Raw genomic sequence first — 205,994 nt, 5'->3', positions numbered from 1 at the left:
CCAAGCTCTGCCTCTGACAGGGTGGCGGTTTCGATAACCACGGCGAGCTTGGCGTCAGCTGACCATTCGTTGTCGCTTTGGGTGTAACCCGGCACAGGCACTCCTTTTTCTCGACACTGTTTTAACCAACTATACAGCGTCGCGTCAGAGATGCCTTCTTCCGTTGCGACCGATACCACACTGCGATTGTGGGGTGGCAACAACTTCTTCAGAACGGCTGCTTTACGCTCTACAGAATAACGTGGCACAAGGACTCCATGCCGCTCCCTCTGGATTAGATTTAGGCGATATCGCCAACCGGACAACTAGGCTGACAGAGGGGGTTAACCTGCAAAGGGCGTAAAAGTGGGTAATGATTTTATGTTCTGTTGAGCTAAAATCGTGACCAAAGGTTCCATCCGAAATTCGATCCGCCAATTCCTGAAAAGTATCCTCAGCTTTTTTCATGAATCCGCGCTCGGCATGTTGATTCCAAACGCGTTTCGCACAAAAAAGTTTGTCCTTTGGCTTGCAGGAGATAGTTTTTCGTTGATCTTTAAGAAAAACAGACACGAAGCCGCTCTGCTGAACAAAACGCCCAATGCTAGCCGCTGGGAAAACGTGCTGGTTAATTGTCAAACCGTGAGGATTACCGCTTTGCGTTTTTTCGTAGCACATAGGGGTCAGCCATAGAAAACAGAGCTAAACAGCGCGCAGAATAGGCGCGCTCGGTAGGGGATTGAAACCGGGATCGAAATTTCAGCGCCTTGTATGGTTGAATCCCAACGCCAGTGCTGGGCAGAAGACGACTATCAGACATCAGCCGATGCTTCCATTTTAAATTCGCCCTGACATTATACTCACCGAAGACGAGGTCGCACCGCAGTAGTGAAAAAGGCTCGCGAAGGCTACACACTCGCAGTCTTTTTCACTGCTTCATAACCTCTCACTCGTCTTATAATGAAGCATTACGCTGTGCCGTTTCCACCTGACTCGGTGTCATTCGCGACTCCAGACTATCGCGAGCTTGCGCTGCGGAGGGCGCCCCTTGGGCAGCTGCCCTAGACAGCCATACATACGCTTCAACATAGTCGCGTGGTACGCCTTCACCGTTGGCATACAACTTCCCGATGTTTCGTTGCGCAGAACTATTACCATGCTGAGCAGCAAGTAAGTACCATTCTGCTGCCTTTTGGATATCTCTAACCATGGTGTGTCCAGTCTCATATTCCATGCCGAGAGCTAGTTCAGCCTCAACAATGCCTTGCTCAGCCGCCTTCTTAAGCCAATAGATTCCCTTGTCTACGTCCTCATTAACCCCATAGCCATCCACATACATTTCACCAATACGTAGCTGACCATAAAGGTTTTCATTTTCAGCTGCTTTTAGGAACCACTCAGCTGCTTCAGTAATATTATCATCAGCCATACGCGTTTCTTTTACCAACAGCTCTCCCAGCATTACCATTGCTTCAACATTTCCTTGGGCAGCAGATCTCTGATACCAATTTTTAGCATCGCCACTTTTGGACGTAAGTAGGATATTTCCAGATGGCGACTTGATTACGCTATCAATCGTTGATTGAGTGATTTCTGTGGTCATAAATTCGTAATATTGATATGGGTCGTAGAGCCTTCCGAGCATTAATTGAGCCGTATGATTTCCTTTTTCTGCCGCCTCAAGATAATTTTGTAGCATCTGGACAGCGTCCACGGATACACCAAGGCCGTATTGGTATCTCGCACCAAGTACAGCCTGAGCTGAAGCATTGCCGAAGTGGGCAAGCAGCCGAATCTCCCAAAGATAACCGTCATCGAGCTTGTCGAGAATAATGCGGGGTGGATCGTCGGTTAGCGTACCCGCAGCTATCCGCTGTTCGTCGTTATGCATACGAAAGTAGCCGAGTGTTGCTGCGCCTGTAGCGATAAGCACTACAACGCTGATTAGCGCCACGAGTATTTTTTTCTTCACGACTTTTGCCCTTTAGTAAACATAGATGGCTCTTTTGGATCGGCATTTTAGAAGCCAGATATAGCATTTAGCGGCGATGTAGAATTTCATCTGAATTTTTTTATTTTGTGATATTATTTCATGTTATTACTTTTGATTGTAATGCTTCAAAAGCCGATTTTATAACTGGCAATAATGGCTTTTCCTCTCCATCTTCAAGGACAGCGAATACAACCACAGCTTCTCCAAAAGTGCCTTCACCGAAAGGCGCATAAAATAATCCTGGGGTGCTGGATATTTGTGATGACGCTGAGACTTTACGTTTCTGGTTTGCAAGCTTGGCATGTTTAGTGGCGTCAGCGATATCCCATATTAACTGAAAATCAGGGCAGTCATTGAGCATTTCACGTCGCTTAAAATTCACCCGTTTATTCATTATGCATCGTTCGGTTGCTATCTCATCTTCCTGTGCAAGATGGTCTACCATGTGATTTAGAATTAGTGCAGATAGAAGTCCGCGCCTAAGGTCGTGCGGGTTATTTATAAAATCTTCAACAGTTGGTTTGGCCATTAAATTGAAGTAATCTTTCGCTGTTGATGGCATAGTTTTCTATACTGCCTTGAAGGTATTAGATAGTGTAACTGATGCACCGTCTGAACGCTCTAGCGCGCTCAGTGACATTAATGCATACTTGATCGCCTAATAAGCTGTTGGAATTTTTTGTCATAATGAAATTTCGGCATAGTCGTGATGGCTGAATAACAAGCTTAAACGTAGCTATCTGCATTTTCCAGAATGTCCGCTCAGGGTCGAAAGCAGCCTGTCGCTGGTGCTTCATAGCCACAATAGAAAGTGCCCCCATTGACAGCCAACAACCCGTTCTCGAAATCAGCTTAGTCTTGACGCTAGCAGACTATGCTTACCGCCGTCACTAGAAAATAGTCACGCGCCTAATGCTTTTTCTCACCTTCGCCTCCCTCAACCGAACACGGTAAGCTTGGCGGCATTACCGCTACAGATTAAGTATTTGATGATGACTTCCCACTGGATACTCGGCCCCGGCGCCATTGGTCGCTTGCTGGCCCATTCCCTTTCGCCGTTGGCTGCCGTTACTTTGATTGGCCGTCGAGCGCTACCTGGGCAGCAAACGCTGACCACGCCGGAAGGCGAACGGCGGGGGCAACGGTTGAATACGCTCACCGTTGCCCAATTAGGCGCTGACGCGCATGAAGCGCCCGACTTTGTGCATATCACCACCAAGGCCATGGCGGCAGAAGCGGCGCTCGAAAGCATCGCGAGCGTGATCCCCCCTTCTACTCCGCTGGTTCTGTGGCAAAACGGTTTTTTGGCTCAGCCGCGTATTACTCAGTCGTGGCCGGGGCCGGTGCTGTGTGCGACCACCACGCAAGGCGCCTATCTAACGGGAGACGGCAACGTGGTACATGCGGGGCGCGGGCCGACGTTTATGGGTGACTTAAATAATCAGCATGACGCGCTGGCAGAAGCACTGGCCCAATCACTGTCACAGGCAGGCTTTTCCGCCACGGCAGTAAATGATATTCGAAGCCGCTTATGGCAGAAGCTGGCGGTAAACGCGGCGATTAACCCGCTAGTAGCATTGCATAGGGTGCGTAACGGTGAATTACGCGACCCTGCGTATGCAGGCCGTGTAGAGGCGGTGGTGCAGGAGGTAGCGGCGATCATGCAGGCTGAAGGCGTTCCTTCACCTAGTGGTGGCCATGACGAGGAAGCGTGGCAGGCGCTGGTGTGGCAAGTGGTGCAAAACACGGCCAACAACAAGGCGTCGATGCTGCAGGATGTGGAGGCCAAGCGCCCCACCGAGCGTGGGGCCATTCTGGGGCCGTTGATTGAAAGTGCCCAGCACCATGGGTTGCCATGTGAGGTGTTACAAACGCTTGATGCCGAGATCGCGGCGTTGGAGGCCAGCTACCTGAATGCTGCTAGACATTAAGTCCCAGCACCGGATAAAGCGAGGCAACGAGCAACACGGCCATGGCGATATTGAACACCCGGTAACGCCGGGGGCTGGTCAACCATTGGCGCACCACCAGGCCCAACCACGCCCATATCGAAATCGCGGGAAAACTGACCATGGCAAACACGCTCGCCACCAGCACGACGGATAGCAGTGTATGGTCCGGTGCGTAGAGCGTAATCGCCGAAAGGCACATCGCCCAGGCTTTGGGGTTCACCCACTGAAAGGCGGCGGCCTGCAAAAACGTCATGGGCGTGCCTTTTTCATCTGTCGTTTGCAGCGGCGCGGCATTGGCCACTTTCCACGCCAGCCAAAGCAGATAGGTAATGGAAACAGCTTGCAGCAGCGTATTGAGTACCGGGTATGTGTCAAAAAGCGTCATCAGCCCGCCGCCTACCACCAATACCATCACGCTCACGCCCACCATAATACCCAGCATGTGCGGCAAGGTTCGTTTAAACCCGTAGTTTGCGCCCGATGCCATAAGCATCAGGTTGTTGGGGCCGGGGGTTACCGTGGTCACAAAAGCGAAGGCTATCAAAGCCACGAGGATAGATGCGTTCATCGGCGCTATCTCTATATAAGGTGTATAGCGTAGAATTTTACGTTCAAATAGGCGCAATTATGCGCCTAATATCCACGCGTAACGCCAAAAAACACAATCAATCATGAAAATAGACGCTATTGACCGCAGAATCTTGCAAGCTCTGAAACAAGACGGAAAAATCAGTAACGTTCAGCTAGCTCAACGCATTGATCTTTCTGCCTCAGCCTGTTTGCGTCGCGTCCAGGAGCTTGAAAAGAATGGCGTCATCAAGGGCTACCGAGTTGTCACCGCGCCGGAGCACCTGGGCAGAGGTTTTGTGGCCTATGTCACGGTTGGTTTGTCGTCGCATACCAAAGCCGCCCAGGAAGAGTTCGAGCGTGCCATGCTGGTAGCCCAGGAAGTCGCTGAATGTCATAACATTGCGGGCTCTTTTGAATTTCTGCTGCGTATCGAAACAAAAGACCTGGCGAGCTATAAGCGATTTCACACGGATGTACTGGGCACGCAGAACCATGTCAGTGCCATCACCACCTATATCGTAATGAATTCAGCAAAAGATGAGCGCGGCTGATCACTCTTTCTCTACCGTTGCCTAACGCTCACGCGACGGGAATCATCACCACCTTTTGGAAGCTGGGTAGGTCAGTGAGCTGTTGATACCAACGCTCCAGATGAGGACGCGGCTGCCAGCTGAGCCCGCAGTTAAACAGGTTATAAACCGACGGCGCGATGGCAATATCGCCCAGGCCAAACGCTTCTCCGGAGAACCAGCGCTGCGCGGCCAGGGCGTCGTCCATCATGCCAAATAACTCTTCACAGCGTTGCATGGCCGCCTCGATAGCGGCGTGGTCTCGCTGCTCGGGTGGCGTTCTGACATAGCCCGACAAAATGGCGCGGTGCTGGAGCGACAGAGGCCCGATGGACCAGTCCATCCACTTCTCGGCTTGGGCGCGCTTGGCGGGTGCCTCGATCCAAAGTTTGCCCTGACCGTACTGGGCCGACAAGTAACGAATAATGGTGTTGGACTCCCACAACAGGCTGTCGGTGGCCTCGTCGCGCAGCAACGGAACCAGCCCGTTGGGGTTCATCGCCAAGTACTCTGGGGTCTTATTGACCCCATGCTGAAGCCCGGCCTGGATTTGCTCGTAGGGCAATGCCAGCTCGTCCAGCACCCAGCGGACTTTCTTGACGTTGGTGGAGTTATCGCGGCCCCAGAGTGTGATCATGGCAATTCCTTTAGGCGTTAGATTCGTTGTCCTGATAAAAGCGCATCAGGCTCGAAAAGTCTAACTTGCCGTTACCGTTGGCTTTATGGAAGGTAAACAGCGAGCGGGCGGCGGAGCCCATGGGCACCGGCGAGGCGCTTAGCTGGCTGACGTCCATCGCGAGGCCTAAGTCTTTGATCATCAAATCGACCTGGAAGCCGCCCTGGTAGCCTTTCGAGGCCGGGGCATTTTCCATCACGCCTGGGTAGGGGTTGTACACGTTGAGCGCCCAGTTACCGCCGGAGCTTTGCTTCATGATTTCTGAAAGCACCGCCGGATCCAGGCCGTTCTTGACACCCATGTTGATCGCCTCGCAGGTGCCCGCCATCAGGATCGACAGCAACATGTTGTTGCACACCTTGGCAATTTGCCCGGCCCCATGATCCCCCGCGTGGAAGATATTTTTGCCCATCGCGTCCAGCACGGGCTTAGCCTGCTCGAACTGGGCATCAGAGCCGCCGACGATAAACGTTAGCGTGCCCGCCTGAGCACCGCCTACCCCACCAGAAACCGGCGCATCGACAAAACCAATGCCTTTCTCAGCGCCGGCGGCGGCCACGTCGCGTGCTGTATCGGCATCGATGGTCGAACAGTCGATAACGAGTGCGCTTGATTTAATCGAGTCAAACAGCGGTGCGTCCCCTTCCGCGTAAAGGCCCATCACGTGCTTGCCGGCGGGCAGCATTGAGATAACGTAATCCGCCTCGGCGACGGCGTCCTGGGCGGAGTTTGCTACATCGCAGCCTTGGGATTTCGCGGTTTCCAAGACGCTATCCGAGAGGTCGAAAGCACACACCCGATAACCCGCTTTGACCAAGTTTGCGGCCATCGGGCCACCCATATTGCCTAAGCCGATAAATGCGACTGTTGTTGTCATCAGTATTGTCCTTATTATCCAGTGAGAAAACGCTAGCGAAGATCCTCAAGCGGGTTATTCGCCCATGGCGGCGTTAGCAGTTCGTCGATGAAAGACGCCTCAACCGAGCCCACATCGGGATACGTCCACGCGGGCTGGCCGTCTTTATCCACCAACAAGGCGCGTACGCCTTCAGGAAACTCGCGGTGGCGGCAACACTGCACTGAAAGCGCTAGCTCTGCCTGAAACACCTCGGCTAACGACATGTGCTTGGCCCGCTTGAGTTGCTCGTCGATCAGCGTGATGGACACCGGGCTGCCGTGGGCGAGCGTTTTTTGCGCTTTGCTAAACCATTTATCGTCGCTTTTGACAGCGCTTATGGCCGCGACAATTTGCTCAATGGTGTCGTGATCCATCAGCTCGCGGATCAATGGCGAGAATTTATATACCGGCGCTTCGAGCTCCGCGAACACCGGCTGCGAGGTCTGCTCTAGTTCACGCAAAATACGGTTGACCACACCGTGGGTGTCGGTCTGCTCGCCTTCGCCCCATGGGGCTTGGGTTAGCTTTTTGGCCAGTTCATCCCGCTGGTCGCTGGCGATAGCGCGGTCGGCTAAGCCTAAGTGCACGGCATCCGGCGCGTTGATCTGGCTGCCGGTCATGGCGAGAAAGCGCCCGGTGCCGCTGGGTAGGCGGTTTAAGAACCAGCTTGCGCCGACATCCGGGTATAGCCCGATGGTGACTTCGGGCATCGCCAAACGTGAGGTTTCCGTCACCACGCGGTGACTGCTGGCACTCAGCAATCCCATGCCGCCGCCCATCACAATGCCATTCCCCCAGCAAATGACCGGTTTTGGGTAGGTATGCAGCGTGTAATCCAGGCGGTACTCATGGTTAAAAAAGCGTTCGGGGAAATCCGGGTCGCCTTCGCCTTTAATCGCTTTATACAGATTGACAACATCGCCACCGGCGCAGAAGGCTTTTTCTCCGGCGCTGTCCAGCAGCACGGCAACAACGCGCTCGTCGTCCTGCCATTCGGCCAGGCGGGGCAGTATTTCGTCGATCATTTCCAAGGTCAGGGCGTTCAGCGAACGCTCGGCATTGAGGGTAATCTCCGCAATGACGTGACCGTCCTGGGTAGGGTGTTCGGTAAACAGTACGCTACTCATCTCACCTTCCTTATTCGGGCCATTACCACAACAATGTGAACAGCGGCATGGCGATTCAACGCTTACAGCTCAGCCGCCCCATCCGCCAACACGCGGCGAGAAATGATCAGGCGCATGATCTCGTTGGTGCCTTCCAGAATACGATGCACACGCGTATCGCGCACAAAGCGTTCCATCGGGTACTCCTTGATATAGCCGTTGCCGCCATAAAGCTGTAGCGCTTCATCACACACCTTAAAGCCTACATCGGTGGCAAAGCGCTTGGCCATGGCGCAGTAAGTGATGGCGTCGGGATCGCCGGCATCCAGCTTGGTGGCGGCTAAACGTACCATCTGCCGTGCAGCGACCAGCTCGGTGACCATATCGGCGAGGCGGAACTGTAGCGCCTGGAAATCCGCCAGGCGTTTGCCGAACTGCTTGCGCTCCCGCATATAGTCCCGCGCTTCATTTATGGCCTGCTGAGCGGTGCCAATCGAGCAGGTGGCGATGTTGATGCGCCCACCATCCAAGCCTTTCATGGCGATTTTGAAGCCATCGCCTTCGTTGCCCAGAATCTGATGCGCGGGCACCCGGACATCTTCGAAAGTGATCGTGCGGGTGGGTTGGCTGTTCCAGCCCATTTTGGCTTCTTTACGACCGTAACTAATACCTTGCGCATTCGCCTCCACCACAAAGGCGGAAACACCGCCGGCACCCTCTCCGCCCGTGCGGGCCATAACGATCAGCACATCGGTGCTGCCCGCCCCGGAAATAAACATTTTGCTACCATTAAGCAGGTAGTGGTCGCCATCGCGTTTAGCGGTGGTTTTAAGCGAGGCCGCGTCGGAACCTGAATTAGGCTCGGTCAGGCAGTAAGAGCCGAGCAGTTCGCCGGTGGCGAGTTTTGCGCCCCACTGTTCAACAGCGTCGGGCGTGCCAAAATCGGCCAGCATCCAGGTGACCATATTGTGGATGGTGAGATACGCCGTGGTAGAAGTGCAGCCCATCGACAGCTGTTCGAAGATAATGCTGGCATCCAGCCGGGAAAGGCCCAGCCCACCGACACTTTCCGGCGCGTAGAGCGAACAAAAGCCCAGCTCACCCGCTTTCCGAATCACATCGACAGGAAATATAGCCTCCTGATCCCACTCGGCGGCATGGGGGGCCAGCTCGTTTTGGGCAAAGGCCCGCGCCATATCAGCAAACGCAATCTGGTCTTCACTTAGCTCGAAATTCATGGCGGCTCTCCGCTAATGTGCGTACACACTAGCTGTTGTTGTGATAATTGACGTTTACGTTAACTTATCCATTTACCCAGCCACAAGCAACAACCTACCGCTTGCGACCTTAGGCGTAGGCACACCATTAAGCATAAAAAAGGGTGCCAAACGGCACCCAAAATGGACAGACTCGGTAAACAGTGCCGCCAATTAGCCTGACCGGCACCGTGAAGACTACTTAAAGTTTTTGCGGTACATTTTAGCCAGCTCGCCAACAATTCCACTGCGAAAACTAAGCACGCAGACCACAAAGATAATCCCCAGGATGACGCTCACCCAGTTACCGAGCGGCGATTGGGCAAGAAGGTGCTGCAGGCTAACCACTAGGCTTGCCCCCATCACCGGGCCTAACAAGGTGCCGACGCCGCCAAGCAACGTCATTAGAATCACCTCACCCGACATGTGCCAGTGCGCATCGGTCAGTGATGCCAACTGAAATACGACGGTTTTGGTGGAACCCGCCAAGCCCGCAATCGCTGCGGAAAGCACAAAGGCAAGCAACTTGTAGGCGTCCACGTTATAGCCCAGCGACACGGCGCGGGGCTCGTTTTCGCGAATCGCCTTTAACACCTGCCCGAATGGCGAGTTTACCGTGCGCTGAATTAACGCAAAGCCAAACAGGAAGATCGCAAACACAAAATAATACATGGCCATGTTATTGCTCAGGTTGATAAAGCCCAGCAACTCACCACGGGGTACACCATGCAGGCCATCTTCACCGCCGGTAAACGGCGCCTGGATATAAACAAAGAACATCAGCTGCGCCAGCGCCAGCGTCACCATGGCAAAGTAGATACCCTGACGTCGGATCGACAGCACGCCGAACAACACCCCCAACAACGTCGCCGAGAGCGTGCCGGCGATAATACCTAGTTCGGGCGTTAACCCAGGGTAGCTGGCCAGTAAATACCCAGTCACATAGCCACCGCTCGCCAGAAAAGCCGCATGCCCGAACGACAGCAGTCCCGCATAGCCCAACAGCAAGTTAAACGCGCAGGCAAACAGTGCAAAGCAGAGGATTTTCATTAAAAAAACAGGGTAGGCCAAGAACGGGGCGACCAAACCCACCGCTATCAGCGCGAGATAAAACAGCGTGCGGCGCTGTTTCGCCCGCCTCTGCCGTTCGACGACCATCGACGGCGCGGCGATCGCTTCGTGTTGAGATTGTGTCATGGCTTACGCCTCCTTACCGAACAGCCCTGCGGGGCGTAATAACAGCACTAAAATCATCACTAGAAAGATCACCGTATTGGCCGCCTCGGGGTAATACACTTTGGTTAGCCCCTCAATAATGCCCATCGACAACCCTGTAATGATGGCCCCCAAAATCGACCCCATCCCGCCGATAACGACGACAGCAAATACCACGATCAGCAGACTGGATCCCATGGTCGGCGATACAGGATAGAGCGGTGCTGCAAGCACGCCAGCAAAGGCGGCTAAACCAACGCCAAAGCCGTAGGTAAGTGTGATCAACAGCGGCACATTGACGCCAAAGGCCTGCATTAACTGCGAGTTCTCCGTTCCCGCCCGTAGATAGGCACCCAAGCGGGTGCGCTCAATCATAAACCAAGTAAAGAAACACATCGCCAACGCCGCCACTAATACCCAGCCGCGGTAAACCGGCAAGAACATAAAGCCCAGGTTCATCCCGCCTTGCAGCGCCTCTGGTGCGGAATAGCGCGCGCCTGACACCCCGAAGATGTTGACCAAGGTACCTTCGAAGATCAGCGCCAGGCCGAAGGTCAGCAGCAAGCCGTAAAGGTGATCCAGATGGGCAATGCGGCGGAGCAAAAAACGCTCCATCAGCATGCCGAAACAGCCCACTACCAACGGCACCAAGATAAGCGCCAGCCAGTAGTTGATACCTAAATAGCGAAAGCCAAGCAACGCGGCAAAAGCGCCCAGCATGTATTGCGCCCCATGGGCAAAGTTGACGATCTTCAATAAGCCGAAGATGACCGCCAAACCCAGACTGAGCAGCGCATAAAAGGCCCCGTTTACCAGGCCCAGCGTCAACTGCCCCATCAACACGGCCATGGGCACACCGAATATCATCATCATGGTATGACTCTCCCCGCCATCAAACGGGTAGCAGCCATCGGCTGCCACCCACGGTTGTTGCTCGGTTAATAGGCTGACTGGGCTTAGTTCTGCACCAGTTTGCACTGGCTCTCAGACAGCGGACGGTATGCTTCTTCGGCAGGAATGGTGCTGAGGATTTCGTAAAGATCCCACTCGCCGGTGGACTCCTCAGGTGTTTTCACCTGAGCAAGGTACATGTCGTGAACCATGCGGCCATCTTCACGAATACGACCGTTGCGAGCGAAAAAATCATCAATCGGCATTTCTGCCATTTGGGCGCGGACGGTTTCAGGGTCGTCGGTGCCAGCAGCTTCAACGGCTTTCAGGTAGTGCGTAGTGCTGGAGTAAATACCTGCCTGCACCATGGTGGGCATGCGGCCAACTTCATCAAAGTAGCGCTCGGCCCACTCGCGAGACTGCTCATCCATATCCCAGTACCAACCCGTGGTAAGCAGCAGGTTTTGGGTGGCTTCCAGGCCGAGCGCGTGAACATCATTCAAGAAAATCAACAGGCCCGCTAGTTGCTGGCCAGATTGCGTCAGACCAAACTGGCTCGCCGTGGTAATCGCATTCACCGTGTCGGAACCCGCGTTCGCCAAGCCAACAATCTTAGCGCCTGAGCCTTGGGCCTGAAGAATATACGAGGAGAAGTCGTTGGTCGGGAACGGGTGGCGCACGCCGCCAACAATTTCACCGCCGCTGGCTTCCACGACGCTGGTGACATCGGCTTCCAGCGCATGGCCAAAGGCGTAGTCCGCGGTCAGCATGAACCAGCTATCGCCGCCTTGCTCAACGACCGCTTTCGCCGTGCCGTTGGCCAGCGGATAGGTGTCGTATACCCAGTGAATGTGATTGGGGGTGCAATGCTCGTTGGTAATACTCGAGGCGGCCGAGCCTGACACGATGGCCAAGCCATCGTTTTCCTCAATCAAGTTGCTGACAGCAATCGATACTGATGAGGCGACTAATCCACCGACCATATCGACGTTGTCACTATCAATCCACTGACGAACTGTGTTCGCGCCCACATCGGCGCTATTGCGGTCATCGGCGCTGAAAATTTCGACAGGCGTTCCGTTTACGCTACCGCCAAAGTCCTCAACTGCCATCTCCATCGCGGTTAAGCCACCGGGACCAGCGAGGTCTCGATACGTGCCCGACATATCGGCCAAATAGCCAATGCGGATTTCGTCATCGCTCATTTGCGCCTGGGCCGCCGAGGCGACCAAGCTTGAGGCTGCGGCGGCGGCCACACAGTAGGCGAGCGTTTTCTTGTTGAATTTCATCATGTACTCCTGGCTCTCGGGAGCCTTTGTTGTTGTCATGCAGGCATTCGTTAGGTGCATACGTCCAGTAGCGCTAAAAGTCGTCTCGGCGTGTTATACCCCCAGCATTGAATTGAGATGCTCACGGCGCGAGGGCAGCTCGGCAGCGCTGATTTCCTCAACGATTTGGCCGTGCTCCATCACAAAGTGACGGTCCGCCAGCGGTGCGGCAAAACGGAAGTTCTGCTCCACCAGCACAATGGTCATTCCGCGCGCTTTGAGCTGCTCCAATACCTCACCCAGTTTCTGCACAATGACCGGCGCTAACCCTTCGGTGATTTCGTCAAGCAACAATAACCGCGCCCCGGTACGTAAAATGCGCGCCATGGCCAGCATCTGCTGCTCACCGCCGGACAGCCGTGTCCCCGGACTTTTGCGACGCTCGTATAAATTGGGGAACATGGCATAAATTTCATCCAGGCTCATGCCATCGGAGCGCACAGTAGGCGGCAGGAGTAGGTTTTCGTGTACATCAAGGCTGGCAAATATGCCCCGCTCTTCCGGGCAGTAGCCGATGCCCAGGCGAGGAATATGGTGAGGCTTCATCCGTAAGGTTTCGTTGCCGTTGATGACGATCGAACCGGAACGCCGCCCCACCATGTTCATAATGGATTTTAGGGTGGTGCTACGCCCAGCCCCGTTACGGCCCAGCAAGGTCACCAATTCGCCACGTTTCACATCAAAATTGACCCCGTGCAGAATATGCGATTCGCCATAGAAGGCATGCAGATCCTGTACACGCAGCATTTCTAATGACTGGGCCTCTGGCGCGCCTAAATGACTATGTGTCGCTTGAGCTTCAGCGGTGTTCATACGGCGGCGCCCTCTTTTCCAGTGCCATCTTCTTCGGCGGCATCGCTACCCATATAAGCCTCGCGCACCAGTGGATTGCGGGACACATTGTCGTAGTCGCCCTCAGCAAGCACAGCACCCCGCGCCAGCACGGTAATTCGGTCGCAAAGACGGCTTACCACGCTAAGATTGTGTTCAACCATCAACACGGTACGTCCTTTCGAGACACGTTTAATTAACGCCACAATGCGGTCGACGTCTTCAGCGCCCATTCCCTGAGTGGGTTCATCCAACAGCATCATGGTGGGATCAAGCGCCAGCGTGGTAGCAACTTCTAATGCACGCTTGCGGCCGTATGGCATCTCAACCGTTAAGGTATCGGCATACTCGCCAAGCCCAACTTCTTCCAGCAACGCCATCGCCCGGTCATTTAGGTGGTCGAGTGAGCTTTCCGACTTCCAAAAATGAAATGAGGTACCCAAGGGCCGCTGAAGCGCCACGCGCACGTTTTCTAGTGCGGTCATGTGTGCAAACACCGCTGAGATTTGAAACGAGCGCACTAAGCCAAGCCGGGCTATTTCATTGGATTTCATTGAGGTAATTGATTTACCGCGATAGAGAATCTCACCGCGAGTAGGCGACAGGAACTTGGTCAGCAGATTGAATACAGTGGTTTTGCCAGCGCCATTCGGCCCAATCAAGGCATGTATATGGCCTTCTTGTACCTGAAGATTGACATCATCCACTGCGGTAAAACCGCGAAATTCTTTGGTCAGCCCTCGCGTTTCGAGGACGGGCGCTTTCTGAACATCGTCTGCACACATGAAGTGGTAAGCCTCTTGTTGTTCTTGTGCTGACTCGGGAGACCTTGTCTAACGATAGCGCTCATCGCGTTGATCAGTGACTCCTCTATACCAGCCTCTTTCCTAAAGAACGGAAGTCGTTAGCCGGCAACGCATCCTTACCTGAACGTAAGGTGTAGATGCAAACTAGCAATCTCTCTTAGGTGATTACAATTACAACTTTGGTCTACGGACACAGAGAAAGCTATCCGAATAGCTCTATAAATAGATTAATTTCAGTTATTTAGGAAACTACAATGCCAAGCAGCAACGGACAACAATTGCTTTACGTTAACGTAAACTTGTTTTAGCCTCATGGTCAGTGTTCCATAGGGGCATGTCCTATTTCAGAGAAAAGTCACTATGAGCAAAACTTACTCGATCAGCGAACTGGCCAATGAGTTTGATTTAACCACCCGCAGTATTCGTTTTTACGAGGATCAAGAGCTGCTTCACCCAACTCGCCGCGGGCAAACCCGGGTCTACAGCAGCAAAGACCGGGTGCGCCTCAAACTGACCATTCGTGGCAAACGCCTTGGGTTTTCACTGGCCGAAATCCGCGAGCTTTTCGAGCTTTGGGATGAAACCCGCAGCGGCAGCAAAAAGCAGCTGCATTTAATGCTCAGCAAGATTGCCGAACGTCGATCAGCCCTCGATCAGCAAATGAAAGACATCACCATGGTGCAACTTGAGCTTGAAAGCGCAGAAATTCGCTGCCGCCAAGCCCTGGAAGAGCTTCATCAGACACAAAGAGAAGAAGAAAATCCCGAATCACCGGATCAAGCATCGCCCTCCTCCACCACCATGCACTGACTCGGCTCCATACCGCCAGCAAGACTAACAACAGGTGATTGACCATGTTTTCACACTACTCAGAACTCAATTATGGCCTTGATGACGAACTGAATATGCTGCGCGAGCAGGTCAACGCCTTCGCCGCCAGCGAAATTGCCCCCCGCGCCGCCGAGATCGACCAGGCCAATGAGTTTCCCAATGACTTATGGAAAAAATTTGGCGATATGGGCTTGCTGGGGATTACCGTTTCCGAAGAAGACGGCGGCAGCGGCATGGGTTATCTCGCTCACTGCGTTGCCATGGAGGAGATTTCTCGGGCCAGCGCTTCCGTCGCGCTATCTTATGGCGCGCACTCCAACCTGTGCGTGAACCAGATCAAGATCAACGCCTCCGCCGAGCAAAAAGCCAAGTACCTGCCCAAGTTAATGAGTGGTGACCATGTCGGCGCGTTGGCCATGTCCGAACCCGGCGCAGGATCCGACGTGGTGTCTATGCAATTGCGGGCCAAAAAAGACGGCGACCATTACATCCTCAACGGCAATAAGATGTGGATCACCAACGGCCCCGATGCCGATGTGCTGGTGGTGTACGCCAAAACCGACCCGGACGCCGGTTCCAAAGGCATCACGGCGTTTATTATCGAAAAAGGCATGCCCGGTTTCTCAACCGCCCAGAAGCTCGACAAGCTGGGCATGCGCGGCTCCAACACCTGCGAACTGGTGTTTCAGGACTGCAAAGTGCCCGCCGAAAACATTCTTGGTGATGAAGGCAAGGGCGTGCGCGTACTGATGGGCGGGCTCGACTACGAGCGCACCGTGCTCGCGGCAGGCCCCATCGGCATCATGCAGGCCGCCATGGACGTCGTAGTGCCCTACATTCACGAGCGCAAGCAGTTCAATCAGTCAATTGGCGAATTCCAACTGGTTCAGGGCAAGGTCGCCGATATGTACACCACGCTCAACGCCTGCCGCGCTTATTTATATGCCGTCGCCGGTGCCTGCGATCGCGGCCAGACCTCGCGCAAAGATGCCGCCGGGGTGATTTTGTACTGTGCGGAAAAAGCCACCCAAGTCGCGCTGGACGCTATCCAACTGCTCGGCGGTAACGGCTATATCAACGAATACCCCACCGGTCGACTGCTGCGCGATGCCAAGCTGTATGAAATCGGCGCGGGCACCAGCGAGATTCGGCGGATGTTGATTGGCCGCGAACTCTTTAACGAAAGTAAGTAAGGGTCGCGTTATGAGCACTATCAATAGCCAAATCAACCCGCGCAGCGACGTCTTTCAAGCCAACGAAGCATCGATGCTGAGTGAAGTCAGCAAGCTGCGCGAACTTACCGCAGCGGTTGCCCAAGGCGGCGGCGCCAAAGCCCGCGAGCGACACGAAAGCCGGGGCAAGCTGTTTGTCCGTGACCGCATCGATCATTTAATCGATGAAGGCTCGCCGTTTTTAGAGTTTTCCGCGCTGGCCGCTCATCACGTATATGAAAGCGACATACCCGCGGCGGGTGTGGTCACCGGCATCGGCCGCGTTTCCGGCGTTGAATGCGTGATTGTCGCCAACGACGCCACGGTCAAAGGCGGCACCTATTTTCCGCTAACGGTCAAAAAGCACCTGCGCGCCCAGGAAATCGCCCGCAAGCACCGCCTGCCGTGTATTTATCTGGTCGATTCCGGCGGCGCCTTTCTGCCCCGCCAGGATGAGGTCTTCCCCGACCGCGACCACTTCGGGCGTATCTTCTACAACCAAGCGACCATGTCCGCCGAGGGCATTCCGCAAATTGCCGTCGTGATGGGCTCCTGTACCGCAGGCGGCGCCTACGTGCCCGCCATGGCCGATGAATCGATCATCGTCAAAGAGCAAGGCACGATTTTCCTCGGCGGCCCGCCCTTGGTAAAAGCCGCCACCGGCGAAAGCATCAGCGCTGAAGACCTGGGCGGCGCGGATGTTCACGCCAAAGTCAGCGGTGTGGCCGACCACTACGCGGAAAACGACGCCCACGCGCTGCAGCTGGCTCGCGCCTGCGTATCGCGCCTCAACTGGCAAAAGCGCGGCCAACTGGCCATGCAGGCACCCAAACCGCCCAAGCTCGACCCATCAGAGCTATACGGCATTGTTGGCACGGATCTTAAAAAACCTTACGACGTCCGCGAAGTGATTGGCCGTATCGTCGACAACTCGGGCTTTGACGAATTCAAACGCTATTACGGCGATACGCTAGTCACCGGCTTTGCCCATATCCATGGTTACCCGGTGGGCATTGTGGCTAACAACGGTGTGCTGTTTTCTGAAAGTGCCGTGAAAGGTGCTCACTTCATCGAGCTGTGCGCACAGCGCAAGATTCCGCTGATATTCCTGCAGAACATTACCGGCTTTATGGTCGGCTCCAAGTACGAGCACGAAGGCATTGCCAAGCACGGCGCCAAGCTGGTCACCGCCGTGGCCTGCGCCAAGGTGCCCAAATACACCGTATTGATTGGCGGTAGTTTTGGCGCCGGTAACTACGGCATGTGCGGTCGCGCCTATGACCCGAACCTATTGTTTATGTGGCCCAACGCGCGTATTTCAGTGATGGGGGGCGAACAGGCGGCGGGCGTGCTGTCCCAGGTAAAACGCGAGCAGTACGAGCGCGAAGGCCGCGAATGGACGCCGCAGGAAGAAGAAGCCTTCAAACAACCTACCCGTGAGCAGTACGAGCACCAGGGCCACCCTCATTACGCCAGCGCTCGGCTGTGGGATGACGGTGTGATTGATCCGCTGCAAACCCGCGATGTGCTCGGTCTGTCGTTAGCGGCTGCTATGAACGCCGAGATTGAAGAGACACGCTTTGGCGTGTTCCGAATGTAGGGGGGCAATCATCATGGCTTATTCAACACTGCATATTGAAAACAGCGTCGCTTGGCTAATGCTAAACCGGCCCGAGGTGCATAACGCCTTTGACGACAGCCTGATCGCCGAATTGAACGGGCATCTTGATCAGCTACATGCCCTCGCTGACGCGGGCGATGTCCGCGTGGTGGTGCTGGGCTCGGAAGGTAAAAGCTTCTCGGCGGGTGCGGATTTAAACTGGATGAAGCGCATGGTCGATTACGACCTGAAAGGCAACCTCGCCGATTCCCGCAAACTGGCCGCGCTGATGCACGGCTTGGATACGCTGCCCTGCCCTACGCTGTGCCGCGTTCAAGGCGCTGCCTTTGGCGGCGCGGTGGGCCTAGCCGCCTGCTGCGACGTCGTGATCGCCTCGGGTAAAGCCAAATTCTGCCTCTCGGAAGTCAACATTGGCCTATCACCTGCGGTGATTAGCCCCTACGTCCAGCGTGCGCTGGGCGAACGGCAGATGCGCCGCTATGCATTAACAGCCGAAGTAATGGACGCCCAACTAGCCCTCGCCCTCGGTTTAGTCCACCAGGTAGTGGAACACGATGCGTTGGATAGCGCGGTCGACGCCATGCTGACAACGCTGCAGAAAGGTTCCCCCCAAGCCCAACGCGCCACCAAAGCGTTGCTGGCAAGCGTAGCCCAAGCGCCGGACAGCGAGGCTACCCGCGAGCACACCTGCCAAGTGATCGGCAAGCTGCGGGTAAGCCAAGAGGGCCAAGAGGGGTTAGCCAGTTTTTTTGAAAAGCGCCGCCCCGCCTGGGCCGACATCAACAACACACCCCACGCTTCGGAGCGTCGCTCATGAGTCACTCGCCTACTATTGAAAAAAACGAGAAAGCCGAAAACGCCGCTCGTACGACGCCTTTTGACACCCTGCTGGTCGCCAACCGCGGTGAAATCGCCTGTCGTGTGATGCGAACCGCCCGCCGCATGGGCTTAAAAACCGTGGCGGTTTACTCCGATGCTGATGCCACCGCCCGCCACGTGCGCGAAGCCGACGAAGCCGTGCGCTTAGGCCCCGCCGCCGCACGGGAAAGCTACCTCAATATCGATGCGGTAATTGACGCCGCCAAGCGCACCGGAACCGGCGCGATTCACCCCGGCTACGGCTTTCTTTCCGAGAATGGCAGCTTCGTTAAAGCGCTTGAGCACGCAGGCATTACCTTTGTCGGCCCACCCGCCTCGGCGATTGCCGCCATGGGCGATAAATCCGCCGCCAAGGAACGCATGTCCAATGCGGGCGTGCCATTGGTTCCCGGCTATCACGGCGACGCCCAGGATGATGCTCTGCTGCGTTCAGAGGCCGATAAGATCGGCTACCCGGTGATGCTCAAAGCAAGCGCAGGCGGCGGCGGTAAAGGTATGCGCGTGGTGGACAGTGGCGAGGATTTTCAGACGGCACTAGACGGCTGCCGCCGCGAGTCCAAAGCTGCCTTCGGTGACGATCGCATGCTGATCGAGAAATACCTGGTGCAGCCCCGCCACGTGGAAGTACAGGTGTTCTGCGACCGTCACGGCAACGGCGTTTACCTGTTTGAGCGCGACTGCAGCGTGCAGCGCCGCCATCAAAAAGTGATCGAAGAAGCGCCTGCTCCCGGCATGACGCCGGATCTGCGCCGAGCCATGGGGGACGCCGCGGTGCGCGCCGCCCAAGAGATCGGCTACGTGGGCGCGGGTACCGTCGAATTCCTTCTAGACGCGGATGGTTCCTTCTTCTTTATGGAGATGAACACTCGCCTCCAGGTCGAACACCCGGTTACCGAAATGATCACCGGCCAGGATTTGGTCGAGTGGCAGCTGCGCATAGCCATGGGCGAACCGCTGCCTTGCACACAAGATGAGTTGACGATCACCGGCCACAGCTTTGAGGCGCGCATTTACGCTGAAGACCCGGATCAGGATTTTCTACCCGCCACCGGCCTGCTCACCCGCTTTGCACTGGATTTGGAAGGCGCTGGCCTAAGCCCCGATCAAGTACGCCTGGACAGCGGCGTGGAAAGCGGCGATACGGTGTCGATGCACTACGACCCGATGCTCGCCAAGCTGATTGTTCACGGCGTAGACCGCGACGCGGCGCTGGCCACACTTAACCGCGCGTTGGCCGCCTTAGACGTACAAGGCGTGGTGACCAACCGCGCCTTTCTGATGCGCTTGGCAACCCACCCCGGCTTTAAGAACGTGGAGCTGGATACGCGTTTTATTGAACGCAATGAAGACACGCTGTTCGCTCCCCGCACCTATAGCCGGGAAGACTACGCCAGCGCCGCGCTGATTGGCCTGAACCAACTAGCGCAAGAATGCGAAAGCGACTCGCCCTGGGATCGCCACGACGGCTTCCGCTTGAATGCGCCGCATACCATTCGCATCGCGCTCTGCGACCCCGCGAACGTACAGGCCGCAGATAGCGATGAGTCAGTGGTCATCGTCGAAGGTAAACGCAGCGCTGGCGAGCCGTTATGGAACCTCACCATCGGCAACGAAACCCTCACCGCTAGCCTGCAGCCGCTCACCGGAGATGCGGTAGCGGTCACGCTGGACGGCCACCGCCGCCGGCTTCAGGCACGTCGCGATGGCCACGTGGTGGTCATGGCCGATCCTAGCGGCGAAACGCGCCTTTTCTGGCGGCGTATAGATGCCATTGATCACGGCCACCACGAAGCCGAGTCCACCCTCACTGCGCCCATGAACGGCACCGTCGTTGCCCTACTGGTGGAACCTGGCGTTGTCGTCGAGAAAGGCATACCGCTAATGGTTATGGAAGCCATGAAGATGGAACACACCATGACCGCTCCCGCCGATGGCAGCGTGGAGACGTTCCACTTCCAGGCCGGCGACACCGTCACCCAAGGCAATGTATTGCTCGACTTTGCGGCCAGCGAATAGGAGCCCCTCTTATGGCACTGCCTACGTCCGTCAAACTGTTTGAAATGGCCCCACGGGACGGCTTGCAAAACGAGCCGGGCGACCCGGTACCCACTGCCACTAAAATTGAGTTGATTGAGCGACTCGCCAACGCAGGCATTGGCCATATCGAAGCGGCCAGCTTCGTATCACCCAAGTGGGTGCCGCAAATGGGTGACGCCGCCGAGGTAATGCGGGGCCTCACGCGAGAGCCCAGCGTGGTGTATTCGGCGTTAACGCCCAACCTCAAAGGGCTGGAGAACGCCCTCGCGGTTGGCGTTGAGGAAGTAGCCGTATTCGGTGCCGCCTCGGAAGCTTTTTCGCAGAAAAACATCAACTGCTCGATTGCCGAGTCACTAGCACGCTTTGAACCGGTGCTTAAGCGCGCCCAAGAGGCCGGTGTGCGGGTACGCGGCTATGTCTCCTGCGTGCTGGGCTGCCCCTACGAAGGCGATATTGTCCCCAGCCAAGTGGCCAACGTCGCCAAAGCGCTTTATGACATGGGCTGCTACGAAATATCGCTGGGCGACACCATTGGCGTCGGCACCCCGTTGGCCGCCAAACGTATGATTGAAGCAACCCGCCAGTACGTGCCAATTGAGCACCTCGCTGCCCACTTCCACGACACCTACGGCATGGCATTGGCGAACCTTTACGCCGTGCTGGAAGAAGGCGTTAGCGTGATTGATGCCGCCACTGCCGGTCTGGGCGGCTGCCCCTATGCCAAGGGCGCGTCGGGCAATGTGGCGACAGAAGACGTGCTCTATCTATTGGCAGGACTCGGCATTGATACCGGGATCAACCTACAAGCCATCATTGATACCGGCTACTGGATTACTGGCGAACTGGGGCGTAAGCCCAGTTCCAAAGTCGCCTTGGCAAAAGGCCGCGTTAGCTCATAACAATCAACAAACCAACGCTGCTTACCCGTTCGGATAAGAAAAAGACATCGGAGAGACATATCATGGCATCACCTATCCTTCCCAGCTACACCAGCAGCACCGCCGACAAACCGCTTCTGGGCATGACCATCGGCGATAAATTTGACCAAATTGCCGCGCAGTATCCCGATAACGACGCGCTGATTGTGTTACATCAGAATATTCACTGGCGCTACCGAGAGCTTCAGGAAGAGGTGAATCGCTGTGCCCGTGCCCTGCTGGCTATCGGCGTTAAAACAGGCGATCGGGTGGGCATTTGGGCCCCCAACTGCAGCGAATGGACGCTAACCCAATTTGCCACGGCCAAAATTGGCGCCATATTGGTCAACATCAACCCGTCTTACCGCACCCACGAGCTGGAGTACGTGCTGAATCAATCCGGTGCGCGCTTTTTGGTAACGGCCAACAGCTTCAAAAATTCTGACTACACCGCCATGCTGTATGAGCTTGCACCAGAATTAAAAGCCTGCACCGAAGGAAAATTAATATCGCAAAAACTCCCTGAGCTTGAGTGCGTGATTAACTTAAGCACTGACAAGCACAGCGGCATGTGGCGCTGGGCCGACCTGATGGACCAATCCACCCAGATTAGCCAAACCGACGTGGACGACTTGCAAGCCACTTTGCAGTTCGACGACGCGATCAATATTCAGTACACCTCGGGCACCACGGGCTTTCCCAAGGGCGCCACGCTTTCCCATCACAATATCCTCAACAATGGTTTCTTCGTTGCCGAAAGCATGGGGTTTACCAGCGAAGACCGCTTGGTGATTCCGGTACCGTTGTACCACTGCTTTGGCATGGTGATGGGCAACCTGGGCTGTGTGACCCATGGCGCGGCGATGATCTACCCGGATGAAGGCTTCGACCCCGGCAACGTGCTCAAAGCGGTACACGAACAAAAAGCCACGGCGCTTTATGGCGTACCCACCATGTTTATCGCCGAGCTCGAACACCCGGATTTCGCTAACACTGATTTCTCCACGCTGCGTACCGGCATTATGGCGGGGTCTATTTGCCCTGCGGAAATCATGAAGCAGGTCATCAGCAAGATGAACATGAAAGGCGTGCAAATCGCCTACGGCATGACCGAGACAAGTCCCGTTTCGACCCAGACCGGCGCCGACGACAGCATTGAAAAGCGTGTTTCCACGGTAGGCCGTACCCAGCCGCACCTGGAAAGTAAAATTGTCGACCCCGGCAACGGCGGTATTCTGCCCCGTGGTGAAATTGGCGAGCTGTGCACCCGCGGCTACAGCGTGATGCTCAAGTACTGGAACAACGATAAAGCCACGGCTGAAGCCATCGACGAGGCGGGCTGGATGCACACCGGGGATCTGGCCACCATGGACGAAGAGGGCTACCTCCAGATCGTCGGGCGCATCAAAGATATGGTGATTCGCGGCGGGGAAAACGTTTATCCCAAAGAGATCGAAGAGTTCCTTTACGCCCACCCGGCGATCTCTGAAGTGCAGGTAACCGGCGTACCGGACAAGAAGTACGGCGAAGAGTTGATTGCCTGGGTAAAACTGACCAGCACTGCGGGCGACGACGTCACCGGGGAAGCGTTACGCGAGTACTGCAAGGGCAAGATCACCCACTTTAAAATTCCGCGCTACTTCAAATTCGTTGACGAGTTCCCGATGACCGTTACCGGCAAAATTCAGAAATTTAAAATGCGTGAAATTTCCATCCAGGAGCTAGGGCTAGACGACTAAGCGCAAAACAACGTGCTAACGCGCCGGTGGTTTGTCGGCGTGTTTAGCTCGCTAAGGAGAACAGCATGGCTTCCCACTCGCCCCTCGTGGCGCATTACCAGCAGGCGCTTCTCGATCACGAGGTTCTGGATCACATTCATGCTCATTACCCTAGCGGCCCGACACTACCCCAGCTCGCCCCATTGGATCAGTTGCATATTGGTGGCATGAAAGCATCAGCCAGGTTGCTGAGCTTGGTTACCCCTGGTGAGTCGACGCACGTCTTGGACATTGGCTCGGGGTTAGGCGGGTTGATGCGCCAGGGCGCGGCCCTTGGCTATCAGATGGTGGGACTTGATCTCACCCATCGATTTAACGCCCTTAACCAATCGCTTACCTCACTGGCGCACAGTCCGGACGCCCCAGCGCTTAGCTGGGTGACCGCTGACGCCTGTGCGATGCCCTTTAGCGATAAGACGTTCGATGCCGTGGTATTTCAGCACAGTTTGCTCAACATGCCCGATGCGGCCACGGTCATTAGCCAATGCAGACGCGTGCTGCGTTCTAATGGCCAACTGGTAATGCATGAAGTGGTCAGTGGCCCAAATGTAGAGAACCTGCGTTACCCGGTGCCGTGGGCGGCGTCGGTGGAGCATTCCCACCTACTCACCCAGCAAGCACTGGTCAACCTACTTGAAGCAAAAGGCTTTGCCATTCAACACCTTGACGACTGGAGCGACACAGCGCTTGAATGGCGGCAGCGCCAACGGCAAAAAGAACAAACCCCGCATACCGCCGTGCTTTCGCCAAAGTGGGTCTTCGGCGAGCGTTTTATGACAATGGGCCAACACCTGGTCGAAAACTTAGCTAACGGCGCAATTAAATTGGTTGAAATCAAGGCTAGTTGCTACTCTCAATAGGTCTACCTTTAATTTACGCTTCTAGCTAGGTGTAAAACGATGCCAATGAAACGCTTGGCAAGCACCACCTTACTCTGCTGCGCCGTCCCTTATGCCAGCGCCTTCGCTGACGAGACCGCCTCTGCCATGGCGTATACCTCGCCACACAGCGAGCTATTGCAACTAGATAACGGTGTTACCCTCGAAGGCAGCGACCTCACTAGTATTGACAGTTACACCAGTGGCTTTCGTCTTTCAGCGGGCTTCAGTCCTTGGCAACTGCCCCAGTTGGATATCGGCGCTGAACTGGCTTATCGCGAGAGCGAAGAAGTCCCCATATCATCCAGTATTAGCCCGTTAATTATCGACACACTCAGTTTAGGTGGTGCGGTCGTCGCCGGCCTACGCATGGGGTCATTCAGCGTATACGCCAAATCGGGGCTTACCGAATGGCGCGGTGAAAGCTATCGCCCGGCGCAGGAAATCGACGACAGCGGCACCGCGCTGACGCAGGGGTTTGGCGCCACCCTCACCATTGATCGCCTGGTCAGCCGCCTCGAGTACGAACGTATCGACGCCCCAACCCTCGACCATCTGAATACGCTCAGCGCCTCGCTACACCTGCCGTTTTGACGCTTCAATTTTGTCAAACTCAATGATTCAACAACAGGAAAGTTAACGCTATGTCGATTGAGCTTTGGCTATCGTTTGTACTGGCGTCATTTTTGGTCATCGCATCACCAGGCCCTGCCGTTGCTCTATTGGTAATGACCGGCATCAATCAAGGCCGCAGAGCCGCATTGGCGATGTTGCCCGGCTTTTTCTTGGGTGACCTGGTGGCTATGTCACTTTCATTTGCAGGCGTCGGCGCCCTGTTGATGGCGTCTGCGAAGCTATTCGCCATGGTTAAATGGCTAGGGGTTCTCTATCTGCTTTATCTAGGCATCAAGATGTGGCGTGAATCCGGCCAGCTGAACGACCTGGAATCCTCTGGGGCGAACGTCAAGCAAGGCACCGCAAAGGCATTTTGGGTGACACTCTTGAACCCCAAAAGCATTCTATTCTTCATGGCATTCATGCCGCAGTTTATTAACCAAACCCAACCTCTGGCGCCCCAACTGGCGATTCTGTTTACAACCTTTCTGGTGATGGGGGTCATCTCGGATCTTGGCTACACGCTGTTGTCGACGACCAGCCGACAGCTAATGACCGCCAGGTTTCGGCGTCTGCTACACCGCTGCGGCGCCGGCAGCTTGATTGGCGCGGGCGTGTTGATGACCGTGATGCGCCGCCCGGCGGGGTAGATCGGGTAGATCGGGTAGATTCATATCTGCCCCCTATCAGTGCCCGGCTGCAAGCTTTGCAGTCGGCCAAGTGCCATATATTGACTTTCTTCATTACGGCCCTGTTGCTAGAAGGGCTCGCACTTGTTGGTGTGCTTCCATCCAGTTAGCTGTAATTGTCGAGCGATAAGCAATTAAACGAGAAATACGCTCGAAGTCCTCTGCGAGATTTCGATTGAAGATAGGCTCATGGTGCGCAATCCGGTTACGCAGCCTCCTAATCGCCTCTAAATCTTCATAGAGATCTTGCCGCAGCTCTTGGACGCTTTTAGTCGCATCGAGTACTGGAAGAATGCGGGTTAGGTGGGCATTCCATAAACGATGATCATGCCGACGGGTAAACATTCGCTGCCAGAAAGCAAACTTAAGCTCTGGTATGACTTTGCCTGCTGTATGGGCGCCTCGACGGGCATTGAACAGATCCTGTCGAGGATTGTAGCCAACAGGTGGTGAAGGAAGGCTCTGTTCAAAACCTGAAGACCATGGCCAACGTTGCCCATATTTTTCCTCAAGGGCATCAGAAATAGCATTACGTACGACGACTTCACAGATATGGAGCGGCGCCATGAACGCGCCGGATAACTGGGCGTTCCAAACGTATAGGTTAAGTGCGGATGGATCGTCACCTTCCCGAGAGTTAGCCGCTTTTTCGTAGGTGCTCATTCGCGCTGGGGTTAGCGCCGTCCGTATGGCTTGAATCTGTTCTTTGGTTGACGTCACGCACTATCAGTCCTATATTATATATCACTAGCCCTGAGTCTCGTTGGCGAAAGCCTCCCCTCGGGGACAGATGATAGTAAGAAGAAGATGAAAGAGTGAAGAGCCTCGCCATGTGCGGGGTTTTTCATTTATATGCCTTTCTATTTCTACTAGTTTTCTAGCTTTACGTATCCTGACTTGCACTATGATGCCTCGTTTTCTATAGCTGTCTCAATACCTTAAGCCATGCAAAAACACTGCATCATCCCCTTTATTCCCCCACAACATACTGATGGGGACAACCGGGCACATTCAGCTTCACGCAATAGCGCCCGGTATAAATCAGCATGCCACCTTGGAACTGCTGGCCCGCCTGATCAACGAGTCGCGCAAGCCCTGCGGCATCCTTGGCAGAACGCTTGACCTCGACGCCCCAGAGCGCCTGACCACACTCAATGACAAGATCTACCTCAATCTGAACTTTGTCGCGGTAGTGAGAAAGCGCAGCTCGGGCTCGATCCAAGAGGCTTGGGCTATACGTTGCGTGAGCGTTGTTTTACCCACTTGTCTAGGCCCTAGCAAACACACCACCGCCGTATCCGCGAGCGATTCTACCACCCGGTCACGAATCAGCCAGGGGTAGATAAGCGGTATCCATAGTTTGCCTCTAGTAGCGTCCAATTGCGGGCTATAGCGTCATCTGATTGTGGGCTGGGAGACAGACCAAGGGCACCAGACAGGGACTACCTTGTGCATCAGCTTGGTGTTGGCCCTTCGACATCGCACTCTCTCCGTCATCCCAGGGCGGATAGGTTACAGCGTTAGGTTAAAGCGTGAGGCCGAGCAATAAATAAGCAGCCAGGGAAAGCAAGGCGACGGCTAGCGCAAAGGGAATTTGCGTTTTGATATGGTCGATATGATCAGAGGCGGCCCCGGTCGAAGCGAGCACGGAGGTATCCGACAAGGGCGAGCAGTGATCCCCGAAGACACCGCCTCCCGCCACTGCGGCCACTGTGGCATACACCAGGGGTGTAACCATATCGCCGCTGAAGTTAAAGGCGAGTGGCACGGCGAGAGGCATCATGATCGCGAAAGTGCCCCATGAAGTGCCTGTGGAAAAAGCGATAACGGCGGCAATAAGGAACGTCATGGTCGGAAGCAAAGCAGGTGTTAGCCAGCCAGCGGTGGCTTCGACGATATAGTTGGCCGTGCCCATGTCTTTGGAAAGTTGATTCAACGAGTAGGCTAACGCCAGAATGATAATGGCTGGCATTACGCCCTTCATCCCCGCCATCGAGGTTTTCATAATGTCGCTGAAGGGAATACCCTGAAGGCGCATAACGATACCGAGAAACACGGAAGCCGCCAGAAATGCCTCCATGGTCTTGGCCGAGTCCATCACGATAAAGGTGCCCACGGCAACGCCGATCACTACTAGTACCGGGGCGAAAAAATTCCACAACAGGCTGGTACGTGCTCCTTCATAAGGCGGAATTTCCGTCAGTTCCTCACCCACCAGCGGTTCTGCCCCATCGCGTAGCACTTTGCCCTCTTCCTGAGCCCGACGCTCAGCTTCACGCATCGGCCCGAAGAGCGGAATGACGCCCACGATCACCAGCCCAACGACCAGCACCGAGAGCCATGCATAGAGATTGAAAGGTATGGCATGCAGAAATACCCCCATCGCCTGGGCAGCATTTTCGATGGGGCCCATGCCGATCAACAAGCCGGAGATAAACACTGCCCAGCCAGTGATAGGCACCATGACGCTTACCGGGGCCGAGGTGGAGTCAGCGATATACGCCAGCTTTTCCCGCGAGACCCGGTATCGATCCGTCAGGCCACGCATGGTGCTGCCGACAAACAAAGGGCTGAAGTAGTCACTGAAGAAAACGAACATGCCCATTACCCAGGCAATCAACTGAACCCGCACCCGCGATAAGGCGCGGCGCTCTACCCAGGCGGTAAAGTTCTGAATCGCCCCGGTGCGTTGGAAAAACGCGATCACTGTGCCAATGAATAGCTCCAACAGCAGTATCCAGGAGAAGCTGGTGGTGCCCAGTGTTTCCTTTAACAGTGTAGGAAACCCCATCAGTCCATTGCCCAGGGTAATCACCCCAACGAAACATGCAACAGCCAGCGAGAAAACCGTATTACGGGTGACAAATGCCAGCACGATGGCCAATGCCGCCGGCATGACGGACAGCAGCCCTATATGATCTTGAGGATCCATTGTCATCTCTCTTTTTTATAGTGGTGGGTGGAAATCAGGTTTCGTTTTTTGCCTTACGACGCTCCATTTCACTGGTCAGGTAGAAACCCAACCGACGTACGGGATCGGGCGGCATCCAACTCGCTTTGCCGAATAAAGATGCAATATCCTCAACCGGCTGGCCGAGCGCGTGGCGAGCCAAAGCATCACCCAGGAAGGTACCCTTGACGATACCGCCGCCATTGCATCCCGCTGATACATATAACCCGGGCTGGATCCCGCCCCAGAGCGGAGCGCCGTTATGAGTCAACCCGGTGGTACCTCCCCAAACCTTGTCGAAGCGCACTGGGGTAAGCTCGGGGTAGCGGGCCTCAAGGCTCGCTTTCAGTTCGGCCTCGATACGGGCGTTATCGGTTTCACGCTCATAGCTGTAACGCGAGCGGATCATCAAACGTCCATCGGCGGTGGTGCGCAGCGTACAGCCTAAGCGATGTGCGGGTAGCAGCCCCCAGGTCGTCGCGGCGATGCGTTGGCGCTCAGGTTCTGGTAAAGGCTCTGTAATGGCGGCATAGGTATAAATAGCGGCTAGCCTCGAACTGTCTGCACCCAAGGCCCTAGAAAACGCGTTATTGGCCAGGATTACCTGTCCAGCCGTCACTTCGCCTTCGGGTGTAGTGACACGCCACTTCTTGCCATCAGGCACTATTTGAGTCGCTGGCGAGTGCTCATGCAGTTCGATTCCGGCTTCCAATGAATCCGCTAAACCAACAATCAATGCTGCAGGCTGGACGAGATAGCAGTCCGGTGAATAAATACCCTGTGTGTAGTAGCGCGTACCGATTCGCTCAGCGAGTTGGTTACCGTTCAAGGTCTGGTAAGACAGACCGGCAGCCTTAAGAAACGCTTCATACTGGCTCAAGGCACGTTGGCCTATCGTGCTACGGGCAGCGCGATAGGTGCCGCTACGCTCGAGTTGGCAGTCAATGCCTAGGCGTTCGACACGCTCGCGCAGTAACGCCATGGTTTGTCGGCTTAACGCGTTCAGCTTCTCCATGCGCTCGAGCTCTTCGGGGCGAGCATCGTTGGCCAGAGCAATTTCCAGCATAAAGCCGGAGTTACGCCCTGGGCTCCCTTCACCTACCTGGTCAGCTTCGAGGATTTTAATGCGGTCTTCAGGGCGCGCCTGCTGCCAGGCCGAGGCTGCCGCAAAACCGGTATAGCCAGCCCCGATGATGACGACATCTGCCTCAGATTGGCCACGTAAGGCGGGGCTCGGCTGACGCTCGGTCAGCCAAGCGTTCCAGCCGCAGGGGCGCTGATGACTCGGGTGCGTAGTGTGTGGCATAGCGAGTTAATCCAGATACAGCAGGCCATGGGCCTGATTGACCATGGCAGCCACTTCTTCCTGCATGCCTTGGAGTACGTCCAACTTATGGCTCTTCGTCATACGCGATTTGAGCATCGAACAACTCATGGCGCCCAGGGGGTGGCCGCTATGATCGAGGATAGGAATGGCCAGGCCGCTGTATTCCGGGAGCAAAGAACCTTCTACGCCACGGGCGTAACCATGTTTCAGTTGATGGGCAATTTCGGCTTCGATGTCATCAATGGCAATCGCGTATTCGTCCATCAGCTGTTCAGCGTTATGGCTGAGTATTTCGCCTCGCTCATCAGCCCCCAAGTAGGCAAGTAAGGCAATCGACGCTTGGCCGACTCCTAGCGGCAAACGTCCACCCGTTGCTCTCACGAAACTGCCCACGGGATAAGCGCCGTTCTGCACTTCCAGGCAAACGGCATTGACGCCATCGCGAGCGAATAGATAGAAGCTGTCTCCCCAGCGCTGCGCAAGCGCCAGTAACCTTGGCCGGGCCAAATCACGCAACCCAGCACCATTCCCTGCCTGGGCTCCAAGCACCAGCAGCTCATAACCCAGCAGATAGCGCCCACGAATGGGAGAAGATCGTAAGAATCCTTGTTGCTTGAGACCTTTTAAAAACCGATAGAGCGTAGGACGGCTGAAACTCAATTCATTCAGATAATCGTCTACACTCGCACCGCGGTGACCGCCACGTGCGGTAACCTGCAATATCTGCATGGCGTGAACGAGAGTGGTAGGGCCTGATGAGGTGATGTTTTCATTTACTGGCATTATGTTTATCGTTATTTGTCTATGTGAGCTAAAACATAGCAAGACAAATTCACGAGTTCATCTCACTCAATGAGACATAGCCGCTTTTTTAGCTTTTCGTTTTGCGCCTCCATGCAAACGAGATTGGCTATCATTCATATCTATTTATTAAGAGTGACCACGGCGCTTGTCGCCAGTGTTTTTGCCTTGGGCGGTCGGCTTATGCCGTCAACCGCCCCCTCACACTATCCAGCTGCGGCCACGACAACGCTTTTCGGATATTCTGCAGCGGTCGTCACAAGCGGTAGAAAATAGCCCATAATCCTGCCGACGGATTTGCCATTTTTCATCTAATCAGAGGTTTGTATGCCACACCCGATGAAGAAAGAGGATTTTCCGGTCTCCAACGTCAGGCACTTTCTTGAACCGGGTCCTGTTGTGCTGGTGTCATCGCAATGGCAACAACATACCAATATCATGACCCTGGGCTGGCACATGGTCATGGCGTTTTCCCCTTCGCTTATCGGTTGCGTGATCGACGCCGGGAATCACTCCCACGCGCTGGTGCGCGACAGCGGTGAATGCGTGATCAATGTTCCCTCGGCGTCGCTTGTCGATACGGTGGTGGGTATCGGCAACTGCTCAGGAAGCGAGGTCGACAAGTTCAAAGCGTTTGAGCTAACCCCAGGCGAGTCAGAAAAGATCAATGCGCCACGCATTGAGGAATGCTACGCGTCCTTCGAGTGCCGTTTGCACGATGACGCCATGATTGAGCGCTACGACCTGTTTATCTTTGAGGTCGTTAAAGCCCATGTAGCGCCTTCGGCAGATGAGGAAGAATCGCTGCATTACCGGGGAATGGGCGAGTTCATGCTGTCGGGATACGCCATCGACCGTCAGGCTTTGTTCAAGTCGTCGATGCTTGTCTGAGCCAGTCAGCAATGGAGGAGTTCATTGCTTATCCTCTTCAGGCGGTGTCCAGATAGGCACATCCTCGCGCTGGGGTTCGGGCCAATCTTGTTGCATAGCACTATTCAGCGCTTCCTCAAGCTTCATGAATAGCTCACCGTAGCGGGGGCTAAAGTTAATACCGCCTTCAATCTCTTTCCAGGCTTCAAACAGCTCGTCTTCGTGGGCCTCTTCATTTTGTACGAATGACCAGGTCATTTGCTTGGCGCGCATAGGATGAACGCCAATGGCGGTGAGCGCGTGACCTCCTAACTCCAACGCGGAATGATAGGTCTCGCTGACGATGTCGTCGGCCCCGGCTTCTCGCAGCTGATAACTATGTCCCCGGTCAAAGGCGCGAGCCAACACCCAAACATGGGGGTAGAACTGCTTCACGTGCTTAACCATCTCCACAGCGCGGTCACGGTCATCGATGGCGATGACCAGTAACCGGGCGTGCTCAATACCGGCGGTTTCGAGCAAGTCGGAGCGGCTGGCATCGCCAAAGTAGCTTTTGATGCTTATTTTGCGCAGGTTTTCGATCTGCTCAATTTCAAGATCCAAGGCCACGATGGGAATATTATTGGCGCGAAGCAAACGACAGATAATTTGCCCAAACCGGCCTACGCCGGCGACGATAACCGGTGCCTGCTCTTCAATCGCATCGGCCTCACGATCATCGTTTTTAGCGCTACGGTAGCGCGGCAATACTAGCCGATCGTAAGCGATAAACAGTAGTGGCGTTAAGAACATCGACAATGCCACGACGAGCGATAGGATCTGGGAAATATCAGCAGGAATAACGTTGTTTTGCGCACTGTAGGTCAGCAGCACAAAGCCAAATTCACCTGCCTGGGCAAGGCTTAGGGTGAATAGCCAACCGTTACTCCCGTGAACCCGAAACAGCAGCGCCAAGCCCAGCAAAATTACGCCCTTTACGGCGATAACCGCTACCCCTAGCGACAGCACCGTGCCCCACTCCGCCGCCAGCACGGCGAAATTAATACCCGCCCCTACCGTTATAAAAAACAGCCCCAGTAGCAGCCCTTTGAAAGGCTCGATATTAGCTTCCAGCTCGTGCTTAAACTCACTGTTAGCGAGCACTACCCCAGCTAGGAAGGCGCCCAGAGCGGGGGATAAGTTAACCAGACTCATTAACGCGGCAATACCAATCACCAGCATCAGTGCCGTGGCGGTAAACACTTCACGCAGGCCAGAGGCAATCACATAGCGAAACAGCAAAGGCACCAAATAATAGCCCCCGACAATGACGCCGGCGATGGCCGCCACAACCACCAGGGCGTGCGCCCAGCCGGGCAGATGCGTTACCAGGCTTATGCTGGCGTGACCATCATCGCCGCCCGCGCCCATCAACTCAGGCAGTGCCAGCAGCGGAATCAGCGCCAGCATGGGGATCACCGCAATATCCTGAAACAGCAGCACCGAGAAAGCACTGCGCCCGCCTTCCGTTTTAGCGAGCCCCTTTTCATTCAGCGTTTGCAGCACAATCGCCGTGGATGACAGCGCAAAAATTAACCCCACCGCCAAAGCGGTCTGCCAGACAAGTCCCAGCCACCAGGCGAGAGCGGTACCCGCCGCAATGGTTAGCACTACCTGAAGCCCACCCAACCCCAATAGCCGCACACGCATCGCCCACAGGCCTTTGGGGTCAAGCTCCATGCCGACCAAAAACAACATCATGACGACACCGAATTCAGCAAAATGCTGAATGGTGGTGGTTTCTTGCCCAACTAGCCCTAGCACAGGGCCAATTACCACCCCTGCCACCAAATAACCCAGCACCGATCCAAGCCCAAAACGCTTGGCAAGCGGCACGGCAATCACCGCGGCGACAAGATAAATAAACGCTTGAATAAAATAGCCGGTCATTGGGACTCCTTAAATTGACAGGCGCTGCTTGACTTCCCTGAGCAATAATTTATCGTACTAGTACGCTAGTACATTACTCATTGCCCGGTGGCTCACCACGATGCTTTCAAAACATCCCTTTACCACATGACTTCAACTGATGATTACCAAGCTGAGCTCATTGGTCATTTGCTCGCCATTGATTCACCTGAAGCGATGGACGACGCGCTGGCGAGCCTGCTGACGCCTGCAGAGTACCAAGAAATCAGCAAACGCCTACAGATTTTTAAGCTACTGCGCGAGGGTGTGCCCCACCGCAAAATTGCCGAAACCCTCGGCGTGGGTATCGCCACGGTTTCACGGGGATCCCGCGCGCTAACCGAGTTACCTTCTTCAAGACCCTCTTCACGGAATGATGAATCATGACCACTGCTGACACGCACGCCTCACCAGGCCCGCAACCTTTTAAGCTGCCCCGCAAGCCGCACTATGTGACTTTGGCGGCGGATTGCGACTTCTTTGCCCTGTTTCAAAAAATCGAGCGCCAGTTTGATACCTGCTACATGCTGGAATCGCTGGGCGAAGATAGCCATATGGCGCGCCACTCGATCATTGGCTTCGACCCCGAGTACACGCTCTATGCCAACGGCAACACGCTAAGCATTGAAGACCGTGACGGCAATGCCAACCACTACCCAAGCGACAACCCTTTTGAACTACTGCGTAGCCTGATCCCGCAGAATATTATTTCCCGCAAGTACGCCGGCGGGCTAAGTGGCTATCTCGGTTACGATGCCATGCAGTACTTTGAGCCATCGCTATCGTTAAAAGCCAGCGACGACTTCGATACCTTCCGCTTTGGGCTTTATAAAGACGGCCTGATCCTCGACAAGATGACCGGGGAAGTCACCTATTTCTATTACGACAACAGCCGCTACGACTTTCTGCAGACGCTGATCGACGCTGACGACACGCCGCCTGGCCCGCTTCATATTACAGCCCTGGGCGACACCATGAGCCAGGCAGAGCACGCCGAGGCGGTGGCCAAAGTGAAGCAGGATATTATCGAGGGGAAGGTGTTTCAGTGCGAGGTCGGGTTTAAAAAGCGCTTTAGCATCAAAGGCGATTCGCTGGCGCTGTATGACCAGCTACGCACCATTAATCCGTCGCCACAGATGTACTACGTCAAATTCGGCGACCAGAAGCTGATTGGCGCAAGCCCCGAGCTGCTGTTCCGGTTGCGTCAGGGCGAAATGGAGACCTTCCCGCTTGCAGGCACCACCACTCGGGGACAAACGCCCCAAGAAGATACCCAGCTCGCCCGGGCGCTGCTCAACGACCCCAAAGAGATCGCCGAACACAATATGATTGTCGATCTACACCGCAACGATATTGGCCGGGTGGCGCAGTTCGGCACGGTGAAAGTGCGCAGCCTGATGGATATCAAACGCTTTAGCCACGTGCAGCATATTTCCAGCGAGATCGTCGGCATTATCGCCGAAGGCGAAGATATGTTTACGGCGCTGGCCAGCAACTTCCCGGCAGGCACCCTCACCGGCGCACCCAAAATCGAGGCGATGAAAATCATCGACGACCTGGAAACCGACGGGCGCGGCCCCTACGGCGGCGCGGTGGGCCAGTTCTCATTTAACGGCGACTGCACCTTTGCGATTCCCATTCGCACGGTGTTTGTGAACGGCGAGCGCGCCTACGTGCAAACCTGCGGCGGCAATGTGTTTGATAGCAACGCCGACGACGAATATGAAGAGATTCGCCGCAAATTTGCCGGCACCCGCAAAGCCCTTGCCCCCTTTATGGACACGGAGAGCCAAGCATGAAGGTACTTATCATCGATAATTACGATTCCTTCACCTATAACCTTTACCAGTTTATCGGTGAGATTCTGACCACGGAGAAAAATCGCGGCGGGCTGGCCCATTTTGAGATTATCGTTAAGCGCAATAATCAAATCGACTTCCAAGCCATCGAAGCCATGGCTCCAGATCGCATTATTATCTCCCCCGGCCCCGGCTCGCCGGATGACCCGCGTTACTTCGGTGTGTGCGCCGAAGTGATCGAGAAACTGGGCAAGACCACGCCGCTGCTGGGGGTCTGCCTGGGCATGCAGGGTATTGTGCATGTATTCGGCGGTAAAGTGGTTCAAGCGCCGCTGCCGATGCACGGCAAGATCAGTCCGATCAACCACAATAACCACTCGGTGTTTAACGGCGTACCCGACCAGCTTGAGGTGATGCGCTATCACTCGCTCATTGCCGATGCGACCACTCTGCCTGAGTGCCTGGAGGTGACCGCCACCGTGGGTGCCCTGGAAGCTGACAATTTTGAACAACGCGACCGCTGGCAGGCGATGGATGAATTCGAACTAATGGGTGTAAAACATCGGGACTACCCGATTCACGGCATTCAGTTCCACCCGGAATCGTTCGCCACCGAAGGCGGCAAAGAGCTGATTGCTAATTTCCTGTTTGCCTGAGCAATCAAGGCCGACGGCATACAGATCAACGTTTGCCTTTAGCGCGGGGCGGCTTGCCGCCCGCCGCTGGCTTACCGCGCCCCACACGCCCTTTGCCAACCGGCTTAGCGCCCGCTTTTCCTTTTGCGTTTGGCTTGCTGGCAGCTTTGCCTTTTGGCTGGGGCTTGCCTGGTGCACTACCTTTCGAACCGGTACGCACTTTTCCGCTGGCGGCTTTTTTACCTTTAGGGTGTGGTTTAGTCGCCGCAGCTTTAGCACCCGCCTTAACCGGTTTCTGGCGGCCCTTAGCGTTCTTTTGATTGGCCTTACTGCGAGGCTTTTGCTGAGGCTTGGAGGGTTTATTCGGTTCGGGCGACGCCGCTGAACTCTCTGTCAGCGCGATGATGGTGTCCATCTCTTTGGGAGTCAGGTCGCGCCAATCACCCAGGGCTAGGCCCTTGAGCGAAACGTTCATAATGCGCGTGCGAATTAGCTGGGTGACGTCATAGCCGAAGTAGTCGCACATACGACGTATCTGCCGGTTCAGCCCCTGCACCAAGGTAATGTTGAACTCAAACGTGGACACCTTCTCGACTTGGCACTTTTTGGTGACCTGGCCAAGAATCGGCACGCCGCTTTGCATCCCTTCGATAAACTCATCGGTGATCGGCTTGTTGACCGTTACCCGGTACTCTTTCTCGTGCTGATTATTAGCGCGCAGGATTTTATTGACCAAGTCACCATTATTGGTCAATAAAATCAGCCCCTGGGAGTCTTTATCCAGTCGACCGATGGGGAAAATTCGTGTGCCGTGTTTAACGAAATCGACAATGTTGTCTTTTTCACTCGACTCGGTGGTACTAACAATGCCCACCGGTTTATTAAGGGCGATGAGGACAACATCTTCCTCTTCCTGGGGCTCAATATCTTGACCGTTCACTTTGACACGATCGCCCGCGACCACTTGATCACCGGTGGTGGCACGGCGGCCGTTGATCCACACATTGCCTTGCTCAACGTAGCGGTCAGCCTCACGCCGCGAGCAAAGCCCACTTTCGCTGATGTATTTATTAATACGCGTAGATTTTCGTAACGACATAAAACGCCATCTGGCTTAAAAGAAATAAATAAACGATCAAAAAGAGGAGCCGGGCTGTTTGAGAAAGGCCAGCTCCTCGTCGGTCGAGGCCCGCCCCAGCAGGGCATTGCGGTGCGGGTAGCGGCCAAAACGATCAATAATCGCCTTGTGGCGCACTTCAAAGTCGAGGTTTTTCTCCAACCCCGGCTGGTCAAACAGTTCCATCGCCCGCTCGTGAATCGCCGCCGACTCGCTATGCATATAGGGCATATACAGAAACGCCCGCTGCTCGCTGGAAAGCGCTGCGTCAGCACCTGCGGCCACCGCTTCCTGAGCCAGCGCCAGCGCCAAGGCATCGGTCGCAAAGGCACGGGCGTCGTCGCGATATATGTTGCGCGAAAACTGATCAAGCACAATGATCTCCGCGAGCCGTCCTTCGGCCGTTTGCCGCCATGCATAACACTCGCACTGTGCTGCTTGGGCATGCAGTACACCAAACCGCGCCGAGATCGCACGATCCATCTCAGGGTCTTTTTTAAACCATTGAGCAGGCGTCAACTCATTGAACCAGAGGTTAAGCACTTCGTGCGCATTCATCGGCATCTCACCACTCCGCTAAGTTGATGGACTCAATCCCGCCACGCTGGCGTGGCGGAAGTGACCTTATGTGATGATTAACCGGTGTTGCGCAGACCCGCGGCAATGCCCGCCATGGTCACCATTAACGCCCGGGAAAGATCGGCGCTGATGGCGCCATCGGCATCGCGATTACGCTGTAAAAGCTCCGCCTGCAAACCATGCAATGGATCAATATAAGGGTTGCGCACATCGATCGCCTGGCGAATCAGCGGGGTATTTTCCAGCAGCGCGTCTTGCTGAAGAATATCCAGCACGGCCTCTTCCAGCCGGGCAAAACGTTCACGCAGCTGTTTACCCAGGGCCTTGAGGGATGGCTCATCCACCAGGCGGTGTTCGTAGTAAGCCGAGATCGCCACATCGGCTTTGGCCAGCAGCATTTCCAGCATGTCGAGATAGGTGCCGAAAAACGGCCATTCGTTGCGCATTTCTTGCAGTACGTCGCGGCCGCCGGGCTCTTCTAATCGAAGCGAGAATGCCTCGCCGCTACCCAGCCATGCTGGCAGCATTAAGCGGATCTGCGTCCAGGCGAAAATCCATGGAATCGCGCGGAGGGTTTCCACCCCGCCATCCTGGCGCCGCTTGGTGGGTCGCGAGCCGAGTGGAAGCCTACCCAGCGCCCCTTCCGGTGTCACCGCACGGAAGTATGGCACGAAGTCAGGGTCTTCGCGCACCAAGCCCACATAGGCGGCATGGGCCACGCTGGAAAGCCGATCCATCTCCTCGCGCCAGTGCGGCTCGGGCGCCCTGGGGGGGAGCAGCGTCGCCTCCATCACCGCGCAGGTGTAAATTTCCATCGAGCGCAGCGCTATGTCCGGCTGGCCAAACTTAAAGCGAATCATCTCACCCTGTTCGGTGACCCGCAGACTGCCATTCACCGAGCCGGGCGGCTGGGAGAGAATCGCCGCGTGGGCAGGACCGCCGCCACGGCCTACCGTGCCACCCCGGCCATGGAACAGCGTTAAATCGACCCCATGATGCTCGCATACATTGACCAGCGATTCCTGGGCGCGGTACTGGGCCCAGGCGGCGGCCAGCTGACCCGCATCTTTGGCGGAGTCTGAATAGCCGATCATGACCTCTTGGCCGTCCTGCATCAGCTTGCGATAGCCCGGCAACGCCAGCAGTTGGTCGATCACAGCACCGGCGTGGTCGAGATCGTTGAGGGTCTCAAACAGCGGCGCGATGGGCAGCGTGACTTGCCCGCCGACTTCTTTCATTAATAGCGCCACGGTGAGGACGTCGGACGGCTCCGCGGCCATCGAAATGATATACGTGCCCAGCGCTTCGGCATGTTCCTGGGCGATGACCTTGAAGGTATCCAGCACCTCGCGGGATTCCGCCGAGCACTCCCAACGGCGCGGAATGAGCGGTCGCCTTGAGTCCAGTTCTGCCAGTAAAAATTCCTGGCGTTGGGCTTCATCCCACTCGCGGTAATGACCTAAGCCCAAAGCCTCGGTCAATTCTTCCATTACTTGGGCATGGCGACTGGCTTCTTGTCGCAGATCGAGCTTGGTCAGCGTCACGCCAAACACCGCGACCCGGCGCAGCGTATCCAACAACGCACCGTTGGCGATGGTATCCAGCCCGACATCGCACAGCGAGCGATAGCATGCAAGCAAAGGCGCGTAGAGTTGATCGCGGGTTTCGATAATTGGCCCGCCACTATAGTTTTTCCCTTCGAGCTCGGCCTTGGCCCAGTCGCGGGTTGCCTCCATTCGCGCCAACAGGCGTTTTAGCACTTCGCGATAAGGCTCTGTCACATCGCCCGCCTCGGCTTTCAGCGCGCTATTGGCCTTCCACATGGAAAGCTCGGTTTTCAGCTGTTCAAGGTCGCGTAGATACAAATCGGCGGCCATCCAGCGGCCCAACAAAAGCACTTCGCGGGTGACTCGGGCGGTAACATTGGGATTACCGTCCCGGTCGCCGCCCATCCAGGAGGCGTAGCGAATGGGAGCGGCATCCAACGGCAAGCGCTCACCCGCAGTATCCAGTAATAGGTTATCCAAATCGCGATGAAAATCAGGCACCGCCTGCCATAGCGAGTTTTCAATTACCGCAAACCCCCACTTAGCTTCATCCACCGGCGTGGGTCGCTCGTGGCGTATTTCGTCGGTATGCCACGCCTGGCTAATCAACTCTTCAAGCCGGCCTTGGGCACGAGTGCCGCGCTCAGGATAGTCATCGGAGCTCTCAATGGCCGTTAGGCAGTCGTCAATCGCGTCGTACTTTTGGATCAGCGTGCGGCGGATAACTTCCGTAGGGTGAGCGGTGAGCACCAACTCAACGCGCATGGTGGCTAGCGTCTCCACCAGTTTGCGCGGCGAGTTGCCCGCCTGCTCGGCACGCTTCAGCAGATCACCGAGTACCGGCTGCGAGCCGGGCTTGTAGTCTTCCACGCGGCGGAAGCGGGCCCGATAGTGCTGCTCGGCGATATTCGCCAAGTTCAAAAACTGGTTGAAGGCGCGGGTGACAGGCAACAAATCGTGCTCGGGCAACTTACGCAGGTATTCGATCAAATCACGTTGTTGCAGCGAATCGCCCTGGCGTCCTTTTTTGGCATGGGCACGTATGGTTTCGATTTTATCAACGAAACCCTGGCCTAAATCATCGGCAATGGTTCGCCCTAGGCTATCGCCCAGGATACGCACGTTATCGCGTAGCGATTCGTGTAGATCATGGCTCATGGCAGGCCTCCTTGCAGGGGTCGCGTAAACGTTAAATTAAGAACGCATAAATCGGGTTTCTTGGGCTTTGGCCGCCACCCAGTGGGTTTCCATCTCGTCTAGGGTGGCGTCGGTTAACGGCCGGTCAGCGGCCGCCAACTGGTGCTCAACGTAGCGAAAGCGCCGCTCAAATTTGCTATTGGTCGCGCGCAGGCTCTGCTCGGGATTAGCTCCCATCGTGCGCGCCAAATTGGTAACGGCAAACAGCAGGTCGCCGACTTCTTCTTGGGCGTGCTGCTGATCGCCCGCTGCGAGCGCCTCTTCGACTTCATCGAGTTCTTCACGAATTTTGGCCAGCACGCCCCGTGTGTCCGGCCAGTCAAACCCCACCCGCGCGGCGCGCTTGGAAAGTTTGGCGGCTCGGCTGAGCGCAGGTAGCGTGCGCGGCACGTCGTCCAGCACCGAAGGGGCCTCGCTGGTTCGTTCGGCGCGTTCTTCGGCTTTCAATGACTCCCAACGGCTGTTGACCTGCTGGGTTTGCACGTCGTCAGCGCTGACCCCTGGCGAGCGGCGCGAGGTTAAGGTGCCATCAGGAAACACATGTGGGTGTCGGCGTAGCATTTTAGCCGTTAGCGTATCGACGATATCGTGAAAATCGAAGCGCTGCTCTTCGGCGGCAAACTGGGCATAGTAGACCACCTGAAACAACAAATCCCCCAGTTCGCCAGGCAACTCGTCAAAGGCCCGCCGCTCGATGGCATCGGCCACTTCGTAGGCTTCTTCAAGGGTATGCGGGACGATGCTGTCCCAGTCCTGCTTGATATCCCAGGGACAGCCTTGTTCGCGGTCGCGCAGCACGCCCATCAGCGTGATTAAATCGTCCAGCGAGTAGCGCATCAGGCCCCTCCTCCTTGGGTATTTTTGTCAGGGTCGGTGTCGCGCAGGCGGCGTACCTCGGTCACGTTGGGTAGCTGCTGAATACGCGAGAAAAGCCGCCCTAGCGCTTCCAAGCCGTCGACTTCCAGGGTAATGCGCAGCCGCGCGATGCCTTCGTCGGTATCCGTGAGGGTATTCACCGCCAGAACGTTAACCTTCTCATTACCCAGCAGCCCGGTGACATCGCGCAGCAGGCCCGAGCGATCCCAGGCTTGAATCTCGATGGTGACCGGATAGCGCGTCTCGGCGCGCTCGCCCCATTCCACTTCAATGATGCGCTGGGGTTCATCCAGGCGCAATTGCAGGATATTGCTGCAGTCCTGGCGGTGCACCGTGACGCCCCGTCCCTGGGTAATAAAGCCGACAATCGGCTCGCCGGGTACCGGACGGCAACAGTTAGCCATGCTGGTCTTAAGGTTGCCAACGCCCAGCACGGTAATGTCACTTTTAGTGGCTTTACTGGACTGGCGCTTGGGTTTGGCCAGCAGGCGATCAAGCTGTTCTTGATCGTCGGTTTCACCAAACAATTGCTGCGCCTGGTGGAGTACTTGTCCAATGCGCAAGTCACCAGCGCCTAGCGCGGCGTACATGTCGTCTGCCGTTTGGTAATTAACCGCTTTGGCCAATTTGGGCCGATCCAGCCCTTCCACATCTAAACGGCGCATCTCGCGCTCAAACAACGCGCGCCCTTCATCAAGGTTTTGATCGCGGGCCTGGTACTTGAACCAGGCTTGAATCTTCGCCCGCGCTCGCGAGGTGCGCACATAGCCTAGACTGGGGTTCAACCAGTCGCGGCTTGGCCCACCCTTGGTCGCGGTAAGAATCTCGACCTGCTGGCCGGTTTTCAACTTGTAAGTGAGCGGCACGATACGGCCGTTGATTTTGGCCCCTCGGCAGCGGTGACCAATTTCGGTATGCACCCGGTAGGCGAAATCTATCGGCGTGGCGATACGTGGTAGATCGATGACATGGCCATCCGGGGTAAACACATAGATCCGATCCGGGGCAACGTCGCTGGATAGCCCTTCGCGCAGATCGCCAAAGCCGCCTACCTCGTCCTGCCACTCCAATACTTGGCGAAGCCAGGCGATTTTTTCTTCGTAGCTGCGACTTTTGGCGTTGGTATCGTGGCCTTTATAGCGCCAGTGGGCACAAACACCCAGCTCTGCTTCATCGTGCATTGCAAAGGTGCGGATCTGAATTTCCAATACTTTATTTTCCGGCCCCATCACGGCGGTATGCAGCGACTGATAGCCGTTTTTCTTGGGATTGGCGATGTAGTCGTCAAACTCGTTGGGCACGTGGTGCCAGCGGGAATGCACAATCCCCAATACGGTGTAGCAGTCGGTCACTTCGGGCACCAGAATGCGCACCGCACGCACGTCGTGCACCTGGGAAAAATCGATCCGTTTGCGCTTCATTTTGCGCCAAATCGAGTAGATATGTTTGGCGCGCCCGTCCACATCGTAATGATGGATGTGCTGAGCTTCCATTAAGCTTTTAATGGTTTCCACGACGTCGTGAATATAGCGATCACGGTCCAAACGCTTCTCGGCCAGCAGCTTGGCAATCGCTTTATACTCTTCCTCGTGCAGGTAGCGAAACGATAGATCCTCGAGCTCCCACTTGATTTGCCCGATGCCCAGTCGATGCGCCAGCGGCGCATAAATATCGGCCACTTCCCGGGCGACCTGGTGGCATTTTTCCCGCGGCGCGTGTTTGACTTGGCGCAAGGCACAGGTGCGCTCGGCAATTTTGATCAATGCAACGCGCACATCGCCAACCATATTGACCAGCATCTTGCGCAGGTTTTCCTGCTGATTGTGTTGACCCATGCCATGGTCAGGCGCCACCGGGTAGCTGATAGCGGCCATTTGCAGCACACCATCAATCAGGCTGGCCACTTCTTTGCCAAAGCGCTTGGTCACTGCTTCCAGGTTTAATAAGCCTTCACGTACCGCTCGGTAAAGTACGGCGGCTTCCAAGGTAGCCTGGTCGAGCTTGAGTTCTCCCAAAATATCGGCCATTTCAAGCCCCATGCGAAAACTCGAACCGGGCGTTAGCCACACGCGGTGCGATCGCGGTGCGCCGAGCTCTAGCGTTTCGGCAAGCTCGCAGGCTTCCTGCAATCGTTGCGGTTCAGGTAGACGCACATCTTCTTGCAGGCGCATTAACCATTGCGGTATGTCCACCGTTCCGGTGTCGGTTAGCGGTTGGTCTTCACGCACTTTTACCATGACGATATCCATCCTTTCCGGGCAGCGGTTTACGACACCGCTGCCGAGGCTATGGCGTTGAGACACACTCTGTATGTTCAAACAGCATTAGCGTTTCCATATGGGCAGTGTGCATGAACATATCGGCCACTGCGATGTGCTTGATGCGGTAACCCGCATGCACAAGGTGTGCCGCATCGCGAGCAAGCGTGGCGGGATCACAGGAAATATACACCACCCTGGGAACCGGGCGACGCGCCAACGCCTGACAGATCGCCTCCGCGCCACTGCGTGGCGGATCGAGCACTAGCGCGTCCCTGTCACCCTCGTCGCGTAGCAATGCGGTGACGGTGTCGGGGTCGCTTAAATCCAACTGCTGGCCGGACACCGCTAGCTGGTTTTGCTCGGCGTTGCTGGCCAGCCGCGCCACCATCGCTGGACTGCCTTCTACCGCATGCACGGCTGCTCCGGCGGCGGCTAACGGCAGGCTGAAGTTGCCAATGCCGGCAAATAAATCCATCAGCCGTTGTCCGGGTACGGGATTCAGCCAGCGCATCACGGTGGTGACCATTTGCTGGTTCACCTCGGCATTCACCTGCAAAAAGTCGCCTGGGGCAAAGGTTAGCGTCAAGGGCGTAGCACCGGGTATTTCCAGGCGCTCTTCCAGCGACGGCGGCGCACCATGCCAGTGCAGTTCCGGTGATTCCCGCCCTAACCAGGTGCCCAATGCCAACTGATGCTGGTCGGCAAACGCCTGCCATCGCTCGGCGTCCGCAGCGTTGGCCTTGAGCTGACGGACCAACACCACCCGCTGGGTGTCGGTTGCCAGTAGCTCGACATGCCCGACCTGACGCGGCGCCTCCAGGGTGTTAAGCAACCCGCGCAACGGGGTGATAAGTTCCTGCAGCGGTTCAACCAGCACCAGGCAACTTTCGATATCGACCAGCCGATGGGAATGCGCCGCACGAAAGCCCAGCCGTGGGTGGCCGTCGCCGTCGACCTTGACGCCCAGACGGGCGCGCCGCCGATAGCCCTGTGCCTCGCCGTGCAGCGATTCCATCGCGCCCAGGGTGATGCCCTGGCGGGCAAACAGGTCGCGCACCACGTCCTCTTTATGTGCGCGCTGGGAGGCCACGGCCAGGTGCTGCAAATCGCAGCCGCCACAGTGGCCGAAATGCGGGCATGGCGGTGAGACACGCTGCGCCGATGGGTTCAGTACCTGCTTCACGTGCGCTTCGTCATAACGCTTGCGAGTCAGGTGAACGGCCACTTCTACGTGTTCGCCGGGTAGCGCCTGATCGATGAAGACCGTCTTGCCGGCGGCGGTATGCGCCACCCCACGCCCGTCATGGGCCAAGCGTTCCACGACCAGGGCAGCTGAGTCTTGCGTCGCCTGATTAGACGGCTTGGCGGTTTGCTGACGGGCCAGCCCGGAATGCCCTGAGGCAGGCCGAGGGGGCCGGCGTTTTCCCAACATGGCCATCTATACCTCCGGGGCAAACAGGCCCGTGGAGAGATAGCGGTCTCCCCGGTCACAGACAATAAACACGATAACCGCATTCTCGGTTTGCTCGGCTATGCGCAACGCGCCTGCCAGGCTACCGCCCGACGAGACCCCCGCAAAGATGCCTTCTTCACGGGCTAAACGCCGCATGTGCTCTTCGGCTTCGGGCTGAGCGATGTCCAGCGTGACATCCACTCGCGGCGCTTCAAAAATGGCCGGCAAGTATTCCTGCGGCCAACGCCGAATGCCGGGAATACTCGCACCATCAGCCGGTTGCAGGCCGACGATTTGAATCGCCGGATTCTGTTCTTTCAGGTAGCGCGAAACACCCATGATGGTGCCGGTGGTGCCCATGGAACTAACAAAGTGGGTCACCTCTCCATCCGTTTGCCGCCATACTTCGGGCCCGGTCGTCCGGTAGTGCGCCAAGGGGTTATCGGGATTAGCAAACTGGTTAAGCGGCTTCCCCTCGCCCCTTGCAATCATGCCGTCGGCAATATCTCGCGCCTCTTCCATGCCGCCGTCTTTGCTCGCCGAGACCAGCTGTGCCCCGAAAGCCGCCATCGCCTGTTTACGCTCTTCAGAAGCGCTCTCAGGCATCACTAAGACCATGCGGTAACCTTTAATCGCCGCGGCCATGGCCAAGGCAATGCCGGTATTGCCCGATGTCGCTTCGATAAGGGTATCGCCAGGCGTTATGTCGCCCCGCTTTTCCGCCTCACTAAGCATTGATAGCGCAGGCCGGTCTTTCACTGACCCCGCCGGGTTATTACCCTCTAGTTTTGCCAACAGGGTATTGTTGCGCCCTGCGCTAATACGCTTCAGGCGCACCAGGGGGGTATTGCCAACCACCTCTTCTAACGTGGGATAATCCATCGCATTACTTCCTTATCGAAATCGTTACCCTGCATTATATCGGTGCTACCGTGCACTGGACAGGTAACCCCCTTGAATCAAGCAGGCTGCTTTCATGTCTTTGAACACGCGACTTCTTTTTGCTCTGCTTGGCCTTCCGCTCGTGGTTTATGCCTGTATGGCGGTGCTGCTGGTCATTCAGAACGACCGTCAAGCCCAGACACTGCTGGAAGAGCAGGTGATGGGTGCCAGTGAACTCATGGCTCCTGGCATGGCAGACGCGCTACAAGACACCAACCTTGACCCGTTAGAGGCCCAGGCTACCCAACTTTTAAATCAGCAAGGCATTAGCTCGGTGACCGTGTTTGATCACCAAAACAGCCGCCTGCTAGCGCGTGGGCCGCATACCGCTTCGCTGCCTCCACCGCCTCCACCTGAGGCCACACAGCTTATCACCGCCGATAACGTGTGGCGTTTGCGAATTCCCCTCGCTACTCCAGCGGGTGACCAACCCAGCCAACGGGTAGGCTGGCTGGAAGTCACGGTGGATACCGGTTCGCTAAACCTGGCCCGCTATCAATTGATCGCCAGCCTGAGCTTGGGCGGCATGCTGATGGGACTCTGCCTGTTTTTAATCGCCTTTGCGATTAGTCGCTACGTCACACGTCCGGTCGAAGAAGCCAGCCAAGCGCTCTACCGCCTGACGCGCAGTGATTATGAACTGTCGATGCCCCCTCACAAGGCCTGTGAACTTAATCAACTATCCAAACAAATCAATGCACTGGCCGCGCACCTGCAGCGTGCTCAGCACGACATGCAAGCGCAAATCGAACAGGCGACAAGCGAGCTTCAAGAGTCCATGGAGACCATTGAAGAGCAAAATATTAAACTCGACTTAGCACACCGCAGCGCGGTGCGCGCCAATACGGTCAAGTCTGAATTTCTGGCCAACATGAGCCACGAAATCCGCACGCCGCTAAATGGGATTATCGGTTTTTGCCGACTGCTGGGACGCTCCTCTCTGGATGACCGCCAACGTGACTGGCTACAGCACGTCCATCGTGCCTGCGATAATCTATTAATGCTGGTCAACGATGTGCTCGATTTTTCCAAGCTGGAAGCCAACCGCTTAACCTTGGAAGAGGCCGATATCGATATCGTCACACTGGTAGATGAAGCCCTCGGACTTCACGCTCCCGAAGCCCAGCGCAAGCATCTGCACTTGGTGGCCATGGTCTACGACGATGTGCCTACCCCGCTATGCGGCGACCCTCTCAGGCTGCACCAAGTGCTCAATAACCTGATCAGTAATGCCCTGAAGTTTACCCAGCAAGGCGAGGTGGTGATCAGGGTCATGCTGGAACACTACGCGGGTAAACATGTAGTACTGAATATCAGTGTGAGCGATACGGGCATTGGCCTGAGCGAAGAACACCAGCAACAGTTATTCGGGGCGTTTTCCCAGGCAGAACCTAGCCATCCTCGTCAGTTCGGGGGCAGCGGTCTCGGTCTCACCATAAGCCGTCAGCTTATTCACCGCATGGGCGGGGAGATCAGCGTTGAGAGCGAGCTGGACAAAGGCTCGACATTCTCGTTTACCCTTCCCCTCCAGGCGCCTCACGCCGCCGAACGCAGCCCTGAACTACACCTTGAAGGCCCCGTCGTTCGCATTCACGAGTCGCATCTCCCAACGCGCCACGTGCTTGAGCATTTACTACAACGCTGGGGAGCAAGCCCCATCGCGTTTTCCAGCGACGCCGCTTGTGATCTACTACTGATTGGTCTTGATCGTCATGATTTGCAAAACACCGCGATTGCGCAGTGGCAAGCACTCATCAGCAACGCCGATTGCCCTGTATTATTGCTCGTCAACGGCTCTAGCTTTGATCTACCGCAGTTTCACTTTCCCTCTAAAGGTGAGCTGCTCTGCAAACCGTTCACCCGTGCGCAATTAGTGGCCTCACTTAGCCATTTATTGGTACCCGTTGACCAAACACGGCATCAACCTAGCGCACCGCTGGCACCGTTACCCGCGGGCGATGGTCAGTGTCGCTTATTAATTGTCGACGACAACACGTCAAACCGGCAGCTGCTTAATGCCTTATTGGATGCCCCCGAGCGGCATATTACGCTCGCCGAAAGTGGCCAACAGGCCATTGAGATTGGCCACGATCAAATCTTCGACATGGTTTTAATGGATATTCGCATGCCGGGGATGGATGGTGTGCAAACCACTCAGGCACTGCGTCGTCTCAGCACCGCCTGGAGTCGATGCCCCATCGTCGCGGTTACTGCCCACGCGCTCAATAGCGAACGACAGCGTTGGCTGGCCGAAGGGCTCGACGATGTAATTATTAAGCCGATTGATGAGCATGACTTAAATCAATTGCTGAGTCGCTTCCTGGGGATTACCCCACCTAAAGCACCACCGCAAACGGCCAAAAAACCGTCGCCCAACGGTGCTCCGCCCACGTTACCGGTGATCGACCTAGCGCTTGGCGCGCGATTAGCGGGCGGCAAAGAAGACCTTGCGCGTGCCCAGTTAAGACGCTTAATCGAAAGCTTACCCGCCACTCGGGAAAGCCTAGACGCCGCCTATCAACAGCGCGATTTGGAAGCGCTTTTAGACACCGTTCACGGCTTGAACGGCGCCAGCCGCTACTGCGGGGCACCCGAGTTGGCGCTACTTGCCGAAACGCTGGAAACCCGACTACGCACAAGCGGGTTAGACCACGTGGATACGCTCATCAATGACCTTCACCATGCGATGGAAAAACTCATCGCACAGCGGGACACCCTCGGCTAAACGTTACTTTTCCAAGACGACAAACGCGACGGCGTAGTCAGCTTCGTCGCTTAAAGTGACATGCATAGCGGTGACCCCAGCGGCCGCTGCCTGATCGGCGGCGGCTTCCTGAAGATGAAGGTGAGGCTTGCCCAGATGATCGTTAAGCACCTGAATATCGCGCCACTGTAGCCCGCGTCGCAGGCCTAAGCCCAAGGCTTTGACAAAGGCCTCTTTGGCCGCGAACCGCTTGGCCAGAAACGCGGCGGGCTGCGCTTTCTGCTGCCATACCGCGTGTTCCTCCGGCCCTAAAATGCGCAGTGCAAAGCGCGGCCCATGGCGCTCGATCGCCCTGGCAAAACGCTCAATCCGGGCAATATCAGAGCCAATTCCCACAATCATGGATTAGTGCCCACAACAGCCGTTATGCACGTGGTCGTGCTGGCTCTCATGGTCATGCGCATGGTCGTGAGCATCCAGCGCCGCCATCAGCCCGGCTTCTTGGCCCGCGATAATCAGCCGTTTCATCTCGGCAACGGCGTCTTTCAGGCCCACAAAAAGCGCTCGGGCAATAATCGCGTGGCCGATATTGAGTTCATTAACCCCCGGCAATGCCGCGATGGCTTCCACATTGTGATAATGCAGACCATGCCCGGCATTGACTACCAAGCCAAGCGAAACGGCGTGTGTCGCGGCAGTGGTTAGCCGCTGGTATTCAGCCATTGCCGCCTCGCTACCCGGGGGCGCCTCCGCGTAGGCCCCCGTGTGAAGCTCGATCACCGGTGCGCCAGCACGCTGGGCGGCGTCAATTTGCGCAGCCTCAGGATCGATAAACAGCGACACCTCACAGCCGGCGGCTGCGAGGCGCTGACAGGCATTGGCAATGGCGTCAAAACCACCAACCACGTCAAGGCCGCCTTCTGTGGTCAGTTCTTCACGCTTCTCGGGCACCAGACACACGTGGGCGGGACGAACCTCTTCGGCCAGCGCCAGCATCTCGTCGGTGACCGCCATCTCGAGATTCATGCGCGTATTGAGCACCTCGGCCAACAGCCTGACGTCGCGCAATTGAATATGACGGCGGTCTTCGCGCAGATGCACGGTAATCCCATCCGCCCCCGCTTCTTCCGCTAACAGCGCCGCCTGAACGGGGTCTGGGTAGCGCGTGCCGCGTGCTTGGCGCAGCGTGGCAATGTGATCAATATTGACACCTAACAGTATCCGAGGGGGATGCATAATGGCCTCCAATTATTTACGAAAAACGGCCTAACGGTGGCGACGTTTGGCGAGGTCGCGCATCAATTCGCGGGAGCGTAAGGCGGTGGTTCCAAGATGCGGTGCCAGCGCGGCACGCATAATGGCTTTCAAGGCACTGGCTAACGCCGGTTCCTGCCAATCATGATGGTCGATATAGCGAAGCGTGCGGCCATCCAAGCCCTGAGCCGACGGCACAAACGCCCGACTTGACGCTTCAAAACGGTATACGGCTTGGGGGTCGAGCGCGCCTCCGTCCGGCGTACAGAAACGCGGCGTGGCATCCAAGGCATCGAGTAACGACCACTCGTAACGCCGCAAGGCGAGCGCGCGGGCAGCAGGGGCAGGCAGTGCCTCTAATAAGGCGGTGTAAAAGGCAAAAGCATCCCCAGCGGGTAGTTCCAACGGAAGCAGTCGCGTGGCGATCTCATTGGCGTAAAGCCCACACAAAAGACCTTCACCCGCTAGCAACGCCGTGGAGCCGCGAGACTCCATCAGTGTCAATCGTTTGAGCTCGCGTTCGCCGCGCCAGGTTACCAACAGCGGCGTAAACGGCTGCAAACGCTGACGCGATTTTGACGTGGGCCGCTGACCGCCTTGGGCCACGGCACGTATCCGACCATGATGGAGCGTTAGCAGATCCACCAGCGCACTGGTTTCCCGATAAGGCCTTCGGTGCAACAGGAAGGCGGGCTCCACCGGCATCACCACGCTCAATCGAGATCGTAGCCCAGGCTTTTCAACGCGCGCTCATCGTCCGACCAGCCACGTTTCACTTTTACCCACAGGTTGAGCATGACCTTAGTGTCCAGTACCCGCTCCATGTCCAAACGCGCTTCTCGGCCGATATTTTTGATCCGCTCGCCGTTTTCGCCGATCAGAATGACTTTTTGTCCTTGGCGTTCGACCAGAATCAGCGCACTGATGTGCGTGACGCGTTCGGTTTCGCGAAACTCTTCAATTTCAACGGTCATCTGGTAGGGCAACTCATCGCCAAGCTGGCGCATGACTTTTTCCCGAACCAGCTCCGCCGCCATAAACCGCAGGCTTTTGTCGGTGATTTGGTCTTCAGGGAAATAATGCACACTCTCGGGAAGGTGCTTAGCGACTTCGTCTTCCAGGGTATCTACCTGGGTTCCGTGCTTGGCTGAAATAGGCACAATGGCGGCAAATTCGCGGCGCGCTCCCACCTCGGCCAGCCAGGGCAGCAAGTCGCCTTTATCATTTAGCCTGTCGACTTTGTTGACTGCCAAAATGATCGGCGCGTTGACATGCTCAAGGCGCTTAAGCACCGCCTGGTCTTCATCGGTCCAGCGGGTGCGGTCAATAATAAATACCACGCAGTCCACGTCGCGCAGCGCCTGGGTCGCTGCCTGGTTCATAAACCGGTTGATCGCTTTATTACGATCTTTGGACATGATGTGCATGCCCGGGGTATCGACATAAATAAACTGGGCGTCCGCCGCAGTTTTAATGCCCATGACCTGATGGCGGGTGGTTTGCGGCCGCCGCGAGGTAATCGAGATTTTTTGCCCCAAGATACGATTCATTAGGGTCGATTTGCCGACGTTGGGACGACCGACAATCGCCACGAATCCGCAGGTTTGGCTCATGCGTTGTCTCCCGGGCGTTTTTCAAGGTAGGCGAGCGCTTCTTCGGCTGCCTGCTGTTCTGCGTGGCGGCGGCTGGGGCCTTTCCCAGTGGTATGCTCTTTTAACAAATCAATATAGCACTCAACGGTGAAGGTCTGCGCATGGGCTTCTCCTTTAACGCTAACGACTTCGTAACGTGGCAAAGCCGCTTGGCGCGACTGCAGAAACTCTTGCAGCCGCGTTTTGGGGTCTTTCTGGGTGTCTTGCAGCGAAATGTTTTCCAACCGTTCGGCGTACCAGGCTAAAACTCGTTCCCGAACGGCATCCATTCCCGCGTCTAAATAAATAGCGCCAATCACGGCTTCCACGGCATCTGCCAAAATCGATTCGCGGCGATGCCCGCCGCTTTTCATTTCGCCCGACCCCAGCCGTAGATACTCGCCATAGGCCATTTCTCTGGCCAATTCCGCGAGCGTTTGCCCTTTGACCAAGCGCGCTCGCAAGCGTGAAAGCTGCCCTTCCCGCGCCTGAGGAAAACGCTGATACAACGCTTCGGCAATCACAAAATTGACGATTGAGTCGCCAAGAAACTCCAGGCGTTCATTGTTGCGACCGCCATAGCTGCGGTGGGTCATGGCCAGTTCAATCAGCGTGCTATCGCCAAAAGTATGGCCGATGCGTCGGCAAAAAGCGGTTAACGAAGTACTCACGGGGCCCCTACGTCGTCGACGTTGACTAAAAAATAATGGCTAAACATGACGGTCGGCATGATCACTCAATGCGGCGCACGTCGGTAAAACTGGGTAACCCGCCGTCCCAGTGCATCCACACAGCAAAAGCGCGCCCGACAATATTCTCTTCGGGCACAAAGCCCCAGTAGCGGCTGTCGTTGGAGTGGTCACGGTTATCACCCATGGTGAAATAGTGACCTTCGGGCACTTCTACTTGGCGCATTTGCGGCCCGGGATCGCGGGGATTGTTATAAATATAGTGTTCAACCTCACCTAGATGCTCTTCGAATAACGGCTGCTGGGAAGCGCTTTCCTCCATCAGCTCTTTGGGGACCGGTTCACCGTTGATATACAGTTGTTTGTCTTCATAACGAAGTTGATCGCCGGGCAGCCCGACCACGCGCTTGATGAAGTTAACCGACGGATCCTCAGGGAAACGAAACACCATGACATCGCCCCGTTCAGGATCGTCTACCTCAAGGAAACGCGTATTGACGACTGGCAAACGTAGGCCATAAGCGAATTTGTTGACCAGGATGAAATCGCCAACTTCAAGCGTCGGACGCATTGACCCGGACGGGATTTGAAACGGCTCGACAATGAAACTACGCACGATCAGCACCACTAGCAGCACTGGAAAAAATGAGCGCGAGTAGTCAACGGGCCATGGCTCTTTAAGCAGTTTGTCTCGCGTGGCTGGATCTAACCCCTCGACGGTGTTGGCATCGGCATGAGCAACCCGCTCACGCCGCTTTGGCCGTAACCACACCACATCGAGTAAATAGATAACGCCAGAAAGCGCAACGGCAAGTACCAGCAGTAATGCAAAATCCATGGGTGGAAGTCTTCCTTAGTCATTAACCTTGAGTACAGCAAGGAAGGCTTCCTGGGGAATTTCCACCCGACCAACCTGCTTCATGCGTTTCTTACCGGCTTTCTGTTTCTCTAACAGCTTTTTCTTACGGCTGACATCACCGCCATAACATTTCGCGGTCACGTTTTTACGCAACGCTTTGACGGTTGAACGTGCCACCACTTGGCCACCGATGGCCGCCTGGATAGCGACATCGAACATTTGCCGAGGGATCAACTCTTTCATTTTTTCCACCAGCAGTCGACCCCGTGAATGAGCGTGATCGCGATGGATAATTACCGCCAGGGCGTCTACTTTATCACCGTTAATCAACACGTCCAGACGCACCAGGTGTGCTGCTTCAAAACGCTCGAAGTTATACTCAAGCGAAGCGTAGCCGCGTGAAATAGATTTCAGTCGATCAAAAAAGTCCATCACGACTTCAGACATGGGTAATTCGTAGGTCAGTTGGATCTGGTTGCCGAGGAACTGCATATCCAACTGGGTGCCGCGGCGTTGTTCACTCTCGGCAATGACATTGCCGACAAACTCCTGAGGCACCAGAATGCTCGCCCGCACAATCGGCTCGCGCATGTACTCAACGTCGGCCATATCGGGCAGTTTGGAGGGGTTCGATACGTAAATGAGGTCGCCATTTTTCATGGACAACTCGTAAACCACTGTGGGAGCAGTGGTCAGCAGATCCAGATCGTACTCGCGTTCCAGGCGCTCTTGAATGATCTCCATGTGAAGCGTGCCGAGAAAGCCCACGCGGAAACCAAAACCCAACGCATCCGAATTTTCAGGTTCATATTCCAGCGAAGCATCGTTAAGCGCCAGTTTTTCCAGCGCATCGCGAAAATCTTCATAGTCATCGGCACTGACCGTGAATATGCCCGCGTATACCTGCGGCTTGACCTTTTTAAAGCCTGGCAGCCTTGGCACATCCGGTGTTTTGGTGTGCGTGATGGTATCGCCCACCGGGGCACCGTGAATGTCTTTAATACCGGCGACAATAAAGCCTACTTCACCCGCGCGCAGAATATCGGTCTGTTTGCGCAGCGGGGTAAAAATCCCCACTTCGGTGGTATTCCAATCACGCCCTGTGGAATTGATGCGAATCTTATCGCCTTTGCGGAGCGTGCCATCGAAAAGCCGAACCAAAGAGACAACCCCAAGGTAGTTATCGAACCACGAATCGATAATAAGCGCTTGCAAGGGGGCATCAGGATCACCTTTGGGAGGTGGAATATCGCGCACTAGGCGTTCTAACAGCTCGTCGATGCCGATCCCGCTTTTCGCCGAGACTTGGCAGGCATCGGTGGCATCAATACCGATAATCTCTTCGACTTCCTGGGCCACTCTGTCGGGATCGGCTTGGGGTAAGTCAATTTTATTGAGCACCGGCAAGACTTCCAGGCCTTGCTCAACGGCGGTATAGCAGTTGGCAACCGACTGTGCTTCAACCCCTTGGGCAGCATCAACAACCAACAGCGCCCCTTCGCAAGCGTACAGCGAGCGAGACACTTCATAAGAAAAATCAACGTGTCCGGGCGTATCGATGAAGTTGAGCTGGTAGACCTGACCGTCGGGCGCAGTGTAGTCCAAGGTAACCGACTGAGCCTTGATGGTGATGCCACGTTCACGCTCGATATCCATGGAATCAAGCACTTGCTCTTTCAATTCACGCTCGGTTAAACCACCGCAGGTTTGAATCAACCGGTCTGACAGCGTGGATTTGCCGTGATCGATATGCGCGATGATAGAGAAGTTTCTGATATGCTTGATTTTACTAACGTTTTCTTGGGTCATTAGCCGTTTTTATCCGGTATATGTACGCAACCATGTACGGTTAAAAATATTGCCTTGGTATACGCAGTAGAAATTTGACGCCATTGTACCGTTACGAGGGGCCAGGTGCTATGTGCAAAAAAAACGGGCAAAAAAACGACAGCCCGCTGATTTAAGCGGGCTGCCGGTAGCAAGGCGAGACTCAGTTATTCAAAGCGCAGTGCCACGAAGAGCGAACGTCCGTCGCGATAAAGGCGTAGCGGAATAGCTCGATCCGTGGGCAGCTCTTCCACAATACGGCGTAACTCTTCGGGCGACGACAGGCTACGGTGATCTATGCTCACCAGTATATCGCCTGCACGAAGCCCCGCGCGAGCCCCCACGCTATCCGGTTCAACTTCACGAACGACCACTCCGCCCTGTAGGTCAAGCTGCTCACGGGTGGCTTGGTCAAGTTCAGCGACCGAGACGCCTAAGCGCACCTGGCTATCGCTCCGCGACGCGGTAGGCTGTCCAGCGGTATCAGGCCAGCTGCCCAGCTCTATCGCTTCGCTGAGCTCTTCGCCATTACGCATCAGACGCAAGTCTACTTCATCGCCTGGGGCTACCCGGCCGATCAGACGCGGTAGGCTGCTCGAGCGATCCACGGCTTCACCGTTAACTTCTAAAATAACGTCGCCCGCTTGCAAACCACCTTTCGCCGCTGGGCCTTCAGGGTCTAGATCGGCAATCAGTGCACCTTCGGCTTCTTCCATGCCAAATGATTCGGCCAAGTCACGAGATACCGGCTGGATCATCACCCCAAGCCAGCCACGATTAACGCGCCCGTCTTCGCGCAGTTGGTCAGCCACATCCATCGCCACATTGATGGGAATGGCGAACGAAACGCCCATGAAGCCGCCACTACGCGTGAAAATTTGCGAGTTAATACCAATCACTTCGCCATCTAAATTAAACAGCGGCCCACCTGAGTTACCAGGGTTGATCGCCACATCGGTTTGAATAAACGGCACGTAAGCATCCCGCGGCAAGGTGCGGTTAATCGCACTGACAATGCCGGCGGTAACCGAATGATCAAAACCAAAGGGCGAGCCTATCGCCGCGACCCACTCGCCAACGCGAAGCGCATCTGAATCGCCTAACTCCAGCGTAGGCAGACCCTCGGCATCGACTTTCAACAGTGCCACATCGGTTTGCGGGTCGCTGCCGATAAGTTCGGCGTTCAACTCGCGCCGATCATTCAAACGCACAAGAATTTCATCGGCATTTTGTACGACATGCGCATTGGTAAGCACGTAGCCATCTTCGCTGATGATGAACCCAGAGCCCAGCGATTGACGTTCTTCGCTACGTCCTGGCCCACCTCCGGGTGGCGCAGGGAAACTATCACCAAAAAAATGACGGAAAATCTCGGGTATTTCTTGCCCGCCGAAACGATCGAAGGAGGATCCACCACGCTGTACAGTGCGACTGGTGGAAATGTTCACCACCCCAGGTGCGGCCTCCTCAACGAGGTCGGTAAAGTCCGGCAGGCTTTGTGCGTGGGCACTTTGCCCCAGGCACAGCAGCAAAACCAAGCAGACCCATAGCGAAGAGGGAAACAGTAAGCGCTTCATGCAATAACTCCTACTCAAGACACCATAAAAACATGTCATTACGGCTCGAGATGAGCCATCGTCATTATGCGTCAACCAACCGTGGACGAAAGTACTCCGCGCGTCGACCTAACGCATATTTAAGGCCCAGCATGCTACTGATCAAGAGACCGAAGAAAAGACTGGGCGCAAGCCAAACCGCATCACTCAAGGCGTCCCCCACACCCGCACCCGCCAGCGCAATTAACAGTGGCAGCCCATAAATCAACCATGTTAACCGCGTGATAGTGGCTTTCTGCATGACCAGCGTTACCTCGCTGTTCAATGCGGGCGATGTCTTATCTTTGTAAGACAGCGGCGTATCGACCTTCAACTGCCAGGGGTTCCTGCGCGCCAGGAGTCCCGCCCCACAGCCCTGCCCCTTGGCGCATTGTGTGCAGCCAGGCGAGGCGATCACCTCGACGACAACCCCCTGGGTGCGGTAACCCACAACGCGCCCTTGACGTTGAACAACTTGCTCACCCGTTGTTGCCGACACGTCACTTACCTCCCTACTGACCTTTTAAATACGACCCTATCTAGGGGGTAGTCAGCATCATCCTCGCATGTATATAAAAAAGGACGTTGAAATAGAGAGCCCCTCTTTTTCAACGTCCATTTGCATCTTGCCCTATTAGCGATTCGCCGTGACGAATCAGCGCTGCCCGAGGGGTTCAGTCACACCAAAGGAGCGCATCGATGAGTCGCTCTGGCTTCCTGTGAAGCCTTGTTGTTGCTCAAGGTAAGACTGAAGGAAGCGTAGTTGCTCAACGTCAATACGCGTGCCTTGCTGAGCCGATACGCCTTGCTGCGCGCCAGTGCCTGAAAACCCGCCTTCACTCACGTTCATCAGACCGCCTCTCGAGGCTTGCCCGTTCACCCGGAAAGGCGTTTGTTCAAACATTGGCATGTTGTCGGCTTGGGGGGCCACTGTCGTTTGGCCATTGGTCGCGTTGAGCGTTGAAGTCAGATTGACAGGCTGAACCTGATTTGACGTAGCGGGCGCCGTGTTTGACGCAACACCACCACCCTGCTCGGTGGATCCCGTACCCGCATTGTTGCCGAAGAACTGTACGCCCGTAATGACCATAAGCGATACCGCAGCGGCAACCCCCGCACCGCGAACAAATGACACGCTTCCAGTGCGAGCGGGTACAGCGTCATCCAAGGTTGGGGCTGGCTCACCTTGCAAACGGGCCATGATACCGGCAGACAGATCAGCGGTTACATCGACTCCCCGCTCACGCTGCATCATGCTTCGAGCCAAATGGTAACGTCGCCAAGTATCAGCGGCGTCGTCATCATCCGGTAGTGCCTTCAACACTCGGCGCAATTCTAGCTCGTCACTTTCGCTATCCATTAATACCGAAAGTGATTCCCGTGTGTTTTGACTCATACTTCACACCCTCACACTGTTAAAAGGAGCGCTGATGGCCATCGCTAGCTGTTGCCTTTGCGCTGGCATTCACCGGCAGCTCCACAGGCCAAGCCTTGGCAGACCACTTCGCCACGGTGCAAACAACACCTTTAATCGTTCATTGATCGCCATATCGTTAAGCCGAAGAGCCTATCAAGACAGCGCTAAAATAAAGCTACGTTAATGACAGCTTTCAAAGCTTCTCATTGAAACGTAATGGCTTTGACGGTGATGCCACCAAACAGTTCACGGTGACCGATAGTTTTTCACCATTACGTCCTAACGCACTTCCATTGACCACTAATCTTCGCGACTGTTCCGTGCTGTCGTCACCAGAGGGCGAATATGCTCGTCAACGGCTTCGCGAGCCCGGAAAATACGCGAACGCACCGTGCCAACGGGGCACTGCATCACCTGCGCGATATCTTCATAAGCTAGCCCATCCAACTCGCGAAGCGTGATCGCAGTGCGCAAATCATCAGGCAATTTTTCGATCGCCTCATAAACGGCGGCTTCCAACTGATCACGAGCAATAGCCGCTTCGGGTGATTCGGCATCGGCTAAGCGACCGCTTTGGTCAACGATTTCAGCATCGACGATATCCAGGTCACTGCCCGGAGGGCGACGTCCGCGGGACACTAGATGATTTTTTGCCGTGTTGATCGCGATTCGATACATCCATGTATAAAAAGCACTTTCGGCGCGAAACTTGCCTAGCGCGCGGTAGGCTTTGATGAAGGCTTCCTGCGCGACATCTTGAACCTCGGCATGGTCATGAACATAGCGCCCAATTAAGCCAATAATCTTGTGCTGGTATTTTTTTACCAGCAAATCAAATGCGCGTGTATCGCCTTTTTGGGCACGTTCAACGAGCTGTTGATCTGTTTCACGAGTGCCCATTACACGCTCCTCTCGCTCGGATAGTCATCACCGAGCGCAACTCTTCCTTTAGACCCGATACACTGGGCGTTAACAGCAAGCAACATAGTGTCCCTTGGGCATTGGTTAATCATACGAATAACATAAAAAGGCAGTGTAAACGTGAATGCCTATGGTTGGTTAAGTGTTACGCGTTCTGCTCGGCGCATCAAGCGTTTACCCCCTTGAGCAAAACCCAGCGGCTGACTTCTTGTCTTACCGTTAAGTTCCACAACAATTGATTTTTACTACGCCGACAAGCGATAGTAGGGCTCTTGATTCGCCCATTACGCACGCACAGGTAGCACAATGTCAGATCAGCAGGTCAACAACCTCAACGTCCTCGCTCAGGACGTGCTTACTACCCCCGAAGCCCTTAAGCAAGATGTACCGCTTACCGAGGCTGCCGAGCGCACCGTCATTGAGGGCCGCCAAACCATCCAGCGCATCCTGGACGGTAGTGATCCGCGCTTACTCATGGTGGTTGGCCCTTGCTCCATTCATGATGTCGACGCCGCCTTAGATTATGCCAAGCGGCTTCGCGCGCTGGCGGATCAAGTCAGCGAAAGCCTTTATATCGTGATGCGGGTTTATTTCGAAAAACCCCGCACCACGGTGGGCTGGAAAGGCTTAATTAATGATCCCCACATTAACGACTCGTTCGAGATCGACGAAGGCCTGCATATCGCCCGCAAGTTGCTGGTTGACCTGGCTGAGATCGGTCTACCGCTGGCTACAGAGGCGCTCGATCCGATCTCACCGCAGTACCTTCAAGACTGTATTAGCTGGTCGGCCATCGGGGCGCGTACCACTGAGTCGCAAACGCACCGCGAAATGGCGTCAGGCCTGTCTTCCCCCGTCGGGTTCAAGAACGGCACTGACGGCAGCCTGGACGTGGCCATCAATGCGCTACAATCCGTTGCCCATCCACATAACTTTCTCGGCATCAACCAGTCGGGTCAAGTGGCCATCATCCGCACTCGCGGCAACGGCTATGGGCACGTCGTACTACGTGGCGGCAACGGCAAGCCCAACTACGACAGCGTCAGCGTTGCCCTGGCCGAGCAAGAACTGAAAAAAGCCAATCTTTCCGCCAATATTATGATTGACTGCTCTCACGCCAACTCGAACAAAGACCCTGCGCTTCAGCCGCTCGTCCTTGAGAATGTGACCAACCAAATATTGGAAGGCAACACCTCTATTATCGGCCTAATGGTGGAATCCAACCTGGGATGGGGCAACCAAAAAGTCCCCAACGACCTTAAAGACCTTCAATATGGCGTTTCCATCACCGATGCTTGTATCGATTGGGACACCACCGTTAAAGCCTTTACCCGCATGAACGAAAAGCTCGCACCCGCACTGGCAAAGCGTAGCCAGGCATAACCCCGCTAGCCCACTGCAGTGCAGTGGGCTTTTTCACCTCGCCTAACCGATTTCTCGCCGAAACGGCGGCAATGCATCTAACAGTGCTTGCCCGTATCGCCGCGTAAGGACGCGCCTATCCAGCAGGGTAATCGTGCCTGTATCGCTCTCCTTACGGATCAGGCGACCGCAGGCTTGAACCAGCTTGATCGATGCGTCCGGCACACTGATACGCATAAACGGATTGCCGCCCTGGCTCTCAATCCACTCGGCGAGGGTCGCCCCCACCGGGTCATCGGGCACCGCAAACGGCAGCCGCGTAATCACCACGTGGGTCAGGTAATCCCCCGGTAAATCGATACCTTCAGCAAAACTTGCCAAGCCGAAAATAATACTACCCTTGCCGCTATCCACTGCGGCGCGATGCTGCTCAATCAACTCGCGCTTGGGTAACGCATCCTGGGCCAGTACGCGCGCTTTTAGCGTGGCACTGAGTGCTTTTTCAACGCCGCGCAGTTGTGCCCGTGATGAGAACAGCACCAGCGCCGCCTCTCGATCCGCTAGTTGCGTCACAAAATCGACGATAGCCTTTTCATGGGCCTCACGATCACTCGGGTCGGTGGCTTCTTTGGGTACGCTCAGTACCGCATTGGCATAATCAAACGGGCTGGGCAGTGCTTGATAACGATAGCGATTGGCGAGCCCAGCTCGCTCTTGAAGTCGCTCGAAGCGACCCAGGGCGGTCAACGTTGCCGACGTGACGACCGCCCCATGGCAGCGCCCCCAAAGATGCTTAGCCAGTGTATGTGCAGCCGACACCGGGCTCGCCGAAAACTCGATTTCCGGCTCACCCGACACACGGCTCAACGTGATCCATCGCGCACTCGGCGGATTATTCGGCGCATCGTGTTCGCTAAAGGCTTGCCACAGTGAGTGAGCGTCCAGCGCTCGACCGTGAAGTAGCGCCACCAGCGGTAACCAAGCCTCGGCCTGTTCGCGCTCCAAACCGGTTTGCTTATCCGGATCGAGGCTTTCACGCAAAATATCACTGATGCTTTCAAGATGACGCGACAGCGTCGCAAACATGACCAGCAATTGTTCAGCTTGTTCGCGCAGCGCGTCGGGGATCTGACCTTTTTCAAAGCGCGACTGGAGTGTGTTCTCTTCATCAGCCAAGCCATTCGAGCGTCCCGCCAGTTGATGGCCCGTACTAAATAAATCCCCTAAAGCAGGCTCTAAGGTATGGATAAGCTCAGGCAGGCCAGCCAATAGCCGAGCAATTGTCGGTTGCACAGCAAGCCCCTGATTTAAATCAGTTAAGCTGCTTTTGAGGGTTTTTAACCAGCGTAGGCAACCGTTGACTGCAAAGCGATGGGCAAAATGCGAAAGCGCTTTATCGGGCAGGTGATGACCTTCGTCAAACACAAAGATGCAGTCGGCCGGGTCAGGTAAAATCGCCCCGCCGCCCAGCGCCAGATCGGCCAATACGAGATCATGGTTAGCGACAATAACGTCGGCGTTTTCCAGTTCCCGGCGGGAGCGGAAAAACGCACAGGCGCCAAAATGACCGCAGCGCCGGCCGGTACATTGGCGATGATCGACGGTCAAGCGCCGCCAGTGGGCATCGTCAATGGCATGCGGCCAGTTATCGCGGTCACCTTCCCACTCGCCCTGCCCGTAAGCCTCGGCCATATCGCTGGCAATCACGCTAAAGTCACTACTTTGAGCCTGCAGGGACTGCTCGAATAACGACAGCGTAGGATTCGGCTCAACGCCTTCCAGTGCCTGATCCAAGCGTGCCACGCACACATAACGCCCGCGACCTTTGGCCAATGCGTAGCGAAATGCCAGCCCACTGTGGCTCGCCAGGGACGGCAGGTCTTGATTGAGCACCTGCTCCTGTAGCGCTACCGTGGCGGTCGAAACTATCAGCCGCTTGCCCCGCGCTTTGGCGATGGGCAGAGCGGCAATTAGATAGGCCAGCGTTTTACCCGTTCCAGTTCCCGCCTCAAGCACGCAGACATGCTGGTCACTGGTGCGTTTGCCGTCGTTATCGCTTTCGATATCGCCCAGCGTACGGGCAATCTCGGCGATCATCAGCCGCTGTCCGTAGCGTGGTGTTAACTCAAGCGTTTCCACCACGCGACGGTAGGCTTCCTGAATCTCGCTTTTTAAGGCGTTATCCAGCATGCGCGTTACAGCATGCCTTCCGGCGGATGTTCGCAGGGCAGCTTGTCGTTGATGTAGCGCTCGATCTCCGGCAGGGAGAACGCGTCTTCTTCACCCACAAAGCTGATAGATACGCCTTTGGCGCCCGCCCGACCGGTACGTCCAATGCGATGCACGTAATCTTCCGGATCTTCCGGCAAGGTGTAATTGATGACGTGGCTGACGTCTTCAATATGAATCCCTCGGCCTGCAACGTCGGTGGCGACCAGCACTTGAATCTCGCCTTCGCGGAAGCTTTCCAGGGTCTTGATACGCTGATTTTGCGGCACATCACCCGATAGCATGGCAACGCTCACACCGGCTTTTTTAAGCAGGTCATCCAATTTGCGCACCAGGTCGCGGCGGTTACCAAACACCATTACGCGCTCAAAACTTTCCTGCTCTAACAAATTGACCAGCAGTCGCTGCTTGTCATCGTCAGACACCATATAGACGCGCTGATCAATATCGGCCTGGTTCTCAACGGTCACTTCAATCTCGACGTGGGCCGGATCAAGCGTCCACTGGCTGGCCAGATTGAGAATGTCATCGGTGAAGGTGGCCGAGAAGAGGAACGTCTGACGCTCTTCTTTCTTGGGCGTATAGCGAATAATCCGCTTAACGTCGGGGATAAAGCCCATCGATAGCATGCGATCGGCTTCATCCAACACCAGCACTTCAACCTCTGACAGGTCGATATCGCGCTTCTGATGGAAATCGAGCAGGCGACCGGGCGTGGCCACCAAGATATCGATCTTTTTGCCCAGGCTGTCGCGCTGTTTCTGGTAATCCATCCCGCCGACAACGCTGGCGACGTTGAGCTTGGTGAAACGCGCCAGGGCCTTGGCGTCTTTCTCGATCTGCAAGGCCAGCTCGCGGGTAGGCGCAATAATCAGCGCGCGAGGGGCACCTGATTTCTGGCCATCCGGCGTTGGCTCCTCCAGAAAATACGCCAGCGCGGAAATCAAAAACGCGGCGGTTTTACCCGTGCCGGTTTGGGCCTTGCCGACAATATCGCCGCCCAGCAACGTTTGGCGCAGCGCCTCTGCTTGTATGGGCGTGCAGTATTCAAACCCTTGGGCATGAATAGCGCGCATTAACGGCAGCGGCAGATCAAAGTCATGAAAGCGCCATTTGCCGGCCACGGCAGGCACCTGAAACTGACGAAGATCCCAATTTGACTGACGGCGACGCGGTTTCCGACGGCGGCGTTTAGGCTTGCGGTTCTGGGCCGATGCTGTGGTCTGTTCCGACTCGCTCATAGGCTGTGTATCTGTCCATTGCTGTGGATGTTAGGCATCACGAAGTGCGCATTGTACCAGGGCTTGGCGATAAGAGCGCGCCCTGCTGTCGAAGGAGTGCAGTAGGCTGTTAGAATACGACCATATTTGATCCAAGGAGCGCGATATGACGCGTAAAAAAAAGACCCGCTCAATAGCGGATAAAGTAACCATCCGCACGGGTCGGCGTAAAGACTATAAAAAGTGGCGCCATGATAACCCCGACCAGGTGACGTCATCACGCCGTTTTGTGGCAAAAAAGCAGCAGCAACGCAAATTACAGGCCGTGCGCAAACTGGCTCGCCAGCAAAGCGGGCAGGATATTAAAATTCACCCGGACAAAGACACCGATAACCCCGGAGATCGTTCGTGATGCGTCTGGTTTCTTTTAACATCAACGGCATACGTGCACGGCTGCATCAATTGCAGGCCCTGGTTGATACCCAGAAGCCCGATGTTATCGGCCTGCAGGAAACCAAGGTTCAAGATAGCGAGTTTCCGCTCGCCGATGTGGAAGCGATGGGCTACCACGTCTTTTATTTTGGCCAGAAGGGTCACTATGGCGTGGCGTTAATGTGCCGCCAAAAACCCCAAGCGGTATTTTACGGCTTTCCTGACGACGAAGAAGATGCGCAACGGCGCATGATTGGCGTCACGCTACTAGCCGACGACGGCCAACCGGTTACCGTTTGGAACGGCTATTTCCCGCAGGGTGAAAACGTTACTCACCCGACCAAGTTTCCTCACAAAGAGCGGTTTTACGACCAACTATCTCGGCTGCTTAATGAGCAGCACCGCCCTGATGAGCGAATCGCGATTATGGGCGATTTTAACATCTCTCCCCAAGATCAGGATATCGGCATTGGCGAAGCCAACCGTAAACGCTGGCTGCGCGAAGGCAAAACCAGCTTTCAACCCGTTGAGCGTGAATGGCTGGAGGGCATTAAAGCCTGGGGGTTAAGCGATAGCTACCGGCTTTGCCACCCCGATAACCAGGAATGGTTCAGTTGGTTCGATTATCGCTCTAAAGGCTTCGACCGCGAACCTAAGCGGGGGCTGCGCATTGACTATATCCTGGTTTCCCAGCCGCTGGCTGAATGCGTTACCGCTGCTGGGATAGACTACGCGCTTCGGGGCATGCAGCGGCCGTCCGATCACGCCCCCACATGGAGCGATTTTACCCTTACGCTGGTATCTTCGGACTAAGCACCGGGTCTATGACGCACTCAGCGTATTCTCGTCATAACGAATAGCGCGGCGACTGCGCTAGCGTCGCCAGCCACTCAGCGGCTTGCTCATCTCCCAGCGCTTGGGCGCGCGTGAAGGCTTGCTCGGCGCGCTCGTCTTGCCCCCAGGTATAGGCCAATTGGCCGTACCTCCGCCAATCATCGGCTTGCTGACTGATTCTGGCCAATGCCTGCCAAGCAGCCAGCGCTTGGCTTTTATCGCGGGCCTGCTGCCAGGCGTTGGCCAGCAGGCGCAGCGTGGTTTCATTACGCACCACGTCACCCTCGGCTAACCAGTGCTCTAAATATTCCGCCGCTCTGGCGGGGGTACCGCCCGCCATATGCAGCCGCACCAGCTGCCAGCGGTCATGATCCACATCGAGTTTGCCCAGCCGCCATGCCGTATCCCATAGCGCCGCCGCAACGCCCGGCTGGCCTGACTGCTGAGCAAGCGCGGCGGCTTGCCGCCAATTATTTGCTTCACTCTTCGCGCCCAGGCCTTGCAACAATAAATCAAGCGCCCGATCGGTTTGCTGAGTGCGCTGATAAATCGCCAGCGCCAGGGTACGCTGAGTTTCATTCAGCGCTGAGGATTCGCCAATGCTGGAGGCTAGTGACTCTGCTGCCGCTTTCCAACGCTGGTCGCTGGCTAACCAACGGGTTAATTTCCAGCGCTCTTCGCTGTCGTCCTCCCCGCCCTTTTGGCGCAGCCACTCGGCGAGTAGATTGCTCGCTTGGGGTGATTGGCCCGCCGCGCGGCGCAACGACGCCTCTTGTTTTAACCAGCGCCTGGCCTGGGCACGCTCTTCACCGCTTAACGCTCGTGCCTGTGCCAGACGGTCGGCGGCCTCGCCAGGCTGGCCTTGTCGGGCCAGCGCACCAGCCGCAAGCTGCTGATAAAGAGCGCTCGCCCAACGATCCGCTGTATTACCACTCTCCAGCCGCGTCGCTTGCTGAGTCGCCCGATTGACCACGCTCGCATACTGCTGGTCGCGGAGTTGCGCCTGCATGCGGTTGAGGTCTTGAATGATATCGCCCGGTAGCGCCGGACTGGCCTGCGCTAGCGACGTCCACAAACTCACCAAACAAATGCACCACCATCGACGCATGGTCATACCTCAATAAAATCGTTAACGCAGCTGAAATTCAATACGCTGAGTGGCATTACGTAGCCGGCTACTCGGCTCAAACTGCCAGCGGCCAATGGCCTCACGGGCCGCATCGTCAAACACCCGACCCGGCTGAGCATCGGTAATCCGAATCGACGACCCATCAACACTGCCGTCACGCCGAATGGTAAACGTCACCTCGACATAGCCCTCCATACCACGCCGCTGAGCACGCGCCGGATAGGTCGGATTAACCCGACTGGTCGGCGTCGCTTGCCCAACATTAACCGGCTCATTTGATTCTGCCTGCTGAACCTCGGGCGCGGCTTCACGCTTGGCATCGGACGTTTCCGTCTGGCTTTCGGTGGCCACGTCAGTTGGCGTCGGTTCCGGTTCAGGTTCGGGCTGCGGTTCAGGCTCGGGCCGCGGTTCGGGTTCAGGCGTTGCCTCGGTCAACTCCGGCAGCTCACTGTCCATCTCCACCGGCTCTTCTGGCATTTCCGGCAGCTCGACATCGGGCAATGCGATGGTGCTGTCAGCCACCGGTGGTGGCTCCGGCGTCGGCACTGGGGCCGAAGGCGCTGGCGTTGCCGCCTGATTCGCTTCCGGCGGCGGGGCTTCTTCTTGCGGCGCTTCTTCGGGCGCTTCGACCATGCTCATGGCAATGGTTTCCTCGGGCGGCTCAACCCGATCATCGGGCGGCGCGACCAACAGCGCCAACAGCCAAAACAGCCCAATGGCCAGTACCCCACCACCAACCAAGGATAATGCTTGGCGTATCATCGGCCACTCCGATTCGCCGCCACCGCCACTTGGTCGACGCCTGCCTCGTGCAAGCGATCCATTACGTCAATCAGCAGGCCTGTGGTCGACGCCCGGTCAGCCTGAATAACCACCGACCCATCGTCGCTGAGCATCCCCGCGACTTCTTCGCCTACCTGATGTGCGTCAATGGCACGTCCGTCGACCCACACCGCGCCCTCAGGCGAAACCGCAACCAACACTTGCGCATCCGGCCGGGGACTGGCCTCACTCGACTCAGGGCGGTTGATTTCAATGCCGCTTTCTTTAATAAAGCTGGTAGTGACAATAAAGAAAATCAGCATGATGAACACCACGTCCAGCATCGGCGTGAGGTTAACTTCGTTTGTATCTTCGGCGCTTTCCAGCGAACGTCGTCTACGCATCGTTTTCCTCCAGGGCCCGCGCCATTCGGTCGTGCAACCGCTGATCTTCGCGACGAATAATGTGTTCCAAACGGCTAATAAACAAAAGCCCCACCACCGCGATGGCCATGCCGGTCAGCGTGGGTAGCGTTGCGCGCGCCACACCGTCGGCCATGGCTCGCGCTTGGTGTGTATCGCTCAGCGAAAGGCTTTCAAACACCCCGATCATTCCCGTCACGGTGCCCAGTAAGCCGAAAAGCGGACACAACGCGACCAGTAGTTTTAACCAGGGCAACGGCCGACGTAGGCGCACCACCAGGTCGTCCGTCCATACATTACGCAAGGTGCGAGCACTCCAGCTTTGATGATCATCGCGCCTAGCCCAGCGGTTGATAAGCTGCCGACGCGCCGGCCGCCACGTCATGCGATAAAACCAAAAGCGTTCGATGGCCATACCAAACACCAGCAGCGCCACCACGGCCAGCACGACGAGCACCACCCCACCCGCATTCATCAGCCGCTCTACCGGCTCAAGCCAAAGGGGAACTGTCAACATATCAGGTCACCGATGGCGCATAGGGAGGCTGGTGAGCTTCCAAATGATCCGCCAGGGTCGCGCTTGCCTGCCCTTCAATAACATGAGTGAGATAGCGGCTGCGGCTGGACAGTGCAGTTTGCGCAAACAACAACGGCACGGCCGTAATCAAGCCCAACACGGTCGTCATCAGCGCCTGGCTAATCCCGCCCGCCATTAGTTGCGGATCACCCGTGCCAAACACGGTAATCGCCTGGAAAGTCACGATCATACCGGTGACCGTGCCTAACAGCCCTAGCAACGGTGCAATGGCAGCGAGCAGCTTGACGATCGGCTGACCGCGCTCCAAGCGCGGCAGTTCGGCAAGCACCGCCTCATCGAGTCGCGCCTCCAGGGCTTCCGGCGTTTGGTGCTTGTCCATGCCTTCAAAACGAAGCAGTACCCGCCCCAGGGGGTTATCGCCCTGAAGCGCATCGGGGTACTTGCGCTGGCGATTGACACGAAGACTGATCGCCAACAGGTAGCCGTACTGGAGTAACGCTACCAGCAGACCCAAGCCACCCAGCGCAACGACGATGTAGCCAACATAACCACCCTGATGAAAACGCTCCATCAAACTGGGGCGCTGGGACAGCGCATTGATCACACTGCCCTGGGTGGGGTCTACCGCCAAGACACGCCCGTTGCCTTGGTGATAATCCGCCAGATAGTCCGTCACGGTATCAGGGGTTCGCGGAAGAACCGCTAATCGGCCTTCATCGTCCTGACGAAGCAGGTCAGACTCGGTGAATGCCGCATAATCCCCTAACCGCACAATAGGCTGTGTGGTTACCTGGCCATTGGCATCGGCAACGGGCCGTTCTAAGCGCTCGGCATTGGCTGTGTGTTGAGTAAGCGTCGCCAGACTATCAACGACCTCTACTAATGCCTTCCGTTCCAGTATATCGACGTCACTAAGCCGGGGCGGCAGCGCGTCCTTATGCAGGGTTAACCAACTATCTTCACCCAGCGCGTTGCGAACCTCGCTGCTATGCGTATTCAGTGCACTCAGCAGGTTGCGTAGCGTCTCGCCCTGCTCAGACTGGCGATCCGAGAGTCGCTCCGACTCAACCGCCTGAGCCGCTGACTGGGCTTCTAGCGCTTCATGCTTGTCTTGCGCGATTTGCTGGCGTTGGCGCGCTTCCTCAAGCGCGTCCTCCATAGCTGACTGATCATCCAACAGGTTGATCAGCCGCTGCTGATCGCGAATTTCGGCAGCTTGCCGGGCGTCGCGCAGCGAGGTGACCTCGTCAGACTGGGCGCTGGCAAGCGGGCTTAAACTCACCAGGCTGACCAGCAACCCTGCGGTCAAACGACGATTACCCTTTGTGAAGGCACGCATCATGGCTGACCTCCTTGACCTTCAGAGACAGCAATAGACAAAGGCAGCGTTAGCAGCTCTGGTGCTCGCTGATCTTCCGCCATGCGCAACCCGTTGCGCACCTCCTGAACGTGAGCGGCACTAAGCGGCAACCACTCACGGCGCTGGGCATCCCATACGCCGCCCTGGCGGCCGTCGGGGGTCAGGTAGTAAAATCCGATGCGTCCGATGCGCAAGAAATCCACTTCCAACTGTTGATCATCAGCTAACTGCAAACGCCCTTGCCAGGTATCCATCTCACGGCCATAAGCTAACTCCGTGCGCCAGATGTCGAGCATACCTTCGATGCGCTCGGCAGGCTCCGCTGCCTGGTCGTTTTTCAGCGTTTCAATGCGGGCTAGCCGCTGGTCTTGTAGAAACGGCAGGTCGCGCTCGATCCATTGGGTCAATTGCATCTGCATGTTTTGCTCGATATCGGGCAACGCCGCGCGGGTATCGGCTAGCGTGTTCAGGGCCGACGATAACCGGGCCAGGCGCTCGGCCTCCTTGGCTAACTTGGCGGTGAGGGTGGCGTTCTGAGACTCAAGCTGACGCGTATCGCGCTCACGTTCGCGTAGCTCTTCCAGGGCCGCCCGCGTTTGCTCGTCGGCGCTATCTATTTGCTGCTGAAGCTCTGCTTGAAGCTGCTGGGCCTCGACACTTTGGCTGGCTTGTTCGAGCGTCTCATCACTTGCCATTAGCGAACTGCTGGCCAGCAGGCACGCTAACCAGCCGCCACGCAGGGCAAAGAAAGGCTTATTCAGCACATCGACTCTCCGTCACTGATCACTGGCAGTCGCACTGCCTCTATATAGGACACTTCAAATATAAGAACGATTTGCGTTTCATATTGGCTGCGCATAGCCTACCACTCACAAAATAAATGACAATATTTATCATTAGCGTTTAAACAAATTTAGCTTGCTACAAACCAGAACGGGAGCCCTAGGGCTCCCGTCGCTACCTTCATCAACTGTTAGTTATTAGCTAACGTCAAAGTGTCCAATGTACTCTGCTAATTTACCACTATGTGCTCTTTCGTCAGCGGTGCTAGCGGAAGCTGCTCAGCCTCTTCACGAGTCACCCATCTCGCTTCGGCTATTTCAGCAGCCGCCTCGACCGGCTCGTCAACCACAATACTAAACAGATGGGCCTCCACCGTCATTCCCGGCTCATTGGCAGCTTGAGCGGTGCGTATGCCCAACGGAGACAGTTGATCGCTATTCACACTTAAGCCCAACTCCTCCTTTAGCTCACGGCATAGCGCCTCTAGCGCGCCCTCCCCTGCATCGATCTTGCCGCCTGGCTGCATATAAAAAGACGTATTTTCCTTACGCACTAACAACAAGCGACCGGCAGAATCACTCACCACGGCAGCCGCTATTTTCAATACGTTAGTTGCGTTGCCTGACATACTTCCCTCCTTGGAGCACATACATCTCTCTATCCACCAAGACTCATGGCGATATTAGAACGCCCAATCGTCGTCTTCAGTGGCGACGGCTGTGCCGATCACATAGGAAGACCCTGACCCCGAGAAGAAATCATGGTTTTCATCGGCATTAGGCGACAGTGCCGCCATGATCGTCGGGTCGACATCCGTCACACTGCTGGGGAAAAGCGGCTCAAACCCTAGGTTCATCAGCGCCTTGTTAGCGTTGTAGTGGAGGAACTTCTTAACGTCCTCGGTCAGGCCTACTTCGTCGTAAAGCGACTCTGTATAGCGGACTTCGTTGTCGTAAAGCTCAAGCAGCAGCTCGTAGGCATAATCTTTGACTTCCTGCTGCCGCTCCGGCGTTGCCTCGGCCAGATCCTGCTGAAACTTATAGCCAATGTAATAACCGTGAACGGCTTCATCGCGAATGATCAAGCGAATCAAGTCTGCCGTATTGGTCAGTTTCGCATGGCTGGACCAGTACATCGGCAGATAGAAGCCGGAATAGAACAGGAACGACTCCAGGAACACGCTAGCCACCTTGCGCATCAACGGGTCGTCCGAACGATAGCGGCCGAGAATCAGCTCTGATTTCGCCTGCAGCGTGGGATTTTCTTCACTCCAGCGAAAGGCATCATCAACATCGCGGGTGGTGCACAGCGTCGAGAAGATCGAGCTGTACGAGCGCGCATGGACAGACTCCATAAAGGCGATATTGGTATACACCGCTTCTTCATGGGGCGTGCGCGCGTCCTCCATGAGCACGGGAGCGCCCACGCTACTCTGGATGGTATCCAGCAGCGTCAGCCCCGTGAACACGCGGATGGTCAGCTGTTTTTCCGTTTCGGTCAGCGTATTCCATGACTGGATATCATTCGACAGCGGGACTTTTTCCGGCAGCCAGAAATTACTGGTAAGACGGTTCCACACTTCTAGATCTTTATCATCCTGAAGCCGGTTCCAGTTAATCGCGTCAACCCGCGATAAACGTTGCATGGTGTTCATAGTGTCAATCTCTTCAAAGTCGTCAAACGCCTAGAGCGTGCAGGAAACGCAGCCTTCCACCTCGGTACCTTCCAATGCAGTCTGGCGCAGGCGGATGTAGTAGAGCGTTTTAATACCCTTCCGCCAGGCGTAAATCTGCGCTTTGTTGATATCCCGTGTGGTAGCGGTATCCGGGAAGAACAGCGTGAGCGACAGCCCCTGGTCGACGTGCTTGGACGCTTCGGCGTAGGTATCGATAATTTTTTCAGGGCCGATTTCGTAGGCGTCCTGAAAGTAATCAAAGTTGGCTTCATTAAGGAACGGCGCCGGGTAGTAAACCCGTCCCAATTTGCCTTCTTTGCGAATTTCGATCTTGGCCGCGACCGGATGGATGCTCGACGTTGAGTGATTGATATAAGAAATCGACCCCGTCGGCGGCACCGCCTGCAGGTTACGGTTATACAGCCCGTGCGCCATCACGCTGGCTTTCAACTCTTGCCAGTCCTGCTGGGTTGGCAAGGCAATACCGCTGCGCTCAAAAAGCCCACGCACTTTTTCGGTGCGCGGCTCCCAGGCGTGATCGGTATACTGATTGAAGAACTCGCCCGATGCATAGGTCGAGTCGGCAAAGCCTGCAAAGGTATCACCGTGCTCAATCGCCAAGCGATTTGACGCACGCAGCGCGTGAAAGGCAATGCAATAGAAATACAGGTTGGTAAAGTCCAACCCCTCATCAGAACCGTAATAGATATGCTCGCGCGCCAAAAAGCCGTGCAGGTTCATTTGTCCTAAACCAATCGCGCGGGACTTGGCATTGCCCTCGGCAATTGAGGGGACGCTGCTCAAATTGCTCATTTCCGAGACGGCCGTCAGGCCACGAATCGCTACGTCCACGCTGGTGCCGATATCGCCCGAGTCCATCACCTTGGCAATATTCATGGAACCCAGGTTGCAGGAGATATCCTGGCCGACATGCCGGTAGCCGAGGTCTTCGTCGTAATCCGTCGGCGTGTTCACCTGGAGAATCTCGGAGCACAGGTTACTCATGTTGATACGCCCGGCGATGGGATTGGCCCGGTTCACCGTATCTTCAAACATGATGTAGGGATAACCGGACTCGAACTGCAGCTCGGCCAAGGTCTGGAAGAAAGCACGCGCGTTGATCTTCTGCTTACGGATGCGCGCATCCGCCACCATCTCGTGATATTTCTCGGTCACGCTGATATCACCAAACGGCACGCCGTACACCCGCTCGACGTCATAGGGCGAGAACAGGTACATGTCTTCGTTGCGCTTGGCCAGCTCAAAGGTGATATCGGGAATCGTCACCCCGAGCGAGAGCGTCTTGATACGGATTTTCTCGTCGGCGTTTTCACGCTTGGTATCCAGGAAGCGCAGGATATCCGGGTGGTGGGCATTCAAGTATACGGCGCCAGCACCCTGGCGCGCGCCCAGCTGATTGGCGTAGGAAAACGCATCCTCGAGCAACTTCATGATCGGGATAATGCCCGACGACTGGTTTTCAATGCGCTTGATCGGGGCACCCGACTCGCGAATGTTGCTGAGCAGGAAGGCAACGCCGCCGCCACGCTTGGAAAGCTGGAGCGCCGAGTTGATGGAGCGGCCAATGGACTCCATGTTGTCTTCGATACGCAGCAGGAAGCAGGACACCAGCTCGCCGCGCTGCTGTTTGCCACAGTTCAGAAAGGTCGGGGTTGCCGGCTGGAAACGACCGCTGATGATTTCATCGACCAGCGACCTGGCAAGCGTCTCGTTACCCCGCGCCAACGAAAGCGCGACCATGCAGACACGGTCTTCGTAGCGCTCCAGGTAACGCTTGCCATCAAAGGTCTTCAGCGTGTAGCTGGTGTAATACTTGAAGGCACCCAGAAAACTCGGGAACCGGAACTTGTACGCATAAGCCTGCTCGAAAAGCGCCTTCACGAAGGCAAAGTCATACTGCTTAAGCGTCCCTGCTTCGTAGTACTGCTCCTCGACCAGGTAATCGAGCTTCTCTTCGAGCGAGTGGAAAAACACCGTGTTCTGATTAACGTGCTGCAGGAAGTACTGACGCGCGGCTTCGCGGTCTTTATCCAGCTGCAGCTCACCGTTGGCACCGTAAAGGTTCAGCATGGCGTTCAGCGCATGGTAGTCCATCGTGCGCCCATCGCTTGTCGCCGCAGGCCGTTTCGTTTCAGCTACGTCTTTCGAGGCTAAGGTTGTCGTTTCCAAAACTCTTCTACTCCTTCGCGAACTTTGGCGACATCTTCGTCGGTGCCAAACAGTTCGAATCGATAAAGCAACGGCACGTGGCACTTTTCCGCAATAATGCGGCCCGCCAAACCGAACGCATCGCCAAAATTGGTGTTACCCGCTGCAATCACCCCGCGTATCAGGTGGCGATTGTGCTCGTCATTAAGAAACCGGATCACCTGGCCTGGCACGGCCCCTTTTGCCTGACCGCCCCCGTAGGTGGGGGTGACCAATATGTAGGGGCGGTCAACCTGCAGTAAGGGCTCGTCGCGATTGAGCGGCAACCGCTGGGCGGCCAAGCCTACTTTTTCAATAAACCGGTGGGTATTGCCTGACTTGGTGGAAAAGTACACCAAATTGCCGACCATGGAGGATGTGCGTCCATTCGCCAGCATGAGTGGCTTACGCCAGGGCTTGAATGCGATCTGGACGGAAGCCCGACCAGTGATCCTCGCCGGCGACGACTACAGGTAGCTGACGGTACCCCAGCGCTTCGACTTCTTCCTGAGCGCCCGATTCAGCCGTGATATCGATCACGGTGTATTCAAGTCCCTGCTTGTCCAGCGCGCGGTAGGTAGCGGTGCATTGAACACAAGCTGGCTTGCTATAAATCTGAATTTCCATGGCTATTCCCCTTTTCATAGCGGCTTTTTTCGGGTAGGGCACATCTTGTGCCCTACCCCTCTAGAAGATACAACGCATACTATATATAGCCCAATAGAAAATCAATTCAAGCATATGTGGTATTTTTCATCCACAGGATATTGACAGCTAATGCCCAACGCTATCCCATACATAAAAAAAAACCGCCCACTAAAGAGTGGGCGGTTTTATCACAGCGCCATGAACAGGCGCGGCTAGCGGATCATCGCAATATTAACTGATCGCAGCTTGGTAACGACGCTCAACATCTTCCCAGTTGATGACGTTGAAGAAAGCAGATACGTAGTCGGGACGCTTATTTTGGTACTTGAGATAGTACGCATGTTCCCAGACATCCAAGCCCAGAACCGGCGTGTTACCGTGCATTAACGGGCTATCCTGGTTCAGGGTATTCTCAACTACCAGCTTTTTCTCAGGCGTGACGGACAACCAAGCCCAGCCACTGCCGAAACGGCCAAGCGCTGCTTTTTTGAAAGCCTCCTGGAAAGCTTCAAAACCACCAAGCTCAGCATCAATAGCTTTCGCGACGCCACCTTGGGGTTGACCACCGCCGTTGGGCGACATCATTTGCCAGAACATAGAGTGGTTGGCATGACCGCCACCGTTGTTGATGACAGGCTGACGCTTGTCTTCCGGAACGCGATCCAGGTTAGCCACTAGCTCTTCGACCGGAACGTCCTCTAACCCGGTGCCTTCTAGTGCGCCGTTCAGGTTGGTGACGTAAGTGTTGTGGTGACGAGAATGGTGGATTTCCATGGTCATCGCATCAATGTGCGGTTCAAGCGCATCGTACGCGTAAGGTAGTTCGGGAAGTGTATGTGCCATATTGATCATCTCCTTGAGTGGCTTTCATTGCCTTTAGCAATTTTCGGCTTCAATAACTATGTATGGTCGCCGCTGGCCTTTTTCAACCGCCAAAGGACTAATTTCGATTTTTCCCCAGCATTTTAGTCAACTATTGCCAGATTACCTAATCAAGCCAGAACAAAAAAGCCGACTTCTCACGAAGTCGGCTTCTTAGGGCTCATGCGTTCAATCGTTTACAGCTTACTCTCAAGCTCCGGCAGGATCTCGAACAGATCGCCTACCAGGCCATAATCGGCCACTTGGAAGATCGGCGCATCGTCGTCTTTATTGATCGCCACGATCACCTTGGAGTCCTTCATGCCCGCCAGGTGCTGAATGGCACCAGAGATGCCCACGGCAATATACAACTCCGGGGCGACAATCTTGCCAGTCTGACCCACCTGCATATCGTTGGGCACAAAGCCTGCATCCACCGCGGCGCGCGAGGCACCAATAGCGGCACCCAGTTTGTCGGCAATGCCGTCGAGGAGCTTAAAGTTTTCGCCGTTGCCCATGCCCCGGCCGCCAGAAATCACCACCTTGGCTCCGCCAAGCTCAGGGCGGTCGGATTGGGCGAGTTCTTCTTTAACGAAGCTGGACTGGCTGTTCTCAACCACCACGTCGACCGCTTCAATGCTAGCACTGCCGCTTTCGTCGACCGCGTCAAAGCCGGTGGCGCGCACGGTGATGACTTTCAGCGCGTCATCGCTTTTCACCGTGGCAATGGCGTTACCGGCGTAAATCGGTCGCTTGAAAGTGTCAGCGCTATCCACGGCAATAATGTCGGAAAGCTGGCTGACGTCTTTCAGCGCCGCCAAGCGCGGCAGCATATTTTTGCCCGTGGTCGAGGCGCTTGCCAGCACATGGCTGTAATCATCGGCTAGCTCAACCAACAGCGCGCCAAGTGGCTCCGCTAGCTGATGGGCATAGACGGCGTTGTCCGCGACGCGCACTTTGTTGACGCCATCGAGTTTGGCGGCGGCATCAGCGGCTGCCTGCACGCCTTCGCCCGCCACTAACACGTCAATATCACCACCGATCTGTTTAGCGGCGGCGATCACATGGGCTGTCGCGCCCGCCAGTTGACCTTCATGAAGGTCAGCAAGTACCAGAATGCTCATTGGATCCGCTCCTTTCAAAGCTCTTGTATCAAAGTGCTTGTCTTAAAGAACTTTGGCTTCGTTTTTTAATTTGTCGATTAGCTCGTCTACCGAAGCAACTTTGACACCGCCTTTGCGCTCGGCGGGTGACTCTACTTTGAGCAGACTGACTTTGGATGCCACCTCAACGCCGAAATCGGCGGGGGTTCTAACATCCATCGGCTTCTTCTTGGCCTTCATAATGTCCGGCAACTTGGCGTAGCGCGGCTCGTTAAGGCGCAGGTCGGTGGTGACAATGGCGGGTAGCGTCAGTGCGATGGTTTGCAGGCCGCCGTCGATTTCCCGGGTCACGTGAAGCTTGTCACCGTCGACCACAACCTCTGAAGCAAAGGTGCCCTGGGGCAGATTGGTCAGGGCGGCGAGCATCTGGCCGGTCTGGTTGTTATCAGTGTCGATCGCCTGTTTGCCCAGAATCACGAGGCCTGGCTGCTCTTCGTCGACCACGTTGGCTAACAATTTGGCAACGGCCAGCGATTCTACCCGCTCGTCGGTTTCAATATGAATTGCTCGATCTGCGCCCAGCGCCAGCGAAGTCCGCAGTTGCTCCTGGGCAGCCTTGGGGCCAACCGACACAGCGACCACCTCGGTGGCCACGCCCTTCTCTTTCAGGCGTACCGCCTCTTCCACGGCAATTTCGCAGAAGGGGTTCATGGCCATTTTGACGTTAGTCAGATCGACATCAGAATGATCCGCTTTAACACGAATTTTGACGTTGTAGTCGATGACGCGCTTAACCGCGACCAGTACTTTCATAGGTTCCTCGCTTGGCTCTTGTGGTAAAGCCGTTGACCCTAGATGGCACCCACCTGGCGGGCACCTTAGATAAGCTCTTGATATCACTTCGCGGCACCTGATGAGGCCATCCGCGGCAAAATTCATTCAAGCGTTTGATAGGCTCACAAATGAAAAACCTTATTAATCTGCCACAACCTACCGCCCTGCAACAATAGGGGACATTTGCGGCCTTGGTCGAATCCTTTGAACAGACAAAGCATCGCCTTTCACAACTCGGTAAGCGTAATTCGCCCTTTTGGCATCGTAGGCGTGACCTGACACAGGTATTATGCCTATTATGAGGGATAACCAGAAGCAAACGACCGTTTTAAATTAAGGCCGTGTTTTTATAAGGCACAGCACTTATGAGAATAAGGAGACAACCAGGTGGATAACGTTGAACGCGATGTAATGGACTTTGACGTGGTCATCGTCGGTGCAGGCCCTTCCGGTCTGGCGGCTGCGTGCCGCTTAATGCAACAGGCCAACGAAGCAGAACAAGAGCTAACCGTCTGCGTGGTTGAGAAAGGCTCGGAAGTGGGCGCGCATATTTTATCCGGCGCAGTCTTTGAGCCTCGCGCTCTGAACGAACTGTTTCCCGACTGGCAAGAACGTGGCGCGCCGCTCAACACCCCCGCCACCCGCGACGATGTTTATCTGCTCAAAGATGCCGAAAGCGCGCAAAAACTACCCAACGCGCTAGTACCCAAGAGCATGCATAACACCGACGGTGACAGCCACCGCTATGTGATTAGCGCCGGCAACTTATGCCGCTGGCTGGCGGAGCAGGCAGAAGCCCTGGGCGTTGAAATTTTCCCAGGGTTTGCGGCTCAGGAAGCCATCGTTGAAGATGGTGCGGTTCGCGGCATCCTGATCGGCGACATGGGCGTTGCCGCCGACGGAACACCCAAAGACGGCCACATGCCGGGCATGGAACTACGCGCCAAATATACCCTGTTTGCCGAAGGCTCTCGCGGCCATATCGGCAAGCGCTTGATCCAGGATTTCTCGCTAGACGCCGGTCGCGACCCGCAGCACTACGGCATCGGCCTGAAAGAGCTTTGGGATGTGCCTGCCGATAAGCATGAACCGGGCGTGGTTCTCCATGGTTCGGGCTGGCCGCTGGGTAAAAACGCCCACGGCGGCTGGTTCCTGTACCACGCAGAAAACCAGCAGGTCGTCGTTGGCTTGATTATGGATCTTGGCTACCAAAACCCATGGCTCTCGCCGTTTGATGAATTCCAACGCATGAAACACCATCCGGTGCTTAGCCAGTATTTGGAGGGCGGCAAGCGCGTGGCCTACGGCGCTCGGGCCATCACCAAAGGCGGCTTTAACTGCCTACCGAAAATGACGTTCCCAGGGGGGCTGTTAATTGGGTGTGACGCAGGCACGCTCAACTTTGCCAAAATCAAAGGCCTGCATACTGCCATGAAATCCGGCATGGTGGCCGCCGAGAGCGTTTTCGAGGCCGTAAAAGGCGGCGACGAAGGCGCCCAAGAGCTAACCAGCTTCACCGACAAATGGGAAGCCAGTTGGGCTTATCAAGAGTTGAAAGAAAACGCCAGCTTTGGCCCGGCCATCCATAAATACGGCACGGTAGGCGGCGGCGCGTATAATTTTGCCAATCAACTACTGGGTGGCAAACTGCCCAACCTGCACGATACGACCACCGACCACGGGGCGCTCAAGCCCGCCGACGAGTTTGAGAAAATCGACTACCCCAAGCCCGACGGCAAGCTATCGTTCGATAAGCCTTCGTCGGTGTTCCTGTCCAACACCAACCACGAAGAAAACCAACCTTGCCACCTGCGCTTGGACGATCCTGACCTACCGATTCGCGACAATCTGCCCAAGTACGCTGAACCCGCGCAGCGCTACTGCCCGGTAGGTGTCTACGAAGTCGTCGAAGATGATCAGGGCGAGCCTCGCTTCCAGATCAACTTCCAGAACTGCATCCACTGCAAGACCTGCGATATCAAGGATCCAGCTCAGAATATTACCTGGGTAGCACCGGAGGGCGGCGGCGGTCCCAACTACCCGAATATGTAGCGGTCGCTGTGACACACCCCGCATGTCAATAAAGCTAAATGCCTCATCACTGGGGCATTTTCTTTATCAGGCCAGCCGCTCAATGGGGGCACGGCTGGCAATCAGCCGTCGCCGCCCTGCCTGATCAAAGCGCACATCGATCACCGGGTCGCTTGGGTTACCTTCCACGGTGGCCACCTCGCCTTCTCCGAACACCGCATGGTGCAACCGCTGGCCAGGATAGAACGCGCTTGCGGTGTAGGCTGCCTGGGGGGCCTGAACCTCGGGCGCGGCCAATTCAATGTCATCACGCCCTAGCTGGCTCAGGTAACGTCCCACGAGCGATGGCGACGTGACCCTCAGCGTGAGCGACTGCGCGTTGTCGCTGACCAGGCAGGCAGCGACCTGCATGCTATCCTGCCAGGCGCTTTCGGTAATAAATCGACTGGGCCGATGTGCCCCGCCATCGTGAAGTACAAGCAACTGTTCTTTCGAGCGCGTGATCGCGACATAAAACAGCCGCCGCTCTTCTTCCAGGCGGTCGTCGGTGAGCGGGTTGTCCCGACTGTAATAAGGAAAGTCTTCCTCGTTGACGCCTGCCACGGCGACGAAGGGCCACTCAAGCCCCTTGGCGCCGTGAACGGTGCTGATCAGCACCCCCGCCGCTTGATTCTCTATCGGGCGCTCCAACAACTCGATAAACGCATCCGGGTCTGAAACGCTTTGCGCCTGCTCGATCAGCACGTCCAGCAAGCGCACGTCTTCTTCGCCTTTTTCGCGGCGGGCGGCGGCGCGCCTCAGGGTTTTCTCGGCCTCAATGGTATCCACGACGTGCTGCAAGAGCTTGGCGGGCGGCCATGCACTGAGCTGCGGCAGTTCGCACAGCAACGTCCAGCGTTTTTTCAGCGTGCGCCGCTGGATGGGCTTTAAATCACTGATCACCGGGTCGTGATTTTCCGGCCATGCTTGACGGCTGGCGAGATACTGAGCCAACCGCTGCAGGCGCTCGCGGGCCACGAATGGCGTGGGCTGGGCCAGCAGCAAGGTAAGCTGTTCGGGGTCTTGCAGCAATGTCGGGCGACGGGAAAGTTTTAAATACCCGGCCAGCGCCTGAACCAGCGGCAGGCGAAACACAAAGCGGTCTTCGCGGGCCAGCCGAAAGGGGATGCCAGCCTGCAGAAGCGCCAGTTGAAACGGCACCGAAAGCGCCCAGCTGCGCACCAGGAGACTCACGTCGCTCAACACGCGGCCCTGCGCCTGCCAGTCGATCAACGCATCCAGCAGTTGCCGACCACCCTGCCCCACGGACAAGCGGGTATCCGGATTGTGGGGCGCGGCCAAACATAGCTGATCCGGCCGACGCTGGTTGGCGGCAATCGCATGGTTGGCCGCCAGCGCCAGGGCATGGCCGTGGCGAAACGTGGTCGAGAGAGGGTAATCGGTCGCTTCGCCAAAGGTGGCGGTAAAGTTTTCCAGCATGGTATCCGGCCGCGCGCCGCGCCATTCGTAGATACACTGATTGGCGTCGCCCACCGCCATCACGGATGCCCGCTTACCCGCCAGAACCGCCAGCAGGCGCTGCTGGGCCGCATTGATATCCTGATACTCATCGATTATCACGTGATCGAGAAAGCCCTCTACCCGGCTACGTAAGGCGCTATCGGCTTCGAGGGCTTGCAGCGGACGATAAAGCAAATCCGCATAGGTCATCACCCCTTCACTACGCAGCAGGCGCTCGGCCTCGTTAAAGGCGGCGGGGAAATAGTCCGTATCGGGGTCGTAATTGAGACGATCAAAGAGGGCTTCGGGGGGCAGCATTTCGGCTTTAACTAGACCGCAAAAATGGGCCAGCGTCTCGAGTCGATCGCCTTCCAGCGCCGCATCGCGGCGCTCAACGGCATCGCTGAGCACATTCAGGCTGGCCTGGCGAAGCAAACGCTCAAGCTGCCATTCCGCCGACAACAGGCGACGCGGCGCCAGGACGCCCCAGCGACACAGGCTTTGCGTCAGCCGGTGACCCAGCGAGTGAAAAGTACGAACGTCAGGTAGCGCCTGACCGGATGGCGCCATACTTGCCAAGCGACGCTGAAAATCTTCCCGGGCGGAGCGATTAAACATCAGCACCAGAATGCGCTTAGGCGGTACACCACGGCTGAGCAAGTAATGAACCCGCGCGGCCATGGTGGTGGTTTTACCGGCACCGGCCACCGCAGCAACACGGGCATGGCCCTCATCGTGGTGAATGACGGCTTGCTGTTCAGCGGTTAGCTTCACGGCCCCTCGCTGGGCGCCAGCCCATCAAGATCATCCGCGTCGAGGTAGCCAAGCACAAACCAGTGACCCGCGCTATAGACGCTCAGCGCCTGGCGGCCAGCCTGGGTATCACGCAGCGCAGCGGCTTCAGCAAGCTGGTAGTAAACGTGGCGATGTAGCCGGGCCGCTAACCCAAAACGTACGGCGATTTCCGGTACAAGATCCCCTTGCGGCGTTTCGCTCAAGCTAAGCGGGTGCTCGGGCTCAAGACGCACGACGTCATCGAACTGGGTGGTCAACCACCACGCGTCATCATGAAAATCGGCTTCCACGGCGACCAGCGGCAAATCGTCCACCTGGATACGCCAACGCTCAACCGGCGTCACTAAACAGTAGCCTTCCGCATCACGGCGTAACAGAGACGACAACAACTGAGCGACATTTGGCCGGGCAAATGGCTGCCCTTCGTGCCACCAGCCGCCTTGGGCATCAATGCGTAACGCCATATCGCCTGACAGCGCGGGCTGCCAGTCGTCAAGCGGCGGAATGCTCGAGGCGCCCTGACGATAATCAAGCAATCGGTCTATGTTCATCGTATTACCTCGCACTGGCCGGCTTAGCGTCCTACCAGTCCTGCTTGGGCCAACGCCTGCTTAACATTCTCGGGCGCGTCGGGTACCGCTTCACGAAATAGCTGGTAGAAATTAGCGGTGGTCTGCATAGCCACTTCATCCACGCTGATATCGCGCGCTTGGGCAATGCACTCAGCGACCTCAACCACCCAAGCGGGTTCGTTGGGTTTACCACGGTGCGGCACGGGTGCCAAGTAAGGGCTATCGGTTTCGATCAACAAACGGTCAAGCGGCAGCTGGCGTGCTAACTCGCGTAACGACTGCGCATTGCGAAACGTGATAATTCCGGATAACGAAATATAAAAACCGAGTCGCACCGCCTCGCGCGCCATATCGAGATCTTCAGTGAAACAGTGGAGCACGCCCCCTACGTGTGGATCGCTGTATTCACGTAGTAACGCGAGTGTGTCTTCTTTGGCTTCGCGGGTATGCACCACCACAGGGAGCTCAAGCTCGCGAGCCGCGATAAGGTGACGCTTGAAACGCTCGTGCTGAACCGCCACCGGCACGCTATCCACGTAATGGTAGTCTAGACCGGTCTCGCCGATCGCGACCGCGCCGTACTGGTCAGCGGCTTCTTTAATATCACTTACACTGGGTTCAACCAGAGCTTCGTGCAGTGGATGCTGCCCTGCCGATATCACGACGTCCTGATGCGCTCGGGCAATATCGGCAAGCCCAGGCATATCATCCAGGCTCACCGCAATTGCCAGGAACTGGTTAACCCCTACATCGCGAGCCGCCGTTAGGGCTGCTGCTAGGCTACCCTCGTGGGTATTATCGGATAGGCGATCCAAGTGACAGTGGGAATCAACAAACATGTCGCTCTCATGGTGGGCGTTAAAGGGTAAAGGAGGGAGCGGCTTTATCTAACTGTCCCGCCAGCAGGGTTTCAATGCGGTCACGCACCATATAATCCTGCGCGTTGAAATGGATACCGATACCGGGCATTCGACGACCAGTAACGCCGTCAGGAGACACCCAAATCACCTCGCCACTCAGCGAAAGGCGTTCGCTTTCGCCCGGTAGCGTGAGCAGTAAATAAACGGTTTGACCTAATTCATAGAGGCCACGCGTGGGAATAAACATTCCCCCACGGTCGAGAAAAGGCATATAGGCGGACAGTAACGTGGGCACATCGGGCACCGTGAGCGAGAGCGCTTTTTGCGTTGCCATAACACCTCGTTAATCGATCAGGTGAGCCTGTAAAGCATACCTAAGAGCGCAGTAGTGCTGACCAACGCACCAGCCAGGCCTCTAATACAAGCTGTGGATTAGGGTTTGATCCCACCGCTAAAAGTCGACGCTGCTCACGGGCGTAATCCAGCAGTTTAAACCAATCCCGAACCCGAGCGTTTTTGACCGCTTGTCGATAAAGCGGCAGCAAATCAGGGTTACGAAGGGAGGTGGACGTACCGGACAAACCTAACTTGATCAGATCTTCCAACCACGTAATACCGTACCATAAAATCGCATCAATCGCCTGGCGGTCTAATCGCGCCGCCTCGGCCACTGGCTCGCTGCCGCGTACCAACTGCTCAAAACAATCGTGCAACTGATGACGCAACGCACGCGCCTCGGGTGCGGCCAGCTCGACGGCCATTAACGGCCGCCCGCCCGAGACCTGCCACCAAAAACGCGCCTCGTCCGCACTGGCCAACTGCTCGGTCAACCAGTCGAGGCAATCCTCCAGCGCCACGCTCGGCAGCGGCCACTGCTGACAGCGCGAGCGTATAGTCGGCAATACCCGCGATGGCACATCGGCGAGCAAAATGAATAGCGTTTTGTCACCCGGCTCTTCCAAACTTTTTAACAACGCATTCGACGCGGCCACGTTCATGGCTTCCGCAGGCGAGATAACAATCACCCGATGGCCGCCCTGCTGCGCCGTTTGGGAGACAAATCGATTAACCTCGCGGATGGTATCGATACGAATCTGACGCTTGCCTTCTTCCGGCGAAATGCGCTGCAAGTCGGGGTGGTAGCCGGACGCCAGCAGTTGGCAACTGCGGCATTGACCACAAGCCTGCTCCGTGGACGCCGTGCACAGCGTGCGGGCAATGAGCGCTTCTGCCAATGACTGCTTACCCACCCCATGCGCGCCGCTAAACAATAAGGCGTGCGGCATTCGCCCAGTTTCCGCAAGACGACATAACTGCTGCCACTTCGATTGATGCCAAGGCAGTACGCCGCTTAATGCCATAGCGCCACTCGCTCGGCTAGCGCATTACGGATCGTGGCTTGTACCGACGTCAGGGGTTGATGGGCGTCAATCAACGCAAACCGCTCTGGGGCTTGTTCCGCCCTCGCCAGATAGGCATTGCGAACGGCATGAAAAAAATCTGCCTGCTCCTGCTCAAACCGGTCTCGCTGGCTGTGCTGATCACGCAGACGAGATTCTAGCCGCTGTTTGGCAGCCTCTTGTGGCATGTCCAATAACAACGTCAGATCAGGCGTCAGCCCCTTTTGCACAAAGTCTTCAAGCGCCGCAATGCGCTCCATAGGAATCCCACGGCCGCCTCCCTGGTAGGCGTAAGTCGCGTCGGTAAAACGATCACAGACCACCCAAGCCCCACGCTCAAGCGCCGGAAGAATTTTCTCAGCGAGGTGCTGGGCACGCGCGGCAAACATCAACAATAATTCTGCATCCGTATGCAGCTTCTCCTCGGGTGCCGGATCCAACAGCAGCCGGCGAATGGCCTCTGCCTGAGGCGTCCCACCGGGTTCACGCGTGGCCACCACTTCAAGCCCCTGGGCTTCCAGCCAAGCCACCACAAACTGCATGTTGGTGGATTTGCCTACGCCTTCGCCGCCTTCTAACGTGATAAAACGTCCACGCTTCGTCATCATGGCCTCTGGGTCTTAGTAACGTTTTTAGTCACGATTACGGATATATCGATTGACGGCATTATTGTGCTCACGCAGCGTGCGAGAAAACTTATGTGTACCGTCGCCCCGTGCCACAAAATACAGCGTATCGCCGGGTAAAGGGTTCACCGCAGCTTCCAGCGCAGCGCGGCCCGGCATGGCAATCGGCGTAGGTGGCAACCCATCAATCACATAGGTGTTGTAAGGCGTGGCCTCGCGTAAATCGGCATGCGTAATCTGCCCCTCATAGCGCTCCCCCATACCATAAATAACCGTGGGGTCGGTTTGCAGCCGCATGCCTTGCTCCATCCGCCGCTTGAACACACCGGCGATTTCGCGTCGCTCTTCGGGCGCTCCTGTTTCACGCTCGATTAACGACGCCATGATCAATGCCTCGTAAGGGGAATCTATGGTCAGGTCGTCTTCCCGCTCAGCCCACACCTCTTCAAGCATCCCCTCCATGCGGTGTAACGATTGACGCAAGATATCCACATCGCTCATGCCAAGATGATAGCGATAGGTATCAGGAAAGAACCATCCTTCTGGATGCGTCCCCTCACGATCGAGCAATGTCATCACCTCGTCATCGCTCATATCAGCGGTGCGTTGTTCAAGCTTTGGGGCGGCCGCCAGCAACTCGCGCATCTGCTCAAACGTCCACCCTTCGGGTATGGTCAGAGGGTAAGTAACCACGTCGCGACTATCGAACAACGCCATCAAATCCCTCCCAGTCATACCAGGCTGCAGCTGATACTCACCGGTTCGCAGATCCGGGAGGGCTTGCGGATCGAGCTTACCCAGCAGCTGGAAGGCCCAGGCACCATCAAGCACGCCCTGGTTTTCCAGTTCACTGACCACTTGGCTGAAGCCAGCGCCCGAAGGCACTTGATAAAGCACGGGTTCATTAATCGTCAATGGGGCTTTGAGCCGCTCTTGCCAATAGACATAACCTCCAGCGATACACGCCACGCCGAGTACCACCACCACGGCCAGGGCCGCCCAAATGCGTTTCACTATAAGACCTCAATATCCAATACGTTAAGGCGTTGCCGGGTAACCCAACAACGGGTGAGCCACCCTTTGCAAAGGGTCCTGATCAGCCGATTCCCAGCGACGAAGGCATGTGCCTTGAGGGGTCCATAAATCAGTCACCGGCCACACGCCCTGGACAGAGTTGGCCAGCCACAACCGATCAACCGAGGCGATATCATCAAGCGCCAACTGGCCTGGCGTCACCTGTTGCGCGTCAATCAACGCGGCGCGCAGCGTACCGGCGACGCCGCACTGATCCAATACCGGCGTCATAATGCACCCATCCTGCTCCCAGAATAAATTCATACTGGTGGCTTCGATAATCCATCCGTGGCTATCGGACAATAGCCCTTCACGGATAGTCGGCGACGTCCATTCCTGACGAGCCAGTACGTTTTCGAGGCGGTTTAGGTGTTTAATACCGGCTAAGCAGGGTTGTCGAGCTAAGCGCAACTGACAAATACGTACGCTGACGCCTGATGCCCAGGCCGTTGGATCTGGCTGAAACGCCACACGCTGGCTGATCAAACGCGGCACGGCGGTGTGCGGGAGTGCATAGCCGCGGCCACCGCTACCTCGTGTGACGATGATTTTGAGCACCTCCCAAGCGACGGAGGGCGTCGCTTGCCATGTTGCCGACAACTCATCCTCTGTAGGGGGCTCGATTCCCAACCGCTGACAACCGGCCTGAAGGCGTTCTACATGCTGTCGCCAAAGCAAAGGCCGGCCTTCGTGCAGCAGCACTGTCTCAAACACGCCGTCGCCATAGGCCAGCCCACGGTCATCGAACGGCACCCAGGGCTGACTCATGATCGGTTAGACCTTTTTGAATAGCAGAGAACCGTTTGTGCCGCCAAAACCAAACGAGTTGGACACCGTGACATCAATGCGCATATCACGGGCGGTGTGCGGCACGTAATCGAGGTGGCAGCCTTCCTGGGGGTTATCCAGGTTAATCGTCGGCGGTGCAACCTGGTCGCGAATGGCGAGAACGCTGAACACGGCTTCCACGGCCCCCGCGGCTCCCAATAGATGCCCAATCATCGACTTCGTAGAGCTTACCGCCACTCGCTTTGCTGCTTGCCCCATGACTTTTTCCACGGCTCGACTTTCTGCCAAGTCGCCAGCAGCCGTTGAGGTACCGTGGGCATTGATGTAATCCACCTGGGAAGCATCAAGCTGGGCGTCTTTAATGGCGTTGCTCATCGACAGCGCGGCACCGCTACCGTCTTCTGGCGGAGCGGTCATATGGTAAGCATCATCGCTCATACCAAAGCCTGCCAGTTCAGCATAAATCGTCGCGCCGCGCGCCTTGGCATGTTCGTACTCTTCAAGCACCAGCACACCGGCACCGTCAGACAGTACAAAACCATCCCGGTCACGATCCCAAGGTCGGCTGGCCTCTTCAGGCGCATCATTGCGCGTTGAGAGCGCGCGGGCAGCGGAGAAACCAGCTAAACCAAGGGGGGTGGTGGCCATTTCAGCGCCGCCACATACCATGACATCAGCATCACCGTACGCGATCGTACGTGCGCTGTAGCCAATATTATGGGTACCTGTCGTACACGCCGTGGTGATGGCAATATTTGGCCCTTTAAAGCCGTGCTGGATCGCCATATTGCCCGAGATCATATTGATGATCGACCCCGGCACAAAGAACGGCGATACCTTGCGCGCGCCGCCTTTATTTAGCGCATTGTGGTTATGCTCAATCATTGATATACCACCAATGCCAGAGCCGATAGCCACACCGATACGATCCGCATTTTGCTCGGTACACTCAAGCCCAGCATCCTGAACCGCCTGGCTGCCCGCAGCCATACCGTACTGAATAAACATATCCATCTTGCGGGCATCTTTGGGGTTCAGGTAGGGGCTGATATCGAAATCTTTCACCGATCCACCAAAACGCGTATTAAAGCCGTCGGTATCGAAATTATCGATGAGTGCGATACCGCTTTTCCCCGCTACTATATTGGTCCACGACTCTTGAACCGTATTTCCAACTGGGGTCACCAGGCCTAACCCAGTTACCACTACCCTTTTTCGCGCCATTAACTTTCCTCCAGGCATCCATGGTGACTCAACCCTGATGGGTCATTAGCTGCAGCCAATGTTGCCGCTAGTATAACGGAGATTGAACGTTATATTCAGTGTGACCGCAAAGCAAAAAAGCCGTCCCATGGAAGGACGGCTTTTTAAAGCGGGTAGATATCAAGCCACCTACCCAAGCTCAGTACATCAACGAGCCCTTACTGATGGGCGTTAACGTAGTCGATGGCTTCTTGAACCGTGGTGATTTTCTCGGCTTCTTCGTCCGGAATCTCAGTGTCGAATTCTTCTTCCAGCGCCATGACGAGCTCAACTGTGTCAAGCGAGTCAGCACCCAGATCTTCGGTAAAGGAAGAGCTGTTCTGGATATCTTCTTCTTTAACGTTCAGACGCTCAGCTACTACTTTCTTTACGCGCTCTTCAATAGTACTCATCAACGTACTCCAGTCATTCACATTAGCCGTATTGGATTACCAGCTATTTGGGAACCGCAAGCCAAAAGCTGCGGGGTAGTTTATAGACGCCCTTAAGTTGACGCAACCGCCAAACGAAAGGCCATCAACGCATATTCATGCCGCCATTAACGTGTAGCGTCTCACCGGTGATATATCCTGCCGCATCACTGGCTAAAAAACCAACGGCAGCGGCTATTTCTTCCGGTGAGCCTAACCGCGACAACGGAATTTGTTTTAGCAGCATCTCGTGCTGCGCTTCAGGTAGTGCTTCGGTCATGTCGGTGGCAATAAAACCAGGTGCTACCGAATTGACCGTAATAGCCCTCGACGCCACTTCGCGGGCCAGTGCTCGGCTAAAGCCTTCCATGCCAGCCTTGGCCGCCGCATAGTTAGTTTGGCCTAAGTTGCCCATGGTCGCCACTACCGAACTGATCGACACAATACGCCCAAATCGCGCCTTGGTCATCCCTCGCAGACACGCCTTACTGACCCGATAAACAGACTTTAGATTGGTATCCATCACCGAATCCCACTCGTCTTCTTTCATACGCATCAACAAATTGTCACGCGTGATGCCCGCATTGTTGACCAAGATGGTCGGTGCTGCAAACCGCTCAGCGATGGTTTTTAACACACTATCAATGCTCGACTGATCCGTAACATCAAGGCACAAGCCTGCCCCTTCAATGCCTTGAGCCGCAAAATCAGCATCGATTTTTTCAGCACCCGTCTCGGAGGTTGCCGTGCCGACGACGATTCGCCCCTGGCGGCTTAGCTCGTATGCAACCGCTCGGCCAATGCCACGGCTGGCCCCGGTGACCAGGGCAACTCTACGTTCTTCGGTCATAAGGTTCTGCCTTTCGCTATGTTAACAAGCAAGGATAGCGGAAACTCACCACTTATCATGCGTTATCAGCCAACGCTTCGCGGGCTAACTCAAGCGCCGCGTCGAGGCTATCGGGATCGTTGACTGCCAAGCTTTTACTGCCACGTACGATGCGCTTGTTCAAACCAGTGAGGACTTTGCCTGGCCCACACTCAATAAACACATTAGCGCCTTGGGCCGCCATCGCTTCAACACAAGAGGTCCAGCGGACCGGCTGGTAAAGCTGTTCAATCAACCGTGTACGCAACGTTTCGACATCGGCATGCGCTTGGGCATCAACGTTTTGGATGACGGTATAACGCGGAGGACGCAACTCAATATCCTGCATTGCACTCGCCAGGTGATCTGCCGCTGGGCGCATAAGGGCACAATGGGAAGGCACGGAAACCGGCAACGGCATGGCGCGCTTAGCACCCGCTTCCTGACAAGCGACAATGGCGCGTTCAACAGCTGCCTTACCACCGGCAATGACGACTTGCCCCGGCGCATTGTAGTTAACGGCTGACACCACCTCGCCCTGCGCGGCTCTAGCACAAGCGGCCTCTACTTCGGCACCGTCCAACCCTAAAATCGCTGCCATACCGCCTTCACCAGCGGGAACTGCTTGCTGCATTGCTTCGCCGCGCAGGCGAACTAACTTAACGCCCTCGGCAAAGCTAAGCACACCCGCACACACCATGGCACTGTATTCACCCAAGCTGTGCCCCGCCATAACAGTCGGGCGTGGCCCCTCTAGCTCTTGCCATACACGCCAGATCGCTATGCTGGCGGTTAGCAACGCGGGCTGAGTGCATTCGGTAGCGTTTAAAGAGGCTTCTGGACCTTCTTGAACGACTTTCCATAAATCGTAGCGTAACGCATCCGACGCTTCCTCAAAGGTCGTTCCCACGACGCTGTAACGTTCGGCAAGCTCAAGCAACATTCCAAGCTGCTGAGAGCCCTGCCCGGGAAAAATGAGGGCAAGGGGTTGATACATGTCGTTCACCTTTGCTCTTGTAGGCTTTTGCTCAGTTGAGCGATAGACGTGGTTATGGGCATATCTTGCGGCTAGGCATAACCCGCTAACGTGCGGAACAATAACATCATTATTGCACCGTAAATTGAGCGCTACCCATATATAGAGTAACGCTCGGCGAGCCGCTCAGGCAGGTTATGTTCAACCTCCCGCATGGCGCGGCGAATAGCGAAATAAAAACCATCTGCATGGGTTCCACCGTGGCTTTTAACCACAATACCCTGCAGACCTAACAAACTGGCACCGTTGTAGCGCACTGGATCTAACTCTTGTTTTAAGTGCTTTAAAACAGGCTTGGCGATCCAACTCGCCAAGCGCCCTCTCAGGCGCGACGCAAACGCTAGCTGAACGCGCTCGACCAACATGCCGGAAAGGCCTTCACTAGCCTTTAATACAGCGTTACCCGCAAAGCCGTCACACACGATGACATCCAGGTTCCCCTGAAAAATATCGCCGCCTTCGGCATAGCCGTGATAGGCAAATGGAAGGCTAGACGCTGCACGCAATAGACTATCGGCCTCCCGCACACTGGCACTGCCTTTGGTGGACTCTGCGCCAACATTTAGGAGAGCTACGCGCGGCTGCTGGATACCATCCACCTGCTGGGCCATGGCGGCCCCCATCATCGCAAATTCGACAAGCCGACTTGCCGGGGAGTCAACGTTGGCCCCCAGATCCAGCAAATAACAGCGCCGACCAAAGCGAGCCGGAATAGCGGTACTGATGGCCGGCCGTGACATTCCCGACAGCATGCCCAACTCGCGCCGCGCTAAAGCAACCAGAGCAGCCGTATTGCCGACACTCACTCCCGCCTGGGCATTACCTAGGGCCACACAGCGCAGCATCTGCGCCATACTCGTCGATTGCCCATGACGCAATACCCAGCCGGCTGTCGCGTCGGTGGTAACACTTTGCGAAACATCATGGATCGCTAAACGCGACGTTGCCGCAGCCAAAGGCCGCGGCAAACGTAAACGTTCAGCTTCGATCTGCTGACGCGGACCAAACAGAATAAGTTCCAAGCCAGGGAAGTCGGTAACGGCCCTGGCAGCCCCTTCAATTAGCGCGCGGGGGCCTTCATCGCCCCCCATCACATCAATTGCTAGGCGCACAAAGCACCCATTCGTTTAGCCGTATCGATAGGTAATGACGCTTTATGCGTCAACAACCTTACGACCGCGGTAGAAGCCATCCGGGGAAACATGGTGGCGCAGGTGCGTGGTGCCGGTTTCTTTGTCTTGCGACAAAGTGGCGGCGCTCAGCGCATCATGGCTACGACGCATACCGCGCTTAGAACGAGTTTTACGATTCTTTTGAACTGCCATGGGGGTACTCCAGGGTCTGTCGGATTATGGGTGCTTACTTCTTGCCTTTCAGCGTGCTAAGCACCGCGAAAGGATTGGCAGGCGCTGTTTCTTCTGTCCCGCCTTCTTCTGTCTTGCTGACCAGTTGCTCTGCCGAAACATGGCACTCTGATTCGTCGTGATAGACCACTTGAGGCAGACTGAGAATCAGCTCGTCCTCAACGACCGTCAGCAAGTCCAGTTGTTCATTTTCCACCAGCACGGGCTCGTGGCTAGCAGGCAGCTCCGAGGCCAAGGATTCATCAGCGACCATTCCTAACAGAAAGTCACTTGTGACGTCTTGACTGAGCGGCTCCAGACAACGGCGGCAGGGAAGCGCCAACGTTGCTTGCAAGTGGCCACGAATTTCACGCCGCCCTTGGGTATCGACACCGAATTCAAGCACGACTTGGCAGTCGCCCGATTGGTGGCCGGTTTCTTCGGCGAGGCGTGGCAGCTTATCTAGCGCCACCAGGCCTTCGAGTTTTTCGCGGCGGGCTGCAAGCTTGTAAGGCTCAACCCGGCTGGGGATTTGTGAGGTCGACATAGGCGCGCAATGATAGGCACTCGCCATGCTGGTGTCAAAGCCCAGAACACAATTCTTTGCGGTCGTGCGCTGGGATAGGTACTAGGTTTGGGTACACTAGGCGCAAACGCTACCACTTGGCCAATAGCACGATTAAGGAAAACCGCATGCCAAACGCAACATCTGCGCTCGTACTTGCCTCAAGCTCACGCTCACGTCGCCAGCTACTCGACCGCCTACAATTGCCCTATCAGTGCTGCTCGCCCGACATTGACGAAACCCCATTGGCCGGTGAAACGCCGCATCAATTGGTCCACCGGTTGGCATTAAGTAAAGCAGCCGCCGTCGCCGAACGCTTCACTCACCACTGCATCATCGGCTCTGACCAGGTTGCTGTCTTCGAGGGTGACATACTGGGCAAGCCGCATACCATCGAGCGCGCGGAACAAAATCTAAACCGATTTTCCGGCCAGCGGGTCACGTTTCTCACGGGATTAGCATTGCTGGATACGCGCCAGAACTCCCACCGTGTTCACGTTGAGCCTTTCGAGGTTGTGTTCAGGCCGCTAAGCCGCGAAGAGATCAGCGTTTACGTTAACAAAGAACAGCCACTTGATAGCGCGGGGAGCTTTCGCATGGAAGGGCTGGGCATTAGCCTCTTCGAACGACTGGAGGGCCGCGACCCCAACGCGCTCATCGGCTTACCGCTAATCGCGCTCTGCGAGATGCTGCGCCAGGCGGGCCTCGACCCGCTTGGCGCAGCCGTCAATCAAGGGGACTGAAAACTCAGCGGTGATGGCGAGGTATCCACGCCCATCAACTGGACGGCGGTTCGAGTGAAACGTCGAGCTAAACGATCAAACGGATCAAGGCTCGGCGTATAATCCTGCCAATGAGCGCCGTCAACGTAGTGCCGCGCCACATCATCAATACTACCAAGCTGGTCGACCAGCCCTAACGCCTGAGCTTGCTCGCCACTCCATATCAAGCCGGTAAACAGCGAATCGTCATCGCTAAGGCGGTCACCGCGCCCGGCTTTCACGTCACTAACAAACTGCTGGTGAGTACTGTTTAAGACGCCCTGCCAAAACGTTTCAGCGTCGTCATCAAGCGGCTGAAAAGGATCCAGAAACGCCTTATTATCACCTGCTGTTAGCACACGCCGCTCCACGCCAAGTCGGTCGATTGCCTCTTGCAGCCCGAAGCCGGAATAAATCACCCCAATCGAGCCCACCAGACTAACCGGCGAGGCGACTATTTCATCTGCGGCCGCAGCGATGTAATAAGCGCCACTAGCACCGATATCTTCCACAACAGCCACGATGGGTTTATCGCCTGACTCGCGCAGCCGCATAATTTCGGAATAAATTCGCTGCGATTGCACCGGACTGCCACCTGGGCTATTAATGTGGAGCACCACGGCCGTGGCCGCCTCGGCGTCCCAGGCGTTGCGCAGCCCCTCAATAATACGCTCGGCGTTGGCGGGCGCGTCCTCGGCAATCACGCCATTGACCTCCACCCTGCCCAGATGCGGCTGGGTCGTGGGGGTCGCCGACGAGGGCATATAAAACTGATAAATACCCAGCCCCAGCGCCAGAGCCAACAGGCTTAGCATCAACAAGCGGAAAAACAGCTTCCAACGCCGCGAGCGACGCTGCTCCGCCAACACACCGCCAATCCAATGATCCATCATCTCAAGCTGGGCTAATCGCTGGCGCTCACGCAGCGTGTCGGCATCGTCATCAGGTTGCCCCGCTTGCTGGCTGCCTGACTGAGGAGGTATTTCGGGCCCTTGCGTCCAGCGATCCTCAGCGCTTCGCTGTGTCGTCCCAGACGATCCATCTCCTGCCTGATCGCTTCGCGCATCCTCATCTTTCATAACTTATGTCTTCCTCTTAACACGATGGCAACTCAGCTTTGTAGCCACGCAAACAATTCATCGACGCTATGCACAATTTTTTGCGGATCACTAGCGGCTAAACGCTCAGGAGAATGAACGCCGTAACTAACACCAACACGCGGCATCTCCAACGCCCGGGCCATTTCCATATCGTATTCGGTGTCACCCACCATGACCGCTCGTTCAACGGGCACCGCTAACTCATCAAGCAATTCCATCAGCATTTGAGGGTGAGGCTTCGAACGTGTTTCATCGGCGGTTCGGCTGGCGTTAAACCAATCGACGCTACCCGTCTCGCTAAAAATGCGGTCGAGTCCCCGGCGACTTTTACCCGTCGCCACTGCTAACCGCTGCGTTTGGTGAACGCGCAAACGGGCGATATGGTCTTCAACACCGGCGAAAAAGCGCATTGGCGTGGTGTCGACATGGACAAAATGGTATGCGTAGCGCTCGCGCAGACGTTCCGCTTGGACGGGCAATATCCCTGGGCAAAGGGTTTCAATCGCCTCTGGCAAGCCCAAGCCAATAATGTTTTCAACCTCCGCTCGAGTAAGCTCGCCCCATTCCGCCTCAATGGCCGCTGCCTGCATACACGAGACAATCCGCGGCACCGAATCCATCAAAGTGCCGTCCCAATCAAAGATAATCAGCTCATAGCGCATGAGGATTCCTTATCGACGCAGACGAGTAAGCACGTCTTCCAGCGCCTCAGGCAACGGCGCCTTGACCGTTACCGGACGACCATTTGAAGGCTCGGGAAAAGTCAACGACCGGGCATGCAAAAACAGCCTGCCAAGCCCCAACTGCTTGGTCAGCATGCCACTCTCACGGCTGGCATACTTGTCATCACCCAGCAACGCATAACCGGCATGCGTCGCATGAACGCGAATCTGGTGGGTGCGCCCGGTTACCGGCTCGGCTTCGATCAGCGTCGCTTTTTCAAACGTTTCCACGACAGCAAAATGGGTGCGCGAGACCTTGCCGTTGGCATCCACTCTAACTCGCCGCTCGCCGTTGCCCGCGTCAAAACGATCCAAGCGAGCGCTCTCATAGGTTTTGCGCGCCGGCCAGCGCCCCGCAACCAGCGCTAAATAGCGCTTATCCATTCCGTGCTTTTTGAGCGCTTCGTTTAACGTCACAAGCGCCGTGCGCGATTTAGCCAGCAGTAGGCAGCCCGAGGTATCACGATCTAGGCGATGCACCAACTCTAAGAAAGTCAGATCGTCGCGCACCTGGCGCAGCGCCTCAATTAGGCCAATTTTGACGCCACTGCCGCCGTGCACGGCCAGCCCGGAGGGCTTATTGAGCACCATCCAATCCGGCCCTTCCATAATGACACTGCCTATCAACAGATCCCGCAAATTGTCGCTGACTTCTTTAACGGCGTCGCGCGGCGCCAAACGCAATGGCGGAATACGCACCAGATCCCCGGCTTGAAGGCGGTAATCCACTTTGATGCGCTTTTTATTCACCCGCACCTCACCCTTACGTACTATCCGGTAAATCAAAGCGCGGGGTGCACCTTTAAGGCGAGTCATCAAAAAATTGTCGATTCGTTGGCCTGATTGCTCTGGGGCAATGTCCACCCACTGTACTTCACGCCCTTCGGCCATTGCCGCGCACTCCTGATGATAGGCTTAAAACACCATTCTACCGCAGACCCAACCCCAATGCGTCAATTGCTGGTAGTGGGCTTTACTGTTATATTCCAAGTCGCTTACCGGCTGATGCGGATCATTGATACCACCGCGTTGTCATTATGTAATAAGGTATCAATCTTCTCATCGGCCAGCGCCTGCCCGACTAACACGCAGGCCAAAGCATGAGGCGTGGTTTAGTGTACGCATTAGCTACCCTCGCCGTAATAAAATGCAGTAACTCTGCCGCCCGTTTTTTGAAGTCGGCAGATAAGATCATGCCCAACCCTCAACGGTGGGCAATCGCTTAATACGCCACGTCTTAGGCCGCAACGCTGAAACGTCACAACGTGTTGCTCACTTAAGACGACAAAGTTCAACACCGTGCCGATGGTCGGTGTTGGTGAATCGATGAATGCCAGGTGTTGGCGGTGTCAGCAGGGCCGGATGGACGTGACAGCCACCGAAATATGTCCTGCCTCCGCCACGTACTCAACGCCCAATTGGCCGGGTCGGCGATCACGCCTTCCTGGTAAAACGCGTCAGCATCGCTATGCGCCGAGCACAAGCACGCAGCACCCAGCGGTTCGCCACACCACGCCCCAGGTGGTTCGTCGGCACGCATCGCTATGCGAGACATTATGAAAAGAATGCTGATCAATGCGACCCAGCCTGAAGAGCTGCGTGTCGCTTTAGTTGATGGACAACGGTTGTACGACCTGGACATCGAGTCCGGTGCTCGGGAGCAAAAGAAAGCCAATATTTATCGCGGCAAAATTACCCGTGTCGAACCTTCACTGGAAGCCGCCTTTGTCGATTTCGGTGCCGAGCGCCACGGTTTTCTACCGTTAAAAGAAATCTCGCGGGAATATTTTGTTAAAGATGTTTCCGGCCGCCCCAGCATTAAAGAGGTGCTCAAAGAAGGCCAGGAAGTCATTGTCCAGGTAGATAAAGAAGAGCGCGGCAACAAAGGCGCTGCGTTAACCACCTTTATTAGCCTAGCGGGACGCTTCTTGGTGCTGATGCCCAACAATCCCCGGGCCGGCGGCATTTCACGTCGCATTGAAGGGGATGAGCGCAGCCAACTGAAAGACGCCATGGGTCAGCTCACTGTCCCCGACAAAATGGGCCTGATCGTGCGCACCGCCGGCATCGGCAGAAGCCCCGAAGAACTGCAGTGGGATCTGGACTACCTTGTTCAAGTGTGGGAGTCGATCACGACTGAAGCTGGCAAGCGCGCCGCCCCGTTCCTTATTTATCGCGAATCCAACGTGATCATCCGCGCGATGCGCGACTACTTGCGCCAGGACATCGGCGAAGTGCTCATCGACAGCCCGGAAATTCACGCCGAGGCGCTCGCCTTTATTCGTCAAGTGATGCCGTCTTATCAGCAGAAGATCAAGCTTTACGCGGACGAAGTGCCACTGTTCTCGCGCTTTCAGATCGAGTCACAAATCGAAACGGCCTACCAGCGCGAGGTTAAACTGCCATCGGGTGGTTCGATTGTTATCGACCATACCGAAGCGCTGGTCTCGATCGACATTAACTCAGCCCGCGCGACGCGCGGCAGCGATATCGAAGAAACCGCGCTACAGACCAACTCCGAAGCCGCCGACGAAATCGCCCGTCAACTACGCCTGCGCGATATCGGCGGTTTGGTGGTTATCGACTTTATCGACATGGGGCCCGCGCGCAATCAACGCGAAGTGGAAAACCGCATGCGCGATGCGCTGAAGCTAGACCGGGCGCGGGTACAAATTGGCCGTATCTCTCGCTTTGGCCTGATGGAAATGTCCCGCCAGCGCCTGCGCCCCTCACTGGGTGAAACCAGCGGCGTGGTTTGCCCGCGCTGTAACGGACAAGGGACTATTCGCGATGTCCGTTCGCTGTCGCTATCTATCATGCGCCTGATCGAAGAAGAGGCCATGAAGGAACGCAGCGCACAAATTCGCGCTATTCTTCCAGTTCCCGTGGCTACCTACCTGCTCAACGAAAAACGCAGCGTGCTGGCCGATATAGAATCTCGCCAGGGCGTACGCGTCGTGCTGCTTCCCAATCCGGAAATGGATACGCCGCACTACGACGTACAACGCCTGCGTGATGACCATCTGGACGAAGACGACAGCCAAACACTGTCGAGCTTTGAGCTGTCTACCGAAAGCGATATCGGCAAAGAACCCGCTCCCAGCTTTGTGCCGCCCGCCCTGCGGGCCGAAGCGGCGGTGAAAAGCGTCGCCCACAACGCGCCAGCGCCCGCATCGCTTCAGAACGACCCTGCCCCACAAGGTGCAGCGCAGACGAGCAGCGCTGGCGATGCCAGCATGCTGGGCCGCTTCATGCGCGGGTTTGCCAAATTACTGGGCAACGATGAGCAGCGCCCGGCTCCCAGCGAACAGAATCAGGCGCCAGCCGAAGCACCTGCGCCGCGCAAAGCCCCTGAGCGCTCACCTTCCGCTCGTCAGGAATCGCAGCCCAGCCGTGAGCGCAGCGAAAGCACTGCCAAAAGCGAAAGTACTGCCAAAAATGAATCGCAAGGGCCGTCACGCCCCACTAAAGACGAGAGCAGCGATAAGCAAAGCAACGATAAACGTAACGGGCCTAGCCGGACGCGTAATCGCCGCCGCCATCCCCAGCAGGACGATGGCAACAACAGTCCAGACAACAGCAATAAGCCTAACCGCCAAAAAGAAGCGACATCAGCGAGTGGGCCTAAAGAAGCTGGCAGCGATTCGGCAGGCAAAAACGCGCCTCCCAAAGGTCGCCAGTCGAACCGCGATACCAACGCCGCCAAAGAAAAAGAAGCGGATAAAACCAGTGACGACAACTCGCCTGCAGCCAAGCAAGATGACGGCAAGCCAAAGCGCACGCGTAACAATCCGCGTCAGCGCACGCGTAAGCAGGCAATCAACCCGAGTGCAGAAGCCGAGCAGCTGAAACTTCAAGCAGAGGCAGCAGAAACGCCTAGCGAAGCCACGCAGCCAAGCGAAAGCGCCGCGGACAAACCCTCTGACGCCAAGCCGGAGACGGCCCAGTCGACCGAGTCTGCCGCCACTGAGTCCCCTGCGGAAAAGAGCGCTGAACCAGCCGCTGCGCAACCTGAAACGAGCGTAGACGACGCCAACGATGTGCCCGCTACTACCGCAGATCGGCCAACCCCCGAAAATGCCAAGGCGCGCAAATCAACGCATCAACGTCGCCAGCCCAAGAAAGCACCACGGCAGGCTGCCGATGCAGACGCGTCATCTGATGTCGCCAACGCTGATGCCCAAGCCCCGACACCAACGGCCAGCTCAGCGCCAGAAGCGTCGGCTCCAGAACCGGCTAACGCGGCACCGGAACAGCCCGCTGCTGAGGCTCCAGCCGATGCGCCACAAGCGCCTGCTTCAACGTCGATGACGGAAGAGCAAGACGAGAAAGCCTCTCCAGAGGAAGTAGCCGAAGACAGCGCGTCATCGACACCAGCGCCAGACGCAACGCCAGAGCAAACCTCTGACGTTGAACCGGCTGACGCCGTCGAAGCATCTTCTGAGCCGGCCAAAAGCAGCGAGAATGATCAGCCAACCTCGGCAATGCCGCCGGCAGAAAGCGAGCCTAAGGCAAGCGACACGCCTGATAATGCATCACCAGCGGCCCCAGAGAGCGCTTCTGAGAGCACGGCACCAGCCGCCGAGCCCTCGCCGGAAACGCCTGCTCAGCCCGAGGCCACGCCAACCGAGCAGCCTGAAGCGGCTAAAAGTGAAACGGTAGCGGAGGCGCCTGAAAAATCGACTCGCCGCCGGCGTCGTGCGCATAATGATCCGCGTGAATTGCGTAAACAGCAGTCCCAGGACGCTAGCGCCGACTCGCGGTAAACGACCGCTGAAACCAAACGCCCCGCTTTTGCGGGGCGTTTTTTTTATGCGTGTCAACTAGGCCTCAATAACTCAGCCCGTTATCAAACGAGGCTCTGGCGTTAATGTGACTCCAAAACGCGCCGCCACCTTCTCCGACACGGTTCTGGCCAACGCCAACAAGCCTTGACGATTCCCTCCACCAAAGTGCACCAGTACTAACGCCTGGCGCTGGTGAACCGCAAACGCTCCCTGACGAAATCCTTTCAGACCACACTGGTCAATTAACCAACCGGCTGCCAGCTTTGTCCGGCCATCCCCTTGAGGAAAGCATGGCATGTCGGGATATTGTTGACGCAGCTCGTCGGCCACTTGATCGGTTACGAATGGATTTTTAAAAAAACTTCCCGCATTGGCAAGCTCCTCGGGATCCGGCAGTTTTTCACGCCGGATAGCGCAGACGGCATTCGCCACGGCCAACGGGGTGGGCGATTCGGGCAGGCGCGAGGCTAAGTCTCCGTAGCCAAGCTTGGCCATGGGCAAACGCGACAGTCGCAGCACCAACTGGGAAATCACCACGTTTTCAGCAAGCGCGCCTTTAAAGATGCTGTCGCGATAGCCAAACTGACAGGCATCGCGGTTTAGCCATCGAACGTGACCGGAGCTGCGATCCACCACCTGCACGGCCTCTATAACATCGGCAAGCTCAACGCCATAAGCGCCAATATTTTGCACCGGCGCGGCACCGCAGTCACCGGGAATCAACGCAAGGTTTTCGGTGCCCCATAACCCCGCTGCCGCCAGCTCCATCACCAAACGGTGCCAGTTAACGCCCGCACCAACATGCGCGAAGAGCTGATTACCCTCGGCCTTGAGCCACCATTGGGCAAACGCTGGTCTGATCACAATGCCGCTGAGCCTTGCCGGCAACAGCACATTGCTCCCCCCGCCCAGCAAGGTAACCGCCCAACCTAAGCGGTTGGCCTGGGCGAGCACCGATTGCAGCTGGTTAAGCGTGCGCGGGGCTGCGTAGCGCTCGGCGACACACGGCAGCCGCAGTGTGTTGGCATGGCTTAAATCGACTTCCCGTTGCACAGCCAACGCATACCTCTCAGCGACCATGTTGGAGATGCTTCATCAACCCATCGGCGGCCGCCTCAAGCATCCTCAGGACATTCTCAAAGCCTTCGTCGCCGCCGTAATAAGGATCCGGCACTTCACTGTCAGCCGTCTCGGCAAAGTCTAGAAACAACCCGACATGCGCATTGGACTGCTCGGGTTTCATGGCCTGCATGGTGCGTAAGTTGTCGCGATCCATCCCCAGCACATAGTCAAACTCAAAGAAATCCTCGGCGTTGAGCTGGCGAGCCTTCAAGCCGCTGATATCGATACCACGCTGTTTAGCCGCCGCCTGAGCCCGTGGATCGGGTGCACTACCGACATGCCAAGGCCCTACCCCACAAGAATCAACGACCACACGGTCTTCCCAGCCAGCTTGCGCCAACGCACGACGAAACACGCCTTCTGCGGTGGGCGAGCGGCAGATATTCCCCAGGCAAACAAACAACACTTTCACGGCTTACTCCTTCTGCGGCACGGGGGATAACAACGCGCGTACGCGGTCAAGATCCTCGGGCGTATCGATTCCAGCGGGATTAACGTCGCAGGCCAAGGCGACCTGAATGGCATGACCATGTTGCAGTGCACGGAGCTGCTCAAGCTGCTCGAGCTGCTCCAAACTTGAAGCAGGCCAGTCGCTGTAAGCATGCAAAAAACCCACCCGGTAGGCGTAAAGACCGATATGGCGCAGCCATGCATCGGTCGCAAGCAACGCGGGGGGGCTAGCAAAGTGATCACGATCCCAGGGGATCGGCGCCCGTGAAAAATACAGCGCGCGCCCGTTGTTTGAACGCACTACTTTGACGACATTGGGATTAAACAACGAATCAACGTCGGTAATCGGTTCCGCCAGCGTGGCGATTGAGGCTTCGCTATCCTCGGCCAAGCGTTCGGCGACTTGATTGATCAGGGCGGGAGGAATCAAGGGCTCATCTCCCTGCACATTGACCACCAGTGCCGCTTCATCCAATGACAACTGGTCGACCACTTCCGCCAAACGATCGGTGCCGGAAACATGATCCTGGCGTGTCATCACCACTTCGGCCCCATAGAGCTGCATGGCGGCCTGGATACGCGTGTCGTCGGTAGCTATCACCACGCGGCTGGCGTGGCTTTGGCAGGCACGCCGCCAAACATGGGCAATCATCGGCTCGCCGGCAATATCCAGCAGTGGCTTGCCGGGCAAGCGACTTGACCCATAGCGAGCGGGAATGACCACAGTAAACGCCAAGGCCATTACGCCTCTCCTGTCCGGCCTGGTGAAGGAGGCAGTTTTTCATCAACGTCAAGCGGGCGGGCGGATTCGGGCAACATAACCGGAATCCCCTCCTCAATCGGGTAGGCCAGACCATCATAAAGACAGTGTAACTCCTGGGCCTCCCGATCGTATTTCAGTTTGGCTTGACACAGCGGGCAAACCAACATTGCCAGCAATTCCTTATCCATGAGAGTTTCTCCTACCTCAGGTAAGCGCCGACAGTTTGCCTGCCAGCCAGTGCTCAAAATCAGGTGGAAGCGAGGCTTCCACATCGAGGGCCCAACTATCAGGCGGAGCGAACGCCTGGCATTTCACCGCGTCTTTGGCGGTCATCACCAGCGGACGCCCACGCCAGGGCGCTAATAAGCTCTCCGTCAACGGCTGGTGATCCGCCAGCGGGTGCCACTGCCCTTCCACTCCCAAAGACGCCAACGTGGCAAAAAAACGCTGTGGGTTGCCGATGGCGGCCAGGCCATTCACTGGCCCGCTAAACGGCAACGGTGCGAGAGGGAACCGCTTGCCATCGCGCAAACGCCGCCACTGCTGAGGCACCAGGCGCATGGCGACCGTATCGACGGAAAGTGTCTGGGCCTGCTCGCCGTTGACGATAACGGCATCGACGTGCCGTAACCGGCTAGGTGGTTCACGCAAAGGCCCCGCCGGCAAACAGCGGCCATTGCCTAAGCCTCGCGCCCCATCAATCACCACCAGTTCAATATCTCGCGCCAAAGCAAGGTGCTGCAAGCCATCATCGCTAATAATGATGTCGCAACCCGCCTCCACAAGCGCGCGTGCACCTCGGGCACGCTGAGGGTCGACCATCACCGGAAGTCCCGTCTGCTGCGCCAGCATCAACGGTTCATCGCCACTCTCAGCCACCGTCGTGGTGTTTGTCACTGGCAATGGATAGCCTGCGGCATGGCCGCCATAGCCGCGGGTCACAATACCGGGCGACCAGCCCTGCGCAGCCAGCCAATGGCCAAGCCATGCCACCAGCGGCGATTTCCCCGTGCCGCCAAGGGTAATATTGCCTACCACGATCACCGGAACCGGCGCGCGCCAGGCGCGTCGTTTACCCGTTTGAAACTGGGTCGACCGACGCTGCATAAACCATTCGTAGAGCCAACCCAGCGGACGCAGCGGCCATAGCCACCGGCTACCGCCGTAAGCCCCGGCAAGCCAACGGTTGGTGACGCTCACTGAGGCTCCTGAAACTGAAGCTGATGAAGCGCAGCGTAAGCACCGTCTGCCGCCAGCAGGGTGCGATGGCTGCCCTGCTCAATAATGCGCCCTTGATCCATCACGATAATCCGATCGGCGCGTTCAATCGTCGACAGTCGGTGGGCGATGACCAGCGTCGTGCGCCCCTGGCAAACATCTTCCAGTGCTTTCTGGATATAACGCTCCGATTCGGTATCCAGCGCCGATGTTGCCTCGTCCAAAATTAACAAAGGGGCGTCTTTGAAAATGGCCCGGGCAATCGCCAACCGTTGTCGTTGACCACCTGACAGCATGACACCGTTTTCACCCACGATCGTGGCATAACCGTTAGGCAATTGATCAATAAATTCATCGGCGTAGGCCGCCTTTGCCGCCGCTTTAACAGCGTCGAGGTCAGGATTATTCACCCCGTAGGCAATATTATCGGCAACCGAGGCATTGAACAGCGTGACCTGCTGGGAAACCAGCGCAATTTGCTGGCGCAGTGGGCGCAGCGCGTATTCGCTCAACGGCTTTCCATCGATATATATTTGCCCGTCACTAGGTTGGTAAAAGCGCGGCAGCAAACTCACCAGGGTCGACTTGCCGCTGCCCGAACGGCCTACGATGGCCACCATCTCGCCAACGGCTACGTCCAGATTGATGTCGTGCAAAACGTTGGGCTGATCATTGGCATACCGGAAACTCACATTCTCAAGCTTGACCTCGCCCGCCAGCCGATCGGCACGGTACTCGCCGTTATCCTGCTCCGGGGCAATATCCAACAGGCCAAACAGCTCCGACGCTGCCGCGATCCCTTTTTGAATTTCACTATTAATTTCCGTCAACTGGCGAACCGGTTTGATCATTAGCGCAGCAGCGGTAATAAAGGCTACAAACTCACCCGGCGTCATACTGGCCATTAACGCCGGGGCCATCGCAAGCCAAACAAGCATGGCCATCGAGATGGCCACCAAAATCAAAATCACCGGTGAACTAATGGCACGCGTCATGGCTTCTTTCATGCTTTGGCGGCGATTTTCTTCGCTAACACGCTCGAAGCGCTGCCGTTCATACGCCTCAGCCCCGTGGGTGCGGACGACCCGATGTCCCGATAGTGCTTCGGAGGCAACGTGGGTAACGTCGCCCATCGAATGCTGAATGCGCTTGGAAAGCCGTCTAAAGCGCTTGCTCACGTAGCTCACCACGCCGGCGATAATCGGTGTTACACCTAAGAAGAGCAACGTCAGTAGCCAGTTCGTCCAAAGCAAGTAACTTAGCAGGCCAATCACGAACAAGCCTTCGCGAAGCAAAATGGTCACCGCTTTGGTTGCCGCGCCAGCCACCTGCTCAACGTGGTAGGTAACCCGCGATACCAGGTGCCCGCTGGAGTGGTGATCAAAGAAAGCACCGGGTAAATGGAGCATATGGTCAAAGACGTCGCAGCGTAGGGTATGGATTACATAACGCCCCACGTAGGCCATAAAATAGGTGCTCAGGAAGGTCCCTCCCCCTCGGGCGGTAAACATAATAATCACAAACAGCGGCAAAAATAGCCGAAATGAGGCATCGGGGTTTTGGATGCCATCGATTAAGCGTTTCATCATTTCTGCCAGTGCCGTACTTGAGGCGGCATAAATGACAAACCCTAACAGCGCTAGGCTAAAGGCACGCCAATGCGGCTTTACATAAGCTAATAAACGTTTATAGAGGACCCAGCCGGAATCAGTCACACGAGCTCCTAGCAGTAGCGTGCAGTGGGAGAGGAATTCTACCTTATGGCGCCAGTCATCAACACCGCTGTCGCGGCGCATCTCCTCGCAGCGTGTTTATCTCAATTGGCGCATCGGTTGAAAGCCGCAGTTGAATGGCCCCGTCGTGAGCGGTATTCCATAAACAGCTACCCTGCTGGCGAAAACGCCGTACGACCGCATCGTTAGGATGGCCAAACGGATTGTCTCGCCCCGCGCTAAAAATAACATGTTGCGGATCTGCCGCGCGCACAAACTGCAGCCCTGAACTCGAGGCGCTGCCGTGGTGGCCTGCCACTAAGGCGGTGACCGGGGCGTCCAGATCACCCACCAGCCGTCGCTCGACTTGACTGCCTACATCGCCGGTAATCAGCACCCGCTGCTGACCCACTTCAATGTCCAGCACGCAGGATCGATCATTCGCCGAGGCATCAATGTGGTCCGCATTAGGCCACCAAAAACGATAGGTGACGCCATCGCGCTGCCATTCAGTGCCGCGCACGCAGGGCAAACTCTTCACCGGCAACGACTCGGCAGCCGGCGCGCGCCACTCATCAACCAAGTGCTGATCCTGCAGCGCCCTCACACCACCGGCATGATCGGTATCCGCATGGCTAACAATCACCTGATCGAAGTGCTGCCCTGGCGGCCAGAGGGTCTCCAAGGGCATAAACCCCGAGCGATAGCGGGGGCCGGTATCCACCAGGAGTCGATAATGCGCGCTGCGAAGCTTAATCAGTTGCCCCTGGCCCACATCGTAGACGGTAATACGTAATGCCTCATGAGAGAGCCGCTGAGACATGGGCCACAGAGGCACCAGAATAACCAAGATCAGTGCGCCGCGCTTCAACCACCTTGCTGTGCCGGGCAATCCCCAACATAACGCGGTGACGAACAGTCCCAACGCCCACGGCAGATGCAAAGCGCGAGGTGGCTCCCATAGCGGCCAGTGCACCACCGCATATTCCAGTGCGATATAGAAGGCATTCAAGCCCTGCTCAAACAGCCACCAAATCGCCGTCGACGCATAAGGCAAAGGTGCGAGCAACCAACCCAGCAGCGCCAGCGGCACCATCAGCAGACTCATCCAGGGAACCGCGACAAGGTTAATCAATGGTGCAGCAGGCGCGACACGGCCAAACGCGACCAGCACCGCGGCAGCCATTAATGGGGCCAACAACAATTGCGAACGGACTAACGCCCACCCCCATCCGCGCAGGCCCTGGGGGCGGGCGCGCCCCTGCCAAATGACAATCAGCCAGGCCACCGCTATAAACGACAACCACAACCCTGGTCGCCATAGGGCCACAGGGTCGATCATGAGCACCGCCGCTAATGCCAGCCACCAACCTTGCCATGGCCCTGGTGCATGACGACCGCTTAACACCCAAAGCCCCACAAGACCCATGATCATGGCGCGCATCGCTGGCGGTGCCATACCGGCTAACAAGGCATAGCCCACCGCCGCCGCGCCTGAAAACCACCATGGCCAGGCACGCAAGCGCCAATTACCAGGGGTTAACCATCGCGCCGCTTGGCGGGCCAATAACAAAGCAAAGGACACCACCAAGCCGACGTGCAAACCGGATATCACCACCAAGTGAGTCGTGCCACTGGCATTCAGCAGCTCCCAGTCATCCTGGGTAAGCTGGTCACCCAAGCCAAGCGTCAGCGCTGACAGCCAACGCTGTGTGCGTGGTGCTAAGGGTTGAGTCTCAAGGGTTGATAATGCCTGCTGACGTAGCGAAAACGGCGATGGGGTTAGCCGCTGCGGGGCCGGGTCTTGGCGCACATAACCTGTGGCATGAATTCCCTCGCGCCACAGCCAGTGGGCGAAATCGAATGTCCCGGGATTCTGAAACCCATTGGGCGGACGCAATCGCAGCGTCATTTGCCAGCGCTCGCCCGGCTGAGGCAGGTTTTGATCCAGGCCATAAGCACTCACCCGAACCCGCTCAATTTGCTGGCAGCTCGGCCGCTGGTCGGGCGAAACACAGCGCTCTACCGCTAATAACAGGCGCACGCCAGACGTTACACGCTGAGACTCAACCACGCGGGCCTCAACCAGCACATCTTCCCCTGAGAGCCCCGCCGGCAGTTGGGCTGCCCACTGGTACTGAATAGCCACCAAGCCCCAACAGACGATCGCAAGCCAAAGGCAATAGCGCAGCTTGACTGCCGCCAGGCACAGCAGCAACACGCCGAGTATGCTAGTCAACGGCATCGTGTTGCTGCTTGGCCCGAGCCAGCTACCGCCCCCAGCCCCCACCATCAAAGCCAACGCTACTGGCATGGCCAGCCCAACGCGCATACGCCCCTCCCTGGCACGCCCCTTTGTTACCTTGCCGTAGCCTAAACCCTGTCCCTTATGGATAATGGATGCCATTCATGGGCAAGAGTCTCTAACATGCCTCGCCGATTTCTGCAGCGCTACATGCCCAAGCCCGATACGCTCAAGCGTCAACGGTCGCTTCGCTTTATGGCGCCGCTGATCGCCGACCCGAGATTGTGGCAATTGACCCGACGCAACGTCGCCAACGCGTTTAGCGTTGGTTTGTTTTGCGCCATGCTGCCGATTCCTTTCCAAATGGTCGTGGCCGCCCTCGGTGCACGCTTTTGCCGCTGCAATCTTGCCCTAGCTGCCGGGCTTGTGTGGATCACCAACCCATTAACGATGCCGCTAGTCTTCTACGGCAATTATCGGTTGGGCACCTTTTTTTTGGGAACCCCGCTTCGCGAGGCGCCTTCGCGCATCTCGACAAGCTGGATAGCGGAGCAGATGCACGACATTATGCCCGCCTTGGTGCTCGGCTCATTGGTCTCAGCGCTCGTCCTGGCGGTCACAGCGAACGTAGCAGTCCGTCTGATCTGGCGCTGGCATGTTTCTCATCACTGGAAACGCCGCCGCCACAAACGTCGGCGGCGGCGCGCACGCATTGAAGCCGAATTTGACGATTAAGGCTGCGCCACAAGCTTACCTGCATCGAGTTTCATCACACGATCCTGATGGGCGGCGAGGCCGACATCGTGGGTCACGATGACAAATGCACAAGCGCTTTCTTGAGCAAGCTCATCCATTAGCGCCAAGATGGTCGCGGCGGTGGTTTGATCAAGATTACCGGTCGGTTCATCCATCAACACCAGGCTAGGATCGGTGACCAAGGCCCGAGCTATCGCGACCCGCTGACGCTCCCCACCGGATAATTCACCTGGCTTATGATCGGCTCGTGACGCCATTCCCACGCGCTCTAAAATCTGCATGGCACGCTGCTCGGCGGCCTTTTTAGCTTGGCCGCGAATAATCAACGGCAGCGCGGCGTTTTCCACCGCGGTGAACTCCGCCAGCAGATGATGGAATTGATAAACAAAGCCAATGTAGCGGTTGCGAAACTGCCCCAGTGCCGCTTCTTTCAATCCCGACAGCGGTTGGTCTGCGATCACCACCCGGCCATCAGTGGGCCGATCCAAGCCGCCTAACAAATTAAGCAGCGTGGTCTTACCCGACCCTGAACTGCCCACAATGGCGACGCGTTCCCCTGCGCGCACTTCGAGATCTAGCGAATCGAGTACGGTGAGATCCTGCGGCCCTTCGTTGTAAGTGCGGGTCAACGATTGGCATTGGAGCATCACAGGCGCTTGGGTCGATGTCGTCTCAGACATGGTTGCATCCTTATTCATAGCGCAGCACATCCGCAGGTTGAACACGGGCGGCACGCCAGGCTGGGTATAGCGTTGACAAGAACGTCAGCCCAAAGGCGGCGAGCACAATGTCACGCACATCGGTAAAGAGTAAGCGCGACGGTAAATCACTAATGAAATACACCCCAGCGTCCAAGAACTGAATATGCAGCACGCTCTCAACCCAGCCAATTACATCTGCAATTGTCAGGGCCAGCAGCACACCGACCGCCACACCGACGGCAATGCCAATCGTGCCGATGGTTAACCCCTGCACAATAAAAATGCCCATAATTGAGCGTGGAGTGGCCCCGATGGTTCGCAATATCGCGATATCAGCGCGCTTGTCGGTGACCACCATCACCAGCGTGGACACGATATTGAACGCTGCCACCGCAATGATGACCGTTAGCAACAATGCAATCATGCGCTTTTCCATTTGAATCGCTTGGAAAAGATTACCCTGGGAATAGGTCCAGTCGCTGCCACGATAGCCGGGGCCCAGCTCATTCAGGATGGCCTGGGTTTCATTACCGGCTTCAAATAAATCATCCAATTCGAGACGCAGCCCACCTACCGCATCGCCGAGGCGCCCTAGTGTCTGCATGTCTTCAATATTGGCATACGCCAAACTGGCATCCAGTTCGGCCCCAACACTAAAGATGCCGCTGACATTGAAGCGTTTCAGGCGGGGAAAGACCCCAGCGGGGGTAATTGATGCCTCTGGGACAAGCAAGGTAACCCGGTCGCCCACGCCAACCCCCAAGCGCTGGGCCAACATTGACCCGAGCACAATGTTCCATTCACCCGGTACCAGGTCGTCTAACTCGCCACGCTGCATGTTCGCGCCGATTATCGAGACGTTGTCTTCCCAGTCAGGGTGAATGCCGTTGACCATGGCGCCTTCATTACGCCCGCCAACCGAAAACATGCCCTGCTGTTCGACATAGGGCGCAACCCCCTCAACATGCTCCCGCTGCATAAGTTTTTCCGCCAACGACTGCCACTCCACCATGCCCTCACGGGCTTCAATTTTGGCGTGCGGCACCATCCCTAAAATGCGGGTGCGTAACTCGTGATCAAAACCGTTCATTACCGAAAGAACGAGAATCAACACCGCCACCCCCAGCATCAGTCCCAGCATGGAGGTCAATGATATAAACGAAATAAAATGGTTTCGGCGTTTAGCGCGCACGTAGCGCAGCCCCACCAAAAAAGGCAAACGATCAAGCATGGCGTCATTCCTTATAAGTCAGCGCTCATGGTACGGTTTTTTAAGCATTACTGCATGGGTAAACGGGCTTTAGAGATACAACTATCCAGTGCGTTCCCTTTGTGGCGCCAGGACTTGCAACTTGACGCGCCAGCCCCTACATTGCGCCAGCTTGGCACGCTCTGAGTGCGCGCCCTTTAATCTTCGCTATGAGCGACTATACGGTGACTACCTCGACCTATCGTTTACTGCCCGAGTGGCATCCACAAGATGCCATTCAATTGACATGGCCAAGACCGAATGGCGACTGGCAGACCCTTCTAGCGTGTATTGAAGCCACGCTAGAGCGCATCGTCATCGCGACCACGCGGCATGAGCGTGTGATCATCAGCGTGCCCGATAACGCCACGCGCACGCGACTGGAGGCCACCTTCCAGGCTTATGGGGTGCCGGTCAATCAAGTTCTGTTTTATGTTGCCCCCACCGACGATACCTGGGCGCGTGATCACGGGCCCATCACCGTCATCGATGAGAACGGGCAGCTGCAACTGCTGGATTACACCTTTACCGGCTGGGGCGGCAAATTCCCTGCCGAGCGCGACAACCAATTAACCAAGCGGCTTGCCGACGCTGGCGCTTGGAACTGCTCTATCAGTAACCGCAAGCTTGTTCTGGAAGGCGGCGCAATTGAAACGGACGGTAACGGTACACTGCTGACCACCGAAGCCTGTCTCCTCAATCCCAACCGCAACCCCCACATGACACGGCAGGCCATTGAAGCGCAGCTGTACCAGGATATGGGCATTGACCGCGTGCTATGGTTAGCCAATGGACACCTTGCAGGTGACGATACCGACAGCCACATTGACACCCTGGCCCGCTTTTGCGCCCCCGATACCATCGCCTATGTGTGTTGCGACGATCCCATGGATCCTCATTATGCCGCACTGACTGCCATGGAACAGGAGCTGATGGCCTTTCGCCAGCGCGACGGCACCCCCTATCGCCTGATTCCGTTACCGTGGCCTCAGGCATGCTACGCCCCGGACGATGGCCGTCGCCTGCCCGCGACCTACGCTAATTTTTTGATCATTAACGAAGCTGTGCTGGTGCCTACCTACGGCGACCCAGCTGACCTGGTAGCGCTTCAAGCACTGGCCGATGCTTTTCCCGAACATACCCTTATTCCCATTGAGTGCAGTCAGGTCATTCGTCAACACGGCAGCCTGCATTGCTTAACCATGCAGCTACCCCTGGGTACGCTCGCGGCCGCTCACCCAACCGATAAGGAGTCGTCATGCAAAGCACCCTGAGCGTTGGCGTCGTACAACAGGCGGCCTGGCCCGACAAAGCCAAAAGCCTGGCGGCCAGTGAGGAGGGCATTCGCGATGCCGTGCAGCAAGGCGCGCAATTGGTATTGCTTCAGGAACTGCATGCCACGCACTATTTTTGCCAGTATGAAGACCCTGCCCTATTTGATCTGGCCGAACCCTTAGATGGGCCGACGGGGCAACGCCTTGCCGACTTGGCGCGTGAATTAGATATCGTATTGGTAGGTTCACTGTTTGAGCGGCGTGCGCCGGGTCTCTACCACAACACGGCGGTGGTCTACGACGGCGCCAAAGGCCGGGTTGGTCACTACCGCAAAATGCATATTCCCGACGATCCAGGGTTTTACGAGAAATTTTACTTTACCCCTGGCGATTACCACGCCGAGCGCTCGGAAGGCTTTACGCCAATCGACACCTCGCTAGGCCGACTGGGCCTTTTGGTCTGCTGGGATCAGTGGTACCCCGAAGCGGCACGCTTAATGGCGCTTGCCGGTGCCGACGTGCTGCTTTATCCCACCGCCATTGGCTGGGATCCCAACGACGACCCCGCCGAGCAAGCCCGCCAGCAGGACGCATGGACCATTATTCAACGTGCTCACGGCGTGGCCAACGGGTTACCCGTCATCGTGGCCAACCGCGCTGGGTTCGAAGCCGACCCATCTGGTGTGGGCGCTGGCATTGAATTTTGGGGAGGCAGCTTTATTTGCGGCCCGCAGGGGGAGCTACTGGCTAAGGCGGATCAAACACCGCAGCAACTAGTAGTGGAAATCGACATGGCGCGCAGCGAAAACACCCGGCGCATTTGGCCCTATCTACGCGATCGGCGAATTGATGCGTATGGTGAGTTAACCCGGCGCTTCAGAGACTAGACAAAAAACGCCCACCCGGTTGCCGGGTAGGCGTTTTTACAGGCTCGCGTTACTTCCAAAAATCACGGATGGAAGCAATGCCCTGCGCGCCCACGGCGCGGGCATGATTAGCATCAAAACGCGTCATGCCGCCCAGGGCAAAGACTGGCATACCGGCCCGCTCCACCCATTGCTGAAAATCGTGCCAGCCCATAGGGGCCACTTCGGGGTGCGACGGTGTGGTCCGCAGTGGCGACAGCGTGACAAAATCACAGCCAATTGTGGCGGCCTGGGCCAACTGCTTAGGGTCATGCGTCGAGGCCGATAACCATTTATTTTCCGCAATTGGGCGGCGCTCCAACTGCATGAGTCGTTCGCTGGTCAAATGGACACCATCGGCATCCACTTCATCGAGCAGCGTAGCGTCTCCATTCAACAGTAAGCGAGCACCGACTTCGCGACACAGCGTCAGCGCCCGTTTTGCACGCGCCACGTAAGCCTCAGGCGATAGCTGTTTGGCCCGAAGTTGCACCAAACGAATACCATCCTCAGTCAGCGCACGCGTTAATAGCGCATCAAAGCGGTCTTCATCGGCTTCTTCACCGGTAATCAAGTACTCGGTTGGCAGCATGACGGCGCGCAAAATAGGTAAGTTGGCCGCTGGGAACGGGTAGTTCACCAATTCTTCCATGGGCACCCAACGCACAGCCTGCCCTTCGCGACCGAAAGGCTCACCGGCAAAGGCGTGCACCTGCCACACGTCTAATAAGATGTGCTTATCCGAGTACTCGTGGTGTACACGAATCAATGGCTGTGCGCGCACAATTTCAACGCCCAACTCTTCGTGCAGCTCGCGCTTCAAGCCTTCCAGCCCAGTTTCGTAAGGCGCCAACTTGCCGCCGGGGAATTCCCATAACCCACCGTGATCCACGTTCGATGGCCGTCTGGCAATTAATACTTGCCGCTGGTCAGCACTGATGATGGCGGCTGCGGCCACATGAACTCGTCGTTTAACCATTACATTCATTACGTCTTTATCCACTGTGTGCACACCCGCTGAGCAATTGCCGGGGTTACCTCGCTTCGTTAACGCAAACTTTCGACGGCTGATGAGCGACGAAGGATTACATTAGCTAGCTACGATAATCGGCGTTGATCGATACATAGTCGTGGGAGAGATCAGAGGTCCAAACGGTTGCACCCTCTTCACCCCGCCCCAAATTTATTTGTATCGTTATCTCGTCTTCAGCCATAACCCTGCTACCGGCTTCTTCCGTATATCCTGGAGCCCGTCCACCGTTTTCAACAATGCGGACATCGCCCAAGTCAATGGTCACCTTCGCCACGTCAAACGCGTCCACCGGTGCACGGCCAACGGCGGCGAGAATGCGCCCCCAGTTGGCATCTGAGGCGTACAACGCGGTTTTAACGAGTGGCGAGTGGGCAACAGTAAAGGCCACGTCGAGGGCTTCCTGACGCGTACACGCCTCGTTGACCTGCAGCGTGACAAATTTAGTGGCGCCTTCACCATCACGAATGATCGACTGAGCCAGCTCGGTCATCACACGCTGGAGCCCGTTGCGGAAAATGTCGATGTGCGCTTCGCTTTCAACACGCGAACCGGTACCGGTTGCCGCCAGCATACAAGCATCGTTGGTGGAGGTATCGCTATCCACCGTAATGCAGTTAAACGAGCGCTCGACTGTTTCGTTCAGCAACTGTGAAAGCAGCGCTGGCTCTATCGCCGCATCGGTGATCACAAAGCCCAACATGGTCGCCATATTGGGCTTAATCATACCGGACCCTTTGGCAATGCCGTTAATCACGATTTCGCTATCGCCCAAAGCCAGCGTGACGCTCGCCCCTTTAGGGCGAGTATCCGTCGTTAAAATCCCCTCGGCAGCGTGTTGCCAAGCTTGACTATCGCTGGCCATGCCTTCAAGCGCCAAAGGAATGCCGTCTAACAAGCGCGGCATAGGCAAAGGCTCGCCTATCACGCCGGTTGAAAACGGCAGCACCGCATGGTCACTAACGCCTACCTGTTGCGCCAGGGCCTGACAGCTTTCCAGTGCATCCTGACGCCCAGCCTGGCCGGTTCCTGCATTGGCATTGCCGGTATTGATCAGCCAATAACGAGCGGCTTCGCTATGTTCAGCCGCACGCTGTAGATTGGCCTTAGCAACCGTGACCGGAGCCGCACAAAACGCGTTACGGGTAAACACGCCCGCCACCGTCGAGGTGTTAGGCAGCTCAATCACCACGACATCACGGCGATTGGGCTTTTTGATCCCCGCCATTGCCGTGCCCAAACGAACCCCGTCAAGGGGAGGCATTTCAGGAAAGGGCTTCATTCCCACCGCCATGTTGGTCTCCTTGGGCGTTTAATCGCTTACCTTCAGTCAAGCTTACCGCAGCACTGCTTGTATTTTTTGCCAGATCCACAGGTGCACGGATCATTGCGACCTACTTTGGGCCCTTCACGGCGGACGGGGCGACCATCTGCTCCAGGCGCTACCGGGGCGGTCTCGGTCTCCCCGTCTCCAACAGACTCAGGATCCTCATGACGGTTGGCGGCAGTGGCTTTATCGCGCTCCAGTGCCTCGCGACGCTTTTGCTCCAACGCTTCCACTTCTTCGGGCTGGCGAACCTGTACGTGACTAAGAATCCGCGTCACGTCGGCTTTAATGTTGGTCAGCAGCTGCTGGAAAAGCTCAAACGCTTCACGCTTATATTCCTGCTTGGGATTCTTTTGGGCATAGCCACGCAGATGGATACCGCGGCGCAAATGATCCATGGATTGCAGGTGCTCTTTCCAGCGGGTGTCGAGCACTTGCAGCATGACTTGTTTTTCAAAGCGGCGAATCAGCGACTCACCTGCGGCATCGATTTTAGCGGCGTAGGCTTCACGGTGCATGGTGTGCAACCGTTCGCGCAGCTTCTCTTCATTAAAGCGCTCGTCCGCTTCAGCCCACTCGACCACCGGCGCATCCAAGTTAAACTCGGTTTTCAAATGCGCTTCCAGGCCGGGCAAATCCCACTGCTCGGCTAGGCTTTGCGGTGGCACATAATCGCTAATGCTGCTGTCCATGACTTCTTCATGGATGCCAACAACGGCGTCGGCCACGTTGTCGGACGCCAATATATCGTTACGTTGCTGATAAATAACCCGGCGCTGATCGTTGGCAACATCATCGTATTCGAGTAGTTGTTTACGAATATCAAAGTTGCGGCCTTCGACCTTTTTCTGCGCCCGCTCTACAGCATTAGAGACCATTTTGTGCTCAATGGCTTCGCCGCGCTCTAACCCTAACGCTTGCATCAGGCGTTTTACCCGGTCTGAACCGAATAGACGCATCAGGCTGTCTTCCAGCGACAGGAAGAAGCGGGTCGACCCCGGATCACCCTGACGCCCGGCGCGACCCCGTAGCTGGTTATCGATGCGGCGTGATTCGTGACGCTCAGAACCCACCACGTGCAAGCCGCCGGCTTCAAGCACAGCATCGTGACGTTGTTGCCATTCCGCCTTAACGGCGTCAATTTGCGCTTGGCTGGGCTGTTGCAATTTGGCGACTTCGGCTTCCCAGTTACCGCCCAGCACGATGTCGGTACCACGGCCCGCCATATTGGTCGCGATCGTTACCGCCCCCGGCCGGCCGGCCTGGGCGATAATTTCGGCTTCGCTTTGGTGTTGCTTAGCGTTCAGCACGTTAAACGCCAGGTTGGCTTCGCGCATTAAGCGCGCTATGTACTCTGACGTTTCAATCGACGCCGTACCCACCAGCACCGGACGACCGGCCTCTGTCTGTTCTTTTACATCCTGGATGATGGCTTCGTACTTCTCTTGCGCGCTTAAATAAACCAGATCGTTGAGATCTTTACGCACCAGCGGGCGATTCGTCGGGATTACCACCACATCCAGCCCATAAATCTGACGAAACTCAAAGGCTTCGGTATCGGCGGTGCCCGTCATCCCTGCCAGCTTTTCGTAAAGGCGGAAGTAATTTTGGAAGGTTGTCGACGCTAAGGTTTGGCTCTCGCGCTGCACCGTGACGCCCTCTTTGGCTTCAACGGCCTGATGCAGCCCTTCAGACCAACGCCGCCCAGGCATGGAGCGCCCCGTATGTTCATCAACAATCACCACCTGATCGTCGGAGACCATATAGTCAACATCAATATGATAAAGATGGCGAGCACGTAATGCCGAGTGCATGTGTTGGAGCAAGTTGAGGTTCTGGGCCGCATAAAGCGAGTCGTCTTCAGCAAGCAGGCCCTCTTCACGCATCAGCGTCTCGACCTTATTGTGACCCTGCTCGGTAAGCTCGACTTGCTTTTGCTTTTCATCGACCAAAAAGTCGCCCGTGACCGGCGTTTCTTCATCTTCCGGCGCTTCGCCTTTTTCAAGCGTCAGCGACAAACGGTCGATAACTTTATACAGATCGGTATTCTCATCCACGGCCCCTGAAATAATCAGCGGTGTGCGGGCTTCATCGATAAGAATCGAATCCACCTCGTCGACAATCGCATAGTGAAGACCGCGCTGAACCTTATCCTCCAACGAAAAGGCCATGTTATCGCGTAGATAATCAAAGCCAAATTCGTTGTTAGTGCCGTAAGTAATGTCGCAGTGATACGCATGACGCTTTTCGGCACTGGTCTGGCCGCTAAAAATGACGCCGACCGTCAGGCCTAAAAACTCATACAGCGGTCGCATCCACTCCGCATCACGCCGCGCCAGGTAATCGTTCACCGTGACCACGTGGACACCTTTTGCAGGCAGCGCGTTTAAGTAAACGGCGAGCGTCGCGACCAGCGTTTTACCTTCCCCGGTTTTCATTTCAGCGATGCGCCCATTATGCAGGGTCATACCACCGACCATCTGCACATCAAAGTGGCGCATCCCCATGACCCGTTTGCTGGACTCACGCACCATTGCAAAAGCCGGCGACAATAAGCTATCCAGAGGTTCACCGTCGTCTAATCGCTGCCGCAATTTAGCCGTGGTGGCCTGTAAATCGGCATCGCTCAACGCCTCAAACTCACTTTCCAGGGCGTTAACATGCTGCACGCTTTTATGCATGCGTTTAACGTCTCGGTCATTCTTGGAGCCGACAACTTTGCGTAATAAATTATTGATCATGTAATTTCCAACTGACAGTGAGCGCCCTTGCCGGGATCACCCCGTTTTGTATATAAGTAAGTAGTTTGACTGAATGATCAGCGATAAAACGGGGAAAACCGAGGGGGACCACGACGGCTAAATACATCATGGGCAGCGACCAGCACGCTCACAAAACAACGCCACACCGCGCGCTGAAGAGGCACAATGGCAGGCTGCTCGGCGAGCCACCAGCGCCGCATAGCGCGGCGTCGTGTCGCCATTAAACGTGTCCGTGCACGCAGTACCGAAGGCACCCAAAAACAGGCCACGACGCTTCGCTCACCGCCCCTAAGCGCTTCCGCATACGTCAAATTAGTGGGCAATAAACAGCCCACCAGCAAGCTTGCTAGCCACCAACGTGCCAAGCCATGACGTCGCTGACGCCGAGGCACTACTGAGGCTATGTTTAACGCTTGCGACATGCTGTGGACAAACTCCTGGGCGTGTTAGTCTTTAACGACCGGGCGACATATTCAGGGCCCGTGAGCACTACCGGTGGTGCACTAAGCGATACGTTAGGAATCAAGTGTATGAGTATAAAGGTTAAGCGCTCCCAGGCACAGCCCATCAGCCGTCTGATGGGCAAGTCGAGCGATATCGGCAAGCTTATGCGCCTTTCCAAGCTGATAGATCAGGCGCAGCGGCACTTGCAGGCACACCTGCCAGAGCCAATGCGCGACCACATCTACGTCGGTGGATTTCGCGACGGGCGGTTAACACTGATTAGCGGGCAAGCTCAATGGCTAACCTGGCTGCGCTATGAGCAGGATCGCTTACTCACTCTGATTCATCAACTGCCTGGTTTTGAGGGCGTTACCGGCTTTACGTTCAAAGTACGCCCGGTACGAACCGTTCAAGCGCCCTTGCGTAATACTCGCTCGCTATCTTGTTCGGCAGGCAAAACGCTCGCCGACTGCGCCCAAGACACTGATCATCCCGCGCTTAAGCGGGCGTTGGAACGGCTAGCGTCCCACGCGCCTGCCGAACAAGGCAACGACCAGGACTCATGAATTAGCAGCGTTACCACGCAAAACGCACCGCCTAGGCGGTGCGTTCCAATCAACAAGTCGTGCATAGGCGATTACGCCATGGCAGGCGCCGCATAAGAAATAGGCGCAACCGCTTTTTCTTCTTCGAAGGTGATAACTTCAAAGGCATCTGGCTGAGCCATTAGCTCGCGACACAGCTGATTGTTCAGCGCATGGCCTGACTTAACGCCGCGAAATTCACCAATCAGGCTGTAGCCTAACTGGTAAAGATCTCCAATGGCATCCAACACCTTATGCTTCACGAATTCATCTTCGTAGCGTAGTCCGCCTTCGTTAACAATCCGGTAGTCATCGACCACAATCGCATTATCCAAGCTACCGCCTAATGCTAAATTGTTAGACCGCAGAAATTCCAGATCGCGCATAAAGCCGAAGGTGCGAGCCCGCGAGACTTCTTTCACGAATGAGGTCGTGGAAAAGTCGATCATCGCCGTTTGTTTTTGCTGGTCGAAAACAGGATGGTCAAAATCGATCGCAAACGAGACTTTAAAGCCTTGATGCGGCAAAAAAGTGGCCTCTTTATCATCTTCAGTGACGCTAATCGGACGCTTAATGCGTATAAACTTTTTAGCCGCCTCCTGCTCTAAGATACCCGCCGATTGAATCAGAAATACAAACGGACTAGCACTACCGTCCATGATAGGCACTTCTGCTGCACTGACATCGACATAAGCATTGTCGATACCCAGCCCTGCAAAAGCCGACATCAGGTGCTCAACGGTCGCCACCTTGACACCCTGGTAGCTAAGCGCGGTACATAGCTTGGTGTCTTCCACCAGTTCAGCGCGGGCAGGAACGTGAACCACTGGGTCAAGATCCGTGCGAACAAACACAATCCCCGTATTGACGGGTGCCGGACGCAAAGCCAAGTGAACTTTTTTCCCAGAGTGTAAGCCCACTCCGGTGGCGCGAATGACATTTTGTAGGGTGCGTTGTCTGATCATGGGCAGTGGTCGAACTCTAATAACGGGGTAACCGCAAGGGATGAAAGTTATCAAACAGTGTTCACTTTAACAGCAAACGAGGGTTTTCACCAATAAAACTCTCGTTTGCTGCAAGCCCACACCTGATAGCTTTTATCAATCCGCTTGCCGGCGAAGAAATGCGGGGATGTCCAGGTAGTCATCGGCATCAGCTGCGCGGCGCTTTTCAGGGCGCGCGGGTGCGCTTTCAGCCGCTTCAGCACGGCTACTCGCCTGCTGACGCATGACCGTCGGCTGTTGCAGCTTACGATAATCGGAAGAGGCTTCCGCCGACCGGCGTGCGGGTTCACGCGTCGCCATTTTTGGCTGACCACCGTCCAAACCGGCCGCCACAACTGTTACGCGCAGCTCGTCGGACATTTCCATATCAATCGACGTACCCACCACAATGGTCGCTTCTTGAGAGGCGAATTCCTGCACTGTTGCGCCAACATCGTTGAATTCACCAATCGAGAGGTCAGGCCCGGCGGTAATATTAACCAGAATACCGCGCGCACCATGCAGGTCGATATCTTCCAACAGCGGGCTGCGAATGGCTTTTTCAGCCGCTTCACGGGCACGGTTTTCACCGGTAGCCCCGCCGGTACCCATCATCGCCATGCCCATTTCCGACATGACCGTGCGCACGTCGGCAAAGTCGACGTTGATAATGCCCGGGCTGGTGATCAGCTCGGCGATCCCCTGAACGGCACCCAAGAGCACATCATTGGCCGCACTAAAGGCGGTCAATAACGTGGCGTTTTTGCCCAGGACGGAGAGCAACTTTTCATTAGGAATGGTGATCAGCGAATCAACGTGTTCCGAGAGCTCTTTCATGCCCTCTTCTGCAGCGCGCATCCGCTTCGGCCCCTCAAATGGGAAAGGCCGTGTAACAACCGCCACCGTTAAGATGCCTAATTCCTTAGCCACTTGCGCGACCACGGGCGCACCACCGGTACCGGTACCGCCACCCATGCCGGCAGTGATGAACACCATATCAGCACCATTGAGCAGCTCAGCGATGCGTTCTCGGTCTTCCATCGCCGCTTGGCGGCCGACATCAGGATTAGCCCCTGCGCCTAAGCCCTTAGTGATTTCGCCCCCAAGCTGCAGCACCGTCTTAGCGGATACACGCTTTAACGCCTGGGCATCGGTATTGGCGCAAATAAATTCAACGCCTTCGATGTTGCTTTCGACCATGTGGTTAACAGCGTTGCCGCCACCGCCGCCAACGCCAACCACTTTGATGACCGCACTGCTCGAGGGTGCGCTATCTACCAATTCGAACATAAGCCCCGTCTCCTGAACCGCGCTTGCGGCCCTGTCAGAAATTTCCTTTGAACCAGCCTTTGATTCTTGTCAGCGCTGCACTGCCGTCCTTGACGTCACGCCGGGAGACGTCAGCACGCCCCTTATGTACAGGGATGACTCCTCCCTGGCTTTCACGATTATGCCCATGACGGGCTTCCTGCAATGCATAATGCAGTAAACCGACGCCTGTTGCATAGATAGGGTTACGTACCACGTCTGACAACCCTTTGACATTTTGCGGACACGCAATGCGAACCGGCATATGAAAAATCTCTTCTGCCAGCTCACCCACGCCTTCCATGCGTGACGTACCGCCGGTCAATACCACGCCAGCCGCGACCATATCTTCGTAGCCGCTACGACGCAGCTCGTCTCTGACCAGCGTAAAAAGCTCTTCGTAACGTGGTTCTACCACTTCAGCCAATGCTTGTCGGGAAAGATCCCGTGCTGGCCTATCACCCACGCTAGGTACTTTAATCATTTCGTCGCTTGCCGCTAATTGAGTCAGCGCGCAGGCATACTTAACTTTAATCTCTTCGGCGTGCTGGGTCGGCGTTCGCAGCGCCATGGCAATATCGTTGGTTACCTGGTCACCGGCAATAGGGATCACCGCCGTATGGCGAATGGCACCCTCAGTAAAAATAGCCATGTCGGTAGTGCCGCCGCCGATATCGACCATGCACACGCCAAGTTCGCGTTCATCCTCAGTCAATACAGCCATACTCGATGCCAGTTGCTCAAGGATAATGGCATCAACATCCAGACCGCAGCGACGCACACATTTTTCAATGTTTTGTACCGCGTTAAGCGCCGCTGTTACCAAATGCACTTGTGCTTCAAGACGAACCCCCGACATGCCCAGTGGCTCGCGTATACCGCCCTGGGCGTCGATCGAGAACTCCTGAGGCAACACGTGCAGCACGCGCTGGCCTTCCGAAACGGCCCGCGCCCTGGCTGAGTCTATCACTCGATCAATATCCGAAGGAGTCACTTCGCGTTCTTTAATCGCCACCACACCATCGGAGTTCATCGATTTTATGTGACTTCCGGCTACGCCTACGTAGACCGAGTGAATATCACATCCGGCCATCAATTCGGCTTCTTCAACAGCGCGCTGAATTGACTGCACGGTGGATTCAATATTGATGACCACACCGCGCTTCATGCCCCGCGACGGATGCGAACCGATACCTGCAATTTCAATCCCACCATCGTCGGTCGGCTGACCGACGATGGCGACGACCTTGGACGTTCCAATGTCCAGCCCGACCACCATGTTGGATGCGTTGGGTGAGCCTGCCATGAGTCGGGAAATCTCCTTATTGCCTTAAATAAAAATACAATTAATGCTCAATGCTACTTGGGCACAAGTTAATAAGCGTGCCAACTTACAACGTGTGGCAATGAGCCAAATTAATCAAACGAGTTAACATTATAATTCCAATTGGCACATAGTATAGAAACATTTGCCGCAATACGACTAGTCAAATGTCACAATAGTCGCCATAACAGTGAAATAAAACCCCGTCAGCGGGGTTTTCATCGACAGCAACTGCTTACTTTACATCTTTTAAACATCCCATGATCGCCTCGTTACTCTTCTTGCACATCAAATTCACTTTCACCGTGCCAAGCAACGGCCACTCCATTTGGGTAGCGCAAATCGATATAACGGATACGTTCACTTAAATGACTCAACTCGCGTTGCCAAGAAGCACTTAAACGTGCCAGCCGTACTTCGTGTTGACGTCGACCCAACATTACCCAAGCGCTATCGTTTAATTGTAACCGCCAGGCACCCCGAGGCTCTAAGCGAAGTTGGGTTAAGCGTAAATCTAGCCGTGCAAAATGCGGCGTTAATTGGCGGTAGTAATCTAAAACTTCCTCATTGCTACCGGCAGGACCCGCCAAATCGGGTAACCCCTCGGGCACTCCTAATGGGGAAAAAGCAAAGGCTTCGCCCTCTTCATTAAGCAAAAAGTCGTCATTCCAGCGAGCCACTGGGGTTTGCTCAACCAGTTCAAAGATCAGCGCATTCGGCCATTCGCGACTAATGCGCACTTCATTTAGCCAGCCAATGCGCAATGCCTGTTCTCTCAGCGTCCCCAAATCCGCAGATAGCCACTGGCTATCCTCAACCACCGGGGCCAGTTGGGTACGCAAATAGTCTGCATTCACGTAGTCCCAGTCGCCCCGGATAGAGACACGCTCTATGGGCCGGTCAAGCCATAACCAAAGTGCTTGCCCACCGGCAACTAGCAAAAGGCCCAACATCAAACTACCTAACCAGGCCTGGCGTTTTTTCATGAGGCGCTCTGCTGGCCAGCCGTTTGTAAAATGCGCATCACTAGTTGATCAAAACTAATCCCCGCGTGCGCGGCTGATTGAGGCACAAGGCTGTGATCGGTCATCCCCGGCACGGTATTAACTTCCAATAGCCAAAAACGACCGTCACTGTCACGCATCACGTCAACGCGCCCCCAACCTTGCCCGCCAACGGCCGCAAAGGCTTGTTGGCAGAGCGTTGCCAATGCGGCCTCATCATCGTGAGATAGACCACAGGGCAAATGGTACTCGGTGGTATCGGTTAAATACTTCGCTTCGTAGTCGTAAAACCCGCCCGGCACTTCCACACGAATCGCGGGGAGCACCTGGTCAGACAGTAAGCTCACCGTGTATTCATCACCTTGAATGAAGCGCTCGGCCATCACCCGCGCATCAAAACGCGCCGCATCGTGATAGGCAGATTCCAGAGACGCTTGGTCGTCGACAATACTGATACCCAGCGTCGACCCTTCATGCACCGGCTTAACGATCAGCGGCAAGCCAAGCTGCGCGACCACGCCAGCCCAATCGGCGTCTGAATGCAGCATGATGCTTTCTGGCGTTGGCAAGGCCAGGGCATGCCACACTTGCTTAGTGCGTTGTTTGTCCATGCCTAATGCCGACGCCAATACGCCACTGCCGGTATACGGAATGTTCAGCAGCTCAAGCGCGCCCTGCAGGGTACCGTCTTCGCCACCCCGACCGTGCAACGCCACAAAGACGGCTGTCGGGGCCAGTTTTTCAAGGCCGACCAACCCGCCCTCACGAGGATCATACCCCTGTACATTGACGCCTTGTCGCTCAAGCGCAGCGATAATCGCGGCCCCACTCTTTAGCGATACATCCCGCTCGGCTGAATCGCCGCCGTACACCACGACAACCCGCTCAAACGACAAGGGTTGAGAGTTAGCTTTGCTCACAGATCTACCTCATTTAACGCCATCTGGGCTTGGGCTAAGCGCAGGGAAATACCGCCAACGTCCCCCGCCCCTTGGGTAATCAAAATATCCCCAGGGCGTAATACATTACTTAATAGACCGGGTAATTCGTGTTTATGCTCGACAAAAATTGGGTCGACCTCACCCCGCTGACGAATCGAGCCCGCCAACGTACGCCCTTCAGCGCCGGGAATCACCGATTCACCAGCGCTATAAACGTCCAACAGCACCAGCGTATCCACCTGGGAAAGCACACGTACGAAATCCTCGTATAAATCACGCGTACGGCTATAGCGATGGGGCTGATAGAGCATCACCAGACGTCGCTCAGGCCAGCCCGCCCGGACGGCCTGGATCACCATATCCACTTCTCTGGGGTGGTGACCATAATCGTCCACCAGCATGACTTCTCCACCTGACGAGGTGGGAAAATGACCATGCACTTGGAAACGACGGCCTATACCCGCAAACCCCGCCAATGCGCGTGTGATGGCAGCGTCGCTGACGCCTGCGTCCGTCGCCACGACAATAGCCGCCATTGCGTTTAGCGCATTATGGCGCCCAGGCATCGCCAAACGGATAGGCAGAGGCTCGGCCCCGCCTGGCCGCAAGGCGGTAAACGACACCTCGCCTTCCTGCTGGGAAAAATCGACAATCCGGTAGTCCGCATCTGCATCGAACCCGTAGGTCACGAACTGACGCTTCACCTTTTCGCTTAACTCGCGGACATTGGCGTCATCAATACATAGTACCGCTAACCCATAGAAAGGCAGGTTATGCAAAAACTCGACAAAGGTACTTTTTAGGCGGGAAAAATCACCGCCGTAGGTCGCCATGTGATCGGCATCAATATTGGTGACGATGGACATCATCGGCTGCAGGTGCAAAAACGAGGCATCAGATTCGTCCGCCTCTGCGACCAAATAGTCGCCCTCGCCTAACCGCGCGTTGGTACCCGCGCTGGTCAACTTGCCACCGATGACAAACGTCGGGTCAAGGCCGCCCTCCGCCAGAAGCGTAGCCGTCAAACTGGTCGTGGTTGTCTTGCCATGGGTGCCCGCCACCGCGATGCCATGTCGAAATCGCATTAGTTCAGCAAGCATTTCAGCGCGTCGAACCACCGGCACGCGATGATCATGGGCCCAGCGTATTTCAGGGTTGGTGTGGTCGATAGCGCTCGATACCACCACGACATCCGCCCCGGCGACGTGTTCTTCAGCGTGGCCAATCGATACGCACACGCCACATTGGTTCAAACGCTCGGTGACGGGTGAATGTTTCAAATCACTGCCGCTCACAGCGTACCCTTGATTGGCGAGCACCTCTGCGATGCCACACATGCCCGCCCCACCAATACCCACAAAGTGGATGCGGCGGATACGCCGCATACCCGGGCCACTGGGGACAGCCGTTGAGGGTACTGGTTTAGTTTCAAAGTCCGTCACGCAGTCTCTCCTTGCGGTATCACATCCAGACACCCAGCGGCCAAACGTTGGGTCGCCTCTAAGTGCGCGGCTTGGCGTGCATTAGCGGCCATCGCCGCCAAGGTGTCGGGCGTTAATAAGTGAGTCAATTCGTGGCTAAGCCGCTCAGGGGTCAATTCAGACTGAATAATGCACAACGCCGCCTGCGCCTCAACCAGCACCTGGGCATTCACGCGTTGATGGTCATCAACAGCAAACGGGAAAGGCACCAGCAGCGACGGTTTGGCCGCTGCCGCCAGCTCGGCAACGGTTAATGCACCAGCGCGGCAAACCACGAGATCCGCCCAGTCGTAAGCGGCCGCCATATCATCAATAAAGGGGACAACGCGGGCCTCTATGCCCTGCTCTGCATACAGCGCAGCCGTGTCGCTATCTCGCGCCTTGCCGGCCTGATGCCAAATCTCTGGACGCTGCGTTGACGGCAGCTGCGCAATCGCTGGGGCGAGTCGCTCATTAAGGGCGACAGCGCCCAGCGACCCACCCACGACGAGCAGTCGCAGTCGACGCGCAGCCATCGTCGACACATCCCTTGGCGTATTCCCCAACGCAGCGATATCGTCGCGAACCGGGTTGCCAATCACTTCCGCCCGCTGAGCAAACGCCTGAGGAAAAGCGGCATAGGTGCGCGTCGCAAGCCGCGAAAGCACTCTGTTGGTCAACCCCGCCACGGCGTTCTGCTCATGAATCACCAGCGGTATACCGAGTGTTTTAGCAGCTAGCCCGCCTGGTCCGCTGGCAAAGCCGCCCAACCCCACTACAACATGAGGTTTAAATGCCGCCATTATACGCCGCGACTGGTGCACAGCGCGGCTCAAATTCAAGGGTGCCTTTAGCCATCCAGCAAGGCCATTGCCGCGCAACCCGGAAATGGCAATGGTATGTAGTGTAATACCTGCCTCGGGTACCAACCGGTTTTCAATACCTTTCGGGCTACCCAGCCACTCGACCTCGACACCCTGAGCAGACAAGGCCCGCGCCAACGATAACGCTGGGATCACATGTCCACCGGTTCCTCCTGCCATGATGAGCACTCGGCGTGCTGGGTATGTCACATGCAACTCCTTTACCTTGACGATGAGAGGCGCGGTTCACGACGCGACCGATATGGCGTCGGAGACCGTTTGGGGTAATGACGCGTTTCGGCATCGGTGCGTAACAACAGGCCAATCATGACGCCCGTCACCAGCAAACTGGAGCCGCCATAGCTGATTAACGGCAGCGTCAGCCCTTTAGTGGGCAGCAACCCGGAACTCACCGCCATGTTGATAAATGCTTGAGCGGCAATAATAAAGCTGATGCCATAGCTTACATAAGCTCCGAACAGATGACCCGACAGCTCAGCTCGGCGACCTATCCACATCGCCCGGCCAATCAATAGTGTAAATAACAACACAACCGTTATGGCGCCCACCATACCCAACTCTTCGGCAACCACCGCAAAAATAAAATCGGTGTGGGCCTCAGGCAGGTAATGGAGTTTCTGCACGCTATTGCCAAGCCCGGTGCCCGTGACATGGCCGCGACCAAACGCAATCAACGCCTGGGTCAGCTGGTACCCGGTAGCAAACTGGTCAGCCCAAGGGTCAAGGAAACTAGTCCAACGCGCCAGGCGGTAAGGTTCCAAGGCCACCATCATCACCGCGCCAGTCGCCAAGAGGCTACCGCTGCCGATCAACAAGGTTAGCGACGCACCCGCCATCATGAGCATGCCAATCACGCACACGGTAAACACCACCATGCCGCCAAAATCGGGGGCTAAAAATAACAGCCCCGCCGGTGCGGCCAATACGGCCAGCGGCCGCCACATACTAAACGGCCGACGCCGAAGTTCGTAGGCGAACCGTGACATAAACGCCGCCATGTAAAAAATCAGACCAATTTTGGCAAACTCTGACACCTGCAAGCTAGGTAGCGGCCCCGGCAACGCAATCCAGCGTTTACTGCCGTTAACCTCCTGACCGATGATCAGCACCAAGATTAACAGTGCAATACTAACCAGTAGTATCAGCCCGGCGTTTTGTCGCCACACTTCCAGGGGGATACATAACATCAGCAGGCATGCAGACACCGCGATCAGCAGAAATAAGCCATGTTGCTGCGCATAGTGGTAGCTATTATCAAGCAACCCGATGGACGCCGAGCTCACCATTACCCAGCCTAATCCAGCGAGTGACACGACCACCATGATCAACCAGATATCGCAGGGTAACCCCTGGGTCGATATTTTTTGGCGCAGGCCTTGGAATCGCTTCATGGTATGGCCTCGCCGATTTGTTGTGCCTTTTGAGTCACCCAGTGACGAAAAGCCTCGCCCCTCGCCTGATAATTAGCGAATTGATCCAGGCTGGCGCAGGCGGGCGACAGCAGCACGCAATCGCCTGGCTGGGCCAGCGCGTATGCGTCCTCCATGGCGCGCTCTAAATCTTCAACACGATGCGTCTCGACGTGGCTGGCAAGCGCGCTTTCCAGACGCGACGCATCTTGCCCGAACACCATCACACAGCGCGCGATTTGGCTTAGTGGTGCCGCTAGCGGTGTGAAATCCGCACCTTTACCCACCCCTCCCGCGAGCAATATCAATCGCCCTTGCAAGGCGGCGCCGATGCCTTCAATCGCTGCCAGCGTCGCCCCTACGTTAGTGCCTTTAGTGTCATTGACCCAACTAACCCCATTGAGGCTGGCAATCACTTCGCTGCGATGAACCAGGCCTTTAAATGCTATAACCGTTTGACACATAGAGGCCTTATCAAATCCCAGCGCCTCGCCCATAGCCAACGCGGCAAGCGCATTAACGTAATGGTGCTGACCAAGCATGGCTAGTTGATCGGCGGCAATCCAGGGAGTCGCGCCCTGCATTAGCGTTAAGCGTCCTTGATGGTACGCCAACCCCCAGTGGTGTTCGCTAGGCGGCTGGGCGCCAAACTGCGTCACCTTGGGAACCGGTTGAATCGGAAAGGTTAGCGGGTCATCGGCATTAACGATGGCCAGTTGCGCGCCATGAAAAACGGCTTGTTTGGCGTTACGGTAGCCTTGCATATCCCCATGTCGATCTAGGTGGTCTTCGGATAAATTTAAAAACGCCGCAACGGTCGCCCCCAGGCGAGGCGTGGTTTCAAGCTGGAAACTGGAAAGCTCCAGAATAAATAACTCAGCGTCAGGCTCATCCGCCAACAAATCCAGCGCGGGCGTGCCCAGATTACCCCCAACGGCCGCATTAACGCCTGCCGCAAGTGCCATCTGGCCCAGCAGAGTGGTCACGCTAGATTTCGCATTGGAGCCGGTGATGGCAACAATCGGCGTATGTGTCGCACGCACAAACAAGGCCATTTCACCCACCAGACGGGGTTCACCGGTGCGCGGGTTAAGCTGCTCGGCTAATGGCGCCAAGGTTGGATGGTAGGGGTCAACGCCAGGGCTAACCACAACTTCCTCGGCGGCCTCAAGGTTTAGCGCTTCAAGCGGCCCGCAATGCACCTTCACCTGCGGATACGCTTCAAGGAACGCTGCCATACCAGGGGGCGCCTCACGGGTGTCGGCGACCATAAACGGTGTGCCAAGGCTTGCCAGGTGACGACAGATAGCCCGTCCCGAGAGCCCCAGCCCTACTACTAGCGTCATTCCGGGTGGAACGCGAACCATCCCAGGCTCCCTCACACCGAGCGATGAAACGCTCGGCACAATTAAAAACTAAATGGATTAACGAACTTTAAGCGTCGCCAGCCCTAACAGCACCAGTACGACAGTAATGATCCAGAAGCGCACAATGACACGTGGCTCCGGCCATCCTTTCAACTCATAATGATGATGCAAAGGCGCCATGCGGAAGATACGGCGCCCCGTCAGCTTGTAGGAGCTCACTTGCAAGATTACCGACACCGTTTCCAATACAAAAATGCCGCCCATGATGAACAACACAATTTCCTGGCGAACGATGACCGCCACGACGCCTAAGGCTGCGCCTAACGCCAACGCTCCCACATCGCCCATAAACACTTGGGCGGGGTAAGTGTTAAACCACAAGAATCCCAACCCAGCCCCTGCAATCGTGGCACAAAAGACCGCCAACTCACCGGTACCCAATATAAACGGAATATGTAGATAGTCAGCGAACAAGGTATTACCACTGGCATAAGCAAATACGGCCAGCCCCATTGCCACAAGCACGGTGGGCATGATGGCCAAGCCGTCAAGTCCGTCGGTCAGGTTCACCGCGTTGGAGCTACCGACAATCACCAGGTAAGTTAACAGGATATAAAAAACGCCCAGGGGCACAGCAACGTCTTTCAGCGTGGGGATCAACAAACTGGTTTCTAATGGTGATGCCGCCGTCATATAAAGAATAACAGCCGCGCCCAAGCCCACTACCGACTGCCAAAAATACTTCCACCGCGCCGGTAAACCACGCGGGTTTTTCTCAACGACCTTGCGGTAATCGTCTACCCAGCCAATCGCGCCAAAGCCCAGCGTGACACCCAGCACCACCCACACATAGTGATTCGTCAGGTCGCCCCACAACAACGTACTGATCGCTATGGCCAGCAATATCATCGCGCCGCCCATGGTCGGTGTCCCGGCTTTAGACAGGTGAGACTGCGGACCATCATCACGCACGGCTTGACCAATTTGCCCTTCGACCAGCCGCCGGATCACCCAGGGCCCTAGCCACAAGCACAAAAATAGCGCGGTTAGGGCTGCCAAGATCACGCGCAACGTTAAATAATTAAAAACCTGAAAGGCAGATTGATACTCCGCCAGAAAATTCGCCAAGTGAAGTAACATGAACGGCGTTTACCTTATCTTATCCGTGCGCAGGGCGGTGACAACGTGTTCCATGCCTGCGCTGCGCGACCCTTTGACCAATAAACTGGCATTGGGCGGCAACGTGTTGTGAAGATGACGCACAAGCGTCGCGTAATCATTAAAATGCAATCCACCCTCAAAGGCGTCGCTTGCCGGTTTAGCCGACTCCCCTAGGGTCAATAGTCTCTCTATCCCTAATTGGGCCGCGTAGCGTCCAATCTCAGCGTGCAGGGCGTTAGAATCATCACCCAACTCGCCCATTGCCCCGAGTGCACACCAATGTGGCCCAGGCAAGCTAACCAGGGTATCCAACGCAGCTTTTACGGCGCCTGGGTTAGCGTTATAGGTGTCATTGAGTAGGCTCGCACCGCGCGGGCCTGGAATCACGCTCAGCCGGTTAGGTAATGCTTTTAGGCGCGCTAGTCGCTCCATCACCTGCTCCGCTGACACTCCTAAGCTGAGCGCTGCTGCCGTCGCCGCTAAGGCATTACTCACATTATGCTTACCCAGCAGGGGCAGTTGCACACGGCCAATGTCTCGCCCTTGATAATTAAGCGTAAAAGCATAACGCCCTTGGGAGTCACAGGAAAGCGCTTCGGCACAGATGTCCGCCGGCATGTTAGTGCTATAGCTCACTACACGGCCAGGCGCAGCGCATGCCGACCAGTAGGCAAAATAGCGGTCATCTCGGTTTAAAACCGCCACGCCATCGACCTGCAAACCGCTGAGCACTTCGCCCTTGGCTTGGGCGATTTGCCCCATGCCGCCGAATTCTCCGACGTGAGCACCGGTCACATTGGTAATAATCGCGACTTGAGGCCGTGCCAACCGGGTTGTCCAGGCGATTTCGCCCAAATGATTAGCCCCTAACTCAACAACAGCTGCTTGATGCTCGGGCGAAAGCGCCAGCAACGTGAGCGGCGCCCCTATATCGTTGTTCAAATTACCCTGCGTCGAATGAACCGGCCCGAGCGGCTCAAGTAACGCGGCGGTGATGTCCTTTACAGTCGTTTTGCCACTATTGCCGGTCACCGCTACGAGGGGGCCCTGCCATGCTTCGCGGGCGGCAGCGCCTAACAAACCCAACCCCAGGCGGGTATCGGCACACACTAACTGGGGCATCGCGCTATCCACGGGCGCTTCTACTAAGGCGGCAACCGCACCGGCCTGCTGCGCCTCGGCCAACAAATCATGCCCATCAAAACGCGGCCCTTTCAAGGCCACAAATAACCCGCCCGCCACCATGTTGCGGGTATCGGTAACAACAGCGCTGATCGGCGTAGACGCCAATCCTGACGGCGCGTTGATGGCAAGCGCGCTGGCCACGCGGCCCAACGTCCAGTCCATTTAGCGCGCCCCCCGAGCGGCCAAGGCCGCGCGTACTTCCTCACCGTCGTGGTAGGGATAGCGAACGCCTTGAATCTCTTGATAGGGCTCGTGCCCTTTGCCGGCTACCAAAATAACGTCATCAGAACCCGCGTGACGAACCGCATAAGCAATGGCCTCACGGCGATTAGCCACTTCCAACGGCTGAGCCTGGGTAAAGCCTGCTAAAATCTCCTCACGAATGCGCTCGGCGGGCTCTCCACGGGGATTATCATCGGTGACGATGACCACATCCGCCTGGGCTTCTGCCACGCGAGCCATCTCGGCTCGCTTGCCGGTATCGCGCTCACCACCGCAGCCAAATACGCACCACAGGCGACCAGCGTGACCCGCCAGTGCGCGCAGGGCGTTATCGAGAGCATCCGGCGTATGGGCGTAATCCACCACAACACTGGGTGCGTTCGCTTGACGATAGCACTCCATACGACCCGGTACGGGCGAAAGCGATGCAGCCGCGTCAAACAGGGCGTCCAATGACTCACCTGCGCCATACAGCGCCGCCATCGCCAATAGCACATTATCCAGATTAAAGCGCCCCATCAGCGTAAGCGAAAGCGCCCTTTCGCCATCTGGGGTGGCGATTAGGGCTTCCTGGCCTTGGCTGTGGGGGTGCCAGCCGACGACACGTAAAGTCACCGCCTCATCGGTCCCTGTCGCCAGAACACGCACGTGTTTGTCGCACCCCGCCAACATCAAGCGAGCCAAGGGGTCATCGCCGTTGACAACCGCCAGGGTGAGTTCGGTGCGCCGAAACAGCTTGGCTTTAGTCGCTGCGTAGGCCGCCATGCTGCCGTGATAATCCAAATGATCACGACTCAAATTAGTAAACACACCGCTGGTAATGTCGACGCTATCCAGACGAGACTGTGCAAGAGCATGCGACGAGACCTCCAGCGCTACTCGCTTTACGCCTTGGCGAGCCAACCCGCCCAACGCTTCGTGCATGGCGAGCGCACCCGGTGTCGTCAAGCCCGTATCGCTTAACGCCCCCAAACGGCCGACGCCTAAGGTGCCGATAACGCCGGCGGGTGTCCCGAGCGTCTCGCTTAAAGCGGCAATATAGTGCGTCACCGAACTCTTTCCGTTGGTTCCCGTGACGCCAATGACCTCAGGGCCTGCAGGCAGTTGAAAGAGCGCACGACCCAATTCACCCAGCCGCCGGGTCAGGTACGGCAGCTGTAGCACGCGGCCCTCGAGAGTGATATCCCCCTGGCTCGCATGGGAAAGCACCAACCCGGCGCCGGCCTCAATCGCCTGATCAATGAAGTCGCGACCATCATGCTGGCCACCGGGGACGGCCACAAAGATATCGCCGGGGGCCACCTGCCGAGAGTCGCTGGTAACGCTGACACGCTCAGGCAGGGTTGGCAGCTCGCCGGGCAACTTACCGGCAGGCCATACTTTAGCCAGTGCCTGCATTACCTCATTTGGGCTCAGCGTCATGCTGTCTCCTTCCAACTAGTCCACCTCACGGTCGGGTGGTACATCCAATAAGCGTAGCGCGTTGCCGGTGACACTTGAGAATACCGGGGCTGCCACTGCTCCCCCATAAAATTCGCCGGCTTTGGGGTGATCTATCATGACCACAGTGACGATGCGCGGATCCGAAATCGGCGCAATGCCAGCAAAAACGCTGCGGTACGCATCGGTGGTATAGCCTTGCTGGCCTATTTTACGCACCGTGCCTGTTTTACCCCCCACACGATAACCCTCAACGCGGGCGCGTCGCCCACCGGTATAGGCCGCTACCGACGTTTCTAAAATATTCAGCAGATCATTGGCCACCTTCGGCTGTATAGCAGGTGTCCCTTGAGGCGGTTCGGCGAGACGCAGCAAGGAGGGCGGCAAACGCACACCATCATTGGCGAGTGCCGTATATGCACTCGCCAATTGAACCGCGGACACAGATAGACCGTACCCATAGGCGAGCGTCGCCCGCTCACTGCGCGACCAGTTAACATGCGCCGGCAAGCTGCCCGTCGCCTCACCAGGAAAGCCAGTGCCAGGGGCTTGCCCCAAACCTAATTGATGGTATTTCTCCCAAATCGCCGTATCGCCAAGTTGCAACGCCAGGCGGGACATACCCACATTCGAAGAGTGTTCTAGAATGCCGGCCAAATCCAGCTCACCATAATTGCGAAAATCACGAATGGTATATTCATCGATTCGCATCCAGCCGGGCGAGGTATCGACCACGGTATTGCGGTCAAACCCTTCACTTTCCAGAACCGCCGACATGGCCAACGGCTTCATCACCGAGCCCGGCTCAAATACATCGACCAGCGCCTGGTTACGCAACCCGCGCGGATCAAGCCCCGCCCGGTTATTGGGGTTATAAGAAGGTAAATTCGCCATGGCCAATACTTCGCCGCTGCGCGCGTCCATCATCACCAGCACGCCACCATCCGCCTCATTTTCGGCAACCGCTGAGCGTAATTCGCGATAGGCCATATACTGTAGACGCTGATCAATCGACAGCGTTAGATCACCCCCTGGCTGGGCATCACGAATCACATCTAGCTCTCTAACCAGCCGACCTCGACGGTCTTTGATGATACGCCGCTGCCCCGGGTGACCGGCCAAGTGGGGCTGGTAAGCAAGCTCCAACCCCTCCTGACCCACGTCATCGACGTTGGTAACCCCTAGCAGTTGGGCGGCGACCTCACCGGCCGGGTAGTAGCGCTTGTATTCGCGCTGAGGGTAAACGCCGGGCGTGCGCAGATCGAGGATACGTTGCGCAGCGTCTGGCGTCATTTGACGACGCAAATACATGAACTCGTGTTCACTGTAGCGCGCCACGCGAGCTTCGAAAGCTTCCAGCGACATGCCTAGTGACTGGGCAAGCACAATGCGCTGAATGGCATCGTCAGGCAGTTCCTGAGGGTTCGCCCAGAGCGTTACGACCGGAGTGGATATGGCCAGCGGTTCGCCATTGCGGTCGGTGATCATTCCCCGGTGGGCGGGAATGGTCTCATTGCGCAGTGTGCGAGCGTCCCCTTGGCTTTGCAAAAAAGGGCGGTCAATCACCTGCAACAGGGTGATTCGACCAATCAAAATGGCGGAAACCAAGGCCATCATTAGCAAAATAAACAAAAACCGCCCCCCGTGGAGAGGCGGCGCGATAGGTGCTTGACGTGAGCTAACGCCCCGGTGTTGGGACTTCATGGCCGGATCACCTCGACGTCATGAACATCGGGAATGCGCATGCCCAAGCGTTGCGTAGCGATTTGCTCTATGCGAGCAGGCGTCGACCACGCACCTTCTTCAAGTAACAACTGGCCCCATTCGGTGTTTAGCTGTCTCCGCTCCTGCTCCAGCTGCTGTAGCTGAGCATATTGCACCCGCGTCGCATGAGTCGTCGCTACCACCAAAAAAGCCGTTGCCAGGCAGGCTAAAAAAATCAAACTGAGCACCACTGGCCACGGCCGTAGACGCAAAGAAAAAGGCCATTGAACTTGTAAAGTAGATAACCACCGACCCAGTTGTTCCATGCTCATAATTACTTCCGTGCTCACACTCGTTTACGTGCGGCTCGCATTACCGCGCTGCGGGCACGTGGGTTTTCAGCCACCTCGTCATCACTGGGGCGCACTCCTTTACTCAGCGCTTCTAGACGACGATTTAATTGGTCATCACGAATGGGCACGCCCCGGGGCAAATGGGTATCGCCCCGCACGTGATGACGAATAAACCGCTTAACGCGGCGATCTTCCAAGGAATGGAAGCTAATCACCACCAAGTGGCCGCCCGGCGCCAACGCCTCAAGCGCGGCTTCCAAAGCCGCATCCAACTGTTCCAACTCGCCGTTTAAATAAATCCGCAGCCCTTGAAACGCCTTCGTCGCGGGGTGCCGGCCTTTTTCCCAAGCCGGATGGGCCGTTTTCAGCACTTCCGCCAAATCGACGGTATGCGTAAAAGGCGCTTCAACCCGTCGTGTGACGACCGCACGCGCTAATCGTTTTGCAAAGCGTTCCTCACCATAGGTTTTAAACACCTTGGCGATATCAGCCTCACTGGCACGAGCGAGAAACTGAGCGGCGCTCTCTCCGCGGCTTGGATCCATACGCATATCCAGCGGCCCATTGCGCATAAAACTGAAACCCCGCTCAGGGTCATCAAGCTGCGGTGATGACACTCCAACGTCCAACAAAATGCCGGCAAGCTTGCCGTGCACGCCCTGCTCGCGGGCCACCTCACCTAGACGAGCAAAGTCGCGCTGCACCATGGTAAAACGTGAATCAGCAATGTCCGCCGCCGCCGCAACCGCCTGAGGATCTCGATCCATTGCAATCAGACGCCCGGTGTCGTTCAGGCGCGATAAAATCACCCGCGAATGCCCGCCCCGCCCAAAGGTGCCGTCCAGGTAGACGCCTTCCGGTTGATGCACGAGCACATCGACGGCACCGTCGAGGAGCACGCTGGTATGCTGAAATTGAGAACTAGCAGGGTCAGCGTCGGATGACGGCATAGTACACTCACAGAATAATGAAAGGACGCGCCGAGGCACGTCCCTATAGATGGGGAGTCGGCCGATAAGCCGGGTTCTGTCGTGGACAGCCATTCCTCTAGGCGCTGCGTTACCCCAGCGCTCAAGCAACCTACCCGGACCCAGCGCGGGCCACGCCATTGGGTCCCTATTTGGTCTTGCTCCGAGTGGGGTTTACCTTGCCACGCACTGTTGCCAGGCGCGCGGTGCGCTCTTACCGCACCCTTTCACCCTTACCGGCCTCGAAAGGCGTAGGCGGTCTACTCTCTGCTGCACTTTCCGTCGGCTCACGCCGCCCAGGCGTTACCTGGCACTCTGCCCTATGGAGCCCGGACTTTCCTCCCCCAACACCTTTTGAGGGGTATTAGCGGCGACTGTCTGGCCAACTCCGGCGGCAAGCATACCAGCGCCTTACGTTCGCCTCAATGCTCGCTTTTCATGGTTTGCAGCCGGGCATACCAAGTTTGCTTGCGACCGCCGAATATACCAGCGGCAATGCTCGCTGCCTGCTTAACGCCGATCCCCTCCGCCAGCAGTGTGGTTAGCAAAGCATCGGCCGATATAGTCTGATGCTCACTCTGTTCAACTGGCGGCGCTCCGGCGACCATCACCACGAATTCGCCCCGCGCTTGATTAGGGTCGGCGACTAACTGCTCAAGCAACGACGCAGGCGTTCCGTGCAGGAAAGTTTCGAAGGTTTTGGTCAGCTCGCGTGCCAATACCACGTCGCGCCCGGCCATCTGTTCATTCAATGCTTCAAGGGTATGCACGATGCGGTGCGGAGACTCGTAAAACACCAGCGTCTCTTCACGGGTTTTCCAAGCGTCAAGGGCTTGTCGACGCGCTCCAGGCTTGGCGGGTAAAAAACCAGCAAAGACAAAGCGATCGGTCGGCAAGCCTGCCCCCGACAGTGCAGTAATTAGCGCACAAGGGCCAGGGATCGGCACAATATGGCGATTGCGCGCCCGCAATTCACGCACCAATACAAACCCGGGGTCGCTGATCAACGGCGTTCCGGCATCGCTGATCAAGGCAATATCTTCACCAGCGGCGAGATAACTATCCAAGGTATCCACGCGCCGCGCTTCGTTGTGCTCATGCAACGAGAGCATCGGCTTATTCAAACCTAAATGTGTCAATAAACGCGCACTGTGGCGGGTATCCTCGGCGGCAACGCGTGTCACTTCGCCAAGCAGCCGCGCAGCGCGGGAAGATAGGTCATCCAAATTCCCAATCGGCGTGGCGACCACGTACAATGTGCCAGGTGGTGTATGTGTCATCGTGACTCCCAATTCTTCAATGGCTTGCCCCACGGTACGCTATGCTTGTGCAGTAGCCGCCCACTCGTTGAACAGCAGCGACGGCGCAAATGGAAACTAAGGAAGGATACATGAAACAGTCATTACGTGGCTTTTTGGCCGCTACGCTCATGGCGCTTCTTATGGTGGGCTGTGCGATGCAGCCTCCCAGTGTTGTCGACCGAGTGCCCGACGAAGACCCTAACCGGCTGCTTAGCCAAGCGGAGCAGCAGGGCCCTGAGCAAGCCGCTATTTCGCGCCTTGAGGCGGCTAATATTTTAGCCCGCCAAGGCCAGCGTGAGGACGCTTACGGCGTTGCTACGGCCATTGATGAACAGGCACTACCTGAATCTGCCCGGGTGCGTTGGGCGCTCCTGTTTTCCGAACTAGCCCGTGCGCTGGATGAACCCGACAGCGTACTGCGCGCCACCCAGGTGCTCGACGACGAGCTGCCGATGCAGGCAAATCAGCAACGCACGCTTGAAGACCGTCAGCGATGGGCGCGCGAAACGCTTGATAGGCCAGACCCGGCGCGCTTTGCCCTGCCTGAACTGGAAGGGGTGACGATTAACCGTATTGCCGTGGCGCTCCCTGAATCTGGCGCGCTGAGCAACGTGGCCGAGACCCTCGCCTCGGCGATACGCCGCCACCGCGACATCACGGGCGACGATGTGCAACTGAATTTCCTTGATTCATCGCAGTACGCATTGAACGAGCTATATGACCGTGCCCAGCAAATGAACGCTCAAGTCATGATCGGCCCACTCGACAAGGAACAAGTCACCCAGCTTGAACAGCGCGATAGCGTTCCTGTCCCCACCCTGGCACTCAACTACGGTAGTAGTGAGCGCAACCAAGCTAAACGTCTTTTCCAATACGGCCTGTCAGCGGAGGATGAAGCGCGCCAGGCAGCGCGCCGCGCGTGGCAGGACGGCCATCGCCAGATGTCTCTGATGGTGCCTGACAACGACTGGGGACAGCGTGTTGGCGAAGCCTTTTGGAACGAGTGGCAACGCCAGGGCGGCGATATCAGTAATGCGGTACGTTACAACCCTGACAACCCGGTTTCCGATGCGGTCAAGACCGCTTTAAACGTACGCGGTGAACGGGCCCAGCTTAACGATATTGATGGCCTCTTCCTGCTCGCATTACCCGACTACGCTCGCCAAGTGCCGCCGACCATGGACTTTTACTACGCGCCGAATCTCCCCGTCTATGCCACCTCCCATCTACATGAAGGGCGACGCCAGATTCGCCTTGACCAAGACCTCAACGAGGTCATGTTTATGGATATTCCCTGGCAAATCCCCGATGCCGCTGTAGGCGGAGAAGAGGTGCTGCCCTTCTATGCGACTTACCAGCGCCTTCGGGAAGAATCCGACGCGTCGATGTTTCGGCTAATGGCCATGGGTGTCGACGCCTACGAGATCGCCACACGTCTTTCGGATTTTTCAGCGTTAGAAGGCTTTGATGGCAGCACTGGCAAGCTGACTCTCACAAGCGACGGGCGGATTTACCGCGAGCTTCCCTGGGCTAAGTTTCAAAACGGCACGCCATCGCCAATTTTGATTCCCGGCTTACAGAGTAATCAAGAGGATACCGACGAGAGCGATGACAACTAGCTCAAAGACAGCGCGGGCCCGCGGGCAAGCCATTGAGCAATTGGCCGCTCAATGGCTGCAGCAACAAGGTCTGCGTTTAGTCGCCAGCAATCATCATGTTAAGGGCGGCGAGCTTGACCTAATCATGCAAGATACGGATATTCTTGTCTTCGTCGAGGTCAAACATCGCAAATCTAGCCGGCACGGGCATCCGCTTGAGACGGTGACCGCCCAGAAACAGCAGCGGTTGATTCGAGCCGCACGACTTTATTTAGCCTCAATGCGCCACCCTTCGCCGTGTCGTTTTGATGTTATTGCCATGACCGGCACACCCCCTCACGTCGACATCGAGTGGGTAAAAGCCGCATTTGACGCCTTTTGAAACCACAATCAGGAAGCCCTAATGGACTTTCAATCACGCATACTGGGCCATTTCAACGCCAGCATTGATACCAAAACCTATGCCAGCGAGGTGTTACCACCTTTCATCGAAGTTGCCAGCCAAATGATGGTGCAGTGCTTGGTAAGCGAAGGCAAAATTCTCGCCTGCGGGAACGGCGGCAGTGCTGGCGACAGCCAGCACTTCTCATCGGAGCTACTCAACCGCTTTGAGCGCGAACGACCCAGCTTGCCGGCACTGGCCTTAACCACAGACACCTCCACCCTCACCTCAATTGCCAACGACTATACGTACAACGAGGTCTTCTCTAAGCAAATCAGGGCGCTAGGACAGCCAGGTGACGTTCTTCTGGCGATTTCAACGAGCGGCAATTCAGCCAACATTGTTCAGGCGATTCAAGCCGCTCACGACCGTGATATGACGGTCGTGGCCTTAACCGGCCGAGATGGCGGCGACATGGCATCGCTGCTAGGCCAAGATGACTGCGAAATTCGCGTACCGGCCACTTCTACAGCTCGCATTCAGGAAGTCCACTTACTGGTCATTCACTGTCTTTGCGACTTAATCGATGAGCAACTGTTTGGTGGCGTTGAATAACGCTGCCGACGATATAAAGGAATCTATCAATGATTTTACGACTCCCTTCTTCGCGCATGTCTCGCCTATTAATGGCTGCCGCACTAGGCTCCAGCGTCTTTTTGGCAGGCTGCGCTACCAACACCCGGGTTGATTCATCAAATTACGCCCAGCGCAGCGAAGACGTAGCCGCTGTTGACGCCACGATTGAACGGGAAGTGGGCCGGGCATTAGAGCGTGCGGACGGACGCCTGGACGACGCGCGTATTCGCCCCCATAGCTTCAATGGCGTGGTACTGCTGGTCGGCCAAGTGCCCAGCGAAGAACTGCGCAAAAAGGCAGAAAACGTTACCGCAGGTTTGCGCGGCGTCAATGAGGTTTACAATGAATTAACCGTCTCCGCGCTTTCGCCATCCTCTCAGCGTATTACCGATACCTGGCTAACCACCAATGTGGTCAGCCAGCTGGCAACTAATGACAGCATCGACTCATCAAAACTCAAGGTGACGACAGAAAATGCCAGCGTCTACATCATGGGCATGGTGACTCGCGACGAAGCTGATCGCATTGTTAACGCCGCCTCTAACGTGTCGGGTGTCCAGCGCATTGTAAAAGTCTTCGAATATATCGACTAAATCCGCACCGCAGGCCTAAAAAAACCTCGCTGTAATCACAGCGAGGTTTTTGGACGTTTTGCCCATCAGCAAACGTTGAGTTACTTCACCACCCGCAGCGATGGTTTCTTCTTACTACTGCTCGGCTTATCTTTCGCCTCACCGTCTGACGCACCTGACGACGTCTCATCTGATGATGACTCCGTTTCGGGGGCTGAATCTGTCACCGCCAACGTCGGCTTGCTAGGCGTAGACGTATCGTCTAGCGTCTCTTCCCCTTCCAGCGGGGTTAATTCAGGTTCGTGGCCGAAGACCATACCAGCCCCGTTTTCACGGGCATAAATCGCAATTAACGCAGGCGTAGGAATCATTACCTGCATCGGCTGACCACCAAAACGTGCGTTAAAACCAATAGCTTGGTTTTCCATAAACAAATCGCGAACCGCCGTTGGGGCGACATTCAGCACGATCTGGCCGTTTTGCACAAACTGTCGCGGCACTTCAACGCCGGGCTGTGTGGCATCCACGACTAAATGCGGAGTTAGCTCATTGTCTAGCAACCATTCGTAAAGCGCTCGGGCGATATAAGGGCGGCTCGATTTCATCTAGACTCACTCCTCCTAGAGAAAAGGCCCCGCCTGGCGAGGCCTGAGTGGGTTCAAGCACGCATCTCTTTTTCGCGCTCATTCAATGCAGCTTTAAAAGCATCGCGCTCGAACACACGAGACATATAGCTCAACAGCGGTTTTACCTGTTTTTCCGGCAGCTCAATATTCAGTGCCGGCAACCGCCACAAAATGGGCGCCAGACAGCAGTCGACAAGCGTGAACTCATCACTCATGAAATACGGCATATCTTCGAAAATGGGCGAAATACCCACCAGGCTCTCGCGTAGTTCTTTACGCGCTTTTTCTGCCTCTTTCTTACCACCGTTAACAATTTGCTCCACCATCGGGCACCATTCACGCTCGATACGGTGCATCCACAGGCGGCTCTGCGCACGCGCCACAGGGTATACAGGCAATAGCGGCGGATGCGGGAAACGCTCATCCAGGTATTCCATCATGACCTTAGACTCGTAGAGCACCAAGTCACGGTCAAGCAGCGTTGGCACGCTGTTGTAAGGATTCAAGTCCGCTAGCTCGTCGGGGACGTTCTCGTCGGAGACATCGACAATATCGACAGCTACGCCTTTCTCAGCCAGTACAATGCGCACACGATGACTGAAATGATCATCATTACCTGAATAAAAAATCATTGACGACCGTTTGGCCACAACACCCATGAATCCATCCTCGCAGCGAATCAATCTTGGATAATAACACGTCCACCCCACCCTTGGGGAAGGCAACGTTATGCATTACGACCAAGACTAACACGCAAAAGGCGCACAACCTGACTGCACGCCCCTTGTTACCTCGCTCAGCGCTGTTAATGAATATCGCGCCAGTACTCACGCTTGAGCAGATAGGCAATGACGGCGAAAATAAATAAAAATATTAGCACCTTGGGGGCTAACGCCTGAGCCTGAAGCTTTGACGGCTCACCCACATAGGCGAGAAAGTTGGTCAGGTCATACACGGTCTCTTCAAATTCCTCTGGGGATAATTGGCCTTGCTCGGTCACCTCTAATGATTTGCAGTTGGCATTATCGTCTGGAGAGTCGCCCGATGAGCCACCCTCCGTGGCGTCTGCATCCGCACATACCTTTTCTTGAACGCCTTGCAAGGGCTCTAGCACGTTGGGCATTGCCGTTAGCTCAAACACCGTATTATTTACCCCCGTTGCGCGATCCGGGTCTTGGTAGAAACTGAGCAGGTAAGAATACAGCCAATCAGTACCGTGCAGTCGTGCGGTGAGCGTTAAGTCTGGCGGTGTCACGCCAAACCACGTTTCGGCATTTTCTTTGGGCAACGCCGTGTGCATTTGGTCGTTAAACGCCATATCCGCGGAAAAGATAAGGTTATCTTCAACGATATCTTGAGGAATATCCAAATCCTCCGCGGCACGCGAGAATCGCTGGTATTCAAGCGAATGGCAGCCCATGCAGTAGTTAACATACAGCTTCATGCCATTTTGCAGCGACGCCTGGTCTTGCAGGTCCGGCTCCATGGAATGCGGTAAGCTTGCGCCACCGGCAGCCGCTGCTGTGATGGGCACCAGCAGGGCAATCAGCGTGATCAGTTGTTTTTTCATTAGCCAGTCACCCTTTCCGGAACGGGTTTTGTTTTTTCTAGCCGGGTATAGATCGGCATAAGCAGAAAATAAGCAAAATAGATAGCCGTACACACTTGGGCCAATAACGTTCGACCGCCGGTGGAAGGCAACACCCCGAGCACACCTAACGTTACAAAGCTTGCAGCGAACAGCGCTAACATCAGCTTAGATATCCACCCCTTATAGCGCATCGAACGCACTGGGCTACGGTCCAGCCAGGGCAGTACAAACATCACCGCGATAGCACCTCCCATACACATCACACCCAGAAATTTCGCCTCCAGGCCAAAGATGGAAAAAGTGATCGCCCGCAAAATCGCGTAAAACGGCGTGAAATACCACACTGGCGCAATGTGATCAGGGGTTTGTAGCGGGTTGGCGGGTTCGAAGTTGGGCGTTTCAATGAAATAGCCGCCCCCTTCCGGGAAATAAAACACCACCACGCAAAATACAAACAGAAACACCGCAACGCCTACTAGGTCTTTCACGGTATAGTAAGGATGAAAAGGAATACCATCCCGCGGGTTGCCGGCTTCGTCCTTTTTCTGCTTGATATCGATACCGTCCGGGTTATTTGATCCCACCTCGTGCAGTGCAATGATATGCAGCACAACCAGCGCCAGAATCACGATCGGCAACGCCACGACATGGAGCGCAAAAAAGCGATTCAGCGTAATCCCCGAAATCAGGTAGTCACCGCGTATCCACTGAGCCAGCTCCGGGCCAATCGCCGGAATGGCCGAGAACAGTGAAATTATCACCTGCGCGCCCCAGTACGACATTTGCCCCCATGGCAACAGGTAGCCCATGAACGCTTCGGCCATCAGCAGCAAATAAATCGCCATGCCAAAAACCCACACCAGTTCACGAGGCGCTTTGTAAGAGCCGTATAGCAAGCCGCGAAACATATGCAGATAAATCACCACAAAAAAAGCCGACGCCCCTGTGGTATGCATATAGCGGATTAGCCACCCCCATTCCACATCACGCATGATGTATTCAATGGAGTCGAAAGCACCCTCAGCGCTGGGACTGAAGCTCATGGTTAGCCAAATACCGGTCACGATTTGATTGACCAGCACCAACAGCGCTAGAGAGCCGAAAAAATACCAAAAGTTAAAGTTTTTGGGCGCGTAATAATGAGAAAGGTGATCTTGAAACAACTGCGTTGCCGGAAAGCGGGCGTCAATCCAGCGCATTAGACCGCGTGGGGCTTTGGCTTTATTTTGATTACCCATTAGGCCGTCTCCTCATCTTCGCCAACGATAATGATGTTATCGCCTTCGAAACGATAGGGGGGAACTTCTAAGTTGGTAGGGGCCGGTACGTTGCTGAACACACGACCCGCCAAATCAAACCGCGACCCATGGCAAGGACAGAAAAAACCGCCGGGCCAGTCGTCAACACCGACACCAGTTGCATCGGGCTCGGGGCGATAAACCGGCGAACAACCCAAATGGGTACAGATACCAATCAATACGCCAATCTCCGGGCGTATAGACCGCATGAGACCTGTGCTGTAGGTAGGCTGTTCGGATGCTTGAGAGTCTGGGTCAGCGAGACGCTCCTCAGCGAGGGCCTTGGTACGCTCGATCATCTCGGGGGTGCGGTTGATAATCCATACCGGCCTACCCCTCCATGCGACCGTCATGCGCTGCCCTGGCGCCAGCTTTGAAACGTCCGCCTGAACCGGCGCTCCCGCTGCAAGCGCCCTAGCGCTGGGTTGCCAAGCCGACACAAAAGGGATAGCCACTCCAACTGCCCCTACTGCGCCGACAACGGTCGTCGCCCCTACAAGGAAACGACGCCGCCCCCTGTTAACGCCGTTATTCGCCATGTCCGGTCTCCCACTTTGCTCCTCGCTGTAGCGCTTAACGTTTCAACGAGGATGACTGTTATTATTTACGGCCTATGCATAAAGTAGTTTAGCCAACCTGCAACGCGCTAGAAATGCTGCCTATTTTTAACGTACACCTTGACGAGTTTTTCTTATAGCAAAAAAACGCCCAGGCCATTTGGCCTGGGCGTTTTCCGCAGAGTTAAGCAGCGTTGATTAACGCTTGGAGAACTGCGGGCGACGACGCGCTTTGCGAAGGCCGACTTTCTTACGCTCAACCTGGCGAGCGTCGCGTGTTACATAACCAGCGGCGCGTAGCGAAGGACGTAGGTCTTCATTGTAGTTCATTAACGCGCGTGTGATGCCGTGGCGAATCGCACCGGCTTGCGCGGAACCACCACCGCCTTCAACCGTGACGTAAACGTCAAACTGGTTGAGGGTTTCGGTGAGCTCGAGAGGCTGACGCACAACCATACGACCCGTTACGCGGCCGAAGTAATGATCAAGCTCGCGGTTGTTGACGGTAATTTTGCCGGAACCCGGCTTCATAAAGACGCGGGCGGTGGAAGTCTTGCGGCGCCCGGTACCGTAATACTGCTGTGTCATGGCGAAGATTTCCTCAGATGTTCAGTTCAAGCGGCTGTTGGGCAGCATGCGGATGCTCGGCACCAGCGTACACTTTTAGTTTTGTGTACATGGCACGGCCAAGCGGGCCTTTTGGCAGCATGCCTTTCACGGCAGACTCAATAATGCGCTCAGGGGCGTGGTCGAGCATTTTGTCGAACGTCATAGAGCGCAAACCGCCCGGGTAACCAGTGTGGCGGTAGTAGGTCTTGGCCTTCGCCTTATTGCCGGTCACTTGGACTTTTTCCGCGTTGATCACGACGATGTAATCGCCGGTATCAACGTGAGGGGTAAATTCGGGTTTATGCTTACCGCGCAAGCGGCGAGCAATCTCGGTTGCCAGACGACCGAGCGTTTTGTCCGTTGCGTCGACAACGTACCAATCGCGCTGGACGGACTGCGGCTTAGCACTGAACGTCTTCATGGATGAAATCACCAGATTAAATGTGTTGGGTGCCTCATACCGCCAAGCGGCATTGCACCATCCCTATTTTTTTTGGTTGTAGGTAAAACCCCACAACATGTAGCGAAGCGGCATTCTACAGTATGCCGTTCGCCAAGTTAAGCCTTTATGCCCTCTCTTGACACTTTTATGGGTGCTCTTTTTACCACTGGGCGCAATGGGCCTCTATTTAAGGTGAATGGATTAGGGTTTATGCGGAAGCGCTAGGTAATCGTGAGACTGCATTTCTTGCAACCGAGACAGCGTGCGCTGATATTCAAACGTCAGCTTGCCGTCGCTATAAAGCGATTCCACGGGCACCTCTGCTGACATCAACACTTTGACGCCGCGGTCGTAAAATTCGTCGACCATGTTAATAAAGCGCCTCGCCTGGTCATCGTGTGCGCCCCGCATTGTCGGCACGTTTGAGACGATGATGGTGTGGAATTCCCGCGCCAGCTCAATATAGTCATTTTGACTTCGCGGCCCATCACAAAGCTCGTCAAAATCGAACCAGACGATATCATCGTGCAACCGGCGTGTGGTAAGCACACGCTGATTGATCTCGAGCGGTGCATTGGCTTCTCCCGCGTGCCCGGCAATTTCGCGGAAACTACGTGCCAATTCCTTTTCGGCCGCTTCATCCAGTGGCGCGTGGAAAATTTCAGCGCGCTCCAGGGCCCGCAGGCGATAATCAACCCCCGAATCCACATTCACCACGCGACAATGTCGATTAAGCAAATCGATCGCCGGCAAAAAACGCGCGCGCTGCAAACCATCTTTGTACAAGTCATCGGGAACGATATTCGAGGTCGCCACCAGCACGACCCCCCGCTCAAAGAGCGCTTCTAGCAAGTTCGCCAATATCATGGCGTCGGTAATATCTTTGACAAAGAACTCATCAAAACAAATCACCCGGGCTTCGTTAGCAAACTTGCTCGCCACTAGGGTCAGTGGATTCTTTTCGCCTTTATAATGACTCAGCTCGTTGTGAACCCGCTGCATAAAACGGTGAAAATGGGTGCGCATTTTATCGGCAAACGGCAGTGACTCATAAAAAGTATCCACCAAGTAAGTTTTACCTCTGCCCACGCCTCCCCAGAAATAAAGCCCCTGAACACGCGGGGTCACCGGCTCAGCCTCCGGTGATTTTTTTCCCACCAGCCCCGCCATTTTAGCTTTTAGCCCTTTATTGGCGAGCACTGCTTTCGGCACCGTCGTCGGGGTCGAAAGCAACGCATCGTAAAGGCGCTGCAAATGTGCCACAGCCGCTTCTTGGGCCGCATCGTACTGAAACCCCTCACGCTTGAGGTCTTCCCGATAACGCTTCATTGGCGTCATCGCGTGAAGCGCTGGCTCATCATCTGACGACGTTGCCCTCATCTTCTCTCGCTCCCGTTATTTGCCGTCGAACGCTACTCAATTGCCACGTGGCCTAGAATAAAGTGCTAATTATACGTGGTTACGTTGGTCAACGCATGAGCATTGACCCAACCATGATGAAGACGCCTATAATGGCATATAACTGTTTTCATGCGCCGTACAAGCAGCGGCAGGCCTCTAGGGAGATAAATGTGGAAAGCGAGCCATTAACTTATGCAGTCATCGGCCTTGTGATTGGCTTAATAATCGGCGCAGGATGCTACCGCTTATTGAGCAAAAGCCAGCGTCAACTTGCCTCACTGCGCCAGACACTTCTGGAACGTGAACACCAAGTATCGTCACTTAAAAACGGTGTCAGCAACCAATTATCCAGTGTTCACGAATCGCTGGCAGCCATACGCCAAGAAACCGACGAGCTGGAAAAAAAGCTTCAAGATGACGCGGGTCAGTGGCAGTTGGATAAATTGACACCTCGCCCTGCCGAGCTCAGCGACCTTCGCACGCCTGAAAGCCGCACCGCCAACTCGTCGAACGATCCCGCTATTCCACGCGACTACGCCGATGGTGAAAACGGCACGCTATCTGAAGACTTCGGCCTAAAAGAAAAAGACGCTACCGACGAAACGGCAACGCCTCCACGTTATTGAGGTTCACAAACGCATTAGAAACGCCCACCGTCGATAGCGGTGGGCATTTTTAAGCCGGATTATCAATATCGACAAAACGATGCTCGATACCATATTCGTCCGCCAACCACTCACCCAGCGCTTGAACGCCATACCGCTCAGTGGCGTGGTGCCCTGCCGCAAAATAATGAATCCCCATTTCTCTAGCAAGATGGGTCGTTCGCTCGGATATTTCACCGGAAATAAATGCCTGAGCGCCACCTTCGTAAGCCGCGCTTATCATGTCTTGCGCACCGCCCGTGCACCAAGCAATCCGCTCTATTTCGCCCACGCCGGGAGCTTCGATCAGCAGCGGCTCGCGCTGCAACGTGTGGTGTATCTGCTCTGCCAGCGCTGACGCTGCTAAGGGTTTAGCAACCCGCCCCGACCACAGCAAACCTTCACCCAGCTCACCATCTAAGCAGCCTTCAACTTTCCAACCTAGACGCCTTGCCAGTTCAGCGTTATTACCCAGCTCACTGTGGGCGTCGAGGGGCAAATGATAGGCCAGCAGGTTAATATCATGGTCTAACAGCGTTTTGATTCGCCTGTGCTTCATGCCCGTGATCGCAATCGGTTCGTTTTTCCAAAAATAGCCATGGTGGACAACTAGCATATCGGCTTGCCAATTTACCGCTTCGTCAAGCAATGACTGACAAGCCGTGACGCCGGTCATGACCCGCGCGACGCGCTCCCGACCCGCCACCTGCAAGCCGTTGATGGTAAAATCTTTAAACTCTGACGCACGCAGCTGATGGTCACAGGCGGCGACTAATGTATCGCGTTGAATCACTGTCTCTCCTAGGGATTTACGGGTACCCATAAGATATAAACAAATAAAATGTTACCATTTACCAGTGTAAAACTGACGGCCCGTCAGTACTAATCTCCAAACGTTTTGACGCTCCCCAAAGGAACCCTACAATGCAACGCTTTGTGCTGCCTTATATATGGCCCATCATCACTGGCATTTTGATAGCAGCCCTGGTCTTGCTTGCGTTCCCCGACCGCTTTCCGGTGCCCTTTCAGGGTTCTTCTTCCCAGACTGTTGAGCCACCACCGTCTTTAGTCACTACCACTGATCAAGATACCGATGCAGAACGCCCGGCTCCCGAGATTCGCCAAGCAGCGCCTTTGGCCCGCAACCAAGGGCCCGCCAGCTACGCTGACGCGGTCAACCAGGCCGCCCCGGCAGTCGTCAATGTCTATTCATCACGCATTGTCGAGCGAGACGAACACCCGTTGATGTCAGACCCGTTCTTTGAGCAATTTTTCAACGGCGACGATGCCACTAGGCAACAGCGCATGCTGTCCAGCTTAGGGTCGGGTGTGATTGTGAGTGACGAGGGGTACGTGCTGACCAATCACCACGTCATCAACGGTGCCGACGAAATCCAGGTCGCCTTGCGCGACGGTCGTGAAACGCTCGCCAAAGTCATCGGCACCGACCCGGAAAGCGATCTCGCCGTGCTAAAGATTGATCTTGAGGATTTGCCTGTCATTGAATTAAGCAACTCGACGGATGTCGCCGTGGGCGATGTAGCACTGGCCATCGGCAACCCGTTTGGCGTTGGCCAAACCGTCACCATGGGCATTATCAGCGCCACTGGCCGTAGCCATTTAGGGCTAAACGCTTACGAAGATTTTATTCAAACCGATGCGGCCATAAACCCGGGTAACTCGGGGGGTGCGTTGGTTAATCCAGAGGGAGCGTTGGTGGGTATAAATACGGCGATTTTCTCGCGCTCAGGCGGCTCACAGGGCATTGGTTTTGCCATCCCGGCGAATCTTGCCCATAGCATTTTAGACGAACTGGTCACCCAAGGCCGCGTTATCCGTGGCTGGTTGGGCATTGAGGCCCAGGCACTATCAAGAGAGCTTGCCGCCTCCTTTGGCCTACGCACCCCTCAGGGCGTCATCGTCGCGGGCATCGTCGACGGCGGCCCGGCAGCCCAGGCCGGCCTGGTGGCGGGCGATGTTCTATTAGCGGTTGACGGTGAGCCGATTCTCGATGCGCGCTCAACCATGAGCGATATTGCTTCGATTGAACCGGGCACCTCACTACCACTGACCATTGTGCGCGATGGCGAGCGTATGGAAATGACGCTGGAGGTCGGCGAGCGGCCCATACCATCAACGCTGCCGCAAGCCGACGGGACTCGGCGAAGCGGCGACTAACCTAAGCCTTGACGGCCACGTGGACGGTGGGCCGGTTAAGAGCGGCGGATACGATACTCTGCCGAGCGTGCATGCGCCGTTAACGATTCACCCCGAGCCAATACCGAAGCGATTTCACCAAGCGCCGACGCGCCCTGCGCTGAGCAATGAATCAGCGACGAGCGTTTCTGGAAATCGTACACCCCAAGCGGCGATGAAAAACGCGCCGTGCCGGAGGTTGGCAGCACATGGTTCGGTCCAGCGCAATAATCGCCTAACGCCTCCGCAGTGTAACGCCCCATAAAAATGGCGCCGGCATGACGAATATCAGCCAACCAGTCGTTAGGCGTTTCCACGGATAGCTCAAGGTGCTCGGGCGCTACGCGGTTAACCAGCGTAATCGCCTCCTGGGCATCGCGGCAGTGGATCAAAGCCCCGCGACGACGAAGCGACTCGCGCACGATGTCGGCACGCTCCAACGTCGGTAACAGACGCTCGATAGCCGCCTCCACCTCAGCAAGATGCTCGGCGTCCCAACTTACCAGAATCGCCTGAGCATCCTCGTCGTGCTCGGCTTGAGAGAACAAGTCCATCGCTAGCCAGTCCGGATCGGTACGGCCGTCAGACACCACCATAATTTCTGAGGGACCAGCAATCATATCGATACCCACCTGGCCAAATACCGCCCGCTTGGCCGTGGCAACATAAATGTTCCCGGGCCCGACGATCTTGTCGACCCGTGGAATGCTCTCGGTACCATAAGCAAGCGCGCCAATGGCCTGAGCACCACCGATGGTAAACACCTGATTCACACCGGCAACATAGGCCGCAGCCAGAACCAGGTCATTCAGCACACCATCCGGCGTAGGCACCACCATAATGATCTCTTGGACGCCGGCCACATGAGCGGGGATGGCATTCATCAGTACCGATGAAGGATAAGCCGCCTTACCGCCTGGCACATAAATACCGGCACGATCAATCGCCGTTACTTGCTGACCCAGCACGGTACCGTCGGGCTCTTCGTACTGCCAGGAAGTGGGCTTTTGACGCTCGTGATAGCGCCGAATGCGTTCGGCGGCACTGGCCAGCGCGTCGCGTTGCTCGGCAGGCAACTGCTCAAAAGCATGACGCAACTGTTCAGCCGTTAAGCGCAGTTCGTCGATGTGAGTCGCCGACATGCGATCAAAGCGATTAGTGGCCTCGATCACAGCCTCATCGCCTCGCTGCTTAACGCTGGTCAGAATATCGTCAACGCGCCGTTGAACAGCACTGTCCGACACCCCTTCCCAGTCGAGCAACGCATCCAATTGCGTGGCAAACGTCTCATCGGCGGTATTGAGTCGTGCTATTGTCGCCGTAGTTGTCTCGTTCATAGCAACCTCACGTTAGTCGGCGGGCGATATCGTTTTGCGCTTGGCAACAGCCTGCTCAAGGCGTGCTAATAGTGGCTTGATCCTTGCGTGCTTCATGGTCATCGCGGCTTTGTTGGCAACCAGGCGCGTACTAATCGGGGCAATCAATTCACGCGGCTCCATGCCATTGGCACGTAGGGTATTGCCGGTATCCACGATATCGACGATTTCATCGGCCAAATTCATCAACGGTGCCAGCTCCATCGCGCCGTAAAGCTTAATAACGTCGGCTTGAATACCCTGCTCGGCATAGTAGCGCCGGGCAATATTGACAAACTTGGTCGCCACGCGACGACGCGCTAGCTTGGGTGGCTCCCCGGTGACGCCAGCGGTCATTAGCTTGCAGCGTGCGATGTCTAGATCAAGGGGTTCGTAAAGCCCTTCGGCACCATGCTCCAATAAGACATCTTTCCCAGCCACCCCCAGATCCGCCGCCCCCAACTGCACGTATGTGGGGACGTCCGTAGCTCTAATCACGACAAATTTAACATCGGGTAAATTGGTATCAAATAGAAGCTTACGGCTTTTGTGCAGATCCTCTATGGGGGTGATACCCGCGTCGGCCAGTAGCGGCAGGGTTTCATCCAGAATGCGCCCTTTCGAGAGCGCGACAATTAACTGATTACTCATTTTGTTTGCCAATGGTTGAGGGCCAGGCTCAGCCAGGAATTCGCCGGATACGCGCACCCAATAGCTGTAACTTTTCTTCAATGCATTCGTAGCCGCGGTCGATATGATAAATCCGATCGACCAGCGTTTCGCCTTGGGCCATCATGGCGGCAATCACCAACGATGCTGAAGCACGTAAATCCGTCGCCATCACCGGGGCGCCGGAAAGTGTCTCGACACCGTTAATCAAGGCGGCATTGCCTTCTAACACGATGTCTGCGCCCATGCGGTTTAACTCTTGAACGTGCATGAAACGGTTCTCAAAAATCGTTTCCACGACGCGCGACGACCCTTCAGCGACAGCATTCATCGCCACAAATTGGGCTTGCATATCCGTGGGAAACGCGGGGTAAGGCGCGGTGCGTATGTTAACTGCGCGGGGGCGCTTACCGTGCATATCCAGGCCAATCCAGTCATCGCCTGAGGTAATCTCGGCGCCGGCTTCTTCCAGCTTAGCAAGTACCGCTTCAAGGATATCCGCTCGCGTACGCTTGACCTTTACACGGCCCCCGGTCATGGCCGCTGCCACGAGAAACGTACCAGTTTCGATGCGGTCGGGCATGACATTGTGGTGACATCCGCTCAGCGACTCGACCCCTTCGATGGTGATGGTATCGCTGCCATGACCACTGATGCGCGCGCCCATTTTATTAAGGCACTCAGCCAGATCCACCACCTCGGGTTCACGGGCGGCGTTTTCCAGCACCGTTACACCGTCAGCCAGGGTCGCGGCCATCAATAAATTTTCCGTTCCGGTCACCGTCACGGTATCAAAATAAATCGTTGCCCCCTTCAGGCGCCCATCGACACGCGCGCGGATGTAACCGGCTTCAACGCGAATCTCAGCGCCCATGGCTTCTAAACCACGAATATGGAGATCCACGGGACGCGAGCCAATCGCACAGCCGCCCGGCAAAGATACATCGGCTTTACCGAAGTGCGCCAACAACGGCCCCAGCACCAGGATTGAGGCGCGCATCTTTTTAACCAGCTCGTAAGGCGCATGGCAATGGGTTACCTGCGAACCGTCTAACTGGATGGTGAGATTGTCACCCATGACCGGCTCAACTCCCATGCGGCCGAGCAGTTCAAGCGTCGTGGTAATGTCTTGCAAGTGCGGTAAGTTGCCGATCACCACCGGGCCTTTGGCCAACAAGCTGGCACAAAGAATAGGCAGCGCTGCGTTTTTAGCACCGCTGGCCCAAACTTCACCATCAACCGACCCATTGCCGGTAATAATTAGTTTATCCATAAGGTAACCGTTACTGAGTGTTTTCAGCGGCTGTCTGCCACTGCGCGGGGGTGTACGTTTTGATACTGATGGCGTGCAACGCACCCGACGCAATCTCATCACTCAGCGCGGAATAGACCAGCTGTTGGCGCTTAACGGGCGACAACCCTTCAAAGGCGTCACCCACTGCAATCACCTGGAAATTACAGCCTTCACCCTGAATATGGAACTGGCATCCGTCGATACGCGATTCGAGCAGGGCTTTCACCTCATGGGGTTGCATAGGTCAGAGACTCCTTAAAGGATTGGGTAACATGATAGATGGACATCAAGGGGAGGACATCATAAAGAAAAGCCCGCTGTTTGGCGACGCCCAGGGATTAGTGGACAGGCTTTTCATCCGGCGATTTGATCAATGCGTCTAGCTCCGCCAGCCCCGCAAGCCGCTCAAGCGGCGCTGAAAGCGCAATAGCCGTCACGTCGATATGTTGCTGGTGACAGGTACGCAGCCACTGTAATAAAACGCTTAGCGCAACGTTTCGCGGTGTTGCCACATCGCTAAAATCAAACGATACCGCCGCAGGCAGCTGGCTGACCAACCAACGACTGCCCTCAGCGGCAAGCGCTGCCGCCGAGGTAACGTCCACATCTCCCCTTACGCTCAAACCGTCGGCTTGATGATGGAGCGACACATCGCGATCGGTATAAATTACCGTCACGCATCGCCTCCTTCTTTCATCTCGTCAACGCCAACCTCCGGTGACCAGCCCTCAATAACCGCGTCATAGTCACGGTTATTGTCGCGCATCGCTTGATCAAACTGATTACGGAAGGTCAGCCCTAAATTAATGCCGTTAACAATCACATTGACCACACGCCACTCACCGTCTGACAAGCGGAGACTGTAGTTAACAGGATACACATCGCCGTTGGTGCCAATCACTTCCATAGCCACACTGGCGCGATCTTCTTCACGCTGCGGACGCTGATCATCAAGTACGCGAATATCTTCGTAGTCAAAGGTCACCAAGCCACGCGCATAGGTATCGATCAGCGTCTTACGGAACACATCGACAAAACGGCTACGCTGCTCTGGCGAGGCATTGCGGAAATAAATGCCCATCACGCTAGCGCCGATGTAACGGAAGTCCGCCACTTCTTCGAGGCTTTCATCTACTTTTTGTTTTAGCTCATCAATATTGTCTTCGTAGTACGCCTCGCGCCCCTCAAGCTGCTCCATAAACTCGTTTATATTGTCGCGGATAATCGCCTCAGGCGACGCGGACTGAGCACTTGCCGATAGCGGCATTAGCGTGACGAGTAGCGCGGCGAAAAAGCCAACCCCCGTCATTAACGACCATTTTTTTGCCAACATCATTTTCTCCTTCTCCCGAGGGCGAATACACCCGCCACACCACCTTTAGCATCGGCTGGCACGTAACACGGCAAATCACTCGCTATTGCAACGGTTAATTCGTTGCCATATTGGATATAAATTGCTGAATAAGTTCTTCAAGCACCAGCGCTGATTGCGTATCACGGATTGTTTCGCCAGCTTCTAACATTTCGGGATCCCCTCCCATACTCAACCCAACGTACTGCTCGCCTAGTAAGCCTGATGTCAAAATAGCGGCCGTGGCATCGCGGGAAATCTGACCCTCCAGCTCACTGTCCAGGTTTAGCGTTACCCGTGCATCATACCACTTGGTATCGAGCTCAATGGCATCGACGTGGCCGACCGTCACGCCAGCCATCGAGACTCGTGCACGAGGCTTTAACCCGCCAATATTGGAAAAATGCGCGTCTAGCTGAAAAGTGTTCGACGGCCCTGAAAAGCTAAGGCCACTGACGCGCAGCCCCAAAAACACCATTCCCAGAACACCCACTAATATAAACAGGCCGACGCCAAACTCCATGGTTCTACTTCGCTTCATGAAACTGCTCCAGCTAATCAGAGGCCGCCGAACATCACGGCGGTTAATATGAAATCAAGCCCCAGCACCGCGAGTGACGAGTAGACGACAGTGCGCGTCGTGGCTCGGGAAATACCTTCAGAAGTGGGTATCAAGTCGTACCCCTGGAAAACCGCAATCCAGGTAACCACTACCGCGAACACGATACTTTTAAGCATGCCGTTGCCAATATCGTTAATAAATCCCACGCTAGCCTGCATATTGCTCCAATAGGAACCTTCAAATACGCCAAGCCATTCAACCCCGACGAGATAGCCGCCCCAGATCCCCACAACGCTAAACCCAACGGTGAGAATCGGCAGCGCCACTACACCCGCCCAAAATCGCGGCGCAACCACTCTTCGCAGTGGATCGACACCAATCATTTCCATGCTGGTTAACTGTTCGGTGGCTTTCATCAAGCCGATCTCGGCGGTCAGCGCCGACCCCGCCCGTCCAGCAAAGAGTAACGCGGCAACCACCGGGGACAACTCACGCAACAGCGAAAGCGCCACCATCTGCCCCAACGCATCCTCTGCACCGAAATCGATCAGAATAGTGTAGCCCTGCAGTGCCAGCACCATGCCGATAAACAGCCCCGATACCAGCACAATAGCGAGCGATAAGACCCCAACAAAGTGCAGCTGCCGTATCCATAAGCGAACACCCTCGGCCGACGGCACTCCCACCGCGGACTGAGCGAGGAATACCCCGGCACGGCCTAGCGATTCCACCGCATCACAGCTACGCCGACCCAACCGGGTGATTCGCGAAGCGATCTGCCCCTGCTTTGTCGTCATGTCGCCTCTCCCTGGTTAGCTACCTCACCCAGCATATCCTGGTAAAACGCGGAGGCTGGATAATGGAAAGGAACGGGGCCATCAGGCTCACCGTGTATAAATTGCTTAACCCAAGCATCCTGATTGACCTCAAGGTCAGCGGGCGTTCCATGCGCCACCACGTGGCCTTCAGAAATAAAGTAAATATAATCGGCAATGGTTAATGTCTCCTTGATATCGTGAGACACCACCACCGATGTCAGATTTAACGCTTGGTTAAGTCGTTTAATCAACTGAACGAGCACCCCCATGGAAATCGGGTCTTGCCCGACAAAGGGCTCATCATAAAGAATCAACTCTGGGTCTAGCGCTACGGCGCGGGCCAGCGCGACGCGCCGGGCCATCCCTCCGGATAGCTCGGCAGGGGTAAGATCCCGCGCGCCGCGCAACCCCACTGCCTGAAGCTTCAGCAGAACCAAATCGCGAATCATGGCATCGGGTAGATCCGTGTGGACGCGCAGCGGAAACGCAACGTTTTCGTATACATCTAAGTCCGAAAACAGTGCACCGCTTTGAAACAGCATGCCCATTCGCTGGCGAAGTGAAAATAGTGCCTTACGCGACAACCGATGAACGTCTTCCCCATCGATTAAAACGCGACCTCTATCGGGCGTCAGCTGCCCACCAATCAGCTTTAGCAAGGTGGTTTTACCTGTGCCGCTTGGCCCCATGATCGCCGTGACTTTGCCGCGGGGAATGGTCATATTCACCCCACGAAAAATCTCGTTATCACCCCGCGAAAAATAAAGGTTCTCAACTTCAATAAAAGGGACATTACTCATGGAACCATCAACTCTCGCATTAGCTGCGTATTAATTTGGGCAGAGCGTTGGCACACCACGCCGCTTGCTCTGACATAGAATGAAAGCGCGACTAATTGTGAAAAGTCACTTGGTCATACACAGGACTAAGAGAAGTGTAAAAACCATTATCGAACAACGTATTCTAACCCCACCCGACGTCGACAAGCGAGCATCCGTTCGCCTCTCGACAAAACGAGGGACAAAGTCCACTCAGTCAATGTTATTCTTGTGCTTTGTTTGTCATTTAAACGAGCCACGCCATTGCCCATGTCAGCAACAACCGACGCTACGCCGTATCGCCAAAGCGCTTTGCGCACACTCAATATTGAACAGGCCGCCATTGCAGGCCTAGTCAATAAACTCGATGCGCACTTTGACCATGCCTGTGAGCTCATATTGGCCTGCCAAGGTCGCGTGGTCGTTACCGGTATGGGTAAGTCAGGTCATATCGCCGGTAAAATCGCCGCGACCTTGGCAAGCACCGGCTCACCGGCATTTTTCGTCCACCCCGGTGAAGCCAGCCACGGCGATCTTGGTATGATTACCCGAAGCGACGTGGTCATTGCCCTCTCCAACTCCGGTGAAACCGCCGAAGTCACCGCATTACTGCCGCTGCTCAAGCGTCTTGGTACGCCTCTCATCAGCATGACGGGCCGCCCTTCCTCGACCCTGGCTCAGCACGCGGATGCCCACCTCAACAGCAGTGTCGATCGCGAGGCTTGCCCGCTAGATCTTGCCCCGACAAGCTCGACGACCGCGGCGTTAGCGCTAGGTGATGCGCTCGCCGTGGCGCTATTAGAGGCTCGCGGTTTTACCGCCGAGGATTTTGCCTTATCGCACCCCGGCGGTAGTTTAGGGCGAAGACTGTTACTGCGCGTTCGCGACCTAATGCATCAAGGCGAACGCCTACCGCAAGTGCCGCTGGGTAGCCCGCTGCGCGATGCACTGATTGAGATCACCCGACAAGGGCTGGGCTTTACTTGCGTGGTAGACCCTAACGGCCAGTTAGCCGGCGTATACACGGATGGTGACCTACGCCGTACGCTGGATAATTTCCTCGATTTACGCGATGTGCGAGTGGATGACGTCATGACACGGCCGGGCAAGCGTATTGCCCCCGACCTGCTGGCGGCGGAAGCTGTGCGTATCATGGAAGACAACCGCATAACGGCGCTCGCCGTCGTTGATGAACAGCAGCGCCCTATTGGCGCTCTACACATGCATGACCTGCTCGCCAGCGGCGTCATTTAACTAAATCGACCGGAGGCTCAATGACCCCTTCAGCTGACCTACTCGACCGACTCCGTCGTGTCCGTTTATTTGCCCTGGATGTGGACGGTGTGCTCACCGACGGACGGCTATATTTTCAAGCCGATGGTGTCGAAATTAAAGCGTTTCACACTCAAGACGGCCATGGCCTCAAGCTGCTTAAACGGGCGGGTATTTCAGTCGCTTTGATCACCGGCCGTGACTCGCCCATGGTCAGCCAACGCGCCGCGGCATTGGGCATTCCCCATGTTTTCCAAGGCTGCGAGAATAAATTGACTACCTTACGCGGGCTTTGCCAGCAACTGGGGCTTGACCTCCCCCAAGTGGCTTACTGTGGCGACGATCTGCCCGACCTTGCCAGCATTAAACGAGCGGGCGTGGGCATTACCGTCCCCAACGCGCCTGACTACATGCACACCCATGCCGACTGGGTCACCGAACGCCTCGGCGGGCACGGCGCTGTCCGCGAAATATGTGACACTTTGTTGGACGCCCAAGGCCACTGGGGCGCGGTTATCGACACTTACCTACACGGCTAGGACAACATGTTAAAGCGATTGCGCACGCGCTTGGGGCTTTTGTTAATAGTCCTTACGCTTGGTGGAGCTCTGGTATGGCTGGATCCTGGCGGCCCTCAAACCGTCACCCCCGACCCCGAAGCTCGGGCGGAAGAGCCAGGCCATGTGCTCCACAATGCCGAGCTAACGCTGTTTGACGAACAGGGCAATATTCAGCAGGGGCTAACCACGCCCCTTCTAACCCACACGGCTCAGTCCGCCACCACGCAAGCGGAAACCCCGCACGCCACGCTTTACGACAGCGAGCGACGTGTGTGGAACGCGACCTCAGAGGTCGGCACGCTCAACACCCGCTCCCAGATACTGACAATGACCGGAAATGCACAGCTAATCGCCCCTGACGAAGGCTGGCAACTGGATACAGAGGTGCTGCACTATGATGGCCAGAACGCCCATGCGTGGAGCGACACCCACGTGCTACTACAACAGCCACCTCAGCGCATGACCGCGCAGCGGATGGATGCATGGTTCAATGACGACGAGGTGCGTCTTGAAGAAAACGTCCAAGGCTACCACCCTCCCGAGACGCAACCCGGACAGGAATAAATCATGAAAGCGCTTATCTACACGGCCATCGCAGCCGCCTGCTTGGTGCCGCTTCACGCCACGGCCGATAACCACCAGCAACCGGTTGAGGTCGTCGCCGATCAACTCGACCTGGATCAACGGGCTGGCACGGCTGTTTACACCGGCGACGTGGAAGTTCGTCAAGGCAACATGCTGATTAAAGGCGACGAAGTGCAAATCCAGCGCAACGACGAAGGCGAGCTTTCGCGGGCCACTGCCCTGGGTGAACGTGCTTATTTGCGACAGCATCCCGAGGATCAAGATGCCCCGATGGAAGGCTGGGGACGCCGGGTGGTTTACCACGTTGCCGAGCGCCGGGTTGAATTGATTGATCAGGCTGAAATCATCCAGCGCGGTGACCGCTTCACCGGCGGTTACTTGGAGTACTTCATCGACCGCGAAGTTATTCAAGCCCGCTCTGACGTCGAGAACCAAGAATCCCAACGCATCCGTATGACGCTGCAACCTGAGGAATAAGGAGAGCCCGATGGTAGCTGCCGCCGACAGTGCGACCCGAACGCTACACGCCCGTCACCTAGCCAAAAGCTACAAGCGGCGACGGGTTGTAAAAGACATCAACCTGGATATTTCACAAGGCAGCATCGTGGGATTACTCGGCCCCAATGGGGCGGGCAAAACGACATCGTTTTACATGATTGTAGGCCTGGTCAAAGCGGATGCCGGGAGCGTGGGTATTGACACCCTCGATCTATCCCGCGCGCCCATGCACGAGCGCGCCAAAGCCGGCATTGGCTATTTACCCCAGGAAGCATCAATCTTCCGCAAGCTCTCCGTCGCCGACAATATCATGGCGATTTTACAAACCCGCAGCGACCTAGATCGTGCTGGGCGAGAATCGCGCCTGGAAACACTGCTGGAAGAATTCCATATTACCCATATCCGCAACAATATGGGCATGAGCCTTTCTGGTGGCGAACGGCGCCGTGTTGAGATTGCCCGCTCACTTGCCACCGAACCGGCCTTTATTCTTCTAGATGAACCCTTCGCCGGCGTCGATCCTATTTCCGTCGGCGACATCAAGTCGATTATCCGCGCATTGAAAGACCGTGGCATTGGCGTATTAATCACCGACCACAACGTGCGCGAAACACTGGATATTTGCGATGAGGCCTATATTGTCGGCGACGGGAACATTATTGCCAACGGCTCGCCCGACGCTATTCTTGACAACCAAGAGGTGCGCGATGTTTACCTAGGTGCTGATTTCCGTCTGTAAAGACAGCAATGGCATATTTATTGCCAATGGCATGCTTATTGCACTTGCACCGAAACACAACTCACACTAGGGTGGAATCTTTCCGATAATCGAGTGGTTCTCAGATGGTCATGAAAGCTTCTCTTCAGTTGCGGATCGGCACCCAGCTCACCATGACACCCCAGCTGCAGCAGGCGATTGCCCTTCTGCAGCTTTCAACACTCGATTTACGTCAGGAAATCCAGCAGGCGCTGGACGCCAATCCCATGCTCGATCAAGAGGATGAGTTCAGCGAACAAGCCGCTAGCGAACCGGAAGATACCGAATGGGCCGATAGCATTCCCACAGAGCTATCGGTAGACAGCGACTGGTCTGATACCTACCAAGACCTCGGCGGCAGCAGCAGCTCAAGCGGTGAAGGCCCCGATTTCGAACGCCAAGCGGCAGGGCAAAGCCTACACGGTCATCTCCTCTGGCAACTGGCCATGACCGACCTGAGTAGCCGCGAACAGCTGGTGGCCGAGAGCCTTATTGATGCGCTGGACGCTAACGGCTATCTCACTCAGCCCCTCAATGACATACGCGAGGGACTCCGCGCCCAAGGGCTGGACGGACTGAGTCAACGCGAAGTTGAAACCATCCTGATGCGCCTTCAACAGTTCGAGCCGACCGGCGTATTTGCCCGCGATCTCCGTGAATGTCTAATGCTGCAGCTCGCGGCGCTACCCGACGACACGCCACTGTTAATACCTGCGCGCCGTCTGGTTCGCCAGTTTCTGGAAGCCTTGGGTAAAAATGACCAGCGGCTACTCAAGCGACGTTTAAGCTTGGACGAAGCGCAATTAGACGAAGTCATCCAACTGATCAGAAGCCTGGATCCCCGCCCTGGCAGCGCCTATAGCGCCACTGACGACAGCTACGTTATTCCTGACTTAGTCGTCCGCCACGATAACGAAGGCTGGCACTTGGAGCTTAACCAAGAGGCGCTGCCCAAACTTAGAATTCAGCCCGACTACGCCGGCCTGATCAAGCGCGCGGACAAAAGCCAGGATAACCAATTCCTCAAAGATCATTTACAGGAAGCCCGCTGGTTAATCAAAAGCTTGTCCAGCCGCAATGACACACTGCTTCGCGTTGGTCGAGAGATTATCACCCGCCAAATCGGCTTTTTGGAGCACGGGGAAGAAGCCATGAAGCCTCTGATCCTGGCTGATATTGCCGAAGCGGTGGAAATGCACGAGTCGACGATCTCCCGGGTCACTACGCAAAAATTCATTCATACCCCACGGGGTATTTTTGAGCTCAAATATTTCTTTTCCAGCCAAATTAGCGGACAAGACGGTGATAGCCATTCAAGCACTGCGATTCGTGCACGGCTGAAAAAATTAATTCAGGAAGAATCCCCCGGCAAACCCTTGTCAGATAGCCGTTTGGTTACCCTTCTGGGAGACGCAGGCATCCATGTAGCGCGACGTACGGTGGCTAAATATCGTGAAGGCATGGGCATTCCCTCCTCAAGCGAGCGGCGCCGTTTGCGTTAGATATAAGGAAACTCATCGCAAGGGCTTTGCTTAACGGCAAAAAGGGTTACAATCGAAGTACAGTCCGATGGATAAGGAGTACGTCAATGCAAGTCAATATCACTGGTCATCATGTAGATCTGACTGACGCCTTGCGTGACTATGTCAACGAGAAGCTGGAACGCGTTGAACGCCACTACGACAATATTACGACCGTACAGGTCACTCTTTCAGTCGAAAAAGAGCGCCAGCAGGCTGCCTGCACGTTACACGCTGCAGGCGCTGACTTGCACGCGGAAGCCCTCGACAGCGATATGTACGCCGCCATTGACGCCCTAGCGGACAAAATTGATCGACAACTCGTAAAGCATAAGGAAAAAGCACAAGCCCGCGCCCAAGGCGCAGGTGTGCGTTAATTCAATGACGTTGGCCACTATCCTCCCCCCGGAGCGCGTTCTATATGACGTGCCTGGGGGCAGCAAAAAACGGGTGCTGGAGTTTTTCAGCACCTTCATCGCGCAAAATATTCCAAGTCTCGACAGCCAGGAAGTGTTCAGCCGTTTAATTGGCCGTGAACGTTTAGGTAGTACGGGGATTGGTAATGGCGTGGCAATTCCTCACGCGCGCAGCCCGCATTGCGAGACACCCATCGCTGGCTTTCTAAAGCTTAACGAAGCGGTCGATTTCGACGCCATTGACGGCGATCCGGTCGATCTGGTGTTTGTGTTACTCGTGCCTGAAGAAGCCGACGACACGCACCTCGCCTTGTTAGGCCAAGTTGCCTCGATAATGAACGATGCTGACACGCGCCAGCAGCTACGAAAAACGGCAAGTCAGCGTGAGTTGCTTGACCTTATCTCTGCCAAAATTCGCGATCAAGCCGCCGCCCAGTAATACAGCAAGGCCGTCTGCCGCCTTTTGATAGGCAAGCCACTCGCCCCTATCGCGGGTATTTACCTACGTTAATTGACCGCAAGCAAGAGAGCTCTCATGCAACTCGTCATTATTAGTGGCCGCTCAGGCTCAGGTAAATCAATTGCCTTGCAGGCGCTGGAAGATCTCGGCTATTACGCCATCGACAACCTGCCGGCCATGCTATTGGATTCATTGGTCGATGAACTACGTGATCAAAGTGAGCGGACGCACTTGGCGGTCAGTATCGACGCGCGCAACTTGCCCGGCGCGCTGGCCAAGCTGCCTAAGTTACTCGAAGAACTTCGGCAACGAAGCATCGAATGCCAGATTGTCTATCTGACCACCGATGCACGCATTTTGCTAGAGCGCTATTCAGCCACGCGCAGACGCCACCCATTAACACGTAACAGTTCGCTCACGCTTGAAGAAGCCATCGATAAAGAAGAGCAAACGTTACACGAAATTCGTGACCTGGCCGATCTAACCATTGATACATCACGACTTTCAGTGCATGACCTGCGTCGGCGAATCACCGATCAAGTGGCGCACCAGCGGCGTGATCAACTGACACTGACCTTTGAATCATTCGGCTATAAACGCGGCGTCCCCCTTGATGCGGACATTGTCTTCGACGTGCGCTGCCTCCCCAATCCCTACTGGGATCCATCTTTGCGCTCGTCCAACGGCCGCGACGCCGACATCATCGCGTTTTTATCCAGCTACCCGCTTGTCGACGACATGGCTAATGACATTCAGGCGTGGCTTGAGCGCTGGCTACCTGCGTATCAAAACAGCCAGCGCAGCTATATGACCGTCGCCATTGGATGCACTGGTGGGCAGCACCGCTCAGTCTATATGGTTGAGCAACTGGCGCAGCGGCTCTCTCGGCAAATGGGCGAAACCCAATTGCGTCACCGGGAGTTGGGCCTACAATACACGGTCAATGCGTCGCAATAAGCGCCGAGTAGCCCACATGATAACGGTCGTCATCCATCAACCACGCCCCCTAGCAGCCAAAAGGAAACAGGGTGCCAGAACGTAAACTAATCCTTACCAACCAACGCGGCCTTCACGCCCGCGCCGCGACAAAACTCGTTCAGTGTAGTCAACAGTTTGAGGCTAATGTGCGTGTCTTAAAACAGCACCAGGAAGCCGATGCCGCCAATATTATGGCACTTCTCATGCTGGCAGCTCCCTGCGGCACCGAACTGTGCATCAAAGCCGACGGGGATGACGCCGAACAAGCGCTGGATGCCATTCAAGCGCTGTTCGACGCACGTTTTGATGAAGACAAGTAGGTGCTAATGACCGGCGATGGTCATCCCTTCAATCAGCCAACTGCCGGAATGGATGCTACCGCGACGGTCAATGTCATCGCCAACACCTATCAAGTCCGCAAACATACGCTCTAAATTACTCGCAATGGTAAACTCTTCAATCGGGTATTGAACGACGCCTTTTTCGACCCAGAAACCGGCGGCACCGCGGGAATAGTCACCGGTCACGCCGTTAATACCCTGCCCCATTAGCTCAGTTACCCAGACCCCGGTGCCCATCTGTTCGAGCAGCGACGCCTGAGTCGATAACGGGGCGGTAATGCGCATGTTGCGAGCGCCGCCAGCGTTGCCCGTTGTGGTCATTCCCAAGCGCCGCGCGCTATACGATGACAGCATGTAGCTGGCAATTTTCCCGTGTTCGATAAAGCGGTTATTGCGCGTTTGCACACCCTCCCCATCAAACGGAGAGCTAGCCGTCGCGCCTACCTCCATCGGCCGCTCTTCCAGATTAAACCAATCGGGAAATAAAGGTGTGTTTAGCCGATCGCACAAGAAAGAGGCTTGACGATAAAGCGCACCACCCGCCAAGGCGCCCATTAAATGCCCCACTAAACCACTCGCCATGCTCGGATCGAACAGCACCGGGTAAGTGCCTGTCGGCGGCCGCTTGGCACCTAGCCGACGCAGGGTTCGCCGAGCTGCTTCGCGCCCGACAGTAGCCGGATCAGCCAATTCCCTAGGATCGCGTGCCGAAGTGTAGTCCATGTCGCGCTGCATGCCTTTATCGTCTTCGGCAATCAGCATGCAAGACAGAGAATGACGGCTGCCTTTCTGAGTGCCGATAAAGCCGTGGCTGTTGGCATAAATGCGAACGCCTTCACCACTCGACAGCGAGGCACCGTCCGACTGCGTAATCCCCGACACTTCTCGGCCCGCTTGCTCGCAGTTTAATGCAAGCTCGATGGCCTGATCGGTGGTTAAGTCCCAAGGGTGATGAACGTGTAAATCGGGCAGATCGGTCGCCATTAACGCCGCATCGGCTAACCCCGCCGCGGGGTCTTCCCCTGTATAGCGGGCAATCGAGAGGGCTTTTTCGACGGTTGCTTGTAGCGAGGCTTCACTGGCATCCGATGACGATGCACTGCCCTTGCGCTGACCGATATAAACGGTGATGGCAATGCCCTGATCGCGGGACAGTTCAACCGTTTCCACTTCACCTTGACGGACACTGACCCCGATTCCCTGATCAACACTGGCGCCCACTTCAGCGGCATCGGCGCCCAGCCGTTTGGCCATGGCTAACGCGCCTTCAGCGCGGTGGGTAAGCAGTGCCTGCTGGGCAGATGCATCGAACGCTTGAGCCATACAATCTCCTTAACTACCGACATCGTCGGCAGATCAATATTGAGCATCGCAGCCTGATATAATAGAGCTACGAATTCTGTTAATGAGAACCCATGATGCCAAAACAACGCCCCGAGCCCTTAGACGACGACACGGCAGAGCGCCCCAGCAAGTCTCAGATAAAGCGCGAAATGCACGCACTCCAAGCTTTAGGGGAGTCGTTAATCGCCATGCAGCCCGCGCAGCGGGCACGTTTCCCGCTGTCCGATGACATGCTGCGGGCGATCGACGAAACCGCTCGCATACGCTCCCATGAAGGACGCCGCCGGCATATGCAATACGTCGGCAAATTAATTCGCAAAGAAGACCTCGCCGCCATCCAAGCCGTTTTCGATAATATCGAACAAGAAAAACAGCAGCGTGACCATGCGTTTCATCGGCTTGAAAAGTGGCGTGACCGGCTGATTGACGAGGGTGACGCGGCGGCCGAGCTGTGGCTCAACGAGCACCCGGACACCGACCGACAAACTCTGCGCCAATTGATCCGTAACGCCCAGCGCGAACGTGACCAAAACAAACCACCGGCCAGTGCTCGCAAGCTCTTCCAGCTATTACGCGATACCGCTCAGCTGTAAACTTTTTTACGACTGCGTGCCGCCTACGGTCAGCTCGTCAACTTTTAACGTCGGCTGACCCACCCCCACCGGCACGCCCTGACCTTCTTTTCCGCACACGCCAATACCGGTATCCAGCGCCATGTCGTGGCCGATCATTGATACGCGGCTCATGGCCTCAGGGCCGTTGCCAATTAGCGTCGCGCCTTTGACAGGAGCCGTCACACGGCCATCTTCGATCAAATAGGCTTCACTTGCTGAGAATACAAATTTGCCGGAGGTGATATCGACCTGACCGCCGCCAAAGCTGACTGCGTAAATGCCCCGTTTAACACTCTTAATAATATCGCTGGGCGCGTCTTGCCCCGCCAGCATTACCGTGTTGGTCATGCGCGGCATGGGTAAATGCGCAAAGGATTCGCGTCGCGCATTGCCGGTGGGCGACATCCCCATCAAGCGGGCATTCAGCTTATCCTGCATATAGCCGGTCAAAACGCCGTCTTCAATAAGCGGGGTATACTGACCGGGAGTGCCCTCGTCATCGACGCTTAAAGAGCCCCGGCAATCGCTTAGCGTGGCATCATCCACCACGGTAACGCCTTTCGAGGCAACGCGTTGGCCCATCAGGCCTGCGAATGCCGAACTGCCTTTGCGGTTAAAGTCACCTTCTAGGCCATGGCCTACCGCTTCATGGAGCAAAATGCCGGGCCAACCCGCGCCTAATACCACCGGCATTTGCCCGGCAGGCGCATCCACCGCCTCAAGGTTGACTAGTGCTTGGCGCACGGCCTCTTTGGCATAGCGCTCTGCGACGTGTTCATCGCGCAGCCGCGACATTGAATAACGCCCGCCGCCGCCAGCGCTACCACGTTCGCGTCGCCCATTTTTGACGGCGATGACACTGACATTGAAACGCACCAGGGGGCGAATATCGGCCGCGAGCGTGCCATCACTGGCATTCACAAGCACGACTTCATAGGTGCCGGAAAGCGATGCACTAACCTGGCTGACGCTAGGGTCGGCCGCCCGTGCAACGCGGTCAGCCTCTTTTAACATCGCCACTTTATCGTCGGCGCTCAGGCCCGCAAGCGGGTCTACACCTGCATAATAGGATGCCGCGGTCACTGGCTTAAAGGCTTGTCCTGGTAGGCGCTTACCGCTACGCACAATCCCGGACGCCGTACGCCCCGTATCCATCAAGGCATCGGCGGTAATCTGGTTAGAGTAGGCAAAGCCGGTTTTTTCGCCGGCCAATGCACGCACGCCGACACCACCGTCGATGTTATAGTTTGCCTCTTTAACCTCACCATCCTCGAGCACCCAACCTTCTTGCCAGGTGCGCTGAAAATACAGGTCGGCGTAATCCACACCGGGACCTGTGGCATAGCCCAAGCCACTTTCTAGGGCGTCAAGGTCTAACCCCCCGGGCGTGAGCAAAATTGAAACAGCCGTCTGTAAATCACTAGTGTGTTCGGTCATCGAGAACCTTCTAAGGTAACTTGCGGCGAGGCCCACGGCCCCTCCACACGGTAATAAAGCGTGGTCGCCTGATCCAAGGTATCGCCAAACAGCTGGTCAGCTAGAAATAGGGCACCCCCGACAACGGGCGCGCCAATCGCGATAGCTGCCATCGGCAAATTTTGGCTTACCGGCAATGCGACGCCAAGGCGTTGGTCAAGTTCACGGTGGACCAGGTCAACGGTTCCACGAAGCGTTAGCGTGGCGGCTGGTGCATCAATTTGCAATGGACCGCGTAGCATCAGTTGGCCTGCGGCGATATCGGCTGCACCATGCACACGATCAAACGCTGTGCCTTGGCCCGTCAGGTCAGAAAAATCTAAGCGTAGACGCCTTAAAATATTGTCAAAGTTCAAAAGCCCTACCAAACGCGCCGGGGCCGACTCCAGGGTAAGAAAACGTCCATCGCGTATGTCGATATTGATCTCGCCACCGGATCGCGCAAGATCCAACTGCCACGGGGCACCCGGCCACACTAACGTGGCGTCCGATTGGATGCTGCGACTGCGCATGGCAACCGGCTGATCCAGACGTTCAAGCGCGGTAGCGACATCACCGCCCCTGATGGCCAGTTCCGCCCGGGTTTGGCTGTTGGCGGCACCACCCTCCCAGTGAAGCGCGCCCGAAGCCGTCAATTGCCCCAGCGTTAAGCCGACTGGATCCAGCGAAATACCACCCTCATCGGCATGCCAAAAAGCGGTCAAGGGCCCCATTCGCTTACCTTCCAGCCGCATTTCGGAGAGCCGCAAACGACCATCGGGGAACTCGGCCAGCCAGCTAGGCAATGCCATGGGCGTTGGCGTGGCGGGGTGCTCTTTTTCAACCGCTTGTAACCAGGAGGATGGCGCAGGTACTTCCTGCTGATGGTTATCTCCCGACATGGCATTGACGATCGGATCCAATGATAGCTGCGAAAGGGCAATATCCAACGGATAGGGTTGCGCCGCCCGATACTCAACCCGTCCCGTCACTAGGTCGCTGTCGAGCATCAGCGCAGCATTACCGTCACGCAGGTCGCCCTCGGCCGTGCCGCCGCCGAGGCAGTCTTGCTGATAAACCACACACGCGGTAGAGACCCGCAGCGAAAGCGGCGGTAGCCCTGACGTTGCTTCACTGGGTGTAGAAGCGCCTCCCCCCTCTATTAAAGGGGAAAGGGCGCGCTGCCAAGCAGCAAGATCCAGCCGCTCAACGTCAGCCACCAGATGCCAGCCGGATAGCGGCAGCGCATCAGTAGGCCGACGTGCTGCTTCGCCGAGTTGAACGCTGCCGGCCAATGCGCCTTGGCGGGTTTGAGCACTCAGGTAGGCCACATCGGCGAGCCGGCTTTCGATACGCAATGGCGTCAAATCTGCCGTCAACGTCCATGGCCAGGCTTGCTGTGTCGATTTGTTTAACGGAGCGGGTAGCTTGACCGCGACGCCTTGCCAATCGCTTTCCAGAGACAGTTGCGGACTAGGTGATAACCTTAGCTGTCCCTGCCAAGCGGCTCGACCCTCGGCAATCTGCGCCGACGCTTCAGAGCGCAAGCCTGCCAACCCCAGTAGTCCTTGAGCCGTCGCCTCGCCCTGAAGCGCAATCCCTTCGCGTCGCGTATCGATGGCCGCTTCAATCCCACTGTCGAATAGCTGCCCTTCCAATTGACCGACTAGGGCGTTTTGTTCGCCTCGCTGCTGCCAGGTGAGCTGTCCTTGTAGGTCGCTGATACGCTCGGCAAGTTCCGCATACCCCAGACGCATCCCTCTAGGCTGCACATTGACTTCCAAGACCATATCATTTTCATTCGCCAAGGACGTAGCCAGCGCCAGATCACCATCAAGTTCGCCTTGCAGGACAAGCTGGTTGAGATCGGGAATGTTGTCGTTAGGCATCGCCGCCAAAAACGCTAAGGCGTTTTGTCCGCTTGCCTGCCACTGCCCCGAGAGGTTGAGCATCTCGTCGTGTAGTCGTAATGCACCGCCGGTAATCATGACGCCTTGGCTTTGGGCGTGCTCCACCTCGGCCACCAAGGTTTTATCTTGCCACTGCAAACGCCCTACCACGCCGTCGAGTCGAGGCCAGCCTGGGGCAATCGGTAAGTAACCATCGCGCAGGCTCAGGTCGAGTGTCGTGGATATGGCATCATCAGCAACGTCGTCGCCTAACGGTTTACTGAGCTTTAGCGCCCCTTGCGTTACATAGCCACCTAGATCCCGGCCCAGCCATTCCTGGAGATCAGCATCCAACGCCTTCATCGGCACCCACTGGGCCAGTGGACGCTCCACGGCATCAACCTCCTGAAAATCGATATCCAGGCCGAAGTGACCCTGCTCAGCGTCAGTCACTAAACCAAAACCACCGGTGACGCGGGCGCCGTCCCAGTTCAGGGCAATGTCGCGCCCGCTGACTAACGCCCGCGGCCCATCGTAGACCCACTCCACCTGCCCCGTGGCACGCTGCAACTGCATGGGGGCATCAAACAGCTCGGGAAAGTAAAGCGTGCTTTCTTGGCGATTAGCAAACTGTACCCGCCCCCTAAAATCGCGCGCCTGCACCCAAGCATCCAACGGGCCGCCCCCCGGGGCCTGTTCCCACGGCAACACCTCAAGGTTACTGATCGCCGCATCAACGCCCCACTGCCCCTCACGTTGACCCAGACGCAGTCCTTCCACCTGGCCCCGCGGGGATAGCGTTTGCAATGCGCGGGTAACCGACTCGGGCAGCAAGATATAATCTCGCCATGCCGCAAGCGACGCTAATTCAAACGCACTGGTACGCAACTCCCATTCGTTCGGTTGATGGGTCAGGTACCAATGCCGCGGCAACGCAGGACCATCACTCACGCCCGCGGGTTGCGCCCACTCGACTTTTTGCGCATCGCCACTCAGCCAAGCTTCTCCACCATCGCCCTGTCGTTCCCATTGGCCTAGCGCTTCCACCTCTCTCAAGATAGCGCGCTGCACGTTATGTCTTAGCGTCAACTGGGGAATATCGACACCTACGCGCGCTTGATCCAACTGGCCTTTGTACCACTGTCCCCAAAGTCGTGCCTCGCCACCGGCTTGGGTAATCTTCGGCACATACTCGGGGCGCAGCACCTCGGCAAGCAGCGCCAAGTGATCTAACTTAACTTCCACATTTAACGCAGCAGAAAAATCGCGATAACCCTGCGCGCCGGGCTCGACTTCAGCCTGAACGAACGCCATCGGCAAGGGCGTTGAGGCGGCATCGTCTGCTTGATTGATAAGATTAATACTGCCTTCAAGCTGGGTACGCTGATCATCCCCCCCCAGCAGCACCGTGGGGACATGTAAGTCGATAGTATTATTCTCACCGTGCAACACGACGCGCGTATCCGCCACGCTTAACCGCTGACGTAGCAGAATACCCGTCCAGCGATCCAAGGCCGATAAATTGAGCTCAGGCTCCTGTTCGATAACCGGCAGTTTGGCGGGCGCAGGCCACCGCCATTCCTTACCTAACAGTTGATAGAGATGGAACTCAGTACCGCGGATGTCGGCATTACTGAAAATGGGTGCTCGAGCGACAAGCGATGCCCAGATATCCAAGCGTAGCGTGGCGTGAGCCAGTTTAAATAGCGGATAGCCATTGGGCGTTTGCGAGCTAACCCCACCCAACTTGAGTTCGATATCGTTGCGCTCAAAGGCTAATGAGAGCCGCTCAATGTTGACCGGCACCCCTACACGGGATTCAAGAAAGGCCTCAATACGCGGCGTCAGCGCATCCGCTTGACTCATCGCCAGGCGCAGCAACAACAACGTAATAGCAAGCGCCCCTAACCACCACGCGGCCACTCTCAACGCAATACGCACCACCGGGCGAGTCGTCATGGATTACATCAACACAATATCGTACTGCTCTTGAGAATAGTGCTGTTCCACTTGAAAGCGGATGGTCTTATTGATGAACGTTTCCAAGTCCGCCACGGCAGCCGACTCTTCATCCAATAAGCGGTCAACAACCGGCTGTGAAGCCAACACCATGTAAGTTTCTGCACTATAAGCCCTTTCCTCGCGGAGAATCTCGCGAAAAATTTCATAGCACACGGTCTCGGGCGTTTTGAGGGTGCCCCTTCCGCTACAGGTAGGACACGCTTCACACAGGGTTTGTTCGAGGCTTTCTCGGGTACGTTTACGCGTTAGCTGCACCAGGCCAAGCTCGGTGACGCCGGTACATTTTGTCTTGGCATGGTCACGTTCCAGAGCCTTTTCGAGCACACGCAATACCTGGCGCTGGTGCTCTACATCTTCCATATCGATGAAATCGATAATAATGATGCCACCGAGATTACGTAGCCGTAGCTGGCGGGCAATCGCCGTTGCCGCTTCCAAATTGGTTTTAAAAATCGTTTCTTCGAGGTTGCGATGGCCCACATAGCCGCCGGTATTGACGTCAATAGTGGTCATCGCCTCGGTCGGGTCGATCACCAAATAACCGCCCGACTTCAGCTGTACTTTTCGCCCTAGCGCTTTTTGAATTTCGTCTTCGACGCTATAGAGGTCAAAAATCGGCCGCTCGCCGGGATAGTACTCAATGCGATCCACCGCATCGGGCATAAATTCCTCGGCAAATTCCACCAGCTTGGCAAAATTTTCTCGCGAATCAATGCGGATCTTTTCGATATCGTCGCGCATCACATCACGTAAGGTGCGCATGAAAAGCGGCAAATCGTCGTAAATAACCGTGGAGGGGGCGGCGGTTATTTTCCGCTCGCTGACCTTGCGCCAAAGCCGCAACAAAAAATGCATGTCGCCGATTAACTCTTCATCGCCCACACCCTCAGCCGCCGTTCGGACAATAAATCCGCCGTTAACATCTAGGGTTTGTTCGCCAATACTGCTATCCAGCAACGCTTTGAGCCGTTCGCGTTCCCGCTCGTCTTCGATACGTTGGGAGACACCATGATGAGGCGAGTCAGGCATATAGACCAGGTAGCGCGAGGGAACCGAGAGATGCGTGGTTAAACGCGCCCCTTTACTTCCGATCGGGTCTTTAGTGGCTTGTACCACCAACGCCTGGCCTTCGTGAAGCAGCTGGCCGATGGTTTGCTGATCTTCAACGGGCGTCCCCGGCGGCATTACCTCGTGGGCGTGAATAAAAGCAGCACGTTCGAGACCAATATCGACAAAGGCAGCCTGCATTCCAGGCAACACGCGAACAATTTTGCCTTTGTAGATATTGCCGACGATACCGCGCCGACGAGAGCGCTCGATTAACGCCTCCTGCAGCACACCGTTTTCGACCAACGCCACGCGGGTCTCCATCGGCGTTAAATTAATCAGAACCTCACCGCTCATGCAAAAATCCTTGTGGGTTTACGCGGGTAAATGTCCATTCCATAACGGTACCCCCTGACGACGCAGCAAGCACGCTGTTTCAAAAAGTGGCAGCCCCACCACTGCTGAGTGGCTGCCTTCAATACGTTCGACAAACACCGACGCCATGCCCTGTATGGCATAGCTGCCCGCCTTGTCACACGGCTCGCCGGTTCGCCAATAGGCCGCTATTTCAGAGTCACTGATGTCCCGCAGCATTACCTGCGTGGCCACACTGCAAACCAACATGCCTTGAGGCCCGGTAACCGCGACGCCGGTCAAAACCGTGTGGCGGCGTCCCGAGAGCAGACGCAACATCCCAGCCGCGTGCGCCTCATCGTCGGGCTTACCTAAAATCTGACCGTCGATGACGAGCGCCGTATCAGATCCCAACGTCGGCAGCGGGGTCATCGAGCGTGCAGCGTGCGCTTTGGCCTGAGCCAAACGACGAACGTAATCCTCAGCGGGCTCATTGGCTAATGGCGTTTCATCAATGTCGCAAGGGTGAACCTGCACCGCGACACCGATCGACTCGAGCAATGCCCGGCGTCGCGGTGACGCAGAGGCCAGACATAAAACCGGCGCTAATTGCGATGACATACAGGCTCCAAACATTTCCACGGGGGACAGACATTAGATGGCTCTCACGCCCCTGAAAACCGACGCTGAAACGCCGCAAACATGGTCGCAAGCCAAGGCCATAGCACCGCGCTGATCAGCGACGAGGTTAAAAATGCCAGATGAATGGAAAAGTCGCCCACCAGAGTGCGCAACCACTGGTCGATCAGTTGCACCAACCCCAGCAACACAAGCACCAATAGCGCTTGCTGAACCAGTGAGTAGGCCCGAAATCGGGCATAAACCAGCGCGCAAAGAAACGCCAGCACGGAAAACATAATGGCATGCTGCCCCAGTGGCGTCCCTTCAATGAGATCGAGCAGAATCCCCAGCACAAAGCCGTGAAGAACGCCCACTTGATCCGGCGCACGCATGCACCAGTAAATCAGCATCAGGCCTAACCACTCTGGACGAAATACCTGCCATTCATCCGCCAGCGGCATGACTTGCAAACACAGTGCTATCAGCAGGGTAAACCAGACCACAATCAAAGGTGTCACCGGTGTGCGCGGCATTTAAGGCACCTCCTGAGAAGCCGATGCATCGTCGGGATTGGCCACCTGATGCGCACTTCTCAGCGCTTCTATTGAGACCCGCAGTGTGTCGTACCAGACTTGCTCCTCGGGCACTGGCGGCGGAGAAAGCAGCAGGAAGTGGCGAGAGCGTTTTAACTGCGCCATTGGTTCCGCAGTTACCTGGGCGAACGGCTGACCGGGGTCGTGAGCCACCTTATTGACACGGGCAACGGGATAACCCGGCGGGAACCGCCCTGCTAAGCCAGACGAGGTGAGCAAATCGCCGACACGGATATCGGCCGTATTGGGCACATGCAGTACGTTCACACGTCCATAACGACCCGCCCCTTGCACAATAAAGCGCAACCCGTTGCGATTAACTTGCACAGGCAGGGCGTGGCTAGCATCCGCCAATAACAACACGCGACTCGAATACGCCGAAACGGCTGTCACTTGGCCGACAAGCCCGGTGGCATCAATGACCGGCTGCCCAACATACGCGCCATGACGATGACCACGATCCACGACCATCTGATGACTGAAGGGATCATTGTCCAGCGACAGCAGTTCGGCGGACATGAAGGGGATATCGCGCTGCCGGGCGGCATCCAGCAAACGCCGTAGCTCAGCATTTTCTTTGGTGAGATTAGCCATCTGCTGCCCGCGGTGCGACAGGGTTAAGATTTGTTCACGCAGGCGACGATTTTCATCGACCAGCGCTTGCTGGTCGGACAGGGCCAACGACCCCCAATCCAAAACCCGGCTGGGCACGCCCACTACCCATTGGATAGGGGCGACCACCATCGACATCTGCGCACGCACGTTTTCCATACGCGTAAAGCGTTGGTCGACAAACATCAGCGCACTGGCAAATAGTACGCAGAAAAACAGCCGATATCCCGGTAAAGGGCCGTGCGAAAACAGCGGCTTAATAAGCAAATCCCCCGCAATTAACCGCTGCGATTAGTCGCTCGACAACAACTCAAAGGTATGCTGGTCGATCATTTCCAGCGCTTTACCACCACCGCGAGCAACACACGTCAGCGGATCTTCCGCGACGATGACAGGCAGGCCGGTTTCCTCGGCGATCAGCTTATCGATATCGCGCAGCAGTGCGCCGCCACCGGTCAACACCAGTCCACGCTCGGCAATATCAGATGCCAGCTCGGGCGGCGATTGCTCCAACGCATTTTTAACCGCCGATACAATAGAGCTCAACGTCTCTTGTAACGCTTCGAGAATCTCGTGGGAATTAAGCGTGAAGCTACGCGGTATCCCTTCGGCCAAGTTACGCCCGCGCACATCGATCTCGCGCAGCTCACCACCGGGGTAGGCGCATCCGATCTCTTCTTTAATGCGCTCGGCGGTTGCTTCACCAATCAAGCTGCCGTAATGGCGGCGCACATAGGCGATAATCGCCTCGTCGAAACGGTCGCCACCCACGCGAATAGACTCGGAATAAACGATACCGTTAAGCGATATAATCGCGATCTCGGTTGTGCCGCCACCGATGTCCACCACCATAGAGCCTTGTGCTTCCTCAACCGGAAGCCCGGCCCCAATCGCCGCCGCCATTGGCTCTTCAATCAGGTCAACACGGCGCGCGCCAGCCCCTTCGGCAGATTCACGAATGGCACGCCGCTCTACCTGGGTGGCCATGTAGGGAATACAAACCAAGACACGGGGGCTAGGGGTAATAAAGGTGCTTTGGTGCACTTTACGAATAAAGTGCTGAAGCATCTGCTCGGTGACGGTAAAGTCAGCAATAACGCCATCTTTCATAGGACGGATAGCGGTAATGTTACCCGGCGTGCGGCCTAACATGCGTTTAGCGTCGGCACCTACTGCTGCCACGCTGCGCATATTGCCGGATTGACGGATCGCAACGACGGATGGCTCATCAAGAACAATGCCACGACCGCGTACGTAAATCAGTGTGTTGGCCGTACCCAAGTCGATCGATAGATCGCTGGAAAACAGCCCCCTCAGACGTTTGAACATGGATGTTGTTACCTAGTGCAGACTGGGAACCCTGTGCGGATGCAAACGGTATCACCGCAACCCCCTGGCAGCAAGCACGAGTCACGCTAAACACTGCCCGTTCGTGCCAAGATGTGGTACCTTTTGCGGCTATTTTCCACGTCTGCCACACAAGACGTTATTTTGATGACTGATTGTATACCGCGTAATGCGGTCTATGTTCCATCACCTTCGCGAGGAATTTCCGATCATGGCGCTTGAAGACTCCCATGTGCGCCGGGCCGCCCACTTAGCCCGACTCGCCGTTAGCGATGAGCAAGCCAGCGACTTCGTAGAAGACCTGAGCCGAATTTTGGACATGGTCGACCAACTGCAAAGCGTCAATACTGATGGTGTCTCGCCGCTTGCCCACCCGCTCGATGCCACCCAGCGTCTGCGTGCCGATGAAGTCACAGAATCCAATCAGCGCGATAACTTCCAGCGCTGCGCACCAGCGGTAGAAAACGGCCTTTATCTTGTGCCCCGTGTGGTTGAGTAACCCCTCCGCATGGCAGTAGCCGCTTTTACCCTTACCTTTCGCTTCGAATGGAGCCTTCAGGTCATGCACGACAAGACACTGACGCAACTCGCCAACGCGCTGGACAGCGGTGAGCTGTCTAGCCGCGAGCTAACCGAACACTACCTGCAACGCATCCAGCAGTCCGACGCGATGCTGAATAGTTTTATTAGCGTGACCGCCGACCATGCGCTTGAACAAGCCGACGCCGCCGACCAAGCTCGTGCCAAAGGCAACGCCGGATTTTTGACCGGGCTACCGCTGGCGTTGAAAGACATTTTTTGTACTCAAAATATTAAAACCAGCTGCGGCTCTAAGATGCTGGACAACTTTATTGCCCCCTTTGACGCCACCGTGGTGGAAAAACTTAAAGCGGCAGGCACCGTCACCTTGGGCAAGACCAATATGGACGAGTTCGCCATGGGCTCATCCAATGAAAGCAGTTACTACGGGCCGGTGAAAAACCCCTGGGATCTGACGGCGGTACCCGGCGGCAGCTCGGGGGGGAGTGCTGCTGCCATCGCAGCGGGGCTAACACCGGCGGCGCTAGGCACCGACACCGGGGGCTCGATTCGCCAGCCAGCGGCGTTTTGCGGCATCACCGGCCTAAAGCCAACGTATGGCCGCGTGTCGCGCTACGGCATCATCGCTTACGCCTCGAGTCTTGACCAAGCAGGCCCCATGGCGCGCAGTGCCGAAGATTGCGCGCACTTACTCAACGCCATGGCCGGCCACGACGCACGCGACTCTACCAGTATGGCGCGAGGCGTACCCGACTACACCGACACGCTGTCAGCACCGCTCTCCGGGCTTAAAATTGGCTTGCCACAAGAATACTTCGGCGAAGGACTGGATCCGGACGTCGAAAAAGCCGTGCGCGAAGCGGTCAGTGTCTACGAGTCATTGGGTGCCACGGTGCGCGAGGTAAGCCTTCCGCACACCCATTACGCTATCCCCGCCTACTACGTCATTGCCCCTGCCGAGGCGTCGTCCAATCTATCGCGTTTCGACGGGGTCCGGTTTGGCCACCGCTGCGACAACCCGAGCGACCTAATCGATCTCTATAAGCGCTCGCGAGCCGAAGGTTTCGGTGAAGAAGTGCAGCGCCGCATCTTGATCGGTACTCACACACTGTCAGAAGGCTTCTTCGACGCCTACTACACGAAAGCACAGAAAGTTCGCCGCCTGATTCGTCAGGACTTTTTGGACGCTTTTGAAGACGTTGACGTGTTGATGGGCCCGGCCTCGCCCACCCCGGCATTCGATCTAGGCGCCAATAAAGACCCGGTATCCATGTATCTGCAGGATATCTACACGATCGCCGTGAACCTGGCGGGCATCCCCGGGATCAGCGTACCGGCAGGCTTTGTCCACGGCCGTCCGGTAGGCCTACAAATTCTGGGCACCCACTTTGCCGAAGCGCAGCTGTTAAATGTGGCCCACCAGTTCCAGCAAATAACCGATTGGCACTTACAACGTCCTGCTTTTGCCGAGGAGAGCGCCTAATGCAATGGGAAACCGTGATTGGGCTTGAAGTCCACGTTCAGCTCGCCACTCACTCGAAGATTTTTTCCGGCGCCTCGACGGCCTTCGGGGCTGAGCCGAACAGCCAAGCGTGCGCGGTCGATCTTGGCTTACCCGGTGTGCTGCCGGTGCTCAACGAACAAGCCGTGGCCATGGCGGTTCAGTTTGGCCTGGCGGTGCATGCCGACATCGCCGAAGTGTCGGTGTTTGACCGTAAAAACTATTTCTATCCCGACTTGCCCAAGGGCTACCAGACCAGCCAGATGTACCATCCGATCGTCGGCCCTGGCGAGGTGGAAATCACCTTAGACGACGACACTACCAAGCGGATCCGCATTCACCATGCCCATCTGGAGGAAGACGCGGGGAAATCGCTGCACGAAGACTTCCACGGTATGACGGGCATTGATTTAAACCGTGCGGGCACCCCACTGCTGGAAATCGTCTCCGAACCGGATATGCGCAGCGCCAAAGAAGCGGCTGCCTACCTGAAAGCCATTCATTCGATTGTGACCTACTTGGGTATTTCCGACGGCAACATGGCCGAAGGCTCCATGCGCTGCGACGTCAACGTTTCGGTGCGCCCCAAAGGCCAAGAGACGTTTGGCACCCGGGCCGAAATCAAAAACGTTAACTCTTTCCGCTTTGTGGAGCGCGCCATCGCGTTTGAAGTCGAGCGCCAGATCGAGTTAATCGAAGACGGCGGCACGGTGGTTCAAGAAACACGCCTGTTCGACCCTGAACGCGATGAAACGCGCAGCATGCGTACCAAGGAAGAAGCCAACGACTACCGATACTTCCCTTGCCCCGACTTGCTGCCGGTCGTGCTCGATCAAGCCTATCTGGATCACCTGCGCGGCCAACTGCCCGAATTGCCTGCCGATAAGCGCGAACGCTTTCAGCATGAGCTTGGCCTATCGGCTTATGACGCGTCGGTGCTTTCCGCCAGCCGCGATATGGCTGAGTTTTTTGAGGAAGCACATCGCGTGTGCGGTGACGCCAAGCAGGCAGCCAACTGGGTTCAAGGCGAGCTGTCCGGCGCCCTCAACCGCGAAAACTTAAGCATCTCCGACAGCCCCGTCTCAGCCAAACAACTTGGCGAACTGGTTGTCCGCGTGCTTGACGACACGATTAACGGCAAAGCCGCCAAACAGGTCTTCCAGGCGATATGGCACGGCGAAGGCGATAGTGCCGACGCCGTCATTGAGTCCAAGGGACTCAAACAAGTCACCGACAGCGGTGCCATCGAAGCCATGATCGATCAGGTGATCGCCGACAGCCCCGCGCAGGTCGCACAGTACCGCGATGCTGAGCCCGAAAAGCGCGGCAAGATGATTGGTTACTTCGTCGGCCAGGTCATGAAGGCCTCACGGGGAACCGCCAATCCGCAGCAGGTCAACGGCCTGTTGAAAGACAAGCTGGATGCGCTGCTCTGAACCAACGCTCGCCTGCCCCATGACGGCCGCTTTTGCGGCCGTTTTTTTGTGTCACCCCAGCTGACTGGGGTGCACAAAGCGTTTGAGCTGGGCACAGCCAGACGCCCACACCGGCGCTGTTAGCTCGGCAAGGCCCGCGGTGGGAAAGCCCACACCACGGCTTGAACGACCCTCCACCAGCGTCTCGGCCAACACACCCACCAGCGGCATATGGCTCACCAAGATCAGCCGCTCGTCGGTTTGCTCTATTAGCCATTCGATGACCGCGTCGGGTGCATCGTCCGGGGTAATCAGCGGCAGGGTCTCCACCGGCACCGCCAGGGCTTTGCTCAAGTGTGCGGCCGTTTGCTGGGCGCGTCGAAAGGGACTTGCCAGAAGCCTCGGCGGCGCCCAACTCTGCGCGACGTAGTGCTCGGCTAACCAAGTCGCCATTTGGGCAGCTTCACGTTCGCCTTGTGCGGTTAAGGAGCGCTGCTCATCAGGCTGTCCCGGGCCCGCCTCGCCGTGGCGCATTAGCCAGAGTCGCTGCGCTGCTGAATCAGTCATGCCACCCTCCTGTTTCGCGATGGGCTTGCTGAACATCTTCACGCGGCAGGATGAACTCAACGTCGCTGCTTTGCTCGCCCATCATCAACGTCTTCGCCATGTCCTGGGGCGGCACGCCATCGAACAGTACGCGGTAGAGCCCTTCAGCCAACGGCATATACACGCCGATCTCGGCCGCTTTGGTGCATACAAGCTTAACGGTATTGACGCCTTCTGCTACCTGACCCAGCGCATCGACCGCCTCATCCAATGAACGGCCTTCGCCAAGGGCATAACCGACGCGATAGTTGCGCGACAAGTCAGACGAGCAGGTGACGATGAGATCGCCAACGCCGGCAAGCCCCAAAAACGTCATGGGGTTTGCCCCCTGGGCGACGGCAAAGCGGCTCATTTCCGCCAACGCCCGGGTCATTAACATACTGCGCGTATTTTCGCCCATGCCCAGCGCAGCCGCCATGCCCGCGGCAATGGCGTAGATATTTTTCAGTGCCCCGCCAAGCTCGACGCCGTGGCGGTCATTGCTGGCATAAACGCGGAAATAGCGACAGCCAAGCGCTTGCTGAACCCGTGTACGGGTCAGAGCGTCGGCGCTGGCGATCACCGTGGCGGTCAGCTGCTTATCAGCAATCTCCGAGGCCAGGTTGGGGCCGGCAATCACCCCAATATGGGCAAACCCGGTTTCCTGCTCAAGCACTTGGCTCATCAACAAAAAGCCTTCCTGCTCAATGCCTTTGGTCGTACTGACCAGGATTTGCTCGGGTTTGAGCCATGGTTTGGCCGCCTGGACAACGCGACGGAACGCTTTGGAGGGGATCGCAATCAGCACCAGTTCAGCGTCACGCAACACGGTTTCAAAGTCGGTCGATGCCTGCACGGCGGGGTTCATCGCATAGTGCGGTAGATAACGCCCGTTGCGGTGCTCCCGATTAATCTGTGCCACTAGCGTCTCATCGCGCATCCATTGACGCACCTCGGCGCCGTTATCGGCGGCAATACTCGCCAGCGCGGTGCCAAAACTGCCACCGCCCAGCACGGCGACATGAATCTGCTGCTCAGCCATTGGGGATCCTGGAATTTCGTTAACGAAACGTTAAGCGTACGTCAAAAACAAACGGCCCGCTTGGCGAACCAAGGGGCCGTTATACGCTAGCAAGTGGGCGTTACGCCGCCAAAACGCCGTTGAGACGCTTCACGTAAGCCGCTGGGTCATCCAGATGACCGCCTTCGGCAATGATGGCTTGATCTAACAAGATGTGCGCCAAGTCGCCAAACAGTCCGTCATCGGCGCTTTCCAGCCGCGCGACCAGAGAATGGCTAGGATTGAGTTCCAAAATCGGCTTCACCTCAGGTAACGGCTGGCCTGCCGCTTCCATGATGCGGCGCATTTGATACCCCATTTCGTGTTCCGGTAGCACCACACAAGCAGGCGAATCGGTAAGACGATGCGTTACTTTGACATCCTGAACGCCGTCGCCCAAAGCTTCCTTAACCCGCTTAACCAGCGATTCCTTGGCTTTAGCGGTTTCTTCCTGCTCTTTTTTCTCGGCTTCGTCTTCCACATCGCCTAAGTCAAGCTCACCTTTGGCCACATCCGCAAAGGATTTGCCTTCAAACTCGGTGAGATGACTCATCAGCCACTCATCAATACGGTCTGAAAGCAGCAGCACCTCGATGCCTTTTTTGCGGAAGATTTCCAGGTGCGGGCTATGCTTGGCTGCATTAAAGCTGTCGGCCACCACGTAATAAATTTTCTGCTGGCCCTCTTTCATGCGCTCAACATAGTCTGCCAGACCCTGCTCTTGGGCAGCGGTATCGGTATGCGTGGAAGCAAAGCGCAGTAGACCGGCGATTTTCTCGCGATTGGCAGCATCTTCACCGGGGCCTTCTTTCAGTACGCTACCGAAAGTGTTCCAAAAGGTTTGGTACTGCTCGGTGTCTTTGGCGAGCTTCTTGAGCATATCCAGCCCGCGCTTGGTCAAGGCGCTTTTGATCTTGTCGACCTTAGGATCCTGCTGTAGCAGCTCCCGAGATACGTTGAGCGACAGGTCACGCGTGTCCAGCACGCCTTTGATAAAGCGCAGATAAAGCGGCAGGAACTGCTCGGCATCGTCCATGATAAAGACACGCTGAACATAGAGCTTCACGCCACGGGCACCGTCGCGTTCGAACATATCGAACGGCGCACGGCCGGGCACATATAGCAGGCTGGTGTACTCCAGCTTGCCCTCAACCTTGTTGTGACTCCAGGTCAGCGGGTCGCTGAAATCGTGGGCAACGTGCTTGTAAAACGCTTTGTACTCGTCGTCGGAAATATCGCTCTTGGGGCGAACCCACAGCGCCGTTGCTTCGTTGACGGTTTCCCAGGTGGTGACTTCACTGCCTTCGATCGGATTACCGTCATCGTCTTTGGCGGTTTCGGTCTTGAGCATACGCACGGGCACTTCGATATGATCCGAGTACTTGCGCACCAAGTTCTGCAGGCGGAAATCATCGGCAAATTCTTGCGCGTCGTCTTTGAGCTTCAGCACAATTTCGGTGCCGTGTTGCGGGCTTTCGATATCGGCAATAGTAAATTCACCCTCGCCCTTCGAACGCCATTCGACGCCAGCGGCAACGTCGTCACCGGCTTTGCGGGTGCGCACAGTCACTTCATCGGCGACGATAAAGCTAGAATAAAAACCCACGCCGAACTGGCCAATCAATTTGGCGTCTTTTTGCTGCTCGCCGGAAAGCTGCTGTAGAAATTCTGCCGTGCCGCTTCGCGCGATGGTGCCCAAATTAGCAATCACATCGTCACGGTTCATACCAATACCGTTGTCGCGCAGCGTTACCGTACCGGCGTCTGCATCGTGCTCAATCTCAACGCGCAGCTCGCTGTCACCTTCATAAAGGCCATCGTTGTCCAAGGCCGCATAGCGCAGCTTGTCGCAAGCATCGGCGGCGTTGGATATCAACTCGCGCAGGAAAATTTCGCGATTAGAGTACAGCGAATTAATCATCAGATTAAGCAGCTGCTTAACTTCCGTTTGAAAGCCAAGGGTTTCTTCGTGGGTTGTATTGGACATCTACTCAGCCCTCATTGATCTCGTTGCGTAAAGCGCCTTGCCATGCTGGCAAAGGCATGAAAATCAGTTGTGGACGAGATATGGGGCTGAGAGAGAATTTTTCAAGCGGTGGGAGGCGGAGAAGCAGCGGGCTCGTTGTCCGGGTATTTCCAAGCCCGGTAGTCAGCGAGCCGCTGGTCGATTTGATTAAGCAGCCAACCGACGATCACGACGTCATCAACCACGCCGATCAAGACAAGGAAATCAGGGATCAGGTCAAACGGGAGCACCAGGTAAAAAACGGCTACGGCCATCAAGCCAAAGGCCGACCAGGGCACAGGCCTAAACCGCCCCTTGATGACATCTCGGGTCATGGGTAAAAACAACGTCAGGGCACGCACCATGCGTTTGAATACCCAAGCACGGGATTTAAGTCGACGCAGCAACCACCACGTGGATAATGGAGCCATCAGTATTGAATCCTCTAAGGCGTTCAGTTGTCGGAACCTTGCGCATTAAAATAGTTCATTCCACCCAGGCGGCCCAGCGCCGTATATAGGAATCGCCATGCCCCGTACCGTCCATATCGTATCGACGGCTCTACTTGCCTGCTTACCAAGCATGTCATGGGCCATTAGCGATAGTGCCATGCGCGACGCACTTGATGCAGCGCGTAATCAGCAGTGGGAACGTATTGATATGCGTGCCATTGACGATCACATTTTGAGTGGTTACATAACCTACCACCGCCTACGAGGCCAACTACCCGATGTATCGCCGGATACTGTCAATCGTTATATCGACACCCATAGCGATTCACCGCTAAGCACATGGATGCGGGGTCAAGCTATCGACCAGTACGGTGAAGCCGGCCGGCGCAGCGATGTGCGTGCCGTCAGTAATGGTGAGCCCAGCGGCACCGCACGCCAATGCCACTATCACACGGCCCACCTTGACACAGCCCCCCAACAAGCGGCGCAAGCAGGCCTACGTCTTTGGCATGTGGGGCAATCCCAGCCCAACGCCTGTGATCCTTTGTTTGAGCGCTTACGGGCTAATGGGATCATCGACGACGACGCGATTTGGGACCGTCTAATGCTGGCCTGGCAAGCGGGTAACGCCGGGCTGGCCGACTACCTTAGTGCGCGATTAAGCCCTGCCTGGCAAACCGCTATTGATACTTACCAAACAGTGGCTAGTAATCCGCAGGCGTTGCTCAACTCACCTACCTGCCTAGGGCCCGAGTGCGCAGCCACCGCCACCTTTTATCAAGCCGCGATGCAGCGGCTTATCCATGATGACACGCCCCAGGCACTCGCGGTCTGGCGCACACTCGCCGAACGGCTAAGCCTGTTACCGAGTGACCAGCGTCGCATCGAAGAGGAGCTAGCGTACTACGTACTGGTGCGCGAGGTGCCCAACTCAATGGCCTGGGTGGATCGTGTTTTGCCTCGCCTGGAAAGCGAGCGCGTGCTTGAGTTGCGGGTACGCCGCGCCCTGCAAGCCCGTCAGTGGGACGACGTGCGTCAATGGATTACCCAGATGCCCACTCGTCAGCAAGAGGACGCCCGCTGGCAGTATTGGCTTGCCCGTGCTCATCAACAATTAGGCAATCAGACCGTTGCCGAGACACTTTTCCAGCAGGCGGCTTCCCAACGCAACTTTTTCGGGTTTGCCGCTGCAGAACGCCTAGGCCAGCCCCTGGCGTTGAATAACCAGCGCTACTATTTTGATGAGGCATCGCGGCAGCGCATCGCGCAGTTGCCCGTGGTAAAGCGCACCCAGGCCTTATTGCGTATTGGCGAAGCGGGTTTAGCCAACAGCGAATGGCTATATGCCGTGCAGCAGGCGTCTACCCAAGAAGCCCGAGCGCTGGCGGATTTCGCCGCCGCACAGGGCTGGCACGCACGACTGGTGCAAACCACCATCGCGGGTGGCATGTGGGACGCCCTGGAATGGCGCTTTCCGCAAGCCTATTACGATGACTTTATCCACTGGGGTCGCTCCACCGGCGTTGATCCGTATCTATTAATGGCCATTACTCGCCGAGAAAGTGCCTACAACCCCAATGCCTTGTCGCCCGCAGGAGCCCGCGGACTTATGCAGCTGATGCCGGGCACCGCCGCCCAGGTGAGTCGCCAGCTAGGTCTTGATGATCCAGGCCCTTATGGCGTGTTAGACCCGGCGCTTAACATTCGCTTAGGCAGCACCTATTTACGGGACAAATTACAGCGCTATCAGGGTAATCGGTTAGCCGCAGCGGCTGCCTACAATGCAGGCCCTGGGCGCGTGGATCGCTGGCTAGCGGAGAACAGCATTGAGACGTTTGATCTTTTTGTGGAGCGCATACCCTACCGTGAAACGCGCGATTACGTTCAGGCGGTGCTTACCTACCGGGCTATTTTTGAAAGCCTTGCTAACGGCTCAAGCGACGGCGTTGCGTTGCTCAGCGACGGCGAAAAACAGGTGCGTTATGACCGCGCATTGGTTGCGCGGGATTAGGGCCTTATAGCGGACGTGCTGAGAAGGCCAGCCTGATCCCCAGAGCCACCAATACCGCGCCGGTCATGGCATTAAGGGTCTGAGCAAAACGTGCACTGGCCAACCATTTACCGGCGCTGCCGACCATCAGTACCACGCTAATTTGCCATAGATTGGCAATCACAAAGTGCACACCCGCCAACCATAAGGATTTGACCAGGGCGGGGTCACTCGGGGCAATAAACTGCGGCAAAAACGCCATATAAAACACCACTGTTTTAGGGTTAAGCACATTGGATAGAAACCCCTCTTTAAGCGATTGCCAAAGAGGAACGACGGAGGTGTCCCCTAGCACGCCTTTCACCGGCAGTGGCTGGCCGCGCCGAGCGGCTAGCAAGCTGCTGATGCCAAGCCAAATCAAATAGCCAGCCCCCACCAGCTTCAAGGCATGAAACGCCCAGGCCGATTGCAGCAAAATCAGCGAGATCCCCATCGCCGAGATGGTGGCATGCACGAACAAGCCGCTGCAGATGGCCATGCTCGTTGCGACCCCATCGCGAAGACCGCCTCGGGCGGTATTGCGTATTACCAGCAGCGTATCGACCCCAGGGGTAATCGACAGCAACGTAATGGCAATCACAAACGGCACAAATTGACCGTCAATCAGGCTAAAAGGGGTCATTTCAGTGCACTCCCACAGGTGGACTAGATTCATCGCATTGTGACTGGACGAAGCGTTTTTTAGCATCTAAAGTGATTTTGGCGGGTACGCAATGGCGACCCGTTTGATCACTAAGCTCGTTAAGGAATTGGATAATGGCAACAGGCACTGTCAAGTGGTTCAACGATACCAAAGGTTACGGCTTCATCTCCCCCGATGACGGCGGTGACGATTTGTTTGCCCACTTCTCCGAAATTCAGGCTGAAGGTTTTAAGTCCCTTCAAGATGGTCAGAAAGTCAGCTTTGAGGTGACACAGGGTAAAAAAGGCCTTCAGGCTTCTAACATCCGCGTGGCATAAACACGTTGATACACAAGGCCCGCATCGTTGCGGGCCTTTTTTATTCCCTTAGCGCGTTTTTACTCCTCTCCGAGCTTACTCTTCCAACTCCAGCGTTTCAGGCTGTTGCTGTTCAATGGCTTCATACTGCTCATTTAAGCGCTGCTCGGCCTCTTCAAAGCGACGCTCGTTTTCTTCAATGAGCGCCTCAATATCGCTGCCACGCCTATTTTCTTCGTTAATTGCCGATTCAGGTAGACTGCTTTCAAACTCCCAGTCTTCTGCCATTTCTTCATCGCTAATGGGTTCGGTAACCGGAGACTGCTGCTCTACTTCCTGGAACTGTTCTTCAAGCCGCTGCTGCGCCTCCTCAAAACGGCGTTCGGTTTCGGCAATTATCTCATCAACATCCGAACGAGTCGCCTCACCCGGCATGGCGCCACCGTCCTCTAATACCGCTTCGGGATCAGAGGCCAAGGTGTCTTCCCCGGCCTCAACGTCTTGAAGTGACGCAGCGGCTTCTTCCTGTGGCGAGTCTTCATTGAGAGACTCTTCCTCTGCCAACGCCTCCTCCGCTTGGGACGACTCATTAGCAGCGCTATCAGCCTCGCTCGCGTTGTTTTCAACGCCTGAGGACGTCGTCGATTCAGTTTCGTCTGTGCCAGCGGATTCTTCGCTAGCCTCGCTTGAGGATGTAGCAGGCGCTTCCTCTTGGTTTGCGCCAGATGTCTCGTCGTTATCGCCACAGCCACTGATCACCAACAGGGCAGCAGCTAGCACGGGTAGCCAAACGCGGTTAGCCATTAATTTAGTCTCCTCAATGTTTACTCCTCATCGTATCCATCTTAATCGGTCAATGATCGTTGCTATCGGTTTCAGGCATCTCCCGCCGACGACAGTAGCGGACAATTATCGGGCAGCACCACACGAATTGCCAACGGCACGACTTCGGCACTAAAGCGACTGTAGTGACGCGCTTCGCCATCTAGCGTTAGCGGCCAAGGGGGATCCTCAGGCAACGTCGTCACACTAAGCTCATCCACCGAGACATAGCGCACAAAGCGACCTTGTGCTGGAAAATTCTGCAGCTCGTTGATCAAATCCGGCAAGGCTGTCGGGGAAGCAAAATCTTTCACCACAAGAACATCAAGATGCCCATCGTCTAGTTTAGCGTTAGGCGCCAGCACCTGACCGCCGCCTGACTGACGTCCATTACCAATGGCCAACAGTAATAACGAGGCCGATTCTTCCTGATCACGCCAATGTAGCGTGCCTCGATAGCTACGGTGCCGCCATGCTTTGATGGCCCCCATAAGCGAATAGGCCCCGCCGCCTAGCATGCGCTTGAGCATTTTTGGGGTCGACGATGTAATTTCAGCGCCAAAGCCACCAGTGAGCATATTCACGTAATAGCGGGAGACTGACTCGTCGCCTCTTTCAGCGCACAGTTTGACGACGTCGATCGGGTAGTCAGACAACGTTAACGCTGCCGACAGAGCTTCTTTAGGGTCTAACGGCAAGCCCACCGAGGTGGCAAAGTCGTTAGCGCTTCCCAAGGGCACAATGCCCATGGCAGGCCGTCGCGCCTTGTCTATACGCATCAGACCATTCATCACCTCATTGACGGTGCCATCGCCACCGCAGGCAATCACATGGGTCATGCCCATGTCGGCCGCCGCTTCGGCGAAGTACGTCGCGTCGCCGGCCTCCCACGTAGATCGAACACTGATCGGCATCCCTGCCTCTCGCTGCTCAGTCACTGCTTCGCGTAATGGCACATTACCAGCCGATTTACCATTAACAATGAGTAAAAAACGCGCTTGTGATGTTGTCACTGAGATTTCCTTTCGTTATTGCTCCACCGGGCTTGTTACGCCAACGCCTTTTCGACCACCTCGTACACGTTGCTGGAAAGCGGTTCGCGTTGAATGCGTTCGAGCTGTGACCGCATTAACTCTTGCCGGGTTTCATCAAAACGCTGCCAGCGGGTTAACGGAGTGATCAAGCGGGCCGCTATTTCAGGATTAAGGCGATTCAGCTCGATCACAACGTCGGCCAACAACGCATAGCCTTGGCCGTCCAAGCGGTGGAAATTCACCCGGTTTTGCGCAAACGCGCCGATAAGCGCACGCACGCGGTTGGGGTTTTTCAACGAGAACGCCGGATGCGCCATCAGGTACTTGACCCGGTCGATGACATCCGCTTGAGGGCGCGAGACCTGAACGCTAAACCACTGATCCATCACTAGCGGGTCGTGGGCCCACTTTTCACCAAAGGATTTAAGCGCTGGCGATGCCAGGTCGTCACGGTCACTATGAACCAGCAACGTTAAGGCATGGCGCACATCGGTCATGTTGTGGTCAGCGGCAAACTGCGCTTCGCAAAGCGCCAAGCCCTGCTCGTCTTCAATCGACACCAGGTAAGCAAGCGCTACGTTTTTTAAGCTACGCTGGGCAATTTGCTCGGGGATCGGGGCATAGGCGTCATCTGAACGGTTAGCCTCAAAAGTAGCCATAAATTCATCGCGCAAGGCCATTGCCAATGACTGCCGGATGAACTCACGCGCCGCGTGAATGGCATCGACGTCGACGATGGGCTGCTGCTCGGCGATATAAGCTTCCGAAGGCAGCGTGAGCATTTCGGCGAGTACGGCTTTGTCGGCAGGCGCATTGGCTAACAACGAGCGGAATGCCTCCACGACGCGGCTGTCCATGACTTTCTCCACCCCATTACGATGGGCAGCAATCAAGTCATCAAGCGCCAGCATGGCTAGTCGCTGCCCGGCATCCCAGCGGTTGAAACCGTCGCTGTCATGGGTCAACAAAAAGGCCAGATCCTCCCGCGAATAAGGGAAATGCAGTTTCACCGGGGCAGAAAAATTGCGCAACAGCGAAGGCACAGGCGCTTCGGCAACGTCGGTAAACACAAAGGTCTGTTCATCATCGCGTAGGTGTATCACGGCCTGTCTACCCAGCTTTTCCCCATCCAGGGTAAGCGTCAAATCTTGGCCAGATTTGGTTCCCACCAGGCCCATAGCGATAGGAATATGCAGCGGTTCCTTGTCTACTTGGTCAGGGGTTGCAGGCGTCCGCTGACGCAGCGTCAGGTGATATTCGCCGTGGGCGTAATCATATTCACCGTGAACATCAATCTCGGGTGTACCCGCTTGAGAGTACCAGCGCATGAACTGGCTCAGATCAAGCCCTGAGGCCTCCGCCATGCAATCGACAAAGTCTTCAATAGTGACCGCTTGGCCATCAAAGCGTTGAAAATATTGGTCGGAGCCCTGGCGAAAGGCTTCCCAGCCAACCAGGTTGCATAGCATGCGGACGATCTCAGCGCCCTTTTCATAAATCGTCAGCGTGTAGAAATTGGTGATTTCAATATAGTGATCGGGGCGAACGGGGTGCGCTGTAGGCCCGGCGTCCTCAGCAAACTGCGCCGTGCGGAAAAATGACACATCCTGAATCCGCTTCACCGGGGCGGAATTGGTCTCAGCTGAAAAGCATTGATCGCGAAATACCGTAAAGCCCTCTTTCAAAGAAAGCTGAAACCAATCACGGCATGTCACCCGGTTCCCGGACCAGTTATGGAAATACTCGTGGGCAACGATGCCCTCAACCGTTTGAAAAGCGTTGTCGGTAGCGGTATCCGGGTGGGCCAAGACGGCCGCCGAATTAAAGATATTGAGGCCTTTATTTTCCATTGCCCCCATATTGAAGTCGTTAACCGCCACGATCATAAACAGGTCAAGATCGTATTCACGACCGTAAGCCTGTTCATCCCATGCCATCGCTCGCTTAAGCGATCCCATGGCATGGTCGGTTTTTTGCAGGTTTTCTTCTTCCACCCAAATTTGCAGCGTGACCTTGCGCCCAGACTGGGTAGTGAAATGATCCTCTACTTTATGTAGATCCCCGGCGACCAACGCGAACAAGTAACAGGGCTTGGGATGAGGATCTTCCCAGGTGGCAAAATGCCGGCCGTTTGGTAGCTCACCCTGCTCAACCGGATTACCATTAGCGAGTAAAATCGGTTCGCGCTGGCGATCGCCGATGACGGTCACCTTGAAAGTCGACATAACATCCGGGCGATCAGGGTAAAAGGTAATGCGACGAAACCCTTCCGCCTCACACTGGGTACAGTACATGCCGTTCGACTGATAGAGGCCTTCCAGCGCAGTGTTATCTTGGGGCGATAGCTCCACATCGCTTTCCAAAGTGAAGCTTGCCGGCACCTGGTCAATACGCAGCCCCTGCTCAGTGACCTGGTAATCGCTGTTAGCTAACGGTGCGCCGTCGATCAACAGTGCGTGAAGGGTCAATTGCTCACCGTCAAGCTGCAGTGGCGTGGTGGCATCCACCGACGCTTGGCGCTCAATCTGCAGTCGCGCTTTTACTCGAGTTGCGGCGGGGTCAAGATCAAACGTCAGCTCGGTATGCGTCACCCGGTAGGCGGGGGGCTGGTAGTCACTTAGATAAACCGGCTGCGGATCAGACATGATGCAAAACTCCTGTAGGGTCGGGCTGTTATGGTCGGTGCAAAAACGTTAAAGGCGCTTTGATCAATCGCGGAAGTTATCAAACTGCAACGGCAGGTCAGGCCCTTCTTCAGCGCGTAGCAAGGTCATCACGCTTTGCAAATCGTCACGTTTTTTCCCGGTGACGCGCACTTTTTCGCCTTGAATCTGGGCTTGTACTTTTAGCTTGCTGGCTTTGATACGTTTCACGACGTCTTTCGCTTCGCTTTGATCCAACCCTTGCTTGAGCGCCACCTCTTGGCGAGCTTTGACGCCGGACAACACCGGGTCTTTGGCATCCATGCAACGCGCATCAATGCCCCGTGCAATCAAACGATTACGCAGTACATCAAGCATTTGCTTGAGCTGAAAATCGACTTCGGCTTCTAAATGCACGGTGTCTTTTTCTAGCGAGAACGAGGCATCCACCCCTTTAAAATCAAAGCGTGACTGGACTTCACGATTAGCTTGGTCGACGGCATTAGCCGCTTCGTGCTGGTCAAACTCGGACACAATATCAAATGAAGGCATAGGCAGATTCCTGACAAGACATGACCCACTATTCTAGAGCAGCCAGCCCCCTACCGGCCAATTCTCTTCGCTGAAATAGCCAAAATACTGAATCTAAACCCACTACCGTTAAATAAAGGCCGAGACGCCTTGATATTCAAGCCCTAATGAATCGCTTAGGCTAGGCCTTCGAAATGCCTTGTTCGACACTGAGGAAATCGCATGACCGACCGCAATACACGCCATAAAGCGTCGATGGAAAAACTGAAGGCCCGTGTCGATGAGAAAGTCGCTGATGCCACAGAACAGCGCGGCCTGATATTGATTAACACTGGCAACGGCAAAGGCAAGACGACGGCGGCCTGGGGCACGGTGACCCGCGCCCTTGGCTACGGCTATAAAGTCGGCGTTGTGCAGTTTATTAAGGGGCTATGGGAATGCGGCGAACGTAACCGCTTAGAGGAAGACCCCAACCTTAGCGTTGCCATCATGGCCACCGGTTTCACTTGGGAAACGCAAAACCGCGAGGCGGATACCCAGGCCTGCCATGCTGTATGGCAAGAGGCCGAGAAAATGCTTAGCGACCCAGACACCTACCTTGTGGTACTCGACGAGATCACCTATATGCTTAAGTTTGGCTATCTGGATATCGCCACGGTCACCCAAGCGCTAGAGAATCGTCCCCGGGAACAGACAGTTGTTGTCACCGGGCGCAATGCCCACCGCGAACTCATCGCCATGGCGGATACCGTGACCGAAATGCAGGAAGTACGCCATGCCTTCAACAATGGCATTCAAGCCCGCCGCGGCATTGATTTTTAAGCGGCTTTTAAAACCCAAAGAGGGGCGACATGGTCGCCCCTCTTTTCAAGCCCTTCTCACTACGGCCACGCCGGTTAGGCTTATCCGTCGAACGGATTGCGCAGCACAATGGTTTCGTTACGGTCTGGTCCGGTGGAAATAATATCGATACTCGTCCCGACCTGCTCTTCCAGGAAACTGATGTAGGCGCGGGCATTGGCGGGAAGGTCTTCGACCTTTTTAATGCCTAGCGTCGACTCTTTCCAGCCTGGCAAATCCTCATAGAGCGGCTCGACGGCTTCATAGCCCTCTGAGTCAACCGGGTTATCCAGCACGTCGCCATCTTTACTCCGATAGCCCACGCAGACGCGGATGTTTTCCAGACCATCGAGCACGTCAAGCTTGGTTAGGCAAATACCGGAGACCGAATTGATCTGCACCGCATGGCGTAACGCCACTGCATCGAACCAGCCGCAGCGACGGGCACGCCCGGTAGTCGCGCCAAACTCGTGGCCTTTTTCGGCCAGATGTCGACCGTGGGCATCGAAAAGCTCGGTAGGGAATGGCCCTGAGCCCACCCGGGTGGTATAGGCTTTGGTAATGCCTAGCACGTAATCCAGATAAAGCGGCCCCACCCCGGAGCCTGTCGCTGTGCCACCTGCGGTGGTGTTCGAGCTGGTCACGTAAGGGTAGGTGCCGTGGTCAATGTCCAGCAATGAGCCCTGAGCACCTTCGAAGAGAATGTTTTCGCCTGCTTTACGCAGGTCGTGAACCATACTCACCGTATCGCGAACCATCGGACGCAATTCGTCTGCCATTTGCATCGCGGTGTCGAGGACTTCTTGGAAGTCGACTGCCGGCTCACCGTGGTAATTGACCAGCACAAAGTTGTGGTAGTCGAGTACTTCGCCCAGCTTGGAAGCAAAACGTTCGCGATGGAGCATATCGCCTAACCGCAAACCCCGGCGCGCAACTTTATCTTCATAGGCGGGGCCAATCCCGCGACCTGTCGTCCCGATTTTGGCGATGCCACGGGCCTTTTCCCGCGCTTGGTCCAAACGGACGTGATACGGCAGGATTAACGGACAGGCGGGCGACAAGCGCAACCGTTCACGAACCGGAACACCCTTTGCCTCGAGCTCGCGAATCTCTTTGATCAGCGCTTCCGGCGATAGCACCACGCCATTACCAATAATGCAGGTCTTGTCGGGCCGCAACACGCCGGACGGAATCAAGTGAAGGACAGTTTTTTCGCCATCAATCACTAGTGTGTGACCTGCGTTATGCCCCCCTTGGAAACGCACCACCGCTGATGCTGATTCGGTCAGCAAATCAACGATCTTGCCTTTGCCTTCGTCACCCCACTGGGTCCCCAGGACTACGACATTCTTGCCCATTATAAACTCGTCTCTTGTGTCAGGGCCGTTGGCTGCCAACGGCCATCAATAAACTCAAGACAGCGGTCACAGTCGTGCTCCGCTGGTCCTGTGCGCTGCCCTGGCAGCGCCTGAATCACCCGCTCGCCTTGATCGCGCAATGCCGCGATAGCGGCGTTAAGCAAGGCCGTTTGCTCGGCGGGTGCCCAAATCGCGCCCGAACCCGATGCAGCCACATCCAGTGATGCCAATTGCTTCAAATCCATAGAAAAGCCGGTGGCTGGCCGCGGACGGCCAAAGGCGCGCCCAGTATCATCATAGCGCCCACCTTTAACCAATGCATGTCCGTAGCCGGGAACATACGCCGCAAACATCATACCAGTGTGGTACTGATAGCCACGCAGCTCGGCCAGATCAAAATACAGCGATACATCAAACTGCGCTAACACGCCTTGATAGAGGGCGTCCAATTGATCCAACGCTGCCAACACAGACGCTGGCGCACCGGCCAGGCGTTCACGCGCTTGAAGCAAAATGTCGGCATCGCCGTGCAGCTCACCCAGGGCTAGCAACATATCGGCGAGCGCGGGATCGCTCACACTGGCGTTCACCTGTTCGGCCAGTTGCCCCGGTGATTTAAGGGCTAGGGCGTCAAACAGAAGCGCTTCTTGATCGGCGTTTAAAGCAGCGGCCTCCACCAGGCTCCGGTAAATACCGATATGCCCAAGCGCGAGGTGAATTTCCTGCGCCCCGGCCGCCTGAAGGCTCGACAGTGCTAAATGAATAGTTTCTTTATCGGCGTCTAATCCGGCATGACCAAAGAGCTCCACGCCTACCTGGACGGGACTCCGGCCACCCTGATGCTGATCGGCTTTGGCACGAAGCACATTGGTGCAATAGCACAGCCGAACTGGCCCTTGGCGTTTCAACGAGTGGGCATCCATCCGCGCCACCTGGGGCGTGACATCCGCCGACGCTCCCATCATCCGCCCCGTCAACTGGTCGGTCAACTTAAAGGTTTGGAGGTCTAGATCGGTGCCCGTACCGGTCAGCAAAGAATCTAAAAACTCTACTGGGGGCGGCATGACTTGGTCATAGCCCCAGCGGTGGTATAGATCCAGCAACGTCCGGCGTAGCTCTTCCATACGGCTTGCCTGAGGCGGCAGCACTTCGTCCATGCCGTCGGGCAATAGCCAGCGGTCAGCGATGGTCATGTGAACAATCCTGCAAGACGACGATAGTGAAGGCCCAACAACGTGGGGCCACAAAAAAACCGGGCATCGCCCGGTTTGTAAAGTCTATCACGTTTTGTGCCGGGTTGAACCCCGCCGATACCGGCGAGGCCAGCCTCAAGCAGTCCTACTCTTCGTCAGGCGTGGCGCTGCGCAAATAACGGAAGAAATCGCTATCCGGCTCGAGCACCAACAAGTTGTCGTCGCCGGCAAAGCTTTCGCGATAAGCATTCAGGCTGCGCCAGAAGGTGAAGAACTCTTCGTCTTTGCTATACGCTTCCGAGAAGATGGCAGCTGCTTGCGCATCACCCTCACCGCGCAACGTTTCTGAACGTTCATTGGCCTGGGCCAGTAAGACTTGGCGGCGGCGATCCGCATTGGCACGAATACGCTCCGCCTCTTCCAGGCCTTGAGCACGCCATTCGCGGGCTTCACGCTCACGCTCGGAGCGCATCCGATCAAATACCGCGGCGGATACATCTTGAGGCAAATCAATACGCTTGATACGGATATCGCGAATCGCAACACCAAGCTCTTCGCGCATCAACTCGTCCAGCTCGTCGGTTGGACCGTCCATCAGGTCGTCACGTTGCTCAGCGATGATTTGCTGGAGGGTCAATCGACCGAATTCATTACGCAGGCTTTCGTCCACGCGAGGCTGAATCAGACGGGTCGCCATCAACTCATCCCCCGCAGTGGCCTCGTAGTAGCGAGTAGGGTTGACCACTTGCCATTTAACATAGGAGTCAACGATCACCGCTTTCTGCTCCTGCGTTAGATAGCGGCTGGTATCGGTATCCAGCGTTAAAAGGCGCGTATCGAAAGTACGAATCGTCTGCGCAATCGGCACTTTAACGTGCAGGCCCGGCTGAATATTTTCTTCGATGACCTCACCAAAGCGTAGCTTGACCGCGCGCTCGGTTTCATCGACGACATACAGACTATTACTGGCAAGCCATGCGACGGCGGCGATGCCGCCAACGATTAGCAGGGATCGATTATTAATCATTTACCGGCCCTCCCTGCGGATAGAGCTACTACTGGATGAAGAATTACTGCTCTGGCTACTGCTACCGCTGCTCAGGCTTTCCAACACTTGAGGATCTACACCGCTGCTGCCCTGTTGCGATGCACCGCTAGCGCTCTGGCGACGGTTTAACTGCTCAAGCGGCAGATACATCATTGGCGCATTCTCACTCACGTCCAACAGTACCTTGGGCGTTTCGCCAAAGACTTCTTCGATGGCATCAAGGTACATGCGCTCACGCATGATATCGGGCGAGTTACGATACTCTGAAAGCAGGGAGTTAAAGCGGTTTGCTTGACCCTGAGCCTCGGCAACCACGGACTCACGATACCCTTGGCCCTGCTCAACCACACGCTGTGCCTGACCCTGGGCTTCAGGAATAATCGCATTTGCGTAGGCCAACCCTTGGTTGATCAAACGCTGACGGTCTTCGCGGGCACGGATAACATCGTCAAATGCATCGATAACAGGTTCGGGGGCTGAAGTAGACTCAATATTGATGGTTTGCAGGCTAATCCCGGTACCGTAGTTATCCAAATAAGACTGCAAACGACTTGATACGGAGCTACCCAGAATCTCACGGCCTGAAGTCAAAATGTCGATCATGTCAGTCCCGCCGACGACGTGGCGCAGGGCCGAATCGAGAGCGTTATCAAGCGACATCTCTGGATTGCGAACATTGAGTACGAAATCACGCGGGTCAGCAACTTGATATTGAGCGGAGATCTCCACCTCAACGATGTTTTCATCGCGGGTCAGCATCGACTGCGTTTGCGTCAGTGAACGAACGCGCGTGACGTTGACCATCCGCACGTCATCAATTAGCGGCGGATTCCACTGCAGCCCTGGGTCGACGATGCCTTGGTATTCACCAAAGCGTAATACGACACCACGCTCAGACTGGTCAACCACGTAAAAGCCCATTGCGCCCCAGATGGCCAGCGCGATGATGATCAATAGGCCAGGCAGAGCAAAGACATTGCGCGGTTTACCGCTACCGCCGCCTTTCTTACCGCCACCACCTGATTTTTTGCCACCACCTAGCACGCCGCTAAGCTTTTCTTGAAATTTTTTCAGCGCTTCATCGAGATCGGGAGGACCTTGATTATTACCGCCTTTGTTATCGTTATTGCCACCGCGGTTCCCACCGCCGTCGCTGCCACCACGTCGACCACCACCACTCCAGGGGTCGTTCTGGTTGCCACCACCAGGCTCATTCCAGGCCATACTTCGTCTCCACTGAGGTGTTCACTCGCGCGTCTGCCCCGACGTTAACACGGGGCCGCAACGCGTTTTAGCATTATTGCGATTCGGAGCTTATTGGGTCACTTGGCCACTACTAAACAGCGCTCTTTCTGCAATGGCTTACCAATCATTTGCTTCATGCAATTCGTCGGGCAAGTAGGTGTTAGCACGCTCGCCGAGTTGCGCCATCAATTGATTAAAATCACGCCGTTGCAAACGCACGTCAAGTACCGAGCGGCCTTGTTCGTCAAACGACTCTTCACGCACCGCATTCAGTTCGTGAAGACCAGCCCGCAACTTACCTTGCTCGGGCGATAACGTTAACGAAAAACCAATAACGTCGCTGGCTAATCGCTCCGTGAGCGCCTCATGCAATAGCGCCAAGCCTTGACCGCTTTGAGCCGAAAGCCACACGACGTCAGGTCGACCGTGACCGTCGCGCTCGATGCGCGGGGCACTGTCAAGCTTGTCAATTTTGTTCATGACTTTTAAAACCGGCACATCGTCGGCACCAATCTCTTCAAGCACTCGCTCGACTTGCTCGACGTTAAGCTCACGATCCGGGTCGGCGGCATCGATAATATGCACCAGAAGCGTTGCTTCAGCCGCCTCCTGGAGCGTGGCCTGAAAAGCCTCAACAAGTTTATGTGGCAAATGCCGAATAAATCCGACGGTGTCGGCCATCACGATCGGCCCTACATCTTCGATTTCCAACCGCCGTAACGTTGGGTCGAGCGTTGCAAACAGCTGATCGGCAGCATACACGTCTGATTGGGTTAACGCATTGAAGAGCGTCGACTTACCCGCGTTGGTATAACCGACCAACGAGACGCTATGAATTTCGGCCCGTGAACGGGCTCGACGATTTTGCTCACGTTGGCTGCGTACTTTATCGAGGCGTTTATGAATCGATTTAATACGCCCACGAAGCAAGCGTCTGTCGGTTTCTAGCTGAGTCTCCCCTGGCCCGCGCAGACCGATACCACCTTTCTGGCGTTCCAGGTGCGTCCATCCGCGTATAAGGCGTGTGGACATGTATTCGAGCTGAGCAAGTTCAACTTGCAGCTTACCCTCGTGGGTACGTGCCCGCTGCGCAAAGATATCAAGAATCAAACCGGTGCGATCTAATACGCGGCACTTAAGTTCATGCTCTAAGTTACGCTGCTGCGAAGGGCTTAAACCGTGGTTGAAGATGACCAGCTCAGCCTGATGAGCTGCGAGCATCGCCCGCAGCTCTTCCAACTTGCCTGAGCCAATAAAGCTACGTGGATCAGGACGGTGTCGGCTGGCTGTGAGCAATGTCGCAGGCTCTGCACCGGCAGAGCGTACGAGCTCTAAAAACTCACCCGGGTCTTCACGCGCTTGTTCGTCATGAAAATCAACGTGAACAAGAACTGCCGTTTCTCCGGCATCGGGGCGTTCAAAAAACAATCAATACCTCATGGATCGTTTTGCAGATCCCACCGTGATTAAACATCGTCTTCCGGCGCGGCCGGATCTTGTGCGGGTATACGCACATTTCGCGATGGTACAACGGTTGAAATCGCATGTTTATAAACCATCTGGCTGACGGTATTGCGCAACAAGATGACAAACTGGTCAAACGATTCAATCTGGCCCTGCAATTTAATGCCGTTAACCAGGAAAATAGAGACCGGAATGCGCTCCTTGCGCAAAATGTTCAGGTACGGGTCTTGAAGGGACTGCCCTTTGGACATGTTGTTCTCCCTAAAACTGTCGTTGGGGGTTGGTTATGGATGGCGTGCCCAACTGGTGCTACGCCGACATCTTGTTGCCCGAAAGGCCTGCTCACTCGGCCACTCGAAAACATCACTTACGAAACGTCTATCTTACGCTAAGCACCGCTTTCGCGCACGAGTTTCAGCACCTTATCCAAGGCGTTGGCCTCTAGGGTATCGACCCAATGCAGTGACGGCCAACGTCTTAGCCAAGTAATTTGCCGCTTAGCTAGCTGTCGAGTGGCGATAATGCCGCGTTCAACAAGCGTATCTTTATCATAGTGGCCGTCCAGGAATTCCCACACCTGACGGTAGCCAACGCTTTTCAGCGCAGGTAGCTCACTATGTAGGTCATGTCGTTGTTTGAGGGCGGCCACCTCATCTATCAAGCCCTCATGCAACATCATTTCAAATCGTTGGGCAATACGCTGATGCAATACCGCGCGATCAGCGGGTACTAGCGCTATCGACAATACCCGCCATGGAAAGGTTTCAGGCTGTTGCTCTGCCCATAACGCACTCATAGGGCGGCCACTGGCGTAATATACTTCCAAGGCGCGCATCAGACGCTGCGGGTCATTGGGGTGGATGCGTTGAGCAGAAGGCGGATCCACCTTCGCGAGTGTTTGGTGGAGTGCTGAGAGCCCTTCCGCTTGCCACCGCGCCTCTAGGGCTTGGCGAATCGAGGCATCGGCCGACGGCAAATTCGCCACGCCTTCAAGTAAGTGCTTGTAATACAGCATGGTACCGCCTACCAGCAGCGGCACTTGGCCCTCCGCGCTGATTTGTCGCATCTCACTGAGCGCATCGTGGCGAAAATCAGCCGCCGAATACGGCGTTGCCGGATCCCGAATATCGATCAAACGGTGGGGTGCCCGGGAAAGCTCGGCCGCACTCGGCTTGGCACTGCCGATATCCATTCCACGGTACACCATCGCGGAGTCGACACTAATCAGTTGATGGCCTAGTCGTTCATGCAACGCTATCGCCGTGTCGGTCTTGCCAGCCGCAGTCGGCCCCATTAAAAAAATCGCCCAAGGGCGTTTGTCAGCCATGCGCCGGTAAAACTCCACTTAAAAAATCAGCACCGTAAATCACGCCTAATCATCAGATCAAGCGCCTACTGGCCTCGCATGAAAAGTCGATCCAGCGCTTTTAAATCCATCTGAGTCCAGGTGGGACGCCCATGATTGCACTGGTCACTTCGCTCGGTACGCTCCATGTCCCGCAGCAGTGCATTCATTTCATCCAGCGTCAGCCGCCGGTTAGCGCGAACGCTACCATGGCACGCCATGGTCGACAGCAGCTGATGAATACGCGCTTCAACTTGATGCGTTCGGCCAAAGCGGGCCAGTTCGTCGAGCATTTCGCGAACCAACGCTTCAGGATCCGCTTGGCCAAGCAATGCCGGGAGTTGACGCACCAGCAGTGTTTCTGGGCCCGCCACATCCACTTCAACGCCCAGTTGGGCGATGGCGTCACGCTCGCTTTCGGCGGTAGCGACTTCCGCGCGGCTGGCGGCCAACGATACCGGAACGAGTAACGGCTGGGCATCGATCCCCTGAGAAGCCGACAACTGATGCTTCATACGCTCGTAGACAATCCGCTCGTGGGCGGCGTGCATATCCACTAATACGAGACCATGAACATTTTGCGCCAGGATATAAATACCGTGAAGCTGGCCCAACGCAAAACCGAGCGGCGGTGCACTGGTAGGGTCGCTTTCCGGCATGGCCAGCGGTGCTTCGCGCACCTGACCGGTTGACGTCGGTGCTGCTACCCGCTCAGCAGGCGTTTGCGGCGTCAGCAAGGTGTCTTCGTGATCGGGGTGTAGCGCCTGATACCCTTCCATAAAGCGTCGCACGCGCTCGCCGCCGGGATGGCGATCGGCTTGAGGCGAAAGCGCCATGCCCTGCTGCTGCCAACGACCCGATTCGGCGGGCGTCACTTCGGGCGCAGTATCTTCAGAGGGAGCCTCGACATGGGCCTCCTCAGCGCTAGGCCGTGCATCGGCCAGACAGTGATGCAAGCTTGAGTAAAGAAAGTCATGCACCATGCGACCATCGCGGAAGCGAACTTCATGCTTGGTAGGGTGAACGTTAACGTCCACCACTTCAGGATCCAGGGTTAAATAAAGCACGAAAACCGGGTGACGACCGTTATACAGGACGTCGCGGTAGGCCTGGCGCACGGCATGGGCGACCAGACGGTCGCGAACTACACGGCCATTAACAAAAAAGTACTGCTGATCCGCCTGAGAACGGGAGTGGGTGGGCAAGCCCACCCAGCCGCTGAGACGCAGTCCACCTGCTTCCCGTTCGATATAGCGGGCGTGCTCAATAAAATTTTTACCCAAAAGTGAGGCGATGCGACGCTCACTGGCGGAGGGAGAGAGACCAGGCGGCAGTTGATGCACCACTTTTTGATTGTGGCTCAGGGTCCAGGCGATATCGTAGCGAGACAGCGCCTGACGGCGGAAGGCTTCCTCAACGTGAGCAAATTCGGTTTTTTCGGTACGTAAAAATTTACGCCGCGCGGGGGTATTAAAAAACAGGTCGCGGACTGCCACGCTGGTTCCCCTGGGGTGAGGGGCAGGTGTCACCCGTGCCTCCATACCGCGCCCCTCCGCCACCACACGCCATCCATGGCGCGGGTCGTCTAGCGCATTGGAGACCAACTCCAGGCGCGAGACAGAACTAATCGACGCCAATGCTTCACCGCGAAAGCCAAGCGAGTCCACGCCCTCCAAGTCTTCCAAGCTGTCAATTTTGCTGGTGGCATGGCGGGCAAGCGCCAGCGGCAAGTCCTCCTCACCAATGCCGACGCCATCATCGCGGACTTTGATTAGCCGAGCGCCACCCGCTTCAATATCGACCTCGATGCGTTGGCTACCCGCATCAATGGCGTTTTCAATCAGTTCCTTGGTGACTGATGCCGGGCGCTCGACCACCTCCCCCGCCGCGATTTGGTTCGCCAGCCGAGGGTCTAATACGTGTATGCGTGGTCTTGCAGATATTGTTTCAGACAACACAGCACCTCATGAACTGGGAATACGCAATACTTGACCGACGCGGATCACATCGCCGTTAAGGTCGTTGGCCTGCTTGAGCTGGTTGATCGGCACCCCGTGGCGCACCGCTATCGCCGAGAGCGTGTCACCAGACTGAATGCGGTACTCGTCGCCACTCGGGCGGCCCTGATTATCCCGCTGCCATGCGAGTAGGCTTGCTGGCGGCGGATAGCGTTCGAAATGGCGCTTCAGACCGCTGAAAATCGCCTCGGCAATCTGCTGCTGGTGGACGGGGTCGCGCAGGCGCCGCTCTTCGTCGGGATTGGAGATAAACCCTGTCTCAATCAGCAACGACGGAATATCGGGCGATTTGAGCACCATGAAACCCGCCTGTTCGACCCGCGATTTATGCAGCCGATTTACCCGCTTGAGCTGATCCAGCACCTGTCCGCCAATCGACAACGAATCGTTGAGCGTCGCCGTCATGGTCAAATCCAATAGCACGCCGCGAAGCACCTGATCCTTGTCGCGCAGCGACAGGCTACCGTCCACACCGCCGATCAGGTCGGAGCGATTTTCGCTATCGGCGAGCCACTGCGCGGTTTCTGAGGTCGCTCCCCGCTGGGATAGCGCATAGACGGAGCTTCCCTGGGGGCGCGGGCTGTTGAAGGCATCGGCATGAATCGACACGAAAAAGTCGGCTTTCTGCTCGCGGGCAAGCTGGGTACGCTGACGCAGCCCCAAGTAATAGTCGCCGTCGCGTATCAGCACCGCCTTGAAGCCGTCAACCGCATTGATGGTATTGGCCAGGCGCTGGCTGATGTCGAGCACGACATCCTTTTCACGGGTACCTGATGGGCCGATCGCCCCCGGATCTTCGCCCCCATGACCGGCGTCCACCGCGATAATGATATCGCGCCTCGGGTGAGGCCTGGCTTCCTCAGACACCCTCGGCTCATCCGCTGGCGAAGACGCCTGCTCACTATCGCCCACCTGGGCGCTGGCGCGCTGTGCCTCCATTTCCTGGTCGCGAATCATTGCCTCGATAGGGTCAATGGGGTTTTCCACCGCGCTTTCGCCGGGGTACTCCAGATCCACCACAAGCCGGTGACCATACTGATCGTTGGGCGCCAGGGTAAAGTGGCGCGGTTCCACCTCGCGGTTAAGCTCGAGCACGACCCGCAGCCCATTGCCGTTACGGGTGCCGGTGCGCACGGTACTGATCGCACTGTCCTCCAGTGATAGGCTATCTGGATCGGCTTCAAGCTGGCTGTCTTCCAGATCAATGACCAGTCGGGCAGGGCCATCCAAAGAAAACACGTTAGCCGATGACGGGCCCGACAGGTCGAAGACCAGGCGCGCATGGTCGGGCGCCGCCCAGAGTCGCATGCCCTCGACCGTGGCCGCCTGAAGCGACGTCCACAGCCCCGCCGATATGATTGCCACAACACTCAGCGCCACCTGGCGCAATGCCAACGCTTGCATCACCCTTGCACTTATACCCATAGCGCTTACGACCATTGAAATACACCGTCCTGCTGAGGACAGCCCGACAAGCGGTCACCTAACGTAGCCAGCACCCTTTCACCGAAGTCGCTACCGGCGCTTAGCCGGGCTCTGCGTCCGGGTTCGTCCACCGCCAACTGCAGGCGAATATCCGGCGTTGGCAGCCAGCCTTCTCCCCGACTGGGCCATTCAATCAAGCACAGCGCATCATCTGCCAATACGTCTCGTCCGCCGATAAACTCTAGCTCCTCAGGGTCGGATAAACGGTATAGATCAAGATGATAAAGCCGCTGGCCTGCCAGTTCATAAGGCTCCACCAACGTATAGGTGGGACTTTTAACCGCCCCCTGATAGCCATAGGCCCGCAATACGCCGCGGGTCAGCGTCGTTTTACCCGCCCCCAAGTCGCCTTCCAGATAAATACGTCCGCGTCCTTGCAATACGTTACCCAGGGTTTCGCCAAACGCCACCTGAGCCTCTTCATTATCCAGTTGCACCTGCATGTAGGCTGCCTTCACGGGTTAATTAATTCTCGTGCATAGGATGCCAGATCGCTTGCTAGCAAGCCACGTTCACCGAACGCGGCCGCCGCGCGATCCGCCGCCAAGGCGTGCACCAAGGTACCCAACCACGCACTGGCTTCGATATCGCCGCGCTGAGCAATCAGCGCACCCAGCATGCCGCTTAGCGCATCGCCCATACCGCCGCTGGCCATACCGGGGTTACCATAGGGACACACCATCAAACCGCCCGGGCCTGCCACTAAACTGCCCGCGCCCTTCAAAATCACCACGCCGCCCCACGCGCGTTGCAGCGCCTGGGCGGCCGCGGGCCGATCGCTCTGGACATCCTCAACCGAGCAACCTAGCAAGCGCGCAGCCTCACCGGGATGGGGCGTCAGCACCCAGTCATCGCGTCGCAAATCCGGCCAGTGGCGGGCCAACAGTGTCAATCCATCAGCATCCACGACCAGCGGCACTGAGGCCTGCAAAGCACTTTGCAGGATAGCCTGCCCCCAGGCTGCCTGACCAAGCCCAGGCCCTACCACAACCACATCCGACTGTTCTGGCAGCTCACTGGCTTCAGCCCCGCCGCGTACCGCGTGTGCCATTACTTCTGGACAGCGTACTAAACTAGCCGTTATATGCTCAGCGGACGTCGCCAAACTGACTTTCCCGGCGCCTAAGCGCGCCGCCGCTTGAGACGCTAGCAACGCCGCGCCGCCAAAGCCAGAGGCGCCGCCCATCACCAAGACATGTCCCATGCGACCTTTGTGACTGGTGCGCGAACGCGGCGTAAACGCCTCGCTCAGCAAGGCGTCATCAAGGCGCCAAGCGGTGGGCGGAATATCAAAAAACGCCTGAGCTTTAACGCTCAGCGGTCGAAAATCGATTTCCCCGGTATATGCCGGGGCATCGCCCGTATGCAGGCCAATTTTGTCGCCAATAAACGTCACCGTGCAGGCAGCTTCCACCGCCACGCCAAGAACCGCCCCCGTATCAGCCGCTAACCCTGATGGAATATCAATCGACAAGATCGGCCGGGAGGCTGAATTGATGAGCTCGATGGCACGCCGATAGCGACCTGACACCTCGCCGTTCAAGCCTGTGCCCAGCAGCGCATCGACAATGACCTCCCCCGTCAACACTATTGAAGGATGCCATTCTTCGCAGCCCACCCCGGCTTGACTGGCTAGCTGCGCGGCGCGAAAAGCGTCGTCCTTTAATTCCTCCAGCGGCTTGAGCGAAATACGCTGCACTTTAAGCCCCGACTGCATCGCCAGTGCTGCCAATACGTGGCCATCGCCGCCGTTGTTGCCACTTCCGCAGAACACCGTAACGCTGCGCGCCTGAGGCCAACGGGAGCGAAAACTGTGCCAAGCGCTTGAAGCCGCACGCTGCATCAAAGCAAAGCCATCAATTCCCCCCTCGATGGTTCGCCGGTCAAGCTCGCGCACTTGGGCCGCTTTATAAAGAGGGCGTAACGTAGACGTACTTAAGCGAGACACGATCTCTCCTTTCGCATGTTGTGATGACCAGCAATGCGTTAGCATAGCGCGGCTGACGCCTAACCGTTGAGTTTCAACAGCCAATTTCTCTGTCTTTTCTTTTTTTTGCGACGAAGCGGCACGCCCCATGCTTTCAGACGACACCCTTGCCGATCTTGCCGAGCTCATCAAAACCTGGGGGCGTGAGCTAGGTTTTCAGCAGGTCGGCATTACCGACACCCAACTGGACGCCCATGAAGCACACCTCAATGCTTGGCTAGACAAAGGCTACCACGGTGAAATGAGCTTTATGGCCAAACACGGCACCAAGCGTACCCGCCCGGCAGAGCTGGAGCCCGGCACACAGCGGGTGATCTGCGTGCGCATGGATTATCTTCCCGCCGAGGTAGAGAGCACCAAGGTGCTCGGCCAACCCAACCGCGCCTATGTATCGCGCTACGCCCTCGGCCGGGATTACCACAAACTGATGCGCAAACGCTTGGCGCAGCTGGCTAAACAAATCGAGCACGAGGTTGGTGCGTTTGGCTACCGTGCCTTTGTCGATTCCGCCCCGGTGATGGAGCGGGCACTTGCCCAAAAGGCGGGCCT

At 56.2% G+C, this 205,994-nt stretch carries 198 protein-coding genes and 1 other RNA gene (1 of these 199 only partly in view); 52 read left to right on the top strand and 147 right to left on the bottom strand.

From position 1 onward, the window contains the following. On the bottom strand, nucleotides 1-248 hold a 248-nt coding region (locus tag BLR97_RS05225; RefSeq protein WP_170832977.1), incomplete at its 3' end, for a transposase. A 133-nt stretch (nucleotides 249-381) separates the two neighbouring features. Here BLR97_RS05225 and BLR97_RS19545 point away from each other — a divergent pair. Continuing rightward, complete coding sequence (locus tag BLR97_RS19545; protein ID WP_139172898.1) at nucleotides 382-672, top strand: hypothetical protein; 291 nt, start codon at nucleotides 382-384, stop codon at nucleotides 670-672. A 262-nt stretch (nucleotides 673-934) separates the two neighbouring features. On the opposite strand, the gene BLR97_RS05220 is transcribed toward BLR97_RS19545, so the two are convergent. After that, nucleotides 935-1,951: a tetratricopeptide repeat protein gene (locus BLR97_RS05220; protein WP_089703202.1), complete on the bottom strand. Its 1,017-nt coding sequence runs from the start codon at nucleotides 1,949-1,951 to the stop codon at nucleotides 935-937. Nucleotides 1,952-2,069: 118 nt separating this feature from the next. Then, nucleotides 2,070-2,534, bottom strand: coding sequence for a hypothetical protein (locus BLR97_RS05215; protein WP_089703200.1), 465 nt, complete (start codon nucleotides 2,532-2,534; stop codon nucleotides 2,070-2,072). Nucleotides 2,535-2,964: 430 nt separating this feature from the next. Between BLR97_RS05215 and BLR97_RS05210 the strand changes: the two genes are divergently transcribed. Further along, a complete protein-coding gene (locus BLR97_RS05210) occupies nucleotides 2,965-3,903 on the top strand; it encodes a ketopantoate reductase family protein (protein ID WP_089703224.1) in 939 nt (312 codons plus the stop codon). Here the strand turns inward: BLR97_RS05210 and BLR97_RS05205 are convergent. Then, nucleotides 3,893-4,492 (bottom strand): LysE family translocator, encoded by a 600-nt coding sequence (locus BLR97_RS05205; RefSeq protein ID WP_089703198.1) that lies wholly within the window; start codon nucleotides 4,490-4,492, stop codon nucleotides 3,893-3,895. The genes BLR97_RS05210 and BLR97_RS05205 overlap by 11 nt on opposite strands. 103 nt (nucleotides 4,493-4,595) lie before the next feature. On the opposite strand from BLR97_RS05205, the gene BLR97_RS05200 reads away from it, so the two are divergent. Continuing rightward, entirely contained in the window at nucleotides 4,596-5,045 is a 450-nt protein-coding gene (locus BLR97_RS05200; RefSeq protein ID WP_089703196.1) for an Lrp/AsnC family transcriptional regulator, read from the top strand. Between the two features lie 28 nt (nucleotides 5,046-5,073). Here BLR97_RS05200 and BLR97_RS05195 read toward each other — a convergent pair whose 3' ends face one another. The 9 genes from BLR97_RS05195 to BLR97_RS05155 form a co-directional block, all read right to left on the bottom strand. Next, complete coding sequence (locus tag BLR97_RS05195; RefSeq protein ID WP_089703194.1) at nucleotides 5,074-5,700, bottom strand: glutathione S-transferase family protein; 627 nt, start codon at nucleotides 5,698-5,700, stop codon at nucleotides 5,074-5,076. 10 nt (nucleotides 5,701-5,710) lie between these two features. Next, a complete protein-coding gene (gene mmsB, locus BLR97_RS05190; protein WP_089703192.1) occupies nucleotides 5,711-6,616 on the bottom strand; it encodes a 3-hydroxyisobutyrate dehydrogenase in 906 nt (301 codons plus the stop codon). A 32-nt stretch (nucleotides 6,617-6,648) separates the two neighbouring features. Then, complete coding sequence (locus tag BLR97_RS05185) at nucleotides 6,649-7,764, bottom strand: enoyl-CoA hydratase/isomerase family protein (protein ID WP_089703190.1); 1,116 nt, start codon at nucleotides 7,762-7,764, stop codon at nucleotides 6,649-6,651. 62 nt (nucleotides 7,765-7,826) lie between these two features. Then, entirely contained in the window at nucleotides 7,827-8,981 is a 1,155-nt protein-coding gene (locus BLR97_RS05180; protein ID WP_089703188.1) for an acyl-CoA dehydrogenase family protein, read from the bottom strand. Nucleotides 8,982-9,197: 216 nt separating this feature from the next. After that, entirely contained in the window at nucleotides 9,198-10,196 is a 999-nt protein-coding gene (locus BLR97_RS05175) for a branched-chain amino acid ABC transporter permease (RefSeq protein ID WP_089703186.1), read from the bottom strand. 3 nt (nucleotides 10,197-10,199) lie between these two features. Further along, on the bottom strand, nucleotides 10,200-11,087 hold the full coding sequence (locus tag BLR97_RS05170) for a branched-chain amino acid ABC transporter permease (RefSeq protein WP_089703184.1): 888 nt from the start codon (nucleotides 11,085-11,087) through the stop codon (nucleotides 10,200-10,202). Between the two features lie 83 nt (nucleotides 11,088-11,170). Continuing rightward, on the bottom strand, nucleotides 11,171-12,394 hold the full coding sequence (locus BLR97_RS05165; RefSeq protein ID WP_089703182.1) for an ABC transporter substrate-binding protein: 1,224 nt from the start codon (nucleotides 12,392-12,394) through the stop codon (nucleotides 11,171-11,173). 93 nt (nucleotides 12,395-12,487) lie between these two features. Then, on the bottom strand, nucleotides 12,488-13,246 hold the full coding sequence (locus tag BLR97_RS05160) for an ABC transporter ATP-binding protein (RefSeq protein WP_089703180.1): 759 nt from the start codon (nucleotides 13,244-13,246) through the stop codon (nucleotides 12,488-12,490). After that, nucleotides 13,243-14,049, bottom strand: a complete 807-nt coding sequence (locus BLR97_RS05155; protein WP_089703178.1) for an ABC transporter ATP-binding protein — start codon at nucleotides 14,047-14,049, stop codon at nucleotides 13,243-13,245. The genes BLR97_RS05160 and BLR97_RS05155 overlap by 4 nt, the downstream gene beginning before the upstream one ends. Before the next feature lie 381 nt (nucleotides 14,050-14,430). Here BLR97_RS05155 and BLR97_RS05150 point away from each other — a divergent pair, with 381 nt between their 5' ends. The 10 genes from BLR97_RS05150 to BLR97_RS05105 all read left to right on the top strand — a co-directional run bounded on the left by BLR97_RS05150 (nucleotide 14,431) and on the right by BLR97_RS05105 (nucleotide 25,487). Continuing rightward, nucleotides 14,431-14,880 carry a MerR family transcriptional regulator gene (locus BLR97_RS05150; protein WP_089703176.1) on the top strand — a complete coding sequence of 150 codons (450 nt, stop codon included), beginning with the start codon at nucleotides 14,431-14,433 and terminating at the stop codon, nucleotides 14,878-14,880. Nucleotides 14,881-14,924: 44 nt separating this feature from the next. Then, the gene (locus BLR97_RS05145; protein ID WP_089703174.1) at nucleotides 14,925-16,094 is read left to right on the top strand and encodes an isovaleryl-CoA dehydrogenase; all 1,170 of its coding nucleotides are present in this window, start codon (nucleotides 14,925-14,927) and stop codon (nucleotides 16,092-16,094) included. Nucleotides 16,095-16,104: 10 nt separating this feature from the next. After that, a complete protein-coding gene (locus tag BLR97_RS05140) occupies nucleotides 16,105-17,712 on the top strand; it encodes a carboxyl transferase domain-containing protein (RefSeq protein ID WP_089703172.1) in 1,608 nt (535 codons plus the stop codon). 13 nt (nucleotides 17,713-17,725) lie between these two features. Next, nucleotides 17,726-18,550 (top strand): enoyl-CoA hydratase/isomerase family protein, encoded by an 825-nt coding sequence (locus BLR97_RS05135; RefSeq protein ID WP_089703170.1) that lies wholly within the window; start codon nucleotides 17,726-17,728, stop codon nucleotides 18,548-18,550. After that, complete coding sequence (locus BLR97_RS05130) at nucleotides 18,547-20,628, top strand: acetyl/propionyl/methylcrotonyl-CoA carboxylase subunit alpha (RefSeq protein WP_089703169.1); 2,082 nt, start codon at nucleotides 18,547-18,549, stop codon at nucleotides 20,626-20,628. The genes BLR97_RS05135 and BLR97_RS05130 overlap by 4 nt, the downstream gene beginning before the upstream one ends. Before the next feature lie 11 nt (nucleotides 20,629-20,639). Beyond that, nucleotides 20,640-21,548, top strand: coding sequence for a hydroxymethylglutaryl-CoA lyase (locus BLR97_RS05125; RefSeq protein WP_089703167.1), 909 nt, complete (start codon nucleotides 20,640-20,642; stop codon nucleotides 21,546-21,548). Nucleotides 21,549-21,610: 62 nt separating this feature from the next. Beyond that, nucleotides 21,611-23,305: an AMP-binding protein gene (locus BLR97_RS05120; RefSeq protein ID WP_089703165.1), complete on the top strand. Its 1,695-nt coding sequence runs from the start codon at nucleotides 21,611-21,613 to the stop codon at nucleotides 23,303-23,305. A 65-nt stretch (nucleotides 23,306-23,370) separates the two neighbouring features. Next, a complete protein-coding gene (locus BLR97_RS05115; protein WP_089703163.1) occupies nucleotides 23,371-24,204 on the top strand; it encodes a class I SAM-dependent methyltransferase in 834 nt (277 codons plus the stop codon). Nucleotides 24,205-24,243: 39 nt separating this feature from the next. Then, complete coding sequence (locus BLR97_RS05110; protein WP_089703161.1) at nucleotides 24,244-24,816, top strand: hypothetical protein; 573 nt, start codon at nucleotides 24,244-24,246, stop codon at nucleotides 24,814-24,816. Nucleotides 24,817-24,866: 50 nt separating this feature from the next. Further along, a complete protein-coding gene (locus BLR97_RS05105; protein WP_089703160.1) occupies nucleotides 24,867-25,487 on the top strand; it encodes a LysE family translocator in 621 nt (206 codons plus the stop codon). Nucleotides 25,488-25,580: 93 nt separating this feature from the next. Here the strand turns inward: BLR97_RS05105 and BLR97_RS05100 are convergent, their stop codons facing one another. The 5 genes from BLR97_RS05100 to BLR97_RS05080 all read right to left on the bottom strand — a co-directional run bounded on the left by BLR97_RS05100 (nucleotide 25,581) and on the right by BLR97_RS05080 (nucleotide 30,586). After that, nucleotides 25,581-26,246, bottom strand: a complete 666-nt coding sequence (locus BLR97_RS05100; protein ID WP_211605050.1) for a hypothetical protein — start codon at nucleotides 26,244-26,246, stop codon at nucleotides 25,581-25,583. 250 nt (nucleotides 26,247-26,496) lie between these two features. Then, nucleotides 26,497-26,748 carry a hypothetical protein gene (locus tag BLR97_RS05095; protein ID WP_211605049.1) on the bottom strand — a complete coding sequence of 84 codons (252 nt, stop codon included), beginning with the start codon at nucleotides 26,746-26,748 and terminating at the stop codon, nucleotides 26,497-26,499. Nucleotides 26,749-27,051: 303 nt separating this feature from the next. After that, nucleotides 27,052-28,458, bottom strand: a complete 1,407-nt coding sequence (locus BLR97_RS05090) for a Na+/H+ antiporter NhaC family protein (RefSeq protein ID WP_089703158.1) — start codon at nucleotides 28,456-28,458, stop codon at nucleotides 27,052-27,054. 34 nt (nucleotides 28,459-28,492) lie between these two features. Beyond that, entirely contained in the window at nucleotides 28,493-29,782 is a 1,290-nt protein-coding gene (locus tag BLR97_RS05085; protein WP_089703156.1) for an NAD(P)/FAD-dependent oxidoreductase, read from the bottom strand. 6 nt (nucleotides 29,783-29,788) lie between these two features. Next, a complete protein-coding gene (locus tag BLR97_RS05080; protein WP_244511212.1) occupies nucleotides 29,789-30,586 on the bottom strand; it encodes an IclR family transcriptional regulator in 798 nt (265 codons plus the stop codon). 345 nt (nucleotides 30,587-30,931) lie between these two features. On the opposite strand from BLR97_RS05080, the gene BLR97_RS05075 reads away from it, so the two are divergent. Next, entirely contained in the window at nucleotides 30,932-31,495 is a 564-nt protein-coding gene (locus BLR97_RS05075; RefSeq protein ID WP_089703151.1) for a flavin reductase family protein, read from the top strand. Between the two features lie 21 nt (nucleotides 31,496-31,516). Here the strand turns inward: BLR97_RS05075 and BLR97_RS05070 are convergent, their stop codons facing one another. Then, nucleotides 31,517-33,403 carry a monovalent cation:proton antiporter-2 (CPA2) family protein gene (locus BLR97_RS05070; RefSeq protein WP_089703149.1) on the bottom strand — a complete coding sequence of 629 codons (1,887 nt, stop codon included), beginning with the start codon at nucleotides 33,401-33,403 and terminating at the stop codon, nucleotides 31,517-31,519. A gap of 126 nt (nucleotides 33,404-33,529) precedes the next feature. Here BLR97_RS05070 and BLR97_RS05065 point away from each other — a divergent pair, with 126 nt between their 5' ends. The 3 genes from BLR97_RS05065 to BLR97_RS05055 are packed head-to-tail and all read left to right on the top strand — an operon-like array spanning nucleotide 33,530 to nucleotide 35,876. After that, the gene (locus BLR97_RS05065; RefSeq protein ID WP_089703147.1) at nucleotides 33,530-33,808 is read left to right on the top strand and encodes a Trp family transcriptional regulator; all 279 of its coding nucleotides are present in this window, start codon (nucleotides 33,530-33,532) and stop codon (nucleotides 33,806-33,808) included. Beyond that, on the top strand, nucleotides 33,805-35,220 hold the full coding sequence (locus tag BLR97_RS05060) for an anthranilate synthase component I family protein (protein WP_089703144.1): 1,416 nt from the start codon (nucleotides 33,805-33,807) through the stop codon (nucleotides 35,218-35,220). The genes BLR97_RS05065 and BLR97_RS05060 overlap by 4 nt, the downstream gene beginning before the upstream one ends. After that, nucleotides 35,217-35,876, top strand: coding sequence for an anthranilate synthase component II (locus BLR97_RS05055; protein WP_089703142.1), 660 nt, complete (start codon nucleotides 35,217-35,219; stop codon nucleotides 35,874-35,876). Before BLR97_RS05060 ends, BLR97_RS05055 begins: the two co-directional genes overlap by 4 nt. A 25-nt stretch (nucleotides 35,877-35,901) precedes the next feature. Here the strand turns inward: BLR97_RS05055 and rluF are convergent, their stop codons facing one another. The 7 genes from rluF to cysM form a co-directional block, all read right to left on the bottom strand. Further along, nucleotides 35,902-36,954, bottom strand: a complete 1,053-nt coding sequence (rluF, locus tag BLR97_RS05050; protein WP_089703140.1) for a 23S rRNA pseudouridine(2604) synthase RluF — start codon at nucleotides 36,952-36,954, stop codon at nucleotides 35,902-35,904. Nucleotides 36,955-36,990: 36 nt separating this feature from the next. Continuing rightward, a complete protein-coding gene (locus BLR97_RS05045; RefSeq protein ID WP_422821909.1) occupies nucleotides 36,991-37,530 on the bottom strand; it encodes a DUF924 family protein in 540 nt (179 codons plus the stop codon). A 77-nt stretch (nucleotides 37,531-37,607) separates the two neighbouring features. Beyond that, entirely contained in the window at nucleotides 37,608-40,256 is a 2,649-nt protein-coding gene (gene ppc, locus BLR97_RS05040) for a phosphoenolpyruvate carboxylase (RefSeq protein WP_089703136.1), read from the bottom strand. 36 nt (nucleotides 40,257-40,292) lie between these two features. Continuing rightward, nucleotides 40,293-41,132 (bottom strand): nucleoside triphosphate pyrophosphohydrolase, encoded by an 840-nt coding sequence (gene mazG / locus BLR97_RS05035; RefSeq protein WP_089703134.1) that lies wholly within the window; start codon nucleotides 41,130-41,132, stop codon nucleotides 40,293-40,295. Then, nucleotides 41,132-43,408 (bottom strand): GTP diphosphokinase, encoded by a 2,277-nt coding sequence (gene relA, locus BLR97_RS05030; protein ID WP_089703132.1) that lies wholly within the window; start codon nucleotides 43,406-43,408, stop codon nucleotides 41,132-41,134. Before relA ends, mazG begins: the two co-directional genes overlap by 1 nt. 49 nt (nucleotides 43,409-43,457) lie before the next feature. Then, nucleotides 43,458-44,870, bottom strand: a complete 1,413-nt coding sequence (gene rlmD / locus BLR97_RS05025; protein ID WP_089703130.1) for a 23S rRNA (uracil(1939)-C(5))-methyltransferase RlmD — start codon at nucleotides 44,868-44,870, stop codon at nucleotides 43,458-43,460. Next, nucleotides 44,871-45,767: a cysteine synthase CysM gene (gene cysM / locus BLR97_RS05020; RefSeq protein ID WP_089703128.1), complete on the bottom strand. Its 897-nt coding sequence runs from the start codon at nucleotides 45,765-45,767 to the stop codon at nucleotides 44,871-44,873. 94 nt (nucleotides 45,768-45,861) lie between these two features. Here cysM and BLR97_RS05015 point away from each other — a divergent pair, with 94 nt between their 5' ends. Next, nucleotides 45,862-48,552, top strand: coding sequence for an ATP-binding protein (locus BLR97_RS05015; protein ID WP_089703126.1), 2,691 nt, complete (start codon nucleotides 45,862-45,864; stop codon nucleotides 48,550-48,552). 3 nt (nucleotides 48,553-48,555) lie between these two features. On the opposite strand, the gene acpS is transcribed toward BLR97_RS05015, so the two are convergent. The 11 genes from acpS to rpoE form a co-directional block, all read right to left on the bottom strand. After that, on the bottom strand, nucleotides 48,556-48,933 hold the full coding sequence (acpS, locus tag BLR97_RS05010; protein ID WP_089703124.1) for a holo-ACP synthase: 378 nt from the start codon (nucleotides 48,931-48,933) through the stop codon (nucleotides 48,556-48,558). Between the two features lie 3 nt (nucleotides 48,934-48,936). Then, nucleotides 48,937-49,767 (bottom strand): pyridoxine 5'-phosphate synthase, encoded by an 831-nt coding sequence (gene pdxJ, locus BLR97_RS05005; RefSeq protein ID WP_089703121.1) that lies wholly within the window; start codon nucleotides 49,765-49,767, stop codon nucleotides 48,937-48,939. 30 nt (nucleotides 49,768-49,797) lie between these two features. Next, nucleotides 49,798-50,490, bottom strand: a complete 693-nt coding sequence (gene recO, locus BLR97_RS05000) for a DNA repair protein RecO (RefSeq protein ID WP_089703119.1) — start codon at nucleotides 50,488-50,490, stop codon at nucleotides 49,798-49,800. Between the two features lie 8 nt (nucleotides 50,491-50,498). Next, nucleotides 50,499-51,398 carry a GTPase Era gene (gene era / locus BLR97_RS04995; RefSeq protein ID WP_089703117.1) on the bottom strand — a complete coding sequence of 300 codons (900 nt, stop codon included), beginning with the start codon at nucleotides 51,396-51,398 and terminating at the stop codon, nucleotides 50,499-50,501. Beyond that, nucleotides 51,395-52,087 (bottom strand): ribonuclease III, encoded by a 693-nt coding sequence (gene rnc, locus BLR97_RS04990; RefSeq protein WP_089703115.1) that lies wholly within the window; start codon nucleotides 52,085-52,087, stop codon nucleotides 51,395-51,397. Before rnc ends, era begins: the two co-directional genes overlap by 4 nt. Nucleotides 52,088-52,148: 61 nt before the next feature. After that, nucleotides 52,149-52,943 carry a signal peptidase I gene (gene lepB / locus BLR97_RS04985; RefSeq protein ID WP_089703113.1) on the bottom strand — a complete coding sequence of 265 codons (795 nt, stop codon included), beginning with the start codon at nucleotides 52,941-52,943 and terminating at the stop codon, nucleotides 52,149-52,151. Nucleotides 52,944-52,958: 15 nt separating this feature from the next. Continuing rightward, complete coding sequence (lepA, locus tag BLR97_RS04980) at nucleotides 52,959-54,773, bottom strand: translation elongation factor 4 (protein ID WP_089703111.1); 1,815 nt, start codon at nucleotides 54,771-54,773, stop codon at nucleotides 52,959-52,961. Nucleotides 54,774-54,958: 185 nt separating this feature from the next. Beyond that, entirely contained in the window at nucleotides 54,959-56,368 is a 1,410-nt protein-coding gene (locus BLR97_RS04975) for a DegQ family serine endoprotease (RefSeq protein ID WP_089703109.1), read from the bottom strand. Nucleotides 56,369-56,432: 64 nt separating this feature from the next. Next, nucleotides 56,433-56,885, bottom strand: coding sequence for a SoxR reducing system RseC family protein (locus BLR97_RS04970; protein ID WP_089703107.1), 453 nt, complete (start codon nucleotides 56,883-56,885; stop codon nucleotides 56,433-56,435). Between the two features lie 156 nt (nucleotides 56,886-57,041). After that, on the bottom strand, nucleotides 57,042-57,782 hold the full coding sequence (locus BLR97_RS04965; protein ID WP_089703105.1) for a sigma-E factor negative regulatory protein: 741 nt from the start codon (nucleotides 57,780-57,782) through the stop codon (nucleotides 57,042-57,044). Nucleotides 57,783-58,103: 321 nt separating this feature from the next. Continuing rightward, nucleotides 58,104-58,703 (bottom strand): RNA polymerase sigma factor RpoE, encoded by a 600-nt coding sequence (gene rpoE / locus BLR97_RS04960; RefSeq protein ID WP_089703104.1) that lies wholly within the window; start codon nucleotides 58,701-58,703, stop codon nucleotides 58,104-58,106. Nucleotides 58,704-59,030: 327 nt separating this feature from the next. On the opposite strand from rpoE, the gene BLR97_RS04955 reads away from it, so the two are divergent. Beyond that, nucleotides 59,031-60,107: a 3-deoxy-7-phosphoheptulonate synthase gene (locus BLR97_RS04955; protein WP_089703102.1), complete on the top strand. Its 1,077-nt coding sequence runs from the start codon at nucleotides 59,031-59,033 to the stop codon at nucleotides 60,105-60,107. 42 nt (nucleotides 60,108-60,149) lie between these two features. Here the strand turns inward: BLR97_RS04955 and dinG are convergent, their stop codons facing one another. Together dinG and rhlB are read right to left on the bottom strand one after the other, a co-directional pair. Further along, nucleotides 60,150-62,276, bottom strand: a complete 2,127-nt coding sequence (dinG, locus tag BLR97_RS04950; RefSeq protein WP_089703100.1) for an ATP-dependent DNA helicase DinG — start codon at nucleotides 62,274-62,276, stop codon at nucleotides 60,150-60,152. 5 nt (nucleotides 62,277-62,281) lie between these two features. Continuing rightward, nucleotides 62,282-63,556, bottom strand: a complete 1,275-nt coding sequence (gene rhlB / locus BLR97_RS04945; protein ID WP_089703098.1) for an ATP-dependent RNA helicase RhlB — start codon at nucleotides 63,554-63,556, stop codon at nucleotides 62,282-62,284. Between the two features lie 145 nt (nucleotides 63,557-63,701). Between rhlB and BLR97_RS04940 the strand changes: the two genes are divergently transcribed. Beyond that, complete coding sequence (locus tag BLR97_RS04940; protein WP_089703096.1) at nucleotides 63,702-63,947, top strand: hypothetical protein; 246 nt, start codon at nucleotides 63,702-63,704, stop codon at nucleotides 63,945-63,947. Further along, complete coding sequence (gene xthA / locus BLR97_RS04935) at nucleotides 63,947-64,780, top strand: exodeoxyribonuclease III (RefSeq protein ID WP_089703095.1); 834 nt, start codon at nucleotides 63,947-63,949, stop codon at nucleotides 64,778-64,780. Before BLR97_RS04940 ends, xthA begins: the two co-directional genes overlap by 1 nt. Nucleotides 64,781-64,814: 34 nt before the next feature. Here the strand turns inward: xthA and BLR97_RS04930 are convergent, their stop codons facing one another. From BLR97_RS04930 to BLR97_RS04865, 14 genes are all read right to left on the bottom strand, one after another. Next, nucleotides 64,815-65,915 carry a tetratricopeptide repeat protein gene (locus BLR97_RS04930; protein ID WP_340147935.1) on the bottom strand — a complete coding sequence of 367 codons (1,101 nt, stop codon included), beginning with the start codon at nucleotides 65,913-65,915 and terminating at the stop codon, nucleotides 64,815-64,817. A 15-nt stretch (nucleotides 65,916-65,930) separates the two neighbouring features. Further along, nucleotides 65,931-66,692 (bottom strand): energy transducer TonB, encoded by a 762-nt coding sequence (locus BLR97_RS04925; protein ID WP_089703090.1) that lies wholly within the window; start codon nucleotides 66,690-66,692, stop codon nucleotides 65,931-65,933. After that, nucleotides 66,689-67,096, bottom strand: coding sequence for an ExbD/TolR family protein (locus BLR97_RS04920; protein ID WP_089703088.1), 408 nt, complete (start codon nucleotides 67,094-67,096; stop codon nucleotides 66,689-66,691). Before BLR97_RS04920 ends, BLR97_RS04925 begins: the two co-directional genes overlap by 4 nt. Further along, nucleotides 67,089-67,631 (bottom strand): MotA/TolQ/ExbB proton channel family protein, encoded by a 543-nt coding sequence (locus BLR97_RS04915; protein WP_089703086.1) that lies wholly within the window; start codon nucleotides 67,629-67,631, stop codon nucleotides 67,089-67,091. The genes BLR97_RS04920 and BLR97_RS04915 overlap by 8 nt, the downstream gene beginning before the upstream one ends. A 1-nt stretch (nucleotide 67,632) precedes the next feature. After that, a complete protein-coding gene (locus BLR97_RS04910) occupies nucleotides 67,633-68,991 on the bottom strand; it encodes a MotA/TolQ/ExbB proton channel family protein (protein ID WP_089703220.1) in 1,359 nt (452 codons plus the stop codon). Next, the gene (locus BLR97_RS04905) at nucleotides 68,991-69,776 is read right to left on the bottom strand and encodes a DUF3450 domain-containing protein (RefSeq protein WP_089703084.1); all 786 of its coding nucleotides are present in this window, start codon (nucleotides 69,774-69,776) and stop codon (nucleotides 68,991-68,993) included. Before BLR97_RS04905 ends, BLR97_RS04910 begins: the two co-directional genes overlap by 1 nt. A 248-nt stretch (nucleotides 69,777-70,024) precedes the next feature. After that, a complete protein-coding gene (locus BLR97_RS04900) occupies nucleotides 70,025-70,423 on the bottom strand; it encodes an NUDIX hydrolase (RefSeq protein ID WP_089703082.1) in 399 nt (132 codons plus the stop codon). 54 nt (nucleotides 70,424-70,477) lie between these two features. After that, nucleotides 70,478-71,449: a class 1b ribonucleoside-diphosphate reductase subunit beta gene (nrdF, locus tag BLR97_RS04895; protein ID WP_089703081.1), complete on the bottom strand. Its 972-nt coding sequence runs from the start codon at nucleotides 71,447-71,449 to the stop codon at nucleotides 70,478-70,480. A gap of 30 nt (nucleotides 71,450-71,479) precedes the next feature. Then, on the bottom strand, nucleotides 71,480-73,660 hold the full coding sequence (gene nrdE / locus BLR97_RS04890; protein WP_089703079.1) for a class 1b ribonucleoside-diphosphate reductase subunit alpha: 2,181 nt from the start codon (nucleotides 73,658-73,660) through the stop codon (nucleotides 71,480-71,482). Then, nucleotides 73,642-74,076 (bottom strand): class Ib ribonucleoside-diphosphate reductase assembly flavoprotein NrdI, encoded by a 435-nt coding sequence (nrdI, locus tag BLR97_RS04885; protein ID WP_244511210.1) that lies wholly within the window; start codon nucleotides 74,074-74,076, stop codon nucleotides 73,642-73,644. Before nrdI ends, nrdE begins: the two co-directional genes overlap by 19 nt. Nucleotides 74,077-74,083: 7 nt before the next feature. Further along, nucleotides 74,084-74,305: a glutaredoxin-like protein NrdH gene (nrdH, locus tag BLR97_RS04880; RefSeq protein ID WP_089703075.1), complete on the bottom strand. Its 222-nt coding sequence runs from the start codon at nucleotides 74,303-74,305 to the stop codon at nucleotides 74,084-74,086. A gap of 252 nt (nucleotides 74,306-74,557) precedes the next feature. Next, the gene (locus BLR97_RS04875) at nucleotides 74,558-75,169 is read right to left on the bottom strand and encodes a superoxide dismutase (protein ID WP_089703073.1); all 612 of its coding nucleotides are present in this window, start codon (nucleotides 75,167-75,169) and stop codon (nucleotides 74,558-74,560) included. A gap of 215 nt (nucleotides 75,170-75,384) precedes the next feature. Continuing rightward, the gene (locus tag BLR97_RS04870) at nucleotides 75,385-76,311 is read right to left on the bottom strand and encodes an electron transfer flavoprotein subunit alpha/FixB family protein (RefSeq protein ID WP_089703071.1); all 927 of its coding nucleotides are present in this window, start codon (nucleotides 76,309-76,311) and stop codon (nucleotides 75,385-75,387) included. Nucleotides 76,312-76,353: 42 nt separating this feature from the next. After that, nucleotides 76,354-77,103, bottom strand: a complete 750-nt coding sequence (locus tag BLR97_RS04865) for an electron transfer flavoprotein subunit beta/FixA family protein (RefSeq protein WP_089703069.1) — start codon at nucleotides 77,101-77,103, stop codon at nucleotides 76,354-76,356. A gap of 408 nt (nucleotides 77,104-77,511) precedes the next feature. On the opposite strand from BLR97_RS04865, the gene BLR97_RS04860 reads away from it, so the two are divergent. Next, a complete protein-coding gene (locus tag BLR97_RS04860) occupies nucleotides 77,512-79,176 on the top strand; it encodes an electron transfer flavoprotein-ubiquinone oxidoreductase (RefSeq protein WP_089703066.1) in 1,665 nt (554 codons plus the stop codon). Nucleotides 79,177-79,242: 66 nt separating this feature from the next. Here the strand turns inward: BLR97_RS04860 and BLR97_RS04855 are convergent, their stop codons facing one another. The 15 genes from BLR97_RS04855 to BLR97_RS04785 form a co-directional block, all read right to left on the bottom strand. Beyond that, nucleotides 79,243-81,429 (bottom strand): ATP-dependent helicase, encoded by a 2,187-nt coding sequence (locus tag BLR97_RS04855; protein ID WP_089703064.1) that lies wholly within the window; start codon nucleotides 81,427-81,429, stop codon nucleotides 79,243-79,245. Continuing rightward, the gene (locus BLR97_RS04850; protein ID WP_089703062.1) at nucleotides 81,426-82,001 is read right to left on the bottom strand and encodes a DUF1285 domain-containing protein; all 576 of its coding nucleotides are present in this window, start codon (nucleotides 81,999-82,001) and stop codon (nucleotides 81,426-81,428) included. The genes BLR97_RS04855 and BLR97_RS04850 overlap by 4 nt, the downstream gene beginning before the upstream one ends. A 23-nt stretch (nucleotides 82,002-82,024) precedes the next feature. Further along, nucleotides 82,025-82,861, bottom strand: a complete 837-nt coding sequence (locus tag BLR97_RS04845) for a TatD family hydrolase (protein WP_089703060.1) — start codon at nucleotides 82,859-82,861, stop codon at nucleotides 82,025-82,027. A 19-nt stretch (nucleotides 82,862-82,880) separates the two neighbouring features. Next, complete coding sequence (locus tag BLR97_RS04840) at nucleotides 82,881-83,216, bottom strand: PilZ domain-containing protein (RefSeq protein WP_089703058.1); 336 nt, start codon at nucleotides 83,214-83,216, stop codon at nucleotides 82,881-82,883. A gap of 40 nt (nucleotides 83,217-83,256) precedes the next feature. Further along, nucleotides 83,257-84,243, bottom strand: coding sequence for a DNA polymerase III subunit delta' (locus BLR97_RS04835; RefSeq protein ID WP_089703056.1), 987 nt, complete (start codon nucleotides 84,241-84,243; stop codon nucleotides 83,257-83,259). After that, nucleotides 84,234-84,887, bottom strand: coding sequence for a dTMP kinase (gene tmk, locus BLR97_RS04830; RefSeq protein WP_170832980.1), 654 nt, complete (start codon nucleotides 84,885-84,887; stop codon nucleotides 84,234-84,236). The genes BLR97_RS04835 and tmk overlap by 10 nt, the downstream gene beginning before the upstream one ends. 27 nt (nucleotides 84,888-84,914) lie before the next feature. Then, entirely contained in the window at nucleotides 84,915-85,925 is a 1,011-nt protein-coding gene (gene mltG, locus BLR97_RS04825) for an endolytic transglycosylase MltG (protein WP_089703052.1), read from the bottom strand. Between the two features lie 21 nt (nucleotides 85,926-85,946). Next, complete coding sequence (gene pabC, locus BLR97_RS04820; RefSeq protein WP_089703050.1) at nucleotides 85,947-86,750, bottom strand: aminodeoxychorismate lyase; 804 nt, start codon at nucleotides 86,748-86,750, stop codon at nucleotides 85,947-85,949. A 6-nt stretch (nucleotides 86,751-86,756) separates the two neighbouring features. Then, nucleotides 86,757-87,995, bottom strand: coding sequence for a beta-ketoacyl-ACP synthase II (gene fabF / locus BLR97_RS04815; RefSeq protein WP_089703048.1), 1,239 nt, complete (start codon nucleotides 87,993-87,995; stop codon nucleotides 86,757-86,759). 197 nt (nucleotides 87,996-88,192) lie between these two features. After that, nucleotides 88,193-88,426 (bottom strand): acyl carrier protein, encoded by a 234-nt coding sequence (acpP, locus tag BLR97_RS04810; protein ID WP_008956801.1) that lies wholly within the window; start codon nucleotides 88,424-88,426, stop codon nucleotides 88,193-88,195. Nucleotides 88,427-88,550: 124 nt separating this feature from the next. Next, nucleotides 88,551-89,294, bottom strand: coding sequence for a 3-oxoacyl-ACP reductase FabG (gene fabG / locus BLR97_RS04805; protein WP_089703046.1), 744 nt, complete (start codon nucleotides 89,292-89,294; stop codon nucleotides 88,551-88,553). 55 nt (nucleotides 89,295-89,349) lie between these two features. Continuing rightward, a complete protein-coding gene (gene fabD, locus BLR97_RS04800) occupies nucleotides 89,350-90,309 on the bottom strand; it encodes an ACP S-malonyltransferase (RefSeq protein WP_089703044.1) in 960 nt (319 codons plus the stop codon). Nucleotides 90,310-90,440: 131 nt separating this feature from the next. Continuing rightward, complete coding sequence (gene plsX, locus BLR97_RS04795; RefSeq protein WP_089703041.1) at nucleotides 90,441-91,460, bottom strand: phosphate acyltransferase PlsX; 1,020 nt, start codon at nucleotides 91,458-91,460, stop codon at nucleotides 90,441-90,443. A gap of 42 nt (nucleotides 91,461-91,502) precedes the next feature. Next, the gene (gene rpmF / locus BLR97_RS04790) at nucleotides 91,503-91,673 is read right to left on the bottom strand and encodes a 50S ribosomal protein L32 (RefSeq protein WP_089703040.1); all 171 of its coding nucleotides are present in this window, start codon (nucleotides 91,671-91,673) and stop codon (nucleotides 91,503-91,505) included. 34 nt (nucleotides 91,674-91,707) lie between these two features. Then, entirely contained in the window at nucleotides 91,708-92,238 is a 531-nt protein-coding gene (locus BLR97_RS04785; RefSeq protein WP_089703038.1) for a YceD family protein, read from the bottom strand. A 146-nt stretch (nucleotides 92,239-92,384) separates the two neighbouring features. On the opposite strand from BLR97_RS04785, the gene BLR97_RS04780 reads away from it, so the two are divergent. Then, entirely contained in the window at nucleotides 92,385-92,999 is a 615-nt protein-coding gene (locus BLR97_RS04780) for a Maf family protein (protein WP_089703036.1), read from the top strand. Here BLR97_RS04780 and sppA read toward each other — a convergent pair. From sppA to BLR97_RS04765, 3 genes are read right to left on the bottom strand one after another with little or no spacing between them, the layout of a single operon-like run. Next, on the bottom strand, nucleotides 92,987-94,096 hold the full coding sequence (gene sppA / locus BLR97_RS04775) for a signal peptide peptidase SppA (RefSeq protein WP_089703034.1): 1,110 nt from the start codon (nucleotides 94,094-94,096) through the stop codon (nucleotides 92,987-92,989). The genes BLR97_RS04780 and sppA overlap by 13 nt on opposite strands. 32 nt (nucleotides 94,097-94,128) lie before the next feature. After that, nucleotides 94,129-94,779 (bottom strand): HAD family hydrolase, encoded by a 651-nt coding sequence (locus BLR97_RS04770; protein WP_089703032.1) that lies wholly within the window; start codon nucleotides 94,777-94,779, stop codon nucleotides 94,129-94,131. Between the two features lie 9 nt (nucleotides 94,780-94,788). Beyond that, nucleotides 94,789-95,730 carry an RluA family pseudouridine synthase gene (locus BLR97_RS04765; protein WP_089703030.1) on the bottom strand — a complete coding sequence of 314 codons (942 nt, stop codon included), beginning with the start codon at nucleotides 95,728-95,730 and terminating at the stop codon, nucleotides 94,789-94,791. Between the two features lie 665 nt (nucleotides 95,731-96,395). Between BLR97_RS04765 and rne the strand changes: the two genes are divergently transcribed. After that, a complete protein-coding gene (gene rne, locus BLR97_RS04760; protein ID WP_089703028.1) occupies nucleotides 96,396-99,605 on the top strand; it encodes a ribonuclease E in 3,210 nt (1,069 codons plus the stop codon). Nucleotides 99,606-99,677: 72 nt separating this feature from the next. Here rne and murB read toward each other — a convergent pair whose 3' ends face one another. The 7 genes from murB to BLR97_RS04725 are packed head-to-tail and all read right to left on the bottom strand — an operon-like array spanning nucleotide 99,678 to nucleotide 107,223. After that, nucleotides 99,678-100,706, bottom strand: a complete 1,029-nt coding sequence (murB, locus tag BLR97_RS04755) for a UDP-N-acetylmuramate dehydrogenase (protein ID WP_089703025.1) — start codon at nucleotides 100,704-100,706, stop codon at nucleotides 99,678-99,680. Continuing rightward, nucleotides 100,696-101,160: a low molecular weight protein-tyrosine-phosphatase gene (locus BLR97_RS04750; RefSeq protein WP_089703023.1), complete on the bottom strand. Its 465-nt coding sequence runs from the start codon at nucleotides 101,158-101,160 to the stop codon at nucleotides 100,696-100,698. The genes murB and BLR97_RS04750 overlap by 11 nt, the downstream gene beginning before the upstream one ends. Nucleotides 101,161-101,163: 3 nt before the next feature. Next, nucleotides 101,164-101,940, bottom strand: a complete 777-nt coding sequence (gene kdsB, locus BLR97_RS04745) for a 3-deoxy-manno-octulosonate cytidylyltransferase (protein ID WP_089703021.1) — start codon at nucleotides 101,938-101,940, stop codon at nucleotides 101,164-101,166. After that, on the bottom strand, nucleotides 101,940-102,149 hold the full coding sequence (locus BLR97_RS04740) for a Trm112 family protein (protein WP_089703019.1): 210 nt from the start codon (nucleotides 102,147-102,149) through the stop codon (nucleotides 101,940-101,942). Before BLR97_RS04740 ends, kdsB begins: the two co-directional genes overlap by 1 nt. Nucleotides 102,150-102,165: 16 nt before the next feature. After that, nucleotides 102,166-103,161 carry a tetraacyldisaccharide 4'-kinase gene (gene lpxK / locus BLR97_RS04735; protein ID WP_089703017.1) on the bottom strand — a complete coding sequence of 332 codons (996 nt, stop codon included), beginning with the start codon at nucleotides 103,159-103,161 and terminating at the stop codon, nucleotides 102,166-102,168. Further along, on the bottom strand, nucleotides 103,158-104,894 hold the full coding sequence (gene msbA / locus BLR97_RS04730) for a lipid A export permease/ATP-binding protein MsbA (protein ID WP_089703218.1): 1,737 nt from the start codon (nucleotides 104,892-104,894) through the stop codon (nucleotides 103,158-103,160). The genes lpxK and msbA overlap by 4 nt, the downstream gene beginning before the upstream one ends. A 58-nt stretch (nucleotides 104,895-104,952) precedes the next feature. Next, nucleotides 104,953-107,223, bottom strand: a complete 2,271-nt coding sequence (locus BLR97_RS04725) for a DNA internalization-related competence protein ComEC/Rec2 (protein WP_089703015.1) — start codon at nucleotides 107,221-107,223, stop codon at nucleotides 104,953-104,955. Between the two features lie 96 nt (nucleotides 107,224-107,319). Between BLR97_RS04725 and BLR97_RS04720 the strand changes: the two genes are divergently transcribed. Continuing rightward, a complete protein-coding gene (locus tag BLR97_RS04720; protein WP_089703013.1) occupies nucleotides 107,320-107,871 on the top strand; it encodes a DUF2062 domain-containing protein in 552 nt (183 codons plus the stop codon). Here the strand turns inward: BLR97_RS04720 and BLR97_RS04715 are convergent. Both BLR97_RS04715 and BLR97_RS04710 read right to left on the bottom strand, forming a co-directional pair. Continuing rightward, a complete protein-coding gene (locus BLR97_RS04715) occupies nucleotides 107,868-108,572 on the bottom strand; it encodes an ABC transporter ATP-binding protein (RefSeq protein WP_089703011.1) in 705 nt (234 codons plus the stop codon). The genes BLR97_RS04720 and BLR97_RS04715 overlap by 4 nt on opposite strands. 10 nt (nucleotides 108,573-108,582) lie before the next feature. Next, a complete protein-coding gene (locus BLR97_RS04710; RefSeq protein ID WP_089703009.1) occupies nucleotides 108,583-109,824 on the bottom strand; it encodes a lipoprotein-releasing ABC transporter permease subunit in 1,242 nt (413 codons plus the stop codon). Nucleotides 109,825-110,012: 188 nt separating this feature from the next. On the opposite strand from BLR97_RS04710, the gene BLR97_RS04705 reads away from it, so the two are divergent. Both BLR97_RS04705 and BLR97_RS04700 read left to right on the top strand, forming a co-directional pair. Then, nucleotides 110,013-111,116 carry an agmatine deiminase family protein gene (locus BLR97_RS04705; protein ID WP_089703007.1) on the top strand — a complete coding sequence of 368 codons (1,104 nt, stop codon included), beginning with the start codon at nucleotides 110,013-110,015 and terminating at the stop codon, nucleotides 111,114-111,116. Next, nucleotides 111,101-112,003 carry a carbon-nitrogen hydrolase gene (locus BLR97_RS04700; protein ID WP_089703005.1) on the top strand — a complete coding sequence of 301 codons (903 nt, stop codon included), beginning with the start codon at nucleotides 111,101-111,103 and terminating at the stop codon, nucleotides 112,001-112,003. The genes BLR97_RS04705 and BLR97_RS04700 overlap by 16 nt, the downstream gene beginning before the upstream one ends. 49 nt (nucleotides 112,004-112,052) lie before the next feature. Here BLR97_RS04700 and BLR97_RS04695 read toward each other — a convergent pair whose 3' ends face one another. From BLR97_RS04695 to BLR97_RS04680, 4 genes are all read right to left on the bottom strand, one after another. Beyond that, the gene (locus BLR97_RS04695) at nucleotides 112,053-113,000 is read right to left on the bottom strand and encodes a Nudix family hydrolase (RefSeq protein WP_089703003.1); all 948 of its coding nucleotides are present in this window, start codon (nucleotides 112,998-113,000) and stop codon (nucleotides 112,053-112,055) included. A 115-nt stretch (nucleotides 113,001-113,115) separates the two neighbouring features. After that, complete coding sequence (gene argJ / locus BLR97_RS04690) at nucleotides 113,116-114,345, bottom strand: bifunctional glutamate N-acetyltransferase/amino-acid acetyltransferase ArgJ (protein WP_089703001.1); 1,230 nt, start codon at nucleotides 114,343-114,345, stop codon at nucleotides 113,116-113,118. A 32-nt stretch (nucleotides 114,346-114,377) separates the two neighbouring features. Beyond that, nucleotides 114,378-117,119 carry a preprotein translocase subunit SecA gene (gene secA, locus BLR97_RS04685; RefSeq protein ID WP_089702999.1) on the bottom strand — a complete coding sequence of 914 codons (2,742 nt, stop codon included), beginning with the start codon at nucleotides 117,117-117,119 and terminating at the stop codon, nucleotides 114,378-114,380. Nucleotides 117,120-117,196: 77 nt separating this feature from the next. Continuing rightward, nucleotides 117,197-117,562 (bottom strand): hypothetical protein, encoded by a 366-nt coding sequence (locus BLR97_RS04680; RefSeq protein ID WP_089702997.1) that lies wholly within the window; start codon nucleotides 117,560-117,562, stop codon nucleotides 117,197-117,199. Nucleotides 117,563-117,670: 108 nt separating this feature from the next. Between BLR97_RS04680 and BLR97_RS04675 the strand changes: the two genes are divergently transcribed. After that, nucleotides 117,671-118,150, top strand: a complete 480-nt coding sequence (locus BLR97_RS04675) for a DUF721 domain-containing protein (RefSeq protein WP_089702995.1) — start codon at nucleotides 117,671-117,673, stop codon at nucleotides 118,148-118,150. 71 nt (nucleotides 118,151-118,221) lie between these two features. On the opposite strand, the gene lpxC is transcribed toward BLR97_RS04675, so the two are convergent. The 17 genes from lpxC to rsmI all read right to left on the bottom strand — a co-directional run bounded on the left by lpxC (nucleotide 118,222) and on the right by rsmI (nucleotide 137,161). Continuing rightward, nucleotides 118,222-119,133, bottom strand: coding sequence for a UDP-3-O-acyl-N-acetylglucosamine deacetylase (gene lpxC / locus BLR97_RS04670; RefSeq protein ID WP_089702993.1), 912 nt, complete (start codon nucleotides 119,131-119,133; stop codon nucleotides 118,222-118,224). Nucleotides 119,134-119,268: 135 nt separating this feature from the next. Then, the gene (gene ftsZ, locus BLR97_RS04665) at nucleotides 119,269-120,441 is read right to left on the bottom strand and encodes a cell division protein FtsZ (RefSeq protein ID WP_089702991.1); all 1,173 of its coding nucleotides are present in this window, start codon (nucleotides 120,439-120,441) and stop codon (nucleotides 119,269-119,271) included. A 34-nt stretch (nucleotides 120,442-120,475) separates the two neighbouring features. Next, nucleotides 120,476-121,765, bottom strand: coding sequence for a cell division protein FtsA (gene ftsA, locus BLR97_RS04660; protein WP_089702989.1), 1,290 nt, complete (start codon nucleotides 121,763-121,765; stop codon nucleotides 120,476-120,478). A 290-nt stretch (nucleotides 121,766-122,055) separates the two neighbouring features. After that, nucleotides 122,056-122,769, bottom strand: a complete 714-nt coding sequence (locus BLR97_RS04655; RefSeq protein ID WP_089702988.1) for a cell division protein FtsQ/DivIB — start codon at nucleotides 122,767-122,769, stop codon at nucleotides 122,056-122,058. After that, a complete protein-coding gene (locus BLR97_RS04650; RefSeq protein ID WP_089702986.1) occupies nucleotides 122,766-123,707 on the bottom strand; it encodes a D-alanine--D-alanine ligase in 942 nt (313 codons plus the stop codon). The genes BLR97_RS04655 and BLR97_RS04650 overlap by 4 nt, the downstream gene beginning before the upstream one ends. Beyond that, nucleotides 123,704-125,113: a UDP-N-acetylmuramate--L-alanine ligase gene (murC, locus tag BLR97_RS04645; protein ID WP_089703216.1), complete on the bottom strand. Its 1,410-nt coding sequence runs from the start codon at nucleotides 125,111-125,113 to the stop codon at nucleotides 123,704-123,706. Before murC ends, BLR97_RS04650 begins: the two co-directional genes overlap by 4 nt. Before the next feature lie 53 nt (nucleotides 125,114-125,166). After that, nucleotides 125,167-126,261, bottom strand: coding sequence for an undecaprenyldiphospho-muramoylpentapeptide beta-N-acetylglucosaminyltransferase (gene murG, locus BLR97_RS04640; protein ID WP_280140177.1), 1,095 nt, complete (start codon nucleotides 126,259-126,261; stop codon nucleotides 125,167-125,169). 11 nt (nucleotides 126,262-126,272) lie between these two features. Further along, nucleotides 126,273-127,463 carry a putative lipid II flippase FtsW gene (gene ftsW, locus BLR97_RS04635; protein ID WP_089702984.1) on the bottom strand — a complete coding sequence of 397 codons (1,191 nt, stop codon included), beginning with the start codon at nucleotides 127,461-127,463 and terminating at the stop codon, nucleotides 126,273-126,275. Beyond that, nucleotides 127,460-128,848: a UDP-N-acetylmuramoyl-L-alanine--D-glutamate ligase gene (gene murD / locus BLR97_RS04630; protein WP_089702982.1), complete on the bottom strand. Its 1,389-nt coding sequence runs from the start codon at nucleotides 128,846-128,848 to the stop codon at nucleotides 127,460-127,462. Before murD ends, ftsW begins: the two co-directional genes overlap by 4 nt. A gap of 57 nt (nucleotides 128,849-128,905) precedes the next feature. Next, entirely contained in the window at nucleotides 128,906-129,988 is a 1,083-nt protein-coding gene (gene mraY, locus BLR97_RS04625) for a phospho-N-acetylmuramoyl-pentapeptide-transferase (RefSeq protein ID WP_089702980.1), read from the bottom strand. 9 nt (nucleotides 129,989-129,997) lie between these two features. Then, nucleotides 129,998-131,356 (bottom strand): UDP-N-acetylmuramoyl-tripeptide--D-alanyl-D-alanine ligase, encoded by a 1,359-nt coding sequence (locus BLR97_RS04620; protein ID WP_089702978.1) that lies wholly within the window; start codon nucleotides 131,354-131,356, stop codon nucleotides 129,998-130,000. Continuing rightward, nucleotides 131,357-132,838, bottom strand: coding sequence for a UDP-N-acetylmuramoyl-L-alanyl-D-glutamate--2,6-diaminopimelate ligase (locus tag BLR97_RS04615; RefSeq protein ID WP_089702976.1), 1,482 nt, complete (start codon nucleotides 132,836-132,838; stop codon nucleotides 131,357-131,359). It lies immediately after the preceding gene. 15 nt (nucleotides 132,839-132,853) lie between these two features. After that, complete coding sequence (locus tag BLR97_RS04610) at nucleotides 132,854-134,560, bottom strand: peptidoglycan D,D-transpeptidase FtsI family protein (protein WP_089702975.1); 1,707 nt, start codon at nucleotides 134,558-134,560, stop codon at nucleotides 132,854-132,856. After that, a complete protein-coding gene (gene ftsL, locus BLR97_RS04605) occupies nucleotides 134,557-134,892 on the bottom strand; it encodes a cell division protein FtsL (protein WP_089702973.1) in 336 nt (111 codons plus the stop codon). The genes BLR97_RS04610 and ftsL overlap by 4 nt, the downstream gene beginning before the upstream one ends. 14 nt (nucleotides 134,893-134,906) lie before the next feature. Further along, nucleotides 134,907-135,863 (bottom strand): 16S rRNA (cytosine(1402)-N(4))-methyltransferase RsmH, encoded by a 957-nt coding sequence (rsmH, locus tag BLR97_RS04600; RefSeq protein ID WP_089702970.1) that lies wholly within the window; start codon nucleotides 135,861-135,863, stop codon nucleotides 134,907-134,909. A 49-nt stretch (nucleotides 135,864-135,912) separates the two neighbouring features. After that, nucleotides 135,913-136,271, bottom strand: an RNA gene (gene rnpB / locus BLR97_RS04595) — RNase P RNA component class A. Between the two features lie 32 nt (nucleotides 136,272-136,303). Next, a complete protein-coding gene (gene rsmI, locus BLR97_RS04590) occupies nucleotides 136,304-137,161 on the bottom strand; it encodes a 16S rRNA (cytidine(1402)-2'-O)-methyltransferase (protein WP_089702968.1) in 858 nt (285 codons plus the stop codon). A 110-nt stretch (nucleotides 137,162-137,271) separates the two neighbouring features. Between rsmI and BLR97_RS04585 the strand changes: the two genes are divergently transcribed. The 4 genes from BLR97_RS04585 to BLR97_RS04570 are packed head-to-tail and all read left to right on the top strand — an operon-like array spanning nucleotide 137,272 to nucleotide 140,391. Further along, complete coding sequence (locus tag BLR97_RS04585; RefSeq protein WP_089702967.1) at nucleotides 137,272-138,801, top strand: penicillin-binding protein activator; 1,530 nt, start codon at nucleotides 137,272-137,274, stop codon at nucleotides 138,799-138,801. Further along, a complete protein-coding gene (locus BLR97_RS04580) occupies nucleotides 138,791-139,162 on the top strand; it encodes a YraN family protein (protein ID WP_089702965.1) in 372 nt (123 codons plus the stop codon). The genes BLR97_RS04585 and BLR97_RS04580 overlap by 11 nt, the downstream gene beginning before the upstream one ends. 21 nt (nucleotides 139,163-139,183) lie before the next feature. After that, a complete protein-coding gene (locus BLR97_RS04575; protein ID WP_089702963.1) occupies nucleotides 139,184-139,777 on the top strand; it encodes a phosphoheptose isomerase in 594 nt (197 codons plus the stop codon). Nucleotides 139,778-139,806: 29 nt separating this feature from the next. Next, a complete protein-coding gene (locus tag BLR97_RS04570) occupies nucleotides 139,807-140,391 on the top strand; it encodes a BON domain-containing protein (RefSeq protein ID WP_244511208.1) in 585 nt (194 codons plus the stop codon). Between the two features lie 80 nt (nucleotides 140,392-140,471). Here the strand turns inward: BLR97_RS04570 and BLR97_RS04565 are convergent, their stop codons facing one another. The 8 genes from BLR97_RS04565 to zapE form a co-directional block, all read right to left on the bottom strand. Next, entirely contained in the window at nucleotides 140,472-140,975 is a 504-nt protein-coding gene (locus BLR97_RS04565) for a ClpXP protease specificity-enhancing factor (protein WP_089702961.1), read from the bottom strand. A 53-nt stretch (nucleotides 140,976-141,028) separates the two neighbouring features. Further along, the gene (sspA, locus tag BLR97_RS04560; RefSeq protein WP_089702959.1) at nucleotides 141,029-141,655 is read right to left on the bottom strand and encodes a stringent starvation protein SspA; all 627 of its coding nucleotides are present in this window, start codon (nucleotides 141,653-141,655) and stop codon (nucleotides 141,029-141,031) included. Nucleotides 141,656-141,801: 146 nt separating this feature from the next. Continuing rightward, nucleotides 141,802-142,566 carry a cytochrome c1 gene (locus BLR97_RS04555; protein WP_089702957.1) on the bottom strand — a complete coding sequence of 255 codons (765 nt, stop codon included), beginning with the start codon at nucleotides 142,564-142,566 and terminating at the stop codon, nucleotides 141,802-141,804. Then, the gene (locus BLR97_RS04550; RefSeq protein ID WP_089702955.1) at nucleotides 142,566-143,825 is read right to left on the bottom strand and encodes a cytochrome b; all 1,260 of its coding nucleotides are present in this window, start codon (nucleotides 143,823-143,825) and stop codon (nucleotides 142,566-142,568) included. The genes BLR97_RS04555 and BLR97_RS04550 overlap by 1 nt, the downstream gene beginning before the upstream one ends. Beyond that, complete coding sequence (petA, locus tag BLR97_RS04545) at nucleotides 143,825-144,424, bottom strand: ubiquinol-cytochrome c reductase iron-sulfur subunit (RefSeq protein ID WP_089702953.1); 600 nt, start codon at nucleotides 144,422-144,424, stop codon at nucleotides 143,825-143,827. Before petA ends, BLR97_RS04550 begins: the two co-directional genes overlap by 1 nt. 216 nt (nucleotides 144,425-144,640) lie before the next feature. Further along, entirely contained in the window at nucleotides 144,641-145,030 is a 390-nt protein-coding gene (gene rpsI, locus BLR97_RS04540; RefSeq protein ID WP_089702951.1) for a 30S ribosomal protein S9, read from the bottom strand. Between the two features lie 13 nt (nucleotides 145,031-145,043). Beyond that, nucleotides 145,044-145,472 (bottom strand): 50S ribosomal protein L13, encoded by a 429-nt coding sequence (gene rplM, locus BLR97_RS04535; RefSeq protein ID WP_089702948.1) that lies wholly within the window; start codon nucleotides 145,470-145,472, stop codon nucleotides 145,044-145,046. Nucleotides 145,473-145,694: 222 nt separating this feature from the next. Continuing rightward, a complete protein-coding gene (gene zapE, locus BLR97_RS04530; protein ID WP_089702946.1) occupies nucleotides 145,695-146,873 on the bottom strand; it encodes a cell division protein ZapE in 1,179 nt (392 codons plus the stop codon). Nucleotides 146,874-147,064: 191 nt separating this feature from the next. Here zapE and BLR97_RS04525 point away from each other — a divergent pair, with 191 nt between their 5' ends. Next, nucleotides 147,065-147,520 (top strand): Z-ring associated ZapG family protein, encoded by a 456-nt coding sequence (locus BLR97_RS04525; RefSeq protein WP_244511206.1) that lies wholly within the window; start codon nucleotides 147,065-147,067, stop codon nucleotides 147,518-147,520. 49 nt (nucleotides 147,521-147,569) lie between these two features. On the opposite strand, the gene BLR97_RS04520 is transcribed toward BLR97_RS04525, so the two are convergent. Beyond that, on the bottom strand, nucleotides 147,570-148,331 hold the full coding sequence (locus tag BLR97_RS04520) for a Nif3-like dinuclear metal center hexameric protein (RefSeq protein WP_089702942.1): 762 nt from the start codon (nucleotides 148,329-148,331) through the stop codon (nucleotides 147,570-147,572). A gap of 131 nt (nucleotides 148,332-148,462) precedes the next feature. On the opposite strand from BLR97_RS04520, the gene BLR97_RS04515 reads away from it, so the two are divergent. Further along, complete coding sequence (locus BLR97_RS04515; protein ID WP_089702941.1) at nucleotides 148,463-149,716, top strand: Do family serine endopeptidase; 1,254 nt, start codon at nucleotides 148,463-148,465, stop codon at nucleotides 149,714-149,716. A gap of 35 nt (nucleotides 149,717-149,751) precedes the next feature. Here the strand turns inward: BLR97_RS04515 and hisD are convergent, their stop codons facing one another. The 9 genes from hisD to BLR97_RS04470 form a co-directional block, all read right to left on the bottom strand. Further along, the gene (gene hisD / locus BLR97_RS04510) at nucleotides 149,752-151,071 is read right to left on the bottom strand and encodes a histidinol dehydrogenase (RefSeq protein ID WP_089702939.1); all 1,320 of its coding nucleotides are present in this window, start codon (nucleotides 151,069-151,071) and stop codon (nucleotides 149,752-149,754) included. 12 nt (nucleotides 151,072-151,083) lie between these two features. Then, nucleotides 151,084-151,740 (bottom strand): ATP phosphoribosyltransferase, encoded by a 657-nt coding sequence (gene hisG / locus BLR97_RS04505; protein WP_089702937.1) that lies wholly within the window; start codon nucleotides 151,738-151,740, stop codon nucleotides 151,084-151,086. A gap of 28 nt (nucleotides 151,741-151,768) precedes the next feature. Then, the gene (gene murA / locus BLR97_RS04500; protein WP_089702935.1) at nucleotides 151,769-153,031 is read right to left on the bottom strand and encodes a UDP-N-acetylglucosamine 1-carboxyvinyltransferase; all 1,263 of its coding nucleotides are present in this window, start codon (nucleotides 153,029-153,031) and stop codon (nucleotides 151,769-151,771) included. 10 nt (nucleotides 153,032-153,041) lie between these two features. Further along, complete coding sequence (locus BLR97_RS04495) at nucleotides 153,042-153,293, bottom strand: BolA family protein (RefSeq protein ID WP_089702933.1); 252 nt, start codon at nucleotides 153,291-153,293, stop codon at nucleotides 153,042-153,044. Between the two features lie 97 nt (nucleotides 153,294-153,390). Next, complete coding sequence (locus BLR97_RS04490) at nucleotides 153,391-153,729, bottom strand: STAS domain-containing protein (RefSeq protein WP_089702931.1); 339 nt, start codon at nucleotides 153,727-153,729, stop codon at nucleotides 153,391-153,393. Further along, entirely contained in the window at nucleotides 153,726-154,361 is a 636-nt protein-coding gene (locus BLR97_RS04485) for an MlaC/ttg2D family ABC transporter substrate-binding protein (RefSeq protein WP_422821908.1), read from the bottom strand. The genes BLR97_RS04490 and BLR97_RS04485 overlap by 4 nt, the downstream gene beginning before the upstream one ends. A gap of 118 nt (nucleotides 154,362-154,479) precedes the next feature. Beyond that, nucleotides 154,480-154,944, bottom strand: coding sequence for an outer membrane lipid asymmetry maintenance protein MlaD (gene mlaD / locus BLR97_RS04480; RefSeq protein ID WP_089702927.1), 465 nt, complete (start codon nucleotides 154,942-154,944; stop codon nucleotides 154,480-154,482). 17 nt (nucleotides 154,945-154,961) lie between these two features. Continuing rightward, entirely contained in the window at nucleotides 154,962-155,762 is an 801-nt protein-coding gene (mlaE, locus tag BLR97_RS04475) for a lipid asymmetry maintenance ABC transporter permease subunit MlaE (protein WP_089702925.1), read from the bottom strand. Next, the gene (locus BLR97_RS04470; RefSeq protein ID WP_089702924.1) at nucleotides 155,759-156,583 is read right to left on the bottom strand and encodes an ABC transporter ATP-binding protein; all 825 of its coding nucleotides are present in this window, start codon (nucleotides 156,581-156,583) and stop codon (nucleotides 155,759-155,761) included. The genes mlaE and BLR97_RS04470 overlap by 4 nt, the downstream gene beginning before the upstream one ends. Nucleotides 156,584-156,871: 288 nt before the next feature. Between BLR97_RS04470 and BLR97_RS04465 the strand changes: the two genes are divergently transcribed. The 10 genes from BLR97_RS04465 to BLR97_RS04420 all read left to right on the top strand — a co-directional run bounded on the left by BLR97_RS04465 (nucleotide 156,872) and on the right by BLR97_RS04420 (nucleotide 163,967). After that, nucleotides 156,872-157,855 carry a KpsF/GutQ family sugar-phosphate isomerase gene (locus tag BLR97_RS04465; protein WP_089702921.1) on the top strand — a complete coding sequence of 328 codons (984 nt, stop codon included), beginning with the start codon at nucleotides 156,872-156,874 and terminating at the stop codon, nucleotides 157,853-157,855. A gap of 20 nt (nucleotides 157,856-157,875) precedes the next feature. Continuing rightward, the gene (locus tag BLR97_RS04460) at nucleotides 157,876-158,412 is read left to right on the top strand and encodes a KdsC family phosphatase (protein WP_089702919.1); all 537 of its coding nucleotides are present in this window, start codon (nucleotides 157,876-157,878) and stop codon (nucleotides 158,410-158,412) included. A 6-nt stretch (nucleotides 158,413-158,418) separates the two neighbouring features. Further along, nucleotides 158,419-158,997 (top strand): LPS export ABC transporter periplasmic protein LptC, encoded by a 579-nt coding sequence (gene lptC, locus BLR97_RS04455; RefSeq protein WP_089702918.1) that lies wholly within the window; start codon nucleotides 158,419-158,421, stop codon nucleotides 158,995-158,997. A 3-nt stretch (nucleotides 158,998-159,000) separates the two neighbouring features. After that, nucleotides 159,001-159,495 carry a lipopolysaccharide transport periplasmic protein LptA gene (gene lptA / locus BLR97_RS04450; protein WP_089702916.1) on the top strand — a complete coding sequence of 165 codons (495 nt, stop codon included), beginning with the start codon at nucleotides 159,001-159,003 and terminating at the stop codon, nucleotides 159,493-159,495. A 10-nt stretch (nucleotides 159,496-159,505) separates the two neighbouring features. Beyond that, complete coding sequence (lptB, locus tag BLR97_RS04445) at nucleotides 159,506-160,255, top strand: LPS export ABC transporter ATP-binding protein (protein WP_089702914.1); 750 nt, start codon at nucleotides 159,506-159,508, stop codon at nucleotides 160,253-160,255. Nucleotides 160,256-160,359: 104 nt separating this feature from the next. Then, on the top strand, nucleotides 160,360-161,775 hold the full coding sequence (locus BLR97_RS04440) for an RNA polymerase factor sigma-54 (protein ID WP_089702912.1): 1,416 nt from the start codon (nucleotides 160,360-160,362) through the stop codon (nucleotides 161,773-161,775). An 86-nt stretch (nucleotides 161,776-161,861) separates the two neighbouring features. Further along, nucleotides 161,862-162,170, top strand: a complete 309-nt coding sequence (gene hpf, locus BLR97_RS04435; protein ID WP_071692811.1) for a ribosome hibernation-promoting factor, HPF/YfiA family — start codon at nucleotides 161,862-161,864, stop codon at nucleotides 162,168-162,170. Nucleotides 162,171-162,174: 4 nt separating this feature from the next. Beyond that, entirely contained in the window at nucleotides 162,175-162,648 is a 474-nt protein-coding gene (locus BLR97_RS04430) for a PTS sugar transporter subunit IIA (RefSeq protein WP_089702910.1), read from the top strand. 96 nt (nucleotides 162,649-162,744) lie between these two features. Continuing rightward, nucleotides 162,745-163,626 (top strand): RNase adapter RapZ, encoded by an 882-nt coding sequence (gene rapZ / locus BLR97_RS04425; protein ID WP_089702908.1) that lies wholly within the window; start codon nucleotides 162,745-162,747, stop codon nucleotides 163,624-163,626. Between the two features lie 71 nt (nucleotides 163,627-163,697). After that, nucleotides 163,698-163,967 (top strand): HPr family phosphocarrier protein, encoded by a 270-nt coding sequence (locus BLR97_RS04420; protein WP_089702906.1) that lies wholly within the window; start codon nucleotides 163,698-163,700, stop codon nucleotides 163,965-163,967. Nucleotides 163,968-163,970: 3 nt separating this feature from the next. Here the strand turns inward: BLR97_RS04420 and pmbA are convergent, their stop codons facing one another. Next, nucleotides 163,971-165,311, bottom strand: coding sequence for a metalloprotease PmbA (pmbA, locus tag BLR97_RS04415; RefSeq protein ID WP_089702904.1), 1,341 nt, complete (start codon nucleotides 165,309-165,311; stop codon nucleotides 163,971-163,973). Between the two features lie 95 nt (nucleotides 165,312-165,406). On the opposite strand from pmbA, the gene yjgA reads away from it, so the two are divergent. Then, nucleotides 165,407-165,925, top strand: coding sequence for a ribosome biogenesis factor YjgA (gene yjgA / locus BLR97_RS04410; protein ID WP_089703210.1), 519 nt, complete (start codon nucleotides 165,407-165,409; stop codon nucleotides 165,923-165,925). A 6-nt stretch (nucleotides 165,926-165,931) separates the two neighbouring features. Here yjgA and tldD read toward each other — a convergent pair whose 3' ends face one another. From tldD to BLR97_RS04375, 7 genes are read right to left on the bottom strand one after another with little or no spacing between them, the layout of a single operon-like run. After that, nucleotides 165,932-167,383, bottom strand: coding sequence for a metalloprotease TldD (gene tldD / locus BLR97_RS04405; protein WP_089702901.1), 1,452 nt, complete (start codon nucleotides 167,381-167,383; stop codon nucleotides 165,932-165,934). Continuing rightward, nucleotides 167,380-171,249, bottom strand: coding sequence for a YhdP family phospholipid transporter (locus BLR97_RS04400; protein ID WP_089702899.1), 3,870 nt, complete (start codon nucleotides 171,247-171,249; stop codon nucleotides 167,380-167,382). Before BLR97_RS04400 ends, tldD begins: the two co-directional genes overlap by 4 nt. A gap of 3 nt (nucleotides 171,250-171,252) precedes the next feature. Continuing rightward, on the bottom strand, nucleotides 171,253-172,716 hold the full coding sequence (gene rng / locus BLR97_RS04395; RefSeq protein ID WP_089702897.1) for a ribonuclease G: 1,464 nt from the start codon (nucleotides 172,714-172,716) through the stop codon (nucleotides 171,253-171,255). Between the two features lie 18 nt (nucleotides 172,717-172,734). Beyond that, nucleotides 172,735-173,334: a Maf family protein gene (locus BLR97_RS04390; RefSeq protein ID WP_089702895.1), complete on the bottom strand. Its 600-nt coding sequence runs from the start codon at nucleotides 173,332-173,334 to the stop codon at nucleotides 172,735-172,737. A gap of 44 nt (nucleotides 173,335-173,378) precedes the next feature. Next, complete coding sequence (gene mreD / locus BLR97_RS04385) at nucleotides 173,379-173,867, bottom strand: rod shape-determining protein MreD (RefSeq protein ID WP_089702894.1); 489 nt, start codon at nucleotides 173,865-173,867, stop codon at nucleotides 173,379-173,381. After that, on the bottom strand, nucleotides 173,868-174,806 hold the full coding sequence (gene mreC, locus BLR97_RS04380; protein ID WP_089702892.1) for a rod shape-determining protein MreC: 939 nt from the start codon (nucleotides 174,804-174,806) through the stop codon (nucleotides 173,868-173,870). It abuts the gene before it with no gap. A gap of 24 nt (nucleotides 174,807-174,830) precedes the next feature. Continuing rightward, a complete protein-coding gene (locus tag BLR97_RS04375) occupies nucleotides 174,831-175,868 on the bottom strand; it encodes a rod shape-determining protein (RefSeq protein WP_089702890.1) in 1,038 nt (345 codons plus the stop codon). Between the two features lie 229 nt (nucleotides 175,869-176,097). Here BLR97_RS04375 and gatC point away from each other — a divergent pair, with 229 nt between their 5' ends. The 3 genes from gatC (at nucleotide 176,098) to gatB (ending at nucleotide 179,363) form a co-directional block, all read left to right on the top strand. Beyond that, a complete protein-coding gene (gatC, locus tag BLR97_RS04370; RefSeq protein WP_089702888.1) occupies nucleotides 176,098-176,385 on the top strand; it encodes an Asp-tRNA(Asn)/Glu-tRNA(Gln) amidotransferase subunit GatC in 288 nt (95 codons plus the stop codon). A 63-nt stretch (nucleotides 176,386-176,448) separates the two neighbouring features. Beyond that, on the top strand, nucleotides 176,449-177,909 hold the full coding sequence (gatA, locus tag BLR97_RS04365) for an Asp-tRNA(Asn)/Glu-tRNA(Gln) amidotransferase subunit GatA (protein WP_089702886.1): 1,461 nt from the start codon (nucleotides 176,449-176,451) through the stop codon (nucleotides 177,907-177,909). Further along, a complete protein-coding gene (gatB, locus tag BLR97_RS04360) occupies nucleotides 177,909-179,363 on the top strand; it encodes an Asp-tRNA(Asn)/Glu-tRNA(Gln) amidotransferase subunit GatB (RefSeq protein ID WP_089702883.1) in 1,455 nt (484 codons plus the stop codon). Before gatA ends, gatB begins: the two co-directional genes overlap by 1 nt. 51 nt (nucleotides 179,364-179,414) lie before the next feature. Here gatB and sixA read toward each other — a convergent pair whose 3' ends face one another. From sixA to BLR97_RS04340, 4 genes are all read right to left on the bottom strand, one after another. Further along, nucleotides 179,415-179,909: a phosphohistidine phosphatase SixA gene (sixA, locus tag BLR97_RS04355; RefSeq protein ID WP_089702881.1), complete on the bottom strand. Its 495-nt coding sequence runs from the start codon at nucleotides 179,907-179,909 to the stop codon at nucleotides 179,415-179,417. Beyond that, complete coding sequence (locus BLR97_RS04350) at nucleotides 179,902-180,969, bottom strand: NAD(P)H-dependent glycerol-3-phosphate dehydrogenase (RefSeq protein ID WP_089702879.1); 1,068 nt, start codon at nucleotides 180,967-180,969, stop codon at nucleotides 179,902-179,904. Before BLR97_RS04350 ends, sixA begins: the two co-directional genes overlap by 8 nt. Nucleotides 180,970-181,069: 100 nt before the next feature. Further along, a complete protein-coding gene (htpG, locus tag BLR97_RS04345; protein ID WP_089702877.1) occupies nucleotides 181,070-182,974 on the bottom strand; it encodes a molecular chaperone HtpG in 1,905 nt (634 codons plus the stop codon). Between the two features lie 101 nt (nucleotides 182,975-183,075). Beyond that, nucleotides 183,076-183,423, bottom strand: a complete 348-nt coding sequence (locus BLR97_RS04340; protein WP_089702875.1) for a YkvA family protein — start codon at nucleotides 183,421-183,423, stop codon at nucleotides 183,076-183,078. 97 nt (nucleotides 183,424-183,520) lie between these two features. Between BLR97_RS04340 and BLR97_RS04335 the strand changes: the two genes are divergently transcribed. After that, nucleotides 183,521-185,455, top strand: coding sequence for a transglycosylase SLT domain-containing protein (locus tag BLR97_RS04335; RefSeq protein ID WP_089702873.1), 1,935 nt, complete (start codon nucleotides 183,521-183,523; stop codon nucleotides 185,453-185,455). A 4-nt stretch (nucleotides 185,456-185,459) separates the two neighbouring features. Here the strand turns inward: BLR97_RS04335 and BLR97_RS04330 are convergent, their stop codons facing one another. Then, a complete protein-coding gene (locus BLR97_RS04330) occupies nucleotides 185,460-186,116 on the bottom strand; it encodes a LysE family translocator (protein WP_089702871.1) in 657 nt (218 codons plus the stop codon). Between the two features lie 134 nt (nucleotides 186,117-186,250). Here BLR97_RS04330 and BLR97_RS04325 point away from each other — a divergent pair, with 134 nt between their 5' ends. Beyond that, the gene (locus BLR97_RS04325; RefSeq protein ID WP_066321172.1) at nucleotides 186,251-186,454 is read left to right on the top strand and encodes a cold-shock protein; all 204 of its coding nucleotides are present in this window, start codon (nucleotides 186,251-186,253) and stop codon (nucleotides 186,452-186,454) included. Between the two features lie 75 nt (nucleotides 186,455-186,529). On the opposite strand, the gene BLR97_RS04320 is transcribed toward BLR97_RS04325, so the two are convergent. The 4 genes from BLR97_RS04320 to BLR97_RS04305 all read right to left on the bottom strand — a co-directional run bounded on the left by BLR97_RS04320 (nucleotide 186,530) and on the right by BLR97_RS04305 (nucleotide 191,483). Continuing rightward, complete coding sequence (locus BLR97_RS04320; RefSeq protein ID WP_089702869.1) at nucleotides 186,530-187,237, bottom strand: hypothetical protein; 708 nt, start codon at nucleotides 187,235-187,237, stop codon at nucleotides 186,530-186,532. Nucleotides 187,238-187,308: 71 nt separating this feature from the next. Then, nucleotides 187,309-188,268, bottom strand: coding sequence for a lipid kinase YegS (gene yegS / locus BLR97_RS04315; RefSeq protein ID WP_089702867.1), 960 nt, complete (start codon nucleotides 188,266-188,268; stop codon nucleotides 187,309-187,311). Between the two features lie 35 nt (nucleotides 188,269-188,303). Then, the gene (gene pepN / locus BLR97_RS04310; protein ID WP_089702865.1) at nucleotides 188,304-190,934 is read right to left on the bottom strand and encodes an aminopeptidase N; all 2,631 of its coding nucleotides are present in this window, start codon (nucleotides 190,932-190,934) and stop codon (nucleotides 188,304-188,306) included. Between the two features lie 63 nt (nucleotides 190,935-190,997). Next, on the bottom strand, nucleotides 190,998-191,483 hold the full coding sequence (locus BLR97_RS04305; protein WP_089702863.1) for a YajQ family cyclic di-GMP-binding protein: 486 nt from the start codon (nucleotides 191,481-191,483) through the stop codon (nucleotides 190,998-191,000). Between the two features lie 201 nt (nucleotides 191,484-191,684). On the opposite strand from BLR97_RS04305, the gene cobO reads away from it, so the two are divergent. Next, complete coding sequence (cobO, locus tag BLR97_RS04300) at nucleotides 191,685-192,284, top strand: cob(I)yrinic acid a,c-diamide adenosyltransferase (protein WP_089702861.1); 600 nt, start codon at nucleotides 191,685-191,687, stop codon at nucleotides 192,282-192,284. Nucleotides 192,285-192,364: 80 nt separating this feature from the next. Here cobO and BLR97_RS04295 read toward each other — a convergent pair whose 3' ends face one another. The 11 genes from BLR97_RS04295 to BLR97_RS04245 all read right to left on the bottom strand — a co-directional run bounded on the left by BLR97_RS04295 (nucleotide 192,365) and on the right by BLR97_RS04245 (nucleotide 205,406). Continuing rightward, nucleotides 192,365-193,660, bottom strand: coding sequence for an adenylosuccinate synthase (locus BLR97_RS04295; RefSeq protein WP_089702858.1), 1,296 nt, complete (start codon nucleotides 193,658-193,660; stop codon nucleotides 192,365-192,367). Continuing rightward, nucleotides 193,660-194,853 (bottom strand): ATP phosphoribosyltransferase regulatory subunit, encoded by a 1,194-nt coding sequence (locus BLR97_RS04290; RefSeq protein ID WP_089702856.1) that lies wholly within the window; start codon nucleotides 194,851-194,853, stop codon nucleotides 193,660-193,662. The genes BLR97_RS04295 and BLR97_RS04290 overlap by 1 nt, the downstream gene beginning before the upstream one ends. Before the next feature lie 145 nt (nucleotides 194,854-194,998). Beyond that, entirely contained in the window at nucleotides 194,999-195,880 is an 882-nt protein-coding gene (gene hflC, locus BLR97_RS04285) for a protease modulator HflC (RefSeq protein ID WP_089702854.1), read from the bottom strand. Then, nucleotides 195,881-197,125, bottom strand: a complete 1,245-nt coding sequence (gene hflK / locus BLR97_RS04280) for an FtsH protease activity modulator HflK (RefSeq protein ID WP_089702852.1) — start codon at nucleotides 197,123-197,125, stop codon at nucleotides 195,881-195,883. It abuts the gene before it with no gap. A gap of 138 nt (nucleotides 197,126-197,263) precedes the next feature. Continuing rightward, on the bottom strand, nucleotides 197,264-198,574 hold the full coding sequence (gene hflX, locus BLR97_RS04275; RefSeq protein ID WP_089702850.1) for a ribosome rescue GTPase HflX: 1,311 nt from the start codon (nucleotides 198,572-198,574) through the stop codon (nucleotides 197,264-197,266). 38 nt (nucleotides 198,575-198,612) lie between these two features. Then, nucleotides 198,613-198,861 carry an RNA chaperone Hfq gene (gene hfq, locus BLR97_RS04270; RefSeq protein ID WP_089702848.1) on the bottom strand — a complete coding sequence of 83 codons (249 nt, stop codon included), beginning with the start codon at nucleotides 198,859-198,861 and terminating at the stop codon, nucleotides 198,613-198,615. Nucleotides 198,862-198,998: 137 nt separating this feature from the next. Then, on the bottom strand, nucleotides 198,999-199,937 hold the full coding sequence (gene miaA / locus BLR97_RS04265; RefSeq protein WP_089702846.1) for a tRNA (adenosine(37)-N6)-dimethylallyltransferase MiaA: 939 nt from the start codon (nucleotides 199,935-199,937) through the stop codon (nucleotides 198,999-199,001). Between the two features lie 65 nt (nucleotides 199,938-200,002). Then, nucleotides 200,003-201,910: a DNA mismatch repair endonuclease MutL gene (gene mutL / locus BLR97_RS04260; protein WP_089703208.1), complete on the bottom strand. Its 1,908-nt coding sequence runs from the start codon at nucleotides 201,908-201,910 to the stop codon at nucleotides 200,003-200,005. Nucleotides 201,911-201,919: 9 nt separating this feature from the next. Further along, nucleotides 201,920-203,281, bottom strand: coding sequence for an N-acetylmuramoyl-L-alanine amidase (locus tag BLR97_RS04255; protein ID WP_422821907.1), 1,362 nt, complete (start codon nucleotides 203,279-203,281; stop codon nucleotides 201,920-201,922). Between the two features lie 122 nt (nucleotides 203,282-203,403). Beyond that, nucleotides 203,404-203,901 (bottom strand): tRNA (adenosine(37)-N6)-threonylcarbamoyltransferase complex ATPase subunit type 1 TsaE, encoded by a 498-nt coding sequence (gene tsaE, locus BLR97_RS04250; protein ID WP_089702842.1) that lies wholly within the window; start codon nucleotides 203,899-203,901, stop codon nucleotides 203,404-203,406. Nucleotides 203,902-203,912: 11 nt separating this feature from the next. Continuing rightward, a complete protein-coding gene (locus BLR97_RS04245) occupies nucleotides 203,913-205,406 on the bottom strand; it encodes an NAD(P)H-hydrate dehydratase (protein ID WP_089702840.1) in 1,494 nt (497 codons plus the stop codon). Between the two features lie 127 nt (nucleotides 205,407-205,533). Here BLR97_RS04245 and queG point away from each other — a divergent pair, with 127 nt between their 5' ends. Beyond that, nucleotides 205,534-205,994: the 5' end (the start) of a tRNA epoxyqueuosine(34) reductase QueG gene (gene queG, locus BLR97_RS04240; RefSeq protein WP_089702838.1), read on the top strand. Its footprint extends 631 nt past the window's final position; 461 of the gene's 1,092 nt are visible here — the first part of the coding sequence; it begins with the start codon at nucleotides 205,534-205,536; the stop codon falls past the right edge of the window.

Source organism: Vreelandella arcis (assembly GCF_900103865.1).
In the GTDB taxonomy this organism is placed as follows: domain Bacteria; phylum Pseudomonadota; class Gammaproteobacteria; order Pseudomonadales; family Halomonadaceae; genus Vreelandella; species Vreelandella arcis.
Note: the sequence above shows the minus strand (reverse complement) of the source record. Positions and strands in the feature narration are given on the sequence as shown.

Excerpts from the sequence above, each read along its gene's own strand:
- hpf (WP_071692811.1), top strand. The coding sequence starts at position 161,862 with ATGCAAGTCAATATCACTGGTCATCATGTAGATCTGACTGACGCCTTG.
- BLR97_RS04565 (WP_089702961.1), bottom strand. The coding sequence starts at position 140,975 with ATGAAATCGAGCCGCCCTTATATCGCCCGAGCGCTTTACGAATGGTTG.
- rlmD (WP_089703130.1), bottom strand. The coding sequence starts at position 44,870 with ATGGCCATGTTGGGAAAACGCCGGCCCCCTCGGCCTGCCTCAGGGCAT.
- BLR97_RS04940 (WP_089703096.1), top strand. The coding sequence starts at position 63,702 with ATGACGCGTAAAAAAAAGACCCGCTCAATAGCGGATAAAGTAACCATC.
- dinG (WP_089703100.1), bottom strand. The coding sequence starts at position 62,276 with ATGCTGGATAACGCCTTAAAAAGCGAGATTCAGGAAGCCTACCGTCGC.
- ftsA (WP_089702989.1), bottom strand. The coding sequence starts at position 121,765 with ATGGCAGGCTCACCCAACGCATCCAACATGGTGGTCGGGCTGGACATT.
- BLR97_RS04570 (WP_244511208.1), top strand. The coding sequence starts at position 139,807 with ATGATTTTACGACTCCCTTCTTCGCGCATGTCTCGCCTATTAATGGCT.
- BLR97_RS04705 (WP_089703007.1), top strand. The coding sequence starts at position 110,013 with ATGAGCGACTATACGGTGACTACCTCGACCTATCGTTTACTGCCCGAG.
- BLR97_RS04870 (WP_089703071.1), bottom strand. The coding sequence starts at position 76,311 with ATGAGCATTCTGGTACTTGCTGACCTTCATGAAGGTCAACTGGCGGGC.
- cysM (WP_089703128.1), bottom strand. The coding sequence starts at position 45,767 with ATGGATTATCCCACGTTAGAAGAGGTGGTTGGCAATACCCCCCTGGTG.
- BLR97_RS04295 (WP_089702858.1), bottom strand. The coding sequence starts at position 193,660 with ATGGGCAAGAATGTCGTAGTCCTGGGGACCCAGTGGGGTGACGAAGGC.
- BLR97_RS05060 (WP_089703144.1), top strand. The coding sequence starts at position 33,805 with ATGACCACTGCTGACACGCACGCCTCACCAGGCCCGCAACCTTTTAAG.
- era (WP_089703117.1), bottom strand. The coding sequence starts at position 51,398 with ATGAGCCAAACCTGCGGATTCGTGGCGATTGTCGGTCGTCCCAACGTC.
- lepB (WP_089703113.1), bottom strand. The coding sequence starts at position 52,943 with ATGGATTTTGCATTACTGCTGGTACTTGCCGTTGCGCTTTCTGGCGTT.
- BLR97_RS04375 (WP_089702890.1), bottom strand. The coding sequence starts at position 175,868 with ATGTTCAAACGTCTGAGGGGGCTGTTTTCCAGCGATCTATCGATCGAC.
- BLR97_RS05055 (WP_089703142.1), top strand. The coding sequence starts at position 35,217 with ATGAAGGTACTTATCATCGATAATTACGATTCCTTCACCTATAACCTT.
- sppA (WP_089703034.1), bottom strand. The coding sequence starts at position 94,096 with ATGAAAGATGAGGATGCGCGAAGCGATCAGGCAGGAGATGGATCGTCT.
- rne (WP_089703028.1), top strand. The coding sequence starts at position 96,396 with ATGAAAAGAATGCTGATCAATGCGACCCAGCCTGAAGAGCTGCGTGTC.
- acpS (WP_089703124.1), bottom strand. The coding sequence starts at position 48,933 with ATGATTGTGGGAATTGGCTCTGATATTGCCCGGATTGAGCGTTTTGCC.
- ftsL (WP_089702973.1), bottom strand. The coding sequence starts at position 134,892 with ATGAGCATGGAACAACTGGGTCGGTGGTTATCTACTTTACAAGTTCAA.
- BLR97_RS05185 (WP_089703190.1), bottom strand. The coding sequence starts at position 7,764 with ATGAGTAGCGTACTGTTTACCGAACACCCTACCCAGGACGGTCACGTC.
- BLR97_RS04585 (WP_089702967.1), top strand. The coding sequence starts at position 137,272 with ATGAAACAGTCATTACGTGGCTTTTTGGCCGCTACGCTCATGGCGCTT.
- BLR97_RS04925 (WP_089703090.1), bottom strand. The coding sequence starts at position 66,692 with ATGATACGCCAAGCATTATCCTTGGTTGGTGGTGGGGTACTGGCCATT.
- BLR97_RS05085 (WP_089703156.1), bottom strand. The coding sequence starts at position 29,782 with ATGCCACACACTACGCACCCGAGTCATCAGCGCCCCTGCGGCTGGAAC.
- hflC (WP_089702854.1), bottom strand. The coding sequence starts at position 195,880 with ATGATTAATAATCGATCCCTGCTAATCGTTGGCGGCATCGCCGCCGTC.
- ftsZ (WP_089702991.1), bottom strand. The coding sequence starts at position 120,441 with ATGTTCGAATTGGTAGATAGCGCACCCTCGAGCAGTGCGGTCATCAAA.
- BLR97_RS04325 (WP_066321172.1), top strand. The coding sequence starts at position 186,251 with ATGGCAACAGGCACTGTCAAGTGGTTCAACGATACCAAAGGTTACGGC.
- BLR97_RS04835 (WP_089703056.1), bottom strand. The coding sequence starts at position 84,243 with ATGGCATTAAGCGGCGTACTGCCTTGGCATCAATCGAAGTGGCAGCAG.
- BLR97_RS04965 (WP_089703105.1), bottom strand. The coding sequence starts at position 57,782 with ATGAGTCAAAACACACGGGAATCACTTTCGGTATTAATGGATAGCGAA.
- lptC (WP_089702918.1), top strand. The coding sequence starts at position 158,419 with ATGTTAAAGCGATTGCGCACGCGCTTGGGGCTTTTGTTAATAGTCCTT.
- BLR97_RS04255 (WP_422821907.1), bottom strand. The coding sequence starts at position 203,281 with ATGCGACTCTGGGCGGCGCCCGACCATGCGCGCCTGGTCTTCGACCTG.
- BLR97_RS04390 (WP_089702895.1), bottom strand. The coding sequence starts at position 173,334 with ATGTCATCGCAATTAGCGCCGGTTTTATGTCTGGCCTCTGCGTCACCG.
- mlaE (WP_089702925.1), bottom strand. The coding sequence starts at position 155,762 with ATGACGACAAAGCAGGGGCAGATCGCTTCGCGAATCACCCGGTTGGGT.
- mazG (WP_089703134.1), bottom strand. The coding sequence starts at position 41,132 with ATGCGCTACTCGCTGGACGATTTAATCACGCTGATGGGCGTGCTGCGC.
- BLR97_RS04720 (WP_089703013.1), top strand. The coding sequence starts at position 107,320 with ATGCCTCGCCGATTTCTGCAGCGCTACATGCCCAAGCCCGATACGCTC.
- BLR97_RS04485 (WP_422821908.1), bottom strand. The coding sequence starts at position 154,361 with ATGACGGGGGTTGGCTTTTTCGCCGCGCTACTCGTCACGCTAATGCCG.
- murB (WP_089703025.1), bottom strand. The coding sequence starts at position 100,706 with ATGGTCGCTGAGAGGTATGCGTTGGCTGTGCAACGGGAAGTCGATTTA.
- murC (WP_089703216.1), bottom strand. The coding sequence starts at position 125,113 with ATGCGGCGTATCCGCCGCATCCACTTTGTGGGTATTGGTGGGGCGGGC.
- BLR97_RS04575 (WP_089702963.1), top strand. The coding sequence starts at position 139,184 with ATGGACTTTCAATCACGCATACTGGGCCATTTCAACGCCAGCATTGAT.
- BLR97_RS05045 (WP_422821909.1), bottom strand. The coding sequence starts at position 37,530 with ATGAATGCGCACGAAGTGCTTAACCTCTGGTTCAATGAGTTGACGCCT.
- cobO (WP_089702861.1), top strand. The coding sequence starts at position 191,685 with ATGACCGACCGCAATACACGCCATAAAGCGTCGATGGAAAAACTGAAG.
- BLR97_RS04655 (WP_089702988.1), bottom strand. The coding sequence starts at position 122,769 with ATGAAAAAACGCCAGGCCTGGTTAGGTAGTTTGATGTTGGGCCTTTTG.
- fabF (WP_089703048.1), bottom strand. The coding sequence starts at position 87,995 with ATGGCGCGAAAAAGGGTAGTGGTAACTGGGTTAGGCCTGGTGACCCCA.
- BLR97_RS04910 (WP_089703220.1), bottom strand. The coding sequence starts at position 68,991 with ATGCGTGCCTTCACAAAGGGTAATCGTCGTTTGACCGCAGGGTTGCTG.
- pabC (WP_089703050.1), bottom strand. The coding sequence starts at position 86,750 with ATGAGTCAGCCCTGGGTGCCGTTCGATGACCGTGGGCTGGCCTATGGC.
- BLR97_RS05080 (WP_244511212.1), bottom strand. The coding sequence starts at position 30,586 with ATGCCAGTAAATGAAAACATCACCTCATCAGGCCCTACCACTCTCGTT.
- tsaE (WP_089702842.1), bottom strand. The coding sequence starts at position 203,901 with ATGCAGGTGCAACTGGATAATGAAGAGGCTCAGGTGGCGTTTGGCGAA.
- zapE (WP_089702946.1), bottom strand. The coding sequence starts at position 146,873 with ATGAGGGCAACGTCGTCAGATGATGAGCCAGCGCTTCACGCGATGACG.
- BLR97_RS05125 (WP_089703167.1), top strand. The coding sequence starts at position 20,640 with ATGGCACTGCCTACGTCCGTCAAACTGTTTGAAATGGCCCCACGGGAC.
- BLR97_RS04740 (WP_089703019.1), bottom strand. The coding sequence starts at position 102,149 with ATGGATAAGGAATTGCTGGCAATGTTGGTTTGCCCGCTGTGTCAAGCC.
- BLR97_RS04335 (WP_089702873.1), top strand. The coding sequence starts at position 183,521 with ATGCCCCGTACCGTCCATATCGTATCGACGGCTCTACTTGCCTGCTTA.
- pdxJ (WP_089703121.1), bottom strand. The coding sequence starts at position 49,767 with ATGCATCCCCCTCGGATACTGTTAGGTGTCAATATTGATCACATTGCC.
- BLR97_RS04955 (WP_089703102.1), top strand. The coding sequence starts at position 59,031 with ATGTCAGATCAGCAGGTCAACAACCTCAACGTCCTCGCTCAGGACGTG.
- BLR97_RS05145 (WP_089703174.1), top strand. The coding sequence starts at position 14,925 with ATGTTTTCACACTACTCAGAACTCAATTATGGCCTTGATGACGAACTG.
- nrdH (WP_089703075.1), bottom strand. The coding sequence starts at position 74,305 with ATGGAAATTCAGATTTATAGCAAGCCAGCTTGTGTTCAATGCACCGCT.
- BLR97_RS04765 (WP_089703030.1), bottom strand. The coding sequence starts at position 95,730 with ATGGCCGAAGGGCGTGAAGTACAGTGGGTGGACATTGCCCCAGAGCAA.
- BLR97_RS04785 (WP_089703038.1), bottom strand. The coding sequence starts at position 92,238 with ATGTCGACCTCACAAATCCCCAGCCGGGTTGAGCCTTACAAGCTTGCA.
- BLR97_RS04515 (WP_089702941.1), top strand. The coding sequence starts at position 148,463 with ATGCAACGCTTTGTGCTGCCTTATATATGGCCCATCATCACTGGCATT.
- BLR97_RS04610 (WP_089702975.1), bottom strand. The coding sequence starts at position 134,560 with ATGAAGTCCCAACACCGGGGCGTTAGCTCACGTCAAGCACCTATCGCG.
- BLR97_RS05180 (WP_089703188.1), bottom strand. The coding sequence starts at position 8,981 with ATGAATTTCGAGCTAAGTGAAGACCAGATTGCGTTTGCTGATATGGCG.
- htpG (WP_089702877.1), bottom strand. The coding sequence starts at position 182,974 with ATGTCCAATACAACCCACGAAGAAACCCTTGGCTTTCAAACGGAAGTT.
- rluF (WP_089703140.1), bottom strand. The coding sequence starts at position 36,954 with ATGTCGTTACGAAAATCTACGCGTATTAATAAATACATCAGCGAAAGT.
- BLR97_RS05070 (WP_089703149.1), bottom strand. The coding sequence starts at position 33,403 with ATGACCGGCTATTTTATTCAAGCGTTTATTTATCTTGTCGCCGCGGTG.
- rpoE (WP_089703104.1), bottom strand. The coding sequence starts at position 58,703 with ATGGGCACTCGTGAAACAGATCAACAGCTCGTTGAACGTGCCCAAAAA.
- BLR97_RS04915 (WP_089703086.1), bottom strand. The coding sequence starts at position 67,631 with ATGTTGACAGTTCCCCTTTGGCTTGAGCCGGTAGAGCGGCTGATGAAT.
- BLR97_RS05065 (WP_089703147.1), top strand. The coding sequence starts at position 33,530 with ATGACTTCAACTGATGATTACCAAGCTGAGCTCATTGGTCATTTGCTC.
- gatC (WP_089702888.1), top strand. The coding sequence starts at position 176,098 with ATGGCGCTTGAAGACTCCCATGTGCGCCGGGCCGCCCACTTAGCCCGA.
- lptB (WP_089702914.1), top strand. The coding sequence starts at position 159,506 with ATGGTAGCTGCCGCCGACAGTGCGACCCGAACGCTACACGCCCGTCAC.
- BLR97_RS04330 (WP_089702871.1), bottom strand. The coding sequence starts at position 186,116 with ATGACCCCTTTTAGCCTGATTGACGGTCAATTTGTGCCGTTTGTGATT.
- BLR97_RS04550 (WP_089702955.1), bottom strand. The coding sequence starts at position 143,825 with ATGGGTAATCAAAATAAAGCCAAAGCCCCACGCGGTCTAATGCGCTGG.
- BLR97_RS05115 (WP_089703163.1), top strand. The coding sequence starts at position 23,371 with ATGGCTTCCCACTCGCCCCTCGTGGCGCATTACCAGCAGGCGCTTCTC.
- secA (WP_089702999.1), bottom strand. The coding sequence starts at position 117,119 with ATGATCAATAATTTATTACGCAAAGTTGTCGGCTCCAAGAATGACCGA.
- BLR97_RS04400 (WP_089702899.1), bottom strand. The coding sequence starts at position 171,249 with ATGACGACTCGCCCGGTGGTGCGTATTGCGTTGAGAGTGGCCGCGTGG.
- petA (WP_089702953.1), bottom strand. The coding sequence starts at position 144,424 with ATGGCGAATAACGGCGTTAACAGGGGGCGGCGTCGTTTCCTTGTAGGG.
- BLR97_RS04580 (WP_089702965.1), top strand. The coding sequence starts at position 138,791 with ATGACAACTAGCTCAAAGACAGCGCGGGCCCGCGGGCAAGCCATTGAG.
- BLR97_RS04680 (WP_089702997.1), bottom strand. The coding sequence starts at position 117,562 with ATGTCGCAAGCGTTAAACATAGCCTCAGTAGTGCCTCGGCGTCAGCGA.
- BLR97_RS05130 (WP_089703169.1), top strand. The coding sequence starts at position 18,547 with ATGAGTCACTCGCCTACTATTGAAAAAAACGAGAAAGCCGAAAACGCC.
- BLR97_RS04695 (WP_089703003.1), bottom strand. The coding sequence starts at position 113,000 with ATGGTTAAACGACGAGTTCATGTGGCCGCAGCCGCCATCATCAGTGCT.
- acpP (WP_008956801.1), bottom strand. The coding sequence starts at position 88,426 with ATGAGTACTATTGAAGAGCGCGTAAAGAAAGTAGTAGCTGAGCGTCTG.
- BLR97_RS04930 (WP_340147935.1), bottom strand. The coding sequence starts at position 65,915 with ATGACCATGCGTCGATGGTGGTGCATTTGTTTGGTGAGTTTGTGGACG.
- BLR97_RS04470 (WP_089702924.1), bottom strand. The coding sequence starts at position 156,583 with ATGAGTAATGTCCCTTTTATTGAAGTTGAGAACCTTTATTTTTCGCGG.
- hfq (WP_089702848.1), bottom strand. The coding sequence starts at position 198,861 with ATGTCCAAAGGGCAGTCCCTTCAAGACCCGTACCTGAACATTTTGCGC.
- BLR97_RS05135 (WP_089703170.1), top strand. The coding sequence starts at position 17,726 with ATGGCTTATTCAACACTGCATATTGAAAACAGCGTCGCTTGGCTAATG.
- lptA (WP_089702916.1), top strand. The coding sequence starts at position 159,001 with ATGAAAGCGCTTATCTACACGGCCATCGCAGCCGCCTGCTTGGTGCCG.
- gatB (WP_089702883.1), top strand. The coding sequence starts at position 177,909 with ATGCAATGGGAAACCGTGATTGGGCTTGAAGTCCACGTTCAGCTCGCC.
- BLR97_RS04975 (WP_089703109.1), bottom strand. The coding sequence starts at position 56,368 with ATGAAGCGCTTACTGTTTCCCTCTTCGCTATGGGTCTGCTTGGTTTTG.
- lpxC (WP_089702993.1), bottom strand. The coding sequence starts at position 119,133 with ATGATCAGACAACGCACCCTACAAAATGTCATTCGCGCCACCGGAGTG.
- BLR97_RS04700 (WP_089703005.1), top strand. The coding sequence starts at position 111,101 with ATGCAAAGCACCCTGAGCGTTGGCGTCGTACAACAGGCGGCCTGGCCC.
- BLR97_RS04675 (WP_089702995.1), top strand. The coding sequence starts at position 117,671 with ATGAGTATAAAGGTTAAGCGCTCCCAGGCACAGCCCATCAGCCGTCTG.
- recO (WP_089703119.1), bottom strand. The coding sequence starts at position 50,490 with ATGCCGGTGGAGCCCGCCTTCCTGTTGCACCGAAGGCCTTATCGGGAA.
- BLR97_RS04875 (WP_089703073.1), bottom strand. The coding sequence starts at position 75,169 with ATGGCACATACACTTCCCGAACTACCTTACGCGTACGATGCGCTTGAA.
- rpsI (WP_089702951.1), bottom strand. The coding sequence starts at position 145,030 with ATGACACAGCAGTATTACGGTACCGGGCGCCGCAAGACTTCCACCGCC.
- fabD (WP_089703044.1), bottom strand. The coding sequence starts at position 90,309 with ATGTATCAACCCCTTGCCCTCATTTTTCCCGGGCAGGGCTCTCAGCAG.
- BLR97_RS04900 (WP_089703082.1), bottom strand. The coding sequence starts at position 70,423 with ATGTCAGGCAACGCAACTAACGTATTGAAAATAGCGGCTGCCGTGGTG.
- BLR97_RS05110 (WP_089703161.1), top strand. The coding sequence starts at position 24,244 with ATGCCAATGAAACGCTTGGCAAGCACCACCTTACTCTGCTGCGCCGTC.
- BLR97_RS05075 (WP_089703151.1), top strand. The coding sequence starts at position 30,932 with ATGCCACACCCGATGAAGAAAGAGGATTTTCCGGTCTCCAACGTCAGG.
- BLR97_RS04725 (WP_089703015.1), bottom strand. The coding sequence starts at position 107,223 with ATGCGCGTTGGGCTGGCCATGCCAGTAGCGTTGGCTTTGATGGTGGGG.
- BLR97_RS05200 (WP_089703196.1), top strand. The coding sequence starts at position 4,596 with ATGAAAATAGACGCTATTGACCGCAGAATCTTGCAAGCTCTGAAACAA.
- BLR97_RS05215 (WP_089703200.1), bottom strand. The coding sequence starts at position 2,534 with ATGCCATCAACAGCGAAAGATTACTTCAATTTAATGGCCAAACCAACT.
- BLR97_RS04350 (WP_089702879.1), bottom strand. The coding sequence starts at position 180,969 with ATGGCTGAGCAGCAGATTCATGTCGCCGTGCTGGGCGGTGGCAGTTTT.
- BLR97_RS05015 (WP_089703126.1), top strand. The coding sequence starts at position 45,862 with ATGTCTTTGAACACGCGACTTCTTTTTGCTCTGCTTGGCCTTCCGCTC.
- rapZ (WP_089702908.1), top strand. The coding sequence starts at position 162,745 with ATGCAACTCGTCATTATTAGTGGCCGCTCAGGCTCAGGTAAATCAATT.
- BLR97_RS04710 (WP_089703009.1), bottom strand. The coding sequence starts at position 109,824 with ATGCTTGATCGTTTGCCTTTTTTGGTGGGGCTGCGCTACGTGCGCGCT.
- BLR97_RS05175 (WP_089703186.1), bottom strand. The coding sequence starts at position 10,196 with ATGACACAATCTCAACACGAAGCGATCGCCGCGCCGTCGATGGTCGTC.
- yjgA (WP_089703210.1), top strand. The coding sequence starts at position 165,407 with ATGCCAAAACAACGCCCCGAGCCCTTAGACGACGACACGGCAGAGCGC.
- sspA (WP_089702959.1), bottom strand. The coding sequence starts at position 141,655 with ATGGGTGTTGTGGCCAAACGGTCGTCAATGATTTTTTATTCAGGTAAT.
- BLR97_RS05140 (WP_089703172.1), top strand. The coding sequence starts at position 16,105 with ATGAGCACTATCAATAGCCAAATCAACCCGCGCAGCGACGTCTTTCAA.
- BLR97_RS05205 (WP_089703198.1), bottom strand. The coding sequence starts at position 4,492 with ATGAACGCATCTATCCTCGTGGCTTTGATAGCCTTCGCTTTTGTGACC.
- BLR97_RS04495 (WP_089702933.1), bottom strand. The coding sequence starts at position 153,293 with ATGCAACCCCATGAGGTGAAAGCCCTGCTCGAATCGCGTATCGACGGA.
- BLR97_RS04555 (WP_089702957.1), bottom strand. The coding sequence starts at position 142,566 with ATGAAAAAACAACTGATCACGCTGATTGCCCTGCTGGTGCCCATCACA.
- mmsB (WP_089703192.1), bottom strand. The coding sequence starts at position 6,616 with ATGACAACAACAGTCGCATTTATCGGCTTAGGCAATATGGGTGGCCCG.
- BLR97_RS04715 (WP_089703011.1), bottom strand. The coding sequence starts at position 108,572 with ATGTCTGAGACGACATCGACCCAAGCGCCTGTGATGCTCCAATGCCAA.
- tmk (WP_170832980.1), bottom strand. The coding sequence starts at position 84,887 with ATGACGAAGCGTGGACGTTTTATCACGTTAGAAGGCGGCGAAGGCGTA.
- BLR97_RS04290 (WP_089702856.1), bottom strand. The coding sequence starts at position 194,853 with ATGACCATCGCTGACCGCTGGCTATTGCCCGACGGCATGGACGAAGTG.
- lepA (WP_089703111.1), bottom strand. The coding sequence starts at position 54,773 with ATGACCCAAGAAAACGTTAGTAAAATCAAGCATATCAGAAACTTCTCT.
- BLR97_RS05105 (WP_089703160.1), top strand. The coding sequence starts at position 24,867 with ATGTCGATTGAGCTTTGGCTATCGTTTGTACTGGCGTCATTTTTGGTC.
- gatA (WP_089702886.1), top strand. The coding sequence starts at position 176,449 with ATGCACGACAAGACACTGACGCAACTCGCCAACGCGCTGGACAGCGGT.
- tldD (WP_089702901.1), bottom strand. The coding sequence starts at position 167,383 with ATGACCGAACACACTAGTGATTTACAGACGGCTGTTTCAATTTTGCTC.
- xthA (WP_089703095.1), top strand. The coding sequence starts at position 63,947 with ATGCGTCTGGTTTCTTTTAACATCAACGGCATACGTGCACGGCTGCAT.
- mlaD (WP_089702927.1), bottom strand. The coding sequence starts at position 154,944 with ATGAAGCGAAGTAGAACCATGGAGTTTGGCGTCGGCCTGTTTATATTA.
- BLR97_RS05210 (WP_089703224.1), top strand. The coding sequence starts at position 2,965 with ATGACTTCCCACTGGATACTCGGCCCCGGCGCCATTGGTCGCTTGCTG.
- pepN (WP_089702865.1), bottom strand. The coding sequence starts at position 190,934 with ATGTCTGATCCGCAGCCGGTTTATCTAAGTGACTACCAGCCCCCCGCC.
- pmbA (WP_089702904.1), bottom strand. The coding sequence starts at position 165,311 with ATGGCTCAAGCGTTCGATGCATCTGCCCAGCAGGCACTGCTTACCCAC.
- BLR97_RS04340 (WP_089702875.1), bottom strand. The coding sequence starts at position 183,423 with ATGGCTCCATTATCCACGTGGTGGTTGCTGCGTCGACTTAAATCCCGT.
- BLR97_RS04615 (WP_089702976.1), bottom strand. The coding sequence starts at position 132,838 with ATGACGCTGAGCCCAAATGAGGTAATGCAGGCACTGGCTAAAGTATGG.
- murD (WP_089702982.1), bottom strand. The coding sequence starts at position 128,848 with ATGGTTCGCGTTCCACCCGGAATGACGCTAGTAGTAGGGCTGGGGCTC.
- mreD (WP_089702894.1), bottom strand. The coding sequence starts at position 173,867 with ATGCCGCGCACACCGGTGACACCTTTGATTGTGGTCTGGTTTACCCTG.
- BLR97_RS04770 (WP_089703032.1), bottom strand. The coding sequence starts at position 94,779 with ATGCGCTATGAGCTGATTATCTTTGATTGGGACGGCACTTTGATGGAT.
- BLR97_RS04780 (WP_089703036.1), top strand. The coding sequence starts at position 92,385 with ATGCCAAACGCAACATCTGCGCTCGTACTTGCCTCAAGCTCACGCTCA.
- nrdF (WP_089703081.1), bottom strand. The coding sequence starts at position 71,449 with ATGAACACCATGCAACGTTTATCGCGGGTTGACGCGATTAACTGGAAC.
- ppc (WP_089703136.1), bottom strand. The coding sequence starts at position 40,256 with ATGAGCCATGATCTACACGAATCGCTACGCGATAACGTGCGTATCCTG.
- rng (WP_089702897.1), bottom strand. The coding sequence starts at position 172,716 with ATGAGCGGTGAGGTTCTGATTAATTTAACGCCGATGGAGACCCGCGTG.
- kdsB (WP_089703021.1), bottom strand. The coding sequence starts at position 101,940 with ATGGCCTTGGCGTTTACTGTGGTCATTCCCGCTCGCTATGGGTCAAGT.
- rsmI (WP_089702968.1), bottom strand. The coding sequence starts at position 137,161 with ATGACACATACACCACCTGGCACATTGTACGTGGTCGCCACGCCGATT.
- BLR97_RS05170 (WP_089703184.1), bottom strand. The coding sequence starts at position 11,087 with ATGATGATGATATTCGGTGTGCCCATGGCCGTGTTGATGGGGCAGTTG.
- BLR97_RS04440 (WP_089702912.1), top strand. The coding sequence starts at position 160,360 with ATGGTCATGAAAGCTTCTCTTCAGTTGCGGATCGGCACCCAGCTCACC.
- BLR97_RS04850 (WP_089703062.1), bottom strand. The coding sequence starts at position 82,001 with ATGAACATAGACCGATTGCTTGATTATCGTCAGGGCGCCTCGAGCATT.
- BLR97_RS05160 (WP_089703180.1), bottom strand. The coding sequence starts at position 13,246 with ATGAACACCGCTGAAGCTCAAGCGACACATAGTCATTTAGGCGCGCCA.
- BLR97_RS05195 (WP_089703194.1), bottom strand. The coding sequence starts at position 5,700 with ATGATCACACTCTGGGGCCGCGATAACTCCACCAACGTCAAGAAAGTC.
- BLR97_RS05120 (WP_089703165.1), top strand. The coding sequence starts at position 21,611 with ATGGCATCACCTATCCTTCCCAGCTACACCAGCAGCACCGCCGACAAA.
- BLR97_RS05090 (WP_089703158.1), bottom strand. The coding sequence starts at position 28,458 with ATGGATCCTCAAGATCATATAGGGCTGCTGTCCGTCATGCCGGCGGCA.
- hisD (WP_089702939.1), bottom strand. The coding sequence starts at position 151,071 with ATGAACGAGACAACTACGGCGACAATAGCACGACTCAATACCGCCGAT.
- mraY (WP_089702980.1), bottom strand. The coding sequence starts at position 129,988 with ATGTTACTTCACTTGGCGAATTTTCTGGCGGAGTATCAATCTGCCTTT.
- nrdI (WP_244511210.1), bottom strand. The coding sequence starts at position 74,076 with ATGCTGGCGAATGGACGCACATCCTCCATGGTCGGCAATTTGGTGTAC.
- rpmF (WP_089703040.1), bottom strand. The coding sequence starts at position 91,673 with ATGGCAGTTCAAAAGAATCGTAAAACTCGTTCTAAGCGCGGTATGCGT.
- ftsW (WP_089702984.1), bottom strand. The coding sequence starts at position 127,463 with ATGAAGCGATTCCAAGGCCTGCGCCAAAAAATATCGACCCAGGGGTTA.
- BLR97_RS05165 (WP_089703182.1), bottom strand. The coding sequence starts at position 12,394 with ATGAAATTCAACAAGAAAACGCTCGCCTACTGTGTGGCCGCCGCCGCA.
- BLR97_RS04845 (WP_089703060.1), bottom strand. The coding sequence starts at position 82,861 with ATGTTTGTTGATTCCCACTGTCACTTGGATCGCCTATCCGATAATACC.
- BLR97_RS05150 (WP_089703176.1), top strand. The coding sequence starts at position 14,431 with ATGAGCAAAACTTACTCGATCAGCGAACTGGCCAATGAGTTTGATTTA.
- rsmH (WP_089702970.1), bottom strand. The coding sequence starts at position 135,863 with ATGCCGTCATCCGACGCTGACCCTGCTAGTTCTCAATTTCAGCATACC.
- rhlB (WP_089703098.1), bottom strand. The coding sequence starts at position 63,556 with ATGAGCGAGTCGGAACAGACCACAGCATCGGCCCAGAACCGCAAGCCT.
- BLR97_RS04430 (WP_089702910.1), top strand. The coding sequence starts at position 162,175 with ATGACGTTGGCCACTATCCTCCCCCCGGAGCGCGTTCTATATGACGTG.
- BLR97_RS04465 (WP_089702921.1), top strand. The coding sequence starts at position 156,872 with ATGTCAGCAACAACCGACGCTACGCCGTATCGCCAAAGCGCTTTGCGC.
- murA (WP_089702935.1), bottom strand. The coding sequence starts at position 153,031 with ATGGATAAACTAATTATTACCGGCAATGGGTCGGTTGATGGTGAAGTT.
- BLR97_RS04460 (WP_089702919.1), top strand. The coding sequence starts at position 157,876 with ATGACCCCTTCAGCTGACCTACTCGACCGACTCCGTCGTGTCCGTTTA.
- sixA (WP_089702881.1), bottom strand. The coding sequence starts at position 179,909 with ATGACTGATTCAGCAGCGCAGCGACTCTGGCTAATGCGCCACGGCGAG.
- rplM (WP_089702948.1), bottom strand. The coding sequence starts at position 145,472 with ATGAAGACGTTCAGTGCTAAGCCGCAGTCCGTCCAGCGCGATTGGTAC.
- BLR97_RS05155 (WP_089703178.1), bottom strand. The coding sequence starts at position 14,049 with ATGTGTGCAGACGATGTTCAGAAAGCGCCCGTCCTCGAAACGCGAGGG.
- hflK (WP_089702852.1), bottom strand. The coding sequence starts at position 197,125 with ATGGCCTGGAATGAGCCTGGTGGTGGCAACCAGAACGACCCCTGGAGT.
- BLR97_RS04620 (WP_089702978.1), bottom strand. The coding sequence starts at position 131,356 with ATGGACTGGACGTTGGGCCGCGTGGCCAGCGCGCTTGCCATCAACGCG.
- fabG (WP_089703046.1), bottom strand. The coding sequence starts at position 89,294 with ATGACCGAAGAACGTAGAGTTGCCCTGGTCACCGGGGCCAGCCGTGGC.
- BLR97_RS04320 (WP_089702869.1), bottom strand. The coding sequence starts at position 187,237 with ATGGCTAACCGCGTTTGGCTACCCGTGCTAGCTGCTGCCCTGTTGGTG.
- BLR97_RS04305 (WP_089702863.1), bottom strand. The coding sequence starts at position 191,483 with ATGCCTTCATTTGATATTGTGTCCGAGTTTGACCAGCACGAAGCGGCT.
- relA (WP_089703132.1), bottom strand. The coding sequence starts at position 43,408 with ATGGTAAAAGTGCGTGAAGACCAACCGCTAACCGACACCGGAACGGTG.
- BLR97_RS04920 (WP_089703088.1), bottom strand. The coding sequence starts at position 67,096 with ATGCGTAGACGACGTTCGCTGGAAAGCGCCGAAGATACAAACGAAGTT.
- BLR97_RS04840 (WP_089703058.1), bottom strand. The coding sequence starts at position 83,216 with ATGGCAACGCAAAAAGCGCTCTCGCTCACGGTGCCCGATGTGCCCACG.
- miaA (WP_089702846.1), bottom strand. The coding sequence starts at position 199,937 with ATGGCTGACAAACGCCCTTGGGCGATTTTTTTAATGGGGCCGACTGCG.
- argJ (WP_089703001.1), bottom strand. The coding sequence starts at position 114,345 with ATGGCGGTGGGAATGAAGCCCTTTCCTGAAATGCCTCCCCTTGACGGG.
- BLR97_RS04865 (WP_089703069.1), bottom strand. The coding sequence starts at position 77,103 with ATGAAAGTACTGGTCGCGGTTAAGCGCGTCATCGACTACAACGTCAAA.
- hisG (WP_089702937.1), bottom strand. The coding sequence starts at position 151,740 with ATGAGTAATCAGTTAATTGTCGCGCTCTCGAAAGGGCGCATTCTGGAT.